Origin of the sequence: Clostridium sp. AN503 (assembly GCF_040719375.1) — a bacterium.
Taxonomy (GTDB): domain Bacteria; phylum Bacillota; class Clostridia; order Lachnospirales; family Lachnospiraceae; genus Brotaphodocola.
The window spans coordinates 2,962,672-3,193,357 of record NZ_JBFDTP010000002.1; the positions used below are offsets into that span (position 1 = coordinate 2,962,672).

Sequence of the window (230,686 nt, forward strand, 5' to 3'; positions counted from 1 at the left end):
CCAACCAGTGTCTCTCCCGTCAGCTTGGATGCGATATCCTTGTTCTGATATGCAATATCACCCATATGTATTTCTCCTTTTATTATACTTGATCTGGTACCGTTATTGCAATACTGCCCTCCTTCATTTTCTATTTAACTGTCGTTTTGAAATCTTCCGCAAATCTGCGGCATTGATAAATATAGAATTTATCAGAACCCTGCCAGATGGAATCTCCGGCGAAGATTGTATTCAGTATAGTATTTTTTTGCATAACTGTCAATTACGACTTTTCTTGAGTTTCTCACACCAGATTTTGCAGATTTCGTTGCATTTTCTGTTTTGGCATATTATAATGAACAGGCATTCTATTTTTGTACGGATTTTACCGGATACATTCCGGAAACGAGGAGACGAGGAGAAAATCATATGTCATTTGAATTCATCAATAAGCTGCCTACCCCGGCAGAGATCAAGGAGCAATTTCCACTTCCGTCCGACTGTGTTGCCGTGAAAGCACAGCGGGACGAGGAAGTAAAGAATATCATAAGCGGAGCCAGTGACAAGTTCTTAGTCATTATCGGCCCCTGTTCCGCGGACAACGAGGATTCCGTCCTGGATTATGCCAGCCGGCTGATAAGGCTCCAGGAGGACACAAAGGACCGGCTGGTCATCGTACCGCGCGTATATACCAACAAGCCGCGTACCACCGGTGAGGGCTACAAAGGCATGCTCCATCAGCCTGACCCGGAAAAGCGCCCCAGTATGGCCGACGGCCTTCACGCCATCCGGAACCTGCATATGCGGGTGCTCAAGGAAACCGGTCTTTCTACAGCCGACGAGATGCTCTATCCGGAGAATGTGAGCTATTTGGACGATATCATGTCCTACATTGCCGTAGGCGCCCGCTCCGTAGAAAACCAGCAGCACCGCCTGGTATCCAGCGGCTGCCATGTACCGGTCGGCATGAAAAATCCGACCAGCGGCGACTTAAGCGTTATGCTCAACTCCGTGCAGGCCGGACAGCACGGCCACGAGTTCATCATGCGCGACTGGGAAGTGAGGACCGGCGGCAATCCCTGGACCCACACGATCCTGCGGGGAGCTGTCAATAAACACGGACAGTGCCTGCCCAACTACCACTACGAGGATCTGATGCTGCTGCACCGTCTCTACATGGAACGGGGCCTGATCAATCCTGCGTGCATCGTGGACGCCAACCACTCCAACTCCAACAAGCAGTACATCGAACAGATCCGTATCGTCAAGGAAGTCCTGCACAGCCGCAGGCACTCCGAAGATCTGCACGGCTTCGTCAAAGGCGTGATGATCGAGAGCTACATAGAATCCGGCAGCCAGAAGATCGGCAATGGCTGCTATGGAAAGTCCATCACCGACCCATGCCTGGGCTGGGCTGAATCCGAACGGCTGGTGTACGAGATCGCGGAAGGTCTGTAACAACGTTTCGCGGAATGCTGTTTCATGGAATATTGTTTTTAAAAAAGTGCTTACACGGAACCGGAAAATTGTGTTAAGATACACCTGTAAGAATGGTGGTATCTATGACGAGAAAGCCTCTCGTTACGGATACCACTATTTTTTTGCGCTTAAAACCAATTTCACGGAGGTAAAACACATGAATCATTCTAATAACTATCTGGCGGAGGAAAAGATCGGAAAGCTGATGCTGAAATTCTCCATTCCCTGCATCATGTCACTGCTGGTGGCGTCCCTTTACAATATCGTTGATCAGATCTTCATCGGCCAGAGGATCGGATATCTGGGAAACGGGGCCACCAACGTGGTATTCCCGGTTACGGTCATCGCCCTGGCATTTGCCCTGCTTGTCGGGGACGGCTGTGCGGCCTTCCTAAGCATCTGCCAGGGCAGAAGGGACCCGGAAAGCGCCCACAAAAGCGTTGGAAATGCCATCACTGTCATACTGGTGATCAGCATCCTGTTTCTCCTGGCGCTGGCATTCTTTCGCGATACATTCCTGACCGCCTTCGGCGCGACAGAGAATAACCGCGCCTATGCCACAGAATACTATAACTTCATTATTCCCGGCATTCCGTTTTACATGTTTGCCAATGGGATGAGTTCCATCATCCGCGCAGACGGCAATCCCCGGTTTGCCATGTTATCCACACTTGCGGGCGCAGTCATCAACGTCATTCTGGACCCGATCGCGATCTTTGTACTGGGCTGGGGCATGATGGGCGCAGCCCTCGCCACCATTGCCGGACAGATCGTATCTGCCCTGCTTGCCGTATGGTATCTGACCCACTCGTCATCCTTTAAGCTGTTAAACACCAGCTTCCGTCCTGCAGGCAGCATTTTAAAGCGTTTTCTGCCGTTAGGTACCAGCAGCTTTTTAACACAGCTCTCCATCATCGTGATCATGGCCGTCATGAACAACACCCTGGTCTCTTATGGCGCGCAGAGCAAATACGGAGCCGATATCCCTCTGACCGTGGTAGGGATCGTCATGAAAATATTTCAGATCGTCATTGCATTTGTAGTGGGGATCGCCGCCGGCAGCCAGCCGATCATCGGCTTCAATTATGGCGCAAAGAAATATCACCGGGTAAAAGAGATCTATTTGAAAATGATCCTGGCAGAAGGGGTGATCGGGGTCGTCTCCACCATGTTATTTGAGTGCTTCCCCATGCAGATCATCGGGATCTTCGGAAGCGAGAGCGCGCTTTACAACGAGTATGCCGTCCTGTCCTTCCGGATCTTTCTGAGCACGATCCTGCTCTGCTGCATTCAAAAATCCACCAGCATCTTTCTACAGGCCCTGGGCAGACCCTTCCTCTCCATGGGACTTTCCCTGCTGCGTGATTTCGTCATAAGTGTTCCGCTGGTACTGATCCTGCCGCGGTATCTGGGGATCACCGGACCGCTGTATTCCGCACCGGCAGCAGATATCTTATCCTTCATCGCAGTACTGCTCATCATGCCGCGGGTACTGAATTTCAAGGAGGGGACGAAAGAAGAAACTTCAGATAAAAGCTGGAAGCCGAATCACAGCATTGCAAAAAGCATTGAGGCGTAACTGATAAAACCGGCGGGAAATTGAGCCTGTGCAGGCATGCCCCTGCTGCTCAATTCCCCACCGGTCTTATCCTGTGTGATTACGCTTTGATCCCATACTCACGGAATAGAACCGCGCGGTAGTTCTTATCCCTTGCTGCTTTCGCCAGATCTTCCATTCTGGAATCCTCAATAAGCCGTTCCGTCAGAGCTGCAAAGTTTTCCTCACCGATCTCTTTTCCGAGTTCCTTTCCGAGTTCCTTCCCAATCTTCTTTCCGATCTCCTTCCCAATTGCCTCTCCTTCTGCTTTTCCGGCAATCACCCCATCTTCAAAGATCATCTGACCGATCTGTGTCATCCTCATCTCCTCCTTTATTCGGTTCTTGTATGCCTCATCGATCACCTTATCAGAGAACGTCAGGATCCCTGCAAGGGCTCTTAAGGTCTGATCCCGCTCCGGAATCCGGCGGGCAAGCTCTACGGACCGCTCGATCATGACCTGCTTATCCTGTCTGCCTTTTACAGTAAGCGGCAGGATCATAAGCTGCATCAGGTCCTCCTCGTCAAGCCGCGCTCCCACAAGAAGCTTCTCGTCCAGTCTCCTGTAGATCTCTTCTGTGTCCTGGCGGACCAGATATGCGGATTCCACCTGCAGCGTCAGGCCGCCCAGGTCATACACTTCTTCTGCCCGCTCCACATCCGCCGTATAGAGCACCAGCATCTTGATCTTCCACACCTCATGTAAACGGTCCTGGCCTGCGTAACGCTTCAGCACTCTGGCAATGTAATTCAGATACTTAATAAAATTTTCTCTGACAAATTTTGACTCGTAATCCATGATTGCCAGAGAACCGTCCTCCAGCTGAAACAGGTTGTCGATCCGCAGCTCATTACTCTCGATCGCCGGCAGATTCGTCGGCAGGATGCCTGTAATGGACAAATGCGGCAGACCAAACACAGCCAGGTTCTTCCCAACCAGTGTTTCTCCCGTCAGCTTGGATGCGATATCCTTGTTCTGATATGCAATATCACCCATATGTATTTCTCCTTTTATTATACTTGATCTGGTACCGTTATTGCAATACTGCCCTCCTTCATTTTCTATTTAACTGTCGTTTTGAAATCTTCCGCAAATCTGCGGCATTGATAAATATAGAATTTATCAGAACCCTGCCAGATGGAATCTCCGGCGAAGATTGTGTTTAGTATAATATTTTTCTGTGTTACTGTCAATCAGTGATTTTCCTTGAATAGCACAAGCAGCAACATCACCACAGCATCAACGGCTAAGTAACAACAAAGGAGGCAGCCCGCCCATCACGGCAACTGCCTCCCGCATATCATTATTTCAATTCCTTTATCCCGTCATCTATCAATCCAGATACTTCTTAAGCGTCGCTCTCACAGCGCCCGCTCCGGCGATCTCCTCAAGGAACATACCCTCGATCTTTTCACCGATCCCGGCCTCATATAAGTCGATGCCAAAGATATTGGCGTTGGAAAGGATCCCCTTCAACTGCCCGGTGTAGGTCTCCGGCTTTCCAACCTCGATGCCCTCCAGGGCTTTGGTCAGCTCCGGCACCATCGGGTCAGCGGACAGCTCGAACTTCTCGCCCTTATCATCCACAGCCAGCAGATACCGGCACCATCCTGCGATAGCCAGCGGGATCGCAGTCAGCTTCTTCGCGTCGCCGTACTTCGCCACGTAAGACTTGATCGTCTCACCATAACGGATCCCTACCTTCTGGGAAGTATCCGTCGCGATACGCTGCGGCGCATCCGGCATAAACGGGTTCGGGATCCTTACGTTGATCACCTCATCCACAAACGCCTCCGGGGAAAGGATGCCCGGATTGGTCACAACCGGCATACCCTCAACCGGCCCGATCTGATGGACTAATTTCTTCAGTTCCACATCCTTCATCTCATCAGCGATCAGGGTGTAGCCCAGCACACAGCCATATACAGCCAGCGCCGTGTGCAGAGGATTCAAGCAGGTAGTAACCTTCATGCGCTCTACCTTGTTTACAGTGTCCCGGTCGGTCATGTAAACGCCGGCCTTTTCAAGTGCCGGGCGACCATTCGGGAACTTATCCTCGATCACTAAGTACTGCGGTCCTTCTGCATTAACAAACGGTGCAATGTAAGTTCTCTTGGAGGTAATGACCGGATCCATATCCTCCACGCCGGCTTTTTTCAGTTCCTCGCAAACGGAATCCGCCGGTCTTGGGGTAATCTTGTCGATCATGCTCCACGGGAATGCCGCCTGGCTCTCATCGGAAAGGTAAGCCACAAAGCCTGCATCCACAAAGCCCTTCTTCTCCCACTCCTTCGCCATGGTCAGGATGGAGCTCTGAAGCTTCTCGCCGTTGTGAGAGCAGTTGTCCATGGAAACCACGGAAATCGGGTATTTGCCTGCTTTATAACGCTCAAACAGCAGCGCGCACACAACCGCCATGGCTGCGCCCGGCTTCTCCGGCCCATTGTCGATATCAGACTGGATAAACGGGAAATAATTGCCCTCGGAATTCTTCAGCGCATAGCCCTTCTCCGTGATCGTAAAGGAGATCATCTGGAGGCCCGGGTTTACAAAGATCTCTTTCAACCGGTTCCACGCTCCGGCGTCATCAGACTGTGCCTTGATAGCCTCGGTCAGGGAGCCCAGCACTTCCTTGTCGGTGGAGCCATCCGCTTTCAGGGTCACGGCCAATACCAGATTGTCGTATGGTTTGTAAATCTTGTCCACCACGTCAAAGTCAAAGGTCTCCACACAGGTGATGCCCTTGTCCAGTTCACCCTGGCTGATCAGCTTGTCTGCCAGGCCGCCCACAAAGATACGGAAAATATTGCCCGCTCCGAAATGCACCCATGACGGCGCTTTCCTTGTATTCTCCGCGATCGCCTCCACATCATAAGACGGAAGTTTGATTCCTGCTGCCTCCCATGCAGCCTGTTCCTTGATTCCTGCTAATGTCAGTTTCATTCCATTCACGCTTCCTTTTTTTGATTTTAACAACGAGTTGATATCCTTATTATAGTGTAATTCAATCCTCTGTTCAAATGTATATTTTGTTAAAATGCTTGCAAATCTTGCTGCCCGGTTCTCGTGCGATATCCTCACCAGTCACCGCACCACCTCACTGACGGAAATACTGCGGATACGCTTCCCGCACTGCCGCCTCGTCCACCTGATAACGGCTTAAATGCTTCTCCATCCACTGCTTCGCCGCGTCAGGGTCGCGGTCCCGAACCGCCTCTAAGATCCTCCGGTGGTCTTTAAGCCAGCTCTGCTCCTTCACCGTATTGACCGCCAGATTCCGCACCCGGTCAAAATGGACTGTAATGCCTTTCATCATACCATACGCCTGCATTCTGCCGGCGACCTGGAACATCAAACGGTGGAACTCATCATCCAGCTCTAAAAGCCTTTCTGAGGAACCATGCTGGTAATAAAATTCCTGCAGATCCATATTTTCCGCCAACTGTGCCAGATCGTCCTCTGTGGCCCGTTCGCACACAAGCTGCACCACCGCGGTCTCCAACACACTGCGGACAAACTGGGCCTCCTCTACCAGGCTGTAATCGATATAGGCCACCGAACTGCCCCGCTGGGGATAGATGTCCACGATCTTTACCTTCGCCAGATCCAGAAGCGCCTCCCGCACCGGGGTCCTGGAAAGGCCAAGCTCCGCCGCCAGCTCCCGGTCCGTGATCGCCGCTCCCGGCTCCAGCTCCAGCCGGATGATATTGTCCCGAATTACGCGCATGGCGTAATCCCGCCCGCTCTCATGGGGGTAACGTCCTGTTATAAACATGATGCGCCCTCCCTGCCTGTTTCTACTGTATTGCTTTCTACTATACTGCTTTCTACTGTACTGTATTCTGCTGTACCATGTTCCATCCGCTATTGCCGGACCGCAATCACTTCCGGGACATTTTGTCGATCGCTTCCCACAGCCCGTTTAAATAAGTCGCACCCAGGGCCCTGTCGTACAGCCCGTATCCCGGACGGCCAACCTCGTCCCATATCATTCTGCCATGGTCCGGGCGGATATATGCATCCGGACAGGTATCATATACTGCCTTCACGATCTCAAACAGGTCCAGATCGCCTTCGCAGGACAGATGGCTGGCCTCACGGAAATGATGATGTCCCAGGTACTTGACATTGCGGATATGCATCGCCGGAATCCGTCCCATCTCGCCAAAGTGGCGGATGATCGCCGGGATGTCATTGTCCGGGTTGGATCCCAGAGAGCCGGTGCACAGGCACAGGCCATTGGCCGTGGAGTCATTCAGTGCACAGATCTTATCAAAATCCTCCTGGCTGTGAGCAATACGCGGCAGTCCGAAGATCGGCCATGCCGGATCATCCGGATGACACGCCATCCGAATCCCCACTTCCTCACAGGTCGGAATAATCGCATCCAGGAAATACTTGTAGTTTGCGCGCAGGTCATCCGGGGTAATGCCCTCGTACTGCTTTAAGGTCTTCTCAAGCTCTGCCAGTCTCTCCGGCTCCCAGCCCGGAAGTGAGAATCCGTTGCAGTCCTCAACCGTCTTCTTCACCAGATCTAACGGTCCCATGGTCCCCAAATCCTTCTCGTCGAAGTACAGGCTGTTGGAGCCATCCTCCTCGATCGGATGGGCCAGGTCGGTACGCAGCCAGTCGAATACCGGCATAAAGTTGTAGACGATGACCTTCACGCCGTATTTTGCCAGGTTGCGGATGGTGGTGATATAATTTGCAATATACTCGTCGCGGGTGGGCAGGCCCATCTTGATGTCCTCATGGACGTTGACGCTCTCGATCACCTCGCACTCCAGCCCGGCCTCGTGCACCTGGTCGATGTACGCCTTGATCTCCTCCTCGGTCCAGACCTCGCCGGCCGCCTTGTAATCCAGAAAACCCATCAGCCCGCTCATACCCGGGATCTGACGGATCTGGCTTAACTTCACCGCGTCGCTGTTCTCCCCAAACCACCTGAATGTCATTTTCATCTTGTAAATCCTCCTTCTCAAATTAAAATTCCCCTGTTTTTCACAGGCGCCTTACGGTATCTTATGTTCCTATTATACCGCTCCTCCGCGAATTGGTCAACTAATATATTAGTATTTTAATTGAAAATCTGACAAGAAAAGGCGATGCAATTCCGTTGAATTCCAACGTTATGCACCGCCTTGAACCACAGTCTCTCTATGTACTTTTCCACACCATCCTGATCGAGCACACAGGGATCGCCACCCCCATAGCCATTATCGCCATACACAGATACATCGTAGATTTATTATTGTACCCCTCTATCAGCATCTGCTTCGGCTTATCGGGATTATACCGGATCGTCACAGCCTGCCCCTCTTTTAGTTTTTGACGATTGGTCCCGCTGCCGGATGTAATCCGGTATCCTTTCCCATCTACATAATATTCAACAATAGGAAATAAGATACGGTCGCTGCTGGACATGGATATTTTCTCTTTAAAACCTACCACAATTCCATCTGTTTCCTCTGTACAGTTCTGCCATTTTTCATTCACTCGATTGTAATTCATATATCCGATGCTGACCGCAATAACAGCAAACAAGATAAAGATCATTGTCACAAAGCCTTTCATGCAAAATCCTCCTGCCATATTCCAGCACCTAAACTCCACACCGTATCTAGTATACATGAGAATCCCCAAAGACACAATATCTGTGATTGATTTTACCCTCCATGCCAAACAGCTTATTCATACGGGTACTCCACACTTACAATTCCGGAACCTGCATACTCAGCCGGACCGCCTCCTCCGAACTGTCTGCCATCACGCAGGTAACGAGCCTGTGGGTTCCCGGCTCAAGCCTGTGGCAGATAGCCGGTATGACGGTCAGCGGCTCAAACAGGTTGGTGTTGGGAAATGCATCCACCACCCGCCCCGCACCGCCGCTTAAGCTCACCACCCGGCTGACGCCCCATGCAAAAACAGCGGACGCTGCACCAGGGCCCTCTTCAACGCAGCTTCTGCCATACTTCCCGGATTCCACAGCGATCGCGAAGCCGCTGTCTGCCACGTCAATCTCATGCTCCGTGCAGATCTCATGGACCCTCACATGCCAGGCACCTTTGGGTATGATCCGGCTAATCACCCGAACCCCCGGCATCAGGCTGTATGCAAGCTTCACCTCATCCTCCCCCACTTCAAAATGATCCGCACCATAGCGCATCTGGTAGCGGTCCTGGCCTGCTAAGGAAACCGCAAGGGTATTGTCAAACGCCCCCTCCGCCAGCCCAAATCCCCGTGACACGCTGAAGCCAAACTGGTTGGAGTAGACAAATTTCTCGTATTTTTCCGGACAGCAGCCATGATTTTTGCAGTGCTGCCCCGCCGGATAAGCCAGCACATGGTCATGGCTGTCGTGGGTGATCAGCATATGTGGATGGGACAACAGCTTTTTCTCCTCATATGGGAATATCTCCTCCTTTGCCAGCCAGAACGGATGATCCTCCGGCATTGCCAGCATCAGGAAGGTCTTGAACGCCCAGTAGGGCGATCCCGGCGCGTTGTACCGTTCGCTCATAAACAGGTTCGGATAGCCGTAACCGATGGTCAGCACCCCTCCGTTGTCAAAAACCGGCCGTTTCAGCCACTGCCCCAGATTTGCCAGGGCCAGATGCTTCATAATCCCATATCCGACTCCCTCCACCTCTGCAAACCCCATGGCGGAAAAAAACGCTCCATGGGCGAACCGGTAGGTCAGGCTCCTGCCATAAGGGAGCTCTCTTCCGTCGCCGGAAAACCAGTAGATAAAATCTCTGGAAAACGCAGCCGACCGCTCCTTAAACACCTTACTGCGCTCCGGGTCCTTTTTCTCCATAAGCTTTCCATAGATCAGTCCGTAAAAATGCATGGCAAACGGGATATAATAATCCACCTGTCCCGGATTGCCGTCGTAATACCAGCCATCCCCAGTGTAGCAGCCCTCAATGACCGCCATATCGTCCGCCATGTTTTCCTCCGACCAGGAAAGATCCAGCAGATCAAACGTCATGTTCACCAGAATGCGGAAAAATCTCCAGTTGTTGGCGTGCACCTTATGGTCATTGATCTGATCCAGCCAACGGTAGAGATGTTCCTTCTGCTGTTCTGTAAGCGGTTCCCACAGTTTGGCGGGAGCCAGGCTGATACCAGTCACAAGGGAAGCCATCTCCACCATCTTCTGGTCAAAATCCACCACATCCCCCCAGTATTCCTCGTGACCCGGATCCGTCCCGTGAATGATCCCCTCCCGGTAAAAGATAAGCCACTCATCCGCCTCCCGGCGCAGACGCTCCGGCAGATCCCGGTTGTCCCCGGCCCACAGCGGCCCCAGCCCCCACATGACACGGGCAAAGCCTTCCATCCATGCGGGCCGATCTCCGTAATGTGCCCCGGTGTTTCCCACCTTCAAAAAGCTGTGCCCCGGACTGTAAAACCCCTTCAGCGGCCGTATCATATCTAACAGGATCTCCGCCACATCCGCCCGCGCCGCAGGCCTGCGATTCTTCCATTTATCCATTCTGTCATCCATCCTCTCATTCAGCATCTCATTCATTCCTTCTGTCATGCTGTCCGCAGCCACTCAATGCTTCCGGCTCCCATCTACTTTAAGCGAAAACGAAGCCCCGTCGCAGTCAAAATAAAAATAGATATCCATCCCCTGATCGTCCTTGATCACATTGACCAGAGTTTCATTTCCCGGCTTCTGGGGGATCAAAAGCGACACCAGCTTATGCCGCACAGCCTTCCCTGTCTTAACATCGAGATGATACTGCTTTTCCAGCCCTGTAAGCTCCGCCGGGTCCACTCCTGAAAACTCGTCCGACTGGCTGATCTGTTCGATCCCTGAAGAACAGTAGACGATCCGTCCCTCCAGCTCCGCCCGCTCTCTTCGCACAAAAAACGTTTCCCCTTTCAGCTCAAAGGGCGTAAGGCTGTGGAGCAGCCAGTCAACCGAAGAATCGCTCCCTGTCTCCACCGTATCCACCATCACAAAGCAGGTCTCATTGATAAAATAGATCTCCCGCGTATAGTTTTCCAGATCGGGAACCTGTTCCAGGTAAGCGTTTGTTGCATTCTCCCGGATATAGACGCAGTCCTGCCTCTCCTCCACGGCCTCCACGCAGCCGGAGGCTTTCAGCTGCAGCACCTTATCCATACCTGCATACTGTCCCTGCCCGTTGATCAGGATCGTATTCTGCGATTTCGTCTGCCTGCGCCAGTCGCGGTGCATGGAGGAATTGAACCCAACGTAATACCCGCTCTGGATGATGAGCGGCTCCCCGAAGGCAAACAGTACAAACGTATTCTGGTCCCCATGGCTGTGGCTGACGCTGCCGTAAGGACTGCTCTTCGTCAGGAAAAAGATATGGTTCTCAAACTCCTTTAAATCCCTGTTTATCGCCACCCAGCCCACATCCCGAAACCAGGCGGCCCTAAGCGGCTCAGCCTGCGCGCAGGGACGGCAGTCCCGGTAATCATAGCGGTATACCATATCATCAAAATAAAAATCCCACCAGCCTTTGTTGTAGAATTCCTGGCTGATCTCCGGCTCCCGCGCCATCACCTGCTCATAATACCACTGATAATCCCCATTGCCGGTGGCTCCCGCAAACTGACGGATATTGAAGGCGACCTTGTGTCCCGGATAATCCCCCAGGTTGGACTGGTCGCAGAAGCTGGCCCGGTAAGTGTCCACCGGATTGCAGTACAGGGGAAAATCCCCGGTCTTTTTGAAAAACGGCCGTTGATACAGATCCATCCCTGTAAAGCTCTTTAAAGTGTTCATGGCCTCCGTCACAAAAGCCATCGCCGTAGTCCAATAGGCCGCGCCCTCCGCCCAGCCTCCATCCTCCCCGCCCCAGGGAGTATAGACCACATTCAGATAGTCTATGGCGTAATCAAGCCACTGCCGGGCCTCCTCATATTCCCCCAGAAGGACGATACAGCACGGAATGATGACCGAGGACAGGGAGCGCACGGCATGGCTGTCATACAGGGAATAATGGATCCTGGTCCTGACAATGATGTGGTCCGCCACCTGCTTAGTACGGATAAACAGCCGTTCCCGCACAAATGCACGCTGCTCTTCGCTCAGCGCATCATATAACCAGTCGTAGCCAAATGCCAGCGCATACGCTACGCGAAACGCGCATTCATCATTGTAATCCCGCTTTGTGGGGCCGTCTGTGTCCCAGGCTGCCATTGCCAGCAGCCCTTCCTTTGCCTGGGATATCAGCGCCTCATCCCCCAAGACCACACCAGCCACAGCCAGCGCCCGGATATGGCAGAGCCCGGTCTGGCAGTCCATATAATTCTGCCGCCACAGCGGGATCACCCGCTTGCCGCCGGGATAAGGCAGCGGCTCGCTCACGAACTCTTTGTCACGGTATTCCAGCACGGACCGGCGGTAAAAAACGTCAAACCCACAGTAATCCCGGTCACGCTCCAACTCCTTCCTGAACCCTTCGATCCGCTCCCGGTTCAGCCAGATCCGCGGATGCCCCATATCCACATGAGCAAAACGATCCTCACGGGACGGCAGCGGAGTTTCCAGAGCATCCTCCCCGATCACAAACCTGCGCGCCCGGCTGAAGCTGCACTCCTCATCCTCGTCCAGGCTGTATCTCCAGTAATAGGTTCCCGGCTCCATCACGCAGTCCGGCGCAAAAAAGTTAAAGGGCAGGTTCCGAAACTCCTCCGTCTCCTCAACTTTAAACTCCTCAGACGATGAAACCTGGAGACGGTAATGCAGATCCTCGCTGCTGGACGGGACCCAGGTAAACCTGGGCGGATTTTCCTTGAGCGCCTGACCGTCCGGGTAATACTTGATGCTCAGCACCGACTCCTTCGCCTCTGTCAATCTTTTCATATAAACACTCCTGACATCGATTTATTTTCAGTTCTTTCTCCCCTGCCGGATCACCAGATCATAAAGGCTTTGCCTGCCAGCCTTAAAATCCCCTCCGTCAGGAAATAATCTCCGTAGATGATCGGCACATGGGTCTCCCCTTCCCGCCCGTATGCCACGGTTCCGTTCTGGAGGATCCCGTCAGTTTCCGGATTCCAGTCACAGTGATGCTCCGCCAGTTCCATGAGCATCCTCTCTGCGCTGTCATAATACAATCTTTTCTCAAGCTCCGGCACCATCTCCGCGATCTGCAAAAGGCCGCAGGCCGCACAGGCGCCCGCCGTGGTGTCCACACTCACCGGTTCCCCCGGCGCCCTGAAATCCGTAAGAGGCACGTAACCGGTCAGGGCGATATTGGCAAGGAAATAGTGGGCGGCCCGTTTCGCCGCATCCAGATACTCCTTTCGGCCTGTGTGTAAAAACGCAAGGGCGAATCCGTAGACAGCCCACGCCTGCCCCCGCGACCAGGAGGATCCCGGCCCGTATCCCTGGCCCCCCGGACACTCCAAAAGCTCGCCGGTGGCCGGGTCAAAGATGGCGATATGATTGCAGGAACCGTCCTCCCGCTGCAGCACACGGATCGCCGTATGGGCGTGACGGTCGGCGATATCCGCGTAACGGGGATCTCCCAGTTCCTTACCGGCCCAGTAAAGGAGCGGGATGTTCATCAGGCAGTCCACGATCATCCAGCCCGGCTTATCCAGGTTCCATGCCCGGATGTATTCTCCCGCCGGATTGTACCTGCCGGCCAGCAGGTTTGCCGCGTGAAGCCCGCGCACCTTCGAGGCTTCATTTCCCGTCAGACGGTAATCCGCAACCGCCGTGTGCAGGAACTGGAAGCCCACGTCGTGGTGAAGCCCCACATACCCGGCAAGAGCCCGGTCAAAGGCTTCCTCCGAGTATTCTGCTGTGCTCCGGTATGTCTCATGGCCCGTGCTGTGGTACATCTGCCAGAGCATCCCGGCCCAGAAGCCGTTGGTCCACCAGAACGGATTGACCTCCCGCATATCCTTTTGATAGCTTCCCTCCTCCGCAATATAGGGAATCCGCTCCCCCAGCCGCCCGCATTCCGAAAACAGCTTATGATTCAGTTTATCGTAAATATCCTGCAGCTTCTCTTTCATCCTGTCCTCCTTTACTCCTTCACGGCCCCGACCATGGTGCCTTTTGTAAAATGCTTCTGCAAAAACGGATAGACACACAGGATCGGAACGGTCGCCACCATGATCGTGGCATACTTGATGGTCATGCCGATCGCCTCCGTATCCATGGCGCTGCTGCCTGTAGTCATGGAGCTCACATCATTCTGCATCAGGATCTCCCGGAGAATGACCTGTAACGGGTACATTTCCCTGGTGCGGATGATGGCGGAGGCCCAGAACCAGGAGTTCCAGATGCTCACGCCGTAATACAGGACCATAACCGCCAGGATCGCCTTGGAAAGGGGCAGCACGATCTGCATGAGGATCGTGATATGGCCCGCGCCGTCGATCTGCGCCGCCTCAATCAGGCTCTCCGGAATGCTCTCAAAGGAGGTGCGGAGGATGATCAGGTTATAGGTGCTCACCATAAACGGGATGATCAGCCCCCACAGGCTGTTGGTCAGATGCAGATCCTTTAAATTCAAATAAAACGGGATCATACCTCCGGAAAAAAACATGGTGAACACGATCAGCATCATCACCGGGCGCTTGAACATGACCCGCTTTCTGGACAAAAAATAGGCTCCCAGGGACGTCATGATGATATCCAGGAATACGCCCACCACCAGGATAAACAGGGTATTTAAATACCCCCGCCCGATCATGGGGTTCTGAAACACCTTTTTGTATGCCTCAAAGCTCATGCCGATGGGCTTAAATAAAAGGCCCACATGCTGCGTTAAAAGATTGCTGTCACTGAACGACGCCACCGCCACATACCACACCGGATACAGGCAGACGGCGATGACCACCGACAGGAATATGTAATTGAATACGGAGAACACCCGCTCCCCTCTCGATCTTTTTACTTTCACGTTCCCATCCTCCTTACCATAAGCTGGTCTCGCTGTAACGTCTGGACATCTTGTTGGTAAATAAAAGAAGCCCGAAGTTGATCACCGAGTTAAACAATCCGATCGCCGTGGAATAGCTCCAGTCCTGCTCTAAAAGGCCGATCCGGTAAATATAGGAGGATATGATATCCGCAGTCTCATAGGTGGAAGCATTGTACAAAAGGATCGTCTTTTCATATCCCATATTCATAAGGGAGCCGGTCTTTAAAATGAACATGATGATGATGGTCGGTGCGATAGCCGGAAGCGTCACATGAATGAGCTGCTTCCATTTTCCCGCGCCGTCGATCTGCGCCGCCTCATAGAGCTGGCTGTCCACGCCGGCAAGAGCGGACAGATAGATGATGGAACCCCACCCAACCTCCTGCCAGATGCTGGAAAACACATAGATGGAACGGTACAGCTTCGGGTCCTGCAAAAGCGGCGCCCGGCTGCCTCCGAACATCTCGATCACATCATTAAACAGTCCATTTGTCATACCAAAATCCGTCAGCATACCAGTCACAACAATCAGCGAAATAAAGTGCGGCAGGTAGGTCACGGTCTGCGTCAGGCTCTTAAACTTCTTATTCCTCACTTCATTGAGCAGAAGGGCGAGGATGATCGGCGCCGGAAATCCCAGGATCAGATTGTACAGGCTTAGCAGGATCGTATTCTTGATGAGCCTTCCAAAATACACACTGTTGAAAAATCTTGTAAAATTCTCCAGTCCCACCCACGGGCTTTTTGCGACGCCCAGCGCCGGAGTGTATTCCTTAAAGGCAATGATCGCGCCGTACATCGGCTTATAGTGGAACAGGATGTAAAACAGAAGGACCGGAAGCATCAAAAGATACAGCGAGCGGTTCCGGCTCCAGTCCTTTTTCAGGCGATAGCTTAACTTCATACTGGTTTGCTCCTTTTCTCTTATTCAGAAGGGACTGTTGCTCCCAACAGTCCCCTTGCCTTCGGCCTATCTTGAATTATAACGATCCAGGGCCGCATTCTGGATCTCCAGCGCGCGGGCCAGTCCCATATTCTCGATGTTCTTAACATATGTGTCAAAATTATCAAGGCTCTCTGTGCCAAACATGAATTTGAGCGTCATCTCGTCACGGTACGTATTGATCTCATTCATGATGGTGGAGAATTCCTTGCTCTCCTCAGAGGTTGGCGTGATCGGCGGAAGCAGGTGCGCCTTGCCGTTGGAATCACCCCAGACAACCGGAGTCTCTTTCTGCTCATCCAAGGTGTAATACTGCTCCAGATAACGCACATCCTGGACAAACGGACCATTGTAATTGCCGCGGATATAGGCGGACATGGCCTGGGATATGGGCAGTCCGTCCGGATTCTTCATGATCTGGTCCGTGTAGGTGGGATAACCGTCCACCATGGTATAAGACTCACCCTCGATACCAAAGTTGAAATACATATGGCCTTCCTCGCCGTAAGCATAGTCCATCAGCCTGGCGGCCCGCTCCACATCCTCGCAGGAGGTGGTGATCGCAACGCTTGCACGGCCGGAGTAGGGGTTCTCGATCTGGCCGAATTCTGCCTTCTCCCCTTTTACAAGGCTTGGCGGCGGAGCCGCAACCAGCTTAAAGGAAGGAGTGGTAGCCTGGGCTGCTGCGGTCCAGGTACCCATGCGGCTTCCCGCCTGGCCCATGGATGCGCCTGCAAGCCCATTGGTCATCTTGGCGCTGACCTGGTCATTTTTAAGAGTTGCCAGATCCGGGTCGATCAGCCCCTCTCCATACCACTGCGCCATAGTAGTCAAAAATTCCTTATACCCCTCCTCAGTGGCGCCAAAATGCACTTTTCCGTCGCTTCCCACATAGAAAGAACGGTTCGTCCCGTAAGCATAGGCAAACGGGTCAGAGGTCAGATACTGGTTATTGGTATACTCAAAGGTGTACGGAGCGGCAGCGCCCTTTTTCTCCTTAAATGCGGTGAGGACCGTATGCCATTCATCCATGGTGGTCGGCACCTCCAGGCCCAGCTCATCCAGCCAGTCCTTCCGCAGCATCAGCCCGATGGTGTTTAAAAGCCTCTCATCTCCGCGGATAAATGGGAACGCATAGTAGTTGCCGTCATCCGTTTTGATCATACGGTCGATCTCCGGATTGGCCTCCAGGTATGCCTTCAGATTCGGGCAGTGCTGGTCGATGATATCATTTAATGGAAGGATCACGCCGTCCTTGATCGCCTTTTCCGGTCCGCCCGGATAATCCACCACCCAGTTGTACTCCATCAGATCCGGCAGGTTGCCGTCCGCCAGGATCAGGCTGAACTGCTCTTTAAGCTGCCCTGTGGGCGGATGCAGGAACTGGATATCCACTCCGGTCCGCTCCATCCAGCCTTTTCCAAATGGAGAATCCCCCAGGTTTGCATAATTGGCTGATACCGTGGTAGTCAGCTCGCACCAGTACTGAAGCTGGTCCCCCGCCGCCATGGGATAAGAAAACTCCCCTGCGTTCTGCGCTCCCTCCGCTTCCGTTCCGGCTGTTTTTTCCGCCGCGGTTGTGGGGGCTTTTGTCTCTGCCGTCTGGCTACCTCCGCCGCAGCCTGCCAGCATCCCGGCTGTCATGGCTGCTGTCAGTAATACGGATATGGCTCTTTTTTTCATGTTTAAGTACTCCCTTTCCTATACGATTTTAAAGTGCAAATTCCCGACCCGGCCGTCCGTCGTCTGTGCCCTCATCATAGCACTGCGCAAAGTCAGAAAGATATAGAAAAAATGCAAACTCCATCGGCAAAAACCCAAATTTCATTTGCATTTTTTTAAGTCAATACTCAAATCTTAAATTTTCTTTTTTAATTGTCCCGGTGTGATGCCTTTTTTCTTCTTAAATGCCCGGATAAAGGTCCCACTGTCCCGAAATCCCGCCAGTTCCGCTACCTCCACCACGCTCTTTCCTTCTGTCAAAAACTGCGCCGCGTGTTCGATCCGCACCGTATTGATATAATCCAACAGGCTTCCTCCGGTCTGCTTCTTATATATAGAAGAAAGATAGGCCGGCGTCATGTCAAAATACTGGCTTGTGATGGAAATGTTTAAATCCGGATCCATATAATGCCCGTCGATATACTCCTGAACCTTCCTGCTCAGGGTCCGGTCGCGGCTGGTCTCCTTCTGAAGCTCCAGGACCTTTTTACAGATCTGGTTGAGCAGGTTCTCAAACTGCCGCTTGACCTCCTCCACCGGAAGATAAGCCTTGGACTGGTCCGGGAAGTCTAACTCCGCCGCCGCTTCCCGGTATCCTCCCTGATTGGCGCCTTTTAAAAGAGTCCCGATCATATCATAGACCAGGCAGCGGTATATATTGGCCGAAACCTTCCCCGTCAGATTCATGTCGAACACCTGGCGCATGGTCTGTCCTGCCTGTCTGCTGTCTCCCACCCGGATCGCGTTGATGATCTTTTCCTCCAGTTCCACCGGATAATCATATTCCGGCTGGATATTCTTCACCTCGTCGTAAAGGATCAGGCTGGTGTCCAGAATGCTTAAATATTCCCTCATATCCCAGGCCTGCTGATAGGACACATGGATACCATCCAGACCTCTGCATATGGATCCGGCCATGACCTTAATGGAAAAATCAAAGGAATCCTCCGCCATCTGCTGTAGGTTTTCTGCCATCTCTTTGAGCATCTGCATATGCTGGGCATCCTGGGACGGCAGGTTGACCACAGCCGCCACCCGCTCTCCGACCTCCACCATCTCCACATTGGCGTAGTTTAAACATAACTCCTCAAATATGTTGGTGATCACAAATTTCTGCAGCGCATTTTCTTCCATGCTTTCCCTGCGGATCTCCGGCTCAAACAGGATCACCACATTGTAATCCAGCTTCAGATTGATCCCGTAAGGCTCCATGGGCTTACCGTTATAATAATCCTGGAGAAGCCGGATCAGATAATAATGTTTCAGGCTTTTCCGGTTTGCCGACAAAAGCCGCTCCGTATTTACCTGCTCCTGAAAGAACTGATTAATCTGGCGGTTCAGCCACTGGTATTCATTCTCATTCTCACCGATCTCCCGGTGTCCATGCTTTTTCATGGTCTCGAGAAGCATTTTTACCGGGTTGTAATTCTTCCTGGTCAGATAACCGGAGATGCCCACTCCGGCTATGATACAGAGGAACAGCCCCAGCACCGCCACATTCTGGATCTCCCTGGCGTCTTTCTCTATGAGGGCCGTCGGCGTGACCGCGACATATTTCCACGCGGTCTTATCCGATCCTATGACTGTCACCAGCATGGAATTGCCCGCACGGTCCGTCTCCATGAAGCTCCCCTCCGGCAGATTCCCGTATTCCAGCCCATACTGTCTGGAGATCTCAGGATTGGCAGAGATCTCGGTCCCCCGGTCTCCGATCACCTGGATATCCATGGTTTCATCCCAGGTCATGGCGGACAGCCTTTGACGGACCGTCTCATAGTCTACAGCGACCCCAATCGTAGCCGAACGCTCCCCGATGGCAGAGTCCAGGATCGTCATGGTAAAGATCAGCACATCCCCGCCGGACTTCCGATGGACCGGCAGCATATCATTATAATGGGATTCCCCCATATAAGCCTTAAACTCCTCAAAGGAGGTCACATCACTGTCATAGTACAGGCTGTAATACATTTCGGCAGACATATTGCCGTTGACACAGGACACCTTCTGGGTATTATTAAAATACACAAAGATATCCTTTATAAAATCCTCCGACATGGCGATTGCCTGCAGATCATTGAACAGGTAATAGAGGGTCATCTGGTCGTCCTTGCCAAAATCCCCCCTCACCTTGCTTGCCAGCTGGACGCTGGTATCCATGGCCATCCTGGCAGATATTTTCTGGATATTGTCAATCTCCTTATCCAGATCCTTCTGCACCATGACCAGCAGATTCGTATTCATTTTTTCCGCCTGACGGCGCACATTGCGGAATGTATAGCCATAGATCACAGTTCCCAGCAATACCGGGACTAAAAAAATACCTACATATGACAAGAACATACGCAGATATACCTTCGAACGGTTTTTCACTGACATCTCCCCTTCCCCTGTCTTCTATCTTATCGAAAAATCAGCTCCCTGTACATGAGCAATTTTTAAAATCATTGGCAATTTTTAGAATCGGCACCATTTTTAAAAATGTCCATGGTTCCGTTCTTTTGTTTATTGGATTTTCTGACAGGCCGCGGTAGACTGGAATTACAACAGAACATAAAAGAATGCGAGGTGCCCAGCTATGATATTTTATCCAAAGACTTATCTGATTCCCATCCCGATGCCGGAAGCATCCTGTGTCCCGACGGCAGGAGTGTCCAGTCTCCGCTCACTGGAAGCGCCCGGTATCCCGGCGCTCTCCCTGGCTGGCAAAGCTCATCTGCTCTCCCAGGCTGAGGAGTATTTGACAGCCCCCATCCCGCACATAACTGATGCGGTCTGTCCGGGCAGCCCGGGAACCATACACGATTACTGCTCCAACGGGGATTACTGGTGGCCTGATCCCGACTCCCCCGATGGTCTTCCCTTCATCCGCAGGGACGGGGAGACCAACCCGGACAATTTTAATTCCCACAGGATGCTGCTGCGCCGGATGCGCACCCTCTCATCCTGTCTGGCAGCAGCCTGGAAGCTTACTGAAAACGAACGGTATGCGGCGCGCGCAGTGCAGATCCTGAAGGAGTTTTTCCTGGATCCTGACACCCGTATGGCCCCGCACCTGTCCTACGCCCAGGCCATCCCCGGAATCTGCGATGGACGGGGCATCGGCATCATCGACACCATCCACCTTGCGGATATCCCCTTTGCAGTGCAAGCTTTGAAAAACAGCAGTGCCATGACGGATGACATAGAGACCGGACTTCGTCTCTGGTTTTCCCAATATCTGGGCTGGATGCTGACCAGTGCCAACGGGATTGAGGAGATGAACACCGACAACAATCACAGCATCTGTTTTTTTATGCAGGCCGCCGTATTCTCCCTGTTTACAGACAATGAGCTGATCGCCGGTTTCTGCCGGGAACATTACAAAAAAGTCCTGATCCGCCAGATGGAGCCTGACGGGTCCTTCCCCCGGGAGCTGGCCCGCACCAAGCCCTACAACTATTCCATCTTCGTTGTGGACAATTTAGTAACTATCTGCCATGTACTCTCCACCCCGGAGGACGATCTCTGGGACTACACAGACACAGACGGAAGGAATATCCGCAGGGCCATCGACTTTATCCTGCCTTATCTGCTGGATAAAAACGCCTGGCCCTATCCGCCGGATGTCATGCACTTTGACGCCTTCCCGGCCCGTGCTTCCTTTATGCCCTTTGCCGGATACCGGCTGGGAATCCCTGAGCTGATCAAGCTGTATGAAAGCCTGCCTCTGGAACCGGAAGATGAGGAGGCGCGGCGGAATGTGGCAGTGCGGCAGGCGGGGCTGTGGATGTAGGTATAATGCATAACAGTTCAGCGCGGGAGGGATTTGTCGCAACGGGAGCGGCGGGGCGGAGGGAAGCTTTCGGAGGTCGCTTTCGCTCGGTGAAGCGCATAGCGGTACGTAAGGCGCGTGAAATACCGCGCCTAAGTACCGATGGGCTTCGACGCCTCCGATAGCTTCCCTCCGCCCCGCCGCTCCCTTGGGTGAGAAATTGGGCTGAACTGTTATGAGTGCTTCCCGGTAGGATATGGCTGGCTGAGGGTGGGGGGATGGGGGTAATCAACTGGTTTATGGGAAGAAAACTCTTGCTGTTTTTCTAACTATACGATATGATTAAGTAATATTTTATTTCAAAGGAGAATTGGCATGAGACCTGATGTTATTACGATTTCTTCCAGGATTGATACGAAAACCTTTCGTAAGTTTGCGATCTTTGATACGATCACTCGGCAGAAGCGGTACCGTTCCCCTGTGATTTTTATGGGGATTATGTTGGTGTTTGCCTGTATCTGTTATGTTATGAACGGGCGTGTGGAGCAGGCGGTGCTGCTGGGGAATGTACTTTTGGGGATCGGCGTTATCCTTCCGGTGGTTTATTTTGGGACGTTTTATTTTTCTGTGAACTCGCAGGCCAGGAAGATGAAGCTGGAGCCGCCGAAGCATGTGTACACGGTTACCATGACCGATGCCGCGGAAGGGATCTCGATCGTAACCCCTACCGGGGAGGGCGGTACGCTGCGGGTGAAGTGGGCGAATCTTTTTATGGCTTACCGGGTGGACGGGTGTATCTACTTTTTCATCTCCCCGCGCCAGGCTTTTCTGTTCCCGGATGACCAGGCTAATGTGACCCCGGATGAGCTCTGGGAGTTTTTGAAAGAAAATATGCCGGCTGAGAAGCTTGTGGACCGGAGAAAATCCCGATGAGTAAATATTCACGATACAGTTCGGACGATATTTTACAATACAAAACAGCGCCTGTATTATATAGTTAATATAAGCAGGGTTAAATAAGGATAAATTGTCAGGAACCTCTGCGGCTTTTTAAGTTACGATACTGCAAAGTATTAAATGAAACGAAAGAGGTGGATCATGAGAATTTATAAATTACGATTTGATATGCTGATTTGTTTTTTACTGGCTGCATTGATGGTATTTGGTACAGAAAAAATTTTGCCTGTCTTTTATTCTGCGCTCTATGACAAGTATTTGGAGGCACATACAGTGGCAGATGGCGATATCGGGGGAATCGCCGGTGATGATGTTTACCGCGCACAGAACGTGGATGAACTGCTTTCCCACGATACGTTTACCGTAAAAGTTGGTCATAGCTCTGTTATGATTGCTGATACCGGGTATTTCGGGGATCATTACCTGCTTAATCTGGAACTTCCTTCTGGAGAACGGATCGCTGCCTGCATTAACAACGATGCAATGCAGAGGAATTTTGAAGACGATTTTTATATTATGCCTGTGGGAAAAGTAGTAAAAGCAGATCTGTCCGCTGATACTGAATTTCTTAGCCAGATTGAAGCCTCCCAGGAACTGAGCCGCACTGATTTTTACCTGGATATGAGCGGGAAAAGTGGTTCTAATTTTGTAAGCGCAGAAAGCTATGATGAACAATATACCATTTATATCAAAGCGGCGGTAGCTGTTATCAGCTTTTTCTTATTCCATATAATTGGATGCAAGCTGGGCCTGTTCCCTCCCTTTATCCCAAGGAGAAGGAAAAACAGGGAATGATCCCGGTCTGACATCAGACAATTTTTATCATGTATATCTGTGCCTGCCGAAAAATACCGGCAGGCATATTTTTTACAGAATACAGTTATAGAAAAGTGACCATACGGAGCGTAACAAAAGAACTCCCTTCCTCCGTCTAGATCCCCTGGCTTCCCATAGCTTCGCCGCATCGGTACATACTGCCGACCTTCATCTGCATATGGGGAAAATTGGCGCAGTTCGTCACTACAAATACGGAACTCACCGGATACCCCGCTTTCCGTATTGTATCCATATCAAATAAGAGCAGCGTTTCTCCGCATTTTACACGCTTTCCTTCTGACGCCTTCACGGTAAATCCTTTTCCATTCAGGTTCACGGTGTCGATGCCTACATGGATGATGACCTCCATTCCAGTCTCAAGCGTAAGCCCTATGGCGTGCTTTGTAGATGCCACGGCAGAGACAATGCCGTCCGCAGGGGCTGTCACCCTTCCTTCCGCCGGTTCGATCCCGCACCCTTTTCCCAGTATTCCCTGTGAAAACACCTCGTCCCTGACCTCGGAGAGAGGGATATACGTTCCTGTGACCGGCGCATAGAGCACCCCCGTCTCCCTCTGTCCGCAGCCCGGATTTTTCTTTAAAAGCTTATCTAACAGCTTCATGTTCATACCTCCTGATCTTTACTCTGCCTGTCCGGCTGTGCGGGCAGGTTGGACAGCACCAGCGCTGACAATACCATAGCGATCCCGATGACTCCCGCCGTGCTCATGGATTCATGGTAGAGAAACACCCCGGCCAGGGTCGCCACCACCGGCTCCACGGACGCGATGATCGCAGCTCTGCTGGGTCTTAGATACCGCAGGGCGAAGGTGTAGGAAACATAAGCCAAAAAGCTGGTGACCACCCCGGATGCAGCCATCCAGAACATGGCTTCCCGTGAACCCAGGCACAGCCTCACCGCCTCGCCCATATCACAGGTGAGGGCCGCCGCAGTCCCGGCGATGAGGAACGTATAAAAGACATTGGTAAACGGATGGTACTTTTTCAGGATCACACCGCTGAAAATACTGTACAGCGCATAACCAATGCCTGCCACAAGCCCGACGGCGATCCCGGCAGCGCTGACATCGATCCCCGCGGTGATCCCGGATGCCAGCGCACTGCCTGCAACACAAAATACAAGACAGATCCCTTTTCGGACTGTGAATTTCTCACCAAAAAACAGGACGGACAGGATCATGACAAAGGCCGGAGACGTATAGAGAAGGGCCACCGCCGCCGAAAGGGATATCATTGTGACTGCCATGTTATACGCCGTGTTGAATACAAAAATACTTAAGATCCCATTTGCCAGAAAATACGGAAAATCCTTCCGGCACACCTTCAGACGGTCTTTGCCCGTGGCCAGGATCAGCACCAGCATCATGGCTGCATTGATCAGGCATTTTCCAGCCGTCATCTGCATCGCATTGAATCCGAGGGAAGTCAGATGCCGCACGAATACGCCGATACATCCCCAAATGGCAGCTGACAAAAGGACCAGCAAAACAGAAAACTTTTTCATCATAATTCCCCGCCGTTTGTCCTTATGACTTTCTGATACCAGTAAAAGGAATCCTTTCTTCTCCGCTCCTTCGTCCCATTGCCCAGATCATCCTGATCGATATGGATGTAACCATACCGCTTTGACATTTCATTGCTGGAGCTGGATATCATGTCGATCGGCGCCCAGCTCAAATACCCAAAGATATCCACGCCGTCCTTTATGGCCTCCTTCATCTGCTCAATATGCTTTCGCAAAAACGCGATCCGGTAATCATCATGGATCCGTCCGTCCTCCTCCACTTGATCCATGGCGCCGAACCCGTTTTCCGCAATGAGGATGGGTTTTTCATACCGGTCCCAGTATTCGGACAGGGAGTAATACAGGCCCAGCGGATCCGCTCTCCACTCCCAGGGGGTCGGCTCAAGGTAGGGGTTTTGCAGGCCGTCAAAGGGCTTCATGGTATTCTTTTCGGCATCCAGTATTTTTGTGTAATAATAAGAGACCGCAAGATAATCCATAGTATACTCCTGAAGGAGCTTTTCATCTCCCGGAAGCATCTTCAGATCGATCCCATTTTCTTCAAAATAGCGGAGCGCATATCCCGGGTACTTCCCTCTGAACTGGACATCCGTAAAATAATACTGCATCCTGTTCTTTTTTAACGTAAATACAACATCCTCCGGTTTGCAGGATGCGGGGTAATAGATCTCGCTGGAGATCATGGTACCGATCTGGAACCCGGCATCGATTTCCTGCGCCGCTTTTTTCACCAGAGCGCAGCCGATAAATTGATTGTGCACCGCCTGGTAAACCAGCTCCTCCATCTTGTCCGGGGTGGTCTGGTCGTCATAGATTCCAAGAGAGCCGAATTTTACAACCGGTACGTAGTTGATCTGGTTGCACACGATCCAGTATTTGACCCTGCCCTTAAATCTGTTTAAGAGAATCCTTGCATAGTTTTCATAAAAATCCACCACCCTGCGGTTGGCGAATCCCCCGTACTTCAGGACCAGGCCTAAAGGAATGTCATAGTGATACATGGTGATGACCGGTTCCATTCCATTTTTGATGATCTCGTCGATCAGGTTGTCATAAAACCGCAGACCGGCTTCATTTGGCTCCGCTTCGTCTCCGTTTGGGAAGATCCTCGACCAGGATATGCTGGTCCGAAACGCCTTGAACCCCAGTTCTTTTAACAGCTTCAAATCTTCCTTATAGGTGTGGTAAAAATCGATCGCTGTACGTTTTGGGTAATACCCCTCTTTGTCCTGAATCGCCCATTTGATCTTCTCCATCGTCCCGCCGCGCTCTTTTACCTTTTTCCGGTTCATATCCGGATCATACGCATGGATGTCGGACGTGGAAAGTCCACGTCCATCCGCATCATATGCACCCTCGATCTGGCAGGCTGCCACGGCGCCTCCCCATAAAAAATCGTTGCTGATCTGATTCATCTGACATCGCTCCTAACATAGATTATAAATGTGCTTCGTTCTGGTCAAATCCAATAATAAATGCCATCAGGGCCGCCACCACGATCGATGTGGCGATTCCCGCCAGCATCGCCGGTATGGTTTCCATAAAGATCGGCATCGCCCAGATATTGGACCAGCCCATGGAATACGCCGTAGCGCCCAGCCAGGCGGATACCACGCCTCCCGCCGCGCCTCCGATCATAACCGCGATCATCGGTTTCTTCAGTTTTAAGTTCACACCGTAGATCGCCGGTTCCGACACACCGGCCACCAGGCACTGGAAGGCCACCGAGAAGGCCAGCGCCTTAAACTCCGGGTCCTTTGCCTTTAGTCCAACGCCGATCGCTGCTCCCGCTTCTGCCATGTTGTGGCACATATATGCCGGACGGAGCACCTTGTCAAAGCCTAACTCAGAAATATTTAACGCCATAAACGGAGTGATCGCATATACCATACCGGTCATGACCAGCCATGGCAGGAAGAACGCCAGCACGCCGGTCCCAAGCCACGGCACTGTATCGCCCAGCCATAAAAATCCGCTTGCTACAACAGAACCTGCATATGCGCCGATGGGGCCAAGGATCACAAACGCCAGGATTCCGGTGATTCCCACAGTCAGCATTCCGACTAACAGGTTCTTAAGCAGTCCCGGCACTACTCTGTCAAACCATTTTTCCAGATGGGCGGCTACCAGCGCGATCAACAGCGCCGGTAGCAGGGTACTCGAATACGTCACCAGCTTGACCGGGAACATAAACAGCGTGACAGCCTCGCCTGCGCCCACCATAGTCCCCCATGCCGGGGTCAGCAGCGTGGCTGCAACGATCATCGCATACACGGGCGTAGCGTTCAGCTTTTTCGCTCCGCCGTAGGCTATGATGATCGGCATAAAGTAAAACGGCGCGTCAGCGATCCAGCTTAAGATGGCATAGGTGCTTGTTGCGTCGAAACCACCGATGGTTTTGGAGAGCAGCATGACCACAACCTTTAACATACCGCCGGCGATCATGGCAGGGATCAGCGGTGTCACACAGGCTACCACATATTCCAGAACGCTTCCGGCCGCCCCGGCGATCCCTTTTTTGCGTTCCGGCTTCACTCCGTCTTCCCCAACCACTCCGACTGCCTCAAAGTTGTTCTGCTTTACAACCTCCTCATAGGTTTTGACCAGATGCTCCCCCATGATGATCTGAAGCTGTCCTCCGGCGTACACCACCCCGATCACCCCGGGAATCGCCTTGATCTTATCCTGATCGATGATGGATTTGTCTTTCACGGAAAAACGCAGCCGCGTCATACAGTGGGATACGGTCACCACATTCTCCTTCTTCACTTCTTCTACGATCCGCCCTGCGATTTCTTCGTAGTTCAACTTTGCCATGTTTTTCTTCCTCCTTATGGTTTATGAAACAAAAAGACCCCCGGTCAAAATAAGCCTGCGGTTCATTATCCCCGCGTTCTTATTTTACCGAAGGTCATGCCTGCTCCTACTAAAACAGTTACAATCCTTCTTTACAGTTACAATCCTTCTTTGCTGCAAATACGGTTAATATGCAGCATCAGATACAGTTTTTCTTCCTCAGACAACGAACAGCCCCACGCTTTTCCAATGTGTGCCGCGATCTTATCCACACAGGCTGCAATATCCGGGTATCCGTTTATCATCGTGTCATAGATCTGCAGGTTATCACTGGCAACGCTCTCGTGCCTGTGGATCCTCTGAAAGAGATATTCCATATGAGTCACGAACCTGGAATAATTAAATCCCTCCCGGTCGATAATGACCCGGAACCGGGATTCTATGATATGGGTGATATCATCCAGCATCCGCGCATCCTCTTCTAAACGGTCATTTTTCTTCCCATCACTCTCGCCTACCCGTGAATTGATCAGGTTCATGGTGATCCCCACGATCTCCTCTTTAGGGAGCTGTACCCCGAATTCTTTGCACGCCCGTTCCCAGATATACTTCCCTGACCGCCATTCATCCGGGTAGAGATGCTGGAGGTCAAAGGGCGGCAGCATCCGGATATACATATGCCTGCGCATACGTTCCAGTGCAAATGCCATATGATCTGCCAGAGTAAACACCGCATTGGGACTCAGTTCACAGGGGATCTGCGACGCAACAATATCCATCATATCCGCGCAAAAATCCATCACCTCCTTTGGCAGGTCCTGCAGGGAATCTATATAGCGGCTGTTGACCTGATAGAATGTGCGCTCTATTTCCGAAAGCGGCACTTCCCGCGGCAACGGCGCAAATCCCAGTCCGCGTCCCATTGCGATGACTTCCTGCCCATTCCCGTCACGGCACAATAACACATTGTTATTGATCTTTTTTATCCCCTTCATCTTCTCCCCCGCCCCAGACTGTACTCGTTTGATAACAAAAAACTCTCCAGTCGCCATTAAGAACACATAAACATTCTTACCTGGTCATGCCTGAAGAGTAACACCCATTATATATGACTATTTATAAAATAATCTGCTTCCAAATCATGCTCCGTTAAGATAACAATTTTGTACAAGATTATTTCATGAGGATAATATATCATACCTTATTTGAGCAGTCAATATATGAATTGCATATATTAGACTTATGGTTTTTATACACATTGCATATATTTGGGGGATTGTTATTCTTAATCTTGCATGCTATAATTTCAAAAAAGATTTGGAGGTAAGGCAGAATGGCCTTGGTGAAAGCTTTATTTTTCGATATTGATGACACGATATTTGACTATGGCAAATGCAGTAGGACTGCCCTTGAAAACATATGCCGACGTATGGGCGTACCCTTCTCCGAAGCACTGCTCGCATCCTACCGCCAATTGGATGACGTACTGTGGACAAAACAAAAGCAGGGAACGCTTACGATCCCACAGGTGATCAAAAAGCGCAGCATTGGCATGGCAGAAAAGATGGGCATACCGGATGCGGCAGAGCTGTTTATGGAACTGCTTACGGAAGAACTCGGTAATCTGACCGAACCGGTTGACGGCGCGAACGAGCTGTTGGAATATACCCATCACGCAGGATACGCCCTTTTCTGCGCCTCAAACGGAATACGGTCCATGCAGATAAAACGGCTGAAAAAGTCCGGATTCCTTGATTATTTCCAAAGGGTCTTCGTGTCAGATGAAATCGGCTATGAAAAACCCGACCCGCGTTTTTTTGAGTACTGCTTACACGAAAGCGGGTATTCTGCAAACGAAGTTCTTATGATCGGTGACAGCATGACGGCTGATATCCGCGGCGCATTAAACTGCGGGTGGAACGCCTGTTATCTGAACCGGCAGGATCTTACTCCCCCGACAGCATGTATGCAGGTCCATAGCCTTATGGAACTGAAGGGTATCTTATAAAACCACGTTCCAATTGACGGCAATGCCGCCTTTTTCATGGCAGAGCCATGCTTACATGGGCTTAAGATTCCGGTTCAGCCGGTCTACCATCCATGCAAAGCGTTTTTCACGTCCCGCATCCGTCTTGGCGTCGAGATACGCTTTTGTGTAGGTTTTCTTCACGGACTGGGACATGGACATAAAATTCGTATAGGCAGGGTCATACTCTTTCAGCAGAACCGCCAGAGAATCAATCTGCTCCCCGGTCACCGCAGGAGCCTTTGGCGCGTCCCACTGACCATTCTTCTTAGCCTCGTCGATCTTTGCCCTGCCATATTCGGTCATAATCCCCTGCTGCTCCAGCTTTTCCACAATCCCCTTGTTTTTCTCAGACCACTTGCTGTTTTCCCTGCGCATAGAAAAATACTTTTTATAGGTTTTCTCATCAATGCTCTGCATCTGACCGTCAATCCATCCAAAGCACAAAGCTTCCTCCAGCGCTTCTCCCGCCTTCATTGTTTTAGGCCCGCCCGTCTTGCCAAACAGCAGCCAGATACCGTCTGTGGACTGGCAGTTTTCACACAGCCATTTCCGAAAATCCTCCCTTGCCGAAAATTGCATTACCTTTGCCTGGTCCATGTCTGTCCTCCATCCTTTTATTTACTGATCTGACAGGGCTTTTCGCAGATCAGAAACATATCTCTTCTGCTGTTTTTTCAAAAATCCACGGACAAGCGGCCTCATCCAACCCTTCTTTGCCGTTACGTCCTCCGTAAATTCAATCTCCGTCCACCCGTCTTTTTCTTTAAAAACACCTGTCCAGTGCCCTTTCATATTGCTGTTCTCCATATCAAATTCCCATTGCCGGAAGGGTTCTAAGACTGTAGTCGTAAAAGTAGTCGCGTAACCTTCTTTTGTGTATTCCACAAACTGCCGCTCATTTAAAACTTCTGTCCTGCTTACATCACTACGCCATGTACTATGCGCAACATCTGTAATAACTTTCCAGACTGTATGGATATCACACGGAAACGTGACTTTTATATTGGAAACCGCCATATCTGCTCCCCTTTTGATTGCTTTCGATTTTTTATACTATACTCCGTCAGGAATTGTCAGTCCTTCATTTCATCAGACGATCTTTGTCTGAACTATAAAAAGTTACCCGTTTCCCTTTAGACTGTGCATAACTGATTTCGCGCCGCGTGCTCTCTCCCACATAACCGCCAACGTCTATCACGTATATACCGTCGGCCATGTCGATTTTCTGCAGATGCATCTGATCCAGCATTTGTTTGACGTGATCATCCCACGCATCCGTAACGTCACTGTGGTCAAAAAATCCTACCGATATCACGATATTTCCCGCAAGAGTCAGTCTTTTCTGGATTTCCGAAAATTTTTCCTTAAAAATCAAACAGCACAACCACGCCATGGGCAAGTGAAAACTCGGCTGCCTGCCACAGAATTGAAAACGCAAATTTTGCCAACGATTCCGTTTCATAGACCTTATGTACGGCAGTTTTTTTATATCCTGTCTCCCGCCCATATACTGCATCAACCGGATATCCTTCCGTCTGGCTCCAGGAAATGATCGTATCCCGGTCCGCATTCCACTCAAACTCATTATACCGTTTAAGCTCTGCCAGGAGCAGGGAACTTGTCGCCAGGGGGCTTTCCTCCGAATTAGGCAAAACATAATCGAATATAATATTCTTCCTAATGGGAAGCCACCAGCCGTTTCCATCAAACAGCGTCAGCTTAAAATCCCTGGTTTCAAGAAACTCTTTAACAACCGGATGTTCATAAACATCAAAATTCTTGTCCACCGTAGCAGGTACTTCTTTATCGCTATATTTTGCCGCAATATAAACCAATAATGCATTGAGAGCATCCCAGTCAGGCTTGTCCGTATAATACGGTGTAACATCATAATCTTCATTCCATAATAGCTCCGGATCCAAGTCAAGACCTTTGATAATACTGTCCTGCCATTGTGTCACTACACCCTTTATCTCATCCACAGAAAGTTCATCATCCGCATCCTCCTGAGGTCTAATCGTCTGGAAATTCAGACCATTCGCCTCAGCAAACTGCTGGGCAACTGTTTTCCAGTTATGTGAATAATACCTCGTCAATGTTCCGGCGTATAGATCAAGCCCCATATCCCCATCCTCCTGCTGAATAAAAATCCTTTCATAGTTCACACTGCTGCCGCCAACCCATTTAAAAAATAATACCAACTATCAAAAACAAAACCTCATATTTGATCACGATATTCCCTCCACCCTAAACGGATAAATATCATCCTCACGATTTGATTTTCTCATCCGCAGGCTTGTACGCAAATAAACTTGATTATCTACCATGCTTACAGCGATCCAACAAGGATAATACCCCTCCCAAAAAGTAAACAGGCCCACTGCTTCTTCAAATGACAACACTCTTTTTCGAGGTAATATTTGCAGTTTCATTATTTCATCATAAGTTTGGGCAGTCCATTTTCCCTTTTCAAAAACAGGTTCTACCACAATCCTTATAGCTTCATAATCCCCAACGCCAATTTTCTCTAAAGCCCGTATGAAATGTTGTGTGAAATCACGATTGTTCAATTAAACTTCCTTTCCTGCTACCCATAAAAATCAACATTTCAACAAATCATTATACACTTCCAAAACCTCCGCATAACCAGTAATGCGGGAACCCTCCTGAAATCGAATCACCATCCCTTTTTTTAACGAATGAAGATAAATTTCCAGTAGAACAAAAGTGATCGTTCCCTCTACCGTCTCACCCTCCCGCACGCAACTCCCTCCGCGCCGCATCCCGCAGCGGCTGCCAGAGCACAGTCCGGGAAGGGGCGCCGGGGGCTGGGCTGCGGAGGTGGAATCGCATCTTGCGGAGGTGTTGGAAACACTTAGGTCCTGGCGGTGGAGAAAGCGGGGACGCAGTCTGACGCACAACGTCAGGCTGCGAAGGGACGGGAGAGGCGAATTCATCAAGAATTCGGTTCGACTGTCCCTGGTGCCCCGATTTCTCCGCCGCCAGGACCTTAGAGTTTCCCACCGACGACAAACAGCGATCCCCCCCCCGCAGACCAGCCCCCGGCGCCCCTTCCCGGACGTCCCCCCTAAAACACCCCCGCGGCCATGCCAGCCATTTTACAAGGACAATCCTCCGCGTGCCCGCGCTCTCCTGTCTCTGATCGACTGGATCACCGGCACCAGAAAGATCGCCACAATACCCCCTGCAAACCCATTATTATACAGGTTCATCCCCCCGTACACGATCCCCACATTGAGGGCCACCGAGGAATGCAAAAATCCTGCAATCACCCCCGCGATCACTCCAAACTCACCTGCGATCGGTGCCAGGGTCGTAGACAGAAGAAGCGCCAGTGTCACCGCCGGATCCGTGATCGACCAATTCTTAAACAGGCTGGCGAACAGGACTCCAAACATGACCGGCAGGATATTCCTCAAATGCTTGCCCGTGGCGCTGAACCCCACCACCGTAAAGATGCTCCCGATCGTCGGTCCATTTAAATGCGCGCCGGTCAGCACCACGATCCACATGACCGCCAGGCCGTTCACGCCCATATTGATCAGAGTCGGAGCGCCGCCTTCGGCTTTATAATAGTCCGTACCGCCAAGGCCGTAAGACTTAATGATATTTTTATATCCCTTCCATGCTGTCCGGTCTGTAAGCAGGCTGTACAGGATCATCCCGCCAAACAGTACCGACAGAAGAATGATGAACATGGTATTGCTCTCCGTAGACCATATAAGCCTGGACTCCACCGTATGTCCAAACGAACGGAATACTGACACGACCACCGTCGCAATGATCCCGCCTGCAAATCCCACATTATAAAGAGAATATCCTTTGTGGGCAAAATGCACATGGGTAGCTAAGGGCGGCAGTACGAACCCGATCGTAATCCCGGTAAATGCACACAGGGCCATCCGCGCCAACAGCGGCATCTCCCCGATCAGCATTACCTGGGTAATGATCGGCGACAGGCTTGTCCCGTAAAACCCAATATAGATATACCTGGATACAGAAGTCTTATGATATCTGGCATAGAGGAAAACACCCAGCAGGATCAGCCAGATGTTTAACACATTTTTTCCAAACAATGAGAAACCAAACATCAGGAAGCTGGAGGTAATGGTATGCCCATCCAGATCCATCCCCAGCCCATACACGATCCCAATGCTCAGCAGCGTCAGAATACCAGCATTGATAAAGGAGGCCCCTACGCCTCCGATCACAAAATAATCCGTGATCAGAAAGTCCGGCTCCCGTACAATGGCAACCAGCCCTCTCCATATCTCATCCACCGGCTGCAAAAAAAATCCCACAACAATAAAGTAGATCGGAACCAGAGCCAGAAGCAGAAACCGCCCGTTTCTGGTCAGAGGTCTATTTATCTTCATATAACACAGCCTTTCCCTAGCCCATCAGCGCCGTCACCGTAAAATATGCCAGCACGATCACACCCAGCACGATCCGGTAATAGCCGAACAGCTTAAAGTCATTTTTCTTGATATAACCCATCAGGAATTTGATCGAGTACACCGATACCACAAACGCGATCAGCATTCCGGTGATCAGATAAAAAATCTCAATCCCCTTAAAATGAAACCCGAATTTCACCAGCTTTAAAAGGCTTGCGCCAAACATCACCGGTATCCCTAAAAAAAACGAAAATTCCGCAGCTGCCCCGCGGGAACATCCCAAGATCATCGCTCCCAGTATGGTTGAACCGGAACGGGATGTTCCCGGCACAAGGGAAAGCACCTGGAACAGGCCGATATAGAGCGCCGTCTGATAAGAGATCTGTGACGTCCGCTGGATCGGAAATTCCGTATACTGGTTCCTGTTTTCCAGCAGGATAAACAGGATACCGTAAACGATCAGTGTAGTCGCCACCACGTATCCATTGTACAGATGGGCGTCCATCCAGTCATCCAGCAAAAGCCCGAATACAGCCGCCGGCACACAGGCCACCACGATCTTCACCCACAGCAGGACCGTCCCTCTCTTCTGCCCGGCAGTCTTGCCGGGATCAAACGGATTCAGCTTCCGAAAATACAAAACGACCACAGCCAGGATCGCCCCAAGCTGGATCACCACCCGGAACATGGACATGAATTCTGCCGTAACATTTAAATGGATGATCTCATCCACCAGGATCATATGCCCGGTACTGCTGATGGGGAGCCATTCCGTAAAACCTTCAACGATCCCCAGCACTATAACCTTTAAAAACTCTATAAAATCCATAGTCTCATTACGCTCCTATCTATTCTCTATCTGCCAGTCAATGGGCGTCAGACCGTTTGCCTCTAAAAAAGCATTGGTCTGGCTAAACGGCCTGCTTCCGAAAAAACCCCGGTACGCGGACAGCGGACTGGGATGAGGCGCCTCCAGGATCAGGTGCTTCGGATTGTTCAGCATGGTCTTTTTAAGCTGCGCCGGACGCCCCCAGAGGATAAAGACCATGGGGCGGTCCTGTTCATTGAGTATCCTGATCGCGGCATCCGTAAACTCCTCCCATCCGATCCCACGATGAGAATTGGCCGCATGGGCGCGGACAGTCAGCACCGTATTGAGGAGCATGACCCCCTGCCTTGCCCATTTTTCCAGATATCCATTATTGGGTATATAACACCCCAGATCGTCATGAAGCTCCTGATAAATGTTCACCAGAGACGGTGGGATCTCCACATCCGGCTTCACGGAAAAACACAGCCCATGGGCCTGCCCCACGTTATGGTAAGGGTCCTGCCCCAAAATGACCACCTTAACCTGGGAAAGAGGTGTAAATTCAAACGCGTTGAAAATATCATTGGCGTCAGGAAACACCTGGCGCGTGCTGTATTCCTGCTTAATGGTCTCATAAAGCTTCTTGTAATATGGTTTCTTAAACTCGGCGCTAAGAGGCGCCAGCCAGTCATTTGCAATGGCTCCCATCTGTCATTTGTCCTCCGTATTCTCACACTGCCGTGCAAAACGGCCCTGCGTCTTTTTCCTGCAGCTTTTGCGGGCTTCCTTTGAGATCCTGCCTGCATCCTGCACACTTACAGCCGCACAGCGATCCCACGCCCCTTAAGATAACGCTTCAGGTCCCGGATCTCCAGCTCTTTATAATGGAACAGAGAAGCCGCCAGCGCCGCATCCGCCTTTCCCACTGTCAGGGCGTCATAGAAATGTTCCATGGTCCCCGCGCCGCCGGAAGCGATCACCGGAACCGATACGCTGTCCGCAATGAGAGCCGTCAGCTCATTGTCATATCCGGCCTTCGTCCCGTCACAGTCCATGCTGGTCAGCAATATCTCCCCCGCCCCCAGCGCATCCGCCTTCATGGCCCACTCCACCGCGTCCAGTCCAGTGTCGATCCGGCCGCCATTCTTAAACACATTCCAGCCGGAACCATCCTGCCGCCTTCTGGCGTCAATGGCTATCACCACGCACTGCCTGCCGAACTTCTCCGCCGCGTTTGAGATCAGCTCCGGCGTATTGATGGCTGAGGAGTTGATGGATATCTTGTCGGCGCCTTCCCGCAACAGCCTGCGGAAATCCTCCACCGTGCGGATGCCCCCGCCCACCGTAAACGGGATAAACACCTTCTCCGCCACCCGTCGTACCATATCCACCACAGTCTCCCTCGCATCGGAGGAGGCTGTAATATCCAGAAACACCAGCTCATCCGCCCCTGCCTTGTCGTAGGCTTCGGCAATCTCCACCGGATCCCCCGCATCCCGCAGGTTCACAAAATTGACGCCCTTTACCACCCGCCCGTTGTGGACATCCAGGCAGGGAATGATCCTTTTCGTAAACATATGCTGCTCCTTACTGCCTTATCCGTCACAGGCTGATGAAATTTTTTAAGATCAAAAGTCCGGCTTCACTGCTCTTTTCCGGATGGAACTGACAGGCAAACAGGTTCCCGGCTTCTACCGCCGCATGGATGTGGGCGCCGTACTCGGTGGTTGCCGCCACGACATCCTCATCCTCCGCCTTCAGATAATAGGAATGTACAAAATACACGTAAGCCCCGTCATCGATCCCCGCAAACAACCTGGTCCCGGGGCGGATAGACAGGGAATTCCAGCCCATGTGCGGGATCTTCTGCCCTTCACAGTCCGGGAGCTTTAAGATCTCTCCCTTTAAAAGCCCAAGACCTTTCACGCCGTCACACTCATCGCTGCGCTCAAACATAAGCTGCAGTCCCAGGCAGATCCCAAGAAACGGTGTCTGGTTCTCTGCTACCTGATGGATCACATCCACCAGGCCGTATTTCTCCAAACGGCCCATGGCATCCCCAAAGGAACCGACCCCCGGCAGGATCACCTTGTCCGCTGCCAGGATCGTGTCCCGGTCCCTGGTGATCACCGGCTGCTCCCCCAATGCCGCCAATGCCTTCTCCACACTCTTTAGATTTCCTGCATCATAATCGATTATCGCTATCATTGGTCTCCTCCAAAAAATCGTGGATTGCTGATCTGATCCCGTTTTATTTCAACAGTTTATCACAAGATTGTAGATTTCTCAATGGGGGATGCGCGAATTATGCCTTTTCCCGCGCATTCCTGTCCTTTATGGCCCGATCCCGTGTTCTCTCTATGGCTTGATCCCGTACTCGCGGTATAAAACCGCGCGGTATTCCCGGTCTTTGATCGCCCTCTCTAAATCATCCATTCTGGACTCCCGAATCAACCGCTCCGTCAAAGCTGCAAAACATTCCTCCCCTTCTGCCTTCCCGGCCACCACCCCGTCTGCAAATATCATCTGTCCAATCTGTGTCATCCTCATCTCCTCCTTTATGCGATTCCGATAGCCTTCATCAATCACCTTGTCAGAGAATGTCAGTATCCCCGCAAGGGCCCGCAGTGTCTGATCCCGCTCCGGAATCCGCCGCGCAAGCTCTACGGCTCTTTCGATCATAACCTGCTTCTCCTGGATCCCTTTTACTGTAAGCGGCAGGATCATAAGCTGCATCAGATCTTCCTCGCCAAGCCGCTCCCCCAAACAGGTCTTCTCGTCCAGTTTGCGATAAATACACTCTGTATCCTGATGGATCAGATATGCTGATTCTCTTTGTTTTGATATGCAATATCACTCATACGTTTTCTCCTTTTATTATACTTGATATTCCTTCATAATTGCAATACTACATTACAAGTGCATCCCTCCCTGTCTTTTCCTATCTCCGTTCATATACCTGTTAGTTTTGAAATTTCCCGCAAATCTGCGGTATTGATAAATATAGAATTTATCAGAACCCTGCCGGATGGAATCTCCAGCGAAGATTGTGTTTAGTATATTATTTTTTTAATTCACTAACAATCGTTTTTTACTTTTGCATCCCGGCCCTGTATCCCGGCCTGATGGCTCAATAGCTGTCAGCAAGCCGGGAAGTCCATATGTCAAAGTATTTTATCTTCTGCCGCTTTCTGGGCACAGCTTTTCCACCCACTTCACGGAATTCTCCCCGATCCCAACGGCCCGTCCCGACAGTTCCCGGGTGATCTGGGGGAATTTCTCATTGACCCGGTACATAAATGATCTCTGGTTAAAGAATGCAGTCTTCTCAAAGGGAAACCGGATAACGCCCGGATTCGCAAAACCAACGCCCAGCTCCAGGATCACCAGCTCCTTTCCCAGGGTATCCGTCAGCCATCTGGTGTAGCGGTTCCACTGGGGCAGATAGCCTTCCTCGATATAAACATCCGCTTCCATGGTGTTCCCGGTCAGAGACGCTCCGCAGTGAGGACAGATATCCTCCGGGATCTCTCCCGGCTCCCAGATGTCCTTCGTGCAAGCCGCCGAACACTGCCGCCAGGTCTCATTGCCGCAGGGGGCCACGATACGCTGCCACCGGGTATCCCCCGGCTTCTGCGGAACAGGAAATATCTTATCCATCAGGGCCAGGGTCTTTTCATCCGCAGATGGACATGAGGCCTCTTCTTCCGCTCTCCGGTCTGCATCCACCGCCATTTCCGTCCGGCTTCCCAGCGATGACTCATAGATCAGCGCGTCCGTCGCCATGGTGACAATGAAATAATCCTTATCCTTTATCAGTTTGTAAAGAACCTCGTATGCTGAAAGGAGCTGCTGCCTACCGGAAACGCCGTCCCTTAACCCTTTTGCTTTCCACTCCGCGCCCAGCCCTACGAGCACCTTCTGGCAGGATGCCAGCCTTTCTATTATATCCGTATCGATATCCATGCCCTTCTGCTCCACCGTCTTATCCTCCCAGTCTTTTCTTCTGTCATTCGTATTTTAATACAGCCGTATGGGGCTCGGTCTCCTTTGTAAGCTCCAGCCCATTGCCCGGATATTCCACCACCAGGTCGCACTGGTCCGTGAACGCGTCCAGCGTCCCCAGCACGTCATAGCCAAAGGTTTCGCTGCGGTAATGCATGGGGATCACCACCCTGGGTTTGATCCGCTCTACAAGCGCTTTGGCCTGATTCGCATCGATGGTATAAAATCCTCCCACCGGAATCATAACCGCGTCCAGCCCTTCAAGCTGCGCCGCCTGATCCTCGTTAAGCCCGCATCCCAAGTCACCCAGATGGGCAACCTTTAAGCAGCCGTCATCCAGGATACGGATCGTGTTGCTCCCCCGCAGCTCCCCATGATGGTCATCATGAAATGCGGCAATCTCTGTGACCTGAAACGGCAACGGCCCATGATCCGTCAGTTCAATGCCCGCCCGGAAATTGTGGTCACCGTGTTCATGGCTGCACAGTACCAGATCCGCCGTCTCCCGGAGCGGCTTAAACCCAGGCACCCTTCCATCCTCATATGGGTCAAAGATCACTGCATACCCCTGGAATTCTACCTTAAAACAGGAATGTCCCAGCCAGGTTATCCTCATACTTCCTCGATCCGCCATTCTGCGCCCTCCTTTACGTTAAAACCCGTCTTCGTTTTGTCATATTTATAGTTTACTGTCGGGGAATTGCCTTGTCAACCGCCAATGAAAAAGCTGCCGCAAATCCAATGAAATCCATCTGTATATCGACAGACCGTATTGGATTTACGGCAGCTATTCTGTTATTTTATAATCTGAACATCAGTCCTGTACACCAACTCTGCACATCATATGGATCTGCCGCACCCTGGCAGCTTATATGTTTCTTACATCAGAGACTTATAAAGTCCAATGATATCCTCAAGCCCCGCATCCTTCGGGTTGCCCGGAGCGCAGGCGTCCGCCACTGCAGACTCTGCCAGGAACTGGATATCCTCCTCTTTTACAATCGCCTTTAAGTCCGCCGGGATGCCCACATCCTGGGAAAGCTGCTTCACCGCGTCCACAGCCGCCTTGCGGTACTCCTCCTGGCTCATGTCATCGACGCCTTCCACGCCCATGGCCTTTGCGATGTATTTGAACTTGTCACCGGTGGCGTCCGCATTGTAAGCCATGACCGTCGGCAGCAGGATCGCATTGGCTACGCCATGAGGGGTATCATAGACTGCCCCCAGCGCATGGGCCATGGAATGCACGATACCCAGTCCGCAGTTGGAAAATCCCATACCGGTCAGATACTGTCCAAGCGCCATGCCTTCCCGTCCCTCGGGAGTGTTATCCACCGCCCCGCGCAGGGATTTGGCAATGACTTCGATGGCCTTTAAGTTGAACATGTCGGTCATCTCCCAGGCGCCTTTGGTGGTGTAACCCTCGATGGCGTGGGTCAGGGCGTCCATACCGGTAGATGCGGTCAGGCCCTTCGGCATGGAGGCCATCATCTCCGGGTCCACAAATGCCACAACTGGGATATCGTGGGTGTCCACGCAGACGAACTTCCGCTTCTTCTCCACATCGGTGATCACGTAGTTGATGGTAACCTCCGCTGCGGTGCCTGCGGTGGTCGGTACGGCCAGGATCGGCACGCACGGGTTCTTCGTCGGGGCAACGCCCTCTAAGCTTCTTACATCGGCAAACTCCGGATTGGTGATGATGATACCGATGGCCTTTGCAGTATCCATGGATGAGCCGCCGCCGATGGCAATGATATAATCCGCACCGGATGCCTTAAATGCGTCTACGCCGGTCTGCACATTCTCGATGGTCGGGTTCGGCTTGATATCGGAGTACAGCTCGTAAGCTTTCCCTGCCCCATCCAGTATATCCGTTACTTTCTTCGTCACCTGGAACTTCACCAGATCCGGGTCGGAGCAGACAAAAGCCTTTTTAAAGCCCCTTTTTTCCACCTCTGCCACAATCTCCTGGATGGCGCCTGCGCCGTGATAGGAAGTCTCGTTCAATACGATTCTGTTTGCCATGATCTTACTCTCCTTTTTGCATTTTGCTGGAGGACTGTCCTGCGGTCCCCCGTCTTTTTGCTTCTGACATGATTTTAACAATCCCTATGCAAAAAAGAAAGTGACAAACGGTTCCATCTGTCACTTTCCTTTTATTTTTGGTTAAATATACCAGTGCGTTTTGTGCAGTTTACCGATTCCTCCAGACCGTCCGCCTGCTTTAGTCAGGAACATCATTCACAGTCCTGCCCCTATACCAGCCCCAGTTCTGAAAACACCGCTTCCAGCTTCGGAGGCATGGCATCCACCAGCTTGCGGGACATATCCGCAGGCGAATCCTTCATGCCTCCCAGCACCCATTTTTCCGTCATATACACGGAACCGCGGCAATACATCTCCAACAGGAATTCCAGTTCCTCACCCAGAGGCCGGCTCCGTCTGCGGGCGATCAAATTTTTATAAAACTGGAGGATCAGCTCAAAATCATGCTCCTTCACGGAATTATGATCATCGGACCGGAATGCCTCCGTAAAAAATGCCTTTTCATTTAAAATAAACTCGAACTTCTGGGTCAGGCTCTCCCCCACCGTATTGCCCATACCGATCTGTTCAAAGGACTGAAGCACCAGCTTGTCAAAATACCAGTTGATCAGGTCGTATTTGTCCTTAAAGTTCCGGTAAAAGGTCTGTCTGGTCATCCCGCAGCCTTCCACGATATCCTTCACTGTGATCTTGTCCACCGGCGTAGTCTTCATACACTCCCGGATGGAAGCAGCCAGTTTGTATTTTGTCTTATCCGCCATATGTATTCCCCATTTTCCTGAAACGGTCCGTCATTGCCGCCGTTTGTATCCATTATAAAGAAAATGCAGGAGAAATACAACCGGCAGCCGCATCATTTTCCGGCGGCCTTCATCTGTACCGGCAGCCGGAACGCCTCGTACCATGCATATTCGGGACTTTCAAACCGCAGCTTCAGTTCCTGATCCCCCTCTTTATAATAGGCGTGGATCTCGGCCAGTCTTCCGCTCCGATAAGAACCTTTCGCCCACCGGTCATAATTTGGATTGTCCGGATGTTCTTCTTCCTGGACAATCCGCACATATTGAAGTACTTTATCCGTACCTTCCTTCCGGGTCACCATAACCCCCAGGCTCACGCAGGGGCGGAATTCCTCTTTTCCATCTTCCCCTCCGTTTCCAAAGCTCCTTGGCTCCTCCTCTTTTTCGGCTGAGATAATGGTAATGGCACAATCTTCAAGTTCCGCTGTCAGATCCAGCTCTGTCCATGTTTCGGGGATCGGGACCGTCAGCCATTCGGACTGCTCCAATTCTGCTCTGCGCAGAAAGCTGCCCCGCTGCTTTCCAGATAGAACTCCCCCGCCTGAAACTGCTCGGGGATCTCATAGTAAAATGTGGTCCTTGCCCGCCCCTCCATTCTGCTCAAAAACTCCCGGGGCGATCCATAACCGCTCCGGTTGGCCTGAAACCGGAGTTGCTTTCCTTTCCCGGTCCTGCCATCGGCCTCGCACTTGAGTCCGGAAACTTCAGGCGTCACCCCTGCGGTTCCGTCGGACCAGGTATATGTCGTCACCGCCAGGCCGTCTTCGGTCCACTCTCCCATAGCCATAAGTCCGATCCCGTCTTTGATCACCATCCCCGGAATATGCTCTGCGTCCGGGTAAGACGGCGCCTGTTCAAACTCGATGGAAAAACTTTCTTCAAAGCCGGGGATATTTATCTGGTAGCTTCCCTCCGGCCCGTCGGTTTCCAGCTTCATGTCCTCCGTGTAAAATGCAAAGTTGTGGGTCACGGATCCATACGTCAGATAGCTTTTATAATTCCGTGAGCTCCAAATCTCTTTTCCTGAGAAACTGCCGCCGGGGATCCCTGCACCGGTTATGGTATACAGGGCATTTCCCTCACTGTCCTCACTCCCGCTCCTGTATCCTGCTTTTACCTCGAAAGCTGCTGCGCCCATAAATCCCCTGTTCCTTATCGATCGGAAAATAATCAGGCCCCCAGCTTTCCCCCATGCGCTTTATCTGCATTCCCTGGTCTTCGTCCTCAACCTCCAGCTTCTCAGCCTCTTCCCTGGAGATCTCTGTGACAGAACGATCCTCCACCATCACTAAGAGCCGGAAAAGTCCGTCCTGATATATGGAAGACAGAAGCCAGGCTTTCGCGCCGTCCGTCTCGATCGGCTCTGGTTCTTTTTTCATGACATAAACCTGCGGCTGGCCCGCAGAGAAAATCCCATACCCTGCCGCCAGCTGGACGCCATCCACGATCGCAGGCTGAGTTTCCTCCTGCCGGGCTGCCTCTCCTCCGGGCCTTACCTGCTGTTTCTCCTGCACACCCTCAGCGCCGGTTGTCTCTGCCCCGTTTTCTGCCCCGCAGGACGCCAGGCACAGGGCTGCAGCCAGACTCAAACCTCCTGCCAGAATGCGTTTTCCGATACCGGTTCTGCCGTCAGTCCTCTTTTTCCTCATATACAGCACCTCCAGTGCGTATGCCGGTCAATACAGTTACCGTTTTGCCAGATGTCTTAAATCCAGCTCGATTCCCTGGATCAGATCCCGCGGAAGCTGATCCGCCGTTTCCTCCAGAGCCTGGCGAATCAACGTCTCCTCCGTCCGTCCAAGAACCGCATAAGGATTTCGCTTATCCACCCTTTTGTGGATCATTTCACGCAGTTCCAGATCTTCCGTCTGGTAGAGCCTCAGCAAAAACGGAAGCCTCTTCCAGGAATCCTCCATCAGTAAAAGCTTGATCAGATACGTGCGGATCACCGGATCCGGGCATGCCAGACAGGCTTCATACAGAATGCCCGCTCCGTACCGTATTCTCCAGGTTTTTATATTTCTGTAAGCTCTCGCTGCCACAGAAGGTCTCCTGTCAAATAAATAGCTCCAGTACAGATCCTCCATCCTGTCTCCACAGAGCTTTCCGACCGCAGTCATCGCGGCCGCGGCAAGTGGTTCCTTTTCCCCTTCCAGAAACGCCGTGATGAGGTCTGCATCGGACTCTGTCCCCCACTCACCGATGCCAAGGATGACCGACGCCGTCGGCTTTTTCTCCAGCTGCTCTACATAAAAATCATGGATCTGCATCCCGGTATGGCGGCACAGGATCATAGCGGCATAGCTGCGGATCTTTCCAGATCGGTCAAGCAGCATCTGTTCCAGTCCAGGCCAGGCATCCTTCGTCTTCTGATATCGGTATTCCATCGCGCACAGTTTCACAGAAACGCTCTTATCCCCAAGATACTGTTCCAGTTCCGGTATGCCAGGAGCATAATTATTCAAAATCCCCCGGATCAAAAGCTTCTTTCCATAGCCGTCCTTTTCCTGTCTCAAAAGCCGGTCCATCTGATCCTTCAGCAAAACAGGCTCTGTGCTTACCATTCTGTATACAGCGTTTTTCACTGCTGTCTCACAGGTCCTGACCTCATCGAGATCTATATCCTTTGCCTTTTTTAACAGATTCAGCCGGATCAGCTCCTCCAGCTCCCTGACCGCCGCCGCGGACCGTCTACGGGAATATTTCACCCGCTCCATACACACAATGGCCCGGAACAGCTCCGGAATACTGCAATACTCCATCTGCTGCTTCATCAGACAGGCCGCCTTCTCCCGAATTGGCTGGACCCAGTCATTTAACCGCAATACAAGGTAGGGCAGTGCGTCAGCCTGTCCTGCCAGCCGTTCCAAACACCTCTGCCGAAAATATCCATCGGGATGAAAGGTACCGAATTTCAACACAGCCGCATATTGTCTGCCGCTTAAAAACGAAAAACGCTCCCCTGAAATGTCAACTTGCTTCCAATCACAGGAACGGTTCTGGCCATCGTAAGTCCAACTCATCTGGCGGAACTGTTTTTCCAGTTCCAGCATTTTCCCTACATTGATGGAATCCAGCAGATCTGCAAGGCATTGTGCCGTCTGTATCTGGCAATCATTTCCCCCATCCATGGCAAATACATTATAAACATCATATAAACACCATAGCTTACCGCTGCGAAGCTCCGGAAGTTCCGTGGAATGGATAAAACGCAGATAATCCTGGTTCCGCTGCGTATTTTCCTGCTCAGCCTCTTTCATTTTCCCTTCTTTCATCCAGAAACGGTTGTTCCATATTTTCATAAGATCATCCCCATCTCACCTGTTGCCACATCTGATAATTCCAGTATATCACAGCTTTTTCAGGGCTTCCACAGATTCCGTGACAAATCCGGAAAATCATGGTACCATATTACCCAGAGCTGTTTGCTGTATTTGCGGCACAATGTATTTATTTTATTGATTAAGGAGAATACCACCTATGCCAACTGCATCCGTAATACTGAAAAAAGGCGAAGGCCGCACCGTCAAAGCGGGCGGGGCCTGGATCTATGATAATGAGATTGATAAGATTGAGGGGGAATTTGAAAACGGCGGCATGGTCTATGTAAAGGACTTTGACGGATACTCCATGGGACAGGGCTTTATCAACACCCGTTCCAAGATCACCGTGCGCATGATGACGCGGAAAAAGGACGCCGTCGTGGATGATGCTTTCATAGAGATGCGGGTCCGCAATGCCTGGGAATACCGCAAAGCCACTGTGGATACCGGCAGCTGCCGCCTGATCTTTGGCGAGGCGGACTTCCTTCCCGGGATCGTCATTGACAAATTTTCCGATGTCCTGGTGGTAGAGTCCCTGGCGCTCGGCATCGACCGATGGAAACCGGTCATTCTTGAGAAAGTGAAAATGGTACTGGCTGAGGACGGTATCATCATCCGCGGCATCTATGAGCGCAGCGACGCCAAGGTGCGCCTCCAGGAGGGCATGGAGCGTTTCAAAGGTTTTATCGGGGAAACGTTTGACACCAAAGTGGAGATTGTGGAAAATGGAGTCCACTACATGGTAGACGTGGAAGACGGACAGAAAACAGGATTTTTCCTGGATCAGAAGTACAACCGGCTTGCCATCCAGCGGCTGTGCAAAGACAAAAAGGTGCTGGACTACTTCACCCACACCGGTTCCTTTGCCTTAAACGCGGGAATCGCCGGCGCGTCCTCCGTCCTTGGGGTGGACGCCTCAGAGTTGGGCGTCGCCCAGGCAAGGGAAAATGCCGCGCTCAACGGTCTGTCCGACCGGGTAGAGTTTTTATGTGCCGATGTATTTGACCTGCTTCCGGAGCTGGAAAAAAAGGGCGAGAAATTCGATGTGGTCATCCTGGACCCACCTGCCTTCACCAAGTCCCGCAGTTCCATCAAGAACGCGGTAAAAGGCTACCGGGAGATCAATCTCCGGGGGATGAAGTTAGTGAAGGACGGCGGATATCTGGCTACCTGCTCCTGTTCCCATTTCATGGATCCGGAGCTGTTTACAAAGACCATCCGCGAGGCCGCAAACAATGTCCACAAGCGCCTGCGCCAGGTGGAATACCGGACCCAGGCAGCTGACCATCCCATCCTTTGGTCAGGCGATCAGTCGTCCTATTATTTGAAATTTTACATTTTCCAGGTTTGTGATGAGAAATAGGCTTCCTTTCTCCATTATGGAAAAAGAAAGCCTGTCCCATTAGTCTTTATCATTTGTCACATTCCCATTCCCACTGACCGGAATCGCCTCTCCCAGATAGGTAGGTTCCGGTTTTATCATGCAGTAAAACAGGTCTTTGTTCCTCGCCAGCACTTCGCGCAGATCCCGCCTGGTCTGACCGCCGTAGCGAACCTTCTTCGCCGGGACTCCCCATGTGTCAATCCCCAGAGAATTCCCGTCATATACCGCCCGGTAGAGATGGTACTGCTGCGTCACCACGATCATGGACTGTACCTGAAATATCTCTTTCGCACGGTATGCACTTTCATAGGTGGAAAATCCCGCATGGTCCATAAAAATATCTTCTGAAGGAATCCCCTGTGCCATGGCATATTCTTTCATCTTGTTCACTTCATCATACTGCACACGCCCATGGTCACCGCTCATCAAAAGCTTGGGCGCCATGCCCTGCTTATACAGCGCGACTGCCTCATCCAGCCGGTCTTTCAACATCTGGGTCGGCTCCCCGTCCGGGCGGAGACCGCAGCCGAGCACAAGGATACAGTCCCCGGCCATCTTCTGGTCAGACAAGGCTGTCCAGTCATCCCATATTTTTTTCTCTGCGACGCTTTTTAGATGCCAGTTCCCGGCAATCATCCCTGCAGACAGGGCTATGCCAAGAAAAATCAGGAGACCGATCCCCTTTTTCAATATGCCAACTAATCTCTTTCTTTTCATCCTGTCACCGTATACTCAAACATTTCATAGTGAAGCTTCGTGCCCTCATCAATCTCCTCCGGAAGCAGCGCCCGGGCCACCAGCTTCGGCTCCCCGTCCGGCTCGTCCAGCCGCACAAGCCGTGCATAATCTCCGTCTATCTGCGCCACTACATAGTCGTAAGAACCCATCCTGCTCCTCCCTCTTACCGAAAACTTGAATACAGCTTTCCAGCCTGCAGCGTATGGCCCTTCGCCGCCGCCATCTCGCTGACAGTCACCATCTGAAAGCCCCTTCTGTGAAGCTCCGGAATGATCCTTAAAGCGGCGTCTCCACTCTGGCTGTACAGCTCGTGCATCAGTACGATATCTCCATCCTTCACATGATCCAGCACGGCCGCCACGGTCTTATCCGCATTCTTGGTCTTCCAGTCTAATGTGTCGATATTCCACTGGATCATCGGCATATGGGTATTAGCCACCACCGTGGAATTGTAATTGCCTCCGGGCAGGCGCATGATCGTTGGCCTCACGCCGCAGGCCGCTTCGATCGCATCGTTGCATTTTGTCACCTGGGCCTGGATCTCTGCCGCTCCCAGCTTCTGAAGGTATTTGTGGTTCATGGTATGGTTCGCCACCTCATGGCCTTCCCGTACCATCCGCTGGACCTCTGTCTTCCGGGACGCCACCCGGTCGCCCACCATAAAGAAGGTGGCCCGTCCGCCGTACTGTGCCAGACAGTCCATGATCCGGTTGCCCACCGACGGCTGGGGGCCATCGTCAAAGGTCAGCGCCACCATCGGCTTTGATGGGTCGATGGCCCGGCCGCCGGACTGCTGGGCCGCTGCTTCCGCCGCCTGCTGCTGGGCCGCTGCTTCCGCTGCTGCCTGCTGGGCCGCCGCTTCCGCTGCTGCCTGCTGCGCCTCCGCTTCCGCCGCCGCCTGCTGCTGAGCCGCCGCGTCTGCCGCTGCCTGCTGCTGGGCCGCCGCGTCTGCTGCTCCGCCTACAGTAATAACACTTGACAGATGGGTCCCCTCATCTCCAGGCGGCACCTGACCGCTGCTGTGTGCCGGGGACTGTGGGGCTTCCGAGTACCCGCCTGGCGCCGCCGAACCTCCCGGTGCTGAAGGCGCACTTCCTGGGGCTGCCAGACCACCCGGAGACGCCGAAGATCCGCCCGGGGACACTGGTGATCCGCCTGGCGCTGCAGGTGATCCGCCTGTCGAGGCTGAATCCCCCGGAGCCTGAGAACTGCCTGGCCCGGAAGGAGCCTGCGAACCTCCCGGTCCTCCTGGGGCATTTACTGAGGAGGAACTGCCGCTCCCCTGGGCCGGTCCTCCACCTGCCACAACAACCGGCGAATTATATATCCGCATCGACTGCTCTGCCGCATAGGCCGGCTGCATGGTAAACACCATACATGCGGCTGCAACAGTAGCGATCGCTTTTAACTGTAAACGTTTCATTCTCTTATCTCCCATATCTTTCATGATTTTGTAACCGTCCGGAATCCTACGCAACTAACAGAATCCGTCAAGGGCTGTTACTACTGGTTAGTATACATGAATGACTCTTTAAATACAAGACATGGCTTTATGAAAACAGATAAAAAATGCTCCCCTCCAGGACCAGTTACCTGGAGGGGAGCGCTGTGTATTATTTCCCCACATCTCTGCCCAATGTGATCTCCGCTGCAGCAAAATTCTCGATACTTTTCACCTTTTCATAAAAGTGCGGCATTTTTTTCACCATGGTTTCTTTCCGATAGAAATCGTCGTCGCTTTGCAGAGGGAGCGTCACAGTCCGCCTTGTGACGCAGGATTTATAGATTGCCATGATCACTTCAATGGCTTTGCGGCCCTCCTCGCCTCCGGTGAGAAGAGGCGCGTCTCCAATGACCGCGCTCAGGAAATTGTCAATCTGAGCCGGATGCCCTTCTAACTCCAGCTCCGGGATCTCATGGTAGATACGGTCCAGTTTTTCCTCCGCGGCTGTATCCTGCCTGGGAAATCCATTGGGAAGGGCTGTCGCCGCCGCCGGCTTCCAGGGAATGCTGAATCTTCCGCCCCTGGTCTGGAATACCATCTCCTGTTCCTCGCCATAGTCCACAATGGAGGTGGCAATGTGAGCAAAGGCATCCGGATATTCCAAGATCGCCATGCCCACGTCCTCCAGTTCCGAATTGTGATGTCCCACATTTTTCATGACAGCGGTTACCTGCTCCGGCATACCCATCATCCACACAAGCAAATCAATATGGTGGACGGAATGGCTGGTGAAACAGCCTCCGCATTCTTTCTCCCAGGTCCCTCTCCACCAGATATCATAGTAGTTCTCTCCCCTCCACCAAAGGGAGTTCACCATCGCGTGCGTCACCGGTCCGCCGACTCCATCCTGAAGCATCTTATGCACCCGGTGCATCGGGGTCTTGAAACGGTTCTGGCAGACCACACTGAGTATCTTTCCGGTCCTCGCCGCAGTTTCGATCATCCGGTCGCATTCCTCCAGAGAATTGGCCATCGGCTTTTCCACAATGACATGGCAGCCCAGTTCCATGGAGCTGACTGCCATCCCGGCATGGGCTGACGGCGGTAGGCAGATGGCTGCTGCATCTATTTCTTCCGCCTTTATGGCTGTTTCCAGATCCGGGTAGGCCCTAGCATTTGACAGTTTTTTGTTTTTGATCAACGCTTCCGCTTTATCTATGTAGATATCACAAACAGCACGCACTTCACATCGTTCAGGGAACATGCTGAATGCTTCCGCATGGACGCCGGCGATCGCACCGGCTCCGATAATTGCCACTTTTATCATACCGCCTCCTGTTTTATCACCCGGGCCATGGCTTCCGCCTGGATCGCAAGCTCAATGGCCTTGAATTCCATCTCCTGGTCGTATGCAGATCCGGTCCCGTCAAGACAGTCGCGGATCAACTGTCCAAAGAATGGAAAGCCCGCCTGCCCCGCAGCTTTTATATGGCGCTCACCCTCATGATTGACAAGGTAAATATGGTCTCCCTCACGGTCGTTTGCCACATCGATATATTTGCGCAGCTCTATGTAGCCGTCGGTGCCCACAATAAAAGTCCTTCCGTCTCCCCAGGCCCCGAGCCCATCCGGGGTGAACCAGTCCAGCCTGGCATAAGCCGCCACGCCATTGTCGCAGGTAAGCATCATATCGCCGAAATCTTCAAATCCCGGATATTCTTTATGCCTGAAATTGGCGATACGGCTGTACTCAATGCGCGCATCCCTGGCGCCTGCATATACCAGCATCTGTTCGATCTGATGACAGCCGATATCCACCAGGATCCCCCCATACTGCTCCTTATCAAAAAACCAGTCCGGCCTTGTAGCCAGTGAGGCTCTGTGAGGTCCAAATCCGGAAATGCTGATGATATCGCCTATGGCCTTTTCCTCCAGAAGCCGCTGCGCGCATACGGCCGCCTCCACATGACGGCGTTCGCTGTAATATACGGCATATTTCCGGTTCGTCCGCTTTGCCGCAGCTTTGGCCAGAGCCAGCTGCTCCAACGTCAGGAGAGGCGGTTTGTCAGCAAAATAATGTTTGCCGTGTTCCATGGCCTCGATACCGATCTCACACCGCTGCGCCGGGACGGCCGCGGACAGGACCATTTTAATCTGTTCATTTTCCAGAATTTCCTCTTTGCACCGTGCGGCTCTGACCCCTTCATACTGCGCACAGTATGCGGCAACCTTTTCGGGATCCGGATCATATACCATTGCCAGATGCGCCCCCGCCTCAGACAGGCCGTTGCTCATGCCAAAGATATGACCGTGATCCAGACCAATGATCCCCACCGGAAATTCTCCCGGTGCACATACTGCCGACGCCCTCCCTTTCGGCGCATAATTCTGTCCATCTGCTTTTATCTGCATAATTTTCTCTCCTCTTCTCTTTTATCCCATAAGCCCGGGCAAAAACGTCACGATCCCCGGGAACAGATACATAAAGATCAGCGCCAGGAAGATCACTCCAATATACGGCAGAAGCGGCTTCACGCTCTTTTCAAGCGGCAGCCCCGCCACCCCGCAGGCAATAAACAAAAATGTGCCTACAGGAGGTGTGATCGCACCAATCTGCATCACAATGATCATGATCACTCCATAATGGATCGGGTCAAATCCAAACGCGTTTCCAACCGCCACAACAATGCCTGCAAACATGGCGATCAGTATGGTCGGATCAAGGAAACATCCAAGCACCATAAAGACCACACACAAAAACAGGGTGCCCAGCAAAGGATTGCCAAGGGTATTCACAGCAAAGTCCAGCACTTCCTTCTGAAGCTGCATCCGGACCAGCACATTGGCCAAAACGCCGGCCGCCGCAATCGTCATAAACACAACCGCTGTGGTCACAGCCGAATTGACAATGATCTCCGGGAAATCCCGGATCTTCAATTTTCTGGAAATGAAAAAACCATAAAACAGGCTGTATGCTATCGCCAGCACGCCGGATTCCGTCGGAGTCACCAGCCCAAAAATAATTCCGCAGAGAATGATCAAAGGCGTGATCAGGGCTGCCAGTGAATCCCAAAACGTGCGCAGGAAATTCTTGAGCGAAAATCTGGTGATCTCGATATCATATCCTCTGCGGCGGTACGCCACATAGTTTACCCCACATTGTAAGAAGCCGATTAAAATGCCGGGGATCACCCCGCCCAGAAACAGCTTTGCCACAGGAGTTTCCGTATAAAAGGAATAAAGGATCATGGCGATACTGGGTGGAATGATCGGGCTCAGCATGGAAGAGCCTGCCGTCACCGCAACTGCATAATCTTTGTCATACCCCTGCTTTTCCATAGCCGGGATCAGCATTCCGCCGATAGCCGATGCATCCGCTGCGCCGGACCCCTGGATCCCGCCAAACAGCATGGAGGTAATGATATTAACGTATCCCAGCCCTCCTTTAAACTGCCCCACGGCAGCATTGGCGAAGTTGACCAGCTTGTCGGTGATCTGCGCCTTCCCCATGATATTTCCGGCCAGGACAAAAAACGGGATCGCCATTAAGGCAAAGGAGTTAATGCTTCCAAACAGACGGATCGTCACCAGGGAAAACGGAATATCCATTGCAATGACAAAGATGATCGCCGTCATAAGGGTTGACATAAAGATTGGAAACCCCAGAAAAATAAAAATCATCAGGACTGCAAATACGAGCAACGCCTCCAGCATATTACTGCTCCTCCTTTCTCACCGGTTTCTGAAACAGCGTAATCGAGTACTCCATGATCAGAAATGCACAACCGGCGGGTATTGCCGCATAAAACCAGGCGATCGACAGATCCGGCAGATTCTGAAGCATGGTCTTTCTGCTGTTCAGAGTATAGATGACCCCTTCCCTCATGACTGCCAAAAGTGCAATGATAACGATAACTGTCGCTGCTTTTTTCGCATAGATCATCTGTTTCTCCGACAGGAATTTTTTCAGGAAAAACTCCACACTGAGGTGGGAGTTATGCTTTACCCCAACGCTGGCTGCCAAAAATGCAACCCATATGGCTGTCAGGCGGATGACTTCATCCCCCCATGCAAACGGCCGCAGGCTTGCCGAGGTAAAGTACCGCAGCGTGATCTGCACCAGGCTCAGCGCCACAATCCCTCCAAGCATGGTAATGATCGCACACGAGCGGATTTTATCCAGTATTTTATATAGTTTTCCTACCATATACGCTCCTTATAAACACAAGGGAGTGTCTGCCACTCCCCTGCTTTTCCTTATTCTTTGTAACGTCCGTCCCTACTTTAGCTCAATGATCATGTCAATAAAGGAATTCCAGTTATCCCCTTTCGCCCTGTACTCCTCCAGCATCGGCTGGCAGGCTTCCACCCATTTGTCGATATCCTGGAGTTCTGTTATGACAACGCCTTCGCTCTTCATCACTTCCAGAGCCGCTTCATTGTCCTCGTCATCCAACGCGTCCTGATAAGCCTCTGTCTCGTCCACAGACTCTTTGACGATCTGCTGCAGATCCTCCGGAAGGCCCTTAAACCAGTCTGCATTGAAATAGAACTGGATACATGCCATGCAGTGATTGGTGATCGCAAGGTTTTTTGCATTATCCTGGAACTTCATGGAGTTGATCATGGAAGGTGATGCCTCCATTCCATCCATAACCTTTGTCTGAAGCGCAGTGTAAACCTCATTCCAGTCCATGGTCGTTCCCGATGCCCCCAGACTCTCAAACATGGAAATATACACTGCATTCGGGCCTCTCATCTTTAAGCCCTTCATATCCTCTAAGCTGGTCACCGGAGATACGGTCAGCATATCTCTTGACCCCATGGACATGGTTCCGTATGTATAGAAACCATACTCACCGAGTCTGTTATTGACTTCATCCTCCATGGCCCTGGTGATTTCCCGGTACTGGTCATTGCTGTCAAATAGAAACGGGAACTCATACATCTGCAGTTCCGGTACCCATACGCCCGGACCGGTTCCCGGAGCCGCCAGCACAAGCTCCAACGCTCCTGCCTGGCACATCTCCACCTGTTCGGACTGGCTTCCCAGCTCGCTTCCGAAATTGGCGGTAGTCTTGATCCTTCCGCCTGATTTCTCCTCTACGGTCTTGCAGAAGAACTCCAGGGCCTTACCGATGGTTCCGGTCTGTGCCTGATTCGTCGTTGTACGCAGTTCATACACCCTGCCATCGTCAGCAGGCTTGGCCGCTTCTGTCTGTAGCGCCTCACTCTGCGCCGCTTTCGTCCCTGCGGCTTCAGCGGCTGCCGCTTCTGTTGCTGCCGGCTGACTGCTTCCGGAAGAGCTGCATCCCCCGATGACCGCCGCTGTCAGGACTGCTGCCATAAGTAAAACTCTTTTTTTCATAATACACCTTCTCCTTTTGTATTTTGTTGTTGAGTTTCTTATGCGGACATTATAACACTATGTGATTTATATAACGATGGTAATAGATGCTCTCAAGGTGGTATATCCTGCGAATATTATGGTTTTCGTTATTAATATAACAGTATTTACCATTGCTTTCCCGCCAGATTTTATTAGAATAAAAGTATAATTAATGAACAAATTTTAATGGAGTGATGTACAACATGCAAAAAATCCCCTTTACAGATCATCAGTTTGTGATCAATGAGGATTACCGCATCTATTCTTACTACGACACCAGCAAAGACAGGATTTACAAACACTGCCACAAATTCTATGAATTGTATATCCTGATTTCCGGCCATGTGAAGTATTCCACAGCCGGAAACTCCTTTTTTCTCGCGCCGGGAGATTTTCTTTTCATCAACAAACTGCAGGAGCATTTCCCGGAGGTCCTGGATTTTTCCGTGCCCTATGAGAGAATGGCTTTGCATGTTTCTCCCGAGGTGCTGCAGGAACTCTCCTGCGGCAATGTGAATCTGGCGGCGATATTTACCGCAAATGAATTTAAAGTCTATCACTATCCTCCCGCCCTGCATTCCCAGATCACGGCGCATTTGGACACACTGTTTGAGCTGTACCATTCGCCGGATACCTATGGTTCCAAAATCCTTGGCCGAAGCACCCTGGCCGCCCTTTTTGTCCTGTTTAACAAATACATGGATACCCCCTCTATCTATTCCTTTGGCAAACAAAACAAGAACATCCAGATCATTCCTCTCGTAGAGAGCTATGTGAGAAATCATCTGAACGAAAAGATAACCGTAGAAGATCTGGCGGCTCATCTGTTTTTCAACAAGTACTATTTCATGCACCAGTTTAAGGAGATCTCCGGCATGTCGGCTTATCAGTTTGTACAAAAAGTGCGGCTGACGGTCCTGACCGAAATGGTAAAAGAAGGATGTCCTCTCGCCATAGCCACCGCGCGATGCGGGTTTCAGGATTATTCCAACTTTTACAAACTCTTCAAGAAAGAATTTGGATGCAGCCCGAAAGAATTTTTCCAAAAGTAAAAAGCGTCTGGCGACAGATATCGCCAAACGCTTTTTACTTTTGCTCAGACTTATTTTGTATATGCCGCAGCATTCTTGCCTGCGATCCGGCCGAATACCACCGTATCAGTCAGTGCGTTGCCGCCCAGACGGTTGCTTCCGTGGATACCTCCGGTCACCTCGCCGGCTGCGTACAGGCCCGGGATCACATTGCCGTCCTTATCGATCACTTCCGTGTTGGTGTTGATCTTTACGCCGCCCATGGTATGATGCACGGTCGGCACGCGCTCCGCTGCATAGAATGGACCGTCGTTGATGCCGTTGTTTACCTTGTCGGTGTCTGTAAACAGGGTGCGGCCAAATTCATCTGGCTGTCCCTCCAGATCGCCGCCCAGGCAGTGGCGGTTGTACTCTTCCACGCTGGCAACCAGGTTCTCCGCCGGTACGCCGATCTTCTCCGCCAGCTCTTCTAAGGTATCCGCCTTGTAAGCCCGCCCTGCGGCTACCAGGTCATTGATGGTCTCGTTGAAGTTATTTACCTCATCGCCGGTGGGGTATCCGTCGCTGTCCATAATGATGTACATGGTGCTGTCCGGCTGATCGAACAGGCCTAAGGTCATCTCGTCGCGGCGCCCGCCCTCATTTACAAAACGCTTGCCTTCCTTGTTTACAAAGATACGGCTCTCTACCGCATGCTCAATGTTGCCGGACAGGCTTCCGGTCTTCGGATCGCCCAGGGGGAGCAGCTGGATGTTGCCCATCTGCACCAGATCTGCGCCTATTTCCTCGGCCATCACGATACCGTCGCCGGTGATCGCGGTGGTGTTGGTGGAAGGGATGGTCTCATCCAGAGTCGGCCATAACTTGGTCTCCTCGTTGTACTTCTCACGCATCTCCACGTTCTGGCCAAAGCCGCCGGTTGCCAGAACAACACCGTTGTTTGCTTTTACAGTGACGGTGTTCCCGGTCTCACCGGTGCACACTACACCGGTCACAACGCCGTCCTCCATGATCAGATGCTCTGCTTTGGTGTTGTACTTCACGGTGATGCCGTCATTCTTTTCCATATAGCCTTTGTAAGTTTTGAAGAAACCGGAACCCTCCGGCTCCACCGGCTTATGCGCGCGCTCCCACATACCGCCGGTCACGGTGAATACGCCGTCCTGGAATTCCATCCCCAGGGATTTCAGCCATTCTACACCGTCCCAGGCATTCTCAACCAGGGTGCGAACCAGATCCGGATCGCCCTGCTTGTCTCCGCCCTCGTAGGTCTGCTCATAATGGAAATCCACACTGTCATTTCTCGCCAGAGCAGTCTCGCTGCCGTCATCCACAGCATTTAAAGCGCCCCCTGCCAAAGCGGTATTGCCGCCCATATTGGAAGTCTTCTCAATCACGATCACAGACTTTCCATCCTGGTTTGCCGTAACAGCCGCCGCCATACCGGCTCCGCCCGCTCCGATCACGACCACATCTGCGGTCAGTTCCTCGTCGGCCTCCGCAATCTTTTCAAGCTTCACTGCCTTTAAAGCCTCCGGGTCGCCACCCGCCTGCTTCACACAGTCAGCAACGCCTTCCAGGATCGCGTTGCTGGTCAGCGTCGCGCCGGAAACCGCATCAATTCCAAGCCCCTGAAGCTCGATGATCTGCGCCGGCATGGACTCGCAGACCGGCTCGCCGATGCCCGGGGTCTCCTCATGATCCAGCGTGATCTCCGTGATGGCGTCACTGCTGAAGGTCACGTTCACGGTCATCTCCTTCATGCCTGTCACAACCGCGCTGTAGGTCCCCGGTGTGTAGGCTCCTGCTTCTGCATCTGACGGCGCCGCCGTGGTAGTGGTCTCTGCCGCTGTGGTCGTGTCCGCAGGCTTTCCCTGGCAACCGGCCAGAGAAGCAGCCATGACTGCAGCCATTGCAAGGGCTGCAAAACGTCGGTTCTTTCTCATAGATAAAATCCTCCCTTTCGTGTTAGGTTAACACTGTTAACTTTGTGTTAAAATTTTATCATATCCAACGTTATAAATCAAGTACAAGTTGCCTTGAGTTTCCGCATTTTGCAGCGGCGGCGGCCGGGGGACAGAGCAAAACCGCTTCTGCTCTGTCCCCCGGCCGCCGCCGCTGCAAAATGCGGAAACTCAAACAGGTTACCTGTTATCGCCCCGCCGTCTTTTCCAGATTCTCATAGATCCGCTGCTGAAGCTCCCGGATCCGGTCCTCCGGCCGCTCGCCCTCCAGCATCAGGCCGCTGTTGATGACGAAGGCGCTCCCATACGCCAACGTCTGAAAATTAAAGTAATAAGCCCGCTCCAGTTCCTTTGAAAGATTATGCTCCCGGCAATAAAAACGGAACTGGTCCGCCATCATGCGAAAGCTTTTCCATTTGCGGATCCCGAGCTGTGTCTCATCGATCGTATGCCAGAACGACGGGTCGATCAGAAACGGATACTTGCAAAGGCAGCCGATGTACGCTTCATTCATCGCCAGATGAGCCTCTTTATACCTGCCCGGGAAACGGTCCCTGACCGCCTCCATGGACTTTGACAATTCCTCATCCAGACGCCGGGAAATGGTCAGAAAAAACTCCTGCCGCCCCTTAAAATATTTAAAAGGAGCCGCGCAGGAGACATGGCAGGCATCCGCCACCGCCCTTGCTGAAAACCCGTCCATACCGTTTTCCTTAAGCTGGCGGATACCCTCCGCGATCAGTTCTTCTTCCAGATTCCTTGCACCCATGTTCCTTTAAATTCCTTTCAGATAATCGATCACTGCCTGCACAGACCGCTCCCGCACAGGGAGCGTGAGCTCCGGTTCATGGATGTGCTCCAGATAATGGGCGTCCGAATTGCTGACGATCCGGCACCCTTCCAGATAAGGGTTTTCCTTCCTCACCTGATGGAGCTTTTTTAGATCCTTTACCTCCGCCGTTTTAAAACGGCTGTCCGGCGGCACAAATCCCAGATTCGCAATCAGGCTGTTCGCCGTTTTTTCAATATGAGCGGGGAACATAACCCCGCCAAAGGACTCCGTGAGTTCCCACAGGCCGTCAAAGGAAATGTCCGCGCTGTTGATCAAAAGGTACGGCTCCGTCCCCACCCACTCGTCATTCTCATCACAGATCTGCTGTTTCCCGAAAATAGCCTCGTTGTTGGGAAATCTCATCAGCCGTTCATACACATATGCGTCAAAATCCATAGCCTGGGAAAGCTCCGGGAACAGGCATACGGCGTGAACCTCCTCCGAAGTATTGATCTCCATGCCGGGGATCGCCATCACGCCATACTCCTGCGCAAGCTTTAACACCGCCGGGCAGTTTTTGCAGGAGTTGTGGTCTGTCACCGCGATCACATCCAGCCCCTTGATGGCTGCCATGCCCACGATATTGCCCGGTGTCATATCATCATCCCCGCACGGGGAAAGGCAGGAATGGATATGCAGGTCATAGCTTAAGTCAACCATGGCCCTGCCTGTAAACCCACAGCGCCGCGTCAAAGATCGGCTTCTCCGTGCCAAGGACCGTGATCTCCTGATCCTTTGCTTTCTTTAAAGCCACCTCGTCTAAGGCCACGCCCTCCGCCATGATGATACATGCCGCGTCCGCCAGGGTTGCCACTGCCAGCGTATTCATATTCCCCATCACCGTCACCCAGGCGCAGCCCTCCGGCGCATGCCCCATGGCGATGCTCAAAAGATCGCAGCAGAACGGGGTAGTGATCTCCCGCTCCGTGTTCTCCCCCACATTTACGATCTGAAACTCCCCGCTGTCGATCAACTGCTGAACTGTCATATCCATTCTCCTCTTGATTGCTTTTTATTCATCTGTTGGCTGCCTTACAGATCCTCGTCCCCGTCCCGGTTGTCTAAAAGGGACATCTCGCTGGAGATCCTCTGGATATACTCCTTTAAGATATTCAAAGTCTCCTGGCCTCCTGAATTGCCCGCGTGCAGATCGTCCGCCAGAATGGAGACCTCCTCCGACAGCCGGTGCAGATTCTCACGCAGATAATAGACGCAGTCCTTCTCGCTGGCCTGCCCCCGCACGATATCTTCTGCCAGGGCCTTGCAGGTGGGCGCCCCACAGGAACCGCAGTCCAGCCCCGGGAACTTCTTGCACAGCCGTTCCACCTGGTTGAGCCTTGTGAAACTCTCCATCATATTGTCTCCCAGGCTGAACACCGGCTCAAACTGTACCCCTGTGGTCCAGGGCACGATCTGCTCCGCGTTCTCCTCCATATCCATGTGGCTTCGCGCCACCGGCATATATTTGCGCAGGCGTTTCAGCTTCACCTCCGCCACGTAAGGGTTCTCCACAGTCAGCACCCCGCCGACACAGCCCCCGTTACAGGCGTTTAACTCCACAAATTTCAGATTGGAGAACTTCTGGTCCTCCAGATCCTCCAGCACCCGGATCACATTCTCGATGCCGTCCGCCGCCAGGTAATTCTCTGTAAATAAACCTCCCGCTTCACCGCCGCTCCGTCCCCAGCTTATCCCTATCTTGCCGGAGGTGCTAAGCTCCTCCGCATCCTCCCCCACAGCCTTCATATGGGACAGAAGCTGCGGATAGACTTCTTTGATCGCCAGCACATGGTCGATCTCGCTTTTCTCCGTCCCCAGCGGCGCCTTCGCATAGGTCACCTTGGACGGGCACGGGGAAATAAAGCAGATCCCGATGTCCTCTCTGGCAAACCCGGTCTGCTTCATGGCCCGCTTTGCCGCCAGCATCGCTGCCACCTCCACCGGGGGATTCAATGGCAGCAGATGCGGGATCAGGTTGGGGAACCGGACCCGGATCAGCCGCACCACCGACGGGCAGGCTGTGCTGATGATCGGCAGATTGTCCTCATGCTGCGTCAGATATTCCCTTGTGGCGTCCGAGACCAGCTCTGCCGCCGCGCTGACCTCAAACACATCGTCAAAGCCCATCAAAAGAAGGGCATTCAGCACAATATTCACATCGTCTAAATTGTTGAACTGGCTGTACAGGGACGGCGCAGGCAGCGCCACCGTGTAGCGGTACTGCTTCATCACATCCAGCTTGTCATAAGTCGCGCGCTTTGCATGGTGCGGACAGACACGGATGCATTCGCCGCAGTCTATGCAGAATTTGCCGTTGATCTGGGCCTTGCCGCCCCGCACCCGGATCGCCTGGGTGGGACAGCGCTTGATACAGTTGATGCAGCCCTTGCACAGCTCCTCATCCAGCCGCACAGAATGGTAAAATTTGTCCAATCCGCCAACACCTCCTATCGGACAGAACGCCGTCTACTCCAGACGGACCTCCATGGTGATGACCGTCCCCACACCAAGCTCTGTCTCTATCTTCATATCGTCTGTATATTTTTTCATGTTGGGAAGCCCCATGCCGGCCCCAAACCCCAGGCTCCGCACCTCATCCGGCGCAGTAGAGTACCCGGCCTTCATAGCCATCTCCACATCCGGGATCCCCGGTCCCACGTCATCTAAGACCATCTTGATCCTTTGAGGCGTGATCTCCACGGTGATCTCCCCGCCCTTTGCGTGGATCACCATATTGATCTCCCCCTCATACATGGCGATCGCCACCTTGCGGACCGCTTCGGGGCTGACGCCCATCTGCTTCAGCTTCCCCTTCACGTCGCTGCTGGCCTCGCCCGCGCGGGTAAAGTCATCCGGGGAAATGTGGTATTTTAAAACGATCGCGTCTTCCATTATACTGCACCTCCGCCGAGCCCCGCCTTATATAACATCCCACAGGCAGAAAACATCCGGTGACCGGTCTCCATCACGATCAAGTCCCGCTCCTTCGCCATCTCAATGAGCGTCTCATCCGGCTTTTTCCCCCGCACGAAGATCAGGCAGACGATATCCAGCATTTCCGCCGTGCGGATCACCTGCGGATTGCACAGGCCGGTCAGCAGCACGGAGTGGTCTTTGGAAAATGCCAGCACATCGCTCATCATGTCTGACCCGCATGCGCTCCGGACCTCCCGGTCCAGGAACTCCTCTCCTGCCAGCACCCTGGCTCCCAGTATATTCTGAACGTCTCTTGCAGTCATATGGTTTCTCCTCCTGTCATAAGATAATCCGAACAAATCACTACTATAAGAATAGCATTGAAGATGTGAATTATCAACATTATTCGGAAATTGTTTTTCATTTAACATGCAATTTATGTAGATTTTTTGTCAGTTACATGATAAAATATTATGTACATTTGACAAACTGCAAATTAGGAGGAGGGTTTAACATGGCTTGCAAAAAAGAAGGTGTACCTTTCAGCGGGACCCCTGAGCAGGAAGCTGCTTTAAAGAAGGTCATTGCAGAGCTGAAGGACACGAAAGGCGCTTTGATGCCGATCATGCAGCAGGCGCAGGAGATTTATGGTTATCTCCCGATTGAAGTCCAGACCATGATTTCCGATGAGACGGGCATCCCGTTGGAAAAGATTTATGGTGTTTCTACATTTTATGCCCAGTTCGCGCTTCAGCCAAAGGGCAAATATCAGATCTCTGTATGTCTGGGCACCGCATGTTATGTAAAAGGTTCCGGCGCTATCTTTAGCAAACTGGAAGAATTACTCGGTATTACCAACGGGGAATGCACCGCAGATGGGAAGTTTTCTCTGGATTCCTGCCGATGTGTAGGGGCCTGCGGCCTGGCGCCCGTTATGATGATCAACGACGAGGTCTACGGACGTCTTACCCCTGACGATATCCCCGGCATCCTTGCCAAATACCAGTAACGCCTATGATGCCTGAGATTTCCTTAAATATCCTGGATGTAGCAGAGAATTCCACCCGCGCCGGGGCGTCTCTTATAGAGATCACCGTAGATGCGGACATGGCTGCAGACCGGCTTACCGTGATCATCAGGGATGACGGCTGCGGGATGACGGCAGAGCAGGTATCTCACGTGACAGACCCGTTTTTCACCAGCCGCACGACCCGCAAGGTAGGGCTTGGGGTTCCATTTTTCAAATATGCGGCGGAGAGCACCGGCGGGAGCTTCACCATTGAGTCCCAGCCGGGTAAAGGCACTACGGTGACAGCCGTCTTCGTACTGTCGCACATTGACAGGATGCCGCTCGGGGATATTACCAGCACTATACATACACTGGTGGTCTATCACCCGGAATCTGATTTTCTCTACCGTTACAGCTATTGCGGAGCTTCCTTTACCCTGGATACCCGGGAGTTCAGAGAGATTCTGGGAGGGGTTCCGTTTGACGAGCCGGAGATATCAGAATACATCAGGGAATATTTGATTGAGAACAAGATGGAAACTGACGGCGGCGCCGTCTATTGACGCACACTGTCGGAATAAGCAACTGTGGGCGGTACATTTTCCTGTTTCAGAGGATCAGCGTACCGTTTCACAAATACGTATCATTAATGGAGGAATCTAATCACATGAAGAGTCTTGAAGAGTTGAGAGCGATCCGCGAGAAGATGCAGAGCCAGGTGAGCATGCGTGCGGAAGACCATGCCCACACCCGTGTCGTGGTCGGCATGGCTACCTGCGGCATCGCAAGCGGAGCACGGCCGGTCCTGACCACCCTGTCCAACCTGGTACAGGAAAAGGGTCTGACCAATAAAGTATCCGTAACCCAGACTGGCTGTATCGGTTTATGCCAGTATGAGCCGATCGTGGAGATCATGGAACCCGGAAAACCAAAAGTAACCTACATCAAGATGAACCCGGACAAGGCGGCGGAGGTTGTGGAGCGCCACCTGATCGGAGGGCATGTTGTAGAGGCTTACACCTTAGCTTCAGCAGACATCAAATAAGGAGGAACGCAAATGTATCGTTCACATGTATTGGTTTGCGGCGGAACAGGATGTACGTCCTCCGGGAGCCAGCAGATTATGGAAACCCTGAAAGAGGAGATTAAGAAAGCAGGACTGGAACAGGAGGTTTCTGTTGTCCAGACTGGCTGCCACGGTCTCTGTGCACTGGGACCGATTATGATCGTCTATCCGGATGCCAGCTTCTACTCCATGGTCAAAGTAGAAGACATCCCTGAGATCGTACATGAGCATCTGTTAAAAGGCCGTGTTGTTACCAGGCTGTTATACCAGGAGACTGTGACCCAGTCCGGCGTCAAGGCTTTGGTAGACACCGACTTCTATAAGAAACAGCACCGCATCGCACTGCGCAACTGCGGTATCATCAACCCGGAAGTGATCGAGGAGTATATCGGTACCGGCGGCTACCAGGCCCTGGGCAAGGTACTCACCGAGATGACCCCCGATGACGTGATCAAGTGCCTGATGGATTCCGGCCTGCGCGGCAGAGGCGGCGGCGGCTTCCCCACCGGCCTCAAATGGAAGCTGGCCAAGGGCAATGACGCCGACCAGAAATATGTCTGCTGTAACGCCGATGAGGGCGACCCGGGCGCATTCATGGACCGTTCCATCTTAGAGGGCGACCCGCACGCAGTCCTGGAGGCCATGGCGATCGCAGGTTACGCCATCGGCGCCAACCAGGGTTACATATATGTGCGTGCCGAGTATCCGATCGCTGTAGAGCGTCTGAAGATCGCCATCAACCAGGCAAGGGAGATGGAGCTTCTCGGCAAGGATATCTTCGGTACAGGTTTTGATTTTGACATAGACTTAAGACTGGGCGCAGGCGCGTTCGTCTGCGGCGAGGAGACTGCGCTTATGACCTCCATCGAGGGCAACCGCGGTGAGCCAAGGCCGAGACCTCCGTTCCCGGCACAGAAGGGCCTGTTTGGCAAGCCCACCATTTTGAACAACGTAGAGACCTACGCCAACATCCCGCAGATCATCATCAACGGGCCGGAGTGGTTCTCCTCCATGGGTACGGAGAAGTCCAAGGGCACCAAGGTGTTCGCACTGGGCGGCAAGATCCACAACACCGGACTGGTGGAGATTCCCATGGGTACCACCCTCCGCGAGGTCATCGAGGAGATCGGCGGCGGCATCCCGAACGGCAAGAAGTTCAAGGCGGCACAGACCGGCGGTCCTTCCGGCGGATGTATCCCGGCAGAGCATTTTGACATTCCGATCGACTACGACAACCTGATCTCCATCGGTTCCATGATGGGTTCCGGCGGCCTGATCGTTATGGACGAAGACGACTGTATGGTGGATATCGCCAAGTTCTTCCTGGAGTTTACCGTTGAGGAGTCCTGCGGCAAATGTACTGCATGCCGCGTAGGCACCAAGCGCATGGTGGAGATGCTGACCAAGATCACCAAAGGCAACGCTACCATGGAAGATTTAGATAAGCTGGAAGAGCTGTGCTACTATGTGAAAGAGAATTCCGCCTGTGCGCTGGGCCAGACCGCACCGAACCCGGTACTGTCCACCCTCCACTACTTCCGGGATGAATACGAAGCCCATATCAAAGAGAAACGGTGCCCGTCAGGCGTTTGTAAGGCACTGCTCTCCTACCACATTGACCCGGATAAATGTAAAGGCTGTACCTTGTGCGCAAGGAACTGCCCGACGGGCGCCATCATCGGCTCCGTCAAGAATCCACATGTCATCGACCTGGATAAATGTATCAAGTGCGGTGCCTGCATGGAGAAATGTAAATTCGGTGCAATCTACAAACAGTAATGGAGGAGAATTGATATGGAGAATATTACAATTAAAATTAACGGCATAGAAGTAAGCGCTCCAAAAGGTTCCACCATACTGGAAGCCGCACGGCTGGCACAGATTGAGATCCCGACCCTCTGTTTCTTAAAAGAGATCAATGAGATTGCTGCCTGCCGCATGTGCGTGGTGGAAGTCAAGGGCGCCAGAAGCCTGGTCGCTTCCTGTGTCTATCCGATTAACGAGAACATGGAAGTATGGACCAATACCCCCAAGGTACTGGATTCCCGCAGAAAGACCCTGCAGCTTCTCTTATCCAATCACGACCGCAAGTGCTTATCCTGTGTCCGCAGCGGCAACTGTGAGCTTCAGCAGATGGCCAAAGAGCTTGGCGTGGAGGATGAAGCATACTATGACGGCGAGCGCACCCCATCCTGTGTGGATGACAGCGCTGTCCATATGATCCGTGACAACAGCAAATGTATCCTGTGCCGCCGCTGCGTTGCAGTCTGCGAGAAAATACAGGGTATCGGCGTGATTGGCGCCAATGAACGTGGATTTGAAACTTCCATTGGTTCCGCATTTAACATGGGCTTAGGTGAGACCAGCTGCGTATCCTGCGGACAGTGTATCGCAGTTTGCCCGACTGGCGCTCTCCAGGAGAAGTCCCAGGTTGATGAAGTCCTTGCCGCGATCGCAGACCCGAAGAAGCATGTGATCGTGCAGACCGCTCCGGCTGTCCGCGCAGGTCTCGGCGAGGAGTTTGGCTATCCGATCGGCACCAATGTGGAAGGCAAGATGGCCGCCGCGCTGCGCCGGATCGGATTTGACAAGGTATTTGACACAAACTTCAGCGCGGATTTAACCATCATGGAGGAGGCTCACGAGTTCTTGGACCGCGTCCAGAACGGCGGTGTACTGCCGATGATCACCTCCTGTTCCCCGGGATGGATCAAATACTGTGAGCATTATTTCCCGGATATGACCGAGAACCTGTCCAGCTGTAAGTCTCCGCAGCAGATGTTTGGCGCAATCGCCAAATCCTACTATGCAGAGAAGGAAGGCTTAAACCCGGAGGATATCGTTTCTGTATCCATCATGCCCTGTACCGCCAAGAAGTTTGAGGTGCAGCGCCCGGATCAGGCAGCAAACGGGGTTCCGGATGTGGACTACTCCCTGACCACCAGAGAGCTGGCCCGTATGATCCGCAAGGTTGGCCTCAAGTTCCAGAACCTCCCGGATGAGGGCTTCGACGCTCCTCTGGGCCTGGGTACCGGCGCAGCCGTGATCTTCGGCGCTACCGGCGGTGTTATGGAAGCTGCCCTGCGTACCGCAGTAGAGACCCTGACCGGTGAAGAACTGGCAAACTTAGACTTTACCGACGTCCGCGGTATCGCAGGCATCAAGGAAGCCACCTACCCGGTAGCCGGTCTGGATGTAAAGGTTGCTGTGGCCTCAGGCCTGGGCAACGCCAGAAAACTGCTTGAGAAAGTAAAAGCCGGCGAAGCCGACTACCACTTCATCGAGATCATGGGCTGTCCTGGCGGATGTGTCAACGGCGGCGGCCAGCCGCAGCAGCCGGGCTACGTGCGCAACACCGTAGATATCCGGGCTATGCGTGCAAAGGTGCTGTATGATGCAGATAAAGATAACCCGATCCGCAAGTCCCACGAGAACCCGGCGATCAAGGAGCTGTACGCTACCTATCTGGGCGAACCTGGAAGCGAGAAGGCGCATCACCTGCTGCATACAACTTATGTGAAGAGGAAGATCAACAATAACTAAAACAGGAAAATACCCTCTGCGGGATGGAGTATTCCATCTCCGCAGAGGGTACTTCTTTTTAACTTGTATAATTATTTTTTACTCCACTAAACCGGAGGTACATATACGGACATTGATTCTGCCGTTTCCCGGAAACATCTATATCTGCTGGGAAAATCATAATAAAAACATGTACAATTCCATGCTATGATACGGCATCCTCAAAGGCTTGAACAATGCTGCCCGCAATAGCATAAAAATCCCTGTTAGGATCAAGACTTTTACAGCCTCGACTTTTCTAACAGGGATACTTCTTTGTAATGAAAGATTTTAAAACGGTCTAAATCTTACTTGCTGCGATTGCCAAAAAACGTTCCACGGCCAGAGGGCAGCTCGCAACGAATGCCATGTTCTTCCAAATCCTTTGCCGCGTCCTGAGGGTCAAGTGGATTTATATATGGAACGATGACAAACCCAAGGTTTTTTGTCGTCGTGCCATCCTTTTTTACAATACTCAAACCTAGGGTATATTTTCCACCCTCCATTGACATTATATCGTATGTAAACACAATATGGTCAATCTCTGCCACAGGCACCCCGATCGGCTTTTGCGGATAAGCAGCATTTAAAATCAATTTACCATCCTCAAAATAATAAACTCCTTTATCCTTACGGAAACGATAATCCCAACGAGCCACTTTCCGTTCCGTGCGAATCACCATAAACGCCATAAAACCTAAAAATCCAACAACAAAAACAACCCAAAACATATTTTATCCTCCTAAACAGTTATTCTATGCTGCGTTTTTCTTGCTGATCCCGCGAATGACGCTCACCTCCAAATTCATTCTTATGCGTCTCTGTTATACTCTAAACACATACCTCTCCAGCCTCTCAAACGCCTCTTTCACCCGCGCAAGAGGCAGCGCCAGGTTCACACGGATGGAACATGCGCCGTGGAAGGGTCTTCCGTCCTGCCAGGCAACACCCACATCCCAGCCGGCTTTCAACAGCTCATCCAGGGTCTTTCCATGGGCTTTGCACCACTCTGTGCAGTCCAAAAACAGCATATAGGTCCCCTGTGGCTTTGTCACCCGGACCTCCGGGAAATGATCCGCTATATAGTCACAGGCGAAATTGACATTGCAGCTTAAAACCTGGCAGAGCTCGTCCACCCACTCATATCCCTCCGGGCGGTAAGCACCGATCAGGGCATGCATGCTCATGACGTTCATCTGATTATAGTGGGACTTACTGCTCTGCGCCGTCACCCGGTCGCGGAGATATGGATTGTAAATGACATGATATGCCCCGATCAGCCCGGCCAGGTTAAAGGTCTTGGATGGCGCATACAGGGCAATGGTCCTGTTTTTAGCGTCCTCGCTGACAGACTGGGTCGTGATATGACGGCTGCCGTTTAACAGGATATCCGACCAGATCTCATCGGAAATGACCACGCAGTCATTGTCCCTGTAAACCTCCATCGCGCGCTCGATCTCCCACCGCTCCCACACGCGCCCGCATGGGTTGTGAGGGCTGCAGAATACCGCCAGATGGATCTTATTGGCCTTTATCTTCGCATCCATGTCGGCATAGTCCATCCGCCAGATACCGTCCGCATCCTGGACCAGCCCCGAGTGGATAATCTTTCTTCCGGCATTGCCGATGCTCCCGGTAAAACCAATATAGGTAGGGCTGTGCAGTAAAATGGCATCGCCAGGGGCAGAAAAGGCCTCCACCGCAGACACCACGCCTCCCAGCACTCCGTTCTCATAGCCAATGCATTCCGCCGTCAGACCTGTCACTCCATTCCGCGTCTCCTGCCAGCGGATGATGGAATCATAGTACTCTTCTGACGGGTCAAAGTAACCGAATGCCGGATGTCCGGCCCGCCGGATCATCTCCTCCTGCACCGTCGGTACCGTGGCAAAATTCATATCTGCCACCCACATGGGGATCGGGTCAAAACCATCCTTCGGAGCGTCCGGGGCCGCCCCCTTTTTGCTTCCCAGCAGGTCTACCGCGATCGCATCCCGTCCTCTGCGGTCCATAATGGTTGTAAAATCGTACTTCATCTGTCTTCTCCTTTTGTCTGCAAAATCTATATACCTAATTTTATCACAGTCGGAAAGGAAACGCACCATAAGTTTGCTGAAAAGTGACAGAGCCGCCATCATCCGACAGCGGCTCTTGCCCAACAGAAAGTCAGTATTTTTCTAATATCATAAACTTCTATCCAGATCAGTCCTCAAAAGATAAAGGCTGCTGGAAAGCTGACAAACCCGCGCAAGCATCTTCATCTTCAGCCTGCCGCAATATAAAACGAAAACTCAATATCCTTCTCAGCATCGATCCGCCAGTCCGGCTCCACATCCGATCCCCAGCTGTCAATGCCTCCCACGCCCCGGACAGCGCCAAGAATGCACACCACCGTCCTTCGCGCCGGGGGCAGCTCCTCCTGATGTGTTGCATTTTCCAGTTCCTCTGCCGTGTAGGGCAGACAGGTAAATGCAAACGGTTTTCCATGTTTCTCAAATGTCAGGGAAAACGGCTCCCTGTTCTTATCTGCATCCGAACAGACATTGGAAAGGGTCGTATGTCGTTGCACCGTCAGGCGTTCTGTCTCCATATGCATCCCGCAGTCCTGGGGAACCAGATAGGGCGTTACCGGCAGCCCCTTCACCTCGTAGCTCCCCTTCACGCCGCCCGCCATCCGGTCCGGATAGGTCTCTCCGGAAAGGCCGTCATAGACATAACCATCCGCCACCGTCGGCATGATAAACCGCATTCCGAATACCGGAAGCTCAGGAAGCCCCTTTTTGCCGCGATAACGCACATCCACACGGATCCGGCCACCCTCCTTTACAGTATAAGACACCTCGACACGGGTGTGAGGCTTCGTCGCTGTGCGGTAGGTAAAGGAAACTGTGATCTCCTTTGCGGGGATCTCCCCGCCGAACCGGTTATTATCCGGAGCCAGGAATTTTTTTACCTGCTTTCCATCCAGAAAAATGCGGATCTTCTCCGTCTCACGGAACATGTCCGCGCCCATCCACATGGCGCTGCGGCGGGAGAAGCCATTTCCCCGGTCATTGTCCGTGGTGGCTCTCCAGAAGGTGGAGCCCGGCGTCCGGTACAGCCACTCTCTTCCACAGATCACAAGGGACTCCATTCCGCCTGCTGCATAGGAAAACAGATAGTCAAATCCTTCCCCGTGCACACCCAGGACCACATCGCCGAATACGATCCGCAGCTTACCTGTATGTAGCTTACCTGTACTTGCCATAGTAATATTTCACCTCCTGCATGGCCGGTTTGGGCGTCCTGTCCGCAAACACGATCCCATCCCCGGAAAACTCATAGTCGGACGGCCTGTCGTCAAAATCACCGCCGTACCGCAGCACCTGCCGCCCGGTCACTTCATCCTCGACAAAAAGCGCCTGGTCGATAAAATCCCAGATATAACCACCCTGATACCGTTTGTACTGGTCTAACAGCTCCATATAGGTTTTTAAGCCGCCCATGGAATTGCCCATATCATGCATATATTCGCACAGCAGAAACGGCTTATTCCCGTCGCCCTCCAGATATGCTGCGATCCGCTGTGGCGGCGCGTACATCTGGCTTTCCATATCGGATATGCTGTCCTCGTAGGCCCGGTTGTGGAAAACGCCCTCGTAGTGGATCAGCCTGCCGTCCTGTTTCTCCTTCAGATATTCCTGCATGGCTTTTATATCATCTCCGGCATAGGATTCATTTCCCAGAGACCAGAAAATGATGGAGACATGATTCTTAAAGGTCTCAAAATTGGTGCGCACCCGGTCCAGCACCGCCTCCCGCCACTGGGGTACACTGCCCGGCACATTCCAGCTCGGTTCCACCGCCCCCATCTTCTGCCAGGAACCGTGAGACTCCAGGTTGGCCTCGGCCATCATGGAAATGCCTTCCGCATCACACAGATAATACCACCCAATCTGGTTCGGGTAATGGCAGGTGCGCACGCTGTTGATATGATTTTCATGAAAACAGTCCATATCCCAACGCATATCCGCCTCCGTGACCACCCGCCCGCTGCGGGCATTCCACTCGTGGCGGTTCACACCATTTATGATCAGCCGTTTCCCGTTCAGCTCCATGACGCCGTGGCGCAGGGCAACGCGGCGGAAACCGATGTCATAAGGAACGATCTCCACAACCTTCCCTTCCGGTGACAGGATGCGGATCTCCAGGCGGTAGAGGTTAGGAGCTTCATGGTTCCACGCCAGTACCGGTCCAACCTTTGCCTGCTCCAGTTCGAGCTTTGCCGTGTAAATTCTGCTCTCCTTCGCAACTCTGCCTCTATCTTCGTCCGCAATTACCTCTTTATTGTCCGATGCGGACTTTTCCAACACTGCCTCTCCCGACACAGCATCTCCCGGCACAATTCCTTTCGATACATCCTCTTCCCACATAATTGGAAGTTTTTTATCAAGTATCAGAGATCCATCTGCAGCCTTGATGCAGCACTGTACACGACAGCCTTCAATGCAGCCCCTCGATGCCGCTTCTCCCGACAGAGTAAGCTCCAGGGCAAACTGCCCATGTTTCCCATCCTTTAAAAGCTCCGGCTTCGCCCACATATCCTCCACATGCACCTGCGGCTTTGCATAGAGCTTCACATCCCGGAAGATCCCGGAGAACCGAAAGAAATCCTGATCCTCCAGATAAGCCGCCGTGGAGCGCTTGTGGACCTCCACCGCCAGCAGATTCCCTGTTTCCCGGATATACGGGGTCAGGTCAAATTCCGACGGGGTGAAGCTGTCCTCCGCGTAACCCACAAACTGGCCGTTCAGCCAGACGTACATCGCCTGCTCCACGCCCTCAAAAGAGATGGATATACGCTTTCCGCAAAGCCCTTTTTCCAGATCAAATATTAAACGGTAAGAACCCACCGGGTTATACTCCGCCTCCGAAAACTGCCCGGTCTGGCAATCTTCCTTCCGTTTTGCACGCATCCTGCCAGCCACACCTGTCCCTGCATGCTCCTGGACATCCGCCGTCCGGTCGCCCCCCTGACCATCCGCGCTGCATCCCGCATACGCCGGACGCCGATAGAGATGCCCTTCCCAGGGATACATAGTATTGATATAGTGGATCCGGTCGTACCCCGCCAGCTCTATATGCCCTGGCACAGCGAACGTTCCAAACCGGGATGTGTCCGCATCCTCCCGGTAGAAATCCACGGGACGGGCCGCGGCGTTCTTCGACCAGCAAAACTGCCAGGTTCCGTTCAAACACTGAACGAGCCCGTTTTCTCCACTTTTATATTCTTCCTCTGACCCAAAAAACCTGTGATCTGAGTGCGCTGGCATCTGTCCGACCCGGAACACCTCCGGGTCATCCAGCCATCTAAGCTCCGGCTTCATAAAAGACCTCCTTTTGCTATTCTTTTACTATTCTTTTACAGCGCCTGCCGCAATCCCGGCAAGGATATATTTCTGGAAAAACAGATAGATCAAAATAGTAGGCAGCATGACCACGATAATGCCCGCTGCCAGCGTCTGCCAGGACCCCTGCTGCGCGTTGGCGTAGTTCATCAGGAAGGTAGTCAGGGTCCGCAGCTTGTTCCGCGGCATGTACAGGTATGGAATATACATGTCATTGATAATGTTGATCGCCTTGATGATGCAGACCGTCGCCGTCGCCGGGGCCAGGAGCGGGAAAATGATCCGCGTAAACAGCCCGAAATAGGAGCAGCCGTCCAACAGGGCCGATTCGTCCAGCGACACCGGCAGCGTGGAGATAAACTGTCTGTAAATATAGAGCTGCATCAGATCCGACGCCACATAGATCACGATCGGCGCGCCCAGGGTATTGTATAAATGCAGGCCGTTGATGATCTTAAACCTGGCGATCTCCGTGACAAAGGAGGGGATCAGCATTCCCACAAAAAACAGCCCGACGATAAACTTTTTTCCGCGGAACTGGAACCGCTCAATGATAAACGCCGTGATCGTTCCGAACAGCACATTGAAAAAGATGGAGAACACAAGGATCATGCCCGTATTCTTAAAACCGATCAGCAGGTATTTGTCCGTCAGCACCTTGTTGAAATTCTCAAAGGTGACACGGTCCATGGCCGGCAGCAGAAGGGGGGAGGTCTTTACCATATCCACCTTGGTCTTCAGCGCGGCGAACAGGGTGAGCAGGATCGGCGCCATGACGACCGCCACCATGCAAAGACAGATGATCTGCTTTAAAATCTGTGTCATTGTACGTTTTTTCATAGGGCCATCACTCCTTTCCTTTCAAAACGATCCCGTGGATGATCTTGTTCTGGATCACATAGATCAGCACAATGAGCACCATGATCGCCACCGCCATGGTGGATGCCAGGCCAAAGTTGCTGAAGGTAAACGCCGTCTTGATCGTATAGAGTGTGAAGGTGGAGGACGCATAGCCCGGGCCGCCTGCCGTCATGACAAACGGGATATCAAATACCTGCAGCGCGCCGCGGATATTGTCAAACAGCACAAAATCCACCATCAGCATGATCGCCGGGATCTGGATATATTTAAATAACTGCCATGCATTGGCTCCGTCCACGCGGGCCGCCTCCTCCACATCCTGGGGAAGGGACTGGAGCGCCGCCATGAACAGGATCACGTGATATCCGCTGAACCGCCAGAGCGATACAAAGGACAACACAAAATTGACGATCTTCGGATCCGACAGCCAGTTACGGATAAAGCCCTCCAGATGCACCCCGGTTAAAATGGCGTCAAAGGCGCCGTTGATTGGGGAGAAAAAGTAGGAAAAGGCGTAGGAGATCGCCACTCCGTTGATGATATAAGGCATAAATACCATAGTCTTATAGAATTTCGCCGCCCGAAGCTTTCCCGTCAGCAGGACTGCAAAAGAGAGCTCCACCGGGATCATCAGCAGATGCACGCAGAAATATACCGCGTTGTTCTTTAGCGACAGCCACAGATCCGGATTCTTAAACATGGATGCATAATTGGAAAAACCGATAAAATTGCTGGAAGCAGCCAGGCCGTCCCAGTCGGTAAAGCTCATACGGATCAGGTCTATGGCAGGCACCACCACAAAAGCGATCAGCAGGACCACCGGAATAAGCAGGGAAAGTACGATAAACTGTTTTCGTTTTTTGGATAAAGTAGTCACCTTCATCTTCCTTTCTATTAAGAAGGGAGCTGCTATGAGAACAGCTCCCTGCTGAATTTGAACTTCCTGTCCCTATTACTGGATTCCGAGCTTCTGTCTCGCTGCCGTCCACTTGGCGTTTAAGTCTGCATAGGTGGCCTTTAAGTCAAAGCCCTCCGTCATCATCTGTGCGCCCAGCTTCTTGTAGTCAAATGCGGTCTCGTTCTGGATCGCGGTAAAGTCATCCCCGCCGCCATCGTACATAACCAGCACTCTGTCGGGGCAAAGATCGTCCGCCTGTGCCAGGATCGGATCCTTCTCCTTCGGGAAATTGCTCATGGAGGATGCAGAGGAAACATAGTTTATGTAATCCGGATACCACGCATCGGAGTAAAACCATTCAACAAAGGCTCTCGCCAGCTCCGGGTTCTTGGAGTGGGTGGTAACTCCCATAAAGGAATCGCCCTGGACCACTACATTGTAAGGATCGGAGGTTGTATTCCTGGTTGGCAGATAGAAGGTCCCCAACTCAGAGATGTCTTCCGCACCGTTCTGGATATTCTGGAGGCCCCAGTCACCCAATGCGATGATAGCCGCCTCTTTCGCCGCGAACAGGGAAGTCACCTGATCGTTGCCCAGTCCCAGCGGGTCTTTTCCGAGAGCACCGCTCTTAAACAACTGGTCTACCTTATCATAGGCCTTTACGATATCCGTGCCATCTGCAAACGGTTCATCCTGGGACGCCATGGTGTTCCAGTTCTGGCCGTTGCCGCTTTCCAGCGCCGGCATAAACTCCATATACGGATAATCCGGCCACTCATCCTTTAAGCCGCAGGCTACCGCCATGAAATCAGGATTGTCTTTTCCATAGAAATCCTGCAGTTTCTGTGCTACTTCCACAAGCTCCGGCCAGGTCGTGGGAACTTCCACACCGGCTTCCTTGAACATATCCTTCCAATAGTAAACATATTCATAACCGGAAGTCATCGGAATCCCCAGGATCTTTCCATCCAGCGCATAACCGGCTGCAAGCTCATTGTTCTTAGCAGCTTCCGTATCGGACAGATCCGTCAGGTAATCTTTGAATCTTGCCAGGGTAAAGGTCTTGTTGAACATAACGTCCGGGAGCTGATTGGCGGAAGCCCTCATCTTCATGGCATTCCAGTACTCGCTGTCGTCCTTGATCTTCTCCACCTCGATATCCGCATCGGGATAAACCTCCTGGAACTTTCCTACCATATCATTCTGCTCGATGAAATCATTTAAGTTGTTGTCCCAGATCGTAAAGGTGATGGTTCCTGACAATTCCTTATTCCCGGCTGCCGCCTCTGTTTTCTCTGCATTCTCTGCCGGAGCCTCGGTTCCTGCCGGAGCATTTCCTGCGTTTCCTGCGTTGCCTGCCGGTTCGCTGCTGCCTCCGGAACACCCTGCCAGGGATGCTGCCATGACGCCCGCCATGATCAGTGCCAGTCCTCTTTTCTTCATGTTGTAACCTCCTTATGCGATTTTTTTCATGTGACCAGTATAGTCCCTGACCAGGCAAAAACACCATGGATTATTTTCTCATTTCTTGATCATTCTTCCGATATTGGGATTTACAGAACTTGACGATTCTTCCGTTTTTCCTGTCAAAAAGTACGAAAAGCGCCCATTTAAGGCGCTTTTCTGTATTGTGCCGGGCTCATACCCGTAGATTTTTTAAAGATCCGGTTGAAATGCTCCGGGTTGTTATAACCGACCATTTCCCCGATCTCATACATCTTAAATGTGGTCGTTTTGATCAGCTCCTTCGCCTTCTGCACCCGCAGTCCGGTCAGATAAGAGAGGAAGGTCTCCCCACATTCTTTTGTAAACTTGGTGGTGAAATATTTTTCACTTAGATCCACATATTCAGCCACCTCTTTCAGTGCCAGGTCCGGATTCTGGTAATGCTCCATAATATAGTGCTTGGCCCTCGTCACCGCATCGGTCTGCACCACATCCAACTGGCTGTTGCTGTAGTCCGCCACCCAGGATAAATAATTGGTCACCCACAGGCGCAGGCTGCGGATATCGTCGATCCGCCGCAGCTTCTCATAATAGTCCACAGACTGCCCGAAGATCCCGTTAAAATCAGCATCGGACTGTAAAAACTGGCGCGCTGTAGCCAAAACGGCTGCCAGAGTACGGTTCCTGCCCTGGTCTAAGGTCTCCGCCTGCAGCTTTTGCAGCATCCGTTCTTTTTCTTCCGAAATAGTCTTCTCGTCCGCTATGTAAAGAGCCGCCGCCAGCTTCCCATACTCCGGCGCCAGATCCGCGATCGCCCTGTATTGGCCGTAATCCCGGTTTAAGTCGAGGACCGCGCCCTCACCGGCCAGTATGCATAAGTCATAACAGTTTAAGACCTCCTCCACCTGGAGCGTAAACTGACGATAGTCCGCCTGCACCTTTCCGATACAGACAGACAGGCTTAAGTCCGCCACTGCTTTCCCCACCCGCAAAAGCTCCTTCAGCATAGCGTAAAGATTCTCTTCAAAATAGGGTTCTGTAATGCGATAATATACCACAAACCGCTCCGGGTCCACCGCTTCCATGACACAGCGGGATGCAAAACGGGGAATTGTATCGAACTCCGCCGCCAGCTTCCTGGCGCACTGTTTCCGTCCTTCTCCCTTTTCTCTGTATGTTCCGGGAAAAACCGCAAACAGCAGATACTGGTCCGCAAAAAAGTCCGCAGACAGTTTCTTCACTTCCTCCGGGGTCATCTCTCCCCGCACCAGCGCTCCCATATAATCGGACGGCAGCTTCGCCGAATGCTTCATCTTCTCCTCATAGTCCGCGATCAGCGCCCTTAAGCGCCGCACCATGGCATTGAAGGAATGGAGCATGGCCCGCACCTCCCCCTGGCCTGCCGGGGACAGATGCACATCAAGCATCCCCTCCTCCACCTGCTTAAGCCCGTGGCTCATCTGCTGGACCGGCTGGATGATCTGCCTTAAGAAATACTGGGAAAAGGTCGTATACAAAGCCAGGACTACCGCCATCGCCAGCAAAAGCATCGCCGCCACCACATGGTAATCGGCTGTCAGCTCCTTGCGTTTTACATAGCTCTCCAGCTTCCAGTCATTTCCAAAAACCTCAAGCGGGGTTTCCACCCTGATGTAGGAGCTTTCCCTCACTCCCGGTTCAGACAGGCTCCGGGACTGGTACACCACACCTCCCGCGCCGTCCACGATCCGGGTATAGCCGATCTTGTTCTTCTTCTGACGGTATCCCGTATTGTAAGTCTTTATCTTGTCGGAAGCGCCGCTCACCTGAAAGAAACAGACCATCTCGATCTTTTCCGACCGGTCCAACACCACATCGGGGGCCATGGCTGCCACCAACACAAAAGAATCTGCGGTCCCGCCGTTATACAGGTCCACATCATTGGTATCATAACTTCCCATGACCACCCGGTTCTTTTGCTCTAATGCCTGCTGATACCACCGCTCCTGCCGGATCTCCTCCGACGGGATCAGGATATCATTTTTGAAAAAGGTCTCCCTGCCGTCCTTCATGTAGAATGCCACCGATACGATATCCTTCACCGGCTCTGTGGCATAGCTGGCCGCCTCGTAGAGCTTCCGCTCGCTCTGGTAACGCTTATTGTAATCCGGCGTGTCCGTGTCAGCAGCCAGGGCCAGAAGCTCCCCGTTGTTGGCATAAGCCATATGGGAGAGCCTCATGGATATCTGCTCCATATCGGAGACCAGTTCTGCCACCACCGCTTCCTGTGCACGCTCCACGTTCTCTAATGCCTGCTGCCGGAATACCCGGTTTAAAATGGTCAGGGAAAGGATCAGCACGATGATGACCGGCACGATCACCAGACCGATAAAAGAGGAATAGTATATAGTTTTCAATGAACGGTGTTTCCTGTTTTTTGACGGTACCCTGCCCTTCAACGGATCGCCTCCACCCATTAATGGCGGTGCATAGCCACCTGGTCTGCGCCCAGGTTCTTTAAGTTCTCATGTACTTCGCGCCCGTCCGCCTGGCCGATCAAAAGATCGCGGGCTTTCTTCGCCTCCTGCTCGGTCTTGTGCTTGCTGGGGCCGCCCACGCAGCCGCCGGTGCAGACCATGCCCTCCACAAAATCTGCCGGGAGCTTGCCGACCTTTAAAAGCAGCAGCGCCTTCTTGCACTCTGCCGCGCCGTTGCACTTCATCACGTTCGGCTCGATATCCTCGTTCATCTCCTTGAAGCACTCCACCACAGCCGCGGTCACGCCTCCTGCGTTGCCGAAGCGTTTGCCGAAGACGGAACCTTCCTGGTACACATTCTCCTCCGGCTCAAGCTCCACATCCTTCGCTTTCATCATGGCGCGGATCTCGCCAAAGGTCATGGCGTAGTCTGCATTCCCTGTGATATTTAAGTCCAGGGTCTCGCTCTTTTTCGCGATACACGGCCCGATAAATACAGTGATGGTCTCCGGGTCGCGCTCCTTTAACATCCTGGACACCGCGCACATGGGGGAAACCGTAGTGGACATATTGTCAAGCAGGGTCGGGAAATGCTGTTTGATCATATTCACAAATGCAGGGCAGCAGGAGGTGGTCATCTTCTTGCCCTCCTTGTAGGCTTCCGCCCACTCAGCAGCCTCAGCTGCCGCGGTCATATCGCCGCCCAAAGCAACCTCCACCATATCCGCAAAGCCGATCTTTTTAAGGGCGGTCTTCCAACTTGCCATGGTGATGTCCGGTCCGAACTGCCCTTCTGTAGCAGGAGCCACCATCGCCACAACCTTCTTGCCGGCCTTGATCAGATTGATCACATCCACCATAAAGGTCTTGGAACCGATCGCGCCGAAGGGGCAGCTGTGGATGCAGGCGCCGCACTGGATGCATTTCTCCTCGTCGATCACGCAGATGCCGTACTCGTCGTAGGTGATGGCATCCACCGGGCAGACCTTTTTACAGGGGCGCTCTAAATGGGCGATCGCATTGTACGGGCACGCATTGGCGCACATGCCGCATTCGCGGCACTTGTTGGGATCGATGTGGGCGCGGGTGTCGCTCATGGTGATCGCATCGAAATGACAGGAATTCTGGCACGCTTTGCCCATACATTTGCGGCAGTTGTCAGTCACCACATAGGAAGCGATGGGACACTCCTCGCAGGCCGCGCTGATGACGTGCACCACATTGCGGGAATCCTTGCCGGACGGGCACTGGCCTTCTGCAAGACGCACCCTCTGACGGATGATCTCCCGCTCCTTGTAGATACAGCAGCGGAACTGGGCCTGGGGACCGGGGATGATCTTATATGGGATCTCCTCCTTGTCCTTATCCAGATCGCCGTCCCATGCCATCTTCGCTACCTCATATAAAACATCGTGCTTGATGCGTAAGATTGTTGCGTCATTTGTTATCATGATCTTTCATCCTCCTCATTTTCCCGTGTATTAATGTAACTGTTCAGGACGCCATCTTCTTGACCAAAAAATCCGTCCTGAACTGTTACAGATCAATAATAGGTGACCGTCACCGGTTTCCCCATCTCTTCTACCACATGCTTTAACTGCTCTACCAGATTCTGACGGATACCCAGGTCAAAGGGCAGCCCCGGATTCTGGTAGGCGCTGTTGATCGCTTTTCCCACATACAGATGCAGCTCGGTGCAGTCCTCGATCAGCATCTTTGCCACCATGGACGCGCCGTTGGGCTTGTCAAGCTCCAGGAAGAACTCCTCCGAAACGGTCTCATTCTTCACGTAGCGTTTCAATAGCTGGATCACCCGGTTTAGGGTGAGCACGCCTTCTGTCACCAGCTCGATCCCCTTCATATAGGCGATCGGCGGGATATCCGGATCCACATAATCCATGGATACGTCCAAAGGCCGTTTCAGCACCCGGGATACGATGGTGGCGCTGGTACCGCCGCACACGATGCGCTTGGTGGTCTCATCCCCGCCCATGAAATCCCGCACCATCTTCTCATCATCTGCCTGATCCCGGGCCGGGCCCGTCATCAGGTGCACCGGCTTGGCGTTGATAATGCGCATACAGGCCACCGTGGTGTCATCTCCCGGACGGTACTGGTACAGTTCGTCGCAGGCGTGGCAGATCGCCGTCGCCAGACGCATGGCTGAGATGGTCAGGGCATACTGCTTCACCGCATACTGTGCTATGTCCTCCCACAGCCAGCCAAAGTTTAAGAGCTGCCCCACGCCGGCATGGATCGTGCCGTCGCTCATCAGGATCAGGGCGTCCCCTTTTTGTACCTTGAAACGGTATTCATTGATCTTCTTGCCTTCCACCTCCCGGATGTTCTGGGGGATGGGCATCAGCTTCCCGCCGCGGATAAAAATGCAGCTCGGATTGTCGAACTCCACCAGATAGGCTTCCCCATTGTGAAAGACCTGAAGGATGCTGAAGGTCGCATAGGCCACCTGCCGCACCTGGCAGATCGGCAGGGTCTGCACGATCGTCTCCACGCACTCCTCCAGAGTGGCGCCGTTTAAGAACATGGTCCCCAGGATCTTGGAAGTCAGGGTTGCCAGGATATTGGCCTTTACACCGCTTCCCATGCCGTCCGCAAGGATCATGATGTTGGAGTCCCTGGTCTGCAGGATCTCTACCTTGTCGCCGCAGAGGACCTCCGAAAATTTATTCAGGCTCTTGTAAGCAACGTCTACGGTAACTCCCATCTATCTACCTCCGTTATCGCTGCCGTCCTCAAGCAGTGTCCGGCATAAGGTGGTCAGGGTAGTCTTGGTCTCCGCCGTCGTCTCTCCCAAAAGGCCCGCGATCTCCTGAGCAACCATCATCTGCTTGTGGATGACCTTCTGCGCCAGGTCGATGGTATCCAGCTTCTTCTCATAGTCCACCCGCGCCTGTTCTTCTTCCTTCGTAATATCGATGAAGGTGGCGAGCACTACATTTTCTTTCTCTATGTATACAATGTTCTGAAGGGTGTCCAGGTTTAGATCCGGATAGCTCACCTTCTTACCGTGAATGTTCTGATGAGTGTCGAATACCCACTGGAAATCCACCGGATCGATGAACTCATATAAGTACATCTGAAGTGCCTCCGCCCGGGTCTTGCCAAAATACTTCTCGCCCACGGCCGAGTACTCCATGATCTTCATGTTCTCATCCACGATCAGCACCACGTTGGGCGAGGTCTCCATCACCAGATTGGCGAAGGACTCGGACTTCTCGTACATGAACGGGATACACATGTTGAGCTCCGCCTTCTTCTGGAAAACGGCGATCGCCTTCTCCCGGCAGGTCGGATAGCCGCAGGCGCCGCAGTTTAGCTCGTCGTCCGGACGCAGCTTGCCTGTCATGGCCAGGATCTGCTGGACCTGGCTCTCTGTGGGGACAGGGTCCTTCGGGGAACGGTCCAGGAATATCTTTTTTAAGGATATGGCCTCTAAAACCGGGCCAGTCTCGGTCTTCGGGACCGGGTCCCTCTGGATCGTCTCTTCCATATCCAGCTTCACCTTGAACCGGGATATGGTCTCGTCGTTGACGGTCGGCCCCTTGATGCAGCCGCCGGAGCACATATTCATCTCAATAAAGCAGCCGGTGATCTCACCCCGTATCATGCTGCGGCACAGATCCATACAGTTCTTCTCTCCGTGCACGTAGAACTTGCGGTAATGATCCACCTGTTTCTCCGTGGCAAGGACGGAATTCACCACGCCGTTGGTCACAGGGTAGAGGCGGTTCACCCGCGGGTCCATGTGGACAAACGGCATATCCTCGCAGTCCTCTATGACGATGTCCTCCTCCTGAAGCCAGAGGTTGATGTCGTTGAAGTTAAGGACTGCGTCTATGTAGCCTTCGTGGCGCACATCCTGCGCCTCCCTTTTCTTGGCAATGCAGGGGCCAAGGAATACTACCTTCACATCGCCCATCTGCTTTTTGATCATCATCCCGTGGGCTACCATCGGCGACACCACCGGGGCCAGCCACGGGATCAGCTGGGGATAGTATTTTTCGATCAGGTCGTTGACGCTGGGACAGCAGGTGGTGATGATATTCTCCATCTGGCCTGCCTCCAATAACTGCGCATACTCTTCCGTCACCAGGGCCGCGCCTTCTGAGGTCTCACGCACATCGGCGAAGCCAAGACGCATAAGGGCCGCGCGCACCTGGCCGATGGTATGGTATTTTAACAAGCCCATGTAGGACGGGGCTATGGATACCACCACCTTTTCGCCGCGGGCCAGCATCCCTTTTACCAGGCCCAGATCGCTGATGAGAGTCTTGGCTGACTGGGGACAGATCTGCAGGCAGCGGCCGCACAGGATACAGTTGTCCGGCATGATCTCCGCCCGTCCGTCCTTTACCATGATGGCCTTGACTTCACAGTTGCGCACGCATTTGTAGCAGTGCCGGCACTTGGTTGCCTTAAAGTCAATTATCGCCATATTACAGCCTCCCGAGGATTTCCTTCTCAAAGAATTCTTTGGTGTCTTCCGGTTTCAGGGAATGCAGGGTCCCGTCTACGGTCACGCAGACCCCGTTGACACAGTTGCCGGTGCAGAATGCGCCGTTTAAGTCAACCTTGTCTGATACGCCGTTCGCTTTTACCAGCTCCTGCATCTGCTGGATGATCTCTCTTGAACCCTTTAAATGACATGCGCTTCCGATACAGATAGTTACTCTCATGACTTATCCCTCCAATAAATACGTTATTCTCGCCATAGTTAGATTTATTATCTCATATTGACATATTATTATCAATTAGTTTTTTGTCAAAAAGCGTGTTTTTTATGGTGTACATCATTCTTTTCCGATGTTATAATGTTCTTGTTCGTGCTTACCCAAAAGCCCCGCCGCACTCCGGTGGGTCCTGATGGAGAAGACAGAATGAATACGATAACGATTCAGGGCAAGGCTGTCCTGAAGAAAGTAACTCCTGATTCTCATCTGGATGAAGATTGTACACGGACAGAAAGAGAGGATAAGATTATGAAAAAAGCATTACCGATCTTGATGGCATTATCCATGGCTGCAGCCCTTGGCGGCTGTTCCGGCAACAAACCGGCTGAGGCCACAACGGCGGCAGGGACTACTGCTGACACAGCTGCAAAGACAGCTGAAACTACGGCTGCTAACACAGCTGAGGCCACAACGGCAAATGAGAGCGCCGATTCCAGCAAGCCCGCAGGCGCGGAGTCCGAAAGCAAGGCAGCTTCCGCACAGGCCGAACTTCCAAAAGCGCCGGATGTTACCGTCCGCACAGGCTCCCTGAAGGGACCGACCTCCATGGGACTGGTACAGCTGATGGACAAGCAGGAAAAGGGAGAAGCCCTCTGCGATTATGAATTCACCATGGTAACTGCGGCGGACGAGCTGCTGGGCAAGGTGGTAAACGGTGATCTGGATATCGCTCTGGTGCCTGCCAATGTTGCCAGCGTACTCTATAACAAGACCGAGGGCGGGATCTCCGTCATCGATATCAATACCCTGGGCGTGCTGGATATCGTAGCATCTGACGATTCTATCAAGTCCATTGCCGATTTAAAAGGCAAGACCCTCTATCTGACTGGGAAAGGTACTACGCCCGACTATGTGATCCGCTACCTGCTCACCGAGAACGGACTCAGCGATTCCGATGTGACCCTGGAGTATAAGTCCGAAGCCGCAGAGGTCGCCGCTGTCTTAAAGGACCAGGCGGACGCGATCGGCCTGCTCCCGCAGCCGTTTGTCACTGCCGCCTGCGCGCAGAACGAGAACTTAAAGATCGTGCTGGATTTAACAAAAGAATGGCAGGCTGTGCAGGGCAATGGCGGCAGCCAGTTAGTCACCGGCGTGACAATCGTGCGCAACGCATTTCTTGAAGAATACCCGGATGCAGTCACTCTGTTCCTTGCAGAGCACAAGGAATCCGCCGCATTTGCCAACGAAAACCCGGACGAGGCCTCTGAGCTGATCGCTGCCGCCGGCATCATTGAAAAAGCCCCGATCGCAAAAAAAGCGCTTCCCTACTGCAATATCACCTGTATAACCGGAGAAGAGATGAAGACGGCGCTGAGCGGCTATCTCAAGGTACTGTCCGACCAGGACCCCAAGTCTGTAGGCGGCAAGCTGCCTGAGGACGGATTCTACTTTATCCCATAAGTACCACAAAAACTGCCGCTGCCGGACACAGCAGCCAGCTCTATAGAAACATGTATACAAACAGGCAAACTACTGAAAGAATAAGGAGCAGCCATGAAACACCGGATACCCGTACGCAGATTTTTAATCGTCCTCTTCTGGATTGGAGTCTGGCAGAGTGCCAGCCTTACAGTCAGAAACGACATCCTTCTTGCGGGTCCGGCAGACGTGGTCCGCTCCTTTCTTGTACTGCTGCCCACCGGGGATTTCTGGAAGGCGGTCGGATGGTCTTTCGGAAAGATCATGTTTGGCTTCATCACCGCATTTTTATCGGGGCTGCTGGCCGGGAGCCTGGCATTCCGGTTCCGGTTCCTGGATGAACTGCTGGCTCCGGTCATTTCCCTGGTCAAATCCATCCCCGTGGCCTCATTTGTCATCCTGGCCCTTATCTGGATCGGTTCCAGGAACCTTTCCGTATTTATCTCTTTCCTGGTTGTTTTTCCGATGATCTATGTGAGCACAGTCTCCGGGCTGCAGAGCACGGACCCGTTGCTCCTGGAGATGGCAGATATATTTTCTGTCGGACTGCTGCAGCGCATCCGGTTTATCTATCTGCCTGCTCTGATGCCTTATCTGACCAGCAGCTGCCGGGTCGCCCTGGGCATGAGCTGGAAATCCGGCATCGCCGCCGAAGTCATCGGCGTCCCCGCCCATACGATCGGTGAAAATCTTTACATGGCGAAGATCTATCTGGCTACCGCTGACCTGTTCGCCTGGACGATCGTTATCATCCTGGTCAGCTCGCTGTTTGAGAAGCTGCTTCTTCTGGGACTGGGACAGATTGAAAAGCTCAACAGAAGCATGGGGAAGTATTTTTGAGAACTGTAAACGGAGTATTTTAGGAGAACTGTATGGAACCTTTCCGACTGGTCACAGACCATCTGTCCAAAACCTACGGGGATCTGGACATTTTCAAAGATTTGAACTTTACCCTGGAATCCGGGCAGACCTACTGCCTGATGGGTCCTTCCGGCTGCGGCAAGACAACCCTGTTCCGGGTCCTGTTGGGACTGGAGCCTGCAAGCGGGGGAAGTTTCCGGCTTGTATCCCACGATGGAGACAGCTTTTATCCGAAGTTAAATATCAAAGGAATCAGACAGCACCGCACCGGTCTGCCTCTAGTGGCGGTATTTCAGGAAAACCGTCTCTGTGACAGCTTCTCGCCTTTGGACAATGTACTGCTGGGCGTCAGAAATACCATGGACCGGGAAGCTGTCTACCGGGAACTGTGCCTTCTTCTGCCGGAAGAAGCCATACTCCGCCCTGCTGCCACCTTGAGCGGCGGCATGAAACGCCGCGTAGCGATTCTGCGGGCACTCCTCGCCCCATCCTGTGGAATCCTCATGGATGAGCCGTTCACCGGGCTTGACGAGGATACCAAGAGCACGGTGATCGCTTATATAAAAGAAAAAACCGCCGGCAAACTCCTGATGGTGTCTACCCATCAGGAAGAAGATATACCGGCATTAAACGGAAAACTGCTGCGCCTGTTCTAGCATGCTGTCTGTATGTGCGATAAAGGAAGCGCTGCTGCGGCAGGTCAGACCGGCAGCAGCGCCCACAAAACCGCCACCACAATGCAGGGGAGCATATTGGCAACCTTCACTTTCTTTCCCCAGATCAGATTAAGCCCCACACAGAATATCAGAATAGAACCGGTTAAAGACAGATTGGACAAAGCCTGCTCTGTCATAAACGGCTCAATGACTGTAGAGAGCGCCGTGATCCCACCCTGAAAAAGAGCGACCGGAATGGCTGAAAACATACAGCCCTTCCCTAAAGAAGCTGTCATCACCATGATGATCAGCAGATCCAGCACCGTCTTTGCAGCCAGAATGGAACTGTCGCCATAGATACCGTCCTGGATTGCGCCCACCACCGCCATGGCTCCGATACACACGGTCAGGGATGCCGTGACAAAGGCATCCACAAAAGCCCCGTCCCCACTGTTGCTTGTCTTGATCTTCAGCCATTCTCCGAACTGTTCCATCTTCAGTTCTATGTTCATCCACTCGCCGATCAGCGCTCCCACCGCATAACTCCCGATCAGCATCATGGTCCCTTCCGTGGTCAGTTTCCCCTGGCTGATCTTCAGCATCTCCTGCATAGTACCGCCGATGCCAAGAAACATGACACAGACCCCACAAGCCATCATTAACGTATCCTGATACCGTTTTTTCAGAGCCTTGCCAAACAAAAGGCCTCCCAGCCCTCCTGCCAGAATACCGCCCACATTGATCAACGTTCCCATTCCCGCCATTTCTCTCTCCCCTGACAGACTGCGGAGAACCGCAGCTGTACTTTCCAGTCCTTATTCCAACCATTCTAATGATGCCCGGGAGGATTGTCAATCCTCCCTTTTAAAATTTTTTTACATTTTTTTTCAAATTTCTCTTGCTTTTTTTCAAAAAGAATGCTAATATACAGTAGTTCGCTTTCGAGGCGTGGCTCAGTTTGGTAGAGCGCTGCGTTCGGGACGCAGAGGTCGCAAGTTCGAATCTTGTCGCCTCGATTTCGGCCTCATGGTCAAGCGGTCAAGACGACGCCCTCTCACGGCGTAAACCCGGGTTCGATTCCCGGTGAGGTCATAATAAAAGCTGTTGCAGACATCTGCACAGCTTTTATTTTACTGTTTTTTCAAAAATACCACTCCCACCGCATCCGGCCCAATGTGAGCGCCGATCGTTGGGTTGATCTCTGAAACGATGATCTCCTCCACACCTTTCAGTTTTTCCCGCAGGAGCCGCTCCCGCAGCTCGCCCGCCAGCGCCTCACACCCTGAATGGACGATTCCCACTTCCGGGTACCCGCCCTGCTTTTCCTTTAAAAGCTCCATCATAAAAGTGACCGCCCGCTTCAAAGTGCGCACCTTATTCCTTGCCACGATCTGCCCGGCCTCATTGACTGTCAGGACCGGCTTGATATCAAGGACCGTCCCGAGGCAGGCGCTCACACCTCCAAGCCTGCCGCCCCAGACCAAGTATTTTAGGTCATTGACCGCAAACCAGAGATTCACAAGGGGGATCTCCTGCTCCACCGCCTGGACGATCTCCTCAAAAGAACCTCCCTCCAGACACCGCTTTGCTGCACGGCAGGCCAGGATCCCCTGTCCAAAGGAGGCGTTTCGGGTGTCGATCACCTGGATCCGGCTCTCCGGGTATTCCTCCCGGAGCTGGTCCGCCACCATGGAGACCGTGTTATAGCTGCCGCTGAGCGCAGAAGAAAACATGATACAGATAAGCTCTTCCCCGGCTGCCAGCCGCGGTTCTAAGAGTTCTCTGACCCGCTGCGGGTTGCAGCCCATGGAAAAGGCGCGCTCCCCTCCTGACATCCGTGCAAAAAACTCGGAGGCGCTTAATCTCCGTTCATCACCGTACACCATTTCATCCATATCAAATCTGTAATACTGGGGCAGGATGACGATCCCGTATTCATCCGCCAGACATCCCGGAATATCCCCATTAATATCCGCTGCGATTGTGATCTTCTTTTCCATCGTTTTTCCCGCTGCCTTTCCCGGCCTTAAAGACCATACGATATAAAAGTGTCAGAAGGATTCTGGCATTTAATATGGATTTCTGCCAGAAACCGATCTCACGTTCCCTGTGGTTTTTATCCGCGCTGTCAGCCGGCATCATCCCGTCAAAATACTCATATCCGGCAAGAAGCCTCATAAGCTCCTCCGGCAGATATTTATAACTGGGCCTGGTAAGCTGCACAGCGCCGGTCATCTCTATTATCCTTCCCACAAAAGACATACAATTTTCCGTTTTATAGATAGAAAACCCGTGAAATACCGTCATGGTCACCATACTGAAGATATTAAACATATATTCCGGGTCGTGTTCATAGTCCTGGATCAGCTCTTTGATCCGATCCAGAGCGCCCTGGCTGACCGGTATCCGGTAGATCCTTGTCCGGTAAAAGTTCTGCCCCGGCTGCACATAATCCCCCCGCCGCTCCCATACGATCCCCGCATCTAAGGGCGTATTGGTGCTTCTCCTGGAAAAGCTCACAAAGTCCTCCAGCTTCTCGTCCAATGAAATGGAAATGTGAGTATAGTCGCAGCCGGAAATACGGCGGCTGATCTTGGCGATCGTGGTCATAGTAGCCATAAAACAGATATAGATACTGGTTTCCTGCCGTCTGTCCGCTATTTTTTGCTCTGTCATCGGCTCCCCTTTCCCCTGACCATATTTTTAAGAAAGGACAGGATGTATGACTTATAGTCTACCATATCATACACGCCTTGTCTCCTGGCCAGCAAAAACAATCGGATCAGCAGCACATAGTAATAAAAATAATATTTCCTCACGGACAATTTCTCCGGCCTGCACACCAGATGCATATAGTCCCAGTGTCCCGGGTCCTCCGTGATCAGCTTATCCGCATAGTCGCTGTAGATCTCCGTTCCCGGCACCGGCGTGAAGATGGAGATAGCCACATTTTTCACGCCCTGCGCGGCGATCCAGGTATACAGCCGGTCAAAATCCCTCTTTTCGAAATCCAGGTCCACGATGAACATGCCGAATATCTTGATCCCCAGCTCATTGGTAAATCGCACGCACTCCGCATTCCAGGAAATCTTTGTCCGCTTGTTGTACTGCTTTAAGTAGGTATCCTCCACGGCCTCCAGGCCCACGACCAGGTACACCAGGCCGATCGCGGCAAAGTCGCGGATCAGGTCACGGTTCTTCAAGATAAAGTCCACCCGCCCCATACAGACGTACTTTTTATGGATGCCCCTTTCTCTGACCAGGTCGATAAAACGGCGGATCCGCCTCGCATCCAGCAGAAAATCATCATCAATGATATAGATCCCTTCACTGTCTATGGAGGCGATCTCCTCCACCACATCTTCAATATCCCGCGCCGTATACGTGCCGCAGTTGAGCACGTTCCGGTAGCAGAACTTGCAGCGAAAGGCACAGGAGTAAGCGGTCCTCACCTGGGCGCAGTGAGGGAGCTCAAAATAATTGTAGTGATCCGGATGCGCGTAATAATAGCTGCGGTCCGGCCAGGGCAGACGGCGGATATCAAAGGGCTGTGCCGGGCTGCATTGCCACTGTCCGTTTTCCCTGTGACAAAGGCCTGGAATCTCGCCCAGATCCTTCCCCTCTATGATCCCTGGGATCTGGAGAACATCAAAGGTGGTCAGGATGAAATCCGTCTCAGGCATATAAAACCGCTCCTGGTTCTTCTGCACATGAAGCCCGCCCACGATCGTGACAACCTGCGGGTTCAGTCTTTTTGCCAGACGGATATACTCTTTCATAAACGCTTCCTGCTTGATCCTGCCGCAGATGTAGAACACATCCGGCCGGTACTGCCGCAGTTTTTCCTCCAGGGTTATCTCCTCCCTGGGCACGTCGAATATCTCCGGAAAATAGCCCGCCTGCTTTAAGACCGCGCTGATATACTCCAGCTCCAACGGCTCATTTTCCAAAATCCCGTTAAAATTATATTTGTTCCGGGATACTTCCGGATGGACCAGCAATATTTTTTTATCCATGTTTCTTCCCCCTGAATTCCGGTCATCTTATCAACCAGCTTAAATGTCGGCTTCTTTGTTATCCACATTATATCAGGAATCAGAGGTGGAAAACAGATGTCATGCGTCATGGATCACGGTGACGTTTGTCACTGGCTGCGAAGAAAGACCGTTTTATCCCCTCTCTGGAAACTTTGAGCGATATGTTTGAACCGGTGGAAATACCGGTATGAATGATGAAACAATCCTCCTGCATCTGTAATAAGAAAATCCCCTCAGTACAGGCCATAGCAAAGGTCTTTCACTGAGGGGGACTCTTTAAACAGGGATTTACATACTGTTTTACAGCTGGGCTAGTTGGATTCGAACCAACGAGATGCAGGAGTCAAAGTCCTGTGCCTTACCGCTTGGCGATAGCCCAATATTTTAAACACTAAAACATCTTACCATAGGTCGCAAAATTTTTCAAGTGATTGCATTTACAATCTCTGTTTAATCTTCGATATCTTACATTTCCCTTTTCATGGTGAATTTGGTATAATACCTCTAGGATCATACATTACATACCAAATGGGAGGACACCCCTATGCCCAATACCATGTTTTTCAGCCTGCTGCTCAACATCGGGCTGCTGGTGCTTATCGCCACACTCCTGACCAAGCTTCCGGTGGTGCGCAGGATGTTTCTGGACGGAAAACACTCTGTCGGCAGCCGGATCTCATTGGCCCTGATCTTCGGCACGGTCAGTATTATCTCAACCTATACCGGGATGAGGGCTGAAGGAGCTATCGTCAACACCCGTGTCATCGGTGTTTTGGCGGCAGGACTCTTAGGCGGTCCCCAGGTCGGGATCGGCGCCGCCATGATCGGCGGACTTCATCGTTACCTGTTCGATATCGGAGGCTTTACAGCTGTCTCCTGCGCCATCTCCACCTTTGTGGAGGGGTTGATCGGCGCTGCCTTTTCCAGGCGGTTCCGCCAGGGCAAGCTGGACAATACCGGAGTATTCCTGATCACGGTGCTAGCGGAGGTCGGACAGATGGTGATCATCCTGCTGATATCAAAGCCATTTGCCGCCGCTCTGGAACTGGTAAAGATCATTGCATTTCCCATGATCACCATGAACGCTCTTGGCATGGTCATCTTCATCACCACATTCAATATGGTGTTCGTGGAGGAGGACAGTGAGTTCGCAGGAAAGATGCGGCTTGCACTGAATATCGCGGACCGGAGCCTGCCCCATCTGCGTCAGGGACTGTACAGCTTAACGGACATGCAGGAAACTGTCCGCATCATTTACGAGTCCTTCACCTGCTCCGCCGTCATGATCACAGACGGACAGAAGATCATCGCGGTCTGCCCGGAGGACCACCGCAGCATTCTGGACACTGAAGCGGTCTTAGGGCCAGTCTGCCAGTCGATCCATGACCGCCAGGTGAGCGTATTCCCCTCCGGGATTGATGAACCTCCGCTGATTCCATATTTAAAGAACCACACGGTCATTGTCGCGCCGCTGATTGAAATGGAGAAACCGGTGGGCAGCCTGACCATGGTGATGAAAAAGCAGTGGCATGCTTCTTCTCAGGCCACCTTAAGCTTCGTGGACGAGCTTGCCAAGCTGTTCTCCACCCAGTTGGAGCTTTCCGACTTAGATTACCAGAAACGGCTCCGGCGCAAGGCAGAGCTGAAAGCCCTCCAGTCCCAGGTGAACCCGCATTTTCTCTACAATGCACTGAATACCATCGCATTTGTCTGCCGTGAGAATCCGGGCCGGGCACGGGAGCTGATCATCACCCTCTCCGCCTATTATCGCCAGACACTGGAGAACGACCGCTACATGCTGAATCTCCACGCGGAACTGTACCACGTCACCAGCTACCTTGAACTGGAAAAAGCCAGATTTGAAGAAAAACTGCAGGTGGATATCCAGGTAAATGATGACATAGACTGCATGGTCCCCTCCTTCATCCTGCAGCCACTTGTTGAAAACGCCGTCCGGTACGGCGCAGACAGGAGCGGGAGCCGTTATGTGGGCATCTGCGCCGCCGAGCTTCCCGACGGGATCATGATCTCCGTCTCCGATCACGGCTCCGGCTTCCCACAGGACATTATCGACCAGCTTTACTCCGGCCAGCCCATGAAAGGCATCGGCCTGGAAAATGTACACAAGCGCTTGAAGAGCATCTATGGCGAATCCAACGGGCTCATGATAGACAGTTCGCCAGACGGCTCCCGGGTTTCTTTCCTGATCCCCGGCGCAGCCCAGGATCTGTCTGACAGCAGCGATACAAAGGAGGTTACCTTATGAAGATAGCAGTCATCGATGACGAACGCCCCGCACGCGGAGAACTGATCCACCAGATCCGTGAGGTCCTCCCCGACAGTACCATCGAAGAGGCTGACAGCGGCGCTTCCGCCCTGGAGCTGTTAAGCAGCCAGACCTTCGACCTTCTGTTCATAGACATCAACTTAAATGACATGGAGGGAACCACCCTGGCCGCTGCCGCCCAGAAGATCCTGCCCGGGGCGCAGATCGTATTTGCCACCGCATATTCCCAATATGCAGTAAAAGCATTTGAGCTTGGTGTGGACAATTATATCCTGAAGCCGTTCGACCCGGACCGGGTAAAGCGTGTGTTGGAAAAATGCCAAAAGGCCGCCGGATCTGCCGCCCGTGACCTCCACGGGGGAACCGGATCTGCCGCCCCCGTCTCCGCATCACTGTCTTCCGACCGGCTTGCCATCAACACCAACCGCAAGATCCTGCTGGTGGACATCCGCCAGATCGTTTATCTGGAAACAGAGGGAAGGGGCTGTATCCTTCACACCACCTCCGGCGATTTCAATGACAACCAGCTCCTGGGGGAATTTGAAAAAAAGCTGATCCCCCACGGTTTTTACCGGATCCACAAGAGCTATCTGGTGAACTTAAACTACATATCCGAACTGTTCCCCTGGGCCAACAACAGCCTGGCAATAAAAATGCAGGGCTTTGAGCGGGATATCCTGCCGGTCAGCAGGGAGAAGGTAAAGAGCTTAAGGCAGCTTTTGGGCCTCTAGGCCATTTCACCCCTTCTCTCCTGCGGTTCATGCGCCAGAACCTGCAGTTCATGCAAAAACTGTTTTCTTTTGTCTGTTTTTCAGTATAATAAGGGCAAAAGGAAACAGTTTTTATACATAATGCATAGGAGGTAGGGTTTATGGTAAGTTTCTTCGTGTGTCTGGCAATTCTGATCATTGGGTTCATGGTTTACAGCAAGTTTACAGAAAAAGTATTTGGTCCTGACGACCGGAAACCGCCGGCATTGACTATGACGGACGGGAGCGATTACGTCCCCATGTCCACACCGCGGATCTTCCTGATCCAGCTGCTGAACATCGCAGGACTTGGGCCGATCTTCGGCGCACTGGCAGGCGCCTGCTGGGGCCCCAGCGTATTTTTGTGGATCACCTTCGGTACCCTGCTTGGCGGCGGCGTACACGACTATATGGTCGGTATGATGTCCATGCGCCACAAGGGCGCCAGCGTATCCGAGCTGACCGGCATGTATTTGGGCAACGGCATGAAACAGGTTATGCGCGTATTTTCCGTTGTACTGTTAGTCCTGGTTGGCGTATCCTTCTCCACCGGACCGGCTAATCTGCTGGCAATGCTGACTCCGCAGGTACTGGACGCCAAATTCTGGCTGGCCGTAGTACTGATCTATTACTTTATAGCCACGTTTGTGCCGATTGATAAAGTGATCGGTAAAGTTTATCCGTTTTTCGGCATCTGCCTGATCGTAATGGCACTTGGAGTAGGCGGCGCGATCATTCTGGGCGGTTACCACATCCCGGAGATCACACTTTCCAACCTGCATCCGTCCAACACCCCGATCTGGCCGACCATGTTTATCTCGGTAGCCTGCGGCGCGATCTCTGGTTTCCACGCAACCCAGTCGCCGTTAATGGCCCGCTGCCTGACCGATGAGCGCAAGGGCAGACAGGTATTCTATGGAGCCATGGTGGCAGAAGGCGTTATCGCCCTGATCTGGGCCGCAGCCGGAGTTGCCTTCTACAACGGTACCGGCGGCCTTCTGAATGCACTGGGAGGCGGGCAGTCCGCAGTAGTATATGAAATCTGTTTCACCCTGCTGGGACCGGTAGGTGCAGTGATCGCCATGATCGGCGTTATCGCGTGCCCGATCTCTTCCGCGGATACCGCATACCGGAGTGCACGGCTGACCCTGGCAGACTGGTTTAAGTTTGACCAGAAACCGATCAAAAACCGTCTGATCCTGACCGTACCGTTACTTTTTGTAGGGGCCATCCTGACCCAGATCGACGTACAGGTCATCTGGAGATATTTCTCCTGGAGCAATCAGACCCTGGCTATGATCTCTCTGTGGGCCGCCAGCGTTTACCTGTTCCGCAAAGAGCGCTTCTTCTGGATGACCGCGCTTCCTGCAACCTTTATGTCCGCGGTATCCTGCACCTATATCCTGATGGCAAAGGAAGGCTTCCAGCTCTCCACTTCCATCGCTTACCCGGTAGGACTCCTGTTCGCCGCCGCATGTATGGGAATCTTTTTATACTCCTGCTTCGGCAAAAAATCCGCGAATACGGTCCCCATGGTGTTTGAGGATAAATACGAGGCTTAAAAAGCAAACAAAAACTTGTGCCGTAATGCGTATTCTAAAAAGAAGCTGTGCCTGACCGCACAGCTTCTTTGCTTTCATCATCCTGTTATACCAAACCTGCAGCCGCAAGATACACCCCTGCCAAAAATGCCTCCGGCAGAACGATCAGACTGGCTGCCGGACGCTTATATTCGCAGGTATTCATAAGCTCCGCAACCATGGTTCCCGCCAGTTTCGCACGCGCCTGCCTGCTGATGAGGCTTTTAGCATTTTTGGCGCTTTTAGCCCCGTCATGCCGGGGCTCCAGCCGTTCAACCCCTTCCCTGATCTGTTCCTGCCATACTTCAAAGGAGTAGATCCGTTCACAATCCAGTCCAAAGATCTCCCCGGCAAGTTCAGCACACACCAGCGCTGTGCTCCGGTCATCCGATGAGGACATCCCCCTCTCCTCAAAAAGCTTCTCCACTCCCGCCAGAAACAGCTGGTCCAGACCTCCGCCGCCATCTTTTTGCAGCAATCCGCCCAAAGGCAGGCAGTCGGAAAGCAGCGCCATGACCTGTGCGGTAAAACCAGCATGAAACGTAAATGCATTTCCCTCATACGTCCCAAGGGCTTTCAGCGTGTCCAGGTAGCCCAACCGGATATTACGCCGGATCTTATCCCTGTCAAATACCAGAGTAGGGCCAAGAGTCCAGTAACTGCGGATATAGGTCACGTGGCGCGCCAGCTCCAGATTCTCCCGTCTGACCACGCCAAACGCTTCTAAATCCACCGCTATGATGTCCTCCGCCCCCTGCAAAAGCGCCAGCTTTACAGGCAGATTGTCATGATAGGCCCCGTCCACATACCGCACGTTATCTATGGTGTGAGGCTTAAATGCCGGGTAAATGGATGCGCTGGCAATGATATAGTCGATCATTTTCCCTTCCGGTATGTCTCGGATCATCAATTCCCTCGGAACACTGGTGTCCTTCTCAAGAGTCACAAGTCCGTAGCCGATGGAGGAAGCGCGAACCTTCTTCTCATCCAGAAAGGCCTGAAGCGTTTCCTTCAGCGGAGCCGTATCCGTTCCGCCGTTCTTTATAAAGTTGACCACAAAGGTCTGATAGGTCTGAAGCACCTTTTTGGGAAACGGATCGTGATCATCCACCGGCACATCCATAACGTCCTTTGTCTCAATACTTTCCCACAGAGCCGCTGCCATATCGTAATCCCCCTGTGCGATCACAGCTCCGTTGACCGCGCCAATGGAAGTCCCTGTCACAATATCGATCTTCACCCCCAGCTCACGCAGCGCCTTCCATACTCCCAGCTCATACGCTCCGCGTGAACCGCCGCCTCCCAGGACCAGGGCCGTTTTACTCATGCAATTCCTCCTTCAAAATGTAGCTATAATTGGTAACTTTTCGGAACAAACAGCGACATAATTCCCTGCCGCCGCAGTGCGATCCTCCGCGGAGCGGTTTTTTATATCATAGAGAACTTTCCTGTGATATAAAAAAAGTACCGCAACCACGGTACTTTCACAGTGCGGGTAACAGGACTTGAACCTGCACGGTCTCCCACCAGAACCTAAATCTGGCGCGTCTGCCAATTCCGCCATACCCGCATGATGGCAATCTTAGTGTAAAAAAACATTCCCGAAGGAATGTTCACAGGGTGGATAGAGGGATTCGAACCCTCGGCCTCCAGAGCCACAATCTGGCGCGCTAACCAACTGCGCTATACCCACCATATATAAAAAAATATCATATCATCCGATGGATGATATGTAACGAGCCTGAAGGGATTCGAACCCCCGACCCACGGCTTAGAAGGCCGTTGCTCTATCCAACTGAGCTACAGACTCATGCGTTAGAAAGCTGGGCTTTCCAAAAGCGGGTGATGGGAATCGAACCCACGTATCCAGCTTGGAAGGCTGGTGTTCTACCATTGAACTACACCCGCAGATTTTCTAAGAGAGCTTCAGATAGACTGTTGAACCGCTGTGTAAGCTCCCGTCAACCCGTCAATCTAAACTCGGGGTGACAGGATTCGAACCTGCGACCTCCTGGTCCCAAACCAGGCGCTCTAGCCAAGCTGAGCCACACCCCGGATCCTTAAATGCTCTCATTCTTCAACTAATTTCTTAGCTGTTGAACAACGCGAGTATCATTATATAATAGCATCCTATATTTGTCAACCGGTTTTTTTACATTTCTCGGAAATTTTCTAAAAAATATCATTCCCTGTCCAGATAGTATGTCTGGTACCGTGCGGTCCCGTCTTCATCCATCTCCATGACCATGTAGGACGGCTTTCTCCCCTCCTGCCTTGGATAGGACAGGCTGCCCGGATTTAATATGGTCACATCCTTTCCCACTTCCAGAAACGGACGGTGGGTATGACCGTACATGGCGATATCACAGTTACGCTCAATCGCTTCCTGGCGCAGCACCTCAACCCCCAGTGACACATTGTAATAATGTCCATGCGTCAGCAGGATCCTGTGCGGCCCCAGTTCCAGTTCGATCTCCCGCTCCAGCATGGAAAAGAAATCATTGTTGCCCATGACCATCTCCAGCTGGCAGCCATCGCCCACCCAGTCTGCGATCTGATATTCGCTGCCTTCTGCATCTCCCAGATGGATCAGCATATCGATCGGCTCCTGTTCCTTCAGCACCCGGGCCAGGTTGTCATCCTTTCGGTGGGTATCGCTCACAATCAAAATCTTCATCAGGACTCCTCCTCAAGAACCGCTCTCAGCTCCGCTTTCATGGCCTCCAAAGCTTTGCCGCGGTGGCTGACACGGTTTTTTTCATCAATCTCAAGCTCCGCAGAGGTCTTGCCAAATTCCGGTATATAGAGGATCGGGTCATATCCGAAACCACCGCATCCCGCAGGCTCCTCTGCGATCACTCCTTCCATGGCGGCTTCCGTGTGAAGTATCCTGCCGTCCGGCAATACTGCCGCAATATTACAGATAAAACGGGCTGCCCGTTCTTCTCCCACAGCATCCTTCACCCGCTCGATGATATTCCGGTTCTTGATCTCATAGGAGGTATCCTCACCCATATACCGTGCAGAGTAGATCCCCGGCTCTCCTCCGATATAATCCACTACAAGCCCTGAATCATCTGCCAGCACAATATCTCCTGTACAGTCCCATACGGCCCGCGCCTTGATCTCCGCGTTCTCCGCAAAGGTCGTTCCATCCTCCACAATATCCGGATCTGCACCGGCCTCCTTCATGGAGACCACCTCGCAGCCCAGATCTCCCAGGATCAGACGGATCTCCCGCATCTTTCCTGCATTTCCGGTCGCAAAAATAATTCTGTGTTTCATGATCTCTCCCTTATTTCTCAACATTTTTTGTGTACGCTTTCAGGCACAGGTTACAGCTCTGGCCCGTTTCCACCGGCTCCCACTGGATCCCATCCGGGCTGATATACCCCTCGCCGTCGCTTAGATCGATCCTGCACTTCCCATCGCCTGCATCATACTCTATGGCGACCGGATGGACCGCTCCCGGGGTAGTGAGCTTTATCATGACCCCAAACCGTCTCCCCGGCTGCAGGACCAGCGGCCGGTCAAAGGACACCGTATAGTATCCGGCATGGTCCAAATGGCCCGAAGCAACCTTCCTGCGCATCTCAAAGCTGCGATACCCCTCTTTTTCTGGATCTTGGGATACTTCCGGCACCACATACACTTCATAGTCCGTATTCTGTTCTGTGGCATAGAATCCAGCTGCCATAACGTCCTGTTCCGGCTCTCCCGCCGTATAGACATTCACTGCCCAGGCAGTATCGCTGCCATAACCGATCTGCCCGACCCAGCCGCACAGATCACTCTGGTAAATATGATCGTAATTATCCACATCCTCCACAGAGGAATACAGGATATTGGTCTTTCCCAGATTCCCATCATAATAAGAGACATAGAAGAACCCATCTTCTCCAAACTGGGTACCCCAGCTGTTCTCACATAAGAAAGCACCGTCCCCAGGCACCTGCCCCGAAAAATCCCCCCTGGGGAAGTCATCATCCCATCCCACGATCACCACGTCATGATTGGGCGGCACATCCAGCGGATAGCAATATGCTTTGGTATCCCGGTTGTAATACTCCGACTGGCTCAAGCTGTCAGTGAGCGTGGTGTAAAGGGAACTCTGCACCCCGCCCGTCTCAAGTACTGCCCGTTTTATCTGCTCCCGGTCCTTAGGCGGCAGGATCTGGATCTCCTGCACGTGCTTGACAGCCGTAAGCCCTTCCGGGGAAATGCCGTCTCCGTAAGGATCTGAGACCTCATGTACCGGTCCTCTCCAGGATAAAAGATATGCCATGGACATGGTATACTCCCCGCCGTCAGCCTGCCCCAGAACAAAGTCAGGATTATGGGACATATGATCCTCAGAAAAATCATGGACCTCTTCCGGTAGAAGAGAACTTTCCAGCGCCAGCAGGGATGCAAATGCCCAGCAGGTTCCCAAATCCCCCTGATCCTTCACAGGAGAAGTCCGGCCATGCTCCCTGGCGTCATAACGCCGCGGCAGCGAGGACTGCCGTATATCCGCTCCTGCTGTAGTTTCTGCCCCTATTGTGGTTTCTGGGGGTACTGTGGTTTCTGGCTGGACTGTGGTTTCTTGCCACACTGTCTCATCCGGCTGGACTGTAGCTTCTGTCTGTGATATCTCGTCTGGCTGCGTATCCTCCGGCGCACGCTCCCCGGCACAGCCGCCTAAAAAAAGGGCGCATGTCTGGAGCCAGCATCCATAAAAGCTTTTTATTTCTCAACTGCATCTCCCGGCTTCCGTCTCGGCGGTTTTGGCCCCAGGAACTGATAATAATAGGTCTTCATCATCCCATTATAGATCTTCCTGTTCTTATCCGCCTTACGTCCCATATATTTTTCCACATCCTCACAGGATGTGATGATAAATGCCGACCAGGAATCCAGCGCTTTAAACCGCTCACCGATCTGTCCATACAGCGCCGGCAGGTTCGCTTTGTCTTCGATACGCTCGCCGTAAGGCGGGTTAGTGATCAAGAATCCGTATTTCTTTGGATGGCTCAGCTCACTAACCGGCCTCTGCTGAAAATGGATCATATGCGCCACGCCGGCAGACTCCGCATTCGCACGCGCAGACTTTACAATGTCACCATCGATATCATAACCCTGGATATCCACCTCCACCGTATCATCCACCAGCTCATGAGCCTCATCCATAGCGTCATACCAGCATTTCCTCGGTATCAGGTTCTTCCAGTCCTCAGACAGGAAGGAACGGTTCATGCCCGGTGCTATGTTAGCCGCTATCATCGCCGCCTCAATGGGAAATGTTCCGCTGCCGCAGAATGGGTCCACCAGGATCCTGTCCTTGTTCCACGGAGTCAGCATGATCAGGGCTGCTGCCAGAGTCTCCTCGATCGGAGCCTTACTGGTCAGCTTGCGGTATCCCCGCTTGTGCAGAGACTCTCCGGTGGTATCGAGCGCCACCGTCACCACATCCTTGAACAGGGAAACCCTCAGCGGATAACTGGTCCCCGTCTCCGGCACTACAGCTATACCGTAGGCCTGCTTCATCCGTTCCACCATGGCTTTCTTCATGATGGACTGGATATCCGACGGGCTGAACAGCTTGCTCTTTAGAGAGTTCGCCTTTTTTACCCAAAATTTGCCGTCCTGGGGGATATAGTCCTCCCATGGAAGGTTCTTTGTCCCCTGAAACAGCTCCTCAAACGTGGTTGCCCGGAAGCTTCCCACCTTTAAAAGGATACGCTCCGTGGTGCGCAGGAAGATATTGGCGCGGCATATAGCCTCCGCATCTCCCAAAAACGTCACCTTTCCGTCCTCCACCTGGGATATCTCATATCCCAGATCCAGGATCTCTTTCTTGAGCACTGCCTCCAGCCCAAAATGGCAGGGCGCGATCAGTTCATATACTTTTGTCGCCATAATCATCCTTTCTCTGTCCGCTGCTCCTGGCTGCGGCACGTCCTCTCATCTCCCGGCGCTCTTCTCAGCCCAGCTCAGCCTCTTTCACGATATTTCCCTCAAAATCCAGGATCCGGAATGCAGTGTCCTCCAAAACCGCATAGGTCGGCGGATTGCCGCCTTTGGGTATGGATGTGGAGCCGGGATTCAAAACCCAGTTAGCTCCTGCCTTCTCTGCCTTCAAAACATGGCTGTGCCCATGGATCAGGATATCCCCCGCCTTGAGAGGCGGCATGTTCTCCTGGTTAAACACATGGCCATGGGTCGCAAAAAAAGTAAGCCCGTTCAGCGCCAGTACCGCATAGTCCGCCATCACAGGGAACTCCAGCACCATCTGGTCCACCTCCGCTTCACAGTTGCCCCGCACGGTAAAGATCTCCTGCTTCAGCTCATTGAGCATGGCGATCACTTCCTTGGGCGCATAGTCCTTCGGAAGATCATTGCGCGGTCCATGGTAGAGCAGATCCCCCAGAAGGATCAGACGCTCCGCCCCCGACTCCCGGTACGCATCTGTCAGCTTCCGGCAGTAATATGCGGACCCGTGTATATCTGATGCAAACATATATTTCATATATTTGGTTCTCCTCTGTTTAATAGTACTATTTTATAGCTATACAGGGGCTGTTGTCAACGAGATTGCACCAGATATTTTCCGCGATATGCCAAAATCCCTCCATACACATCTGCAGCCTGGTATCCCAGCTGTGACAACCGGCGGGCTGCCCGCATACTGTTCGGTCCGTGATAACAGTAAAGTACGATCAATTTTTCGGATGGCAGTGAGCAGAGCCGTTCCATCAGTTCATCACCGGGAATATTCACCGCCCCACAGATATGTCCTTCTTCATAGTCTTCAGGGTTCCTCATATCGATCAGATACATCTCCCTGCCTTCATCCAGATACCGTTCCAAATCTTCTGCACTGATCAGATACCACATGGTATTACCGCCAGTCTATTAGTCTTATTACCATTATATGTAAAAAGCCGTCCCTTGTCCCGGGACGGCTTTGCCGTTTAGCGCTGGTTGTTGTTCTGGCTGCTGTTGCGGCTGGAGTTCTGGCTGTTGTTCTGGCTGGAATTCTGGCTGTTGTTGCGGCTGGAATTCTGGCTGTTGTTCTGGCTGGAATTCTGGCTGTTGTTACGGCTGGAATTCTGGCTGTCGTTACGGCTGGAATTCTGGCTGTTGTTCTGGCTGGAATTCTGGCTGTTGTTCTGGCAGTTTCTGCTGTTGTCCATATTGTTGTAATTGTCTTTCATGATTCATACCTCCTGGTCAATCACTTGGATTTGTTACAGGATTAGTATGGCAGTTATGAGGTCATTTATACATTTAAAATTTTTAAAACACACGGTTACGACCGGGTCGTGGCTGATTCTACTCTCGCCATGAATGCTTCATAAGGCTTTAGTGCGCCATCCATATCGGTGCGCCCGTAATTGCTGATCAAAAACTCCTGCCGCTCTCCGGCATACTTTAAAATAGTGTCCACCGGCAGAGTCTTCTCCGACAGATTTGCCGCCACCAGCCAGGTTTCCTTCTCAGAACGGCGCAGATAAGCAAATATATCTGGATCATCTTCCAAAAGGAGCACATACTCGCCTTCCGTTAAAAGCGGTTCCTCATGGCGCAGCCTGATCAGCTTTTGATAGTAATAAAATATGGACTCCGGATCCCTTAAGGCTTTCTCCACATTGATCTCGCCATACCTTTCGCTCACCTGAAACCATGGTGTTCCCTTCGTGAAGCCCGCATGCTCCGTACCGTCCCACTGCATCGGGGTCCTGGCATTATCCCTGCTCTTGTTCCACACTGCTCTGCGGAAATCCTCCTCCGAGATGCTCTTTTCCTTCACTACCAGCTCCTGGTATGCGTTGCGCACCTCGATATCCTCATAATCTTCCAGATCATAATGCACATTGGTCATCCCGATCTCCTCGCCCTGATAAATATAGGGCGTTCCCTGCATCCCATGGAGCACCGTTGCATATGCCTTGGCACACGCCTCCCTGTACTCCTGGTCGTTGCCCCACCGGGAAATGACTCTGGGCTGGTCGTGGTTTTCAAAATACAGGGCGTTCCAGCCCTTTTTATAGAGCTTTGTCTGCCACTGCGTCATAACCCGTTTCAGTTCCCTGAGGTCAAAGTGCTTTAACGCCCACTTGCGGTTGACAGACCCGGGAATCCGGTCAATATTCATATGCTCAAATGTAAAGATCATATCCAGTTCTTTCCGTTCCGGAGCGGTGAAAAGCTGCGCGACCTCCGGCGTGGACCCCGGTGCTTCGCCCACGGTCATGCAGTCATACCGGGACATAACCTCCCTGTTCATTTCCTGGATGAATTCATGAAGACGCGGTCCGTTGCTGTGATATTTGCCCGTATAATATGTCTTTCCCGGCTCTTCAGGATAGTCCGGAAAATCCTGGTTCTTTGAAATGGATGCGATCACATCCATACGCCAGCCATCCGCTCCTTTCTCCATCCAAAAATCCATCAGGTCATAGACCTCGCGGCGGAGGCCCGGGTTCTCCCAGTTTAGATCCGGCTGTTTTTTGCTGTAGAAGTGAAGGTAATACTGGTTCCTTTCCTCACTGTACTCCCACGCGCTGCCGCAGAAGCTGGAGCCCCAGTTATTGGGCGGCGTCCCATCCGGTTTGGGGTCTTTCCAGATATAGTAATCGCTGTAAGTGTTGTCCCGAGACTTCCGGCTCTCCACAAACCACGCATGCTCATCGGAAGTATGGTTCACCACCAGATCCAGCACTACTTTGATCCCGCGCCTGTGAGCTTCTGCGATCAGCCGTTCCATGTCCTCATTTGTCCCAAACCGGTCATAGATCTTTCGGTAATCCCGGATGTCATAACCGTTGTCGTCCTGGGGAGAATCAAATACCGGGCTGAGCCAGATCACATCGATCCCCAGCTTCTTCAAATAATCCAGCCGGGAGACCACGCCCGGCAGATCTCCGAAGCCATCCCCGTCAGAGTCCTGAAAACTTCTCGGGTATATCTGGTAAACCACTGCATTTTTCCACCATTTATCTTTCATTTCCAATCTTTCCTTTCTCATCAAGCCATATTTATTTAAGCGATTCCCAGAAGGGACAGCAGGATACCAAGCGCAATAACGCCGAGGATCAGCATCGTGATGCTCACATTTTTCTTCTTCAGCAGATAATAGCACAAAAGCGTCAGTCCCAGGGGGACCAGCCCCACAAAGATCTGATCCAGCATGGGCTGGAGGCTTAAGATCGATTCCCCATCCATCGTCAGTTCAAAAACAGAGTGGAAGGTGACCATGGAGGCCGTCATTCCTCCCACCATGATCAGGCCCACCGTGCCTGCCGCTTTGGTCAGGATGTTCATCAGACCACTGGCGTACACCTTCTGGATATATTCTGACCCCAGCTTGTAGCCGAGAAATGTCCCATAATACTTTATCAGGATAGACGGCACGTTAAACAGCAGCAGGAATACCACCGGCGCCAGCACATTCCCGGATGCTCCCATGCCTACGGCAATCCCTGCCGCAATGACACGGAGCACTCCCCAGAAGATGGAATCTCCGATACCAGCCAACGGTCCCATCAGACTTGATTTCACCGCGTTAATGGAACCTGCATCAAAATCCGGCTGCTCACTGTTCTTTTTTTCCATGGACGCCACAAGCCCCATGATGAAGGTGGAACAGGTGATCGTGGTGTTAAAGTAAGACATGCTTCTAACCAACGCCTCTTTTTTCTTCTGCCCATCATTTTTATAAAAATGGTTGATGAACGGCATCATGGAATAGCAGAAGCCCGATGCTCCCTGCTTTGCCGGACTCACCGCCGCATACAGGGTAAAGGAACGCCAGAACGCCTTTTTCAATAATCTTCTTTCCTCTGCCGGTATGGATTTCGTTAAACTGCTCATCTGAAAAATTCCTCCTCTTCCTGATCTAACACATACGCATTGTCCGTACCTCCGGACGGAACTTCCGCCCTAATGGATACCATCTGGCTGAATCTGTAGTCATTCATACCGACCGCAACGGCAATAATCGTCCCCAATACTGCCAGTGCGACCAGCGGAAGATCCAGATATGCTGTCAGCACAAACCCAAGGAAATAGAAGATACAGATCTTATTATCCCACAGCATTTTCATCAACATAGCCATGCCGACCGCTGGAAGCAGGCCGCCGCAGACTGCAAGTCCGTTCATCACCACCTGCGGGATGGCATCTAAAAGCGCGCTGACCGCATTTGATCCAAACAGGATTCCCAAAAATGCCACCAGAGAATACAAAAACCAGTTTACTGCCCAAAGCCCATAATGCAGCGTCACAATCTGCCCCTGTTTTCCTTCTGCCGCAAGCTGGTCAAATCGCTTTGCAAACATGCCCACCAGGAAAATATACAGGACTGTTTTGATCTGAAGCCCCAGGATGCCGATCGGAAGCGCCAGCGTCAATGCTACCTCCGTCCCCTTGCCCAGCATGACCGCAAAGGCCGTGCCTACCGCAGTGGCAATTCCCGGCTCCGCCGCCGAAGCCCCGCCAATATTGACAACTCCCATGAAAACGGCCTCCAACGCTGCCCCCACGACCACTCCGGTGTGCAGATCTCCAAGGAATAAGCCTACCAGCGGTCCAATGACAATGGGGCGGTTCAGCATGGTAAATCCGATCAACTCCGCTCCGCCGACGCACAAGAAGACGGTCAGCGCCACTAAAAATGCCTGTAACATCACAATTTCCTCCTATTTTAACTTTCCGATCACATCTTTTACCAGTTTCTGTTCATCACCCGGGACCTGCTGCATACAGGTATCAGGCGCCAGCTTTATCAGCTCCTCAAGGCACCGGGTCTCTTCCTCCGTCAGCATAATGGTAGGGGTCAGGACCTTTTTCTTAGAAAGATCGATCCCATCAAACCTGCCCACATTACCCACATTTAAAAATCCGATCTCCCCCACATTCTGCCGGACTTTAAGGGCATCCCGGACGGTCCTGGTCAGCACCAGGATCCTCATCTGTGAGGCTTTGGGATAGTTCAGCATACGAATCGCCTCATCAACAGGTTTTACCAGCACACGGATCCCTGCCGGAACAGCCATCTGCAGTGCCATCTTCTGAGTTGGATCCCCCGCCGCATCATCATTGGCTACGATGATCCCTTCCACCCGGAGCTGTTTCGTCCAGGTCATGGCGACCTGGCCGTGTATGAGACGGTCATCCACTCTGAGAGCAGTGATCCTCGCACTGGAATCTGAAAAAGATTCCGGCCCAGGCTTCTGCATCTCCTGGCTGCTATTTTGCCGCGCCCCGTCCCCACCGGACCTGGCTTCCGCCTTCAGAAGCTTCTTCTCTCCCTCCGGCTCAAGGGATATCCTTTGCAGCTCCTGTCTTGCCGCCTCAATAAATCCGTCCAGTTCCTCATCCGTTACGCTTTCCCCGGCCAGTGCCACCTGCAGCAGAACCGGCAGATTCGTCCCAGTGATCACCGTTATATTGGGCCAGGCTGCATACTTCATCATCTTCTGGTTGACGCTTCCGCCCTTCAAATCTGTAAATACAAATATCCGGTCTTCCCTGTGGCTGGAGAAATATTCATCCAGTATTGTTTCCACATCATCCTCCGGGTCCACATAGGCATCCAGCGTTGTAATCTCCGCCATTTTACCAACGACAAGCTCCAGTGTATACCGGATGCCGGAAGCCATCTTGCCGTGAGTAGCTATCAGGATCTGCTTCATCATATACCCCTTTTCTTCTTTATTTTACAACAGGTTATGTACATAACTTATCTTGATGCAACTATAACACGCTTCCCACATCCTGTAAATAGGTTATGTAGATAACCATCCAAACAGCAAAATTAATCATCTCATTTTTATGCACTTTGTACATATTTAGATTATAGATGTCCCAAGACCAGCCAAACTCCTGTCAATCAAAAAAGTGCGGAGCTGCATCATACTGCTCCCGCACTTTCCCTGTTTCTATTATGCTGTAAACTGTGCTTCTATCATTTGCTTCTGGTTCCATTCTCTCCCGGAACGCTCACAGCCGGGTCATATCCGGCCATGCTGTTACGCTCAGCCAGACTGCGCACACAGGTAGATCTGCGCACCATGAGAGTTACCGGCAGGCGGATCTCCCGTTCCCGCATGCTCCCGCCTGCATGGATCTGCTCCATCAACACTTCCACTGCCAGCTCTGCTTTTTTATCCACATCCTGCCCGATCGTGGTCAGCCTTGGTACGGAAAAACGGGAGTACAGGATATTGTCAAACCCGGCGATCCCCAGTTCCTCCGGTACCCGGATTCCGTAATCATGAAAAAAGCTGATCGCCTCCATGGCATACAGGTCAGAGAGAAAGAAAAGTGCGGTTCCCGGCTCCAGCCTCCGCAAAAGCCAGGCATAATTCTCCTGGCGCTTTGCAGCATTCATCCCCAGAGGAACGAACTGAAGCTTCTGATGCCGCCCGGCACACTCCTCCATCGCCTGTTCACAGCCAAGAAGCCTCTGATGATCCACGCCGCTGTCACGCCCGGCGCAGACCTTGATCCATTCATATCCGCATTCCAGCAGATGCTTTGTCATCATATACCCGCCTTCCCGGTCATCCAGAGTGATATTCACAACCGGGCTGTCCGGTTTCCCTGGCTCCCCGTATGCGTCTATGGCTACAACCGGCTTTTTTGTCAGCTGGTATATCTTCTCACAATTCTTTCTGCTGAAGGACATGGCGATCACACCATCGATATCCCAGCTTGCCACCATCTGAAAGATCTTGTCCACGTCCTTCTCGGAATAAATCATCAGGTAATATCCCAGCTTCTGGATTCTTTCCTCAATCCGGCCCAGGGCTTTCCCGTAAAATGGATCGGCCAGAAGGGAGTCCCTAAACTCTTTGTGATAATTGACTACAACCGCGATCAGCTGGGAGCTCTCCTTACTCAGGACGCGCAGTCCCATTTTTTGGACATACCCCACCTCCCGGATAAGGGCATTGATCTTTTCTATCGTCTCCGGGGATACCCTTTTCGTTTTCCCGTGAATCACGTTCGAAACTGTAGTAGTACTTACGCCTGCCAGCTCCGCTATCTCCTTAATCGTAGCCATCCTGTCCCTCCGCCAGATCCATTCTCTTACTCGTTCTGTTTATTCTACTACAAACCCCTTTTCCTTGCAAGATACGCCCTTTTCCATCTCCGAAAAATCCCTTGAAAAACTTTTGCATATTTCTTGCTTTCAGAAAAATATTTTATTTGCTTTTTTAATGCTTATCCTTTATAATAGGCTTGAAGAAAATTGATTTCCCTTAAAGTCATTTTTTCTTCAACCTTATTAATTATTTATACTCCCCTCAGAAAAAGCCAGACAGCTCCCCTGTTTGGCTTTTTCTCCGGCCCTGTATTTTCGTGCTTTTTCTGCCCCTATTCTCTGTACGTTTTTGTAAAATATACGCAATTTTTTATTGGATTTTAAAATCATAGTATCATACCAGTATCACAAAACCGCCCTATTTTGTTGCGACGTCGCAACACTCTTCCGCACCTTTTCCAGCAGCTCCAACCGCTCCCGGCGCCGCTCCTCCCAGTCCATCACATGAAACGCCACCCGCTCTGTACTGCTCGTCCAGGTCTGGTTAAACCGATCCGCCCCGCTACCGACCAGGGCCATGCTGTAGATCCTGGCATCGTCCAGGAATGGACGGATCTGTTTAGTATACCGGGGCCTCCGCAGTTCCCGCAGTGCCTTTGCATGGATCTGCCGCACCGCCTCCGGCGTTGTTCCCTGCTGCCGCCCGATCTCTGCCAGTGTCATCCCGTCCTGGTATCTCTGCCGGATCACCCCTGACTGAAGATCTGGCAGAGCGTCCACACAGCCCCACAGGGCCGCCTTTAGCTGTTCCCCCTGCATTCGTTCAACGGTATCATCCTCAATGCTTTCCGGGGCTGCTACGAGATCTCCCATCGTGGTATCCTCTCCGCCATCAATCCCCACTACCGGAGCGTCAAGACTTCCCAGGCGCGCCATACAGGCGTTTTCCCTTATATCCCCTATCTGCTCCAGGGTAAGCCCCATAAAGTCCGCCGCTTCCCTGTCTGTGGGCTTCCTACCGTGCTCTGCCATGAAGGAGCTGCAAAACCTGTCATACTTTCCCATAAGCTCCCGGCACCGGACCGGCAGCCTCATGCAACTGCCCTTCATCTGGATATACCGCCGCATTCTCTGGCGGATATGAAACTCTGCATAGGTCAGAAATTTCACCCCGTGGTCAGGATCATAACCATCAATAGCCGGGTACAGGGCAAGATACCCCTCCTGCTCCAGATCCTCTATTTCCTCCTGCCCGCGGAACTGCCAGGCTATGGAATGAATAAACCGGCTCACCTGGTTATAGAGCTGCTCCATATTATCGGCCACATTCTCTCCGGCCTTGATCCTGATCACAAGCTGTTCATTGGTCATAGTATTCCGTCCTCCCATTCTGGCAGCGGGATTTTCCGCCGTTAATATTGCTGATTCTTTAATGCTGTTTGTGCGATATGAAAGCCGCTGACTTCTCGCAGCTCATAAGTGAGATGACTGCTCCCGGTGATCTCCCGGCAGCTCCGATCGGCCCGCCGGATGGCCTCGGAAGCTGTTGGATCGTGATAGCCCTCATGGTTCCTATCTGACATTGTTCAGTATCCTTTCCAGGTCATCAATCTTACGCTGCTGTTCGTCTGTTCGGATGGCCGACAGCACCGCATTGCAGCCTAAAATGATGGTATTGGCCGTCTTGTTATCCATCTCGCCATTGGCGACCATATTCATCACCCTGGAGAGCGTCCGGCGTACCTCTGTGGCCGTCCGGGTCTTTAATCTGATTTGGGCCATAGCTGCCCCTTCCTGCCCTGTCCACCAGCTCATAAACGATTTCATGGAAACGCTCTTTCGTAGTGGCCTCGTTTATCAGCTCATACAGTTCTTCATTGGACGCATGACTAAAGTCTATCGCGGGTTTGGGCGGTATGCGGCTCTGTGCGATCTTTATAAGCCTGTCTATCTTATCCATATCTTCACCTGCTAAAACGCCCCAGGCAATCCGCTGGGGAAAGTCCGGGGCGCTCCCTTCTTACTTACTGGCTGCCGCCACTGTCTGATAGTAGATTGCTTTGGCCTTGTTCTCCAGGACGAACGCATCATAGCAGATGCGCCCCTCCACAAGCTCGCCGCTGATCCCCGGCGGGTCCTGGTGGGTCTTATAGTCCTCTAGCTTGGTAGGTGCCACCGTCGCCACCGGATGCGCGATCATGAACCCGAAATCTGCCGGGAGCCGCTTCTTCGGCACCTTCAACACGGTCAGGCCATCCAGATTGGCAATCACGCCTTTCAGCCGCAGATCATTGCCGATATCCGTCTCCATGGTAATATCCTTGCACTGCTTCATGAGCAGGTAGATATCCGGCGTCACGACCAGTACGCGCCCAGTCTCCGGGACTTCCTCGTTATCCAGGGAGTTGTTGCCCTTAATGATCTCCTCGTAGACGTTTGTCTTAGTAAGGGCCACCGGTACCGGCTTCTGCCCGGCTCCCGCAGTCATCACCCCATACACATAGGTATCAACCTCCGGGATAACCACCTCACGCACCTGCCTGGCCAACGCCGACGCCGCCGCAAGCTGGCCGCCTGTCTCGTCCTTATCCAGCTTATCCACCGCAAAGGTGAAGGAACGGTCTTTCTTGAGGGTAAACTCCTCTGTGGTGGCGTCCAGGCCCTGCACCTGCCCATACCTTGACCAGTTCCCGTCTACCGGACCGGAGCGGCCGTAGTCGTTCATTCCTGCCGTTGTGACCTTATATACCTTGATCGTGTGCGCCCCTGTCCAACTAAGGTCCTGGTTGGTCAGGAGTGATTTCTTACTTTCTGTTGTAAACAGTTCATCCACATAGGGAAGATACTGTGTTACTAATGAAATTGCCATAATTTACTTCCTTTCTACTCAATATTCAAGCCCCATTGCTCTGCGTACCGGATCAGGCCCTGTGGGTAACCCATGGTTTCCCTCTGCCGGGCGTGCTCCTACGATCTGCACAAATCCGGTTGGCTTATCCTTGGCTTTATCGCCATATATTTTCTGTAATGCATCCAGCTTACTATCTAAATCCTTTTCATCTGTACAGGTAATGATATCTGCCAGCTCCCGCGGCATTCCCCGATCGGAGAGCCGCTCCTTAACCAGCAGTTTCATTTCCCTAGCCTCCAGCTCTGCAAGCTTCTGTGTATACTCCGCTTCGCCTTCTTTGGCTGCCTGCTTTCGCAAAGAAGACAGCTTCCCATGTAATATACGCGCAATATCTTCCTGGGTAAAAAGCTTCTGATCCTTCCCTGAGCCGGCTGTCTCCGGGGTGGCCTCCTGGCCTGTGCCCTGCACATCTGTTTCATTCCCCATGTTCTCGGCCTGGGTAACCTGATCTGTCACGTTGTTTCTTTTTTCCATATGCTTTTCCTTTCCTGTTTTACGTCCAGTAGACAATATTCGGGCGGATTTCCCCCGCCGCCCACGGGTAAAGAGAGACTTTGCAATGCAGCAAACAAAAAAGCGCAGGAACAACTAAATCCATAATTGGATTCAATCATTCCCGCGCCTGGTATCTCCAAGGCTTCCAGCCCTGGCAGTATGATGGACTGGGGTACTTGTCAATATTCTGTTTGCCTACCACTATTCTACCAAATGGCAAGGGGGTATGCAAGCGAAAGTTCAGGTTTTATCAGGTATTCCAGCATTTCTATTTATCACTTTCACAATATAAAACAGGGGCCAGTAATACTCAAATGTGAGTAAAACCGGCCCCTTAATATTATTCCTCGCTGTTCCTTCGCTGTTCCTTCATGAATATGTACGCCTTGAGAAACTTTCCTTCCCGGTTCCCGGACACCCGCCAGCTTTTCACCCCTGGGTAAAGCTTGTCCAGAATGCGCTGCAGCTCCTCCGGGCGTTCATAGGACACCTTAATCTTTACTGACAAGGGCAACACCTGCTTTCATGTCCTTGAGCTGTTCCCGAAGTTCTAAAAGCTCTGTCATGGCTTCATCGTAGCTTTTCATCATCTTGTTATAGCGATCCTCGGGGATCATGATTACTTTCTGCATTCTGCTGCCTCCTTCCTCCTCTGCTCTGCTTTGGCTGCTTTCATGCCCTGCATATAGCCATAACGAAAACCATTGCATACCGCATGAAACCAATCATCGGATCCATCATATAATTCTGCTATCTCACCCGCACTAGGGATATAACGCTTATTAATTTTTCCCACCATGCTTTCAGCCTTTTCGATAACGCTTTTTCTTGCCAAAATACACAATCCTCCTTTTGACTTTCTGGCCGGATTATGCTACCCTGTAATTGCGTGAGTGTAGCGGCCTCCGGCTGCTCTGGCCCTGTAGGAAGTTCCCGCTTCCCATGGGGCCTGTTTTTAATAGTTCCCACCAATGCACCCGGTGTTTGTCTGGATCCCTGCCAGATAGTACGCCTTAAGCATCTCAATAGCCTGTTCCTCGGTGTATCCTTCCTGTGCCGCGATCACGATCAATTCCGACTGGCAGCGCAGCCAGGAACGGAACTGCTCTTTGGGATCCGGTCTCTGGTATCCATATGCCATGTTATTCACCTGCCTTTCTCTTCGCATTATCATTACAAGTTTCCTTAGCAAAAGTAGAGTAAATGTAATCTTTATGCTTTCTTATATCCAAAGAGTATCTTTTGCCCCCATAAAACATTTCTGTAGTTGCTTCTTCCGGATAATCATTGAACAGTTCATCTTCTAACTGGCTTTTTAAAACATCCATCTTTTTTCTCAAGCGTGTTATCTTATCTGTAAATGCTGCTCTGTTGCAAACGATACAAGACCAACCCAACAACTGATCTACGGTTCTAACAATCAGTGCCAATTCTTCGTAAGCTTCAAATGTTCGCTTTTTCATTTACTTTCTCTCCTTTTTTATATGGAAATATGGAATTTTAAGTATGTTTTTTCATTAACTCCCCGGGAGAAAATGAAAATTTTTGTTAATGAAATTTGAGATTCATTTTTCCATTTTTCCATTAAATCAGGAATATGGCAATTTGAAATTCGTCTGCAAGTCATAATCGAATATGCATTCCTGCCCAATATACGGCTCAATCTTTACCAGATCTTCCATATCCTTTTTAAGCGTACCTCGACTGCACTGTTTATAACCGTTTTCTCTTGCCCACTCCTTATATTCTTCATATACCGCTTTGAACTTAGTCCTTGCGCCTTCTGCTGCCACAAGGCATTCTTCCAGGAACTGCTTTGTAAGATTACTTTCATCCCGGTACTTGTCAAACAGTGCTTTTGACTTCTCCGGCATCTGAAGCTTTCCTGCACGGTCCAACATCCGATACCCCTCATAACACCAATTAAATATACCGCTTATATTATCCGGCTCTAAGAATTTACTTTTCAATCCACTATCTCTGCTCTGCTGATCAAAATGTGCATTAAAGTTTAAAAGTATAAGCCTGTCACTGGAGAAAATAGTATCGTCCAGTATCTTCGGCAGGAAATTGGTATTAATCACTATCTTGAAATTCGGCATAAATACAAATGAATTTTGTCTTAGAAACCTTGCTTTAATTGGGTCCCCGCCTGTTAAGGTCTTCACCAGATCAGAATTAAGCACCATATTTTCACCCGGTTCTGAAACACATACATATCTGGCCCCCGCCAGGCTTGCTATGGATTCATTCGGCGCCTCACTGTTACTGTAAAAGTTTTTGATTGATAGCGATTCTGGATTCAGTACTTTGGCATAGTCTCCATGCATCTTCATCATGGTGTTATTAAAGGTTCCTTTGCCATTTCTGGTTGTTTTTCCATACAGCATGAAAAAGCATTCAAACCTTGTGGAACCGGAAAGGCAGTATCCGGCTATCATCTGCAAAAGGCTTATACTTTGCCTGTCAGATTTCATTACCTCATCCACATATTGTTCCCATCGTTTACATCTGGCAGATTCCTTGTAGACTACTTTTGATATCTGCGTAAGGAGATCACCTGGCCGATGTTCCTGTAGCTGCCCGGTCCTCAAATTAAATGTCCCGTTCTGGCAATTATAAAGTTCCGGCCTGTTATCAAATTCTGAATATTCTATCAGATACACAGACTGCGCATCTTTCACTAACTTCTCTCTTACATTAAAACTATTGAATCTATTATAGTATTTTACATATGCCTTTCTGGTTTCATCATCTGGAATTTCACTGGATTTCTGGATAGTCGAAATTGCAAATTTTTTAGCCAATCTCTTAGCGAATATGCTTCCAACATCCTTTATCCAAACTTTTCCATTGTAATAATAATACACTCCCATTTCACGAACGAATTTTAGTTCATTTTTGTACATGTCAGCATACAATTTTGAACTACCGATATCCGTCAGTGGATAATCCATAAAATTGTCTAATACAGTCCCTTCATCCACTTTGGAGTGTATTTTGGCTTCATTGGTTCCACTTCTCGCTGCTTCCGTTGCTCCTCACCTTCTTTCTGTCCCTTTTCCCAGTCCTTCGCACACTCCCCGGCGTACCAAGTAGCCACGCCCTCCAGACTGCCCTCATACTGCTTTTCACACTCGCCCACCACCATATCATAGTATTCTCTTGCCCTGCTGCATCCGGCAGCCTCCAAGGCCTTGGTCACCTGATCCGCAAATCCGGGCCACGTCAGATCATAGCCATAGACCCGCTTAAAAAATCCTTTGGTCAGGTTCATGGAAGGGCTTATGCTCTGGACAAGCTGCTCTTTGCTTGCCGCCGGCTCATGAGCTGCATATTCCCGGCAGAATAACCCGCCAAACATTCCAGCTTGTTCCGCCTGATCCATCCTGGCCATCAGCTCCGCAAGTTCCCCATCAGTTATGGGGCGGCGTTTGTCCAGATTCAAGCCCCTGCCTCCTGATCTCCTGCTTTAAAGCCAAAAAACCGTTCCCTCACATAAGCTTCAGGAACCTTTCCCCGGATCGTAAGGTAGCCCTTCGCGTCAAGCTCCTGGTTCATCTGGCGGATATATGCATAGGCTTTACTCTCGCTCACGCCCAGCACTTCCATCATTTCTTTTGCACCGTACATTTGGCACATACTATAAGCTCCTTTCTGTTGCGATATCGCAACGGTTGTAACGTTACAACTTTTCACTTCCTACCGTCGCAGAACGCGACACTTTCCCGATCGGGAACACGGGACAAATGCCCGCGGTTGATATGATGGGCTTCCTCGCCCATTCCTAAAGCCCCGGCCCGGCGCTTTACTCAATAATTTCTTCTGGTTCTACTTCTAAAGCCTTGGCAATCTTGCCCAACAGCTCCGGGCGGCAGTTTCTGCCGTTCATCACTGCCGACATGGTTTGACGAGAAATACCCGCCAGACCGGCCAATGATGCTTGATTGATGCAGGCTTTAGCCATGAGCAATTGAATCTTTCTAGTGTTCAGTCTCAAGTCATCCCCTCCCTTCTCCTTGCATATGCAAGCTTTTTCTTTATTTTACTTGCATATGCAAGGACTGTCAAGTACTTTTGCAAGATTTTCTTTACAAACGCAAGATTTTGTGTTTTACTAATAATGAAGGGAGAATATTGCATATGGGATTAGGAACTAAATTAAAAAAATTATTATCAGAAAAAAATATGACAGTTGCTGAACTTTCACGCTTAACTGGTGTATCTACTAATACGCTCTATGCGGTTATACGACGAGACAGTGACAAAATGAGTGGAGACGCACTTATAAAAGTATCTAAAATTTTAGAAGTGCCAATATCATCACTTCTTGCTGACAACCAGTTTATGTTGATGCTGGATGATGATGGAAATTTCCATAATATAGACGAAAATGCCACAGGGTTAGAACCTGCTAAAAATGAATCTTTCCGATATTTGCAAAAAGTAATTAGTGAGAATCGCGCAGAGTTAACGCTTGAGCAGAAACAAGAATTAATTAAAGCATTACTATCTAACGAATAAAGACCATCTAAAAACAAGATATTATACATTTTCAGATATAATAATCCTTTTACTCAAAAATGAGTAAAATATCTTCCCTCTCATTCCTAAAGCCCCGGCCCGGCCAGAATGAAAGGAAGACGAACAATGCCAGTATACCAAGATGAAACTACAAAAACATGGTATGTGAAGTGCTACTACACAGACTGGACCGGCGCCAGGAAACAGAAGATGAAGCGCGGATTCACCCGGCAGCGGGACGCAAAAGCCTGGGAGCGTGTGTTCCTGGAGCAACTGCAGGGTGATCCTGATATGACGTTCCGCTCCCTTTATGAGCTGTATTTAACAGATATCCGGCAGCGCTTAAAAGCTTCCACCGTCACCGGACGGATCAGCCGATGCGAGCATAATATCCTGCCATATTTTGAAAACAAACAAATAAACCGCATAACACCAGCGGATGTACGGAAGTGGCAGGGCGAAATCCTGTCCAAGAACTTTAAACCCACATATCAGAAGACACTTAATGAGCAATTGGACATGATATTTAACTTTGCAACAAAATATTATGGTCTCCGTAAAAACCCCTGCGACATGACCGGCACCATCGGCAGATCCAAGTCCGGGCGAATGGATTTCTGGACAAAAGACGAGTTTCAGCGTTTTATAGAGTGCGTACCAGATCCGCAGTGTAACCTTGCCTTTCAAATTCTGTTTTATACCGGGTTACGCTGTGGGGAACTGCTGGCCCTGGTTCCAGGTGACATTAATTTAGATAGTGAGACCCTGACAGTAACTAAGACATTCCGGCGGGAACATGGGACTGACGTTATTACCTCTCCCAAAACGGAAAACAGCATTCGTACAGTAACGCTCCCCCCATCACTGGTAGAACAGCTTAGACAGTATATTGCCCAGATATACGACATAGCGGCATGGGGGCGGCTGTTCCCCTTTACACGCTCAAAGTTGCGGATTGCCATGGAAAAGGGCTGCACAAAATCCGGCGTGAAGAAAATACGCATTCACGATATACGACATAGCCATGTTTCTTTATTGATTGATATGGGTTTCCAGCCCCTCCTGATTGCGGAGCGTATCGGAGACACTGTAGAGATGGTAAATGATATATATGGTCACCTGTACCCAAATAAGCACAGGGATCTTGCTGCCGCCCTGGATTCCATAGTATCAAAGTAGTATCAGAGCATAGGAAAAAGCCGGAGAGTATTGATTTATCAGCACTCTCCGGCTTGTCTTCTGTGTCGCTCCCCTGTTTGGCTTTTTCTCTTGCTAATCCTGCGTTTATATTGATTCCCTGCTGCATACCGCCAAATCCCAATGTCCGCCGCAGTATGGTCCCCGCGGAGCATTTTTGATTTCACAGGACGCACTTTACGATAAAAAAAAACAGCCGTCCGCCTCGCCAGGCCAACGGCTGCTATCCATCATGCTCTTATATTTTCATTAAAACATGCTCACAATCTTCACCGGAGAACGGTAATTCCAGTTGGATACCTTGATCCCGGTCTTATATGTGGAAGCGTGGACGATCTGCCCGTTGCCAATATACATAGCTACGTGGTTGATCCTGGAGCCGCTTCCGTAAAAGATCAGGTCGCCCGGCTGCATCTCGCTGGAGCTGATCGCCCTGCCCTGAGTAGCCTGAGAGCCGGAGGAACGGTTCATGCTGATGCCTGCGCCGTTCTGCATCACGTATTTTACAAAGCCGGAGCAGTCTGCACCGGTATGCGGGTCGTTGCCGCCCGCGCGGTAGGGACCGCCCACAAACTGCAGCGCATAATTGACCAGGTTCTGACGAGCACCGGCTGCTGACGCCGCGGCTGCCTCTGCCTCTGCTGCCGCAGTCTCTGCCGCCTGCTTCTCAGCCAGGGCCTTCTGGACCTCTAAGTCCGGACCAGTCTCTGCGGTAACGTCCTCCTCATCCGGTACAGTCAACACCTGAGAAACAGTTGATGCCGCTTCTGCCACCGGCTCCGCATGAGAAACCATCGGCGCTGTCCACATCATCGTTCCTGTCATCACGGTCACTGCTGCTATGTATAATACGGAATTCTTCATATGATCACTCCAATTCATTAATATTTCTTTTCCAAAATGTTACGCAATTGTTAAATATGTTACGGGCTTATTATACACACTACGGCTGTCCCCGTCAAGTATCCTTACCAATTGTTTACATTTTGTTAATAATTGGAATGATTTGGTAATATTTCTATCGTCCGGATCCCCGGACAAACCACATGATCACAATCACCAGGCCGATCACCGGAAGAAGCGGGATCACCAGGCTCAAAATCCCTGATACCACCGTGATCACCAGAGTTACCACAGCGATCACCAGCACCACTCCCAAAAGCTTCCAGTACCACTTGCTCAAATCGTAATAATGGACCTGGTTCCTGTTCTGGTAGGTCTCCTCGCTTCCGCCCTCGTAGCTCCTGCTCTCCTGAGAAGTGCGGTTGTAGGAACCGAACGGATGATATTCCTCGAAAATGCCCTCCCCGGCCCCCGGCGTGGTGTCCACGATCGTCCTGGCGATCAGGCGCGGGTCTCCCAGCTCCTCCATAATATCCTTCTCCGAACGGCCGTTTCCCATCTCAGTCCGGATGTAATCACTATAGTAATGCAGGTTCTCCCGCACCACCGCGGGCGGCACATTCCCGGAAAGGGAATTCTCCAGTCCCTGTAAAAAGTCTTCTCTGCTCATTCACTTCTCCTCGTGTCCTAGTCGGCCTGTTCCTTGATATCGCCGCGGCGGAATGCATCCACCAGCTGTTTTAAATCGTCGATCTGTCCGCTGAGTTCCTTCCCCTTATCCGTGTGGGAAACCATGACGCGGTTCTTCATCTTCTCCACGATGGAAACCCTGGGCGAACTCTCCTGCTCCGGGTTAAAGGGCTTGTGCTCCGCCAACGCCAGGTGGCGGGAATTGTAGATCAGCGTATATCCGGCTATGCCTGTGTGCTTCTGGTATGCCTTGGACAAGCCTCCGTCGATGACAAACAGCTTGCCGTTGGCCTTTACAGGGGTCTCGCCGTCCTTGATCTTTACCGGAACATGGCCGTTGATGATATGGGCGCCCTGCCTGCACAGGCAGAAATCGTCCAGGATCCGGTCGCACACCTCTTCCTGCTGGCTCAGCTGATAGTATGGGTTCATATGCTCTTTGTGGGTAGCCCTGTCCGCCACAAAATAGTGTTCAAATGTGGTCATACGGTCTTTTCCAAATACCGGCGACTTGGCTCCGCACCATAAATACCACATAAAATCACGGGCCTGTTCTTTCTCCGGGTGGTTCTCCTCTAAAAAGTATGCCTTATGGATCTGCTCTCCGATATAGTCCATCAGCGCCCGCCCGGACAACGGCTCGCCGTCGCAGATCATCTCCTCAAAGCTGCCGTCCTCCCGCATGGGGATGCAGCCGTGATACATGAGATTGCCGTTGTAGCACTTATAGAGCGCCCCATGGGAATAGAGGAAACGGATATGCTTGTGCAGCAGGTCGCTGTGCTTGAAGGAAAGCACCAGCGTGTGTAGAAGCTCCTCCTCCTCCTTTGTCAGCTTCAGCGGATGGCGCGGGTCGATGGTAGGGAAGGTCATATCCAGCATGGGATATTCCTTTCCCTCGATCATCACGGTCCCCTTCTTGTAATCCACCGCCTCCAAAAGAAGCCGGTCATCCATCTTGTAGCCCGGATGCCGCTTGATGATCTGGCCCTCCACTTTAAACTGCAGCACCGCAATGGCCTTGTGCATCTTGGCCGCCAGCCCCGGATCCACCGCGTCGTAAATGTTCTGATCCAGGATCTTCGGCGTAAACTGTGCGCAGGGATCGTCCCGGTATACCTTCGCCGCAAACATGGACAGCGGGCGCAGATTGATGCCGTAGCCGTCCTCCAGCACATCAAAGCTGTTGTAGCTGATGGCAATGCGCAGCACATTGCAGACGCAGGCCGGATTGCCTGTGGCTGCCCCATCCAGGAGATATCGTGGTTGCCCCACTGGATGTCCACATCATGGAACTGCATCAGCTCATTCATGATGATATCCGCCCTTGGGCCCCGGTCGAAGATATCCCCGATAATATGCAGGTTGTCGATCGTCAAGTTCTGGATCAGCTCACAGAGCGCCACAATGAATTTGTCCGCCACCTGGGTCTCAATGATGGAATGGATGATCTCCCCGTAGTATACCCGTTTATTCTCATCATTATAATCTACATGCAGCAGCTCGTCGATCACGTAGGCGAACTCTTTCGGCATTTTTTTGCGGACCTTGGAGCGGGTGTACTTGGAGGAAACCTCCTTGCAGATCTGCACCAGACGGTTCATGGTGATCCGCTGCCAGTCCTCCGTATTGCGTCCCTCCTGGGTCAGCTTCGCAATATTCCGGTCCGGATAATAGATTAAGTTCGCCAGCTCCACCTGAGCCTCCTCCGGGATAATATGCCCGAAGGTCTCCTTGATCTTCTCTCTGATGATACCGGATGCGCTGCGCAGCAGATAGATGAACGCCTCATACTCGCCATGCAGATCGCTGAAAAAATATTCCGTCCCCTTGGGCAGACCGCAGATCGCCATTAAGTTGATTATCTCACTGGAAGCCGCCTTCACGCTCGGATATTCCCGGGCCAGCAGCTTTAAATATGCCAGATCCCTCATTATTTTTCCTCCCCGGTTGCTTTTCTAATAGAAATATAGTAACATAATCTCGGATAAATGAAAAGTTCTAATCTACAGACAAAGGAGCATGTTTTATGGAACAGTTATACGTATTTGGCACCGGCAACGCGGCTGTCACTCATTATTACAACACCTGTTTCGCTATCCGGGACGAGGAACAGTTTTTTATGGTAGATGCCGGGGGCGGCAACGGTATCCTTAAGATCTTAGAGGACATGAAGGTCCGCTATGAGCAGATCCACCATCTTTTTGTCACACACGAGCACACCGATCACCTGCTGGGTGTTGTCTGGATGGTGCGTTTCATCGCCACCCGGATGAAAAACGGCTCCTACGAAGGCGATTTAAACATCTACTGCCATGACGGCCTGGTATCCACCATCGATACCTTCTGCCGCCTGACGCTGCAGGGCAAGTTCTACAAGATGATCGGGGACCGTATCCATCTGATCCCGGTCCATGACGGGGAGACCCTGCGCATTCTGGACTATGACGTGACCTTCTTTGACATCCAGTCCACCAAGGCCCGCCAGTTCGGTTTCACCACCGTCCTGAGAAACGGAAAGAAGCTGACCTGCGCCGGGGACGAGCCGTACAACGCCCTGTGCGCCCCTTACGTGGAAGGCAGCGACTGGCTGCTGCATGAGGCGTTCTGTCTTTACGGGGAACGCGAGAAGTACAAGCCCTACGAGAAGCACCACAGCACGGTCAAGGACGCCTGTGAGCTTGCAGAGGAGCTTCACATCTCCAATCTGGTATTGTGGCACACGGAAGACAAGTCCGTGGGACAGCGCAAGGAGCTGTACCTGGCGGAGGGCCGTCCGTATTATCATGGGAACTTATATGTGCCGGATGACGGTGAGATCCTGGATCTGTGATCTGGCAGACAGAACTGAACTTTTATGAATATTATCATGCTTCCTCCCATATGCTTTATTGAAACATATGGATTGAAAATGGGAGGTTCGCCTGATGAAACTGAAGAAATTTATTCAGAACACCGCCACAGCTTCCGGCGGTGTTCTCTTTTTGATTGGAACGGAAGTGGTGGTGCTCTTCGTGCTCCTTGCCGCACTTGTCTATTCTGCGTCCTCCGGGCGCTGTTTCCCCGGCTTCTTTGGAACAGGAGCAGCCGCACAGACAGCCGCCAGCTCCTCCAACGCTAAAAGCTTCATCAAATGGGTGGACTTTGATGTGACAAATGAAGCCCTGCGCCAGGCGCTCCGCTACGACGTGGACAGCTACGGAAAAGAGCCGCACTACAACTGGGTGGAGCTTTTAGCTTATCTTGGCGCCCGTTACGGCGGGGATTTCTCCAAATTCCGGGAAAAGGATATGGATGGGCTGGCGGCAAAGCTTTCAGAAGGCGCCACCATGGAGGAACTGACTGCGGATATGAAATATTATCCATACTATCTGGAGGCTTACGGCGCAGTCCTAAATGGGATGGTGGGTGTCTATGAGGTCCAGATCCCTGATGAGGCCACAAAAGAACCTGTCTGGGTCACCAAGTACGGACTGAAGGCATTCTCTCCCATTGCCAAAAATTATCCATATAATGATTTTGATGATTTCGGCGTAGCGCGCAGCTACGGGTTTAAGCGGGAGCACTTGGGACATGACCTCATGGGGCAGGTAGGGACTCCGGTGATCTGCGTGGAATCCGGTTACGTGGAAGCCATCGGCTGGAACCAGTACGGCGGCTGGAGGCTGGGCATCCGCAGCTTTGATGGGAAACGCTATTATTATTACGCCCACCTGCGAAAAAACTATCCCTATCACAAATCCCTGAAGGAGGGCAGCATCGTCCAGGCAGGCGATGTGATCGGTTATATGGGCCGCACCGGTTACAGCCGCACGGAGAACACCAATAATATTGACGAATCCCACCTGCACTTCGGTATGCAGCTGATCTTCGACGAATCCCAGAAGGAAGGGAACAATGAGATCTGGATCAACTGCTATGAGATCACCAAATTCCTGGCCTTAAACCGCGCCGAGACAGTCAAGAACCAGGAGACCAAAGAATATTACAGGGTATGGCAAATGAAAGACCCCGCCATTCCTGGCGGGGCCGTGGAGCAGAATATCAGTACCGCTCCTTCACTTTAATCCGTTTTCACTGATCCATCATAACCCAGAATTGTGCCGTCCGGGGTCGTTGTGTCCTTGAGCATCGCCCCGGAATCGTCACAGTAGTAACGCTTTCCTTCCCAGTCGATCCAACCGGTCTTCATATATCCGTTCTCATCGAAGAAATACCACTGTCCCTTGATCTCTTCCCAGCCGTTTTTCGTATAGGTGCCGTCGCTGTGCTGATACCACCAGCCACGATCATCACTCTGCCAGGTGCCGCGCACCGGCATTCCGCCGGCATTGCCGGTACGGATCGCCGTAGCCTGGTCCGTGGTCAGACTGATGGTCTCTGACTCTCTCCACGGGCCCTTTTTCTCCTGGTTCACCTTGTTGACCGGGCGGACCTTGACGTAATAGCTGCCCGCGCGGGTCATCATATCCTGAAGGTTATAGTAAGCATTCTTCGTAGTCAGGACGCTGGCCCCGATCCCGTTGCCGTTGCGGTATAAGCGCACTTCGTAGCTGCCGGCTCCCCGCACGTCGTCCCAGATCGCATAACCGTTGTTGGTCAGTGTGATCTCGGTCTGCTCTCCCACGGTCTCTGCCAGGGAGGGAAGCTTTACAGTCAGCTTCAGGGTCTCAGAGGAATCCTGCTTGGTCGCTTTCACATAGGTGGCCCCGCTCAGCTTCACCGCGCTCGCTGTCGTCAGAGAGAAATAATATCCGTCATCCGCCTTTAAATAGATGGTGATCTCCGGCACATCATCCGCTGTCCACTCAAAGCCCACATTCTCAATGTCGTAATAATCAAAGGAACACTTGCTGCTCCTCACTGTCACCTCAATATTCTCTTCCCCGTATTTCGTCTCCGGCTCTATCTCCGACTCAACAGATATGTTCACCGAGCTGATCTTTTTCCTGCTTGCCGCCATGGTGGGTATGGCCGCCATACCTGCGATCATGATAGCCGATACCAACAGGCAGGTCAGTTTTTTTCCATGTTTCACGTCAATTCCCCCATTCTGTTACTTTTTGATCTCTGCATCGCTTGCATGCTTTCACTCTATTACATTGTTGCGATACTGTCAAGTGAGTTTCCAAATTTGTAAAATTCCGAGCAAAATTGTAAGAAACAGCTTTTATTTCCGTAATTGAAACATAGAAATAGCAGGATCTGTATTTTTGACTTAATGGTGTCCGCCGCAATGATGACTGCCGCAGTCATGCCCCGTGGCATGTCCCTCATGGTCGTGATGGTCGCACTTCACATCAGGGTCATAGCTTAAGCTTCCGCCAAGAAATGCATCTACAGCCGCATCCGCATCTCCAGAAGCGCCGCCGTACAGTTCGATCCCGGCCTCCGCCAGCGCCATCCTCGCACCGCCTCCGATCCCGCCGCAGATCAGAGCGTCCACCTGATGTTCCTTCAAGAAACCGGCCAATGCCCCATGTCCGCTTCCGCTAGTGTCCACGATGCGGGTCCCGGCTACCCTGCCGTCCTGTATCTCGTATACCTTAAACTGTTCCGTGTGTCCAAAATGCTGGAAAATCTGTCCGTTTTCATAGGTTACTGCAATCTTCATCTCTTTCTTCCTCCTGATATCAATCTCCCGGTCTGTCAAAAATCCATGGCAGCAATGATGGCGGCGTCTTTGTCCGCAGCCATCCGCATTCCCATCACAGAGCACATAATCGCCTCCGTCTATATGGAGCTTCCGCTGAAGGACCAGGCACCCGGCAAGCTTGCCTCTGGCGCTGTTGTAGATCGCCTGTGCCGTTGTCCGCGCAACCTCCATCCGCTCCGCGCACTGCTCCTGCGTCATTCCTTCCAGGTCGATCAGACGGATGGCCTCAAATTCATCCAGCGTCATGACGACCGCCGGGAGCACATCCGGCTGATGGTCTTCCTGGGTCCGCAATGGCCCAAACCAGCTATAATCCGGTTCTGCACAGATCCGGCGACGTTTACATGGTCTTGGCATGGTATTACCTCCGGGTTTTTATGGCATATGCCATTTATTTTCTATTATAATCCATTTACGGCATATGTCAATAACTGATCGAGAGAATCTGGTCAGTCGAGATCTTCCGTCAGATCAATCCCACCTTTCCACAATTGAAACGGCATTCCCTTTTTATAAATTTTGTCTGTATTATAATGTGCGATCTGATTGTTTTTAACATGGACCGGGAGCTCCGATATCCCTAAAACCGGCAAAAAAATACAATGGTAAGTGTCTTTCAATGAAATATTGAGTTCAACCGTTATAAGCGGGTTTCCAAGGTTACTTCCATAAGTTCTTTTGACACTGAGGCTTTCTATATTGGCAGAGGAATACCCTAACTCGCTCATGTTCGCATAAAATTCCCGTTCCATTGTTTCCCGGTAATCATCAGCATATGAATAGTAGGGAAGCATCTGTCTTACCTCATCATCCATATATTCTGCCGCCGTTTTCAATTTTTTCAGTTCTACAGAATACATTCCCAGGTCTACCATGACCGCCATAAACATAAGCAGCACAATGATTCCAAAGGCGCCAAAGACCATAACGCTGCCGTCTTCATTCTCCGCTATGTTTTTCAAGGCATTTCTTAAATTCATATGCTGTCTCCTATCCATAGATTGAAGGCGGAAGATTATATATATAACGTCCTTCTGTCCTCATTTCAATGTAGTCAGCTCCGTCTCTGCAAAACAGCCACTCTCCAAGAGGCGTGATGGGCTTGTAATGATAGACCATATCAACTCTGATATCAGCGGTATGAAGCTCTATTTTTTCTGTAGACCGCTTCAGATTCCATGCACCGCCGCCGCCCTTTGGCATCTGGAGCGATTCTGCGTTGATATACCAGCCGCCTTTCATTGTGTAAGAAAGCTCCGCCTTGTCAAGCACGGTGACGCTATCCTCAAGACGCTTTTTGAACTCGGCCTTACTGTCATAAGCTGCCATGAAATAATTACTGCCAATGACGTCACCTGGAGCCGGGTCTGTGAACGCATACCACCCGTCGTACTCATCAAAACTCCAAAGGGATTTCTCCTGGGCAGTCAGCCAGGAGGGTTTCCGTCCGTCGCCCTCGCCCACCCAGTCGCCAGGTTTTACCGGTTTCGACCAGTTAATCCAAAACGGCTTCTGCACATTGTGGCCTACCACCGAGGCATACTGATTTAAACTATACTTGCTGGTCAAATACCAGGAGAACTCTATGCAGCCCATAATAATCAGGATCAGGATCGGAAAAATCAAAATAAACTCAACCATTGCCTGTCCCGACTCGCGGCATGCCTTTCTTTTCATATCAATCCGTATCATCTTCTTCGTCTTCCTCCAGCTTGTAGCTCTCATTTTCCAGAACCTTCACAGCCATGGAATGAGAAGTCATTTCCATACTGTTATCTGTATCCATGAATATGATTTTGCCCATAGGAGTCAGATAATCCACCTCATAGGTTATGGTCAGGCCTGTTTTCAGGGTTTTGCAGTACATCGGCACCTTCCAGTGTTTTTTCTCATTTAGCTTCCAGATATACTCAAAATATTCGTACGTCTTCACCTGGGTAGTAGACGAAATCGACATGGAATCTATATCAAATTCCGGGAATGAGTTACGGATATACAGCTTCATATATTCCTCTGCATCCCCCGGATCCGATTTTGAGTTTGCGTGTACCGCCGTATCCGTTAAGTCAAACAAGCTGGTGTAGTTGTAGATCAGCCATCCGGTATCTGCCACGCCGCTTAAAAACACAAGCAAAACCGGAAAGACCAGTACAAATTCCACCAGTCCCTGCCCGCGTTCATTTTGAAAAAACCCGCGCTTTATTTTATTCACCAAACCTCTCATATCGGCCCTGCTCCTCTATATGATAACAAAATTCTCCGTTCTTCTCATCATATCCATACCAGTCGGCAAAAGACAGGCGGAACAGATGGCCGCGTACCTTTTCAATATTCAAATGATGGGATACCGCATGGAGGTAAACCCCCGCATTCGAGATATCTCCCACCATCAAAACGCCTTCCAGCACACCGTCTTTGATGATCAATTTCCGGTAGGACCCGCGGCTGCGCCGCACCAGGACCTCATAACGCTTCTCATCCACCCTTGTCTTCCCCGCCGAGAACATGACTATCCCATAAAAATTAGCCATGTTTTTATACTGATAAAAATCCGGGTTTTCTGCACCTTTCCCGCACATATTAGCTGCAGCTATTTTCCCCATGCGCTTTGCGTCTGGCCATATGGCAGAGAGCCCTGTTACATCCCCGGCAGCATATATGTCAGGGGAACTGGTACGCATCTGTCTATCCACTTCCAGCCCTTTATTAACATGGATATCCGTTTTTTTCAAAAATCGGCTAAGTACCGTATGTATATGATAATTCATATACAATGCCTGGATACTCGTTCCGTCCAAAAACTCCATTCTCGGTTTCACACTGGTTGCCGCTACGACAAAATCACACGGGACATCTGTGCCGTCTTCCAGAATCACGCTGGATATCCGCTCGTCATCATCCAGAACGGAATCCTTTACCTCCGCGCCCAGCATGATTTTGCAGCCGGCCCGCTCAAAAGCCTGCTTATACAGCTCAGATACGTACTCGTCAGTCTGAAGCGGCATAAGGTAAGGCTCCTTCTCGATCAGCGTTACTTTACAGCCTCTTTTTTCCAAACCATAAGCGGCATCCAGACCGATCAGCCCGGCTCCGATCACCACAACCCGGATGCCCGGCTTTGCCGTCGCTCTCAAAATCTTATCCGCATCGTCCATGCCGCGAAATCCCAGAACGTTTTTCGCCTCTCTGAAATTGGAGATAGGAGGAATGTAGTAGGAAGCCCCTGCCGCTATCAGAAGCTTATCATAGGGAATCTGCCCCCCATCCTCCAGAACCAGCGTATGGGCAGTCTCCTGGATCGATACCACCCTGCGCCCTCCTAAAAACTGGATTCCCAGCTCTGCAAAAAAGCCATCCCGAATAAACTCCATCGTCTCCACTGTGCGCTCTCCGCTCAGATATTTATGCAGCATACAGCGGGAATAAATGTGTTCCTCCATGGAGATCACCGTAATTTCTGCACTCTGTTCCAGCTTCCGCAGTTCTTCCGCAGCGGATATCCCCGCTGCGCTGCTGCCAATTATCACATATCTCATGCATCCACCTCCTGTACATAAATAGCTTTTACAGGACATGCTTTCACACATTGCGGTTCCTTCTCTTCTGTATCCCGGCAGAAATCACACCGGACAACCCGGTCTAAGGCTGCGGACGGTTTTGGATGTCCGTACCGGCAGACCATAACACACATGAAACATTTAGCACACGCCTCCTCATTGTATGTAACAAGCCCTGTTTCTCTGTCCTTCACCAAAGCTTTGCTCATGCAGGCATTTACACAATCCGGGTCGCTGCAGCACCGGCAGAAAATTGGATAATATTTCGTTTTTCGCTGCTCCACTCTGTTTCTGGGCGGATTCTCCGGGTCTGCGGCATTAAATGTACCCGGTATCCGGGGATCTCTGTGGGCATTCATACATGCAATACTGCAGTTTAAACAGCCTGTGCACAGGGATGCGTCAATCATAATGCGTTTCATCTTTTTCTCCTATATGTTGAGGGCTTTTCTCTTCTGCATAATAACTTCTTCCAACTGATCCGCGGCAGCGATCCCGTCTCCCTCAAGAATCAGACGGCCGCCTGTGATATGCTCCATCTGTTTTGTGAGCACCTCAACAGCCAATGGGCTTCCCTCCACAAACGGCGCCTTTCCAAGATGGAGTGTAAGTCCCAGCGCCAGGCCATAGGCGCCGTCAGCCAAAGCCTGTTCCTCCAGCCATTGGGCCGCGGAGAGCACCAGCGGCAGTTGGGAAATATCAATTGCCAGTTCACCAGCCAGTTCCTCAGCCACCATCTCCAGCCTTCCAATGGCAAGGCAGGAACCAAAATTCAGCACCGGCGGAATGCCAAGGGCGAGACAAACCTCCTTCAGGGATTCACCTGCCAGTTCAGCGGCGCCAGCTTCCATCAGGCCGCAGTTGGAAAGCCCTCCGGAGGTACATCCTGCGCTCAGGACGAGAATATCTTTCTTTATGAGTTCACGGACAAGCTGTTCCGTCAGCACATCATGGCCGCCGTCTAAGCTGGAACACCCCACCACGCCTGCAACGCCCTTTACTTTTCCGCTGATAATAAGCTCAAGCAGCGGTTTCCAGGTGCCGCCCAAAAACTTTTTCAGCGACAGCTCGCTTAAGCCAGCCAGGCTCTTCCGGTTGCCGTGATGTTCCAGCAGCCGTATCTCCACCTTGCTTCTTCTGGCCTTATATCGGTCTGCTATCTTATTTAGTATCTTTTTTGCATCCTCATCAGCTGTCTCAAAGTTATAGGGAATTAACTCCGCCGTTCTCTTTTTCGCCATTTTGTCAATGCAGATTTGTTCTACATCCAGTATGGAGCAGAGATTCTCTATACCGGGCAGTGTACAGTTAAACTCAGATATCACCCCGTCAATCGCCCCGGTAGACAGAACCGCCTCACTTACAAAATTGTTGCCTGCCGTTCCCGCATAGACATCCCGATACCGGGCCTTCCTCTGCTGCATATCCTGTCCCACACAGGTACAGCCCACAATCCGGAATCCCTTTGCGCCCGCTCCCACTGCAACAGCCTCTCCCTCAGGTGATGACGCCGCCTTCATGATCTGGGCAAAAAGTGTTTCCTGATGCCCCGTCACCATAATATTGATGTAGTCAGGATCGATCACCTGCAGACCTACCGGCGCAAAGTAGATCTCCGGTTCGCCAATCAGAATATCATTGATCAGGTTCGACAGCTTCAGTCCGTATATTCCTGTGGAAATCCCCAATCTCAGACAATGCAGAAGCATATCCTCCGGATCGCTGGATAAGTTGGTGGATGTTTTAACCGCTCCGTCAAATACCTCCGCCTTTGCGCCGCCGGGAAGAATGCCTGTATTTTTCCAGACCTCGTACCGCTGCGGCAGACTCAGCTCCCTTATGTTATACATGATACTGTCCGGCTCCCGGTAAAGGTCTTCTTTTATGGTATCTGCTATCTCCATTGCCGTCTCATATATATTTTCCCGTATCTCGACTCCAAGAATAGCGGCCAGACGTTCCAATGCCCTGACACTCGTAAAGGTTCCTCTTGCAAGGGCCGTTTTCTTCAGGTTTTTGGCCGCGTTCTCCACCACATGGATATAACAGCCAGAACCGCTCGCTACCGCTCTCAAAAAGCTACGCACCACAATTGTGTCGGCGTCGGCGCCGCAGACTCCCCGCTCTCCTCCTGGGACAATCCGGCATGGCCCGTTCGCACAGAGACGGCAGCATGTTCCCAGAAGGCCAAAACCACATTTTACAGACTGTCCTTCTGCTCTGTGAAATGACGTTTCGTAAGGCAGTTCCCCAATATATTCCTCAAGCTCCTTATCCGCGCTCGGGCAGATATCACATCTCCATTGTTCTGTCTGCTGACTCATAAATTCCTCCGTTTTATCTTTGTCACAGGACTTCTTTTCCCTCATCAATCCTCACTGTGCCTTCTTTTATATTCTTTTCTTCCTGTTCAGCAGCTCTCACCACCACAGAGGAAGCCCGTTTGAGGATCTCCTCGATACGTTCTTTTTCTGAGATTCCCTCGTCCTTTGGCATTGGTACACTCTGGATTTTTATCACCTTGCTGTTTTCAAGAGAATCACATTTTTTCCGAAGCTCCTCCAATTCCTTTTTCACACGGTACAATTCTTCCCTGTCTTCCTGCCGCTCCCTCTCTGCAGTGTAGGCGCGTTCCATATAGCTCAGATTGGCCTGCTCCTGTGCCAGCTTGTCTCTCTTCACCGCAAGAAGCTGTGTCTGGAACTCATCTACTTCCCGGCGCAGGATATCATTTTCGGCTTCTTTCTGTTCAAACTGCTCTAAAATCTCCTCAAGAATCCGCCCGGTCGATTCCATCTCGCTGTTTAGTGCATGGTTTTCATTTTTTACATTGGCATATCTGAGTCTGGCTTCCTTTAACTCTGTCTGATTTTCTTCATACTGGGCGGAAAGCCGCTCCAGCTCCTGGCTGATGTTCTTCATACTGGATATCTGAATTTCCAGACTCCTCTGCTGCTTCTCCATGGATTCACAGTAAGTCGTCAATTCTTCCAGCTGGCTGCTTAAGGAGGCGATCAGGGACATACTGCCCTCCCCGTCGGATATCGGGACCGCAGAAAACTGCGCCTTTTCCTCATTGAGCCGCTGAAGCTCCATAAATGTCAGCTCATACTTCTCTTTCATCTCCTGATACTGATGCTGCCAGCGTTCTGCTGCCGCCTCCAGAGAACCAATCTTTTTATTTTTATCCTTTTCAATGCTCAACTGCTCTTTTAATGCGGCGCAGTCCTCCTGGTACTGCTGTTTCCAGTGCTCTGCTTCTTCCATCTGCTGTTTCCACTGCTCCGCCTCTTTTTTCAGTACATCTATTTTTTTGTTTTTTTCCAGTTCTTCTCCCAGTTGTTTTTTCAGAACAACTCGCTCATTCCAGACGCGTTCCTTTTCCTCGCTCAGCTCCTTCAATCGATAGTCAAAGCTTTCCTGCATCCAGTGTATCATTTCTTTATAAGTGCTTACGACTTCGTTTACCTTTTTTTTGGAATATCCGCCAAAAAGTACGCTCTTCAGACTTTCCTCCAGCTCCGCCTGTTCGTACTCCCGGCGCATCTCGCTCAACTCATCTGTCTTAACAGGTTCTTTTCGATCTTCCTCCAGCATACTCATCTGCCGCCTCCTTTTCCATCTGCCATTTCCTGCCCGCTGCATTCCAGCAAAAGCTTTGCAGATAATCTGATATTTTTTGACTGTTCCTGATGTATTTCCAAAACATGGGCTGCCCCTTTGCACAGCTTTCCACAGCGCCACGGTTTGATAACTTCCATATCCACAACCATAAGGTCCTTATCCAGATACACTGCGCAGATCGGAAAGCGCATAAAGCATGTATGGATACAGGATACCTTTTTCAGGAAAAGCCCTTCCTCCATTCCAATCCTGCTTCGGCCCATCAGTCCCAGAAACCGTGTCCAGAAATGATCCGCGACCGTAACATTTTCCAGGAACAGTCCGGCTCTATCACCGGTCTTTATACTGTATTTCATTCTGCTCACCACCTTAAAACATCGACATCATCTTGGGAATAGCCGGACCCATAATGATGATCATCATAACCGGAAATATGAAAACAGCCAGGGGCAGCAGCATTTTAATGGGAATTTTCTGAGCCTTTTCTTCCGTTTTCATCCTTCTCAAGTTTCTTATTTCTTTGGCCTGTGCATTCAATATATTTTTAAGTGAGATCCCCAGCTCATCCGCCTGGATCACCGCTCCTACAAAAATACTGATCTCGTCAAGCCCGCACCGGTAAGTCATCTCCTCCAATGCCGTCCTCCGGCTCTGTCCCAGTCCCATGGAACGCACTGCCACCTGAAATTCCTCCACCAGCGGTCCCTCGCACTGTTCTGTGATATACTGCATCGCCTGGTTAAAACCCAGACCGGCCTCTACGCTGATACTCAGCAGATCCAGGAGCTCCGGAAACTGCTTTCCTATCTTTTCTTTTCTTCTGGCGGCTTTTCCTGACGAACTAAAACGCATCAGCGCATAAAAAGTATATACACCGATACCGGCGCACAGAAGCATATTGCCTCCCGTTGCAAAACCGTAATATACTCCAACCAGCCCCCCTCCTCCCATCAGCAGGAACTGGAGTGCAATATATTCTTCCGGTTTCATATTCAATCCGCTCTGATACATCAGAAGGGAGATTCTTTCTTTATCCCGGGCGCTCACCGGAAGGACCGCCCCGATCCGGGCGATCAGGCTGCCAAGTACTGATCTCAAAGCTCTTGTAAGGAAAAAACCTTTGTACCGTTTTCCTGTCTCCCTGGTATCCTTTCCCAACCGTTCCACCGCGTTTAACTGTGCCTGAAGCGCCTCGCTCTTTCTTCCTAAAAGGAACAGTACCGTGCAGTAGATACAGATTCCCGTGCTCAATACCGCAATCAAATCACTCATATTCTATTCCTCCAGCGGTCTGTGACGGCTGCTCATCTCATCCTCCAACAAAAACAGCCATCTATTTTCAGACAGGTTCTTGTTCCAGGTTATGTCCACATACCGCCACTGTCCTTCCAGCCATACTTTGTTCCACGCATGCCCTTCACCGTACACAATCTCACAGTCCAATCCTCTTTTCGTACAGAGAGCCTGAAAAATCCGGGTGTAACCATTGCATACCGTCTCCCCGGTCTTGAGCGCGCTGTATACATTGATATTTCTTAAGCTGTAATCATACTCAAAATGGTCGTATGTCCACTGATAAACTTCCATCGCCTTGTCATAATCACCCTGGGCGTTCATACCGGCAGCCACATCTTCCAGCATTTTTTCAGCCGCCCTCTGCTCCCTGGCAGCCTCCTGCGGCTTGTCCGTATAGACGCTGAGATAATATTTTCCCGGTTTGTCTGTATATATCGTATAACACACCTTCACGGAAACACTGCCATAATAATATTGGTTATAGAAATACCTGGCAAAATCTTCTACTTCCTCCTGGCTCAAAAAAACAATCTCTGTTTTTATGTATCCCGGCCGACAGTTCTCATTTTCCATAAGCTTTATAATGGTAGCGCCCGCCGCCTCATAACTGATTCCAGAACTGCCGTCTTTCGCCAACGTTTCCGCCGGTATAAGGGCCAGCATCAGAATACATAATAATACGCCTGCCATGTATCCTGCCAAGGTATTTTTTCTCATAAAACCCCACACCAACCGGCTCCTCCTTAGATTTTAATATTGACGATTTTGCGGATTACAAAAAATCCTGTAAGCTCCATCACAAATGATATAGTCAGCAACAATCTGCCAAATTGGGTCGTATAAAAGGTATTCATATACTCCGGGTTTAGCATAGTCATAAAAATCAGCGCAACCACGGGCAACAGCCCCAGGATCAGACCCGACATTCTTCCCTGGGCAGTCAGCGTCTTCAGGCTCTGACGGATACGGATACGGTCTTTAATCGTATCCGATATATTATCAATTACCTCCGACAGGTTTCCTCCCACCTGCTGCTGAACCTTAATTGCAGAATTGATCATCTCCATATCGCTGTTTTCCATGCGCCTGGCGATGCCGTCTAAAGCGCTCTCCATGGACGCCCCATAGCTGACCTCCAAAAGCGCCGCTTTGAATTCTTCCGCTATCGGATCCGGCATGTCCGTGCTGACCCGTTCGATCGCCTGGCGGAAAGAAAAACCGCTCCGCAGACAGTTGCTCACCGTCATAAGCGCATCCCCCAGCTGTCCGGAAAACTTTTCCAGCCGTTTCTTCCGAAGTGTTTTTACCACGGCTGGAGGCAGCGCCGTACAGACAACAAGCACCAGCAGCACCACCTTCAGTCTCCCCGTCAGGAAATACGCCAGCAGCGGCGGGATCATGATCAAACTGCTCCAGAGTATCAGATACTCCTGTCCGCTCATCTGTATCCCGGAGCCCTCCAGTTCCTCCCGCAGCTTCTCAGATATATTAAATCCTGTTAACCTTTTCTTTTTTTTCTTCTGTACCTCTCGATTCCCGGCGTCCCCTTTCCTGCCCATCGCCTGGATAAAATCAAGCTCTTTTTCCAAATTGCTCTTTCCGTTGAAAACCACCCGCAGCAAGAACAGGCACAGTGAGAATACATAAACGCCGAACAACAGCGATAACAGCAAAATCTCCATGACGTCCTCCTCTACGCGAACCAGGAATCCAGGGCGTGGATCCCGTGGTCCTCCATCTTATCCACCACTCTCGGCCGTATCCCGGTGGGACGGAAATGTCCCAGTGCTTTTCCCGTATTGTCATAGCCCTCCAGCTGAAACTGGTAGATCGTCTGAAGTGTAACCACATCTGATTCCATACCGACCACTTCTGAAATTTCCACAATCTTTCTGCTGCCATCCTTCATTCTGGCCTGGTTCACAATAATATCAAAAGCGGAGGCTATCTGTTCCCGGATCGCCTTGACGGGCAGCTCCATACCAGCCATCAGTACCATGGTCTCCAATCTGGATATAACGTCCCGGGCAGAATTGGCATGTGCCGTTGTCATGGAACCATCGTGTCCCGTGTTCATTGCCTGAAGCATATCAAGCGTCTCGCCGGAACGGCACTCGCCAACAACGATTCGGTCCGGGCGCATACGCAGGGAGTTGCGGACCAGATCACGGATCGTGACCAGTCCCATGCCCTCTGCATTTGCCGGCCTGCTCTCCAGAGTGATCGTGTGGCGCTGGCTGAGCTCGCAGCTCAGCCGAATCTTCAATTGTCACGATCCGCTCGTCATCCGGTATATAGGCAGACAGAATATTGAGCAGGGTGGTCTTACCACTGCCGGTTCCTCCGCACACGATAATATTGGCCCTGGATCTCACGCAGGCCTCAAGGAAGTTCATCATTTGAAAGGAAGCGGATCCATATTCAATTAGATCTTCGGCCCTTAGAGGGACCTTTGAGAATTTACGGATTGTCAGGGAGGGGCCTTTTAATGAAAGAGGGGGGATGATCGCATTGACTCGTGATCCGTCAGGAAGCCTGGCATCCAGCATGGGACTTGCCTCATCACAACGCCGGCCGATCGGTCCTGCTATCTTCCCGATCAGCTCCAGTACATAGCGGTCATCCTTCAGCTTAATATCCGTCAGTTCAAGGCGCCCCTTTCGCTCCACATAAACACTATAGGGACCGTTTACCATGATCTCGCTGATCGTATCATCTCTCAAAAGCTTTTCGAGAGGGCCAAGCCCCTGTGTTTCATCGTATATCTGCTGAATCAGCTTTTGTTTTGTCGATTTTGAAAATTCTTCTCCGCCATCCTCCACCAACTGGGTTATCACTGTTTTAATATCAACCATTTTTTCATCCGGTGACGAAGTGTTCGCCCGCTTCACCAACGTCATGTGGATTTTATCTTTAAACTCTTCGTATTCATCGTAGTATTCTATGGTTTCCGGCTGCACATCCTTTTCCTGTGCCGCCTTTACGAGCTTCGCCCGCTCCAGTCGCTCTAAAAGGCTCATGTTTTACCCCGCTTTGTAAGTTTTCTCCGCGTACGCCTTCCTGCTTTCTTTTTTCCGCCTGCCGAAGGAACGGCCCCTTCCAGCATGGCGCTAAGACGTGCTACCCCCAGCGTATAAGGGCTTTTAGGCGCACACATAACGACAGGCTTTCCCTGGTTGAGCGCTGAGGTCGTAGATTTTTCATCATACGGCAGTACCGTATCCACTTTTCTTCCCAGGACCCGCTCCACATCAGAGATGGAAATGGATTTGGAAGGAGTCTCCTTAAGCACCAGGCGTACCTTCTGCTCCATATTGAGGGAATTCAAAAGAAGCAGCGCTTTTTTTGTGTTTTTCAGGTTGCAGATCTGTGGCTGAGCAACCATCATAACTGTCGTACTGAAATCAAGGACCGACAGATTAACCTCCCCAAATCCCACTGCTCCGTCTATCACAATATAGTCATAGTAATTCCGCAGGATGCCGACTATCTTTTCGATATTTTTGCCGCTGATGGTCTCTGCATACTCAGGGCTTCTGGGTCCAAATAACACTTTTATCCCTGACTGATGGTAGTCTAAATAAGAGTTGACCGTATCCAGGGTCGGTGTTTTCTGCTCCTGCAGAAGCTCCGCCAGCGTCTGCTTGGGTTCAATTCCAAGGAACAGGCTGCTGTCCCCATACTGCATGTCAAAATCCAGCAGAACTACCTTTCGCCGTGATGCAGCCAATTTCACGGCAAGATTCACAGCAAGGGTTGTCCTGCCGATCCCGCCGCTTGCCCCTGTCACAAAAAGTACCTCTGTTTTGGGCACGGATGCGTCCTGTTCAAGCCGGTTAAAATGCCTGGAGCTCTCATTGATGCAAAGCTCCTTAAGCGTACTGACCAGCTCCTCCTTCTGCGGCATCGGAGCTATCACTCTGCGTATCCCCGCCTCCATAGCCAGCTCAAGCAGCTCCGGCTCGGCAGTATCAGATACCACAACCATGGTCACTTCCGGATACAGGATGTAAACCTGCTGACAGAACATCAAAAGCTTCCGTTCCTCCGACGCCGTGACAAGAAGCAGCCCCGGCTTGTACCTGTCTATCGCTTCCGTTCCATGTGCTAAATCCCTTATCTCACCTTTTATCTCGATCTCAGACTCACTAAAATAATAAGTAAGCCTGTCCCTCATATTATCGTCAAATCCAACTAACAGCGTCCTGATATTCATTTCCCTTACTCCTGTCCCAGTTCTTCCGGTTGGCTGGACGGCGCTGCAGACCTGCTCCTGAACCGCTCCCACTTCAACATACTGAACCGTCGAAAGCCCGTCGTCGTCCTGAGGCCTCAACAGCAGACGGATATTCCCGCCATTGACCGTTCTCGCAGTGAAGCTGTCCATTTCCACAATCAGTGCTTCCTCCGGTGTGACAGACAGTGTAACGCTGCCATACGCATCGGCGCCTGCCCCATCCCACCTTCTCAGATGGGAATCCACTGCTAAAACCTCCACTCCCTGCAGCAAATAACCGGTTGTGAGCCCTCCGGTTGCATTCAGGTTCGTTTCCAGGATATCTACTTTGTTGCCGGGGACAATCATATTGGCTATCCCCGCCTCTACCCCCACTTCCAGCGTGATCGCCCGTTTGCCCTTCTGGATCCGGTAGGCGAGCCCTACTTCATCTGCTTCAGCAGAAGAAAGGCGTCCCTTTGTAATCTGTTCTCCCGGAGCAATATCTCCTTTTGCCACATTCTTTACCACATCCCCGATCTCCGCAAATACGGAACCGGCTACAAACGCCTCTGGTATCTCTTTCACTGTCAGCATTCCTGCATCAATCACGGCACCATCCGGTATCCCAACTCTGGCCGTGACGACCGGAATCATTCTTTCCTTTGAAAGCCGTATTTCTTTGCGGCTGTTCAGCGCGGACCACACGGCAAATGTCGCGATGATGGCCGCCAGCAGGGCGATCAGTTTTGTCTTCTTCATCGGCTTGCCCTTTCTGCAATGTATTTATACCCGTTTTGAAAGAAAGACACTGCAAGATAAAGAGATTTGGTTCTCTCTACTGCAATGTCTCTCTCCTGTCATAAACAAATCCGGTTTTTACGGGGTCTGGGCTCCCCCAATTGCCTTGCCAATCTCATCAAACTTATCAGTCAGATTTTTGCCAACTCCCGTAAGCGCTGTTATTACGGCGATGGCAATCAGAACGATAATCAAACCGTACTCCACCATGCCCTGGCCGCTTTCTTCTTCCACAAACCACTTTTTCATCTCATTAAATCCTCTCATGATTCATCCTCCTGCTATTATGTTGTATTTTACTTTTATCTCAAAAGCAAAGAATCTTTTGTATTCCCGCTTATTGATTCAAAAACTGCCCTCCGCCAGGCTAAAAAATCCGGACACCGTCGTTCCGATCCTCTTAAGCGCCACAATGGCTGCCACCGAGGCAATGATAAGAATCAAGGCATACTCCACCAGCCCCTGACCTGCCTCCTCATCCTGAATCCACTTTTTCATGTTCATCCCCGCCTCACTTCCTGTACCCAGAAGGTCATCTAAGCATCTGATAAAGCCATGGCATCAATGACCCTTCAAAAAAGGCGAACACCATACCTGCTGCAATAAATCCTCCCATGGGAAAATAGCTTTTCAGGGTTAATCTTCTTGTACAGAGACCTGCCACACAGTAAATTCCCATCGCTGCTGCCATAAACATCAGCAGATACATAAACCCCGGATATCCGCTCACAAGAGCCGCCGCCATCATAAGCTTTACGTCTCCTGCGCCGACAGCGCCTCTATTCCTTGTAATGGCAGCCGATACCATGCACAGCAGAAAACCGATCGCTGCCGCAGCCAGACTTCCTGCCGCTCCCTTTACTCCTCCTACCGCCAGATTCATCACAAGCCCGCATATCATTAAAGGAAATGTGATCTCATTTGCAATAATCCGGTAGCGGTTGTCTATATAGATGATCACCATTGCCACAGTTGACAACACTGCCAGAAACGCGGTCTGCAACGGGTTGTTCCAGTAAACCACCATGGTCCAGATCCAGATCGCTGCCAGCCCTGCTGCATAAAGCCAGCTTCTCCACTCCGGAAACAGATAAGACGGATAAGCTTTTCCTTTTTTAGCTTCTTTGTACTTGATCAGGCATAAACTCATCTGTGGCATCCTCTTACCAACAACCAAACCTGCTGTTCCCGCGACGATGCACCCCAAAATCAATCCTGGTGAAAAACTTTCTGCCATCGGTAAATCCCCTCTGTTTTTATCACTTCTTTATTATGGTTACATCATAGCACAAGCATAGTTACAGTTCTGTCTCACATCCGCTACAGAAGCGTGAATTATGACGTTTTTCTTAAAAAAAAAGAACGCCGAAGCGTTCTAATTTATCATATTACTGAGCATCGCATTGGTTTCCTCCGCCCACGAATACTCCGGCATATAATTATCCATAAAAGATTTCCGTATATCCCCGTTCCCTTCCATAAACTGATAATAGTCGCATTGAAACTTCTTATTGTTCGCCGCCAGATAGCTCCGGTAATAAGAACAGATATCCTGGCAGTCCGCTTCCCGGAACGTAGCACGCATTACAGAGACCGCCTTCCGGTACAGCTGCTTTACCTTGTCATCATAAACACGGCCTTCCCACAATGCTGATACCACCTGCTCCATGGAGACGTCCCCGCCCCTGGCGTTCACCAGATAAGCAAACAGTTCTTTTGCCTTGCTGTACTTAAAGAAAAGAGGGGTGCCGTCCACATATACATCAAACTTTCCAAATGTCCGCACTTCAATCCGGCTGGTCAGGTTCTGATTCCCCGCCCCAAGCTTATCCACCATAATCCCCACCCTGGTTACGGCCTGGCTGAACTCGGCAAATGAAAATGGTTTTGTTATGTAGTCCATTGCATGAAGACGATATGCAGCCAGTGCATAGTCATCATACCCCGTCACAAATATAAACTGTATATCCGGCTGCACATCCTTCATCATGGAAGCAAGCTCAATTCCATTGAGTCCCGGCATTTCAATATCCAGTATAGCCAGCTCCACGGTATTTTTGTGAACGAACTTGAGTGCTTCAAGAGAAGATAAGAACGCTCCACGGCACTCTACCCCCTCTATCCTCAAAAGATTTCTTTTGATATCCTCCAGAATATTGATTTCATCATCCACCACTATTGCAAGCATATTCTCACCCCATATCGTTATTTCTTCGGCATGTTGATCGTAACCCTGGTTCCATGGCCCAGGCTGCTCTCCATCTTTAATGTGCCTTTTACCAGGTGATGCAGTCTCATCCTAACATTTTCAAGCCCAACCCCACCGTCCTTTTGCTCCTTTTTGGAGTTTAAGATATCACACCCAATGCCATCGTCCTCCACCTCAATCACAACAACCCCGTCTTGAAGGTAAGATCTGATCACAAGCCTGCCTGGAGTTTCACGTTTACAGATACCATGTTTGATTGCATTTTCAACAACAGGTTGCAATATAAAATGAGGCATTTTAAAATCATCATATCCGATATCGTAGCTCTCCATTATTTTTCCTGGAAAACGGCTTTTCTCAATCTCTATGTAATTGCGGACAAAACCAAGAATATCTGTAAAAGAAGCCATATCTTCCTTGCCAATCGCGTTGAGCTGGACCCGGAGATATTTTGTAAAAGCTACTACAATGTCAGCCGCCTTATCCGCATCCGTATAGATGAGTGATTTAATATTGGCAAGGACGTTGTAGATGAAGTGGGGCTTGATCTGGCTTAACAGCAGCTGCGCCTTTGTAAGCTCCATTCTTTCTTTCAATACATTGTTCGTCTTGATCGTGCGGTACCACTCATCAAGAATATCCGAAATAATATTGACAGAGCTGTAGGCGCTCATGATCCCCTCACTTTGTATGTTATCATCCCCGCAGTCAAACGTTCCTGTCCCATTCCATAGATCAGCCTTCACCTGTGCCATCAGGCTGTCAAAGCTATCGCCGTTTTCTGGAAACATCGCCACACCGACGTCTGCCATCAATTCCCCGTTTTCACGATTCTCCAATATACGGCAAATCCGTTCCGCCTTTTTCCTCGCGTTTAAGTCGTCACCCACATTACGCAAAAAAAGCATCAGGTTGTAGTTATCCACCCAAACAATATCATCCGGATATATCATACGGGTAACAAGCTCCATATATTGATAAATGAGAAGCTCCATCCCTGTATTATTATCCTCATCCAGGGCGCGCATTTTTATTGCAATCATAGCGTGTCTGCTGCCTTCCGGGCCTTTTCGTATCATATGGTCCACCAGAAGCCGCGCCCTGCCGACCATCTCTCTTGATACTCCGTGCTCCTTCAGCGTTGTCTCCATCACCATTTTCAGTTTGGAACTTAAATCCCGGACGCTTCCGACCACATACATGGGAACCTTACCATCATACAGCACACTGATCAGGTTGATGCTGCACCAGTCGGCCCGCTCCTTTCCGTACTCATCATATACAAAAAACCGGATTAAAATATTGTCTTCTATATCCCCGGAAAGTATCGCATTAAACATCTTCCGCACTTTGGGGATATCATCCTTATAAATATACTGTTCAATTTTCCGAAATCCATGGCTGCTGGCTCCGACCGCACAAAACTTGGTATTCCAGTTATCTGCCAGTGTCAAATGATTGTCTTCTATATTCCACTCAAAAAGATAGCTTTCCACCAGTTCTGTCAAACGTCCGCTTTTCATCTCATTTGCCGCCGGACGCAGCGCCCGTTCCTCCAACGGCACACAGAAATATCTCAGATATTGATACCGTCTTCCTGATTCCATCACCAGCGTCTCTCCAACCAGATGAACCCACTGAAACTGGCCGTTCTCCATTTCCACACTGAAGCAGTCATTATAAGAGTCTGAGTCTTCGATATAATTATGTCCGATGGAATTTCTCACCCGTTTTCTTGCTGCGCTCCTCTGTGTTTCCCAGTTTTCTTCAGATGATCGGTTATTCAGGAACGCTTTTACTTTTTTATCCGAAAAGCAGATTTTATCATCATTGACATTCCGCACTAATAATCCGCAGGTCAGACCGCGTTCCCTAAAAAAAGCCAGGCTTCTGCGCGTCTTCTGATATACGGATATCCTGCGCTCTTTCCTTTTTTCTGCAAACCCCTTATGAATGTCCATGACGATCACAAGGCAGTCTTCACTCCCCTGCTGTGCCAATATTTTTACTTGATACCACCGAAGCCCATCCTTTCCCCGCCGAAAATACAAGCTCCTTTCCTCTCCATTGAAGACTGCTTCCCTCAAAGCCCCCAGGGAAAGAAGATGGCTGTCCATCCCCGGAAAAATATCCCGCCCGCTGTCCAGAAAATCCTCAAGCCACTGTTCATAGCAGCAAGCTCTGTCCCCATCCTGCCCAGATGCAGGCGATGCAATAGATTCTATTGTATTTTTACGAACATTCACCCTAAATACATTCTGATATGCCATCCGCTGCACCTCCAATCCGAAATACCGTACCTTGTTAAATAGTATCAGTATACCATTTCCTGTGTTCTAAAAGCGTGAAAAATGTAAGCCTGGCGACCTGTTTTTCACATATGATCCTGCCCTTGTACCTTAAAATGGCATAAACAGAGCAGGCAATCCACGAAGCTTAACCTCCGTGGCTCACCTGCTCTGTACATTTGAACTATATTCTCCTGCAGTTTCCTGCGTTTAATATGAATTAACCGATCTTCTCCAGGAGCATCTTAGCACAGTCGATCTGATTCGGGATGTTGCCGTTCTCGTCTTTGATACGCCAGATATCTGGTGTGATCTCATCCGCCACAACAACCTTTCCAGTCTCATCATAACCCAGCTCGATCTTAAAATCGATCAGGGTATAACCCATGCCAGCCAGCTCGCGTCTCAGCACTTCACCGACCTTCGTCAGAACGCCCAGAGCTTCCTCATACTGTCCCGGTGCAAGCAGCCCTTTCATCTGGCATAAACGGTCGCTGATCAGCGGATCGCCCTGCTCGTCATCCTTTAAAGTCACCTCAAGATATGGCGGGTCAAACGGGATTCCCTCCTCCAGTGTAAACCGCCTGCACATACTTCCGGCAGTGAAATAACGCAGCACAAACTCCAGCGGCGGAACCGTTACCTTGCGCACTTCCATCAGGCCCTTTTCAATATCCGCACCGATGTAATGAGTCGGGATACCGTTCTTCTCCATAAGCTCAAAGAAGTAGCTGGTTATCTTAAGTCCAACCTTTCCCTTCCCTTCAACGCTTCCCCCTACGGTATTGGAGCCGGGATCAAACACACCGTTCTCACCGGTTGCACTGTCTTTAAAAAACAGATAGACTGCACCGGTCTCGTCATCAGTAAGGACATTCTTGGTTTTGCCTTCGTACAGAACTCTCATTTTGAATCCTCCTTGTTTTCGCTTTAGCCTGTTATCTTTTGGTTTTTTGTTCTAGCCGTATGTAAGTACACACAGTTTTCAAATAAATTATTTCTGCCTGCTGCTTTCTATTGCCAAGCTATAACAAATAAAATAATTATACATAACTTTTTTGAGAAAAGCAATATGTATCATTCTTGAGTTTCCATATTTTGCAGCCATTTTCAGCCGCTATATTAACTCACCTGGCAAATTTAAAAGCTTAGTGAACTAGGGATCAAAAAAATACCCCCAATTGTATGAATCCTGGATTCTTACAATTGGGGGTATTTATCTGCATTTTCGTATAATTATTTCGCGTAGTCGGTCGCACGGGACTCGCGGATCACATTCACCTTGATCTGACCCGGATATTCCAGCTCATCCTCAATACGCTTGGAAATCTCGCGCGCCATCAAGATCATGTCGTCGTCGCTTACCTGCTCCGGAACTACCATGATCCTGACCTCTCGGCCTGCCTGAATAGCAAAAGACTTGTCTACTCCCTTGAAGGAGTTTGTGATATCTTCTAACTGCTTCAATCTGTTCGTATATGTTTCCAGAGTCTCACGCCTTGCACCGGGCCTTGCTGCGGATATGGTATCAGCAGCCTGTACAATGCATGCGATCAGGCTCTGCGGCTCAACATCGCCATGATGGGACTCAACCGAATTGATCACTATGGCAGACTCTTTGTATTTCCTGCAAAGGTCTGAACCAAGCTGAACATGGGAGCCTTCCATCTCATGGTCAATGGATTTACCGATGTCATGTAATAAACCGGCACGTTTTGCCATACGGACATCCACTCCTACCTCGGCTGCCAGAAGTCCTGACAACTGTGCTACTTCCATGGAGTGTTTCAGTGCGTTCTGTCCATAACTGGTCCTGAATTTCATCTTGCCAAGAAGCTTCACAAGCTCAGGATGGATGCCGTGGATGCCCACCTCAAGTGTGGCCGCCTCGCCGTCTTCCCGCATATTTGCTTCTACTTCTTTCTGCGCTTTCTCTACCATTTCTTCGATTCTGGCCGGATGAATCCGTCCGTCCACAATCAGACGTTCCAAAGCAATCCTTGCGACTTCCCGTCGGATCGGATCAAATCCGGACAATACTACTGCTTCCGGGGTATCGTCAATAATCAACTCAACGCCGGTCATGGTCTCCAAAGTACGGATATTCCGCCCTTCTCGTCCAATGATGCGGCCCTTCATCTCATCGTTAGGAAGCTGTACAACAGAAACGGTGGTCTCAGCCACATGATCGGCCGCACATCTCTGGATCGCGGTAACCACATAGTCCTTGGCCTTCTTGTCAGCTTCTTCTTTTGCCTTGTTTTCCAGTTCCTTAATCATCTTGGCAGTGTCATGTTTGACCTCCGCCTCAACAGATCTTAAAAGATATTCTTTTGCTTGTTCGGAGGTTAGGCCGGAGATTCTCTCCAGTTCCTGTATCCCTTTTTCGTACAATGCCTCAGTCTCGGCATTCCTTTTGTTCAGGGCTTCCTCCCGGGCTGCAAGATTCGCTTCCCGTCGTTCCATGTTTTCTGCTTTTTTGTCTAAGTTTTCTTCTTTACTCAGTACACGTCTTTCATAACGTTGAAGCTCTGCTCGTCTTTCCTTGGTCTCTTTATCCAGCTCATTCTTCGTCTTAATAGACTCTTCTTTCGCCTCCAGGAGAGCTTCACGCTTCTTTGTCTCTGCCGTCTTTAACGCTTCATCTATTATTTCCCTGGCTTTTACCTCAGCGGTCCCAATCTTGGCTTCATAAGTTTTCTGCCGATGGACGATCGCTAATCTCCAGGTAATAGGCGCCACAACGAGCAGTGTTACTACAACTGCTACTATCGTTGACACAGGAGCACCTCCTTATTTAATTTTCATTGTACACCAATACAACAGTATAATTTTAAACTGTTTTATGCATAATGTCAAGTCTATTAGCTCCCGATTCCTTTTTTGTTGGACAATATTTTCCAAGATTCAGCCATGCAGAAATATGGAAAGAATTTTGAATTTGGAAGCTTGCTTACAAAGGCAAAATCCTTTCCATATTTCTATAGGGCGGAACGCCCGTAATGAATAATTTGGCGGCCTAAATCCTCTCCCCCGGCCAATCCATCCGCCCCGCCAAATTATGAATGCATGGCGTACCCCCGCCAATCCTCCCTTGCCCCTCATGCACTTCTCCTACTCATCCTCCCGCAGCATCCTGTCCATAACCCTTCGGATCGCCTCATAAGAGAATCCTCTGCGGCAAAGCCCCGCTGTAATCTTTTTATAAACCGCCGCATCCAGCCGTTCCCCCGGCCTGCACCCCTTCTTCAGCAGATACTCCCGGATCTGGCCCTCCTCATCCACCGGCGATTCCTCCAGATACTGTTCCACCACATCACGGGCAATCCCTTTCCGCTCCAGATCAAACCGGATCTGGCGGGTGCTCTTTTTACGCGAATAAACGCGGATATACCTTTCAGCATAATCCGCGTCATCTATATAATGGTATTCCTTTAAAAAGGAGAGCGCTTCCTCTATCTCCTGCGGTCCATACTCCCGCTCCTTCAGCTTCTGCCGCATCTGCTGCTCCGTGCGGTCCCTGTACTCCAGGAGAGAGAGGGCACACTCCCTCGCAGATTTATGCTTTTTCATCGTCGCTTACCGGCTGGTCAGCGGTCTTCGCTTTCCCACTGTCGGGCGCAGCGGACTTCCCTGCCGGAGCCGCTGACGCCGCTGCTACGCTGTCGCCCTGCAGGCCATGAAGCTCGCGCACCTTCTGCTCCACCTCATCAAAGACCTCCGGATGCTCCTTTAAGTAGTTCTTGGCATTCTCCCGGCCCTGTCCGATCTTGGCGCCGTTATATGCATACCATGCGCCGCTCTTCTCGATCACGTTGTCCTTCGCCGCCAGATCCAGGATATCACCCTCACGGGAAATGCCCTGCCCAAACATGATGTCAAACTCCGCCTCTTTAAACGGCGGTGCGATCTTGTTCTTCACAACCTTGACGCGGACGTGGTTCCCAACCACCTCTCCGCCCTGCTTGATCGACTCAACACGACGTACATCCAAACGGACGGAAGCGTAAAACTTCAGCGCACGGCCGCCGGTAGTAGTCTCCGGGTTGCCGAACATAACGCCGATCTTTTCGCGCAGCTGGTTGATAAAGATCACCGAACAGTTGGACTTGCTGATGATACCAGTAAGCTTCCTTAACCCCTGTGACATCAAACGCGCCTGCAGGCCCACATGGGAATCTCCCATCTCGCCGTCGATCTCCGCCTTCGGCACCAGCGCCGCTACAGAGTCTACGATCACAATGTCCACAGCACCGGAGCGCACCATCGTCTCAGTGATCTCAAGTGCCTGCTCACCGGTATCCGGCTGGGATATGTAGAGATTGTCAATATCCACGCCGATATTCTTCGCATAAACCGGGTCTAAAGCGTGCTCTGCATCGATAAAGCCTGCGATCCCGCCCCTCTTCTGTACCTCGGCAACCATATGGAGGGCCACCGTGGTCTTACCACTGGACTCCGGGCCGTAGACCTCGATCACCCTTCCCTTCGGCACGCCGCCGAGGCCCAGGGCAATATCCAAACTGATGGAACCGGTCGGTGTAGTCTCAATATTCATATTGGCGCCGGAATCCCCCAGCCTCATGATGGAGCCCTTTCCATAGGACTTCTCTATCTGGGTAATGGCGGCATCCAATGCTTTTAACTTATCATCTTTATTCATATTATCCTCCAAACGAACAAATGTTCTTATTCTGTTCTAATCATAGTATAATCCTGGTTAATTGTCAACTTATTTTTTCCTGTAATAATCCTCTGATAATCATTGTTTAATCTCCGCTTTGTATCAGCACTCCCTCCATTCTTTAAAAACCACGCCTCTGGCTGCCATGGTCCTGTAGCTGCAATACATTCCAATCCGGGATTCTGGCGATACGCCGGATAACAGGCTGAACTGCCTTTGAACTGCAAATCCAATATATCATACCATGGAGAACGTGTCAAACTGCAAAATGGGAAAATCAGGGCCATTTTTATCAATCTTTATCAATCTTTGTCGGAGACCTTTTCTTGACAGCCATCCGCAGGGAACTTACAATAATCCTGTAATCTGGAAAGTCCGCGCGGCAGCGGGAAAGGAGGCATATTTGTGATCCATTTTCATACAGGCCATATCCGGTACATCAGACAGCTCCTTCAGGGCCTTCTGCTGATCGGTATGGTCTTTCTCATATTCTCCATGACATTCCATGTGAAGCAGATCCAGGAAACGTCCATGGTCCTGGAATACATCTCTTTCGTGCGCGGAGGTACCCAGCGTCTTGTAAAGCTCGAGATCGCGGGGTTAAAAAACACAGACCTGGAAAATTCCCTGGATGAGATCATCACCTCGCTCCAGACCGGAGGCGGCATCCATCATCTCCCAGCGCTTCCAGATGCAGGTTACTCCAACAGTCTGACCGAACTGACCGCCTGCTGGGATGACTTAAAAACAGAACTTTCTCTTGCCCGCACCCACCCTTATGAGCAGACCCGGCTTCTGGAAATGAGCGAGGAATACTTCCGGCTCGCCGATGACGCCGTCAACGCGGCGGAAACCTACTCCCAAACATGCATACGACGGGCAGGACATATCGAAACCTGGTCAATCCTCCTTACGATCGCTGTTATGCTCCTCCTTCTGCAGCAATCCTTAGAAGCCCTGCAGCTGGCCCGGTTCAACCGGGAACTGCGTCAGAAGGCGTATATGGATTTACATACGGGGCTTCCCAACAAGAGCCGCTGTGAGGAATTTTTCTCGGATCATCAGCCCTTATCCTCCCCCACCTGCTGCATCATGTTTGACTTAAATAACTTAAAAGAGGTAAATGATACGCTGGGACACATAGCCGGCGATACCATGATCCTGAATTTCGCCCACATCCTCCGTACTTCCATACCGGAGGAACATTTTGTTGGAAGATACGGCGGAGATGAATTCATCGCTATCCTCCGCGGCACTTCAGCCGCGCAGGTCCATAACATCCTGAAGGGCATTCAGGATGCGATCTCCCTTTTCAATCAGTACAGCGGCAGTATCCGCTTAAGCTATGCCTGCGGTTACGCCATGTCCGCCGCCTGCAGGCAACTGCTGCCTGACCACTCTTTTAGAGCGTGCCGACCACAATATGTATACGGACAAGCGAAAACACAAAGAAAAAGCCCCCGTGCCGTGATGGGGGCTCAGGGGTCATTCTTCTTACGGAATTCGGATTTCAAAAAAGGATTAAGGATTTAATTCTGCATCTCTTATGGCTTTAGTATAACACACCCCCTCAGAAAAAGTGTGTATATTGTTTAAATAGATTCTGAAGAAATTATTAAGATTCCACCCGTCAATGGAGCACGTTTCCCGGAATACCCTAATAGTGAAAACAGAAGAAGGATACAGGTAATTTATGTGAATCAGGCAGATATTGAGACTCATGAGGAGGAAACGGCCGGATTTACCGGGAAGGGGATCGGCGTGGCGGTCCTGGATACCGGCTGTTTTCCCCATGAGGATCTAAACAATAGAATTGCCGCTTTCTGCGACATGGTGCAGCGCCGCACGGACCCCTACGACGATAACGGCCACGGCACCCACGTCTGCGGGATCATCGGCGGAAACGGCTGCGGAAACAGCTTATACTGCGGCGTTGCCCCCCGCTGTCATCTGATCCCGGTAAAGGTCCTGGACCGGCGTGGAAATGGTTATGCCTCAGACGTCTTGTCCGGCCTCCGATGGATTCGTGAAAACCGCGATGTATACAATATCCGGATCGTAAATATTTCCGTCGGTTCTTTTTCCCGCCGGAATATGGGTGAGAACTCCGCACTGGTGCGGGGAGTCAATGAAACCTGGGATGCCGGGCTGGTGGTGGTAGTCGCAGCGGGCAATATGGGGCCCAAGACCGGCACCATCACCACTCCGGGCATCAGCCGCAAAGTCATCACTGTGGGATGCTCCGATGATCACAAGGAGGTCAATGTGATGGGCAACCGGATGATCGACTATTCCGGCCGCGGCCCCACCGGGGCCTGCATCTGTAAACCGGACATCGTAGCTCCGGGCGCCTCTATCACCAGCTGCTCCAACAAGCGCGGCGAATACACCTGCAAAAGCGGAACCAGCATGGCGACACCATTCGTATCCGGCGCGCTGGCGCTTCTCCTGGAAAAATATCCGGATATGAGCAACCGGGATGTGAAGCTTTTTCTGCGGGAGCGGGCCGTCGATATCGGACTGCCTAGAAATCAGCAGGGGTGGGGGAGGCTGGATCTGGATAGGTTGCTGCAGTAAATGGATTGGGGAGGGAGGGTACGCAACCGATGATAAGTGCGTTGGGAGAGGAATCGGGCGGGGGCGCATGGGGCGGCGGGCAGCGCTGCTGTTTGTCGTCGGCAGGAGGTACTAAGGACCTGACGGCAGAGGATCCGGTCCCCTCTCCGCCTGACGTGGTGCGTCAGACGGAGCCCCCGTCTCCTCTGCCGCCACGTCCTAAGTGCCTCCAGGCCTCCGCAATATGCAGCGCTGCTTCCGCCGCCCCATGCACCCCCGCCCGATTCCTCTCTCAGCCAGGTTGTGGATCGGTTGCTGTGTACTGGCTTTGCTGGGTGGTGGATTTGTTGGGCGGTGGCTTTGCTGGGTGGTGGTGGAATTATGCTGGTGGTTTTTGTGTTTTGGGTGATAGAGTTATTTTTTAAGAAAATTTTGAATTTTCTGAAATTAGCGCTTGACAGGGTGGGATTTCTATGATAAGATTTAGGAGTATTTTTAATAAGATTTTGATTTCGCATGTTTTTGTAAGTCATGAATTTTTATTGATTACTTACAAAAGCATGTGATTTTTTATTTTATGGGAATATAATATTATAATTTGGAGGTACCTATTATGAATAACGGTACAGTAAAGTGGTTTAACAGCACGAAGGGTTTTGGATTTATCACCAATGATGAGACTGGCGAGGAAGTGTTCGTACACTTTTCCGGCATTGCTACAGATGGCTACAAGTCTTTAGAAGACGGCCAGAGAGTAACGTTTGATACGACCCAGGGCAACCGCGGCGTTCAGGCTGTTAACGTAAAGGCTGCATAAGTCATCTTATAGAAGACCATTTGCAAAATGCTGCAAACCGGATGCGGAAGACCGCTCCGGCTTGCAGCATTTTTTATGTCACGGAAAAGTGCACTATTCGCTCAGTCTGTGGATAAACAGGCCGCTCCGCAGTTTTGGTTCAAACCAGGTGGATTTGGGCGGCATCAAAAGCCCGGCGTCTGCTACAGCAAACAGCTCCTGGATCGATGTCGGGTACATGGAAAAAGCCACTGCTGCTCCTCCATCCACTATGCGTTCCAGCTCTGCGGTGCCGCGTATGCCGCCGACAAACTGGATCCGTTTGTCAGTGCGAGGATCCCCGATACCTAAAACAGGGCCCAGCAGCAGATTCTGGAGCAGAGATACGTCCAGCCCTTCCACCGGGTCTTCGGTGGTATATTCCGGCTTGATGGTCAGACGATACCAGGCCTGATCCAGGTACATGCCTGCCTGATGTTTCTGATCCGGCCTCACAGCTCCCTCTTTTGCTTCCTCCAGGAAGAAACACTTCTTTACCTTCTCCAGAAAATCCTTTTTATCAAGTCCATTTAAATCCTTCACCACCCTGTTGTAGGGCATGATCAAAAGCTGGTCGTCCGGGAACAGTACCGACAAGAAAAAGTTGAACGGCTCCTCTCCGGTATAGTCCGGATGCTCCTGGCGGCGTTTTAAGCCCACTTTTACGGCGGATGCCGCCCTGTGATGGCCGTCTGCTATATAAACCCTGGGGATCGCCGCAAATCGCGCCTGGACACGGGCGATCTGGCCTGCATCTTCTATCCGCCATACCCTGTGGGAAACGCCGTCCTCCGCAGTAAAACCATATAAAGGCTCCGTCCCCTTTACCAGCTCCACCAGCTTATTGATCTCCGTATCAGAACGGTATGCCAAAAAGATCGGACCTGTATGCGCGTCTGTCACATCTACGTGACGGATCCGGTCCAGTTCCTTGTCTTCCCGCGTGTTCTCATGCCGGGCAATCACGCCGCTTACATAATCATCCATCGATGCGCACGCCACGATTCCGGTCTGTACCCGGCCGTCCATAGTAAGCTCATAGATGTAATAGCACTCTACCCCGTCTGCGACCAGAATCCCCTCCTGCTGCCACTTGCATAGCAGTTCCTTTGCCTTCTCATAAACCTCAGGGGCATAGGGATCCATGCCGTCATCAAACTGGGTCTCAGCCCGGTCGATCATGAGGAACGACTGTGGATTAGCTTCCACCACTTTTTTTGCCTCTTCCCGGTTGTAAACGTCATAAGGAAGTGCCGCCACGTTAGACGCCACTTCCTTATTGGGACGGATACACCGGAACGGTCTTATTTCTGCCATAAGTTTTCTCCCGTCCGTATATCAGAATTCAGGCTTACATCACCCGAACGCGCAGTACGCCCTGGATCGCATTGAGCTTCTGGATGGTCATGCTGTCCGGCTCTTTCTCAAGATCCATCAGGGTATATGCATACTTCTCACGGCTCTTATTGGTCATATCGGAAATGTTGATGCCGCCGGAAGCCAGGGTCCCGGTGATCTGACCGATCATGTTCGGCACGTTCATATGTAATACCGCCACACGGGCCGGGGTCTTCTTCACACCCATATCACAGGCCGGATAGTTGACGGAATTGCGGATATTGCCATTGTCCAGGTAATCCATGATCTCCTGGACTGCCATCTTCGCACAGTTGTCCTCGGACTCCTCAGTGGAAGCTCCCAGATGTGGGACTACGATAGCGCCCTCCATGTTGGCAGACTTCGGGTTCGGGAAGTCCGTCACATAGGTTTTGACCCTGCCGGATTTCAGCGCCTCAGCCATATCATCCTCATTGACCAGGATATCCCGGGCAAAGTTCATGATCACCACGCCATCCTTCATCTGGGCAAATGCGTCTTTGTTGATCATCCCCCTGGTGCTGTCCAGTGCCGGCACATGCACGGTAATATAGTCGCACTCCTGATAAATGGTATCCAGGCTGGTGGTATGCTTTACATCACGGGACAGCATCCACGCCGCATTGACGGAGATGAACGGATCATATCCGTACACTTCCATGCCCAGAGCCGCAGCCGCGTTGGCTACCTCTGCGCCAATCGCGCCAAGACCGATGACGCCCAGCTTCTTTCCTTTGATCTCGTTGCCTGCAAAGGCTTTTTTACCCTTCTCCACCGCCTTGGCGATGTTCGGGTCATCCTTGATGGTCCGGCACCACTCGATACCGCCGATGATATCGCGGGAAGCCAGCACCATAGCTGCGACCACCAGCTCCTTTACGGCGTTGGCATTGGCGCCCGGGGTGTTGAATACCACGATACCCTCTTCTGCACAGGCATCCAGCGGGATATTGTTCACACCGGCGCCGGCGCGTGCAATGGCAAGCAGGGAGTTCGGAAACTTCATCTCGTGGAGGGATGCGCTGCGGACCAGGATGCCGTCCGCCTCATTTACATCGTCGGTTAATACGTAATTGTCATCTAAAAGATCTGTGCCATACTTGGAAATGGCATTCATGCAATGGACTTTTCTCATGCCTGGTGCGCCTCCTCAAATTTCTTCATAAATTCAACCAGCTTTACCACGCCTTCCTCCGGCATGGAATTGTAGATGCTGGCACGCATGCCGCCTACGCTGCGATGGCCTTTTAAGTTCACGAAACCGGCAGCCGTGGCTTCCTTTATGAACAGGGCGTCTAAGTCCGCATCACCCGTCACGAACGGTACGTTCATCAGGGAACGGTCTCCCTTCACCACAGTACCCTTAAACAGCTTGCTGCTGTCCAGGAAATCATAGAGGATCTGTGCCTTCTTCTCATTGTATTCCTTCATTGCCGCCAGGCCGCCGCGCGCTTTCAGCCATTTGAATACCTTGCCGCAGATGTAGATGCCATATGCAGGCGGGGTGTTATAAAGAGACTTGGCGTCCGCGTGGATCTTGTACTGGCACATGGTCGGGGTTCCCGGAAGCACGTCTTCAGTGATCAGGTCCTCACGGATGATCACGATGACCACGCCTGCCGGTCCGATATTCTTCTGTACGCCGCCGTAGATCACACCGTATTTGGTCACATCGACCGGCTCAGACAGGAAACAGGAGGATACATCTGCCACCAGGGTTTTCCCTTTGGTGTTCGGCAGGTTCTTAAACTTCGTGCCGTAAATAGTGTTATTCTCACAGATGTACACATAATCCGCATCATCGTCGATGGGCAGGTCGGAGCAGTCCGGGATATAGCTGAAGGTTTTGTCCTCACTGGACGCAACCGCAACTGCCTTCCCATATTTCTGCGCCTCTTTAAATGCCTTTTTCGCCCACTGACCGGTAATGATATAATCAGCTACGCCGTTCTTCATCAGGTTCTGCGGAATCATGGAGAACTGTAAATGGGCGCCGCCCTGCAGGAACAGTATCTTGTAGTTATCCGGAATATTCATCAGCTCGCGAAGATCGCTCTCGGCTTCCTGGATGATCGTCTCAAACGCTTTAGATCGATGGCTCATCTCCATCACTGACATCCCGGTGCCTCTGTAATCCAGCATTTCCTCTGCGGCTTCCTTCAGGACTTCCTCCGGCAAAACGGCGGGTCCTGCGGAAAAGTTATAGACTCTCCCCATTGTTTCTTCCTCCTTGTTTAATGTTTTATTGACAATTAATGGTTCATTAATTGATCTTCAGATCAGTATCGTCAAATGCATCCTGGATCGGCGCTCCCGGAGATACCATCGGGTACACCTTGTCGTCACAGTGGATCTGGCAGTCGATGACTACCGGCGCTCCAAGTGCCATCGCTTCTTCCAGAACAGGCTTTAACTCATCTTTGGATGTCACGCGGTATGCCTTCGCTCCCATGGCCTCCGCCAGTTTCACGAAATCCACTGAGTCATTTAATACTGTATGGGAATACCGCTTCCCGTAGAACAGGGTCTGCCACTGGCGTACCATGCCCAATACATGATTGTTGATCACCACCTGGATGACCGGGATATTGTAGCGGGTTGCCGTGGCGATCTCATTCATGTTCATGCGGAAACAGCCGTCGCCGGCAATATTGAACACAGGAATATCCGGACAGCCCATATCACCCAGGCCCATCTTGGCGCCCAGAGCCGCGCCCAGGCCGTAGCCCATGGTTCCCAGGCCTCCGGAGGTCAAAAGCGTCCTCGGCTTTTTATATTTGTAATACTGGGCCGCCCACATCTGGTGCTGTCCTACCTCGGTGACAATGACCGCATCCCCGTGGGTCAGCTCGTCGATCGTCTCGATGATGGACGGGCCGGTCAGCAGGTTTTTATCATAGCGCAGCGGATACATATCCTTCATCCGCTCGATATGCGCCACCCACTCGTCATGGTTTATGGGGTCCAGACGGGCGTTTAATTTCCTTAAGACCGTCTTTAGATCTCCCACAATGCTGGCATGGGTCCTGATGTTTTTATTGATCTCCGCCGGGTCCACGTCAATCTGCAATATCTTCGCATTTTTGGCGAACTTGGATGCATTGCCTGTCACGCGGTCGCTGAAACGGGCGCCCGCCACGATCAGCAGGTCGCACTCGGTAATGCCAAAGTTGGAAGTCTTGGTCCCGTGCATGCCCACCATGCCGGTGTACAGCTCGTCGCTGCCGTCAAAAGCGCCTTTGCCCATAAGGGAATCCGCCACCGGCGCCTGGATCCTGTGGGCCAGGGTGCGAAGCTCCTCCGACGCGTCAGACAGCACTGCTCCGCCGCCCACAAAGATAAAGGGCTTCCTGGAATTGCGGATCAGCTCCAAAGCCGTCTCCATATCTTCCTCCAGGATTGTGTCAGTCTGCCGGGTGATCGGTTCCGGCTCCATCGGGGTATATTCGTACTCCGCGGCAGTCACATTTTTGGTGATGTCGATCAGGACCGGGCCCGGTCTTCCGCTCTGGGCGATGGTAAATGCCCGGCGGATCACATAGGCCAGTCTGGAAATGTCTTTTACAATAAAGTTGTACTTGGTGATCGGCATGGTCACTCCGGAGATATCCACCTCCTGGAAGCTGTCCTTGCCCAGCAGATCCACGCCCACATTGCAGGTGATCGCCACCACCGGGATGGAATCCATGTATGCTGTCGCAATGCCTGTCACCAGGTTGGTTGCGCCGGGGCCGGATGTGGCCATACAGACGCCTACCTTCCCCGTGGCCCTTGCATAGCCGTCCGCCGCATGGGCCGCTCCCTGCTCATGGGAGGTCAGGATATGGGTGATCTCATCCTGGTGCTTGTAAAGCGCATCGTATATATTTAAGATCGTACCGCCCGGATATCCGAATACAGTCTTCACGCCCTGTTCCTTCAGACATTCGATCACGATCTCCGATCCATTCAAAACTTTCGTTTCCGCCATATTAAAACTCCTTTCCCGGTTTAATTGCCTTTCAGCACAGCGCCCTTATCCGCACTGGTTACAAGCTGGGCATAACGCTTCAAATAACCGGATACTTCTTTGGTCTTCGGGGTCCATGCAGCTCGGCGTCTCGCCAGCTCCTCATCGGACACCTTCATATTGATGGTATTGGCATTGATATCGATGGAAATGATATCCCCCTCCTCAACCAGCCCGATGGGGCCACCTGCCGCCGCTTCCGGGCACACATGCCCGATGGATGCGCCTCGGGATGCGCCGCTGAACCGCCCGTCGGTGATCAGCGCCACAGAGGAGCCAAGGCCCATGCCTGCGATGGCAGAGGTCGGGTTTAGCATCTCTCTCATGCCAGGGCCGCCCTTCGGGCCCTCATAACGGATCACAACCACATCGCCTGCCACGATCTTTCCGCTCTTGATGGCCTCGATCGCATCTTCCTCGCTGTCAAATACTCTCGCAGGACCTTCGTGCTCGCAGCATCTCCGGAACCACTGCAGAGCGCTTCACCACGCAGGAATCAGGAGCCAGGTTGCCGCGCAGCACGGCAATGCCGCCTGTTTTGGAGTAGGGGTTATCGATGGTGCGGATCACCTCCGGGTCCTTATTCTCACAACCCCGGATATTCTCACCCACGGTCTTTCCTGTCACAGTCATGCAGTCCAGATCCAAAAGCCCCAGCTTGCTGACCTCGTTCATCACCGCATAGATCCCGCCCGCTTCATTTAAATCCTCCATATAGGTCGGGCCTGCCGGAGCCAGGTGGCACAGGTTCGGAGTCTTCGCACTGATCTCATTTGCAATGTCTACATTCAACTCGACGCCTGCCTCATGGGCGATCGCCGGAAGATGAAGCATACTGTTGGTGCTGCAGCCCAGGGCCATATCCATGGTCAGGGCGTTCTTAAATGCAGCTTCTGTCATGATATCCTTCGGACAGATATTTTTCTTTAACATATCCATCACAGCCATCCCTGCATGCTTGGCCAGCGCGATCCGCTCGGAATATACCGCCGGGATCGTTCCGTTGCCCTTCAGTCCCATACCAAGGACCTCTGTTAAGCAGTTCATGCTGTTGGCCGTGTACATGCCGGAGCAGGAGCCGCAGGTCGGGCAGACCTTGCATTCAAATTCTTTTACATCCTCTTCAGACATGGTGCCTGCCGCATAGGAGCCTACCGCCTCAAACATGCTGGAAAGGCTGCGCTTCTGTCCTTTTACGTGTCCTGCAAGCATTGGGCCGCCGCTGACGAACACAGTAGGGATATTGATCCTTGCCGCCGCCATCAGAAGTCCCGGCACATTCTTGTCACAGTTGGGAACCATCACCAGCGCATCAAACTGATGAGCCAGCGCCATACACTCGGTGGAGTCGGCGATCAGATCACGGGTGACCAGAGAGTATTTCATCCCCGCATGGCCCATGGCAATCCCGTCGCATACTGCGATAGCCGGGAACACGATCGGGGTGCCGCCTGCCATGGCAACGCCCTGTTTGACCGCATCCACGATCTTATCCAGGTTCATATGCCCCGGAACGATCTCATTATAAGAGCTCACGATACCAATGAGCGGACGCTCCAGTTCCTCATCGGTAAGTCCCAGCGCCCGGAACAAAGAACGGGCCGGCGCCTGCTGCATACCGGATTTTGCATTATCACTTCTCATCTTTAGACTCCTCCTTTTATCTCATTATCTGATATTTTCCACAAGCAGATCGCCCATCTGCACAGTTCCCACCTTCGTGCAGCCGTCTGCCATAATGTCCGCAGTGCGGTAGCCGTCGGTCAGGACCTTCTGGACAGCCGCCTCGATGGCGTCCGCCTCCTGATCCAGATCAAAGGAATAACGCAGCATCATCGCTGCGGAAAGTACCGTAGCGATCGGGTTGGCAATATCTTTGCCGGCAATATCCGGCGCAGAACCGTGGCTCGGTTCATACATGCCGAACTTTGTCTCATTCAAACTGGCTGAGGACAGCATACCGATGGAACCGGTGATCATGCTCGCCTCGTCAGACAAAATATCTCCAAACATATTCTCGGTCAGCACCACGTCGAACTGTCCCGGATTCATCACAAGCTGCATGGCGCAGTTGTCCACCAGCATATGCTCCAGCTTCACCTCCGGGTAATCCTTCGCCACTTCCTCCACTACCTTCCTCCAGAGCCTGGAGGAATCCAGCACGTTTGCCTTATCCACGCTGATCACGCGTTTCTTCCGCTTCATAGCAATGTCAAAGGCTTTCACCGCGATCCTGCGGATCTCGTTCTCATTGTAAGTGAGCGTGTCGGTGGCCTGCATCACGCCGTCCACTTCCTCCGTATGGCGCTCGCCAAAATAAAGTCCTCCGGTCAGCTCCCGCATGATCACCATATCAAATCCGTCACCAATGATCTCCTTCTTAAGCGGGCAGGCGTCAGCAAGCACCTGATATAGATATGCAGGACGGATATTCGCAAATAAATTAAGACCCTTGCGGATAGCCAGCAGCCCCGCTTCTGGTCTTAAATTCGGCGCTACATCGTACCATCTGGAATTCCCCACGTTGCCGCCAACTGCTCCCAGAAGGACTGCATCGCTCTGTTTTGCTGTCTCAAGCGCCTCCTTAGTCAAAGGCACCCCGTATGCATCGATGGAACAGCCGCCCATCAGCACTTCCGTGTATGTAAAGGTATGTCCGTATACCTTTCCCACCTGGTCCAGCACCCGGCAGGCTTCCCGCACAATCTCCGGTCCGATTCCATCACCGGGAATGGTCACAATCCTACAATTCATCGTCAGTCCCTCTTTCTATTCCTCTATTTTCATGCTTTTTAAGTGTGTTTCCTCTCATCTTAGCGCATTTACAGTTTTTTTTCAACTGTAAGCGGGGAATTTGTTTTGAAAAAGTATACGAGAATGGAATCCATGTCATAACCGGGAGTTATTATATGGTAAGATGTGATTCCCCATAAACGGTGCCGTCCCAGGATAACCGTGAAATAACAGACAAAAAGTAAAAGGCCGGATGAGCGATAGACATTTCAGTCTGTACCTCATCCAGCCAATCCGGCCAGACAGATCATTTTTCCAGGCCGTTCTCCATGGCAAAACTGTATCCGCAGTAATTCAGCATTTCAATATCATTTCCGCCATCCCCAAAGGCAGCGCACTGCTCCGGTGAGCCCCCCAGCGGTCCAGAAGCCGTTTTATGCCGGAAATACATCCCTCAACTGATAATATTGATTTCCACTGGCTACAACAAGCAACCAATTTTATATTATTCTCCATATTCCATCCCGCCTGTCCTTTACACGGTTCCAAGGACCATAAACTCATATGGTTCCATCGTATACAGTTCTTCCTGAGGGGCCGCCTTCCGGCCTGCATAGTTTTCCAGCAATACCTGATATCCACTCCACGCTCCGGAGATTCTGACTGTCTGCTGCTTTCCGTCCAAATTGCAGAGCACCGCGATCTGCTGCTTTCCAAATGTTCTTTGGTAGGCCAGCGTCATATCCGTCCCGGTCTCCCAAAAAGAGATATCCCCTTTTGCGATCACCGGATACATTTTTCTCATGGCAATCAGCGTTTTATAAAAGGCGAGAATGGAATCCCCGTCGTGTTGCTGGGCTTCGACCGTGATCTCTTTTCTAAATTCCGCAGACATGGGGAGCCACGGTTCCTCCTCTGAAAACCCGCCGTACTGCTGCCCATTCCACTGCATGGGCGTCCTGCTGTTGTCCCTGGATCTGGCTGCCAGGGTTTCCAGGGCCTCTTTCTCCGTCTTTCCTCCCTCCAGCAGAATCTGATAATAATTCAGGCTCTCCACGTCCCGGTAATGTTCTATGGAAGGGAAATGGGCATTCAGCATACCGATCTCTTCTCCCTGGTAGATATACGGAGTTCCGCGCATAAAATGGATCATGCCTGCCAGCATTTTCGCCGACTCTTTCCAATAAGTATTTTCATCTCCCAAGCGGCTCACAATGCGAGGCTGGTCATGGTTGCACCAAAACAGCGCGTTCCACCCATCTCCTTTCTGCATCTTAATCTGCCATTCCACAAAGAGTTCCTTTAATTTCTTATAATCAGCCGGCATAAGCGCCCATTTATCCCCATCCTTATAATCCACCTTCAGATGATGGAAATTGAAACACATGGAAAGCTCTTTTTCCTTTGGCGCAGAATACCGGATACAATGTTCCACTGAGGTAGAGGACATCTCGCCCACCGTCACGAAATCCTCAATCCCCGCATCTCTCACCAGCTCCTTCAGATACTCATGGATATGGGGGCCGTCGCTGTAAAATCTCCGCCCGTCGCCCAAGAAATCGTCCTCCATCAGTTCCGGCTTGGAGACCAGGTTGATCACATCGAAGCGAAACGCCTTGATGCCTTTCTTTTTCCAGAACCGCAGGATCTCTTTTAATTCCTCCCGTACCTCCGGGTTATCCCAGTTTAGATCTGCCTGGGTCACATCGTACAGCCGGAGATACCATTTTTTTAATCCAGGCACATATTCCCATGCCGGGCCGCCAAACTTTGACTGCCAGTTTGTCGGCGCGTGATCCGGCGCGCCATCTTTGAAAATATAATACTTCTGATATTTTTCATCCCCTGCCAGGGCCTTCTGAAACCATATATGTTCTGTGGAGGTATGATTGAATACCATGTCAAGCATCAGGCCGATCCCTCTTTTTTCTCCCTGCCTGATCAGCTCCTCCAGATCTTCCATCGTCCCAAACTTTAAATCCACCGCACGATAATCTGCCACATCATACCCATTATCATGCTGAGGGGATGGAAAAAATGGGGTCAACCACAGATAGTCCACGCCTAATTCCTGCAGGTAATCTAATTTTTCGATCACTCCGGGGATGTCTCCAAAACCATCCCCGTTGGTATCCCGAAAAGATTTGGGATATATCTGATAAACTACTTTATTACTGAAATCTGCCATTTTGCGCCTCCCTGTGCATCCCTCTATTTGAACGTTACCACTGCGGTTTCTTTTTCTTCTGCATGCATTCCGGTATGGAACTGGATATCCTGCGCAGTTCCCACATTGCTGATAATACATACCGTAACATCCGGATGGCCTGCTGCCCTGATCTTTTCCCGGTCAAAATGAATGAGCGGCGTCCCTGCGCTGACCTTCTGGCCTTCCTGCACCAGATATTCAAATCCATCTCCATTCATGCTCACCGTGTCAATTCCGATATGTAACAGAACCTCCATGCCGTTTTCCAGCTTTAGTCCACAGGCATGGCGTGAATCTGGCATCAAAGCCGCAACCTCTGCGTCTGCCGGCGCATACAGTGTCTCGCTTTCCGGAAGGATCGCCATACCGTCGCCCAAAACTCCAGCAGAGAACACCCCGTCCCCGACTTCTGCCAACGGGATCGCTCTTCCAGTTAAAAATGCAGTCAATTTTCCCGATGTCTCTTCATCTGTTTTTTTATCACCCATTGCAGAAGCCACGATTCCGGCTGCCGCGCTTACACCGGTCCCGGCGGCAATTTCTGCAAGCTCTGTGGTCTCTTTTACTTTGCCCGCAGGAAGGCGCTTCTTTCCCACAACCGCCGTCAATAAGAACGGAACTGCAAATGCAATCGCCATACAGACTGCAAAGGGAGCCATAAACTGAGGCTGAATCGACAGGATGCCTGGAAGGCCTCCCACGCCAATGGCATTGGCAGTGGTATTGGTCGCCACACAGACAACCGCCGCGATGCCGGAACCAATCATTCCACAGACAAACGGGAACCCTCTCTTTAAGTTCACACCAAATATTGCCGGTTCCGTAACACCCAGATAACAGGAGATGCATGCCGGGATATTGACTTCCTGAGCTTCCGGTTCTCTTTTTTGCAGCCAGATCATTCCAAGGACTGCGGACCCCTGTGCAATATTAGAAAGTGCGATCATCGGCCACAGCATGGTTCCGCCATAATCCGCTATCAGCTGCAGATCGATCGCGTTTGACATATGATGAAGCCCTGTAATGACAAGCGGAGCATAAACAACACCAAAGACAGCGCCAAATACGACCTTAAAGGGTCCGGTAATTCCTGCAAATACCACCGCTGAGATCGCTGCCCCAATCTTCCAGCCAATCGGTCCCAATACAAAATGTGCAGCCATCACTGACAATAACAAACTGAAGAACGGAACCACAATCATGGAGATCACCTGCGGCGTTATCTTCCGGAAGAATTTTTCCAGATACACCAGGGTAAATGCTGCTAAGATCGCGGGAATAACCTGTCCCTGATATCCGATCATATTTACCTGGAAGCCTCCAAAATTCCACTTCGGGATATCTGCTGCCACCGTTCCCGCAACCGCATAGGCATTCAGCAGCTGGCCGGATACCAGTGTCAGTCCGAGAACGATGCCAAGCATCTGTGTCGTCCCCATCTTCTTTGTCACAGACCAGCAGATACCAACCGGAAGCATATGGAATACCGCCTCGCCGATCAGCCACAAGAAGCTGTCGATGCCCGTCCAGAACTGGCTGATGTCACATAAGGTCTTCGTGCCATTTTCAAACAAATACAAACTGTCAATACAGTTTCTAAAACCAAGGATCAAACCGCCTGTGATGATCGCCGGGATCAACGGCGCGAAGATCTCTGCCAGTGCTGTGACCACCCGCTGCAGCACATTCTGGTTTTTCTTTGCCGCATCTTTTACCGCGTCTTTGGATACGCCTTCAATCCCCGCCGCTTTTACAAAATCATTGTAAAAATCAGCCACCGTATTGCCGATAATCACCTGAAACTGCCCCGACTGTGTAAAGCTCCCTTTTACAACCTTCATCCCTTCGATCGCTTCCACATCCGCTTTTCCCGGATCCACCAGAGCAAAACGCATTCTTGTCATGCAATGTGAAACTGCCGCAATGTTCTCTCTTCCGCCCACCAGACGCAGCAGTTGTTTCGCGTCTTCTGAATATCTTCCCATCCTTTGATCCCTCCACCTGTTTTCAAACTTGTTTAAACATGTTTCTTAATTATGTTATATCATACTTGTTTGAACATGTCAATATTCTTTTTCACAAATTTGTTTAAACATGTTTTCGGTCTTTATATAGCAAAAAAACATTACCCGGGACTTTTAATCCCGGGTAATGTTTTATTTGCTGGTGTCCCAAGCTCCGTCTTTTCCCACATAGCGGCTGTTGATGGTCTCATCACTGGCCATATGATGGTCTTCAAAGAAATAATACCACTTGCCGTCGATCTCCACCCAGCCGGTTGCCGCAACTCCGCTGCCGTCCAGCCAGTACCAGGTCTCACCATCCTGATGCCACTCATTGGCTGCCATAGAACCATCTTCCTTGAGCCAGAACATGGAATCCCCATTCTTGATCCACTGGGTTTTCCCCATATGTCCATCCGCATGGTAATAGTTCCACGCACTGCCGTTGTAGACCCAGCCGGTCTCTGCCAGCACAGGCATCGCAGAAGACAGAGACAGGGCCAGGGTCATCAGAAGAACCGCCAGTCTGCTTCTCTTCATCTTCATGCATCTCCTTTTTACTTCTGAATCCATTTGCCGTCAGCGCCTACACGCTCGCCGCCCGGTACCAGGGCATCCACAGCCATCACGCCGCTCTTTAAGAAATAATAGTAATCCTCTCCGATCAGCTTCCAGCCATTCTTGACTGCCTTGCCATCCTCAGCCAGGTAGTACCACTTACCATCCTCGTCCTGATGCCAGTCGCTGACTACCATCCTGCCGGTCTCATCCAGGTAGTACAGATCGTTGTTCAGCTTCAGCATCTGGTTCGTCATAACAAGCCCCTCTGCATCCACATAATACCACGCATCGTCAGAATACACCCACTGGCTTGCAGCCATGGTGCCGTCATTGTTCACCCAGAACGTGCCGCCCACAGAAGTGATCCAGGTATTCTTCGCTACCGTACCGTCCTCCAGATAATAGAACCACTTGGAACCCACCTGTCCCCAGTGTGCTTCTGTCTCCGCAAATGCCGCAGTAGCCGGCAGTAAGCTCAATGCCAGAGTTGCTGCAACAATCGCCAAAATTCTCTTCTTCATATAAATCAATCTCCTTTTCTATCTCATCCAAGACATTCTCTGTCCTTCCTAACCCAATCATACTTTTTGCACTACGGTTTGTCAACGCTTTTTTGCCTCTACAATCTGTCGATTTTCTTTCATTTTTCCGACTTTTTCAGTTATCCCCTGTCCCCACAATATGGTAATGTGATATACTATGAATACTTAGCGAGGTATTTCACGAGCTTAGTATGAATGCATACCTGGACACTTAATGAGAGCGTACCGCAGGGGTCGCTCGAATTTAGTGACCATGGTATACTATGAATACTTAGCGAGATACGAGCTTAGTATGAATGTATAATCTATGATATAGAAAGGAAACCCGCCATGTCTTTCAAAAAACATCCCCATAAAAACATCTTGTCAGCAGGAGCGCTGGCTCTCACTTTAACACTGACATTTTCCGGCACCTGCAGCCCTGCCGCCTACGCTTCTTCCTTCGATATGCGAAAAACATCCTCACCGACTATCACTCAGGGGGCATCTCTCAAAGATCAGGGGCATCCGGATGAATACACAGCCCCCGGTCAAAATACATCTGCCCCGGCTGCCGCCAGTTCCACCCAACAGCGCCGTCTGATTCCAGATGCCACGTCCAACAACTATGCCGGCAATAAGGCGGAACCCATCTTCCGCGTCCGCACCGACATACCGTGGGTAGCCCTGTCCTTTGACGCAGGCGCCGACCGCGGGCAGGCCGAAGCCATTATGGATATTTTGGAAAAATACAATATTAGCTCCACATTTTTCCTCACTGCCGACTGGATGCGCCAAAACCCGGAGGATGCAAAGAGCATCGTTGCCCGCGGGCATGAGATTGGAAACCACAGCGTCAACCATCCCTCTTTCCCCAAACTCTCCCCTGAGAACATGGCCGCCCAGATCCAGGAAACCCATCAGACAGCAAAAGACCTGACCGGTGTAGACATGTGTCTCTTCCGTTTTCCTTACGGAGACTATAACAACGCCTCCGTAGACGCAGTAAAAAACTGCGGCTACTACGGAATCCAGTGGAGTGTGGACTCCATCGACTGGCGTAACGAAGGCCGGCAGATCATCATAGACCGCGTACTGAACCATAAGAATCTTGGAAACGGCTCCATCGTCCTGATGCACATGGCCGCTACCTACACTCCATCCGCGTTAGAAGAGATCATTCAGGGAATCCAGGCCAAAGGCTACGAGATCGTCCCCGTATCCCACCTGATCTACGAAACCAACTACCACATGGATGCCGCCGGAAACCAGATATCAGACGCAGCAGAAAATTAACTGCCTCACCCATTTCCATGCTGCACTTATCTTTAAAATTTTATCACTAACACAATATAGAATTCCTCTGCAAGCTTTCTCTGAAATTCTGTCCTACATGACATAGATATGTTCCTGATCAGAAGCTGCCGCACCCCGGCGGCAGCTTCCAAAGAATATGATTATTGATTATAATCGAACATCTTTCATAAACTGCTCTACTGACGCCGCTTTTGCAGCGCTCTTCAGCATAACATCCAAAACAGCAGAATCCTTAACCAAAAGAATCTTCTCCCGGATTGAATCCGGTACTTCTCCCAGTTCTTCAAGAAACAGCAGTACTGCTTCAGCTTTTCCCTCCGCCTGTCCGGCAGCACGTTCATCCCGCAGCAATTCTTCAAACAACATATAACGTTCCTCCATCTCGCGGCTCTGCCTGATACGCTGAATGGAATCCTGAAGACGCTTTACAAATTCGTCATCAAAATCCTGCTGGCTCTCTTCCAGATTTGCATGCACAAACTTTAAGAATTTTACCATAGATTCAGGCACCTCGTGTTCATTCCTGCCACAAGTGCTCAAAAATATCGTATGGTTTCCTTCCTCCAATGCAAGTTCCTTATCTTCCTCGCAGCGATTTACAAAATGATAGCAATAACGCCCCTTTCCAAACGGATCAAAATCACAGATAAAAATCACATAGGTATATGGCAATTTCGAATAGTCTTCTCCCTTCGTTAAAAGCTCCATATCGATCTGACTGTGATAATACCTTGCCCGTTTCGGCAAAGACAGATGCTTCGCCACCTGCATCTCCACATTATAGCGGGTATTTTCCGCATCCCTGGCATACACATCCAAACGAACGCCCCGGTACTCAGGCCGGTAAATCAGGCTCTGCTCTTTACTCACTTCCACCCGCTCAATAGAAACCCCCAGAGCAAGCTCCAAAAACCGGCGGCAATTCTCCTCATCCGCCATCACTGCGCCAAACATAAAGTTGTTCTTCAGCGTCAAATCACGCAACGTCTTTTTCTGTTCCATATATATCCCCCACACATGCAGAGGAATCCTATAACTCTATTATAACATCCCCAAATCCAAAAAAACAGCCCCATCTTTATCTCCCCGATCCCCCCTCCCCGATCCCCAACCAGCATCCTTCCATCCCCCCAATCTGAACTGTCCCCCTTGTCAAGGACATTTTTAAAAGTGGGGCAGTTTATTTTTCCTCCTCTTTTACCTACATCCTGTTCTCAGATGTCCTGTTTTCTATTATTATGGTATTCTATGATAGTTTTAAGTAATCTTGTTACTTTGAAGTATTCTGCCTCCTAATTCCTCCGGCCTTTTTGTAATCACCGGACAGGACGGCCTGTTGGGGATATCCAGTGGATACTTCCCAGTGATGAAAAAGTCATAAAACTCGTTTGGGGCTAACTTTGCAAGTTTCCATTGGTAACGCTCATTATTGTAGTACTCCATATAGTCATCTATCACACACTTTACTTCGATGAACGCAGCACAATCCGCCAGGTTTCCCCTGATGTGGTCCTTCATATGCCCGAAGAAGCTTTCCTGCGGGGCATTGTCCCAGCAGCAGCCCTTGCGGGACATGGACTGGCGCAGTTTTCTGTCATAAAGGATGTTGATAAAGCTTCGGCTGGTATAATGACAGCCCTGGTCGCTGTGGATAATTGTTTCGGCATGCAGGGAGATTCCATGGTCTGCGATCAGCCTCTCCACTGTTTCCAGTACGAAGTCCACTTCCAGCGATTCGCTGAGCACATAAGAGAGTATCTGTTTCGTAAAAGCATCCAGGATCGTAGACAGATAAGCAAACCTTCCGGCATAAGGCAGGTAAGTGATATCTGTCAGCAACACCATCCTCGGCCCATAACTTTCGAACTCACGGCGGAGCAGGTTATCCGAAACACTTCCAGTCCGGAGCGCTTTTGCGAGTCTCTTATTGGGATTCGGGCCCCGGTATGGGCAGGACAGCCGGAACTTTTCCATCAGCCTGCGGATCTTTTTCAGGTTCATGATGACCGGAGGGTCACTGTGGAGCAGAGCCATATGGATGCCCCGGGCTCCTTTGGGATAACCGTGCTGCTTATAAGCGGACAGTACCAGCTCGAAATCCCGGCGGTCCTCCTCTTCCTTCTGCTCACGGACCGGGGCAGCTTTCAGCCAGGCATAATAGCCGCTCCTGGAAACCCCGGCTGCCGAACAGAGTTCTTTGGCGGAGAGGGTGTTCCCGTTCTGTGCCAGGGTCTGCTGAATAATCTCAAAAATACACGAAGAGTCGTTCATGAGCAGTGCACCTACTTTCTGGTAGTTCTGACTGCAGAAATTTTTTTTAAAAACTCCACTTCCTGTTTCAGGTAATCGACCTCATGCCGAAGCTGTTTCAGTTCTTCTTTTTCAGATGCATGGTTATCACCCGTCTGCTCCTGGGGCTGCCTCTTTCCATGTGTGTAGTTCCCTTCGTAGAAACAGCCGTATTTCTTGTACTGTTCCCGGATGTGGCCGGAAATACTCCAGATCCTGCGCTCCCCCAGGATGGCCGGGTTATAGCCGTGATCCTCCAGAATCTTCCGGGGAAGTTCCCCTTTCTGGTATTCTGAATAAAAGATCTCTTTGAACTCTTTGGTAAGGTTCAATTGAAACTGGGTCACGCTGTAGGTGTAAGGGTTTTGTCGCAGCAACAGTATTTCTTCTTCGGTAAAGGGTTTTCTGCTCATGGTATTCCTCCTGTTGTTCTTAATTTAAGAATACCATAAGGAAAGTGAATATGCCAAAAGAAAACGGGGGCCAGGCTAAAGTTCCGGGGTGCAGTCCAATAAAACGGGTACACCAGCAGAGTGTGTGCATTATAAGGGGACGGGAATGCAGGGGGCTGTTCATATTTAAGGGGCTGACAAGGCGGTCTGTCTAAAAAGAGGGTCCCCCACTTTCCAATGTGTCCACACTTATGGGTACATTATAATCCTCTATCTCCCTTTGACTCCCCAGCATCCCCCACAGATCCCTCCCCGCGCCCCCAGGCTCCCACAGCCCATCCTCCCCACGCCCCCCAGGCTGCCGCAGCCCGTCCTTCCCGCGACTCCCAGGCTGCCGCAGCCGTTCCCTCCAGAGCACTCAGCGAGATAAGAAGCCCCCCGGTGGCGGCGGAAAAAGATTTCTAAATGTCTTCCGTTTGGAGACATGAAAAGACCGGAGTCGTGTGGAAAGCGGACTGCACAGTATCATCGTGCTGTCCGATAGCCACATGGCTCCGGTCTTTTCATGTCGTAAACAGGAAGACATAGAAACTTTTTCCGCTGCCACCGGGGGTCTTCTTATCCCCCATCCACCTCCCCCGCAGGGAACGGCTCGAACCCCCTCCGTGTTTACTCCACGTCATCCTCTCCAACCAGCTCATCAAACTCCTGATCGTCCAGCAGCTGATCAAACGCCTCAGCTACGATCTCATACTCATCGTCGTCCTCGATATTATCCAGGTTTGGATTGCCTTCTTTGTCCTCAGAGTAGCGGTACAGATATACTTCGCCCTCCTCAGCCTCCTCGCCTTCCACTGGAAGCAGTGCGATATACTCCCGCTCTCCTGCATCAAAAATGGTAAGTACTACACACTCCAGCTCACTTCCGTCATCCAGGGTCAGGGTAACGGTCATCTCCTCCTGCTCCATCTCCAGTTCTTCATTCGGATTCTGTGCCATATGGATACCTCTTTCTTTTCTCTGTTAGTCTGTGACACGATCTGTTTCACAACTCCACTTTATCAGAATACTGCTGCAAAATCAAGGGCTAATATTGCCAGGGGGGTCCGCATTTTGCGGCGGTCCCGGCCCGGCAGTCCGGCGGCATGGGTTTTTGTTCCGGTTTCGACCATAAGGGGATGTAAACATCCGGAATTTGCTTAAAAGCCTTATCTAATATTCAATTCCTTCCCGCGCTGGGATTCCTTCGGTATATGGGTGCTTTTTCATTTGGATCTCTGATACGTAATCAGCCAAACCGGCCAGGTGTTTGGACGGGTCTCTTCCGGTCAGCACTACTTCGAGCTGTTCTGGTTTGTTTTCTAAAAACTTTACCAGTTCGTCTTCCGGGACCATGCCGTAGTTGCAGGACGCCAGGATCTCGTCCAGGATCAGTATATCATATCCGCCCTGTACCGCTTCCTGGCAGGCGCGGTCAAACCGTTTCCCAAAGTAAGCTGCGGCCTCGGCTTTCTCCTCCGGCGTCATGCGGAATACAAAGCCAAAGGTTTTGTCGCAGGGCACCACCATGATGCCCGGAATGTGGCGCAGTACCGGGACCTCCCCAGAATCCTCCGTTTTTAAGAAACGTACCACCAGCACGGTCTTTCCTCTGCCTGCCGCCCGGACTGCCAGCCCGACTGCCGCCGAGGTCTTCCCCTTGCCGTCTCCGCAGTAAATATGGATGCATCCTCTCATTTTCGTCCCTCCAGATATTCGTCAATAAATCTTGACCGGTCCTGCTGTTTCCCGTAGCGCTCCTTTGTATAACACACATGCAGCCGGTCCTTCGCCCGGGTCATGGCTACGTAAAACATGCGCCGCTCCTCCTCTAAATCCGCATCCAGGACCGCCTTGTGATGGGGCGTCACACGCTCATTGGCGTCCAGGATATAGACGATGGGGAATTCCAGCCCTTTGGCGCTGTGCATGGTCATTAAGGAAACACACTCTACCCCCTGCTCGCCCCGGCGCTGGGCCTGTTGTTTTAGCTGTTCCCCGTACTCTTTCATGTGGAGGAACCAGGCGTCAAAGGTCTTAAAGCCCGCTGCGCTCTCCTGAAGCTGGTCCGCTACCTGAAGCAGCTCTTCCGGCTTCATTCTCCGGTAATCGGCGTATTCCCTGAGATAATCGTCATATCCGGAAGCTTTGCGGATATAGTTGACCGCCGCCACCGGAGCCATCCTGCCGATCATCTTTAAATCATACTCCAGCTGTTCGATCCGCTCTACCATCCAGTCCTTGTCCTGATACCAGGATTTGACCGCATCCCAGGATATGACCTGCCCCTCCAAAGCGTCCCGGCTCACGTACCGTTTCGGCCGATTGATGATCCGCAGCACGTCCGCCCGTTTTGCCTGACGGTGCGCCGCCAGCTCATCCCCGGCAATCCGGATGTATGCAAGGATATCCTGCGTGATCCAGTGCTCGTAGAGATTCGGCAGGGCGTCTCTCATCTGGAACGGTACATTATATTCCATCATCCGCTCCATCAGAAGCCGCGGTTCCATGTTGGTGCGGTACAGCACCGCAATATCAGACAGGGAAAATCCCATCTTCACATAATCCTGGATTTCTTCCACGATCCCCTTCGTTTCTGACTGAGCGTCCGCCCAGACCGTGGTCGCTACCGTTTTCCCGGCTCCCCGGTCCGCACAGAGCTTCTTTTCATACCGGGTTTTATTGTGGCGGATCAAATTGACGGCGGCGTCCACAATTGTGGATGTGGAGCGGTAGTTTATCCCCAAAAGCGTCTGCTTTGCCTGGGGATAATCCTTTGTGAAGCCCAGCATGATCTCTGGCTTCGCGCCGCGGAACCGGTAGATAGACTGGTCGTCGTCACCTACAATAAACAAATTGTCCTCCGGCTGCGCAAGCATCTTCACTATCTCATATTGTACCCGGTTGATGTCCTGAAATTCATCGATCAGGATAAACCTGTACTTCTGCTGCCATGCCTTTAGGATATCCTTTCTCTGGACAAACAGCTCATAGCACATCACCAGCATATCGTCAAAATCCAAAAGCCCTTTTCCGGTCAGAGCTTCCTCATAGCCCTGATACAGCTTCTTAAATACAGCCTCCGAACAGTTCTTGGAATAATAATGCTCCAGGTTCATCATCTCGCCCTTTACCATGCTGATCTCAGAAAGGATGGAGGATGTGAACTCCGCCTCATCCTCCACCTCAATGCGGTACTTATCGATCAGCTCTCTTATGATCCGGACTCGCTGCTCCTCACGGATAATGTTGGATGCATCATACCGGTAAGCATGTTTTAAAATACTGAAAAATACTGCATGAAAGGTCCCGAAGCTGACGGCCGGGCGGCGGCCCTCCATCAAAAGCTGGAACCGCTGCTTCATTTCCTCTGCAGCAGCCCGCGTGAACGTGATGACCAGGATACTGCCCGGGTCCACCCCGTATTCATCAATCAGGAATTTCACCCGGTGGGTGATGACGGTGGTTTTGCCGGAACCGGGTCCCGCCAGAACCATCATCGGCCCTTCAAAATGCCGGATCGCCTGTAATTGTGATTCGTGAAATGCCATGTAAGCGCCCGTCTCCCTTCTTATCTGATCTCTGGCGGATTCCGTCCACCAGCTATGCGTCAAACACCGCTGATACATCCTCCATAAGTGCAGCAATGGGCAGATGCTGCGGACAGATGTGCTCGCATTTCTTACAGCCGATGCAGTCAGCCGCCGCACCGTGCCGGGCCGTATAATTGGGGTAATAGCCTTTGGCGTTGGACTTATCACCGAACTGCCGGTACTGGTTGTACAGGGAAAAATACTCCGGTATGGCAATCTGCTTCGGACAGCCCTCCACGCAGTACCGGCACCCGGTACAGCCCACTGCGATGCTGGAATTCAGGATATCCGTCACCTGCCGGATCACCTGCTCTTCCGTCTCATCAAGCGGTTTAAAGTCCTGCATATAGGATGTGTTGTCTAAAAGCTGGGCTTCATCAGACATACCGGACAGCACCATGATCACGCCCTCTTTGCCGGCAGCAAACCTAACGGCCCAGGACGCCGGGGACATCTCCGGCCTGCGCTCTTTAAACAGCGCTTTTGCAGCCTCCGGCACATCCGCCAGCGTTCCGCCCTTCACCGGTTCCATGACGATCACGTCTTTTCCGTATCGGCGGCAGACCTCATAGCAGCGCCTGGACTGTATGTACGGGCTTTCCCAGTCAAGATAGTTGAGCTGGAGCTGCACAAACTCCACCTCCGGATGGGCTTTTAAGATCTCCTCCAAAAGCTCTGCATCCGCATGATAGGAAAATCCCAGATGCCGTATCTTCCCTTCCTCCAGCTTTTCCCTGGCAAAGCCAAATGCATCCAGCCTCTTTGCCGTCTCATAGGAGGCCTGGAACACATTGTGCAGCAGATAGTAATCAAAATATTCCACGCCGCATTTCTCCAGCTGCTCGTCAAAGATACGCGCCATATCCTCTTTCTCCTTTAAATGGCTTAAGGGGAGCTTGTCCGCCAGCACAAAGCTCTCCCGCGGATGGCGCTCCACAAGGGCCTTTCTCACCGCGGTCTCACTGGCATACAGATGATACATATACGCCGTGTCAAAATAAGTGAATCCCCGCTCTAAGAAGAGGTCCACCATCCGGCACACCTGCCGGATATCGATATCCGCCTTGTCCTCCGGATTCACAAGCGGCAGCCTCATCGTCCCAAATCCCAACTTTTTCATTTCCATTCTCTGTATGCTCCTTTCCCTGCACTCAAACGCCCGTCTCCATTTCCCGTAAAATCTCCCACAGATCTGTATCCTGTAAATCAGGAAAGCCCCGTCATCATCCATGGCAGGGGCTTTCTCTCATCTATTTTCCAAGCATTTCGATCCCTTTGCGGATACGTGTCAGGGATTCTTCCCTGCCAAGCACCTCCATGATCTCGGTAGCGCCTGCAGGCGTCATCTGCTTACCTGAAACAGCGGTGCGGATCGGCCACATGACAAAACCAGTCTTGCAGCCCTTCTCCTCCACGTATTTTGCCAGCACCTCGTACAGTGCGTCATTGCTGTAATCCTGCTGTGCCTCCAGAAGCGGTAGTACTTCGGTCAGCACCTCCAGAGAAGTCTCTGCACTGGTCTTCATCTTCTTGTGGGCGTACATGGCGGTATCGTACTCCGGCAGCTCCTCGAAGAAATCAATATGCTCCGCGATATCCGGGAATATCTCAATCCGGGTCTTGACCATGCCTGCGATCTTCTTTAAGTCCAAATCCTTTTTGATGGTCTGGCGGATATACGGCTCTGCCATCTCATAGAACCGGTCAAAGTCCATCGCCTTTAAATATTCGCCGTTCATCCATTTCAGCTTTGTGATGTCAAAAACAGCCGGGGACTTGCTGATGTTATGGTAATCAAACGCCTTCACCAGCTCCTCCAAAGAGAATATCTCCTGGTTGTCCACCGGGGACCAGCCAAGCAGCGCCACATAGTTGACCACGGCCTCCGCCACAAAGCCCTGTTCGATCAGGTCCTCGAAGGAAGAATGGCCGCTGCGCTTGGATAATTTCTTGTGAAATTCATCCGTGATCAGAGGACAGTGCACATATACCGGAACCTCCCAGCCAAAGGCGTCGTACAGACGGTTGTACTTGGGGGAGGAGGACAGGTATTCGTTGCCCCGCACCACATGGGTGATCCCCATCAGGTGATCATCCACCACGTTTGCAAAGTTGTAGGTCGGATATCCGTCGGACTTGATGAGGACCATATCGTCAAGCTCTGAGTTATCCACGGTGATGTCCCCGTAGATCTCATCATGGAACGTCGTGGTTCCTTCCGTCGGATTGTTCTGGCGGATCACATACGGCATACCGGCAGCCAGGTTTGCAGCCACCTCCTCCTTTGACAGATGCAGGCAGTGCTTGTCATAGGTCATGATCTCTTCGCCGTTTACGGTTGTCTTCAATGATTCCAGACGCTCCTGGGTACAGAAGCAGTAGTATGCCTCGCCCTTTTCCACCAGCTTCTTTGCATACTCCAAATAGATCCCCGAAGCCTGGCGTTCACTCTGTACATAAGGCCCGCAGCCGCCGTCCTTATCCGGCCCCTCGTCATGGATCAGCCCGGTCTGCTCCAGGGTGCGGTAGATGATCTCTGTCGCACCTTCCACATACCGCTCCTGATCTGTGTCCTCAATACGGAGCAGGAAATCCCCGTCCTCATGCTTTGCGATCAGATACGCATACAGCGCTGTCCTCAAATTCCCCACATGCATCCGTCCGGTTGGACTTGGTGCATATCTTGTCCTAATCCTGGTCATATCTCAAATCTCCTTAATCTCATTTTAAGCATGTCCTATTATATACCATGGTTTTCCAAAAAGGAAGGGTTTTCATAATAGGTGTAGGTATTCTTTCCTTTTCGTTTACTTTCATACAGGGCAATATCCGCTTCCTTGACGCTCTTTTTATAGCAGAAATCCTCCTTGTCTACGAATGTGATCCCCACACTGCAGCCGATTGGAATGGCACAGGTCCGCTCCAGGACCTCGACCAGGGTTTCCATGCTGCGGTCCATGGCTTCCTTTGTATCCATGTTCTTTACAAATACCATAAATTCGTCTCCACCCAGGCGCCCCACGATCCCCGCCCTGCCAAACACAGTCCTGAGCACGCGGGTCAGGTTTTTCAAAGCCACATCGCCTTCCAGATGGCCGTACCGGTCGTTGATGGATTTAAAATCATCCAGGTCCACTAAGAGCAGCGCCCCCGTCCCATTTCTTGTCCTGGTCATATAAGAAGTAACTTCTTTTTCAAATACTCCGCGGTTGAATACACCAGTCAGAGAATCCCGTCTCGCAGCACGTTCCTGCGCCAGCTCGCGTTTCTTTTCCATATCGATGTCTTTTAAATACATCAGGGCATACATGTTCTCCGCATACTCCTCCCGGAACACATGCACCACCAGCTCGACCCAGCGATATCTGCCGTCCACGCGGTGGCGGAACCTGGCCTTCCCTGTATGGTTTCCATCATAATACATCTGCTTTATATATTCCGGGCTCATCCGCCTGCAGCACTCCTCCTGGTCGCCCGGAAGCAGCAGTTCTCTGATATGGCGGTCCATAACCTGGGAAAAAGTCTCCCCCCAGCGCTTTGCCTCCTCCTCGTAGCTGCTCCACAGCCCGCCTGAGGATATGATGTTTTGGTTTGTCACATCTACCTCAGCATATGCAATCGTCTCAGAAAGCATCGCCTCGTAGAAATCCGTTTTTCTCAGATTCTCTATCTCCACCAGCCGTTCCTGGTTCGCCGGGTCCAAAAGCACCACAATGGTATTGACATCCTGTATTTCCTTCCCCAGATGTCGCGTCCGTAATTTGAACCATTCATAGGTATTGTGTTTTGTTTTTAAAAGAATTTCCTCCCCGTGAGAGATCTCCTTGTCCTTTACGTGAGAGAAGATGGACCGGAATCCGTCTGCGAAATAAGGATGCACCATCTCTGAAGCGATCCAGCAATCCGGGAAATTCTCTTCTTTTCTGGCTTCGCCTGCCAGCAGCTCTCTTCCCGTATGGAAATAAATAGACCGCTTTGTCTCATTGTACTCAAACATGATGCTGGCTGTTGCATCCGGCAGGAACTTGGGTTTCTCCACATCACTGATGATCCGGTGATACCCTTCCAGACAGATCATCCCATCGCTGTCCTCTACCCGGATTCCGGTGCATCGGACCACCACCTCCCCCTTTTCAGGGTGGTTCCAGGTATACTCCAGCTGCGTCTTTTTCCGGGATTCTATCATTGTCGCCACCGCTGCGTTCACGTAATTATAGTATCCGTCGTTGATCCGGTTGTACCAGTGCTCATATACCTGCTCAGGCGTATATCCCCTGGGCGCGGCGATCAGACGGTGCATGATGCTGTCCGCAAACATTTCATTGCGCCCATTATCCTTAGCCAGACGGATCACCCACAAGCCCAGGCTGGTGGCGTTTAAAATATCCTCATACCGGCAGTCCAGCAGATCGTTCAGGCGCGCCTCCGTCTTGATCCTGGTCACCCGGTCCGCCAAAAAACAAGCCATGGCATTTAAATAGGCATTATCGGTCCCTCTGTGACGCGGATTGTCCACCGCAATGTAACCGATCATCTTTTTGTCCCGCCAAATTGGGGTTGCGATCATCTTTTCAACATTCAGCCGCTTAAGTAAAAGCCGTTCTTCTGGATATTTTTCCCGGAGGGTCTCCAAGTCCTCCACCACTACGGACTCTCCCCGCTCAAATGCCGTGATCCATCTGCGCATCAGATGGGCGGGAACATGCTGGAGGATCCCGGTCTGGGATTCCGCTCCTTCGCGGCACCACTCATAGCGGTCCTCCCAGTATCCCTGATCCTCGGAAGGCTCCAGAATGCTGGCTCTGTCTGCATGATAGAATTCGCCGATCGTTCCCAGCACTTTTACTATGGCCTGCTCCATGTTGGGTTCCTCAACCAGCATTCTGGTACAGGCAGCAATATTTTGCTCGAAATCCAGCTTTTCCTTGACCCGCTGGCTGGTAAGTTCCTTTTCCGTCACATCAATGCCGATCACCAGACGGGCCGTCTTGCCCTGCCAGGGGATCAGTTTGCCCTTCATGATAAAATGACGGTGCAGATATGGGTTTTCTGTTTCCCAAATAAAAAATTCATCTTTCCGGTCCCGGCATTCATTGCAGGACGGGCATGGGGCAGTCCGGGCATACAGCAGTTCATAACATTTCCTGCCTTTGTAGTCAAAACATCCGGTCATATGCCGTCCGATGGAATTGAGATACAGCAGTTCATGGGTATCCTGATCGCATACGCAGATCATCTCCTCCAGATTCTCTACCACCAGGCCCAGTTCATCCGCCTCCGGCTTCTGCACATGATACTGTTCCTCCCTGGCAGTAAGGCTCCGGAAATATTCCTCCCGCGCCTCCCGTGCACGCCAGGCCTCCGTCCTCTCGCTAAAATACGTTTCCTCAAACTGCTCCTTCGTATAAGGCCTGCAGAACAAAAATCCCTGCAAAAGATCCGGTTTCAATTTTTGGAGAGTGAGAAACTCCTCCTCTGTCTCCACGCCCTCACAGCAGACCTGGATCTGGGCGCTGTGAGCCAGGTTTATCATATTGCTCAGCAGATTATAATTGTAAGCGCTGTTTTGGATCCCCCGGATAAAGCAGCGGTCGATCTTGACCTCATTGACTTCCACGCTCTTTAGGTATCCAAGGCTTGAGTATCCCGTCCCAAAGTCATCAATGGAGATCTGGATGCCAGCTTTTTCCCACTGATAAAAGATCCTGTTGTAATACTGGTAATCCTGCAGCTGCATACTCTCCGTCAGCTCCAAAGTCAGCGCCTCGCCGGGGATCTCAAGCTCATCCAAAAGCTTCAGCACCCACAGCTCCGCATCTTTTACGCGCAGCTGCACATAAGAGATATTTACACTGATCCGGAAATCCGGCATTCGTTTTCTCCACTCCCTGCACTGAAGGAGAGCCGTCCGGAGCACCCATCTCCCCACCTGCTTGATCAGTCCCGTCTGTTCCAGGATTGGGATGAATTCCACAGGGCCTACAAGCCCCCGGCTGGGTGATGTGAACCGGAGCAGCGCTTCCGCCCCCTGCATCCTGCATGTCTTCCTCTCTACCTGCGGCTGATAGCACAGATAAAATCCTTTAAACCCGTTTTGCACGCTTTTTCTCAGCTCATCCTGCAGGTTTACCATCTGAAGATTCCTCACATAGTCATCATCAGAAAAGAACACCAGACCGTTCTTGCCGCTCTTTTTGACCTGATCCATGGCATTTTCCGCATACTGGAACACACGCCCGCCGTCCCGCTCGATCCCCTCTCCATAAAAAACCGCGCCGGCGGAAAGGGTGCACATGGAAGCCATCCTGTCCTGAAGTTCCGAGTAAACGCGCTCCACATCCTCCCGCCCCTGCCCGGTTAGGTTCACCGCAAACCGGTCCCCGTTCAGACGGTAGATATGCATGTCAGATACGACCATCTCGTCCAGGCTGTCAGCTATGCGCTTCAGGAGCCGGTTGCCGAAGGCCCGTCCGTATTTCATATTTACATTCCTGAAATTATCCACACCGAGCACCAGCAGATATCCCTGTCCTCCTGCCTTTAAGCATTCGGCCAGGTCTTCCATCAGCTTCTCTTCATTGAGAAGTCCTGTGATCAGGTCTGTTTTCCTGCCCAGGATCGTATCGGTGATCCGGCCGATGATCATCCTCGGCCTTCCGTCCACATCCCGCCTGACTCTGCCGCTGCTGCTGATCCATACGCGGGTCCCCTTCCGGTCCACCAACCTGTACTGGATACTGTGCTGGTCCCGCTCTCCCCGCTCAAGTGCACGCATCTCCTCCCGGACAGCCGGAATATCTCTCGCATAGATAATATGCTCCCACTCTGCACGGTTATATCCTTCATCCGCCTTCTCCGGCAGATCATACCTGCTGTATAGATCCCGAAAAAAGCGGATTCGTTCCGTCTGAAGATCCAGAAGATAAAGATATTCTTCCGTACTCTCATTCAAGAAACGGAGCGTCTCCACATATTGCTCCAACTCCTCCTGGTACCCCTTCTCCTCTGCCACAAGCAGCCTCCTCTGTCGTTAAAACCTGTAGTCCCCGTCTCCTGTGCCATAAACAGATGTCGAAAACAGCACCTTTGCCGCCTCGATCAGATATGCTGTATCACGGCTCCCTGCAGTCTCATAGTTGGAATGCATTGCCAGCTGTGCAAGACCGATATCCACGCTGTTGAGCGCCACCTGTGTACCGGAAATATTGCCCAGGGTCGAGCCTCCCAGCATATCTGAACGGTTGTGGAATGTCTGGTAAGGTACGCCTGCCTTCTCACACAGGGCCTTGAACAGCGCGCCCGAAACCGCATCGGTGGTGTACTTCTGGTTGGCGCTGTACTTGATCACGATCCCGTGGTTCATATACGGACGATTGGTCGGGTCCCCTTTATCCGGCTGGTTGGGATGGATGCTGTGTGCATTGTCCGCCGACACCATAAAGCTGGAGGCCAGGGCTGTCAGATACTCCTCCTCTGTGCGCCCCATGGCGCTGTTGATCCGGTGCAGCACATCCTTTAAGAAGGTGGACGCCGCCCCCTGCTTGGTACCGCTGCCAACTTCTTCATTGTCCAGAACGCAGTGCACCGCAACGCTGTCTTTCGGCTCCGCCGCCAAAAATCCCTTCAGGGAGGCAAATGCACACTGCAGATCATCCAAGTGCGGGCTGGCGATATATTCCCCATTCAGTCCCAGCACCGTCCCCTTCATCCGGTTATATAAAAACAGATCTGTATCCAGAATATCTTCTGAACTAACCCCCGCCTCCCGGGCGATCATGTTTAAGAACGTCCCCTTAACATCGCTTCCGTCGGAATCACAGAACAGGGGGAGCATATCCTTCTGCGCATTGAACTCATACCCCTCATTAACACTGCGGTTCATATGGATCGCAAGATTGGGGATGATCATCAGATCCCTGTCCACATTCACCAGTCTGCTGGCTATGCCGTCCTCTGTACGCACTACGATCCGGCCCGCCACGGAAAGGGGGCGGTCCAGCCATGGAGAACAGATCATGCCGCCGTACTTTTCCACATTCAGCTTCACATATTTTTTATCCACCTCGATCTCGGCATTGGCCTTGATCTTGAACACCGGGGAATCGCTGTGGCTTGCCATGATCTGGAACCCTGTAAAATCCTGTCTCGGGACCTTAAATGCGATCAGAGCCGAATCATTCCTCGTCACATAGTAGCCCGCCCCTGGCCGAAGTTCCCACTTCTGGCCTTCCAGAAGCCTACTGTAGCCTTCATGCTCCAGCATGTCCTTCATATTTGCCACTGCATGGAAGCTGCTCGGGCTGTTGTCCAGAAAATCCAAAAGCTCTTTATTGATGCTGTCAAATGCCATATTTGTCTCACTCATTGCTGTTATGTCCTTTCTACGTACTGATACATCAGTGTTATATTGTTCCCTTTTTCGTAAATCTAACTTTTAAGCGCCGCCAGCGCTTCTTTCAGCTTACCCAGATCACCGTCCGCAAAACAGTATCCGTCCATGCCGCACTCCTTCGCCCCATCGATGTTGTTCTGGATGTCATCAATAAAATAGCACTCCTCCGGCTTTAACCCAAACCGCTCAAACAGGTGATGGTACATCTCCTTCTGAGGTTTGATGCACTTTACTTCCGCTGAAAAGAGACCCGTCAAAACAATCCACAGCCGGGATCACATCCTGATAACAGGAAAGCAGCCGCAGGGATGCATTGGAACAAAGATAGATCCCGTAGCCCTCCGCCTTCAGTCCGCGGATCACCGGCTCCATCTCTGTCATGGTGTACATACAGTATCTGTGCCAGTCGCGCATACAGAGCCTCACTGCTTCGTGAAGCCGCTCCGGCAGCCGCCCGCATATCTGACGGATCGCCTGTTCCTCCAAAAGCACGCCCATGTCCATCTGGATCCACTCCGGAGAGACAAAGACCGCCGTGCACACCCGCTTCCGGTCATGCGCATCCGCGATATGGCGCTCACACACCCGCATAGCGTCATATCCCACCAGGACTTTTCCCATATCAAACACTATATTTTTAATCAAAAGCTTATCCTCCTGAAACACTTCTTTTTCTAAAAGTGCATATAGGATGATTGTATCATACTTGGGTAAAAAAAGGAACTATTGAGATCTCCAGTTTATAGATTTTAAAACAGGTTTTTCGGCGGCAGCCTGGAAGCTGAAACTACAATCCGGACCACGGTAGAACTGCAGAAGAAAAAGCAGCAAAGGACGCGGGATTCCGCGCCCTTGCTGCTTTTCTTTTTATCGATGCCATGCTCATCCGAACAGGGAGCAGATCGCTTCCCAAATCCGTTTGAAGATCATCCCGATCCGGTGGAAGATATTTCCTTCCGGATAATAAGTCTCGTCAATCTCCACCTTGTTATCGTCATCATCCTTCGTGATCTCTTTTGTGCGGAGGATGATCTGCATGCTGTGCGGGGACGGGTTCTTGTCGGAGGTTAATGATACCGGGTCTGCTTCCAGGTCGATATCCAGGATGGTCGTATGCTCCTCACTGAATTCATCCCATTTGTCATCAATGGTGTCAATGATCGTATCCTTGGCGTTGCGCAGGATACCAGTCTGGTTTAAACCGGTCCCGGCATGGTCCAGGACATCTGCCAGGCCGTTTAAGGTGGCTTTTGTCCCTTCATCCAGGCTTCCGCCCGCCGACTTCACCTGGTTTTCCAGAGTTTTAAAGAAGCTGCTCAAGGATTCCACCCCGGCCGCGGTCTGATCCGTCAGGCGGCCCATGTCCGCCAGCGTCGAAAGCGCGTCCTCGTGATATTTTTCCAGAGTCTGGTTCAACTCGTCAATATCGCTGCAGATATCCTCCGCCACCTGGCTGATCTTCCCGATATTGGTGAGCAGATCCTTTGTCTCATGTACCGCGGATCTCATGGCGCCATCCTGTTTTTCCTGTGCCTCCAGCGCAGCTAAAACCTGCTGGGTCAGGCTGATCATTCCGGCAAGATCTGCTTCAATCCCATTATTCCCGGTAAAGTCCGTCGTTGTGTAGATCAACTGCCCCAGGGCCGCTTCTGCCTCCGGCGGGATGGTCCAGTTCGATGTGGTCTGCCTTGAGGCATCAGCAAGTATCCGGCTTTCTCCCCCGGCTATATTACTTCCGTCATCTCCTGATCCCTGTGTGCCCAGATCATTGTACAACTCCACATTGTCCTGGATGCCAAGCAGCAGCTCTTCCATCTCGTCGGCGTCATAATCCGTATCCAGATCCAGACTGGCAAGGAGCGCAGCGCTTTCTTCCAGGCTGGCGCCGTTTTTCTGCAGGCTGGCAAGAAGCTGCCCCAGCTGGCCGATGGACTGGCTCATATTCGCCTGGGACTGGCTGAGTGTCAACAGATCGTTTTTCGTCTTTTCCAGCAGCTGCAGGAAGGTCTGGGATGCATAATCCATCTGGGGGCTGCCGAGCATTTCCTGGATCATACCGATATCATCCCGCAGGTACCTCACCGTATCTTTCAGATCCCCCAGCTTCGGCTCCAATTCATTGATATCATAGGTCATGTTGTTGATATCGCCGCGGACCTCCGTCAGCGCATTCTGCGCCCGGTCCGTGTGCTCCTTAAACGGTTTTAGTGACTCTGCCAGGCCGTCGAGCTGTTCCAGAGCCGCATCTGCTTTTGCATATACATCGTCCCTGGAGGAGTGGATGATCTCTCTGGCATTGTCCAGACCGCGCAGTCCGCTTGCGGTATCCGCTATGCCGGTCTGCATCTGCTCCATGGTATCTAAAAGCACATCCAGGCTGTCGCTCAGCGCATCCTTGGAGTCCTCCAGAGTTTCCTTTGCATCCTTTAGATCTGATACCTGGTCCAGCTGGCTTAAGGTCAGCGGCACCATCATAAAGATCAGTCCTGTAAATTCAAAGTCATCGCTGCCGACCGCCACCGTGTAATGACATTCCTCTCCGGGCAGGGCGACAAAAATAACGGCGCTCATATTGCCCACGGTCTGGACCTGGGCGCCCTCCGCCCTGACGCTCAAGGCATCATCCATATTGACCATGGTGCTCATGATCAGTGACATATTGTTGCGGTAATATGCGGACACCAGCTTGTTGGGCAGCAGATCCACCTGTATTTCTACCAGGCCTTTTTCTCCCGCCAGCTTCTCTGCCGGAGTCTCCACACCATTGAGCAGATATTTTACACGGATCGTCCAGGGCAGCTCCTCCTCTTTTACCGCTGTCTTTCCCTCAAAATAGAATGCACCGTCGGCTGCGCTCACCGGAAAGCTGTAGCTGCCGTCGCCATTTGCAACAGCCTGGGCATTGGTCGTCAAATTGGATATCTTTTCGTATGTACCATAATCGGTGATCTGTCCGTCTTCCTTCACATCGTAGCGCTTGACTACGCTGCTCTCCTCTATGTTTCCTTCCTCATCCAGCGTGATATACATGGTTTCGTCACAGGCAGGGGACAGGCTTGCCGCATATCCCGTCATCCAGCATGAACAGGCCATGATCCCGGCAAGCGCTGCCGCGAATATTCTTTTTGTCCGTCTCATACGGTCTCTCCTCCTTCTTCCTGCGCCGGTTCTATTTGTTCCAGTTTTATTTGTTCCGGTTCTGTCTGTTCCATTTTTGCCTGTAGATCTTCTTCAACAGGTTCTTCCAGAACAGACCCCCCTGTCCGCCCCGCTGCTTTTTCTGCCGCCGTCGCCGCTTTTTTCTCTTTCTTTCTTGCCGCCTTCAACTGCTGCTTCTGGATCGGCTTATCAAATGCGCTAAGGAGCGCCGGGAGCAGTGACAACACCAGCACCATGCTTAAGATGGCGCCGCGTCCGACCAGGCGTCCCACCTGAGAGATGGCCTGGATGGAGGAGGTGAAGAACAAAAGGTAACCTACCACCGTCAGGATCCCGCCGGAAGTCAGGATGGACAGGGTGCTCTTGGAGATCGCCATGACCTGCGCCTGCTTCCTGTCGTGAGTCTTCCGAAATCCAAGATAGTTGTTAGTCATCAGGATCGAATAGTCGATGGTCGCCCCCAACTGCAGGCAGCTCACGATAATATACCCGATGTAGATCATATTTTCACCCATGATATACGGCAGCGTCATGTTCAGATAGATCGCCACCTCGATCGGTATGATGACCAGCACCGGTACCAGGATGGAGTGGAAGGTAACCATCACCACCAGCGCAACCCCGGCCAGTGACAGCAAGGATACTTTTTTGTAGTCGTCCGTCAGGATATCCCGGATGTCGATGGTGGTCGACGTCATGCCGATCATATAGGAATCCTCCGGATAATATTCTTTGAGCACCTTTTCCAGACCCTGGCTGCACTCAAATGCATACTCGCTCTCCTGCTCCGAATCTACGGAAATCATGATCCGTGCGTAATGGTCCGTCCTCAACTGGTCCCGTATGGCTTTCGGCAGAAAACTCTCCGGGATCCCCGTGGGGATCGTGCCGGACATGGAGAGTGCATAGTTTACATAATCCAGATCATCCAGCGCCTCCGTCAGCTTCCGCTCCTGGACCACCGAGCCGTTGGGCACCATGGCGATCACCGGATTGGATTTGCCGAACATCGCGTCAATCTTCTTGGTATCCTCATAGACGCGGGTGCCGGGACTCGCCCCGATGGCGTTGTCCCCATACATAAAATGGTTCATTCCCTGCCCGAAATAGCAGGGCACCGCAGCCAGGATCGCAAGTACAAATACAATTCGGCGAATCCTATACATCAGTCCGGCAAACCGGTCAAAGGACGGGATAAACGGACGGTGTGCGGTCTTTGCGATCTTGTCATCGAACTGCAGGATCAATGTCGGCATCAGGAGGAGCACCGCCAACAGACTGCAAATAATCCCCTTCGTCAGGACGAACCCTACATCCTTACCAATGGTAAACCGCATGAATGCGATCACGATAAAGCCGACGATCGTCGTCGCGCCGCTGGCAAGAATCGAACTGCAGGCCTCCTTGAGCGCTTCCTCCATGGCAAGATGCAGTTCCATTCCCTGTTTTTTGTACGCATTGAATGTGTGCAGCAGGAATATGGAGTAGTCCATGGATACCGCAAGCTGCAGGATCGCCGCCGTGGAAAATGTAAAAAATGAGATCCTGCCAAATATAATATTGGACCCCATATTCAAAAGGATCGCCACGATCATTACAAAGATAAAGAGGAACGGCTCCATCCAGGACGTGGTGGTCAGCGTCAGGATCAGCCAGATGATCACCAGCGCCAGACCAATGGCAATGGCGATCTCGCGGGTGATGGACGCCTCCCGCTCTTTGCTGGATACCGCGCTGCCTGCAAAACATCCCCGGTCCATCCCTACAATCTCGTATATCTCATCGATGGCTTTGTGGGTAGTTTTGTCAGAATCACCATCCTCAAAAATGATCTCCATGACCGCATTCCCATCCTTGTAAAACTCATCCGTCAGGTCATTGGTCAAAAATCCGTCGCCCATGTAAACGTTGGTAGCCAGATCCGCTCCCACCACCAAGTCCACGCCGTCCACTTCCGAGATCCGTTTGCGGATCGCCTTTGCTTCCTGCAAAGAGACGTCCTTCACCATGATCCGCGCCGTGCCGGGATATCCGAACTCATCTTCCATCACATCCAGCGCCTGTTTCGTGGGCGCAAAATCCGGCAGGTATTTGCTCAGATCATAATTGACGCCGACAAACGGAAAACAGACTGCACACAGGATCGTCGCCGCCAGAAAGACCCGCTCGATATGCTTTCCTTTGCTTACAATTAAATGGACAATCTTATCAAAAAACGTCTTATTTCTATTATTCATACGCCACTCCATTAGAAGACATGTTATTGACTTTTCAACACGTGTATATTATAATACATATGTCAAAAGGCATCAATAACCAATATATTTTTGACTGATGTTTTATCAACACTTCTTATCGTTTATGTCGTCAAATAATAAAAATACCTCGAAAATGTTTTTTATCAATTAAGAAAAAGGAGGTTTCTATGAAAGAACAAAAGCAGGACCGCCGGATCCGGCGAACTCAAAAATTGCTAAAAGACAGCCTGATCGAGCTGCTGCAGGAAAAAGAATTCAAGAATATTTCCGTAAAAGACATCACGGAACGGGCCGACTTAAACCGCGGCACCTTTTATCTCCATTACAGTGATACCTATCATCTGCTGCAGGATATCGAGGAGGAAGTCCTGTCAAGCTTTCAGGAGATGATCAACTGCTACAAGCATAATTTCCAGAGGGATACCCTGATGCCGGTGCTGATCCCGGTCATCGATTATATCAGTGACAATGAAGCCATCTGCCGTATCATGTTTGAGAACAATGCCTCCACTGATTTTCTGATCCGGTTCCACAGCCTGATCCATCATAATGGCCTGGAGATCATAGAGACCATGTTTCCCGGCGCAGAGGGAGATATCACCGACTGCTTTTTTGAATTTGTCACTTACGGGCTGATCGGAATGCTGAGACAGTGGATCGACACCGGTCAGAAGCTGCCCAAAAAGCAGCTTGCCGAGCTTGCCGATAAGGCTGTCATGGGCACTGCTTTCCGGCTGCTGGCAAATCAGGCGTAGACCTCACCGGTATCCGTTGAGCAGCCTCCATGCTTCCGGCAGGATGCGGCGCAGCAGCCTGCCCAGCACCGCGCTCACAAAAAGCACCAGAAACGGCATGAACAGGTACAGCACAAATGGTCCCCACTGATTCACTGGGATCACCATGGCTGCTGCCTTGTTGATAAACCGGACAAAGGCAAAATGCGTGGCATATAAAAAGAAATTATGGCGCATAAAATCCTTCGCTTCCGGCAGTTTCTCCCCCGGCACCAGGAGCCACAGTCCAGAGACTGCCAGAAGACGGCACAGCACGAACAGCGGCACAAATGCTGTCCTAAGCCCCACATGCCAGGACAGGACCGCGCCTATCAGGAATAGCGCGCCCGTTCCCATCCGTCCAGCGCTCCCACCCTGCATAACCGGATCCTTCCAGGCGATCATTGGTCCATTTTCAGAAGACAGCGCCAAAGAAGCGGCAAAGGAATAGTAGATCAGCGCATCCGCATTCAGGTACGGAAGTTCTATCTCTGCCGCCACAAGGGTCCAGAGAACCACAAAAAACAAACATCGGCTCCATATGTTTTTCAGCACCGGATACAGCAGCGGAGCCAGTAATATAAGCAGGATCAATTGAAATAAATACCAGAATACATAGTTATAGGTATAGTGAATAACCGCGTCCACCGCTGCGGACAAGTTAAAGGGTATGACCCCTTTTCCCACCACGTCCGTCATCCATGGCAGTCTGCTCCCGATCACATACCCCAGATAATAGATAAAATTCCACAGAATAAAAGGCACCAGCACACTTCGGATGCGGCGTTTCCATTTCCCCGACAGCTTTTCCCAACTAAAATCCCGATAGAACAGATATGCCGATATCATGAAAAATCCCGGCACCGCGATCTGCCCGAGACTGTCCCCGATCCAGTGCTCCGCACGGTATACTTCTTCCATTCCGGCGGTAAGCCCCAGAAAAAGCTCGGCGTTGTAAGAGTGGACCCAGACCACTAACAGGCTGAAGGCAAACGAAAACCAGGTGACTTTATTGCGGAATTGTGATTCGGTCATGGGGTGTTTTCCTCCTTTCGCGTGGTCTGTATCGATATGTTAACGCGGCAATCGCCCCTGTAAGCATATGAATGCCAAATATAAAATACTCGCAAAAACTCTAAAATCCCTTGAAATTTAGAAAGGGATTGATTATAATAAAAGTGAAAAGAAAGCACCCACTCCAAAGTGGATGCCTCCTAGATGAGGGTTTTAAATGTCCTTACGGACACCGCCCATCCTGTTGGCGACAGGATGGGCATTTCATTTCCGCTTGTTTCTCTTATCGAGAAAGGCAAGCAACGCAATCATAAATCCGCCAAAGGATATCAAAAGTGCTAATATCCCTATGATAACCATAACGATCTCATAAGCTGTCATTTGCGTCACCGTCTTCGCTCCGCTACGGTCCTCGCTAATCGGATGTCCACCGGACATCCAGCGACCTTCTTATGTACTCCGGCGAACCGGGCTTACAGAATCCGGGAGGCTGCCACTCCTGTCATGAGTGCTTTCCAATATTTATTTTAACATAAGAGCATATGCATTTGCAAAGATAATATTTCAAAAAATATCCATGCTCCCCGACCGGAACCCTTCCAGATCTAAAGTCAGATAGACAAATCCCAGTTCTTTCAGCCTCTTTATGATCTCCTCCCTCTGCACAACAATCTTCGCAAGAGCATCCGCATCCACCTCGATGCGTGCCACATTGCCGTGAAGCCGCAGCCGTACATTTCCCTCCACCCGGGTACGGAGAAATGCCTCTCCCTCCGCGATCCGCACCAGCATATCATAATCGATATCCATGCCGTAGGGAATCCTTGTGGCCATACAGGGAGTGGACGGGCGGGAAGCCACAGAGATACCATATTCCACAGCCAGCTCCTTGACCTCCTTTTTGGTGATATGAAGCTGCGCCAGCGGACTTATGATCCCCAGCTCCGAAAGAGCACGGATCCCCGGCCGGTACACATGCATATCATCCTCATTGGTCCCGTCCAGGATACAGGAAATACCGCGCTCTCCTGCAAATTTTTTCAGTGTCTCGAACAGATGATATTTACAGAGATAGCAGCGATCCGCCGGATTGTGGCGGATGGCCTCCTGCTCCAGCTCATCGACTGAAATGACATGATGGATTCCGCCCAGCTCCTCCGCCACGCGACGGGCTATCTCCAGATCGCAGGAAGGATGGAGCCTGCTGTCAAATGTGACTGCATATACCTTTACACCTGTCTGCGCCGCTGCGTCCACCGCCGCCTTTAAAAGCAGACTGGAGTCTACCCCGCCGGAAAAGGCAAGGCAGATATCCTGCCCAGCCAGTCTCTGCATCATTTCTTCCAGTCTTTCACGCGGTGTTTTCACAGAACCGGGAATCGTATTCCCACCATTTAAAGTCTCTTCTGCCATGTATGATCTTACCTCTCTTTTGATTTCAGCTCTTTTCCGATCTCGGCTCCCCTCTGATCGTAGCTCACCTTTGATCTCAGTTTCTCTCTGATCTTAGCTCTCCTCTGCCGCAAACTTTGCCGCACAATATACGGTTTGAAAATCCTGTCCATTTTCCTTACAGATTTTCCTTACACTCTCATATTCCGGATAAGCATACTGTCTTCCTTTATGGGTGCAGAACTTCACTTCCACTGGACCGTATTCCGTCTCAACCATGATCTGTCTGCGGTCCAATATGGTGCGCTGCACCGGATAGCGGCGGATTCCAATGGTCGTAGTCTGGGTAAAGATGATATGTTCCAGTTTATCCTGATCCGCCTCCCGGTACAATACTGACAGGGTATACGCCGGTCTGTTCTTCTTCATAAAAATCGGGGTGTACCACACATCCGCCGCACCTGCTGCCAGCAGCTCTTCCATGGCAAAGCCCAGCATCTCCCCGGTACAGTCATCTAAATTGGCCTCCATCACCCACATGCCGGAGTTGTCCGGCTGTCCTGTCTCCTCTAAAAGCATGGCGCGCAGTACATTGGCCTGGCGAAATTCTTTATTACCCGCACCCATACCAATCTTCAGAAGACGACATCCCGCAGGAAGGCTGTCCCTGGTGCGCAGCGCTGCTGCTACTGCTGCACCGGTTGGCGTCACCATTTCCCCTTGGTTGTCTGTAAAGGAAAATTCCAGTCCATAGGCGGACGCAATATTCGCCGTTGCAGGCACCGGGACCGGAATGATCCCATGCTGGCAGCGGACATGTCCGTGACCTTCCGCAAGAGGGGAGACCGCCACTTCCGTGACACCCAGATTGTCCACGCACACTGCCACACTGACAATATCAATAATGGAATCGATCGCCCCCACCTCATGAAAATGCACCTGCTCCACCGGAAGACCATGGGCCTTGGACTCCGCCTCCGCCACGATCAAAAACATCCTGCGCGCCAGTTCTTTTACGCGGTCATTGGTATCCATGCGCTCGATAATGGCACAAATGTCATGAAGATTGCGGTGAGTGTGGGGATGGCGATGGTTGTGGCTATGCTCATGGTCGTGACCGTGTTCATGGTCGTGACTATGCTCATGGTCGTGGCTGTGCTCATGCCCATCATCCTCCAAGTGTACATCAAAATCATATGCATCCAGCCCGCAGGTTGTCTTTCTTCCAAAATGCAGATGATACCCGTCCACATTCATGCTGTCCAGCACGCGCACCAGCTCCTGCCGGTCTGCGCCCAGATCCAGGAGGGCGCCCACGGTCATATCTCCGCTGATTCCCGAGTTACATTCCAGATACAGTATTTTCCCCATATTTATCTCACCGCCAGTCTGTTTATTTGAGTCGCCAGATATCCGGCGCCATATCCATTGTCAATATTTACCACTGAGATTCCGTTTGCGCAGGAATTGAGCATGGTAAGAAGGGCTGACAATCCGTGAAAGCTTGCACCGTATCCTACCGAAGTGGGCACCGCCACCACCGGGCATTCCACCAGGCCTGCGACCACGGTTCCCAGCGCGCCCTCCATTCCAGCCACCGCCACAATACAGTTTGCAGCAGTCAGGCGGTCTCTCTGGGACAGCAGCCGGTGGATTCCCGCCACACCCACATCATAGATGCGGTCCACCCTGCAGCCGAAATACTCGGCAGTCTGCGCCGCTTCCTCTGCTACCGGAATATCCGCCGTGCCGCCGGTGCATACTGCCACAAGACCCGTCCGTTCTCTTCCCTCCTGCTCCACCTTCAGGATGCGGGAAATCGGGTCGTATGTAACTGCAGGCACCACATTTTTCACCAGCTTATATTGTTCCTCAGACGCCCGGGTACCCAGCACCTGTCCGTCCCTGTCATAAAACTTTTTAAAGATCTCCGCCAGATACGCGTCCGGTTTCCCCTGACAGAACACGGTTTCTCCGAATCCGGAGCGCAGCGCCCTGTGGTGATCCAGTTTGGCATAGCCAAGATCCTCATATGGAAGGTCCTTGAGAAGCTTCTGTGCCTCCCCGATCTCCATCTGTCCGTCCTTTACCTGACGGAGTAATGCCTGTACATCCATGCTTCATTCTCCTTTTTGTAAATTCATGATCCGGGTGCATACCCGGCTTAAAAGTGTCTCCGAATGGCTCACCACCAGGAGGCCAATCTCCCGTGCTGCCACTTCCTTCAACAAAAAATCCCATATCTGGCTTTGAGTGATTAAATCCAGCATAGTTGTAATCTCATCCGCCAGCAAAAACCTGGTTCCATCCCCCAGCGCCCGTGCAATGCAGAACCGTTGCAGTTCCCCGCCGGAAAGCTCGGAAGGATACCGGTCCAGCCATTCCGCTTCAATCCCCAGCTCCTCCACGATCCTCTGGGGAACCCGGTCACCCTCCCTGAGCACCTCCTTCATTTTCAGGCGTGGGTTCACGGAAAGCTCCGGATGCTGCCAGATCATCTGTACCGGACAGTATCCGCCATAGGAAGCGATCGGCTTTCCGTCCAACAGGACCTGTCCGCCGTCCGCCGCCTCATATCCCGCCAGGATCTTACAGAGCGTAGTCTTGCCAAATCCGCTTGGAGCTGCGATCCCCAGTCTGTCTTCGCTGTCCAGCTCCAGGCTGACCTCATTTAGTATCTTCCGGTTTCCATTGTCATATTGGAACGAAATATTCTCCGCCTTCAGTTTCATATAACCTTCTTCTCAACCTCCGCTTTGCTCTGTCTGTGGTAAGCTGGTTCTACTGTATCATTCCGCTTGCCGTCACCCGATCTGCCATCTCATTCCGCCTTCCAGCATCGTACCATACCATCCCTCAGACTCCGGTACGGTACCGGCTCCGCACACCGGGCTTCGCACGCCTCGCATCGAGGAGCATAAGGACACCCCTGCGGCATTTCCTTTCCATATGGCTGAGTCCCCGGCTGTGCCGCAAATCCATTCTGCGGCATGGCGCGGTACAGGGCTTTCGTATACGGATGCCGGAGCCTGCCCTCCTCCGAGAAATCCTCCGCCCGCGCGTCCTCCAGATTCATTCCCGCATAGAATACCACGATCCGGTCCGCAGTTTCAAGCGCCAGCTCCAGGTCATGGGTGATCAGAAGTACGCCCGCGCCCTCATCGGCGATCTCACGGAAATGTCCCATCACCCGTTTTGCCGCCTCCAGATGCAGCCCCGGCGTCGGCTCATCCGCGATCACCAGCTTGGGATACTCCTGCACCGCTGTGGAGATCAGGATCCGCCTGGTCATCCCACCCGACAGCTGAAAAGGATAGAGCCTTTCCGTTTCCTCCCCCAGCCCATAGCGGGAAAGGATCTCCCGGCACCTCCTGCGGCTTTGTGGATCCTTCCTGCCCTTTCGCACCTGCTCCCCTGCCTTCATAAGCGGGTCTAAGTAAGAAACGCTTTGGGGGACCAGCACCAGTTCATTTCCCCGCAGATCTTTTATACGATTCTCCGTCAGCAGTTCCCCTTTATAATAAATGGTTCCGCTGCAGACCGCATTGTAAGGCAGTATCCCCATGATGGCATGGGCCAGCAGGCTCTTGCCGGAGCCGCTGGAACCGACTACCGCCACCAGTTCCCCTTCATGGACCTCCAGGCTCAGGTCCCGGATCCCCGTCACCTGTCTGCGCGACCATCCACGTCCGTACTGGGTGAAGGCTACCGATAAATGTTCTGCTTTTAATACCGATTCCGACCGGTTCATAAAACCGCCCCCTTATCTCTTCATTTCTCATCCTATCTATGGGCCTGCCCAGGGTCCAAAAGCCCGCTTGCAGCAGCGCCAACCGCATGGAACATGAGCACCACGGACACCAGCAGGACACCCGGCAGTAACGCCAGCCACCACCGCCCCATAGCAAGATATTTCATGCTCTCCGACAGGATCACTCCGATAGCAGGCTGCTCCGGCGGCAGCCCGAAGCCCAGGAACGTAATGCTCGCCTCATGAAGGATGGCATGAGGAAAAAGCAGCACCATGCCAACAAACAGCTGCGGCAGTAAATGTGGGACCATATGTTTATGCGCGATATACAGCCGCCCTTTTCCCAGCTTTCCGGCAATCCGCACATACTGGCTTTCCTTAAGCTGCAAAGTCTCCGCCCGCAAAAGCCGGGCAAGGGAAGTCCAGTGAGTCAGGGCAATGCCTGTGACCACGCCCCGGAAGCCTTTTCCCGCCGCATAAGAGATCAGCACCAGCAAAAGGATATGAGGGATTCCCATCACCGTATCGATCACGCACCCGATCACGCCGTCCGCAAACCGCCCCATGGCCGCCGTCAGGCCCAAGGCCAGCGCGATGACCGAACTGACCGCCGCGGTCAGAAGCCCAAGACGGATACTGAGAGACAGTCCCGCGACCGTTCTCACAAACATATCACGCCCCATCCAGTCGGTCCCAAACGGATATTGAATACAGGGAGCTATATTTTTCCTGGAAAAATCCACAGCCTGGGCGCGCTCCGCCCAAAGCTGGCCCGCTGCCGTGATGACCGCCAGCAGGACCAGGCAGAAAACCGCCAGATATACTGTTATCTGGCGGCGGTTTCCTTTGCCAGACCTCATACCCGTCTCCCCTCTCCGCCGATTCTCGGGTCCACGGCCCGGTACAGGATATCGGCAGTCAGATTTCCCGCAAAAACGATCGCCGCCGTGATCACCGTGATCCCCAATAGAAGCGGTACGTCTCCCCCCAGTCCGGCGCTGACCGCAGCCTGCCCCAGCCCCGGATAGGAGAACACCTGCTCCACCAGAACCGATCCGCCAAATATCTCACTGATGGAAGCGAACTGAAGGGTCATCGCCGGAAGGAGCACATTGCGGATCCCGTGCTGGATGGCAATCCGCCCTTCGGACTCTCCCCGCGCACGGGCAAACAGCACATAATCGCTTTCCATGGCCTCCGCCATCTTCTCCCGCGTATGCAGCGCAATATTGGAGATCCCCGTGACCGACAGGGTGAGCGCAGGAAGGACCGCATGGGCGATCCGGTCACCCATAGTCACTCCCGACGCCTCCACACCGATCGGCACGCTCAACCCGATCGGAAGCCATCCCAGCCATATGGCAAACACCATGAGAAAGACCAGAGCCAGCCAAAATGCCGGCGTGCTCGCCGTGACCAGGGCATACGCTGATATGATCCTGTCCGCCGCGCTGCCCGGCTTTTTCCCGGCCAGGATTCCCAGACCGAAACCAACCAGCCCGGACAAAACCCACGCCGTCACCATCAGCCACAGGGAATTTTTAAGCTTTACCCCGATCACCTGCATGACCGGCTGCCGGTACAATAAAGACATCCCAAAATCTCCCCGGAAGAAATCCTTTGCCCAGGAGAAAAAACGTTCTACCGGCGGCACACCCACGCCCCAGTATTCCTGAAGCCTGGCAATCTGCTCCTGACTCATGCTTCCCAGAGCAGCCTGGCCCACGTTGGTAGCCAGCGGGTCCAGCGGAGACGCAGAGACAAGAGCAAAGGTCAGCACACTCACAAGGAACAGAAGCACCGCCATCCGTATTATTTTTTTCGCAATAAATTGAAAAGATATCATGTTACTCCCAACTCCACTCATCTACATTGTTTACGATGGACCAGCCATGTCCGTGAGGATGGAGCTTCTGCTGTGCCACCTTTAAACCGTCCTTCGCCCAGTAGAGATGATCGATATTTACCAGCCAGATCCACGGGATATCCCCCTCCTGGGTGATTCCTGAAACGCCGTCCCACTGGGCTTTCTGCCACAGCCTGTAGGACGCCTCCAGATCATTCTCTGCCAGCGCCTCATCCATATACCGGTCCACGGTCTCGTTAGAATAAGGAGAGTACTCTGCGTATCCGCCGCCTGGCGCGCTGTGATAGATATTGTAAAGCTCCATCGGCGTATGCGCCCCCCAGCCCCACATAAGCGGCTCGCTCAGCGCCCGGTCATAAGCCTCATCCCAGCCCACACCCTGAGCCGTCACTTCTATCCCGATCTTTTTAAGCTGGTTTGCGGTATCTGCCGCAAGCGCCTGACGCACCGAATCGCTGGCCGGATACATCAGGGTAAAGGACGCCCGGACTCCATCCTTTTCCCGGATCCCGTCCTCTCCCTTTTTCCATCCGGCCTCATCAAGCAGCGTTTCCGCCTGAGCCGGGTCATACTCCACCTGAGCTTTGTCGTTGTACCAGGGCATTTTGTCGCAGACGCTGTATGCCGGGCTGCCATAACCATTTAACACATTCCCGATCATTTCCTCCCGGTTGATCGCCAGATTGATGGCCCGCCGTACGTTCACATCCGCTGTGAATTTATTTGCTTCCGGAACTGCCGGAAGGTTGAAGCCCCGGTTATCCACAGTCTCAAAGGACAGCAGCTCAAATCCCTCCACCGTCTGATCTGAGTAAGGGGCGGCCGTATAGGCCAGATCCACCTGCCCGGACCTGGCTGCCGCAAACGCCGCATCCTCGTCCATAAACAGGATCGTCACCCTTTTCATCTTCGGCGCGTCTCCATAATAGTCCGGGTTGGCCTCCAGGATCACCTGCTGTCCCTTGTCCCACTGCTTCAAAATATAACGCCCGGAGCCAACCGGGTGTTCCCCATAATCCGGTCCATAGGCATGCTCCGGCACGATCCCCACGACAGCCATGGTATACGGCCAGATGGAATAGGGACGTTTCATATGAAAGACCACCGTATCGCTGTCCACAGCCTCCGCTGACTCAAGCATCGTAAAATCATTGACCGAACTGGTATCCCTCAAAGTATTGTAGGTGAACGCCACATCCTCCGCCGTCAGCGGCTCCCCGTCTGTAAATTTGGCATCGTTGCGGATATCCACTGTCCAGGTCAGCCCGTCTTCGCCTGCCTCCATGGCGGTTGCCAGGTCATAGTCAATTTTCAGATCCGGCGTTGTCACAGTCAGGGTACTCTGGATCAACGGTTCATGTACATGCTCCCCAGCTCCCCAACCATAAGCCGGGTCAAATCCTGCCTCCGGCTCCGAGGTTGGCCCCATCACCACGATCACATCCTCCCGGACCGAACTGCCTGCACTTCCATTCCCGGCCGCGCTCCCTGTGCTGCCTGCCACCTCCGCAGCGGAACCCGCGCCGCTCTGTCCGCAGCCGCCAAGCGCCGAAGCCATCACTGCCATAGACCCCGCCAAAATCCACCATGCTTTTTTCATACTCTGTCTCCTGTCTCTGTTTTCACTGTCTTTCATTCCTTAGGGATCAAAAAAGCCGGGAAAGCGCTGCATCCCTTGGGGACGCGGTATGCCTTCCTGGCTCTGATCTCTGAATCTGATTTTCTTACGCAGGTACTTCGGTACCGCATGGCGGCTTGTGCCGTCCACTCTCTATGCCTGTTAGTATACGGCAGTATCCCTGCCTCGTCAAGAAATATATGGTAAAACGTTTGCCTTACAGAACATCCGAAAAATGTGGCCTCAGCCGTTTAAATACCTTTAAGCCCAAAAGCCCCAGCACAACCGTCACCAGCCAGAAATAAAGTCCCAGCTTTGGACGCTCCCAGAACCAGTTGCCGGTCAGCATGCTGTCCCGGTATCCGGCGACCACGTAATAGAATGGATTGATCTTTAAAAGAGTCACCACCCACGGAGCCTTGTCCGCAAACAGGCTTTCATGATACATGATCGGTGTCAGCCACATGCCAAACTGCAGGCAGATGCTGACGATCTGAGCCATGTCCTTAAAGAACACATTGACTGCAGATGTCAGATATCCGATCGCCAGAGCCAGCATGGAAGCCGCAAAGGTATAGTACACAATCTGAACCCAGGTGGCAAGCGGCAGCCTGCCATAGCAGAAAAACATCAGCAACATGATCAGCACAAAAAAGCCATGAACGATCAGGCAGGAGATCAGCTTGATGATCGGCAGAATCTCCACCTGGAACACCACTTTTTTTACAAGATAGCTGTACTCCTGAAGACAGTTGGTGACACAGTTTAATGCTTCGCTGTAGAAGAACCAGGGCACGATCCCCGGCACCAGCCACAAAACATACGGCACTCCCGGAACCGGCGGTACACTCTTAAATCCCACCTGGAATATAAAGAAATAAATCAGCACCGTCACAAGCGGCTGCACAAACATCCACACGATCCCGAAGTAGGAGCCTACAAACCGTTTTTTAAAGTCTGCTTTCGCCAGATCCCAGATCAGCCTTCTCTTTTTCACGATTTCCTTCAGCAGCGAAATCAGATAGGTCATAGTTTTTCATTCCTCTCTTGTCAGAACTTAAACGTATCCTTAAGTCCGCTCCACTTTTTATCCTTGTCGGAAATGATCAGCTCCACGCCATCCTGCAGCGGCCATTCCACGCCGATCTCCGGATCGTTCCACGCCAGTCCGCCCTCGTCGCCCGGATGATAGAAATCCGTGCATTTGTACGCAAACTCCGCCTCATCCGAAAGCACCAGGAACCCATGTGCAAATCCCTCCGGGATGTAAAACTGCTTCTTGTTCTCCGCAGTCAGCTCCACGCCAAACCATTTTCCATAAGTCTTTGAATCTGCGCGCAGATCCACCGCCACATCAAATACAGAACCGCGGATGGCACGCACCAGCTTGCCCTGCGGAAACTGCTTCTGGAAATGCAGGCCTCTCAGCACTCCGCGGACAGACATGGACTGGTTATCCTGGACAAACACCATGTTAAGCCCCGCTTCCTTAAAATCATTCTGGTTGTAGGTCTCCACAAAATAGCCGCGCTCGTCCTTAAACACAGTCGGTTCAATCACATACAGCCCCTCGATCTCACAGGGGGTTACTTTAATCTTTCCCATTATCCTTGATCTCCGATTTCTGAATTTTCATTTTGTCCGCTGTTTTTGCGGCAGAGTACTGGCGTTTACAGCCTCATACTCACAATGCTGTAAAGCCGCAGCAGCACATAGCCGTTTAAGCAGCACATCAGATACAATATACTACGGTTTCGGTTCTTTGTCAAAACCACCGTGTCATTTTTTAACGCCATCAAAAGCACCGGCAGAAATGGAAGGAAATACCTTCCCTGCACTCCGTTGATGATCCTGGAGCTGATCGGCGTCCAGGCGATCAGCATGGATGCCATGGTAGCCGCCGCGCATCCGGCGCACACCACGCATACCCACACCCGCTGCCGCACGCTCATATTCAGGCTTTCGCCCGGTTTCCGAAATGCCAGCTCCAAAAGACCGAACGTAAACGTTATCACCACAAGGTACGGCACTTCCAGTACCTCATCCAGATTGCCCAGGTACGCTCCGATCATGGTCAGATGGTAATGCTCCGCCTGCCACAGGATCGTCTGGTAGAACATTTTTACCAGACGCATGGGCTGGTGCAGCAAAAGCGTCAGGCTGTAGCCCGGCTCCTCCGCCCACATCACATAGCTTTCCGTCTCTGTGGCGTAGGATACCAGGACCTGGCTGTTGACCAGAAACATGGAAACAGCCCAGGCGCCGCCCACAAGAAACGCCGCCAGCGCCCATTTCCCCCAGCCGCCGAATTTGCGGACCGGGATCAGCAGGCACAGGCCCATCATCACCGCGTAGACCATCTTGCACGGCCCTGCCGCCGCCATCAAAGCCATCAGAATGGCTATATCGATCCAGGATACCCGCTCCTTTTTATAAGCCAGATCCAGACAGACTGCCGTAAAACAAAACATACAGCCCAGTATCATCACGTCATAGGAAAATGATGCCGACAAATGCAGCGTCATAGGCAGCAGCGCCACGCCGAACAGCACTTCCCTGCCGAAAGGCAGCCGCCTCATAGCAAGCGCAGTCATCACCACAAAAAACAACAGATTGCAGAACCTGCCCAAGTAGAGAAGCGGCACCGTAGTCATACCCAGCAGCCGGGCCACGGATATGCCGACTGCCTGCGGCACATAGGCCAGGGGCGTTGTCACCACAGGAGGATACTGGGAGCTTACCCACTCCCCTCTCATATGGTCCAGCCGCTCCGGCATATACTGCCCCGACACGCCAAGCTCCCATAATGTCTGATAGGTGGACTCATCCAGCAGTTCGCCGAACTGCACATTTCCCTCCAGGCTTTCTTTCGTCACCTGCAGATTCCCGTCCTCGTCCGCCTCGTAAACACGGATTCCCTCTAAGTCCTCCACCCAGGCATCCTCCGGGCGCAGCATCACCCTGCCATACCGGTCATTGGACGGCAGCCCCAGCATCCGGCTGGACAACTGGTAAGCGCTGACATAATGACTGATCTCATCCGGCGCAGAGAGCGGGGGCAGGACAAATAAGTACATAAGCCCCAGAAGCAGGGCCGCCACGGGATAGAGCCGTTCCAAGCAGATACTTCCAAAAAATCCCCGCCCCAGCACAAAAAGGCTTACCAGCACGGCAGCCGCCAGCACCAGATAAACCTTCAAAAGCCACAGATCTCCACAGGCCACTGCGCCGTCGCGCACATCCTGTACATGCCAGAGCCCCAGAAGCGCCACTGCTATGAACATCGCCAGAGAAAAGCCCGGGCGGAGCTTACCCTTCTTCTTCATGCTTCTTCTCCTCCAGCGCCATCTGCTGAACCAGCTCTTTTACCTTCGTCTCCAGCTGGGAAATATGGATCGTCATATAAAATACCTTTACGATCAGGATAAAGATCGCAAACAGGAACAGGAAATTGGTGGTCGCATAGATTCCCAGCACATGGGCGCAGAAATCCGCCACCTGCGGGAACAGGCTGTATATCACCAGCACGATCGCCAGCACGATCCAGAAGATCGCGCTCTCGATCTGGACCTTGGACTGGCGGATCTTCCTCATGATCAGATAAAAAGTCCCCACCGAGGCAAGGATCAGTGCAATCCGAAGTGTCAGTGTCATCATGGCTGTCGCCTCCATTTCTTCTCCCAGTACAGGGGACTCATGGTACATTTCAGTATCATTTTTTGGGGAAGCCTCTGATACTGTTTTCCCATCCGGTATCCCAGATATTTGCAGCCGCTGCTCACAACCAGCGACGGCAGCAGCCAGAACCGGCCGCTCCTCAGCAAATAGCGGGCGGTCTGTTTCACCATGCGGATGCCCTCGCCCTCTGACTTAAGTCCGGCAAACACCTCGGGGTGCTCCGCCTGGGACACTGCCAGGTCAAAGTTCCGGTGGAACTGCTGCATGGGCGATAAATTGTGGGAATGGATTACTTTTGCTTCCGGCACATAGGCAACCGCATATCCCGCCTGAATGGCTCCCGCCGCATAGATCATGTCCTCGTTAAATATGGTACTGTTCGTAAAACCTTCCAGCTTTTCAAACAGGTCCTTCCGGTAAGCGCAGCACACATTGGATGCAAAGTATGTTTTGATCCCCAGGACCGGAAGATCCCTGGCAGTCTTTATCCTCCCCTCCGCCGGATAATTGAACTGCCGGGTGTAGCGCTCGATCGTATGGCAGTCCTTAGCGGGAAGCTGTCTGGCATAAGCCATGGCCACAGGCTCCCCCTCCGGACCAGCACCGGAAAGCGCCTCCGTCAGTCTCTCGATCAGATATTCATCCTGAGGAACCGCATCATCCGTCATAAAGATCATCACATCCGCCTCAGAATACCATGCCGCCAGATTCCGCGTTCCGCCGTGGTCAAACTCCTCCTTTGTCAGGTGCTTTACCTCCAGTCCGCGGATCCCCTGATACCCCTGCTCATTCCAGTAGGAACGTTCTGTATTCATCACAATGATCCGGTCCGGCGGAACCGTCTGCCTGGCAAGCATCTGCAGGCAGTCTTGAAAATTTCCTGTCCGGTTTGTATACCGGGATCAACACATCTACTGTCATAAACGTTTCCTCCTTTCCTATTCTGCTGTTTTCCTGCCCCGGGCAAAGCCAAGCCAGGCCAAAAGGATAAAGCCAGCCGCCATTCCGGCCATTAAGATCAGGTAGGCCCACGCAGCGCCGGGGATTCCATGTTTCATCACCAGCGCAGGGGCCAGCCAGAGGGCCGCCGCCGTCAGCACCAGGTAGATGCCAAAGATCGTCTTCTGCCTGCGCATAATGACTAAGGCGTAATAGTGCAGGTTCAGGATCGCATAGAATCCTCCTCCCAGCACGATCAGGCCGAAGGCTCTGTGATAGACCGTCAGTTTCCCTGCATAAGCAGGCCCGAACACCAGCTCCAGGATGCCGAGCACCGGTTTTCCAAGCACTGCAGTGCCAAGGACTGCCAGCACAGTCAGGCCTCCGATCACAGCGGAGAGGCGTCCCATTTTCCTGGCAAAATCTTTGTATCTGCCCTCGTTCCAGCAGACCGTCAGATAAGTCAGAAATGGACGGATGACGAAGCCCGCCGCCAGATTGATAAACGACGTGGGCATGAATATCGCATTGAAATATCCGGATGACGCATCATCCATATGGGCGTCGATCGCGTATTTGGATGCGGAAAACACATAAAAATCCAGGAATACGGAGAGGAACAGCAGCACGGTCGCTGTTGTCAGGGTTATGAGCTTTGACTTGTCCCAGCCGTAATCTGCCGCTCCGTCCAGATGGTGGAGCCTGCGAAGCACCACGATATCAAAGAGCAGCACTCCCGCGGCCTGGGCACAGACCGCAGCCACGCAGGCGTAAAGCAGGTTTCTTCCTGCTGCCAGCGCCGCTAAAAATACGCCCACGGAGAGAAGGGTCCGGAACATGTTGGACTTTCCGGTCAGGTAGAGACTCCCCTGGCGCTGGAATTCTGACTCGTAGACGTCGGCAAAACCGTCTATCACCTTGTAGATGATCAGGAGAAATATGATCCATGCTTTTTCTGGGCGGTAGCCTCTGTATATGAGGAAAACAGCGCCGGCTGCCAATGCAGCCGCGCAGGTTAAATATCGGTGGTGAAGATAATCGCCAAAGCGGTATTCTCCTGATCCATCGGTGATCTGGAATGGACGGATGCCAAAGTAAGCTACCAGGAACATCTGCTGTCCGACGGTGCTGAAGCCTATGGCAAAGATCCCGCCCTGCTCGGCACCGGCGAGACGCACTACGAGGAAGGACAGCACCATGCTGGCAAAGGCGTAGCAGAAGCTGCCCGCCATGTTCCAGACCATATTCTGTTTTTCTCTGTTGGGGCCTGTTCTGATCAGGGTGTCTGCCCATTGGTTCATGTGGTGTCCTCCGGTTTGTGTTCCTATAACTTGTGGCGCCAGGTGACTCCCGCGCTGCTCATCGCTTGCGAAAGTTTTGAATCAACAATATTGATATCAGGATCCGTGCCATATACCTCACCGCCACAGTTGGTTTTAAATAGCTCTCGCCTCCTGCCCGTTCTTCAATGATAACGGGTACTTCTGCTACTTTTGCGCCTTGTTTGATGAGATAGGAAATCGTGTCCGGCTCTGGTCCGTAGTTGATGTTCAGCGCAAATTCCTTTATCATCTCACGGCTGAACATCCGCATTCCGGAGGTCGGATCTGCCACATGTACGCCTGTGGTAAGGCGGATGGCTGCCGTGATTAAACGGCTTCCCACCATCCGCATGGACAGGTCTTTTTTTTCGTCCAGGAAACGGCTTCCTATGACGATATCATACCCTTCCTTCATTTTTTCCTGCATGGGGAGAATGTATTCCGGCCGGTGCTGCCCGTCCCCGTCAAACTGGATCGCATAGGCATAGCCCTTCGCGTAAGCGTATTTCATCCCCGCCTGAAAGCATCCGGCAAGCCCTAAGTTCACCGTCAGATCCAGAAGGTTGTAGCCGCGCTCCCGGCAGATCTGGGCAGTCCTGTCGCTGGAGCCGTCATTGACCACAACGTAATCAAGCTGCGGATAATCCCGCTCCAGCTCCTCAACCACCATCTCAATATTCGCTTCTTCATTGTAGGCGGGAATCACCACCAGTACCTTGTCCATCTTAATCTCCTGTCACATCATTTACACGCCGCCCAAGATCACATCGCAGATCTCATCCACCACTTCTAACGGCAGCTCCGCATAGAGCGGCAGCGTCAGTACCTGGGACGCGATCCTCTGCGCCACCGGAGTGTCCTCCGCGCGGAACTGCCCCTGATAACACGCATAGCTGTTGATACAGGGATAGAAATATTTCCGCGCAAAGATCCCCCGCTCCTTCAGTGCCGCAAACACCTGGTCCCGGTCCATGGAGAATCCGTCGAATACCACCGGCATATAGGCGTAATTGTAGCGGACTCCCGGTTTCTCTTTGCACAGGCGAACGCCCTTCACACCCTCAAGCCGCTCCCGGTACCGTCCGGCCAACGCCCGGCGTTTCCCGATCTCCGCCTCTAAATGCCGCAGATTGCACAGGCCCATGGCGGCCTGAAATTCATTCATCTTTCCGTTGGCCCCCACAAATTCCACGCTCTCATATCCGGTTATCCCGAAATTCTTGAGCTGGTAGAGCCGGTCCTTTAAATATTCTTCCTGAAATGTCACCGCGCCGCCCTCAATACTATGAAATACCTTGGTGGCGTGGAAACTGAACATGGAAGCGTCTCCAAACTGCCCCACGCCCGTGCCGTTTAACTCCTCGCCAAAGGCATGGGCCGCATCGTAAACCACCTTCAGCCGATGCCTCTGTGCAATCTCCCGGATCCGCTCCACGTCGCATAAGTTCCCGTAGACATGGACCGGCACGATCGCGGTGGTTTTCTCCGTGATCAGGCTTTCCAGTTTCTCCGCATCTATGGTATAGTCTTCCTCATTAATGTCGCAAAATACCGGGGTCAGCCCGTTTCTCACAATGGCGTGCGTCGTGGAGGCGAAGCTGAACGGCGTTGTGATCACCTCTCCCTTCAGCTCAAAAGCCTGCAGCGTCAGCTCCAGCGCCATATGTCCGTTGACAAACAGCTCCAGCTCCGGCGTTTTTAACAGCCCCTTCAGCTGCTCTTTGAACTCCTCATGGTATGCGCCCATATTGGTCAGCCATGCGCTCTCCCAGATGGGTTTAAGCATCTCCACATATTCCTCTAAGGCCGGCATCGAGGAGCGTGTCACCATGATGGGAGGCTCGTGTTTTGCTGTCATACTTTTATTTCCTCCGTCCTGCTTTTCGTATCTTCCGTCATTCCGTCGGACGCTCCGGCATCCGGTATTCCGTATACCGCCTTGCCAGGTACTGTCCGCCGATCTCTCCCTCAGGCTCCAGCCCGCCTCCTGTAAAACAGTTCAGATGGTTTTTCACCATATCATAACCCGCCATGCAGGAAAATGCAACACCACCGGAAAACCGGGGATTGCATTCCAGGAAATACCACTCACCCTGCCGCTCGATGAATTCAAAATTCACACAGCCCCGGATCTCCAATGCCGCCGCGATCTCCCTGCACTGCTTCTCCAGCAATTCATCCCGGAATACATATACGGAAGTCCCCGCCCCGTTGGGAGTCCTTAAAAGCTCCCTCCGCGGCAGGCACACGCAGTCCCCGCTCTCCGGGTCCCGCACCACGTCCACCGTCACCACGCTGCCCTCGATCTTGGGCTGTACGATGTAGCGCTCCGCCTGGGCCTTCAAAAGCTCCACCGCCAGCATCATTTCCTTCGCACTCTCTATGACCCGCATGCCCTGGCTGCTCCTGCCGTCCTGCGGTTTCAATACCAGCGGGTAAGAAAGTCCCACGTACCGGGAATCCCCCTCTGTCCCGATGACCTCCGACAGATGCTGGGCCGGGATTGCATTACAGATGTTGCGGGAATCCAAAAACCTCTCGATCCGCTCCTTATTCCGGCACAGGGCGATCGTTTCATACCCGGACATACAGATGACCGCTCCCAGCTCCTCGGAGGCCTTGTACCAGTCCTGTAACGTGTCCACCTCCGCATCTGTCAGGGGAATGATGTAATCAATCTCCTCCCTGCTGCATACGTCCATCATAAAGCTGCGGTATGCTTTCCTTGAAGTGGCATAGGGCGCCTGATAAAAGGCGTCTACCTCCATGGAATTCACAACCCACTCCGCCGGATAGACGTCGCATCCCACTACCCAGTAGCCGTCCCGTTTGCAGGCGCTGATCACCGCCCCCGCGGAAAAAGAGCCGATCGCCGTTACCAAAATCGTTTTCTGCATCTGTTTGTCCTCCTCTCACCCTGTATGACCATAATATCGTTTATTTTATCCTGTCTGCGCCGGAGATCAGTCCTTCCCGCGCAGCCGGTTCTTCACCATACCCCATAAATAGCAAAAACTCTCCAGCTTAAATGCCCACGCAAGCCCCGCATATACCGCCGCGCCGCACACGATCTGCACCGCCAGCTTCAGCCACACGGACATCTCCGGCATCCGGGAGCCTGCTGCCATCACCACCGCGCACATCACGGCTGAGAGCGCCGCCGACGGCATCACGTCCATCCACTGATGAAAAATACTGTAGTCCAGAAGCTTCCGGTTCGGCGCCGCATTGATAAACGTACACACAAAATCCTGAAACGCCTTTAAGCACACCATGATATAGACATTAAACTGCATCCCCACGACCAGTGCTAACAGGCTCAAGCCTTTTTTCACGATCTCCAGCTTCAGGAAGATATCGCTCCGTCCCATGGCGTTTATCGCCTGCAGGTTCGTGATATGGATCGGCCAGAAGCAGTAGGAAATGCACATGATCCGCAGAAACGGCACGCAGATCATCCATTTTTCTCCCAAAAGCGCCAGGACCAGCGTGTCCGCCACCGCAAACAGTCCAAGGAGCATGGGGATCACCGCAAAGGAGCTCAACCGGATCGCCCTGCGCACCATCTCCCTCACCGCCGCCTTGTCATCCTGCCTTGCAGAAAACGCCGGCAGCAGCACCGCCTGGATCGCGGCTCCCAGATTCGTCGCGATCAGCTTCGGGAACTGCTCGCCCCGGTTATAACTTCCCAACAGTTCTTCATTATAGATCTTTCCGATCAAAAGTCCATATAAATTATTAAATACCGTATCCAGAAGAGATGCGCACAAGAGCTTCCAGCCAAAGGCAAACATCCCCTGCACCCGCTCTACCGCAAAGCACAGGCGCGGCCTCCACCGGACCGTGATAAATAAAACCAGCATCAGGGAAATATAGTAGCTGATCTGCTGACCCACCATGGCCCACACCCCAAGCCCCGAAGCCGCCATGCCGATACTGATCACGCCGGACACCGCCGACGCTGCCAAAGTAGAGAAAAACAGCCCCTTAAACTCCATATTCCGCGACACATACGCTGTCTGTACAGAGATCACAGCCCCCGGAAACAGCACGAATGCCAGTACCCGGACAATCCCCATAAGCTCCGCGATCCCATAAAAAGACGCAATCGACGGGGCCGCCTGGTAAAGCAGCACATACATGACAAGGGCCACCGCCAGCTCAAAATAACACACTGACGAAAAATCCACCTCATCCGCCTTCTGCTTCTGCACCAGCGCCGTGGAAAAACCGCTCTGCACAAACACATTTGCAATGGTGATGAAGATCATGATGATCCCCACCACACCGTACTGCGCCGGTGTCAGGAGCCGCGCCAGGATGATCGCGATCACAAACTGGATCCCCTGGGCGCCGCCGTTCTCTAAAAGCTTCCAGAACAGCCCTTTTACCACCTTCTGCTTCATATCTGTCTCTGCCACTATGTTCTCCTTCGCTGTCCGCCGTCGTTCTCCAGCCTGGGACGGCTGCCTCAGGCCGCTTTCTTCCTCTTGCCTCGATCGGCTGCCTCTGGCTGCTTTCTCCCCTTGACCGTCACAGGCTGCCTCCCTCTACATTCTATGGAACGCCCGCTGGAGCCATCGGTACAGCCCCGGCATCATTGTCTCAAAACGGATAAAGAAGCGGGTCCTTCCATTCAGCTCCCGGTAAAACTCCCGGTTTCTCCTGTCCAAAACAACATCATACTGCTTCGTATTCACTTGGGTCAAAAAGACCAGACGCCGTATGGCATGTTCCACCGTATCATGGAACCTGCCGCCACTCTCCCGGTCGAAGCCCCGGTACATCTCCTCCATGGCGCAGGCGTAATCCTTTTGTTTCTCTTCGTAATTCCCCTGTTTCATCAGGGTTGTCCAGGAGGCCGCGCCTCCAAGACGGTATACGCACATGGGACTGTCCATATAGTAAGCCCAGCCTCTCGCCGCCGCCATAAGCTGGAGCGGGATATCCGCGATGGGCGCCAAAACATAAAAATCCGGCAAAAGCTTTACCATATCCGTCCGAAACATCAGGGACGCTGTCGGATATCCGGAGGTCTTGTCGATGATCTCCTCCGGCGTCACTTTCCTGTCCCCCCGGTATGGCCGCATCTGCCGTTCTGTCACTGCCCTGCCCTGGACCTCCACGCCCGCGCTGTGAAAACACAGGGAGCAGTCCGGATGTTCCTCCATATAGTCCACCTGCCGCTGAAGCTTATGTGGGTCCGTCCAGTAATCATCCCCCTCGCACATGGCGATATATCTACCTCTGGCCCGCGGGAAATTGAAGGTCCCGCTGATATTGGTCAGGCCTTTGGAATACTGGTTCTCTGTCTGAAGGATCGGAAAGATCCGGTCGGGATATGCTTCCGCATATTCCCTGATGATCTTTGCCGTCCCATCGGTGGAGGCGTCGTCGTGGATCAGCACTTCCCAGGCAAAATCCGTCTCCTGTCCTACGAAACCCTCCAGCGCATCCCGGATATAGGACGCCTGGTTATATGTGATGCAGCAGATGCTGACCAGGATCTGCTCACAGTTATCCTTCATTTTAACTCCTATCATTTACCATATCTATAACGATATTCTTACATTTTCCTTGCCATTACCTTTTATTTTACAATATTGCCCATAAATTGTAAATCAGATATGGAATTTTCCAGTTATTTGTGTTAGATTAGGCTATGGTAAGTATTTTAGTTAGGAGGAAGGATTTTATGTATAGACATACAAAAGCAGGCCTGGCCATGTTGCTGACCGGTGCGCTGCTTGCCAGTACAGTTATTCCGGCGTTTGCAGAAGAAGGCGGCCCCGGTGTAGTGGGCGGTTCGTCCAGCACCACCGAGACCTCATCCGGTATTTCCTTAAGCGGACCGGGAGGCGATGCTCCCCAGGGCGCACAGGAAACCGCCGAATCCAGCAGCGGTGTGATCACTGCCGGGGAAAGCACGGAGGGCAGCAGCGAGACTGACGGAACTACGGAGGGAACCACAGGGTCATCCCAGGAAACCCCTGGCGTCCCGGGAACCTCCGATACATCTGCTCAGACAACTTCTCCCGATGGAAGCGCTGCATCTTCTGAGACCAACGGGTTCACGGATGGACAGAATGCCGCTCTGACCGAACAGCAGGGCGCAGAGCTGGAGGCTGAAAAAGCCCAGGCAGAAGCTGAGGCCAGCCACCTCAACAACCCATTAGTCGTCCCGGACCGGGAGGCTCATCTTCAGACCACGATCCTGTTAAATGACGCGCAGGCCTGGTCCCAGGCTTACGTCAACGACCAGCAGATCGAGGGCGCTGCCGCAGGCTTCAGCTCCATTTCCACATTCCTTGAGAATATCCACGGGAATGTGCTGTACCGTACCTACAGCTCTGTAAACGGCTGGACCGCATGGGCCCTGAACGGACAGCAGACTGCCAACGCCACCACCTGGGTCCCGGTTGAAGCCATCCAGTATCGTTTCAGCGGCCCTGTGGCAGACAAGTACGACATTTACTACTCTACGATACTGAGTGACGGTACCCGAACCGGCTGGGCAAAGAACGGCGAGTCTGCCGGTACCATGAACCAGGGACTGTACATAACAGGTTTCCGCCTTGCTTTCTTCGTGAAAGGAACTGCTGAGCTTGACACCACCAACGTTTTAGTATCCGCCCACCAGGACGGCATCCAGATGGTCGACGGTGTGATGCAGTACATCCACGGTGACGGCAGCGGCTACACCGGATGGGGCTGGCAGCAGGATGACCGCTACTACTTTGTAGACTCCATGCCTGTGACCGGATGGCAGTATATTGACGGCTTCAAGTATTATTTCCAGGAAGACGGACGCCTTTTACAGGATGTGGAGCCGATCATCGGCACTGGCGGCCCGTTTATGCTCAAGATCAACAAAGAGATGAACTGCCTGACCGTTTATGCCAAGGATGGCGATAATGGCTTTATCATCCCCGTGAAGTCTTTCCTGACCTCTGTTGGTGATGATACCCCGATCGGTACCTTCCGGACCCCGGAGAAATACCGCTGGAGGCTGATGATCCACGATCTGTATACCCAGTATGCAACAAGGCTGGGCGCAGGAATGCCGATCCTGATCCACTCCATCATCTACGATGCGCCAAATCCGTTTACGGTATGGGCAAGCACGTACAACAACCTTGGTATCGCCCGCTCCGCAGGCTGTATCCGCCTTGCGTCCGCCGATGCCAAGTGGGTATATGATAACTGTGCGATCGGTACCACGGTGGTGGTCTACAACAGTTCCATTGCCGGACCGTTCGAGCGTCCTACCATTATGTACGAGATCCCGTTTGAGCAGACCTGGGATCCGACTGACCCGAACGTGACGCAAGAGATGATCGACGCGGAGACTGCGCGGATCATTGCGAAGTTCAATCCGTAATCATCTGTTTAAAGTTAACTGCATACATAAAAGGAGGCTTCCGAATCTGATATGATACCCCTAAGCAGACCAGGTAAATAACCAAAATCCACTTAAGAGGTGTCATATAAAACCGGACTGCCTCCTTTTCATTTCTTCCATTCATTTTGTGATCCCAATTTTGCCGGCTATCCGCAGTTCCATCCGTATCCCGGCAAACCAAAGCCTGGCAATCCACTCCTGAAACCAGTTGATGAAAAGATAATTCTTCATATAATAAAGCGCGCTCTCCTCCCGCAGACGCTGGCGCGCCATCTGGCTTTTCCAGGATTTGCTGATGGATGCTGAATGCTCATGACGGTAACTGCAGTTTAAAAGCAGGACTGTCCGGTAACCGGATGTCTTCATCCTCCATCCCAGCACAGCCTCCTCCTGATACAAAAAGATTCCTTCGTCATATCCACCGCATTCTAAAAATTTCCCAGCATCTACCATCAGCATGGATCCGTGGACCCCGTCCACATAAACAGCCTTTTTATCCCGAAAATAAGTCTCCGGATAGTCCAGGAAACGTCCCAGCAGCCGGCGGCTCACCGGCCCCATGGAAAAAAGCTCCCGCAAAAAACCGCGGAGAGGCCAGCCATTTTTCAGGCTGCCATACTGTGCATCCTCCATCCTAGCCGCCGCAACGCCCACATCCGGATGATATTCAAAAATCCTCAGCAGCTTTACCAGGCAGTCCTCAGAAAATTCCACATCCGGGTTGGCGATCAGTACATGGGTAGCCTGATTCTGCTCCGCCGCAAACCGGACGCCCAGGTTATTCCCTGCCCCGTAGCCACCGTTTTGCTCCGCGCGGACGACCTTGACCTTCTCATCCACCAGCAGCATAAGCTTCTGCATGGAATCGTCCGTGGAAGCATTGTCCACGAGCACGATCTGCTCCAGCACCCGATAATCGTGAATCATTCGGACCAGCTTCTGCACCGTGTCCGCGTCATTGTAGTTCAAGATCACACAGTTGAGTTTCATGCGCGCCTTCGCCTCCGGTTCTTTACAGTGTGGGTCCCCGGTTTTACCCGAGGCATCAGCAAACACATGCCAAAGATCTGAGTCAGCGTGCTCTTATACAGATGATGGGCCCGGATATTTTTAAAACGTATTGCCGGAGACTGGGCCGGAAGAGCAAGGAACGCCCGCAGGATGTCTTTCTGTTCCGGACTCATACTTCTCCCGTACCGCCGCCCAAAGGCCACCGCCTGCTGAAACATCCTGCTGTAATTCTCTCTCACCTGCTGCCGCCTGCCAAGCCTTTCTGTCATATCCTCCAGGCTTCCCGTCTTCTTGGCACCCAGCGTATTGGCGCTGTGCTGCCGATACTGATAGAGCGGCTCCTGGATACAGTCGATCGTCCCAAAGCAGGATGCGACGAGGGCGATCCACCAGTCATGCATATAGCAGGCGCAGGGCAGCAGCTGTTGCCATCTTTTCTCCAGTGGCTCCGCTTCTGCCCTGCCTTTTTTCATCCCGGTCACCAGTTCAAGCAGCGCCCGGTTCATCATCAGAGCGCCTCCGGTCACCGGATTCTCCACCAACACCTCCGCAAAAGAAGCCCGCTCCGGATCACAGTGCTGATAGGAAAAAAAACTGGGATGGATCTGATCCAGCCTTTCATCAGTCACCTCCATATCAGAATGGAGCAGGATCGGATGCTCCGTTCCAAGCTCCTCCTCCAGTTCTTTCATCCTCGCCAGCATGCATTTTACTTTGCAGTTGAACCAGACATCGTCCTGATCACTCAGCATAATGTAATCGCTTTTGCCTTCCCGGGCAGCGCAGCCCAGGAGCCAGAAAAAATTGCAGGCGGCAGGCGGAATGTTCCTGCCTGCCTCCGGTACGACCGGACGGTGCATCAAAAACACCTGCTCCGGATACCAGCCCTGATACTTAAAGAGCATCTCCCTGGTCCCGTCATCCGAGCCGTCGTCCGACACAAAAATACGGACCGGGACGGTCTGCGCAAGAATAGAGTCCAGCTGCTGCTCCAAATATTTCTTTCCCTGATATGTGGCCATCAATACAGTTACCATGTTGTCCGCTCCTATTTCTTTTTCCGGTTCTCCACCAGTTTCATCCCCAGCTTCCTGCTGACTGCCCAGCGCACTGCGGGACAGACCGCCGTCGCATAATCCAGCATATGGTATGCAAACATATAGAATTCTCTTCCTTTTTCTTTCGGCGTCCCCGCCCAGGGCGTCTGTGACAGGTACTTCTCATAGGCACGGCGGTAATGGTTCCGGTTTCCCGCGATCCACGGCCGTTCATCCCCCATATAGTGGATGACTGCCGGGTGGCGCTTTGCCGCTGCAAAGTCAGCCTTCGTCACCGCACGGTAGGGGCGGGAGTGCCGCACAAGCGTCCCATAAGAGAAATACCGGTAATTGGTAAAAAAATTGTACCGGGGCGGCAGCGTACGGATCCTGCCTTTCAGGGCGCCGTTTATAACATCCTGGTCGCTGGCAAACAGCTTTCCGCCCTTCTCTTTCCAGAAATCCAAAGGCCTGCCTGCACATGCTCCTCCCTCCAGCGCTTTAGGTCCACCAGAAGCACGCCGGAGTTATAATATGCATCCTCCGGCCCCAGGCCGATGGATTCTTTCACCGCCTCGTATATGGTAGGCTCCATCACAGCGCCGATGATATTTCCGCACAGCGCTTCTCTCCACAGCCGCTTTAAGGGCTGTGCCACCACCGTATCACAGTCCAGATAGATCACCCGCTCCACATCCTGGGGCAGCATCTCGCCCATGAACAGCCGGAGCATGATGCTGATATCATATCCTCCCAGGTCCACCTCATGGTCAAACCGATCTTTTAAATCTCCCATTTCCAGAAAAGTCAGGCTCCTGTGGTACCGCGCGGCAATCTCTTCAAGGGACGCCCGGCTCTCCCCTGTCAGCCCCATGGAGAGCACATAGACCTGGATCTCTGAAAATCCCTCGTTCCTGTCAAAAAGCGAGCACATGGATGTGCCCAGATGCCTTGCAAATGCGTCATTGGATGCATACACCACATTCAGGGTCTCGTACATTCTCCGTCACCTCACATACAGGCTTCCACCCGGTTTAACGCCGACGCGATCACCTTGTCCATATCATAGTATTTATACTCAGCCAGCCGTCCGCCGAAGATCACATGCTCCTCCTTTGCCGCAAGCTCAGCATACTGCTGATACAGTGTCTGGTTCTTCTCATCGTTGACCGGATAGTAAGCTTCCATCCCCTCTTTCCAATCCGACGGATACTCCCTGGTGATCACGGTCTTTGGCTGTGTCCCAAACTCAAAATGTTTGTGCTCAATGATCCGGGTATACGGGGTCTCCCGATCCGTATAATTGACCACGGCCACGCCCTGGTGGTTCTCCTCGTCCAGCACCTCGGACTCAAAACGCAGGCTCCGGTATTCCAGCTTCCCAAACCGGTACTCATAGTAAGCGTCAATGGTCCCGGTATAGACCACCGTCTCTCCCAGGCTGTCATAATGCTCCTTATGCTCCAGATAATCTACGCCGGTCTCTATATCACAGCCCTCAAAGAGCTTGTCAATGATCACATTATAGCCGCCGATCGGTATCCCCTGATAAAGGTCATTGAAATAATTGTTGTCGTAAGTAAACCGCACCGGCAGGCGCTTGATGATAAATGCGGGAAGCTCTTTACAGTCCCGGCCCCACTGCTTCTCCGTGTACCCCTTCACCAGCTTCTGATAGATATCAGTCCCAACCAGAGAAATGGCCTGCTCTTCCAGGTTTTTCGGCTCCCCGGCCACTGCCGCCTTCTGGCTCTCAATGATCGCTTTCGCTTCCGCGGGAGTACAGATTCCCCACATTTTACTAAAGGTATTCATATTGAACGGCATGTTGTACATCTCGCCCTTGTAATTTGCCACCGGGCTGTTGGTATACCGGTTGAATTCTGCCAGCTGATTCACATAGTCCCATACCTTCCGGTCGCTGGTATGGAAAATGTGCGCCCCATACCGGTGCACATGGATGCCCTCCACATCCTCACAGTATACGTTCCCGCCAATATGGTCCCGCTTCTCCACCACCAGGCAGGTCTTTCCTTTCTTTCTGGCCTCATAAGCCCAGACACCTGCATACAGACCGCTTCCTACCAGTACATAATCATATTTCTTCATTGATGTTATTCCGCCTTTTCTTTAATGAACTAGTTCTTACTATCCTGCTTTTTCAGCCGGGCAAGCTCACGCTCCAGGGCCTCGACTTTCTTCTGACTCTCCTCTGCCTGTCTCCGGCTTTCCTCTTCCAGCCTGCGGTTCTCCGCCTCAAGCCGCTCCACCTGTGCCAGCTTCTGCTCGATCATATACTCCACCGTATTGCGGTCAAGGATTCTCAACGCTTCCGAAAACATACTCATCAACTCCTCTACATGGTACCGGAAATAGAATATCTCCCGGTACAACTCTTCAAACTCCGGATACGCCTCCACCACCTTCCGGATATCCTCCGGACTGTCCGATGCAAGGAAATACAGCCATGCATCCAGCTTGCTACTTATATTGTGATGGTTTTGCAGGAAGATGTCAAGTGGAATCAGCAGATATTCCTGTACCATATCAAGCTCAAGCCCCGTATCAAAGACCTGCTTTCCATAATGCAGGTACTGGTCCGGGATTGCCTTGAATTCCCCCGTACTGTCCTTGATCAGAACGATCGTATAGACCGTTTTGATGTCCTGGTAAGAGAACTTCTCTCCCGCCCGCTTCTTTTCCTCGTGTACCTGGGAATACTGGCGCATCACCAGGTCGCTGGAATAACAGGTGCACCGCTGCCCGGGGAATAGATAGCCCACCCTCTGGATTTCCACATTGGCCGTTTCCCGGCTCTTTAACCGTACCACGATATCCATCGAAAGATACGTCCCGTCCTGTACCAGTTTTTGGGAATCATTCTGCATCACCTTCAGGATTTCCACATCCCGTTTCAGACAGTGCGTCAGAAAGTCCTCCAGCCGCTCCGGATGGCGCTCCGGGTTGAAAATCATGCTGAATACCGGGTCATAAGTCACATTCAGGCCCCGGACCCCCATACAAAATGAGACAAATTCCTCCTGGAGATTGTCCGTCAGTTTTTGGAATTGAGTATAAACCTCCTCCTGCTCCTGAATCCGCCTCATGACCTCCTTTCTGGACTCCGCCGGTCCAAAAAAATTGTCGTGTCCCGGCACCTTAAGTTTCACATTTACCGCCTTCTCAGATTTCATAGAATACCCCCTTGAACGTTTTTGAATAAAAAGAGAAATAGAATAAAACAACTAACAATACTACTAACCTCAACACTCTGAAATCGTGGCCGAACCGGCCTTAAATTGCAGATTCCATACAGAAGACTTCTGTACTGAGAAATTCAGTATATCATATCACGAAATATTTTGCAAAAGATTATTTGCTTGTTTTCCCGCATTTTGCAGCCATTTTGCAGCGCCAACAGGCGAGATACAAAGCGGCAGGAGCACGTTTCCCTGTCCGTGTTCCTGCCGCTTCCCTGTCTTACCTTATCAAATACAACAAATCTGTCACAATCCCAATTCAGTCCCTACACCTCAAAGATCAGATCCCCATAGCTCGGGAATGGCCACAGGTCTTTATCCACGATCATCTCCAGCCGGTCAGCCGGCTCGCGCAGTGCGGCCATCGCCGGCACCACTTTCTCATGATAAGCATGGGCCTGGGCCTCGCCGCTCTCCATGGCAGAGCAGGCATCGTTTGCATCGATCAGCGCAGCCAGCGCAACCTTCATGTCAGATAAAAGGGCGCAGGTTTCTACCAACAGTTCCGTCTGGACACTGGTATCCGCCTGGGGACATGTAGACTGTACCACACCCAGGGAGCCTCCCAGCTGTGTGGTATACTTGATAACTGCCGGGATCAGCTGCTTGCTCGCCATATCGATCATCGTCCTGGCCTCAATGTTGATGACCTTGGAATATGCCTCATACTCCACCTCTGCGCGGGATTTCAGCTCTGCCCTGGTAAATACGTTGAACGCCTCAAACAGCTTCACAGCCTTGTCCGTAGTCAGGGCCGGGATAGCGTCCACCATGGAGCCAATGTTTGGAAGGCCTCTCTTCTCGGCCTCCGCAACCCATGCATCAGAATAGCCATTGCCATTAAAGATGATCCTTCTGTGCTCTTTTAACAGCCGTTTGATCATATCGTGGACCGCAGTATCAAAATCCTCCGCTTTCTCCAGCTCGTCTGCCGCCTCCTTGAACGCCTCGGCAGCGATGGTGTTCAATACCACGTTGGGCGATGCCACAGAATCAGAAGATCCAACCATGCGGAACTCAAATTTATTGCCGGTAAAGGCAAACGGGGAGGTACGGTTCCGATCGGTGGCATCCTTATCCAGATCCGGCAGAGTCGCAACGCCAGTCTTTAATGTGCCGCCCTTTTTCGAGTGGGTCGCCTCGCCTGTGCTGCACAACTGGTCGATCACGTCCTGAAGCTGTTCTCCCAGGAATACGGAAATGATCGCCGGCGGAGCTTCATTGGCGCCCAGACGCTGGTCATTGCCCACATCAGCCGCAGACTCGCGAAGCAGGTCCGCATGCTTATCCACTGCCTTTAAAATACATGCCAGCACCAGCAAAAACTGAATATTCTCATGCGGGGTCTCGCCGGGGCTTAACATATTCACACCGTCATCAGAGGTCAGGGACCAGTTGTTGTGCTTGCCGGAGCCATTTACCCCTGCAAAGGGCTTCTCGTGAAGCAGGCAGGTAAGGCCGTGACGTCCTGCGACCTTTTTCAAGGTCTCCATGACCATCTGGTTGTGGTCCACCGCCAGGTTGGCCTGGTCATAGATCGGGGCAAGCTCATGCTGCGCCGGAGCCACTTCATTGTGCTGTGTCTTGGCCGTAACGCCCAACTTCCAAAGCTCCTCATTGACTTCCTTCATATAAGAACCAACCCGCTCACGGATCGCGCCGAAGTAGTGGTCTTCCAGCTCCTGTCCCTTCGGAGGCATCGCCCCAAACAGGGTCCTGCCTGCATAGATCAGGTCTTTTCTCTGTAAATATTTTGCACGGTCAACCAGGAAATACTCCTGCTCCGGCCCGACGGACGGGCAGACTCTCTTGGCCGTGGTATTTCCAAACAGTCTCAGGATCCTTAAGGCCTGTTCATCAATCGCCTGCATGGAACGCAGGAGCGGGGTCTTCTGGTCTAAAGCCTCGCCCTTGTAAGAACAGAATGCCGTCGGAATGCAGAGAGTAACGCCGATCGCATCCTCTCTTAAAAACGCCGGAGAGGTGCAGTCCCACGCGGTATAGCCCCTCGCCTCAAATGTGGCGCGCAGGCCTCCGGACGGGAAAGAAGAGGCGTCAGGTTCTCCCTTTATCAGCTCTTTGCCGGAAAACTCCATGATCACCTTGCCTTCTGCATCCGGTGCGGAGATGAAGGAATCGTGCTTCTCAGCGGTAACGCCTGTCAGCGGCTGGAACCAGTGAGTGTAGTGGGTCGCCCCCCGCTCAATCGCCCAGTCCTTCATGGCATGTGCAACCACGTCTGCGATGGACGGGTCCAGCTCCGCGCCATCCTCAATGGTCTTTTTCATTTTCTTAAATACACTCTTCGGCAGACGTTCTTTCATCACCGTTTCATTAAAAACGTTCTTGCCAAATACCTCAGCAACATTTACGATTTCACTCATAAATCTGTCCTTCCTCTCGTTTGAATTACCGTTCCCGGTCTCCTCATTCTGTCTGATATCCGCTCTTATCCTTTTGTCGTAACGCTCACCACCTTATTATGTAAGGTTTTTACGGTTTCGTCAACGACTTTTTCCGATGCCTTTCTTAAAAATGTCAAGTCCGGATATCAGACAAAAAACGATGGCACCCTTCCGTTCTGGAAAAACGCCATCGTTCTTTATTAAAATAAACCATCCCGCCTGAAAATGCAAGCACTTTTTTAATTTATTTCCCTTACAAGAAATTTTTTATAGGTAACATCCATGCCAAAAGCGCCCAGCGGAGCTGTAATGATAATTGCCAGGACCGCCACCGACAGCACGATCCTGCCGCAGGGCAGGCCCATAGCCAGCGGAACGGAGCCGATCGCAGCCTGGACCGTGGCTTTGGGGAGATACGCGATCATACAGAACAGCCGCTCCTTTAAATTCAGAGGGGTATGCAGCATACATAGGAACACACCCGCCGCCCGGAATGCGAGCGCCAGAAAGATCATTCCCACCGCTGCCGCCCCTGCGCCAAGTGTATAGCGGATATCCACCGCCGCGCCAACCAGCACAAACAGGATGATCTCTGCGGCAATCCACAGTTTACCAAACTTCTCTGACAGCCGTTTTGACACAAATGCCGTACTTCTAAGCTTCAGCACGCAGGCCATGCTCACCACAGCCAGCAGCCCCGAGACGGAAACATGGCCCTTCAGCCAGTTCTCAGCAGCAATGAGCAGGAAGGAGATCCCAAGAAGGATCACGACCTTTGTACTGTTGCGCACGCAGTGCCTGTGGGCATAGGCTGTTTCAAAAAACAGGCTCATGAACCATCCGGCCAATGCCCCCAGTGCAATCCCAAGGATAATGGAGACCGGGATGTTCACAAAATCCGACCAATTGGCAGAACCTCCCTGTGCCATCCCCGTGAACGTGGTAAACAGCACGATCACAAAAATATCGTCACAGGACGCGCCTGCCAGGATAAGCTGCGGGATACTTTTCTCCGTACCGTACCGGGATTCCATAAGCTGTACCATCCGTGGAACGACCACCGCCGGAGAGACTGCCCCCAGAACCACTCCCATCACAGCCGCCTCCATCCTTGTCACGCCGAGTATCCCCGGCGCAAACAGGACAAATGCCAGGATCTCAAAGCTGGCCGGCAAAAAGGACATCAGGATCGCCGGACGCCCCACTTTTTTTAGATCCGACAGATCCAGTGACAGCCCCGCCTTCAAAAGAATGATGATCAGGGCCATCTGCCGCAGGTCCGCAGAGATTGAAAGGATAGACGGGTCCAGCAGATCCAGGGCATAAGGTCCCAGGACAATCCCCGTAAGCAGCATTCCAATGATGCGCGGCAGCTTGAGCTGCTGGCATACCGCCGCCATGAAAAGCCCAGCCAGAAAGATAAATGCAAGTGATGTTAACATCGTATTTCCTCCTTTTAAATGCAAAAAAGCCGATGGTCCCTGCGACAATATGATCCTGTTATCGCAGAAGTCATCAGCTTAATAAGCGGTTTAGGTTTCCCAAGGGAGAACTTCATTCCCTCAAAACATTTTATATTGTAAACGATTTTCTTTGATTTGTAAACTACATTTTTATTTCTTAAAAACCTCTTGACATTTTAAACTGAAACAATTATGATAACAGTATATTAACTGCAATTTATTTATTAACAGTTTTGAGATACGTTACCCATTTTAATTCGTATTACATAGAAAGGCAGGAATGAGCATGAACACAAGAGAACATGAAACCATGAAAATGCGCGGCAGCGCCGACGTCACTTATCTCGGACAGACCGTTGACCAGATGATCCTTGACTTTATGAGGGAACAGGATATCCCCGGACTGACACTGGCGATCGTCCAGGCTCCTTATATCCCCCGCGTCGTAGGATACGGCATGTCTGATACAGAAGGAAAAAGACTGGCCTCCGCCAATACCATGTGGCCGGCTGGACCGATCTCACAGGCATTTGCGGCAGTAGCCATTATGCAGTTATATGAAGATGGTATGCTTGGTCTGGACGATACGCTGGCCGTACATATACCAGAAGTGCCGGACAGCTGGAAATCCATTACCATAATCCAGCTTCTCCGCCATGCTTCTGGACTGCCTGACTACCGTGACATCCCTCATTGGTCACCCTTCACAGATTGGACCTTCACAGGGCTTTTGGATCTGATCCGCCATCAGGAACTACACTTTTTTCCGGGAACAGATGTGGCGCAGAACGCTTCCAATTTCCTGTTCCTCACTGAGATCGTGGAACGTGTCAGCGGGAAATCCTATCATGACTTTGTAACAGAACGGCAGATCCGGTTTTTAGGCCTGCGCCGCACCGGCTTTGCTGAGGATGAGGATCTATTTATGCACGAGGATGTTTCTCTGACTGACAATGTACACCAGCTTTTCAAAAAGAACGGGCTGTACATTGATCCAACCGAATATGCCGCCAGCTACAATAGCGATGGCAGACCGGTACAGAGAGTGAAATCCTCTGCGTTGCGGGGTTTTTCTGACATCTGGGCTTCCGCACAGGATATTTCCTTCTGGGACATCGGCCTTGCAGGCGGTGTACTGATCCACGAGCCGGAACACCGGGCTCTGGTATACGCCTCCTGGCAGCTTCCCGACGGCCGGGAGATGCCTGCCGTTGCAGGATGGCAGTTTTACAGGCATCGGGGATTGATGGATATTAAGGGAAGCGTCCCCGGATTCTCCAGCTTCTTGAGCCGTTTCACCCATCCGGAGGAGTTAGTCTGCGTTACTCTGCTCGCCAACAAAGAAGGAGTGGATTTTACTAACCTTGGGCGGCGCATTGCGGGAGCCTTCGGAGATCTGCTGTCCACCAACTATGATGACAACCGCCTCTACCTGCTGGAAGGACAGTTCCCTGCAGATGAGACCGTCCACCGCTTGGAACAGGAGCTTACAGCCCGCAGTATCCCGCTGTTTGCTAAGTTCGATCATGCACAGAACGCAAGGGAAGCCGGTCTGGAGCTTCGCCCTACCACAGTACTTGTCTTCGGCTCGCCCAAAGTGGGGACCGGGCTGATGCAGGCAGACCAGAGCATTTCCCTGGAACTGCCGCTGCGCATCTCCGTCTGGGAAGACGAAGCCGGCAGTACCTGGCTGGCGTTCCCGCGCATCGCCCTGATGGCGGATGCATATGGTCTTGCCGGACATCCGGTTATTGAAAAAATGCAAAAGCTATTGGAAGAACTGGTCCGAAAGGCTGGAAGCATCTACTGATCAAACAGTTATGCACTATAAAAATATCTGGACCAAAATAATGTCTGCTCTGCAAAAAACGCCGCATGGTCGCTTCTCGCGTCCATGCGGCGTTCATCCTATTCAGTCTCTATCATGCTTTTCCAACAGAACCAAAGATCTCCATCTTCTCTTTCACAGTACCTTTGATCGCCTCGGTACCAGGAGCCAAAAGCTTACGCGGATCAAAGCCCTTGCCTGCTAAATCCTTGCCTGCCTCGATGTACTCGCGGGTCGCTGCTGCGAAGGAAAGCTGGCACTCCGTATTTACATTGATCTTCGCTACGCCAAGGTCAATGGCTTTCTTGATCATGTCGGTCGGGATGCCGGTACCGCCGTGCAGTACGAGCGGCATTTCGCCGGTCTTCTCCTGGATCGCTGCCAGGGTCTCAAAGCTCAGCCCCTTCCAATTCTCCGGATATTTACCGTGGATGTTGCCAATGCCTGCTGCCAGGAAATCGATGCCCAGGTCTGCGACTGCCTTACACTCGTTCGGGTCTGCACACTCGCCCATACCCACAACGCCGTCTTCCTCGCCGCCGATGGAACCTACCTCAGCCTCCAGGGAGATGCCTTTTTCATGGCACAGCTTTACTAACGCTGTGGTCTTCTCGATATTCTCCTCGATCGGATAATGGGAACCGTCAAACATAACGGAAGAAAAGCCTGCTTCGATACATTTCAGACAGCCCTCGTAGCTGCCGTGATCCAGATGCAGGGCTACCGGAACCGTGATCCCAAGCTCCTCCATCATGCCGTTTACCATACCCACTACGGTGCGGTAACCGGTCATATATTTGCCTGCGCCTTCAGATACACCTAAAATAACCGGGGAATTCAGCTCCTGTGCGGTTGACAGGACTGCCTTGGTCCACTCCAGATTGTTGATGTTGAACTGTCCTACTGCATAATGTCCTTCTTTTGCTTTTTTCAGCATTTCTGTTGCAGATACTAACATTTTACAAGCCTCCATTTCGTTATTGTCCTTTGCCCGGCAACGGGAAACATGCCTGTCCCCACTGCACTCTGCTTCCTCTACAGTATAATACATTTTTCCATTTTTGGAAAGCATATTCGTACGAACATTGTTCGCCAAAAAATACAGGAACTACAGGCCCAGGATTTCTGCCACGGTCTTTTCCAAATCTGCAACGTCGCTTTCGCGGGTGTGGCGCACCTCTGCGCTGCGGATCTCCTCCACAGCCGGAGGGATCGGGACGCCTGAGGCTTTGCACAGATCGTCTATGATGGCAAACTCATCTTTGCTGCCCTGGTCGCCGAATACTGCTTCCATGACGCTGTGAGAGAATTTGTACGGGCTGGCGGTGGATGCGATCACAGTCGGAGTCCTGTCGCCGGTCTCACGGACATAATTTTTGTAGACGCAGGAAGCGACGCCGGTATGGGTGTCGATCATGTAGCCGGTCTCGTCATAGAGATGACGGATTCCTTCTGCATTCTCCGCCTCGGTCGCATATCCTCCGACAAAATCTTTCATAAACTCTCTCATGCTGTCGGTCACTGTGTAGGCTCCAGCAGCGGAAAGCTGCTCCATCATGGCTTTATTTGCCTGGGCGTCACTGCCGGCGCTCAAATAGATCAGCCGCTCTAAGTTGCTGGAGATCAGGATGTCCATGGACGGAGAACTGGTCAGGATAAAGTCCCTCTTTTTGTCATAGGTACCGGTGCGGAAAAAGTCATACAGCACCTTGTTGTCGTTGGAAGCACAGATCAGGGTCTTCACCGGCACGCCCATCTGTTTTGCAAAGTACGCCGCCAGGATATTGCCAAAGTTGCCGGTGGGCACGGTGATATTGATCTGGTCGCCGTTTTTGATCTCACCGTTCTGAACCAGCCTGGCATATGCATATACATAATATACCACCTGCGGCACCAGTCTTCCTATATTAATAGAATTGGCTGAAGAAAGCTGGAAGCGTTTTTCTGCCAGCCTTTCACCAAACTCACGATCCCCGAAGATCATCTTGACACCGGTCTGGGCGTCGTCGAAGTTGCCGTGGATCGCCACAACGCTGGTATTGTCCCCTTTCTGGGTGACCATCTGAAGCTCCTGGACCCTGCTGACGCCGCCCTTGGGATAGAACACGATGATCCTGGTACCTGGAACATCGGCAAATCCCGCCATAGCTGCCTTGCCTGTGTCCCCGGAAGTAGCGGTCAGGATCACGATCTCGTTCTCCACATGATTCTTCTTTGCAGATGTTGTCATCAGATAGGGAAGAATAGAGAGCGCCATATCCTTAAACGCAATGGTGCTGCCATGGAACAGCTCCAGATAATAAGCTCCGTCCGCCTTCACAAGCGGTGCGATCTCTTCCGTATCAAACTTTTTGTCGTATGCGCACTCGATGCAGTACCGAAGCTCCTCCTCCGTAAAATCATTCAAAAACAGCTTCATAACCTGATATGCAGTCTCCTGATAGGTCATCCCCGCCAGCTCCTCCATGGAAACATCCAGCTTCGGAATGAAGGTGGGCATGAACAGGCCGCCATCATCTGCCAGCCCTTTTAAGATCGCCTGAGACGCAGACAGGCCGCTCTCCTTGCCCCGGGTACTCTGATAGGATAAATTCATAGGTATCGGTTCCTTTCTTCCTAATGTCCCTCTAATATAGAAGGTTTATTCAGTATTTTTGTAGATTGTAGCACACTTTAGAACCCGGTGCAAGAGCAGGATATTTTTTCTTCTACAACCCAAAAGCTGTGACAAAAACAATAAAAATATTGTTAAATTTCAAAAAAAGTATTGACTTTTCCTTTTTCAGAGCATATAATGCAGAAAAAGTGATTGAAAAACCATATGAAAGATGTGAGCAATGGCGCTCGGGCAACCCTTTCCTGGAAAGGGGAGTTCGGAGCGCATTTTTTTATCCGTCGATCGAGAATGAAGAAAGGTGGTAAAGACTATGATTAAAGTGGAAAACTTAAAAAAGAACTTCGGAAGCCTGGAGGTTTTAAAGAACATCAACTTAACCGTAGAAGAAGGCGAAAAGCTCGTCATCATCGGACCGTCCGGCAGTGGCAAGAGCACTTTAATCCGCTGCATCAACTATCTGGAGGAGCCGACTTCCGGCGAGGTCTATATCAATGACCAGCTTCTGACAAAGAAGAACCGCGGCGAGATGGCAAAGAACTATTCTTCCATGGTATTCCAGCAGTTTAACCTTTACCCGCACATGACCGTGCTCCAGAACCTTACCCTTGCGCCGATCAAGCTGCAGAAGGTCCCGAAAAAGGAAGCGGAAGAAAATGCCATGAAATACCTGGAGCGTGTAGGGCTTGCAGATAAGGCCAACTGCTATCCGCAGAATCTGTCCGGCGGCCAGCAGCAGCGTGTGGCTATTGCCCGTGCGCTGTGCACCAAGCAGAAACTGATCCTGTTCGATGAGCCTACCAGCGCATTAGACCCGGAGATGGTCCAGGAGGTACTGGATGTTATGATCGGTCTTTCTCAGGAAAATATCACGATGGTATGCGTAACCCACGAGATGGGATTTGCCAGACAGGTTGCGGACCGTGTGATCTTTATGGACGACGGCACTATTGTCGAGGAAGGCACCCCGGAGCATTTCTTCACTAACCCGGAGAATGAACGCACCAAGGCATTTTTAAGTAAGATTCTGCATTAATGTTTTTTGTAACGGATTCTGTACCGATGTAAGCTAACTAAAGGCTCTTTCCGCCTGAAAACGGGGAGCCTTTCAATATAGTTAGAAATCTCATTTTGAGGAGGAAAACAATTATGAAGAAGACTATGAAAACAAGTGCCCTGCTGATGGCTGCCGCTATGATGGTGAGCGCCGCTTTAACAGGCTGCGGAGGTTCCGGAAGCACCGCAACCACTGCTGCTGCGGATACCACTGCTGCCGGTGATACGGCTGCTGCCGGCGATGCTGCCGCTGCCGACGGCGTGAGCGCTGATGTACAGAAGATCATCGACGCAGGCGTATTAAAGGTCGGCGCCAAGGTTGACGTTCCGAAATTCGGTATGCAGAACACGGCTACCGGCGAGATGGAAGGCGTCGAGGTTGACTTAGCTTACGAGATCGCAGGCAAGATCTTCGGCTGCACCGCAGCGGAAGCCAAGGAAAAGAAGCTGGTTGCTTTCCAGGGCGTTACCGCCAAGACCAGAGGCCCGTTGATCGACAACGGCGAGGTGGATATGGTTATCGCAACCTACACCATCACTCCTGAGAGAAAAGAGACCTGGAATTTCTCTGATCCGTACTATACCGATGCAGTTGGCCTGATGGTCCTCAAAGATTCCGGCATCAACTCCATCGAAGATCTGGACGGCAAGGTTATCGCGGTTTCACAGGGTTCCACTACAAAGGACGGCTTCAACAAATACGTGGCAGAAAAAGGCTATAATGTAAAACCGGAATTCGAGGAATTTGACGGATATCCGTCCATGGCTGCGGCCCTGGCTGCAAAGAACGTGGATGTATTCTCCGTAGACCGTGCAATCCTCGCAGGCTACAATGACGAGACCACCATCATCCTTCCTGACCGTTTTGCAGAGCAGGAGTACGGTGTGGCTTCCAAACTGGATAACAAAGGTCTTGCAGAGCTGGTGAACGGCGTTGTGACTGATTTAAAGAGCAGCGGCAAGATGGACGAAATGCTGAAAGGTTGGGGAATCGAGTAACTTATGATAAAAGATCTGTTTGACGTAAAACGCTGGGAGGCATTCCTGAAGGTGCTCCCCACGGAATACATACCAGGATTTATCATGACTCTGAAGGTAGCGCTGGCAGGACTTCTGCTGGCGCTCGCCCTTGGGGTCATCTTCGGTATGTTATCCACCACGAAGGTTAAATTTTTAAAATTCATATCGAGGGTATACGTGGAATTCTTCCAAAACACGCCGTTGGTCGTGCAGGTCTTCTTTTATTATGCCTGTCTTCCATATGTGATCGGTGGAAGGATCCCCAAATTCACACTGGGCGTCATCGGCGTGGGGATTTACCATGGAGCCTATATTTCCGAGGTCATCCGCACCGGTATCGAGGCTGTGCCCAAGGGACAGTTTGAGGCTGCCTATTCCCAGGGCTTCAACTATCTCCAGACCATGTGCTACATTATCCTGCCGCAGACCATGAAGATGATCCTGCCGCCTCTGACCAACCAGGCCTTAAACCTGGTCAAGAACACCTCGGTGCTCGCCATGGTGGCCGGAATGGACCTCATGTATCATGCAGATTCCTGGGGCAGCGACCGGGGATACTTTGTCCAGGCCTATCTGCCCTGTGCACTGCTTTACTTTGCCATCTGTTTCCCCCTTGCCAGGCTGGCAAGGTATCTGGAGATCCGGGCAAAGCGCACTCCTGTACCCAAAAAGCAGAAGGGGGTGGCTTAGATGGCAGGTGTATTTACCACGATTTTTACAAAAGCAAACTTTATGTTCATGATGCAGGGACTTTTGCTGACCGTGCTCATCGCCGCATGTACCATCGTGCTGAGCCTGTTCTTTGGCACGTTTGTGGCAATGCTCCGGCATTTCTGTATCGGTAAACTGACCTGGATATCCTGGCTGGCCGGAGCCTATATCGAATTTTTCCGGTGTACGCCCAATATCCTGTGGATCCTGTGGATCCGGTTCACCATGCAGGGCAACCCGACGGTAAAGGCGATCTTCGCCTGCACCCTGTTTACCACTGCGGTTGTGGCTGAGATCGTACGCGGCGGCTTGAACGGCATCCCCAAAGGGCAGTTCGACGGCGCTGCCTCCCAGGGCTTCAGCTTCTGGCAGACCTTAAATTATATCGTACTGCCGCAGACCTTTAAGAGCATCATCCCTGCTCTGCTGTCCCAGGTCATCACCATCATTAAGGATACCTCCTTCTTAAAAGCGGTTGATATCGCAGAATTTATGCGCAACAGTACGGTTGTTATGGGACAGCTGCGTACCCCGGCTCAGATCATCACGCTGTACGGATTCATCGCACTGTGCTATTTCATCATCTGTTTCTCACTGTCCTGTGCAGTAAGATATTATCAGAAACGGGTTCGGATCGCATAAAAAGTATATTGCAATAAAAAAGTATATTATAGCATAAAAGGACAGTTCTCGTGTTCACCGCAAACACGAGCTGTCCTTTTTCAGAGGTTAAGCTTAAATCTTCATGGAGTCTGCCGGGCGCCTCCACGCCAAACACTTGCAGATTCTTTCCTACAGCGTTATACTGGTACCGTATTGAGCATATATGACTCTCGATGAAAGGAACTTTTTTATGTATACATATGCCTGGTATCACTGGCTGACTTTTTTTTATCTGTATTGTTTTTTTGGATGGATATTTGAATCCACCTATGTCTCTCTGAAAAAGCGGCATTTTGTCAACCGTGGCTTCCTGAGACTGCCCATGCTGCCGCTGTATGGGACCGGCGCCGTGATGATGCTGTGGGTCTCTCTTCCGGTAAAGGACAATCTGTTTTTGGTGTACCTTTCCGGCGTTATCGCTGCAACCATACTAGAATACATCACCGGTTACCTGATGGAACAGCTTTTTAAAGTCCGTTACTGGGACTACAGCAACCAGCCTTTCAATCTGAACGGGTATATCTGTCTCAGTTCCTCGGTTGCCTGGGGATTTTTGACCATTTTTATGACAGAGGTGATTCATACCCCCATTGAGCATCTGGTACTGAACCTGGCTCCTGCCGCGGAAGGCGTCTTCCTGATAATCGTCAGTATCCTGTTCATATATGATACGGTCCTCTCCACCAGAGAAGCCCTCAATCTGGCGCACGCTCTGGAAGCCATCACAAAGCTCCGCTCCGAGCTGGAGGAACTTCAGGTACAGCTTGCCCTCCTGAAGGCAGAGGCATCCCAGAATGTCCTAAGCATTACCGGCTCTGTCCGGGATACGGTCAAGGAAACGGTCCGGGAAGCCTTAAAAGACTCTGTAATGGAACCGGTAGTGGAATCTGTCGTGGAATCTGCGCTTGCACACAAGGAAGCGTTTGATGCGCGCAAGGAGGCATTCGATGCACGGAGGGAAGCCCTCGGAATGCGGAAGGAATCCATCGAAGCCCGGATCTCTGCTTTATCTGTGAAGCTTTCTGAAAAGAAAGAATCCCTGCGGCTTGGCATGGACATCCGCCGTCCCTCCATCCTGCGACGAAACCCGGGAGCTGTCTCCAACCGTTTTGCAGCTGCCTTAAAGGAACTGCACAGCTCCTGGGAATCACGAAAAAACGACTGATGTTCACAAAAAACTGATCTGCTCATACTCCGCCTGTTTATCCAGCTCAGGCGGAGTTTTTGTAAGGATTGGCGCAAGCTTTGCCTCCTCACTCAGCCAGAGCATTGCTTCGTCCTTTTCCAGGATCAACGGCATGCGGTCATGGGTCTGCTTCATCGAAGCATTCGCCTGGGTTGTCAATATCACAAAATGCGGCCCATCCTCGAACTGATCATAAAAACCGGCCATATATAAAACCGGCTCATCCTTTCTCAGAAAAGTGATCTTTTCCTTCGCCCGGTTCCATTCGTAAAACTGCCGCGCCGGAATCACAATCCGATGAAGGGCGAGGCCATTTCGGAACATGCGCTTTTCTGCCGCAGTTTCTGATCGGGCATTGAATATCAGACTCCCTTTCTGTAAACCGGGAAATCCCCAGCGAAGCCACCTGGTATGCGCTCCGTCCTGGTCATATACCAATACCGGCGCCAGATCGCCCGGATGCAGATCACAAGGATGCAGACCTTGGAAATGTGGGTCTTCGGGTGTCTCGTTCCCCGGAAAATCCGCTCCACCTGGCGAACGCTTTCCGCGCATCATGCCATTTATCTCCTCCAACAGCTTCTCTGTCTCCCGGAATGTTGACTCATCCACATAATAACGTCCACACATAACAGATCTCCTTCCCCCGGCAATATACTTTGTGGCCGCCTCTCTATGGCAATACCATCACCCACCGGCACGCTTCTATATAGAATATTAACTTAATTTCGTGTAATAATCCACCAATGATTGCACGGCAGCAATATTCTTTGGATGGAATGCCGGCATAATTCTTGTCCTCACTGCTGATGATCTCCGAGATCGCCACGCTTTGGAGCGCCCCGTCATCCCCTTCAAACTTGAACGAAAGGGGACGCGGAGAGCCTGTACTGGTAAACCAGATCTTGCATGCTATGGCAATCTGTCTTCCCCGTACATTGCCGCTGTCCAGTTCTCTCACATTGGTCCCTATTCCAAACGCTGACATGTCCGTTCCCCTTTCTGTTCCGTATCTTTCTGTCCTGCATTAATCGAGCTTCTCTGTACGGTAATCCACACTCCGGCGTTCTCTGGATATTCCCCCGCTCATATGGTCTATCTCACCCACCAGAAAAGAGGCGCGCATGACCGCATCATTGCCATACCGCTTCCGGATGGTATCGATGGTCCGGTCCAATCGTTCCAGCTTCTCATAATCTACCGGATCAAACAGCCCGATCTGCCGGTTTTTCTCCTTCGAGACCTTCATGGTATGGATGCCCAGATGGCGGATCGGTACGCCATCCCACGCCTCATCAAATGCACGGCAGGCTGCCTGCCAGATCTCTCCGGTAATATCCGTAGCAGCACCGAGAGTGATCTGGTGTCCCCAGGTCTCAAGCCTGTAATTGCGAATGCTGACTGCCACCACGCCAATCTTCACTTCGTCTGCCCTCAGCCGCGCCGCTACGGTCTCCGCCAAAGCCAGAAGCACCTGCTTTGCCGTACCGCTGTCCGTCACATCAAAGGCGATGGTCGTACTGTTGCCGTAGCCCTTGTTCGCCTCCGGCTCCGCCAAAACCTCGCTCACATCAATCCCATTGGCAAAGCTCCAGATAATCTCCCCATGCTTGTGCATGTGCGCCCGCAAAATAGCAGGATCTGTCTGTGCAAGCTGTCCTATGGTACGAATCCCCATGGAATGCAGTTTCTTCTCTGTGGCGCGGCCCACATAAAATAAATCCCTTACCGGCAGCGGCCATAGTTTCTCCGGCAGCTCCTCCGGAAACAGCGTGTGAGTCCTGTCCGGCTTCCTCAGCTCGGAAGCCATCTTCGCCGTCAGCTTGTTGCTTCCCACTCCGATATTTACCGTAAAACCCAGCGTGTCACGGATTCTTTCCCGGATCTCATCTGCCGTGCGCCGTGGATCTCCAAACAGATTCCCACTGCCTGTCATATCCATGTATGCCTCGTCAATGGAATACTGTTCAACCGCCGGACTATACTGGCGCAGCACATTGATAAACGCCTCGGAGGAACGCTGGTACAAGTTATAGTTGGGCGGCACCAGATACAGCTCCGGACACTTCCGCAGCGCCTCCGGCACAGCCTGGCCTGTCTGAATCCCATACTTCTTTGCCGGAATCGACTTGGCCAGGATGATCCCGTGCCGCTTCGTCACATCTCCGCCTACTGCGGAAGGAATCGTCCTTAAGTCCAGCCGCGCCCCCAGATGGCGCAGGCGGTACACCGCTTCCCAGCTTAAAAATGCAGAATTCACATCCACATGAAACACTACTGTCTGCATTGCCTGCGCCTCCTCTTACTATTTTAGAACATCTGTTCGATTTCAGTTTTATTATAGTCCTGAACTCAGTGGATGTCAATGGGAATGGATGGAATCCGCAGTCTGCCCCTGTGCACATATAATATCATCTGTCCCTGTCCTCTTATGGCTTCGTGCTCCAGTCTATCAAGCCTTGCTTCCAGCATATCCGTCTCCTGGCGCAGCTGTATCAGTTCCCAACGCAGCTGTGTCAGTTCCCGGCGCAGACGTTTCTGTTCCCGGCGCAGACGTTCCAGCCGTCCTTCCATCTCCTGAACACGGCGCTCCAGTTCCTCTTCACAGACCGCGGCCTGTTCCGATTTCTCCGTGTCTGCCGCGTCTGTCACTCCTGACTCCGCCGGCCCTGGTTCCACCACCTCTGATTCCGGTTCCTCCAGAAAACTCTGCGCCCACTCCTGCAGAATCGGTAAAAACGAAAGCATCATAAAATCCATATGGACCGGGATCTGCAGATCTTCTGCCAGCACCAGCCCCATGACTCCTGCTGACAGATAATATAATGGATCCGCCCCATCCTCCGGTTCCATCTCAGCCATGATTTCCTGAAACTCTTTTCCACCAATCCCCTCTCTCTGCTTTACATATTTCCTCACACGTTTATATCCGCCGGATGCGATCCTGATAAAGGATTCATATGCCCCCTTATTCCCATTTTCTGCCCGGGCCTGTTCTAAGAGTCCGATACAGAGCATGGCATCCAGTCTCTGATGTTCCGGAAACCACCGTATCAGCGGACTATCGCAATATACAGACTCCTGGTAGGCCTGGCAACACGCTTCGCCCCGTTCTTCCATACAGTCCATAAGCCGTTTCCTGCACCGGTCGCTCTCCAGGACTGCATACACCAAAAAACCTGTAATGTCGATCGTGATCTCCTCCTGCTCCCACTCCAGGACTTTTTCTGCCCGCGCTTTCATGTGAGAGGCCTGATCATTCAGCCACTTCTCAATCCTGCCCTCCTGCGCTAATCTGTCATAAACTTTTTCTAATCCCTCATCGTCTAACCGGGTCACAGAAGTTATCCGCATACCAAATTCTTTCATGAGGAGCTCCTGGCACTCCTCCGGGACAGACATACCTCCTGTTCCCATCTCCTTCATCTTCTCGATCACGAGCCTGCGGGTCGCTTCATTGGAAAGAAAACACTTCATCAGCATCAATTTTGCATTTACCCTGCAGCTTAAACCTGTTTTGATCATCTTTTTACCCATACTTTTTCCTCCTCTGGATTTTTAGAATGCATCCGAATTTTTAGAATGCACCTGAACGTTAGAATGTTTCCGAATGTCTGGATTTTGAGAAATAAAACGGTTCCTGCCAGCGCCAGACTTACACACGCAGAAACGTACTGCAAAAACACATACTGCAAAACACATAACACAAAAACACTTACTGGTAAAACTGCTGCAAAACACCTCATGAATCGCCCGCGAACACCGCGAATGAAAAAAGATGAAACTGGAATCCCGATGGAAAGGATTTCCTTCGGAAGACTGTTTTTAAAGTATAAATGGTTTTATTTGAAATGTCAACTATGTTTTTAAACATCACTATATATATCACTACATACAAACGCTGCAAAACAAAAATGTTCTTCTGTTTTGCAGCGTTTTAAAGCACTCATTCTTTTACAGCTTTACCGTGCTCCTGCTCCGCGGCCCCTCCTTTTGAAAACTGTTCCTTCACCATGCTCTTATTCTTATAGAGCAACTGCCAGAAATCTTCCAGGAATGCCTGATATTCCGCCCGCACAACCGCCTCCATTTCTTCAGGATTATCCACCATGGCATATCTCAATTTCAGGATATACCGTATGCATTTTTTCATCTGACGGCTTGTCATTACAGCTTCTACCAGCTCATTTCCCACATCCACCCCTTTTTCAATCCCCACCTTCAGGATATTGGCAGTATCCTTGTCAAACGGTGAAAGAATATACCAGCGGATACAATAATCCAGGCTCGCAGTCAGATTGCTGCCCTTTCGGAATGTATGAGGATACCGCGGTAAGATCAGTTTTGAAAAACTGGCATTTGGTTTAAACACCTTCTTCTGGAGCGACGCATAGTCCACACGGTCCTTCTGATTCCCGTATGCATCCAGCGCTTTCATATAATCATACAGCCTGGCCGCCTCCGACATATGGATAGCGCTCACCTCATTTCCAGGCTTAAACAGACGGAAATAATACATAAGTTTTAAATCCCGGCTGTTGAGGATTTTTTCAATATGTACCAGCCGGTGGGGAAGATGCTTCACCAAATCCAGCTCGATCTCCGTCACCTCCTGATCCTCCGTCTCCGGTTTTGTCGCCATGAACTTCATTGGCAGGTCCAGATTGGCGCGGAACAGTCTTTTATCATCCCAGAAATAAGTCACAGGGATCTTATCTTTCCCCAGTACATAACCGGAT

General features: G+C 51.7%; 214 protein-coding genes, 8 tRNA genes, 3 pseudogenes and 1 riboswitch (2 of these 226 running past the window's edge). Of the genes and pseudogenes, 37 read left to right on the forward strand and 188 right to left on the reverse strand.

Features of this window, described 5'->3' with window-relative positions; all coding sequences use genetic code 11:
• Nucleotides 1-65: the beginning of a hypothetical protein gene (locus tag AB1I67_RS21075; protein ID WP_367032223.1), read on the reverse strand. It extends 859 nt beyond the left edge of the window; 65 of the gene's 924 nt are visible here — the first part of the coding sequence; the start codon lies at nucleotides 63-65; the stop codon falls past the left edge of the window.
• A gap of 343 nt (nucleotides 66-408) precedes the next feature.
• On the opposite strand from AB1I67_RS21075, the gene AB1I67_RS21080 reads away from it, so the two are divergent.
• Together AB1I67_RS21080 and AB1I67_RS21085 are read left to right on the forward strand one after the other, a co-directional pair.
• Entirely contained in the window at nucleotides 409-1,437 is a 1,029-nt protein-coding gene (locus AB1I67_RS21080; RefSeq protein ID WP_367032225.1) for a 3-deoxy-7-phosphoheptulonate synthase, read from the forward strand.
• A gap of 178 nt (nucleotides 1,438-1,615) precedes the next feature.
• On the forward strand, nucleotides 1,616-3,037 hold the full coding sequence (locus tag AB1I67_RS21085; protein WP_367032227.1) for an MATE family efflux transporter: 1,422 nt from the start codon (nucleotides 1,616-1,618) through the stop codon (nucleotides 3,035-3,037).
• A 79-nt stretch (nucleotides 3,038-3,116) separates the two neighbouring features.
• Here the strand turns inward: AB1I67_RS21085 and AB1I67_RS21090 are convergent, their stop codons facing one another.
• From AB1I67_RS21090 to AB1I67_RS21145, 12 genes are all read right to left on the reverse strand, one after another.
• Nucleotides 3,117-4,052 (reverse strand): hypothetical protein, encoded by a 936-nt coding sequence (locus AB1I67_RS21090; RefSeq protein ID WP_367032229.1) that lies wholly within the window; start codon nucleotides 4,050-4,052, stop codon nucleotides 3,117-3,119.
• A gap of 336 nt (nucleotides 4,053-4,388) precedes the next feature.
• Nucleotides 4,389-5,999, reverse strand: a complete 1,611-nt coding sequence (locus AB1I67_RS21095) for a mannitol dehydrogenase family protein (RefSeq protein ID WP_367032230.1) — start codon at nucleotides 5,997-5,999, stop codon at nucleotides 4,389-4,391.
• A gap of 154 nt (nucleotides 6,000-6,153) precedes the next feature.
• The gene (locus AB1I67_RS21100; protein ID WP_367032232.1) at nucleotides 6,154-6,831 is read right to left on the reverse strand and encodes a GntR family transcriptional regulator; all 678 of its coding nucleotides are present in this window, start codon (nucleotides 6,829-6,831) and stop codon (nucleotides 6,154-6,156) included.
• A gap of 106 nt (nucleotides 6,832-6,937) precedes the next feature.
• Nucleotides 6,938-8,017, reverse strand: coding sequence for a mannonate dehydratase (gene uxuA, locus AB1I67_RS21105; protein ID WP_367032233.1), 1,080 nt, complete (start codon nucleotides 8,015-8,017; stop codon nucleotides 6,938-6,940).
• 196 nt (nucleotides 8,018-8,213) lie between these two features.
• Nucleotides 8,214-8,630: a DUF3592 domain-containing protein gene (locus tag AB1I67_RS21110; protein WP_367032234.1), complete on the reverse strand. Its 417-nt coding sequence runs from the start codon at nucleotides 8,628-8,630 to the stop codon at nucleotides 8,214-8,216.
• Between the two features lie 136 nt (nucleotides 8,631-8,766).
• The gene (locus AB1I67_RS21115; protein ID WP_367032235.1) at nucleotides 8,767-10,617 is read right to left on the reverse strand and encodes a DUF2264 domain-containing protein; all 1,851 of its coding nucleotides are present in this window, start codon (nucleotides 10,615-10,617) and stop codon (nucleotides 8,767-8,769) included.
• On the reverse strand, nucleotides 10,618-12,906 hold the full coding sequence (locus AB1I67_RS21120) for a DUF4962 domain-containing protein (RefSeq protein ID WP_367032237.1): 2,289 nt from the start codon (nucleotides 12,904-12,906) through the stop codon (nucleotides 10,618-10,620).
• Between the two features lie 50 nt (nucleotides 12,907-12,956).
• Nucleotides 12,957-14,069: a glycoside hydrolase family 88 protein gene (locus AB1I67_RS21125; protein WP_367032239.1), complete on the reverse strand. Its 1,113-nt coding sequence runs from the start codon at nucleotides 14,067-14,069 to the stop codon at nucleotides 12,957-12,959.
• A gap of 11 nt (nucleotides 14,070-14,080) precedes the next feature.
• Nucleotides 14,081-14,962, reverse strand: coding sequence for a carbohydrate ABC transporter permease (locus tag AB1I67_RS21130; RefSeq protein ID WP_367032240.1), 882 nt, complete (start codon nucleotides 14,960-14,962; stop codon nucleotides 14,081-14,083).
• A 13-nt stretch (nucleotides 14,963-14,975) separates the two neighbouring features.
• Nucleotides 14,976-15,887 carry an ABC transporter permease subunit gene (locus AB1I67_RS21135; protein ID WP_367032241.1) on the reverse strand — a complete coding sequence of 304 codons (912 nt, stop codon included), beginning with the start codon at nucleotides 15,885-15,887 and terminating at the stop codon, nucleotides 14,976-14,978.
• A gap of 66 nt (nucleotides 15,888-15,953) precedes the next feature.
• On the reverse strand, nucleotides 15,954-17,609 hold the full coding sequence (locus tag AB1I67_RS21140) for an extracellular solute-binding protein (protein WP_367032242.1): 1,656 nt from the start codon (nucleotides 17,607-17,609) through the stop codon (nucleotides 15,954-15,956).
• Nucleotides 17,610-17,783: 174 nt separating this feature from the next.
• Nucleotides 17,784-20,024, reverse strand: a complete 2,241-nt coding sequence (locus AB1I67_RS21145) for a helix-turn-helix domain-containing protein (RefSeq protein ID WP_367032243.1) — start codon at nucleotides 20,022-20,024, stop codon at nucleotides 17,784-17,786.
• A 199-nt stretch (nucleotides 20,025-20,223) separates the two neighbouring features.
• Here AB1I67_RS21145 and AB1I67_RS21150 point away from each other — a divergent pair, with 199 nt between their 5' ends.
• The 3 genes from AB1I67_RS21150 to AB1I67_RS21160 all read left to right on the forward strand — a co-directional run bounded on the left by AB1I67_RS21150 (nucleotide 20,224) and on the right by AB1I67_RS21160 (nucleotide 23,151).
• A complete protein-coding gene (locus AB1I67_RS21150; RefSeq protein WP_367032245.1) occupies nucleotides 20,224-21,420 on the forward strand; it encodes an alginate lyase family protein in 1,197 nt (398 codons plus the stop codon).
• A gap of 354 nt (nucleotides 21,421-21,774) precedes the next feature.
• Nucleotides 21,775-22,332, forward strand: a complete 558-nt coding sequence (locus AB1I67_RS21155; RefSeq protein ID WP_367032246.1) for a YcxB family protein — start codon at nucleotides 21,775-21,777, stop codon at nucleotides 22,330-22,332.
• 165 nt (nucleotides 22,333-22,497) lie between these two features.
• Nucleotides 22,498-23,151, forward strand: coding sequence for a hypothetical protein (locus tag AB1I67_RS21160; protein WP_367032248.1), 654 nt, complete (start codon nucleotides 22,498-22,500; stop codon nucleotides 23,149-23,151).
• A 136-nt stretch (nucleotides 23,152-23,287) separates the two neighbouring features.
• Here AB1I67_RS21160 and AB1I67_RS21165 read toward each other — a convergent pair whose 3' ends face one another.
• The 5 genes from AB1I67_RS21165 to AB1I67_RS21185 all read right to left on the reverse strand — a co-directional run bounded on the left by AB1I67_RS21165 (nucleotide 23,288) and on the right by AB1I67_RS21185 (nucleotide 28,508).
• Nucleotides 23,288-23,794, reverse strand: coding sequence for a PTS glucose transporter subunit IIA (locus tag AB1I67_RS21165; RefSeq protein WP_367032250.1), 507 nt, complete (start codon nucleotides 23,792-23,794; stop codon nucleotides 23,288-23,290).
• Between the two features lie 2 nt (nucleotides 23,795-23,796).
• Nucleotides 23,797-24,699, reverse strand: coding sequence for an EamA family transporter (locus tag AB1I67_RS21170; protein ID WP_367032251.1), 903 nt, complete (start codon nucleotides 24,697-24,699; stop codon nucleotides 23,797-23,799).
• Complete coding sequence (locus AB1I67_RS21175) at nucleotides 24,696-26,132, reverse strand: glycoside hydrolase family 1 protein (protein ID WP_367032252.1); 1,437 nt, start codon at nucleotides 26,130-26,132, stop codon at nucleotides 24,696-24,698. Before AB1I67_RS21175 ends, AB1I67_RS21170 begins: the two co-directional genes overlap by 4 nt.
• Nucleotides 26,133-26,154: 22 nt before the next feature.
• The gene (locus AB1I67_RS21180; RefSeq protein ID WP_367032254.1) at nucleotides 26,155-27,534 is read right to left on the reverse strand and encodes a PTS transporter subunit EIIC; all 1,380 of its coding nucleotides are present in this window, start codon (nucleotides 27,532-27,534) and stop codon (nucleotides 26,155-26,157) included.
• 137 nt (nucleotides 27,535-27,671) lie between these two features.
• Entirely contained in the window at nucleotides 27,672-28,508 is an 837-nt protein-coding gene (locus tag AB1I67_RS21185; RefSeq protein ID WP_367032255.1) for a PRD domain-containing protein, read from the reverse strand.
• A 338-nt stretch (nucleotides 28,509-28,846) separates the two neighbouring features.
• Between AB1I67_RS21185 and AB1I67_RS21190 the strand changes: the two genes are divergently transcribed.
• Nucleotides 28,847-29,521 (forward strand): YjjG family noncanonical pyrimidine nucleotidase, encoded by a 675-nt coding sequence (locus AB1I67_RS21190; RefSeq protein ID WP_367032257.1) that lies wholly within the window; start codon nucleotides 28,847-28,849, stop codon nucleotides 29,519-29,521.
• 51 nt (nucleotides 29,522-29,572) lie between these two features.
• Here AB1I67_RS21190 and AB1I67_RS21195 read toward each other — a convergent pair whose 3' ends face one another.
• The 19 genes from AB1I67_RS21195 to AB1I67_RS21285 form a co-directional block, all read right to left on the reverse strand.
• A complete protein-coding gene (locus tag AB1I67_RS21195) occupies nucleotides 29,573-30,139 on the reverse strand; it encodes a YdeI/OmpD-associated family protein (RefSeq protein ID WP_367032258.1) in 567 nt (188 codons plus the stop codon).
• Nucleotides 30,140-30,160: 21 nt separating this feature from the next.
• Nucleotides 30,161-30,559: an SRPBCC family protein gene (locus AB1I67_RS21200; RefSeq protein WP_367032259.1), complete on the reverse strand. Its 399-nt coding sequence runs from the start codon at nucleotides 30,557-30,559 to the stop codon at nucleotides 30,161-30,163.
• Between the two features lie 64 nt (nucleotides 30,560-30,623).
• The gene (locus AB1I67_RS21205; RefSeq protein WP_367032260.1) at nucleotides 30,624-30,917 is read right to left on the reverse strand and encodes a hypothetical protein; all 294 of its coding nucleotides are present in this window, start codon (nucleotides 30,915-30,917) and stop codon (nucleotides 30,624-30,626) included.
• On the reverse strand, nucleotides 30,907-31,665 hold the full coding sequence (locus tag AB1I67_RS21210; RefSeq protein WP_367032262.1) for a hypothetical protein: 759 nt from the start codon (nucleotides 31,663-31,665) through the stop codon (nucleotides 30,907-30,909). Before AB1I67_RS21210 ends, AB1I67_RS21205 begins: the two co-directional genes overlap by 11 nt.
• A 105-nt stretch (nucleotides 31,666-31,770) precedes the next feature.
• Nucleotides 31,771-32,112 carry a hypothetical protein gene (locus AB1I67_RS21215; RefSeq protein ID WP_367032265.1) on the reverse strand — a complete coding sequence of 114 codons (342 nt, stop codon included), beginning with the start codon at nucleotides 32,110-32,112 and terminating at the stop codon, nucleotides 31,771-31,773.
• Nucleotides 32,113-32,661: 549 nt separating this feature from the next.
• Entirely contained in the window at nucleotides 32,662-33,939 is a 1,278-nt protein-coding gene (locus AB1I67_RS21220; protein WP_367032266.1) for a DUF1576 domain-containing protein, read from the reverse strand.
• Between the two features lie 16 nt (nucleotides 33,940-33,955).
• Complete coding sequence (locus tag AB1I67_RS21225) at nucleotides 33,956-34,789, reverse strand: undecaprenyl-diphosphate phosphatase (protein ID WP_367032267.1); 834 nt, start codon at nucleotides 34,787-34,789, stop codon at nucleotides 33,956-33,958.
• A 15-nt stretch (nucleotides 34,790-34,804) separates the two neighbouring features.
• Entirely contained in the window at nucleotides 34,805-35,479 is a 675-nt protein-coding gene (locus AB1I67_RS21230) for a uracil-DNA glycosylase (RefSeq protein ID WP_367032269.1), read from the reverse strand.
• A 107-nt stretch (nucleotides 35,480-35,586) separates the two neighbouring features.
• Nucleotides 35,587-36,348, reverse strand: a complete 762-nt coding sequence (gene hisF / locus AB1I67_RS21235) for an imidazole glycerol phosphate synthase subunit HisF (protein WP_367032271.1) — start codon at nucleotides 36,346-36,348, stop codon at nucleotides 35,587-35,589.
• A 25-nt stretch (nucleotides 36,349-36,373) separates the two neighbouring features.
• A complete protein-coding gene (gene hisH, locus AB1I67_RS21240; RefSeq protein ID WP_367032272.1) occupies nucleotides 36,374-36,979 on the reverse strand; it encodes an imidazole glycerol phosphate synthase subunit HisH in 606 nt (201 codons plus the stop codon).
• A gap of 150 nt (nucleotides 36,980-37,129) precedes the next feature.
• Nucleotides 37,130-37,537 carry a hypothetical protein gene (locus AB1I67_RS21245; RefSeq protein WP_367032274.1) on the reverse strand — a complete coding sequence of 136 codons (408 nt, stop codon included), beginning with the start codon at nucleotides 37,535-37,537 and terminating at the stop codon, nucleotides 37,130-37,132.
• 408 nt (nucleotides 37,538-37,945) lie between these two features.
• Nucleotides 37,946-38,752 (reverse strand): hypothetical protein, encoded by an 807-nt coding sequence (locus AB1I67_RS21250; protein WP_367032275.1) that lies wholly within the window; start codon nucleotides 38,750-38,752, stop codon nucleotides 37,946-37,948.
• 28 nt (nucleotides 38,753-38,780) lie between these two features.
• Nucleotides 38,781-39,410, reverse strand: coding sequence for an MBL fold metallo-hydrolase (locus AB1I67_RS21255; protein WP_367032277.1), 630 nt, complete (start codon nucleotides 39,408-39,410; stop codon nucleotides 38,781-38,783).
• 245 nt (nucleotides 39,411-39,655) lie between these two features.
• Complete coding sequence (fucO, locus tag AB1I67_RS21260) at nucleotides 39,656-40,804, reverse strand: lactaldehyde reductase (RefSeq protein WP_367032278.1); 1,149 nt, start codon at nucleotides 40,802-40,804, stop codon at nucleotides 39,656-39,658.
• A gap of 230 nt (nucleotides 40,805-41,034) precedes the next feature.
• On the reverse strand, nucleotides 41,035-41,586 hold the full coding sequence (locus tag AB1I67_RS21265) for a TetR/AcrR family transcriptional regulator C-terminal domain-containing protein (RefSeq protein ID WP_367032280.1): 552 nt from the start codon (nucleotides 41,584-41,586) through the stop codon (nucleotides 41,035-41,037).
• 92 nt (nucleotides 41,587-41,678) lie between these two features.
• Complete coding sequence (locus tag AB1I67_RS21270) at nucleotides 41,679-42,113, reverse strand: hypothetical protein (protein ID WP_367032281.1); 435 nt, start codon at nucleotides 42,111-42,113, stop codon at nucleotides 41,679-41,681.
• Nucleotides 42,092-42,763, reverse strand: a complete 672-nt coding sequence (locus AB1I67_RS21275) for a hypothetical protein (RefSeq protein ID WP_367032282.1) — start codon at nucleotides 42,761-42,763, stop codon at nucleotides 42,092-42,094. Before AB1I67_RS21275 ends, AB1I67_RS21270 begins: the two co-directional genes overlap by 22 nt.
• Nucleotides 42,714-43,274, reverse strand: coding sequence for a hypothetical protein (locus tag AB1I67_RS21280; RefSeq protein WP_367032284.1), 561 nt, complete (start codon nucleotides 43,272-43,274; stop codon nucleotides 42,714-42,716). Before AB1I67_RS21280 ends, AB1I67_RS21275 begins: the two co-directional genes overlap by 50 nt.
• A gap of 36 nt (nucleotides 43,275-43,310) precedes the next feature.
• Nucleotides 43,311-44,927: a hypothetical protein gene (locus tag AB1I67_RS21285; RefSeq protein WP_367032286.1), complete on the reverse strand. Its 1,617-nt coding sequence runs from the start codon at nucleotides 44,925-44,927 to the stop codon at nucleotides 43,311-43,313.
• 178 nt (nucleotides 44,928-45,105) lie between these two features.
• Between AB1I67_RS21285 and AB1I67_RS21290 the strand changes: the two genes are divergently transcribed.
• Nucleotides 45,106-46,311 carry a class I SAM-dependent rRNA methyltransferase gene (locus tag AB1I67_RS21290; RefSeq protein ID WP_367032287.1) on the forward strand — a complete coding sequence of 402 codons (1,206 nt, stop codon included), beginning with the start codon at nucleotides 45,106-45,108 and terminating at the stop codon, nucleotides 46,309-46,311.
• Nucleotides 46,312-46,350: 39 nt separating this feature from the next.
• Here the strand turns inward: AB1I67_RS21290 and AB1I67_RS21295 are convergent, their stop codons facing one another.
• The 8 genes from AB1I67_RS21295 to AB1I67_RS21330 form a co-directional block, all read right to left on the reverse strand.
• Nucleotides 46,351-47,049, reverse strand: a complete 699-nt coding sequence (locus tag AB1I67_RS21295) for an ElyC/SanA/YdcF family protein (RefSeq protein ID WP_367032289.1) — start codon at nucleotides 47,047-47,049, stop codon at nucleotides 46,351-46,353.
• Entirely contained in the window at nucleotides 47,046-47,219 is a 174-nt protein-coding gene (locus AB1I67_RS21300) for a chorismate--pyruvate lyase (protein WP_367032290.1), read from the reverse strand. The genes AB1I67_RS21295 and AB1I67_RS21300 overlap by 4 nt, the downstream gene beginning before the upstream one ends.
• A gap of 14 nt (nucleotides 47,220-47,233) precedes the next feature.
• Nucleotides 47,234-48,493 carry a polysaccharide deacetylase family protein gene (locus AB1I67_RS21305; RefSeq protein WP_367032291.1) on the reverse strand — a complete coding sequence of 420 codons (1,260 nt, stop codon included), beginning with the start codon at nucleotides 48,491-48,493 and terminating at the stop codon, nucleotides 47,234-47,236.
• Nucleotides 48,494-48,683: 190 nt separating this feature from the next.
• A complete protein-coding gene (locus tag AB1I67_RS21310) occupies nucleotides 48,684-49,841 on the reverse strand; it encodes a Gfo/Idh/MocA family oxidoreductase (protein ID WP_367032293.1) in 1,158 nt (385 codons plus the stop codon).
• On the reverse strand, nucleotides 49,838-50,926 hold the full coding sequence (locus AB1I67_RS21315; protein ID WP_367032294.1) for a Gfo/Idh/MocA family oxidoreductase: 1,089 nt from the start codon (nucleotides 50,924-50,926) through the stop codon (nucleotides 49,838-49,840). The genes AB1I67_RS21310 and AB1I67_RS21315 overlap by 4 nt, the downstream gene beginning before the upstream one ends.
• Nucleotides 50,927-50,947: 21 nt before the next feature.
• Nucleotides 50,948-52,228, reverse strand: coding sequence for a TRAP transporter large permease (locus tag AB1I67_RS21320; RefSeq protein ID WP_367032296.1), 1,281 nt, complete (start codon nucleotides 52,226-52,228; stop codon nucleotides 50,948-50,950).
• Nucleotide 52,229: 1 nt separating this feature from the next.
• Entirely contained in the window at nucleotides 52,230-52,721 is a 492-nt protein-coding gene (locus AB1I67_RS21325) for a TRAP transporter small permease (RefSeq protein WP_367032298.1), read from the reverse strand.
• Nucleotides 52,722-52,793: 72 nt separating this feature from the next.
• The gene (locus AB1I67_RS21330) at nucleotides 52,794-53,882 is read right to left on the reverse strand and encodes a TRAP transporter substrate-binding protein (RefSeq protein ID WP_367032300.1); all 1,089 of its coding nucleotides are present in this window, start codon (nucleotides 53,880-53,882) and stop codon (nucleotides 52,794-52,796) included.
• 224 nt (nucleotides 53,883-54,106) lie between these two features.
• On the opposite strand from AB1I67_RS21330, the gene AB1I67_RS21335 reads away from it, so the two are divergent.
• On the forward strand, nucleotides 54,107-54,955 hold the full coding sequence (locus AB1I67_RS21335; protein WP_367032301.1) for an AraC family transcriptional regulator: 849 nt from the start codon (nucleotides 54,107-54,109) through the stop codon (nucleotides 54,953-54,955).
• Between the two features lie 50 nt (nucleotides 54,956-55,005).
• On the opposite strand, the gene AB1I67_RS21340 is transcribed toward AB1I67_RS21335, so the two are convergent.
• From AB1I67_RS21340 to AB1I67_RS21370, 7 genes are all read right to left on the reverse strand, one after another.
• Nucleotides 55,006-56,880 carry a flavocytochrome c gene (locus tag AB1I67_RS21340; protein WP_367032302.1) on the reverse strand — a complete coding sequence of 625 codons (1,875 nt, stop codon included), beginning with the start codon at nucleotides 56,878-56,880 and terminating at the stop codon, nucleotides 55,006-55,008.
• A gap of 205 nt (nucleotides 56,881-57,085) precedes the next feature.
• Entirely contained in the window at nucleotides 57,086-57,667 is a 582-nt protein-coding gene (locus tag AB1I67_RS21345) for a helix-turn-helix domain-containing protein (protein WP_367032304.1), read from the reverse strand.
• 6 nt (nucleotides 57,668-57,673) lie between these two features.
• Nucleotides 57,674-58,423: a PHP domain-containing protein gene (locus AB1I67_RS21350; RefSeq protein ID WP_367032306.1), complete on the reverse strand. Its 750-nt coding sequence runs from the start codon at nucleotides 58,421-58,423 to the stop codon at nucleotides 57,674-57,676.
• On the reverse strand, nucleotides 58,383-58,718 hold the full coding sequence (locus tag AB1I67_RS21355) for a hypothetical protein (RefSeq protein WP_367032307.1): 336 nt from the start codon (nucleotides 58,716-58,718) through the stop codon (nucleotides 58,383-58,385). Before AB1I67_RS21355 ends, AB1I67_RS21350 begins: the two co-directional genes overlap by 41 nt.
• Before the next feature lie 44 nt (nucleotides 58,719-58,762).
• Nucleotides 58,763-60,163: a [Fe-Fe] hydrogenase large subunit C-terminal domain-containing protein gene (locus AB1I67_RS21360; RefSeq protein ID WP_367032308.1), complete on the reverse strand. Its 1,401-nt coding sequence runs from the start codon at nucleotides 60,161-60,163 to the stop codon at nucleotides 58,763-58,765.
• Nucleotides 60,164-60,196: 33 nt separating this feature from the next.
• The gene (locus tag AB1I67_RS21365) at nucleotides 60,197-60,622 is read right to left on the reverse strand and encodes an ATP-binding protein (protein ID WP_367032310.1); all 426 of its coding nucleotides are present in this window, start codon (nucleotides 60,620-60,622) and stop codon (nucleotides 60,197-60,199) included.
• Complete coding sequence (locus AB1I67_RS21370; protein ID WP_367032312.1) at nucleotides 60,622-60,969, reverse strand: DRTGG domain-containing protein; 348 nt, start codon at nucleotides 60,967-60,969, stop codon at nucleotides 60,622-60,624. The genes AB1I67_RS21365 and AB1I67_RS21370 overlap by 1 nt, the downstream gene beginning before the upstream one ends.
• Nucleotides 60,970-61,160: 191 nt before the next feature.
• Between AB1I67_RS21370 and AB1I67_RS21375 the strand changes: the two genes are divergently transcribed.
• The 5 genes from AB1I67_RS21375 to AB1I67_RS21395 all read left to right on the forward strand — a co-directional run bounded on the left by AB1I67_RS21375 (nucleotide 61,161) and on the right by AB1I67_RS21395 (nucleotide 66,264).
• Complete coding sequence (locus AB1I67_RS21375; protein ID WP_367032313.1) at nucleotides 61,161-61,655, forward strand: NAD(P)H-dependent oxidoreductase subunit E; 495 nt, start codon at nucleotides 61,161-61,163, stop codon at nucleotides 61,653-61,655.
• Between the two features lie 5 nt (nucleotides 61,656-61,660).
• Complete coding sequence (locus AB1I67_RS21380; RefSeq protein ID WP_367032315.1) at nucleotides 61,661-62,218, forward strand: ATP-binding protein; 558 nt, start codon at nucleotides 61,661-61,663, stop codon at nucleotides 62,216-62,218.
• A gap of 104 nt (nucleotides 62,219-62,322) precedes the next feature.
• Complete coding sequence (locus AB1I67_RS21385; RefSeq protein ID WP_367032316.1) at nucleotides 62,323-62,700, forward strand: (2Fe-2S) ferredoxin domain-containing protein; 378 nt, start codon at nucleotides 62,323-62,325, stop codon at nucleotides 62,698-62,700.
• A 12-nt stretch (nucleotides 62,701-62,712) separates the two neighbouring features.
• Nucleotides 62,713-64,500 (forward strand): NADH-quinone oxidoreductase subunit NuoF, encoded by a 1,788-nt coding sequence (nuoF, locus tag AB1I67_RS21390; RefSeq protein ID WP_367032318.1) that lies wholly within the window; start codon nucleotides 62,713-62,715, stop codon nucleotides 64,498-64,500.
• A gap of 15 nt (nucleotides 64,501-64,515) precedes the next feature.
• Nucleotides 64,516-66,264, forward strand: a complete 1,749-nt coding sequence (locus tag AB1I67_RS21395) for an NADH-dependent [FeFe] hydrogenase, group A6 (RefSeq protein WP_367032319.1) — start codon at nucleotides 64,516-64,518, stop codon at nucleotides 66,262-66,264.
• Nucleotides 66,265-66,590: 326 nt separating this feature from the next.
• On the opposite strand, the gene AB1I67_RS21400 is transcribed toward AB1I67_RS21395, so the two are convergent.
• From AB1I67_RS21400 to AB1I67_RS21455, 12 genes are all read right to left on the reverse strand, one after another.
• The gene (locus AB1I67_RS21400) at nucleotides 66,591-67,013 is read right to left on the reverse strand and encodes a hypothetical protein (RefSeq protein ID WP_367032320.1); all 423 of its coding nucleotides are present in this window, start codon (nucleotides 67,011-67,013) and stop codon (nucleotides 66,591-66,593) included.
• A 93-nt stretch (nucleotides 67,014-67,106) separates the two neighbouring features.
• Nucleotides 67,107-68,318 carry an aminotransferase class I/II-fold pyridoxal phosphate-dependent enzyme gene (locus AB1I67_RS21405; RefSeq protein ID WP_367032321.1) on the reverse strand — a complete coding sequence of 404 codons (1,212 nt, stop codon included), beginning with the start codon at nucleotides 68,316-68,318 and terminating at the stop codon, nucleotides 67,107-67,109.
• Between the two features lie 227 nt (nucleotides 68,319-68,545).
• Complete coding sequence (locus AB1I67_RS21410; protein ID WP_367032322.1) at nucleotides 68,546-69,529, reverse strand: beta-galactosidase small subunit; 984 nt, start codon at nucleotides 69,527-69,529, stop codon at nucleotides 68,546-68,548.
• Nucleotides 69,513-71,648, reverse strand: coding sequence for a glycoside hydrolase family 2 TIM barrel-domain containing protein (locus tag AB1I67_RS21415; protein ID WP_367032324.1), 2,136 nt, complete (start codon nucleotides 71,646-71,648; stop codon nucleotides 69,513-69,515). Before AB1I67_RS21415 ends, AB1I67_RS21410 begins: the two co-directional genes overlap by 17 nt.
• Nucleotides 71,649-71,675: 27 nt before the next feature.
• A complete protein-coding gene (locus AB1I67_RS21420; protein WP_367032325.1) occupies nucleotides 71,676-72,509 on the reverse strand; it encodes a carbohydrate ABC transporter permease in 834 nt (277 codons plus the stop codon).
• Nucleotides 72,510-72,516: 7 nt separating this feature from the next.
• Nucleotides 72,517-73,407, reverse strand: a complete 891-nt coding sequence (locus tag AB1I67_RS21425; RefSeq protein WP_367032326.1) for a sugar ABC transporter permease — start codon at nucleotides 73,405-73,407, stop codon at nucleotides 72,517-72,519.
• 75 nt (nucleotides 73,408-73,482) lie between these two features.
• On the reverse strand, nucleotides 73,483-74,871 hold the full coding sequence (locus AB1I67_RS21430) for an ABC transporter substrate-binding protein (RefSeq protein WP_367032328.1): 1,389 nt from the start codon (nucleotides 74,869-74,871) through the stop codon (nucleotides 73,483-73,485).
• A 167-nt stretch (nucleotides 74,872-75,038) separates the two neighbouring features.
• Entirely contained in the window at nucleotides 75,039-77,270 is a 2,232-nt protein-coding gene (locus AB1I67_RS21435; protein ID WP_367032330.1) for a helix-turn-helix domain-containing protein, read from the reverse strand.
• A gap of 59 nt (nucleotides 77,271-77,329) precedes the next feature.
• Complete coding sequence (locus AB1I67_RS21440; RefSeq protein WP_367032331.1) at nucleotides 77,330-78,781, reverse strand: 4Fe-4S dicluster domain-containing protein; 1,452 nt, start codon at nucleotides 78,779-78,781, stop codon at nucleotides 77,330-77,332.
• 92 nt (nucleotides 78,782-78,873) lie between these two features.
• A complete protein-coding gene (locus AB1I67_RS21445) occupies nucleotides 78,874-80,055 on the reverse strand; it encodes a SpoIIE family protein phosphatase (protein WP_367032332.1) in 1,182 nt (393 codons plus the stop codon).
• Nucleotides 80,056-81,786 (reverse strand): [Fe-Fe] hydrogenase large subunit C-terminal domain-containing protein, encoded by a 1,731-nt coding sequence (locus AB1I67_RS21450; RefSeq protein ID WP_367032334.1) that lies wholly within the window; start codon nucleotides 81,784-81,786, stop codon nucleotides 80,056-80,058.
• 1 nt (nucleotide 81,787) lies between these two features.
• A complete protein-coding gene (locus AB1I67_RS21455; RefSeq protein ID WP_367032335.1) occupies nucleotides 81,788-82,027 on the reverse strand; it encodes a (2Fe-2S) ferredoxin domain-containing protein in 240 nt (79 codons plus the stop codon).
• A 303-nt stretch (nucleotides 82,028-82,330) separates the two neighbouring features.
• Between AB1I67_RS21455 and AB1I67_RS21460 the strand changes: the two genes are divergently transcribed.
• The 3 genes from AB1I67_RS21460 (at nucleotide 82,331) to AB1I67_RS21470 (ending at nucleotide 85,017) form a co-directional block, all read left to right on the forward strand.
• Nucleotides 82,331-83,482, forward strand: coding sequence for an ABC transporter substrate-binding protein (locus AB1I67_RS21460; RefSeq protein ID WP_367032337.1), 1,152 nt, complete (start codon nucleotides 82,331-82,333; stop codon nucleotides 83,480-83,482).
• Nucleotides 83,483-83,575: 93 nt separating this feature from the next.
• A complete protein-coding gene (locus AB1I67_RS21465) occupies nucleotides 83,576-84,340 on the forward strand; it encodes an ABC transporter permease subunit (protein ID WP_367032338.1) in 765 nt (254 codons plus the stop codon).
• A 32-nt stretch (nucleotides 84,341-84,372) separates the two neighbouring features.
• Complete coding sequence (locus AB1I67_RS21470; RefSeq protein WP_367032339.1) at nucleotides 84,373-85,017, forward strand: ATP-binding cassette domain-containing protein; 645 nt, start codon at nucleotides 84,373-84,375, stop codon at nucleotides 85,015-85,017.
• Between the two features lie 44 nt (nucleotides 85,018-85,061).
• Here the strand turns inward: AB1I67_RS21470 and AB1I67_RS21475 are convergent, their stop codons facing one another.
• Nucleotides 85,062-85,781, reverse strand: a complete 720-nt coding sequence (locus tag AB1I67_RS21475; RefSeq protein WP_367032340.1) for a DUF554 domain-containing protein — start codon at nucleotides 85,779-85,781, stop codon at nucleotides 85,062-85,064.
• 178 nt (nucleotides 85,782-85,959) lie between these two features.
• Here AB1I67_RS21475 and AB1I67_RS21480 point away from each other — a divergent pair.
• Nucleotides 85,960-86,033: transfer RNA gene (locus AB1I67_RS21480), tRNA-Pro, on the forward strand.
• A gap of 4 nt (nucleotides 86,034-86,037) precedes the next feature.
• Nucleotides 86,038-86,109, forward strand: a tRNA-Glu gene (locus AB1I67_RS21485).
• A 38-nt stretch (nucleotides 86,110-86,147) separates the two neighbouring features.
• Here AB1I67_RS21485 and AB1I67_RS21490 read toward each other — a convergent pair.
• From AB1I67_RS21490 to AB1I67_RS21505, 4 genes are all read right to left on the reverse strand, one after another.
• Complete coding sequence (locus AB1I67_RS21490) at nucleotides 86,148-87,017, reverse strand: DegV family protein (protein ID WP_367032341.1); 870 nt, start codon at nucleotides 87,015-87,017, stop codon at nucleotides 86,148-86,150.
• Entirely contained in the window at nucleotides 86,983-87,693 is a 711-nt protein-coding gene (locus AB1I67_RS21495) for a hypothetical protein (RefSeq protein WP_367032342.1), read from the reverse strand. The genes AB1I67_RS21490 and AB1I67_RS21495 overlap by 35 nt, the downstream gene beginning before the upstream one ends.
• Nucleotides 87,690-89,033, reverse strand: a complete 1,344-nt coding sequence (locus AB1I67_RS21500) for a radical SAM protein (RefSeq protein WP_367032343.1) — start codon at nucleotides 89,031-89,033, stop codon at nucleotides 87,690-87,692. Before AB1I67_RS21500 ends, AB1I67_RS21495 begins: the two co-directional genes overlap by 4 nt.
• A gap of 327 nt (nucleotides 89,034-89,360) precedes the next feature.
• Nucleotides 89,361-89,433: transfer RNA gene (locus tag AB1I67_RS21505), tRNA-Gln, on the reverse strand.
• Between the two features lie 165 nt (nucleotides 89,434-89,598).
• On the opposite strand from AB1I67_RS21505, the gene AB1I67_RS21510 reads away from it, so the two are divergent.
• From AB1I67_RS21510 to AB1I67_RS21520, 3 genes are all read left to right on the forward strand, one after another.
• Nucleotides 89,599-91,320, forward strand: coding sequence for a LytS/YhcK type 5TM receptor domain-containing protein (locus AB1I67_RS21510; RefSeq protein WP_367032346.1), 1,722 nt, complete (start codon nucleotides 89,599-89,601; stop codon nucleotides 91,318-91,320).
• Nucleotides 91,317-92,072 carry a LytTR family DNA-binding domain-containing protein gene (locus AB1I67_RS21515; RefSeq protein ID WP_367032347.1) on the forward strand — a complete coding sequence of 252 codons (756 nt, stop codon included), beginning with the start codon at nucleotides 91,317-91,319 and terminating at the stop codon, nucleotides 92,070-92,072. Before AB1I67_RS21510 ends, AB1I67_RS21515 begins: the two co-directional genes overlap by 4 nt.
• Nucleotides 92,073-92,212: 140 nt before the next feature.
• Nucleotides 92,213-93,652 (forward strand): carbon starvation CstA family protein, encoded by a 1,440-nt coding sequence (locus AB1I67_RS21520; RefSeq protein ID WP_367032348.1) that lies wholly within the window; start codon nucleotides 92,213-92,215, stop codon nucleotides 93,650-93,652.
• A gap of 85 nt (nucleotides 93,653-93,737) precedes the next feature.
• Here the strand turns inward: AB1I67_RS21520 and AB1I67_RS21525 are convergent, their stop codons facing one another.
• From AB1I67_RS21525 to AB1I67_RS21675, 31 genes are all read right to left on the reverse strand, one after another.
• Nucleotides 93,738-94,997 (reverse strand): patatin-like phospholipase family protein, encoded by a 1,260-nt coding sequence (locus tag AB1I67_RS21525; RefSeq protein WP_367032350.1) that lies wholly within the window; start codon nucleotides 94,995-94,997, stop codon nucleotides 93,738-93,740.
• A gap of 163 nt (nucleotides 94,998-95,160) precedes the next feature.
• Nucleotides 95,161-95,240, reverse strand: a tRNA-Leu gene (locus AB1I67_RS21530).
• Nucleotides 95,241-95,289: 49 nt separating this feature from the next.
• Nucleotides 95,290-95,363 (reverse strand) — tRNA-His (locus AB1I67_RS21535).
• 43 nt (nucleotides 95,364-95,406) lie between these two features.
• Nucleotides 95,407-95,480 (reverse strand) — tRNA-Arg (locus AB1I67_RS21540).
• A gap of 27 nt (nucleotides 95,481-95,507) precedes the next feature.
• Nucleotides 95,508-95,578 (reverse strand) — tRNA-Gly (locus AB1I67_RS21545).
• Nucleotides 95,579-95,650: 72 nt separating this feature from the next.
• A tRNA-Pro gene (locus tag AB1I67_RS21550) sits at nucleotides 95,651-95,725 on the reverse strand.
• Between the two features lie 127 nt (nucleotides 95,726-95,852).
• Entirely contained in the window at nucleotides 95,853-96,347 is a 495-nt protein-coding gene (locus AB1I67_RS21555) for a metallophosphoesterase (RefSeq protein ID WP_367032352.1), read from the reverse strand.
• Nucleotides 96,347-96,955 (reverse strand): RdgB/HAM1 family non-canonical purine NTP pyrophosphatase, encoded by a 609-nt coding sequence (rdgB, locus tag AB1I67_RS21560; RefSeq protein ID WP_367032353.1) that lies wholly within the window; start codon nucleotides 96,953-96,955, stop codon nucleotides 96,347-96,349. The genes AB1I67_RS21555 and rdgB overlap by 1 nt, the downstream gene beginning before the upstream one ends.
• Before the next feature lie 10 nt (nucleotides 96,956-96,965).
• Nucleotides 96,966-98,264, reverse strand: a complete 1,299-nt coding sequence (locus tag AB1I67_RS21565; protein WP_367032354.1) for a lectin like domain-containing protein — start codon at nucleotides 98,262-98,264, stop codon at nucleotides 96,966-96,968.
• 131 nt (nucleotides 98,265-98,395) lie between these two features.
• Entirely contained in the window at nucleotides 98,396-99,568 is a 1,173-nt protein-coding gene (locus AB1I67_RS21570) for a class I SAM-dependent RNA methyltransferase (RefSeq protein WP_367032356.1), read from the reverse strand.
• A 64-nt stretch (nucleotides 99,569-99,632) separates the two neighbouring features.
• Nucleotides 99,633-100,178: a phosphodiesterase gene (gene yfcE, locus AB1I67_RS21575; protein WP_367032358.1), complete on the reverse strand. Its 546-nt coding sequence runs from the start codon at nucleotides 100,176-100,178 to the stop codon at nucleotides 99,633-99,635.
• A 56-nt stretch (nucleotides 100,179-100,234) separates the two neighbouring features.
• A complete protein-coding gene (locus tag AB1I67_RS21580) occupies nucleotides 100,235-100,546 on the reverse strand; it encodes a rhodanese-like domain-containing protein (RefSeq protein WP_367032359.1) in 312 nt (103 codons plus the stop codon).
• A 77-nt stretch (nucleotides 100,547-100,623) separates the two neighbouring features.
• Nucleotides 100,624-100,866 (reverse strand): hypothetical protein, encoded by a 243-nt coding sequence (locus AB1I67_RS21585; RefSeq protein WP_367032361.1) that lies wholly within the window; start codon nucleotides 100,864-100,866, stop codon nucleotides 100,624-100,626.
• A 95-nt stretch (nucleotides 100,867-100,961) separates the two neighbouring features.
• Complete coding sequence (locus AB1I67_RS21590) at nucleotides 100,962-102,659, reverse strand: alpha-glucosidase (protein ID WP_367032363.1); 1,698 nt, start codon at nucleotides 102,657-102,659, stop codon at nucleotides 100,962-100,964.
• Between the two features lie 35 nt (nucleotides 102,660-102,694).
• Nucleotides 102,695-103,525 carry a PTS system mannose/fructose/sorbose family transporter subunit IID gene (locus AB1I67_RS21595; RefSeq protein WP_367032364.1) on the reverse strand — a complete coding sequence of 277 codons (831 nt, stop codon included), beginning with the start codon at nucleotides 103,523-103,525 and terminating at the stop codon, nucleotides 102,695-102,697.
• Complete coding sequence (locus AB1I67_RS21600) at nucleotides 103,522-104,340, reverse strand: PTS sugar transporter subunit IIC (RefSeq protein ID WP_367032366.1); 819 nt, start codon at nucleotides 104,338-104,340, stop codon at nucleotides 103,522-103,524. Before AB1I67_RS21600 ends, AB1I67_RS21595 begins: the two co-directional genes overlap by 4 nt.
• Nucleotides 104,341-104,352: 12 nt before the next feature.
• Nucleotides 104,353-105,351: a PTS sugar transporter subunit IIB gene (locus tag AB1I67_RS21605; RefSeq protein ID WP_367032367.1), complete on the reverse strand. Its 999-nt coding sequence runs from the start codon at nucleotides 105,349-105,351 to the stop codon at nucleotides 104,353-104,355.
• Between the two features lie 269 nt (nucleotides 105,352-105,620).
• The gene (locus AB1I67_RS21610; protein WP_367032368.1) at nucleotides 105,621-106,721 is read right to left on the reverse strand and encodes a LacI family DNA-binding transcriptional regulator; all 1,101 of its coding nucleotides are present in this window, start codon (nucleotides 106,719-106,721) and stop codon (nucleotides 105,621-105,623) included.
• A 387-nt stretch (nucleotides 106,722-107,108) separates the two neighbouring features.
• The gene (locus tag AB1I67_RS21615; protein WP_367032370.1) at nucleotides 107,109-108,074 is read right to left on the reverse strand and encodes a sigma-70 family RNA polymerase sigma factor; all 966 of its coding nucleotides are present in this window, start codon (nucleotides 108,072-108,074) and stop codon (nucleotides 107,109-107,111) included.
• 201 nt (nucleotides 108,075-108,275) lie between these two features.
• Nucleotides 108,276-108,485, reverse strand: a complete 210-nt coding sequence (locus tag AB1I67_RS21620; RefSeq protein WP_367032371.1) for a hypothetical protein — start codon at nucleotides 108,483-108,485, stop codon at nucleotides 108,276-108,278.
• Between the two features lie 238 nt (nucleotides 108,486-108,723).
• Nucleotides 108,724-109,572, reverse strand: coding sequence for a hypothetical protein (locus AB1I67_RS21625; protein ID WP_367032372.1), 849 nt, complete (start codon nucleotides 109,570-109,572; stop codon nucleotides 108,724-108,726).
• An 18-nt stretch (nucleotides 109,573-109,590) separates the two neighbouring features.
• On the reverse strand, nucleotides 109,591-110,088 hold the full coding sequence (locus AB1I67_RS21630) for a hypothetical protein (protein WP_367032373.1): 498 nt from the start codon (nucleotides 110,086-110,088) through the stop codon (nucleotides 109,591-109,593).
• Between the two features lie 361 nt (nucleotides 110,089-110,449).
• Nucleotides 110,450-110,617 (reverse strand): hypothetical protein, encoded by a 168-nt coding sequence (locus AB1I67_RS21635; RefSeq protein ID WP_367032374.1) that lies wholly within the window; start codon nucleotides 110,615-110,617, stop codon nucleotides 110,450-110,452.
• Nucleotides 110,601-110,741, reverse strand: coding sequence for a hypothetical protein (locus tag AB1I67_RS21640; RefSeq protein WP_367032375.1), 141 nt, complete (start codon nucleotides 110,739-110,741; stop codon nucleotides 110,601-110,603). Before AB1I67_RS21640 ends, AB1I67_RS21635 begins: the two co-directional genes overlap by 17 nt.
• Entirely contained in the window at nucleotides 110,729-110,944 is a 216-nt protein-coding gene (locus AB1I67_RS21645; protein WP_367032376.1) for a hypothetical protein, read from the reverse strand. Before AB1I67_RS21645 ends, AB1I67_RS21640 begins: the two co-directional genes overlap by 13 nt.
• Nucleotides 110,945-111,064: 120 nt before the next feature.
• Nucleotides 111,065-111,250, reverse strand: a complete 186-nt coding sequence (locus AB1I67_RS21650; protein WP_367032377.1) for a hypothetical protein — start codon at nucleotides 111,248-111,250, stop codon at nucleotides 111,065-111,067.
• Between the two features lies 1 nt (nucleotide 111,251).
• Entirely contained in the window at nucleotides 111,252-111,572 is a 321-nt protein-coding gene (locus AB1I67_RS21655; protein ID WP_367032379.1) for a hypothetical protein, read from the reverse strand.
• Nucleotides 111,573-111,698: 126 nt separating this feature from the next.
• Nucleotides 111,699-113,066 (reverse strand): phage/plasmid primase, P4 family, encoded by a 1,368-nt coding sequence (locus AB1I67_RS21660; RefSeq protein ID WP_367032381.1) that lies wholly within the window; start codon nucleotides 113,064-113,066, stop codon nucleotides 111,699-111,701.
• 8 nt (nucleotides 113,067-113,074) lie between these two features.
• Nucleotides 113,075-113,557: a hypothetical protein gene (locus tag AB1I67_RS21665; RefSeq protein ID WP_367032382.1), complete on the reverse strand. Its 483-nt coding sequence runs from the start codon at nucleotides 113,555-113,557 to the stop codon at nucleotides 113,075-113,077.
• The gene (locus tag AB1I67_RS21670) at nucleotides 113,554-113,751 is read right to left on the reverse strand and encodes a transcriptional regulator (RefSeq protein WP_367032384.1); all 198 of its coding nucleotides are present in this window, start codon (nucleotides 113,749-113,751) and stop codon (nucleotides 113,554-113,556) included. The genes AB1I67_RS21665 and AB1I67_RS21670 overlap by 4 nt, the downstream gene beginning before the upstream one ends.
• 166 nt (nucleotides 113,752-113,917) lie before the next feature.
• Nucleotides 113,918-114,109, reverse strand: a complete 192-nt coding sequence (locus AB1I67_RS21675; RefSeq protein ID WP_367032385.1) for a helix-turn-helix transcriptional regulator — start codon at nucleotides 114,107-114,109, stop codon at nucleotides 113,918-113,920.
• Between the two features lie 143 nt (nucleotides 114,110-114,252).
• Between AB1I67_RS21675 and AB1I67_RS21680 the strand changes: the two genes are divergently transcribed.
• A complete protein-coding gene (locus AB1I67_RS21680; protein ID WP_367032386.1) occupies nucleotides 114,253-114,633 on the forward strand; it encodes a helix-turn-helix transcriptional regulator in 381 nt (126 codons plus the stop codon).
• A 126-nt stretch (nucleotides 114,634-114,759) separates the two neighbouring features.
• Nucleotides 114,760-115,812: a site-specific integrase gene (locus AB1I67_RS21685; RefSeq protein WP_367032678.1), complete on the forward strand. Its 1,053-nt coding sequence runs from the start codon at nucleotides 114,760-114,762 to the stop codon at nucleotides 115,810-115,812.
• 267 nt (nucleotides 115,813-116,079) lie between these two features.
• On the opposite strand, the gene AB1I67_RS21690 is transcribed toward AB1I67_RS21685, so the two are convergent.
• The 3 genes and pseudogenes from AB1I67_RS21690 to AB1I67_RS21700 form a co-directional block, all read right to left on the reverse strand.
• A complete protein-coding gene (locus AB1I67_RS21690) occupies nucleotides 116,080-116,694 on the reverse strand; it encodes a C40 family peptidase (RefSeq protein ID WP_367032388.1) in 615 nt (204 codons plus the stop codon).
• A 154-nt stretch (nucleotides 116,695-116,848) separates the two neighbouring features.
• Nucleotides 116,849-117,343 carry a DUF1700 domain-containing protein gene (locus AB1I67_RS21695; RefSeq protein ID WP_367032390.1) on the reverse strand — a complete coding sequence of 165 codons (495 nt, stop codon included), beginning with the start codon at nucleotides 117,341-117,343 and terminating at the stop codon, nucleotides 116,849-116,851.
• 17 nt (nucleotides 117,344-117,360) lie between these two features.
• Nucleotides 117,361-119,297 (reverse strand): annotated as a pseudogene (locus tag AB1I67_RS21700) (fructose-1,6-bisphosphatase).
• Between the two features lie 95 nt (nucleotides 119,298-119,392).
• Between AB1I67_RS21700 and AB1I67_RS21705 the strand changes: the two are divergent.
• Nucleotides 119,393-120,196, forward strand: coding sequence for an MBL fold metallo-hydrolase (locus tag AB1I67_RS21705; protein WP_367032391.1), 804 nt, complete (start codon nucleotides 119,393-119,395; stop codon nucleotides 120,194-120,196).
• Nucleotides 120,197-120,290: 94 nt separating this feature from the next.
• Nucleotides 120,291-121,430, forward strand: a complete 1,140-nt coding sequence (locus AB1I67_RS21710) for a M23 family metallopeptidase (RefSeq protein WP_367032393.1) — start codon at nucleotides 120,291-120,293, stop codon at nucleotides 121,428-121,430.
• On the opposite strand, the gene AB1I67_RS21715 is transcribed toward AB1I67_RS21710, so the two are convergent.
• From AB1I67_RS21715 to recA, 24 genes and pseudogenes are all read right to left on the reverse strand, one after another.
• Nucleotides 121,427-122,401, reverse strand: coding sequence for a hypothetical protein (locus AB1I67_RS21715; RefSeq protein ID WP_367032395.1), 975 nt, complete (start codon nucleotides 122,399-122,401; stop codon nucleotides 121,427-121,429). The genes AB1I67_RS21710 and AB1I67_RS21715 overlap by 4 nt on opposite strands.
• Nucleotides 122,402-122,581: 180 nt before the next feature.
• Entirely contained in the window at nucleotides 122,582-123,376 is a 795-nt protein-coding gene (locus AB1I67_RS21720) for a NifB/NifX family molybdenum-iron cluster-binding protein (protein WP_367032397.1), read from the reverse strand.
• Between the two features lie 92 nt (nucleotides 123,377-123,468).
• Nucleotides 123,469-123,999 (reverse strand): Tad domain-containing protein, encoded by a 531-nt coding sequence (locus AB1I67_RS21725; protein ID WP_367032399.1) that lies wholly within the window; start codon nucleotides 123,997-123,999, stop codon nucleotides 123,469-123,471.
• Between the two features lie 10 nt (nucleotides 124,000-124,009).
• Nucleotides 124,010-124,711: a TadE/TadG family type IV pilus assembly protein gene (locus AB1I67_RS21730; protein WP_367032401.1), complete on the reverse strand. Its 702-nt coding sequence runs from the start codon at nucleotides 124,709-124,711 to the stop codon at nucleotides 124,010-124,012.
• The gene (locus AB1I67_RS21735; RefSeq protein WP_367032403.1) at nucleotides 124,698-125,243 is read right to left on the reverse strand and encodes a TadE family protein; all 546 of its coding nucleotides are present in this window, start codon (nucleotides 125,241-125,243) and stop codon (nucleotides 124,698-124,700) included. Before AB1I67_RS21735 ends, AB1I67_RS21730 begins: the two co-directional genes overlap by 14 nt.
• The gene (locus tag AB1I67_RS21740) at nucleotides 125,224-126,555 is read right to left on the reverse strand and encodes an FAD-dependent oxidoreductase (RefSeq protein ID WP_367032405.1); all 1,332 of its coding nucleotides are present in this window, start codon (nucleotides 126,553-126,555) and stop codon (nucleotides 125,224-125,226) included. The genes AB1I67_RS21735 and AB1I67_RS21740 overlap by 20 nt, the downstream gene beginning before the upstream one ends.
• Nucleotides 126,552-126,998, reverse strand: coding sequence for a 4Fe-4S dicluster domain-containing protein (locus AB1I67_RS21745; RefSeq protein ID WP_367032407.1), 447 nt, complete (start codon nucleotides 126,996-126,998; stop codon nucleotides 126,552-126,554). Before AB1I67_RS21745 ends, AB1I67_RS21740 begins: the two co-directional genes overlap by 4 nt.
• 9 nt (nucleotides 126,999-127,007) lie before the next feature.
• Nucleotides 127,008-128,900 carry an anaerobic carbon-monoxide dehydrogenase catalytic subunit gene (gene cooS / locus AB1I67_RS21750; RefSeq protein WP_367032409.1) on the reverse strand — a complete coding sequence of 631 codons (1,893 nt, stop codon included), beginning with the start codon at nucleotides 128,898-128,900 and terminating at the stop codon, nucleotides 127,008-127,010.
• Between the two features lie 22 nt (nucleotides 128,901-128,922).
• Entirely contained in the window at nucleotides 128,923-130,179 is a 1,257-nt protein-coding gene (locus AB1I67_RS21755) for a hypothetical protein (RefSeq protein WP_367032411.1), read from the reverse strand.
• Nucleotides 130,176-130,556 (reverse strand): DUF192 domain-containing protein, encoded by a 381-nt coding sequence (locus AB1I67_RS21760; RefSeq protein WP_367032413.1) that lies wholly within the window; start codon nucleotides 130,554-130,556, stop codon nucleotides 130,176-130,178. Before AB1I67_RS21760 ends, AB1I67_RS21755 begins: the two co-directional genes overlap by 4 nt.
• Before the next feature lie 13 nt (nucleotides 130,557-130,569).
• The gene (locus AB1I67_RS21765) at nucleotides 130,570-131,472 is read right to left on the reverse strand and encodes a type II secretion system F family protein (protein ID WP_367032415.1); all 903 of its coding nucleotides are present in this window, start codon (nucleotides 131,470-131,472) and stop codon (nucleotides 130,570-130,572) included.
• A gap of 3 nt (nucleotides 131,473-131,475) precedes the next feature.
• Nucleotides 131,476-132,213 carry a transglutaminase domain-containing protein gene (locus AB1I67_RS21770; protein ID WP_367032417.1) on the reverse strand — a complete coding sequence of 246 codons (738 nt, stop codon included), beginning with the start codon at nucleotides 132,211-132,213 and terminating at the stop codon, nucleotides 131,476-131,478.
• 26 nt (nucleotides 132,214-132,239) lie between these two features.
• Nucleotides 132,240-133,178, reverse strand: a complete 939-nt coding sequence (locus AB1I67_RS21775; RefSeq protein ID WP_367032419.1) for a type II secretion system F family protein — start codon at nucleotides 133,176-133,178, stop codon at nucleotides 132,240-132,242.
• Nucleotides 133,179-133,189: 11 nt separating this feature from the next.
• Nucleotides 133,190-134,516 (reverse strand): annotated as a pseudogene (locus AB1I67_RS21780) (CpaF family protein).
• Nucleotides 134,513-136,474, reverse strand: a complete 1,962-nt coding sequence (gene cpaB / locus AB1I67_RS21785; protein WP_367032421.1) for a Flp pilus assembly protein CpaB — start codon at nucleotides 136,472-136,474, stop codon at nucleotides 134,513-134,515. The pseudogene AB1I67_RS21780 and the gene cpaB overlap by 4 nt, the downstream one beginning before the upstream one ends.
• A 117-nt stretch (nucleotides 136,475-136,591) precedes the next feature.
• On the reverse strand, nucleotides 136,592-136,780 hold the full coding sequence (locus AB1I67_RS21790) for a Flp family type IVb pilin (RefSeq protein ID WP_367032423.1): 189 nt from the start codon (nucleotides 136,778-136,780) through the stop codon (nucleotides 136,592-136,594).
• A gap of 78 nt (nucleotides 136,781-136,858) precedes the next feature.
• A complete protein-coding gene (locus AB1I67_RS21795) occupies nucleotides 136,859-137,011 on the reverse strand; it encodes a hypothetical protein (protein WP_367032425.1) in 153 nt (50 codons plus the stop codon).
• Between the two features lie 34 nt (nucleotides 137,012-137,045).
• The gene (locus AB1I67_RS21800; RefSeq protein ID WP_367032426.1) at nucleotides 137,046-137,663 is read right to left on the reverse strand and encodes an A24 family peptidase; all 618 of its coding nucleotides are present in this window, start codon (nucleotides 137,661-137,663) and stop codon (nucleotides 137,046-137,048) included.
• 225 nt (nucleotides 137,664-137,888) lie between these two features.
• Nucleotides 137,889-138,701, reverse strand: coding sequence for a response regulator (locus AB1I67_RS21805; RefSeq protein WP_367032427.1), 813 nt, complete (start codon nucleotides 138,699-138,701; stop codon nucleotides 137,889-137,891).
• 17 nt (nucleotides 138,702-138,718) lie between these two features.
• Entirely contained in the window at nucleotides 138,719-140,992 is a 2,274-nt protein-coding gene (locus AB1I67_RS21810) for a histidine kinase (RefSeq protein WP_367032429.1), read from the reverse strand.
• A gap of 238 nt (nucleotides 140,993-141,230) precedes the next feature.
• Nucleotides 141,231-141,917: a phosphoribosylaminoimidazolesuccinocarboxamide synthase gene (locus AB1I67_RS21815; protein WP_367032430.1), complete on the reverse strand. Its 687-nt coding sequence runs from the start codon at nucleotides 141,915-141,917 to the stop codon at nucleotides 141,231-141,233.
• Nucleotides 141,918-142,246: 329 nt separating this feature from the next.
• Entirely contained in the window at nucleotides 142,247-143,791 is a 1,545-nt protein-coding gene (gene rny, locus AB1I67_RS21820) for a ribonuclease Y (protein WP_367032432.1), read from the reverse strand.
• Between the two features lie 333 nt (nucleotides 143,792-144,124).
• Nucleotides 144,125-144,583, reverse strand: a complete 459-nt coding sequence (locus AB1I67_RS21825; RefSeq protein ID WP_367032434.1) for a regulatory protein RecX — start codon at nucleotides 144,581-144,583, stop codon at nucleotides 144,125-144,127.
• The gene (gene recA, locus AB1I67_RS21830) at nucleotides 144,570-145,673 is read right to left on the reverse strand and encodes a recombinase RecA (protein WP_367032435.1); all 1,104 of its coding nucleotides are present in this window, start codon (nucleotides 145,671-145,673) and stop codon (nucleotides 144,570-144,572) included. Before recA ends, AB1I67_RS21825 begins: the two co-directional genes overlap by 14 nt.
• A 426-nt stretch (nucleotides 145,674-146,099) precedes the next feature.
• Here recA and AB1I67_RS21835 point away from each other — a divergent pair, with 426 nt between their 5' ends.
• The 3 genes from AB1I67_RS21835 (at nucleotide 146,100) to AB1I67_RS21845 (ending at nucleotide 149,067) form a co-directional block, all read left to right on the forward strand.
• Nucleotides 146,100-147,227, forward strand: a complete 1,128-nt coding sequence (locus tag AB1I67_RS21835) for a GGDEF domain-containing protein (RefSeq protein WP_367032437.1) — start codon at nucleotides 146,100-146,102, stop codon at nucleotides 147,225-147,227.
• Nucleotides 147,228-147,389: 162 nt separating this feature from the next.
• Nucleotides 147,390-148,271: a S8 family peptidase gene (locus AB1I67_RS21840; RefSeq protein ID WP_367032438.1), complete on the forward strand. Its 882-nt coding sequence runs from the start codon at nucleotides 147,390-147,392 to the stop codon at nucleotides 148,269-148,271.
• A gap of 592 nt (nucleotides 148,272-148,863) precedes the next feature.
• Complete coding sequence (locus AB1I67_RS21845) at nucleotides 148,864-149,067, forward strand: cold-shock protein (RefSeq protein ID WP_367032440.1); 204 nt, start codon at nucleotides 148,864-148,866, stop codon at nucleotides 149,065-149,067.
• Between the two features lie 93 nt (nucleotides 149,068-149,160).
• On the opposite strand, the gene AB1I67_RS21850 is transcribed toward AB1I67_RS21845, so the two are convergent.
• The 11 genes and pseudogenes from AB1I67_RS21850 to AB1I67_RS21900 form a co-directional block, all read right to left on the reverse strand.
• Complete coding sequence (locus tag AB1I67_RS21850; protein ID WP_367032441.1) at nucleotides 149,161-150,402, reverse strand: DUF1015 family protein; 1,242 nt, start codon at nucleotides 150,400-150,402, stop codon at nucleotides 149,161-149,163.
• A 34-nt stretch (nucleotides 150,403-150,436) separates the two neighbouring features.
• A complete protein-coding gene (locus AB1I67_RS21855) occupies nucleotides 150,437-151,597 on the reverse strand; it encodes a phosphoglycerate dehydrogenase (RefSeq protein WP_367032443.1) in 1,161 nt (386 codons plus the stop codon).
• Nucleotides 151,594-152,679, reverse strand: coding sequence for a 3-phosphoserine/phosphohydroxythreonine transaminase (gene serC, locus AB1I67_RS21860; protein ID WP_367032444.1), 1,086 nt, complete (start codon nucleotides 152,677-152,679; stop codon nucleotides 151,594-151,596). The genes AB1I67_RS21855 and serC overlap by 4 nt, the downstream gene beginning before the upstream one ends.
• Nucleotides 152,680-152,725: 46 nt before the next feature.
• Entirely contained in the window at nucleotides 152,726-154,432 is a 1,707-nt protein-coding gene (ilvB, locus tag AB1I67_RS21865; protein WP_367032445.1) for a biosynthetic-type acetolactate synthase large subunit, read from the reverse strand.
• 20 nt (nucleotides 154,433-154,452) lie between these two features.
• A pseudogene (gene ilvD, locus AB1I67_RS21870) lies at nucleotides 154,453-156,115 on the reverse strand (dihydroxy-acid dehydratase).
• Nucleotides 156,116-156,139: 24 nt separating this feature from the next.
• Entirely contained in the window at nucleotides 156,140-157,225 is a 1,086-nt protein-coding gene (gene leuB / locus AB1I67_RS21875) for a 3-isopropylmalate dehydrogenase (RefSeq protein ID WP_367032446.1), read from the reverse strand.
• Nucleotides 157,226-157,511: 286 nt separating this feature from the next.
• Entirely contained in the window at nucleotides 157,512-157,655 is a 144-nt protein-coding gene (locus AB1I67_RS21880; protein ID WP_367032447.1) for an HAD hydrolase family protein, read from the reverse strand.
• 84 nt (nucleotides 157,656-157,739) lie between these two features.
• Entirely contained in the window at nucleotides 157,740-159,392 is a 1,653-nt protein-coding gene (treC, locus tag AB1I67_RS21885) for an alpha,alpha-phosphotrehalase (RefSeq protein WP_367032448.1), read from the reverse strand.
• A 23-nt stretch (nucleotides 159,393-159,415) separates the two neighbouring features.
• Nucleotides 159,416-161,398, reverse strand: a complete 1,983-nt coding sequence (gene treP / locus AB1I67_RS21890; RefSeq protein WP_367032449.1) for a PTS system trehalose-specific EIIBC component — start codon at nucleotides 161,396-161,398, stop codon at nucleotides 159,416-159,418.
• Nucleotides 161,399-161,569: 171 nt separating this feature from the next.
• Nucleotides 161,570-161,956: a hypothetical protein gene (locus AB1I67_RS21895; RefSeq protein WP_367032450.1), complete on the reverse strand. Its 387-nt coding sequence runs from the start codon at nucleotides 161,954-161,956 to the stop codon at nucleotides 161,570-161,572.
• A 17-nt stretch (nucleotides 161,957-161,973) separates the two neighbouring features.
• Complete coding sequence (locus AB1I67_RS21900; protein WP_367032451.1) at nucleotides 161,974-162,498, reverse strand: hypothetical protein; 525 nt, start codon at nucleotides 162,496-162,498, stop codon at nucleotides 161,974-161,976.
• A gap of 351 nt (nucleotides 162,499-162,849) precedes the next feature.
• Here AB1I67_RS21900 and AB1I67_RS21905 point away from each other — a divergent pair, with 351 nt between their 5' ends.
• On the forward strand, nucleotides 162,850-163,794 hold the full coding sequence (locus AB1I67_RS21905; RefSeq protein ID WP_367032452.1) for a polysaccharide deacetylase family protein: 945 nt from the start codon (nucleotides 162,850-162,852) through the stop codon (nucleotides 163,792-163,794).
• Nucleotides 163,795-163,962: 168 nt separating this feature from the next.
• Here the strand turns inward: AB1I67_RS21905 and AB1I67_RS21910 are convergent, their stop codons facing one another.
• The 14 genes from AB1I67_RS21910 to AB1I67_RS21975 all read right to left on the reverse strand — a co-directional run bounded on the left by AB1I67_RS21910 (nucleotide 163,963) and on the right by AB1I67_RS21975 (nucleotide 183,916).
• Entirely contained in the window at nucleotides 163,963-164,817 is an 855-nt protein-coding gene (locus tag AB1I67_RS21910) for an Rpn family recombination-promoting nuclease/putative transposase (protein ID WP_367032453.1), read from the reverse strand.
• A 255-nt stretch (nucleotides 164,818-165,072) separates the two neighbouring features.
• Nucleotides 165,073-166,086 (reverse strand): IS3 family transposase, encoded by a 1,014-nt coding sequence (locus AB1I67_RS21915; protein ID WP_367029303.1) that lies wholly within the window; start codon nucleotides 166,084-166,086, stop codon nucleotides 165,073-165,075.
• A gap of 11 nt (nucleotides 166,087-166,097) precedes the next feature.
• Nucleotides 166,098-166,517, reverse strand: coding sequence for an HTH domain-containing protein (locus tag AB1I67_RS21920; RefSeq protein WP_367029304.1), 420 nt, complete (start codon nucleotides 166,515-166,517; stop codon nucleotides 166,098-166,100).
• 648 nt (nucleotides 166,518-167,165) lie between these two features.
• Entirely contained in the window at nucleotides 167,166-167,495 is a 330-nt protein-coding gene (locus AB1I67_RS21925; RefSeq protein ID WP_367032454.1) for a DUF1292 domain-containing protein, read from the reverse strand.
• Nucleotides 167,496-167,708: 213 nt separating this feature from the next.
• On the reverse strand, nucleotides 167,709-168,233 hold the full coding sequence (locus tag AB1I67_RS21930) for a cob(I)yrinic acid a,c-diamide adenosyltransferase (RefSeq protein WP_367032455.1): 525 nt from the start codon (nucleotides 168,231-168,233) through the stop codon (nucleotides 167,709-167,711).
• Nucleotides 168,230-170,086 carry an ATP-dependent helicase gene (locus AB1I67_RS21935; RefSeq protein ID WP_367032456.1) on the reverse strand — a complete coding sequence of 619 codons (1,857 nt, stop codon included), beginning with the start codon at nucleotides 170,084-170,086 and terminating at the stop codon, nucleotides 168,230-168,232. Before AB1I67_RS21935 ends, AB1I67_RS21930 begins: the two co-directional genes overlap by 4 nt.
• Nucleotides 170,087-170,138: 52 nt before the next feature.
• Complete coding sequence (locus AB1I67_RS21940) at nucleotides 170,139-171,254, reverse strand: aldo/keto reductase (RefSeq protein ID WP_367032458.1); 1,116 nt, start codon at nucleotides 171,252-171,254, stop codon at nucleotides 170,139-170,141.
• A gap of 124 nt (nucleotides 171,255-171,378) precedes the next feature.
• Nucleotides 171,379-172,830 (reverse strand): glutamate--tRNA ligase, encoded by a 1,452-nt coding sequence (gene gltX, locus AB1I67_RS21945; protein WP_367032459.1) that lies wholly within the window; start codon nucleotides 172,828-172,830, stop codon nucleotides 171,379-171,381.
• Between the two features lie 38 nt (nucleotides 172,831-172,868).
• Nucleotides 172,869-177,140, reverse strand: coding sequence for an EAL domain-containing protein (locus AB1I67_RS21950; protein ID WP_367032461.1), 4,272 nt, complete (start codon nucleotides 177,138-177,140; stop codon nucleotides 172,869-172,871).
• Nucleotides 177,141-177,158: 18 nt separating this feature from the next.
• Complete coding sequence (locus AB1I67_RS21955; protein WP_367032462.1) at nucleotides 177,159-178,493, reverse strand: M18 family aminopeptidase; 1,335 nt, start codon at nucleotides 178,491-178,493, stop codon at nucleotides 177,159-177,161.
• Nucleotides 178,494-178,555: 62 nt separating this feature from the next.
• Nucleotides 178,556-178,726, reverse strand: a complete 171-nt coding sequence (locus AB1I67_RS21960; RefSeq protein WP_367032463.1) for an HAD-IA family hydrolase — start codon at nucleotides 178,724-178,726, stop codon at nucleotides 178,556-178,558.
• Entirely contained in the window at nucleotides 178,707-179,165 is a 459-nt protein-coding gene (locus AB1I67_RS21965; protein ID WP_367032464.1) for a hypothetical protein, read from the reverse strand. The genes AB1I67_RS21960 and AB1I67_RS21965 overlap by 20 nt, the downstream gene beginning before the upstream one ends.
• Nucleotides 179,166-179,402: 237 nt before the next feature.
• Nucleotides 179,403-181,658, reverse strand: a complete 2,256-nt coding sequence (locus AB1I67_RS21970) for a hypothetical protein (RefSeq protein WP_367032465.1) — start codon at nucleotides 181,656-181,658, stop codon at nucleotides 179,403-179,405.
• Nucleotides 181,655-183,916 carry an MMPL family transporter gene (locus AB1I67_RS21975; protein WP_367032466.1) on the reverse strand — a complete coding sequence of 754 codons (2,262 nt, stop codon included), beginning with the start codon at nucleotides 183,914-183,916 and terminating at the stop codon, nucleotides 181,655-181,657. The genes AB1I67_RS21970 and AB1I67_RS21975 overlap by 4 nt, the downstream gene beginning before the upstream one ends.
• Before the next feature lie 188 nt (nucleotides 183,917-184,104).
• On the opposite strand from AB1I67_RS21975, the gene AB1I67_RS21980 reads away from it, so the two are divergent.
• Nucleotides 184,105-184,692: a TetR/AcrR family transcriptional regulator gene (locus AB1I67_RS21980; protein ID WP_367032467.1), complete on the forward strand. Its 588-nt coding sequence runs from the start codon at nucleotides 184,105-184,107 to the stop codon at nucleotides 184,690-184,692.
• A gap of 3 nt (nucleotides 184,693-184,695) precedes the next feature.
• On the opposite strand, the gene AB1I67_RS21985 is transcribed toward AB1I67_RS21980, so the two are convergent.
• From AB1I67_RS21985 to AB1I67_RS22085, 21 genes are all read right to left on the reverse strand, one after another.
• Nucleotides 184,696-185,745 carry an acyltransferase family protein gene (locus AB1I67_RS21985; protein WP_367032468.1) on the reverse strand — a complete coding sequence of 350 codons (1,050 nt, stop codon included), beginning with the start codon at nucleotides 185,743-185,745 and terminating at the stop codon, nucleotides 184,696-184,698.
• Nucleotides 185,746-185,988: 243 nt separating this feature from the next.
• Entirely contained in the window at nucleotides 185,989-186,162 is a 174-nt protein-coding gene (locus tag AB1I67_RS21990; protein ID WP_367032470.1) for a putative holin-like toxin, read from the reverse strand.
• A 126-nt stretch (nucleotides 186,163-186,288) separates the two neighbouring features.
• Nucleotides 186,289-187,137 (reverse strand): ATP-dependent sacrificial sulfur transferase LarE, encoded by an 849-nt coding sequence (larE, locus tag AB1I67_RS21995; RefSeq protein WP_367032472.1) that lies wholly within the window; start codon nucleotides 187,135-187,137, stop codon nucleotides 186,289-186,291.
• A 93-nt stretch (nucleotides 187,138-187,230) separates the two neighbouring features.
• The gene (gene larC / locus AB1I67_RS22000) at nucleotides 187,231-188,487 is read right to left on the reverse strand and encodes a nickel pincer cofactor biosynthesis protein LarC (protein WP_367032473.1); all 1,257 of its coding nucleotides are present in this window, start codon (nucleotides 188,485-188,487) and stop codon (nucleotides 187,231-187,233) included.
• Nucleotides 188,488-188,489: 2 nt separating this feature from the next.
• Nucleotides 188,490-189,233: a nickel pincer cofactor biosynthesis protein LarB gene (larB, locus tag AB1I67_RS22005; RefSeq protein WP_367032474.1), complete on the reverse strand. Its 744-nt coding sequence runs from the start codon at nucleotides 189,231-189,233 to the stop codon at nucleotides 188,490-188,492.
• Nucleotides 189,234-189,236: 3 nt separating this feature from the next.
• Entirely contained in the window at nucleotides 189,237-189,848 is a 612-nt protein-coding gene (locus AB1I67_RS22010) for an ATP-binding cassette domain-containing protein (RefSeq protein WP_367032476.1), read from the reverse strand.
• Nucleotides 189,849-189,937: 89 nt separating this feature from the next.
• The gene (locus tag AB1I67_RS22015; RefSeq protein ID WP_367032477.1) at nucleotides 189,938-190,867 is read right to left on the reverse strand and encodes an ABC transporter ATP-binding protein; all 930 of its coding nucleotides are present in this window, start codon (nucleotides 190,865-190,867) and stop codon (nucleotides 189,938-189,940) included.
• A gap of 32 nt (nucleotides 190,868-190,899) precedes the next feature.
• Nucleotides 190,900-191,727: an ABC transporter permease gene (locus tag AB1I67_RS22020; protein ID WP_367032478.1), complete on the reverse strand. Its 828-nt coding sequence runs from the start codon at nucleotides 191,725-191,727 to the stop codon at nucleotides 190,900-190,902.
• The gene (locus AB1I67_RS22025) at nucleotides 191,724-192,713 is read right to left on the reverse strand and encodes an ABC transporter permease (protein WP_367032480.1); all 990 of its coding nucleotides are present in this window, start codon (nucleotides 192,711-192,713) and stop codon (nucleotides 191,724-191,726) included. Before AB1I67_RS22025 ends, AB1I67_RS22020 begins: the two co-directional genes overlap by 4 nt.
• A 1-nt stretch (nucleotide 192,714) precedes the next feature.
• Nucleotides 192,715-194,334: an ABC transporter substrate-binding protein gene (locus tag AB1I67_RS22030; RefSeq protein ID WP_367032481.1), complete on the reverse strand. Its 1,620-nt coding sequence runs from the start codon at nucleotides 194,332-194,334 to the stop codon at nucleotides 192,715-192,717.
• Between the two features lie 235 nt (nucleotides 194,335-194,569).
• Entirely contained in the window at nucleotides 194,570-195,382 is an 813-nt protein-coding gene (locus tag AB1I67_RS22035) for an ABC transporter permease (protein ID WP_367032482.1), read from the reverse strand.
• A gap of 20 nt (nucleotides 195,383-195,402) precedes the next feature.
• Nucleotides 195,403-195,957, reverse strand: a complete 555-nt coding sequence (gene rfbC / locus AB1I67_RS22040) for a dTDP-4-dehydrorhamnose 3,5-epimerase (protein ID WP_367032483.1) — start codon at nucleotides 195,955-195,957, stop codon at nucleotides 195,403-195,405.
• Between the two features lie 65 nt (nucleotides 195,958-196,022).
• A complete protein-coding gene (locus AB1I67_RS22045) occupies nucleotides 196,023-197,678 on the reverse strand; it encodes a DUF2142 domain-containing protein (protein WP_367032484.1) in 1,656 nt (551 codons plus the stop codon).
• Nucleotides 197,662-198,009 (reverse strand): DUF2304 domain-containing protein, encoded by a 348-nt coding sequence (locus AB1I67_RS22050; RefSeq protein ID WP_367032486.1) that lies wholly within the window; start codon nucleotides 198,007-198,009, stop codon nucleotides 197,662-197,664. The genes AB1I67_RS22045 and AB1I67_RS22050 overlap by 17 nt, the downstream gene beginning before the upstream one ends.
• Nucleotides 198,006-198,887, reverse strand: coding sequence for a glycosyltransferase (locus AB1I67_RS22055; protein WP_367032487.1), 882 nt, complete (start codon nucleotides 198,885-198,887; stop codon nucleotides 198,006-198,008). The genes AB1I67_RS22050 and AB1I67_RS22055 overlap by 4 nt, the downstream gene beginning before the upstream one ends.
• Nucleotides 198,888-198,968: 81 nt before the next feature.
• Nucleotides 198,969-200,270: a lipopolysaccharide biosynthesis protein gene (locus AB1I67_RS22060; protein WP_367032488.1), complete on the reverse strand. Its 1,302-nt coding sequence runs from the start codon at nucleotides 200,268-200,270 to the stop codon at nucleotides 198,969-198,971.
• 58 nt (nucleotides 200,271-200,328) lie between these two features.
• Nucleotides 200,329-201,015, reverse strand: a complete 687-nt coding sequence (locus tag AB1I67_RS22065; RefSeq protein WP_367032489.1) for a glycosyltransferase family 2 protein — start codon at nucleotides 201,013-201,015, stop codon at nucleotides 200,329-200,331.
• A 21-nt stretch (nucleotides 201,016-201,036) separates the two neighbouring features.
• Complete coding sequence (locus AB1I67_RS22070; RefSeq protein WP_367032490.1) at nucleotides 201,037-202,149, reverse strand: DegT/DnrJ/EryC1/StrS family aminotransferase; 1,113 nt, start codon at nucleotides 202,147-202,149, stop codon at nucleotides 201,037-201,039.
• 37 nt (nucleotides 202,150-202,186) lie between these two features.
• Complete coding sequence (locus AB1I67_RS22075) at nucleotides 202,187-203,188, reverse strand: ATP-grasp domain-containing protein (protein WP_367032491.1); 1,002 nt, start codon at nucleotides 203,186-203,188, stop codon at nucleotides 202,187-202,189.
• A 66-nt stretch (nucleotides 203,189-203,254) separates the two neighbouring features.
• Nucleotides 203,255-204,712: a lipopolysaccharide biosynthesis protein gene (locus tag AB1I67_RS22080; protein WP_367032492.1), complete on the reverse strand. Its 1,458-nt coding sequence runs from the start codon at nucleotides 204,710-204,712 to the stop codon at nucleotides 203,255-203,257.
• Between the two features lie 129 nt (nucleotides 204,713-204,841).
• Complete coding sequence (locus tag AB1I67_RS22085) at nucleotides 204,842-205,819, reverse strand: glycosyltransferase (protein ID WP_367032493.1); 978 nt, start codon at nucleotides 205,817-205,819, stop codon at nucleotides 204,842-204,844.
• 167 nt (nucleotides 205,820-205,986) lie between these two features.
• Between AB1I67_RS22085 and AB1I67_RS22090 the strand changes: the two genes are divergently transcribed.
• A complete protein-coding gene (locus tag AB1I67_RS22090; RefSeq protein ID WP_367032494.1) occupies nucleotides 205,987-207,672 on the forward strand; it encodes a L,D-transpeptidase family protein in 1,686 nt (561 codons plus the stop codon).
• A gap of 141 nt (nucleotides 207,673-207,813) precedes the next feature.
• Here the strand turns inward: AB1I67_RS22090 and AB1I67_RS22095 are convergent, their stop codons facing one another.
• The 8 genes from AB1I67_RS22095 to AB1I67_RS22130 all read right to left on the reverse strand — a co-directional run bounded on the left by AB1I67_RS22095 (nucleotide 207,814) and on the right by AB1I67_RS22130 (nucleotide 216,848).
• Entirely contained in the window at nucleotides 207,814-208,683 is an 870-nt protein-coding gene (locus AB1I67_RS22095; protein ID WP_367032496.1) for a glycosyltransferase family 2 protein, read from the reverse strand.
• Nucleotides 208,680-209,741 (reverse strand): glycosyltransferase family 2 protein, encoded by a 1,062-nt coding sequence (locus tag AB1I67_RS22100; RefSeq protein WP_367032497.1) that lies wholly within the window; start codon nucleotides 209,739-209,741, stop codon nucleotides 208,680-208,682. The genes AB1I67_RS22095 and AB1I67_RS22100 overlap by 4 nt, the downstream gene beginning before the upstream one ends.
• An 11-nt stretch (nucleotides 209,742-209,752) precedes the next feature.
• On the reverse strand, nucleotides 209,753-210,208 hold the full coding sequence (locus tag AB1I67_RS22105) for a glycosyltransferase (protein ID WP_367032498.1): 456 nt from the start codon (nucleotides 210,206-210,208) through the stop codon (nucleotides 209,753-209,755).
• Nucleotides 210,151-210,741, reverse strand: coding sequence for a glycosyltransferase family 8 protein (locus AB1I67_RS22110; protein WP_367032500.1), 591 nt, complete (start codon nucleotides 210,739-210,741; stop codon nucleotides 210,151-210,153). The genes AB1I67_RS22105 and AB1I67_RS22110 overlap by 58 nt, the downstream gene beginning before the upstream one ends.
• 11 nt (nucleotides 210,742-210,752) lie before the next feature.
• Nucleotides 210,753-211,850 (reverse strand): UDP-galactopyranose mutase, encoded by a 1,098-nt coding sequence (gene glf / locus AB1I67_RS22115; protein WP_367032502.1) that lies wholly within the window; start codon nucleotides 211,848-211,850, stop codon nucleotides 210,753-210,755.
• Between the two features lie 29 nt (nucleotides 211,851-211,879).
• Nucleotides 211,880-212,935 carry a PD-(D/E)XK nuclease family transposase gene (locus AB1I67_RS22120; RefSeq protein ID WP_367032503.1) on the reverse strand — a complete coding sequence of 352 codons (1,056 nt, stop codon included), beginning with the start codon at nucleotides 212,933-212,935 and terminating at the stop codon, nucleotides 211,880-211,882.
• 332 nt (nucleotides 212,936-213,267) lie between these two features.
• A complete protein-coding gene (locus tag AB1I67_RS22125) occupies nucleotides 213,268-215,385 on the reverse strand; it encodes a glutamine synthetase III (RefSeq protein ID WP_367032504.1) in 2,118 nt (705 codons plus the stop codon).
• Nucleotides 215,386-215,645: 260 nt separating this feature from the next.
• Complete coding sequence (locus AB1I67_RS22130) at nucleotides 215,646-216,848, reverse strand: cation:proton antiporter (protein ID WP_367032505.1); 1,203 nt, start codon at nucleotides 216,846-216,848, stop codon at nucleotides 215,646-215,648.
• A gap of 57 nt (nucleotides 216,849-216,905) precedes the next feature.
• Nucleotides 216,906-216,977, reverse strand: a riboswitch (Fluoride riboswitch).
• A 178-nt stretch (nucleotides 216,978-217,155) separates the two neighbouring features.
• Here AB1I67_RS22130 and AB1I67_RS22135 point away from each other — a divergent pair.
• Nucleotides 217,156-218,679, forward strand: a complete 1,524-nt coding sequence (locus tag AB1I67_RS22135; protein ID WP_367032506.1) for a serine hydrolase — start codon at nucleotides 217,156-217,158, stop codon at nucleotides 218,677-218,679.
• A 112-nt stretch (nucleotides 218,680-218,791) separates the two neighbouring features.
• Here AB1I67_RS22135 and fba read toward each other — a convergent pair whose 3' ends face one another.
• Nucleotides 218,792-219,655, reverse strand: coding sequence for a class II fructose-1,6-bisphosphate aldolase (gene fba / locus AB1I67_RS22140; protein ID WP_367032507.1), 864 nt, complete (start codon nucleotides 219,653-219,655; stop codon nucleotides 218,792-218,794).
• 150 nt (nucleotides 219,656-219,805) lie between these two features.
• Complete coding sequence (thrC, locus tag AB1I67_RS22145) at nucleotides 219,806-221,293, reverse strand: threonine synthase (protein WP_367032508.1); 1,488 nt, start codon at nucleotides 221,291-221,293, stop codon at nucleotides 219,806-219,808.
• Between the two features lie 331 nt (nucleotides 221,294-221,624).
• On the opposite strand from thrC, the gene AB1I67_RS22150 reads away from it, so the two are divergent.
• From AB1I67_RS22150 to AB1I67_RS22170, 5 genes are all read left to right on the forward strand, one after another.
• Nucleotides 221,625-222,347, forward strand: coding sequence for an amino acid ABC transporter ATP-binding protein (locus AB1I67_RS22150; RefSeq protein ID WP_367032509.1), 723 nt, complete (start codon nucleotides 221,625-221,627; stop codon nucleotides 222,345-222,347).
• A 113-nt stretch (nucleotides 222,348-222,460) separates the two neighbouring features.
• Complete coding sequence (locus tag AB1I67_RS22155) at nucleotides 222,461-223,366, forward strand: transporter substrate-binding domain-containing protein (RefSeq protein ID WP_367032510.1); 906 nt, start codon at nucleotides 222,461-222,463, stop codon at nucleotides 223,364-223,366.
• Nucleotides 223,367-223,369: 3 nt separating this feature from the next.
• On the forward strand, nucleotides 223,370-224,077 hold the full coding sequence (locus AB1I67_RS22160; RefSeq protein WP_367032511.1) for an amino acid ABC transporter permease: 708 nt from the start codon (nucleotides 223,370-223,372) through the stop codon (nucleotides 224,075-224,077).
• Entirely contained in the window at nucleotides 224,078-224,740 is a 663-nt protein-coding gene (locus tag AB1I67_RS22165) for an amino acid ABC transporter permease (protein ID WP_367032512.1), read from the forward strand.
• 211 nt (nucleotides 224,741-224,951) lie between these two features.
• Nucleotides 224,952-225,926 (forward strand): hypothetical protein, encoded by a 975-nt coding sequence (locus AB1I67_RS22170; RefSeq protein ID WP_367032513.1) that lies wholly within the window; start codon nucleotides 224,952-224,954, stop codon nucleotides 225,924-225,926.
• Nucleotides 225,927-225,929: 3 nt separating this feature from the next.
• On the opposite strand, the gene AB1I67_RS22175 is transcribed toward AB1I67_RS22170, so the two are convergent.
• The 5 genes from AB1I67_RS22175 to AB1I67_RS22195 all read right to left on the reverse strand — a co-directional run.
• A complete protein-coding gene (locus AB1I67_RS22175; RefSeq protein WP_367032514.1) occupies nucleotides 225,930-226,577 on the reverse strand; it encodes an SOS response-associated peptidase family protein in 648 nt (215 codons plus the stop codon).
• A gap of 43 nt (nucleotides 226,578-226,620) precedes the next feature.
• Nucleotides 226,621-226,935 carry a hypothetical protein gene (locus tag AB1I67_RS22180; RefSeq protein ID WP_367032515.1) on the reverse strand — a complete coding sequence of 105 codons (315 nt, stop codon included), beginning with the start codon at nucleotides 226,933-226,935 and terminating at the stop codon, nucleotides 226,621-226,623.
• 39 nt (nucleotides 226,936-226,974) lie between these two features.
• Nucleotides 226,975-228,234, reverse strand: a complete 1,260-nt coding sequence (locus tag AB1I67_RS22185) for a DNA polymerase IV (RefSeq protein WP_367032516.1) — start codon at nucleotides 228,232-228,234, stop codon at nucleotides 226,975-226,977.
• Nucleotides 228,235-228,299: 65 nt separating this feature from the next.
• Nucleotides 228,300-229,484, reverse strand: coding sequence for a hypothetical protein (locus tag AB1I67_RS22190; protein ID WP_367032517.1), 1,185 nt, complete (start codon nucleotides 229,482-229,484; stop codon nucleotides 228,300-228,302).
• A 409-nt stretch (nucleotides 229,485-229,893) separates the two neighbouring features.
• Nucleotides 229,894-230,686, reverse strand: the 3' end of a protein-coding gene (locus AB1I67_RS22195; protein WP_367032518.1) for a hypothetical protein. It continues 2,489 nt past the right edge of the window; only the last 793 of its 3,282 coding nucleotides appear in the window; its start codon lies off the right edge, out of view — the gene reads right to left on this strand; it ends in the stop codon at nucleotides 229,894-229,896.

What these genes read in the sequence shown, in the direction of transcription:
- AB1I67_RS21180 (WP_367032254.1), bottom strand. Translation starts at nt 27,534, where the DNA reads ATGGCAAAGTTGAACTACGAAGAAATCGCAGGGCGGATCGTAGAAGAA.
- AB1I67_RS22030 (WP_367032481.1), bottom strand. Translation starts at nt 194,334, where the DNA reads ATGAAAAAAGCATGGTGGATTTTGGCGGGGTCTATGGCAGTGATGGCT.
- AB1I67_RS21160 (WP_367032248.1), top strand. Translation starts at nt 22,498, where the DNA reads ATGAGAATTTATAAATTACGATTTGATATGCTGATTTGTTTTTTACTG.
- AB1I67_RS21490 (WP_367032341.1), bottom strand. Translation starts at nt 87,017, where the DNA reads ATGGAAAAGAAGATCACAATCGCAGCGGATATTAATGGGGATATTCCG.
- AB1I67_RS21255 (WP_367032277.1), bottom strand. Translation starts at nt 39,410, where the DNA reads ATGGCGGATCGAGGAAGTATGAGGATAACCTGGCTGGGACATTCCTGT.
- AB1I67_RS21145 (WP_367032243.1), bottom strand. Translation starts at nt 20,024, where the DNA reads ATGTCAGTGAAAAACCGTTCGAAGGTATATCTGCGTATGTTCTTGTCA.
- AB1I67_RS21380 (WP_367032315.1), top strand. Translation starts at nt 61,661, where the DNA reads ATGATGCCTGAGATTTCCTTAAATATCCTGGATGTAGCAGAGAATTCC.
- AB1I67_RS21285 (WP_367032286.1), bottom strand. Translation starts at nt 44,927, where the DNA reads ATGAAAATATGGAACAACCGTTTCTGGATGAAAGAAGGGAAAATGAAA.
- AB1I67_RS22045 (WP_367032484.1), bottom strand. Translation starts at nt 197,678, where the DNA reads ATGAAGAAGAAGGGTAAGCTCCGCCCGGGCTTTTCTCTGGCGATGTTC.
- AB1I67_RS21795 (WP_367032425.1), bottom strand. Translation starts at nt 137,011, where the DNA reads ATGAAAAAGTGGATTCAGGATGAGGAGGCAGGTCAGGGGCTGGTGGAG.
- AB1I67_RS21515 (WP_367032347.1), top strand. Translation starts at nt 91,317, where the DNA reads ATGAAGATAGCAGTCATCGATGACGAACGCCCCGCACGCGGAGAACTG.
- AB1I67_RS21760 (WP_367032413.1), bottom strand. Translation starts at nt 130,556, where the DNA reads ATGAAATACAGTATAAAGACCGGTGATAGAGCCGGACTGTTCCTGGAA.
- AB1I67_RS22015 (WP_367032477.1), bottom strand. Translation starts at nt 190,867, where the DNA reads ATGAACCGGTCGGAATCGGTATTAAAAGCAGAACATTTATCGGTAGCC.
- AB1I67_RS21850 (WP_367032441.1), bottom strand. Translation starts at nt 150,402, where the DNA reads ATGGCAGAAATAAGACCGTTCCGGTGTATCCGTCCCAATAAGGAAGTG.
- fucO (WP_367032278.1), bottom strand. Translation starts at nt 40,804, where the DNA reads ATGGCAAACAGAATCGTATTGAACGAGACTTCCTATCACGGCGCAGGC.
- AB1I67_RS21100 (WP_367032232.1), bottom strand. Translation starts at nt 6,831, where the DNA reads ATGTTTATAACAGGACGTTACCCCCATGAGAGCGGGCGGGATTACGCC.
- AB1I67_RS21980 (WP_367032467.1), top strand. Translation starts at nt 184,105, where the DNA reads ATGAAAGAACAAAAGCAGGACCGCCGGATCCGGCGAACTCAAAAATTG.
- AB1I67_RS21175 (WP_367032252.1), bottom strand. Translation starts at nt 26,132, where the DNA reads ATGAATCAGATCAGCAACGATTTTTTATGGGGAGGCGCCGTGGCAGCC.
- AB1I67_RS21740 (WP_367032405.1), bottom strand. Translation starts at nt 126,555, where the DNA reads ATGAGATATGTGATAATTGGCAGCAGCGCAGCGGGGATATCCGCTGCG.
- AB1I67_RS21220 (WP_367032266.1), bottom strand. Translation starts at nt 33,939, where the DNA reads ATGAAGATAAATAGACCTCTGACCAGAAACGGGCGGTTTCTGCTTCTG.
- AB1I67_RS21920 (WP_367029304.1), bottom strand. Translation starts at nt 166,517, where the DNA reads ATGAGCAGAAAACCCTTTACCGAAGAAGAAATACTGTTGCTGCGACAA.
- AB1I67_RS21640 (WP_367032375.1), bottom strand. Translation starts at nt 110,741, where the DNA reads ATGCAGAAAGTAATCATGATCCCCGAGGATCGCTATAACAAGATGATG.
- AB1I67_RS21085 (WP_367032227.1), top strand. Translation starts at nt 1,616, where the DNA reads ATGAATCATTCTAATAACTATCTGGCGGAGGAAAAGATCGGAAAGCTG.
- AB1I67_RS21190 (WP_367032257.1), top strand. Translation starts at nt 28,847, where the DNA reads ATGGCCTTGGTGAAAGCTTTATTTTTCGATATTGATGACACGATATTT.
- AB1I67_RS21755 (WP_367032411.1), bottom strand. Translation starts at nt 130,179, where the DNA reads ATGAGTATGCTGGAGGAAGATCGAAAAGAACCTGTTAAGACAGATGAG.
- AB1I67_RS22135 (WP_367032506.1), top strand. Translation starts at nt 217,156, where the DNA reads ATGAACACAAGAGAACATGAAACCATGAAAATGCGCGGCAGCGCCGAC.
- recA (WP_367032435.1), bottom strand. Translation starts at nt 145,673, where the DNA reads ATGAATAAAGATGATAAGTTAAAAGCATTGGATGCCGCCATTACCCAG.
- AB1I67_RS22125 (WP_367032504.1), bottom strand. Translation starts at nt 215,385, where the DNA reads ATGAGTGAAATCGTAAATGTTGCTGAGGTATTTGGCAAGAACGTTTTT.
- larB (WP_367032474.1), bottom strand. Translation starts at nt 189,233, where the DNA reads ATGGATGTACAGGCATTACTCCGTCAGGTAAAGGACGGACAGATGGAG.
- AB1I67_RS21315 (WP_367032294.1), bottom strand. Translation starts at nt 50,926, where the DNA reads ATGCAGATAAAAGCAGATGGACAGAATTATGCGCCGAAAGGGAGGGCG.
- AB1I67_RS21170 (WP_367032251.1), bottom strand. Translation starts at nt 24,699, where the DNA reads ATGATGAAAAAGTTTTCTGTTTTGCTGGTCCTTTTGTCAGCTGCCATT.
- AB1I67_RS21135 (WP_367032241.1), bottom strand. Translation starts at nt 15,887, where the DNA reads ATGAAGTTAAGCTATCGCCTGAAAAAGGACTGGAGCCGGAACCGCTCG.
- AB1I67_RS21590 (WP_367032363.1), bottom strand. Translation starts at nt 102,659, where the DNA reads ATGAAAGATAAATGGTGGAAAAATGCAGTGGTTTACCAGATATACCCG.
- AB1I67_RS21805 (WP_367032427.1), bottom strand. Translation starts at nt 138,701, where the DNA reads ATGCTTGCAATAGTGGTGGATGATGAAATCAATATTCTGGAGGATATC.
- AB1I67_RS21625 (WP_367032372.1), bottom strand. Translation starts at nt 109,572, where the DNA reads ATGGCAATTTCATTAGTAACACAGTATCTTCCCTATGTGGATGAACTG.
- AB1I67_RS21400 (WP_367032320.1), bottom strand. Translation starts at nt 67,013, where the DNA reads ATGTTTTGGGTTGTTTTTGTTGTTGGATTTTTAGGTTTTATGGCGTTT.
- AB1I67_RS21410 (WP_367032322.1), bottom strand. Translation starts at nt 69,529, where the DNA reads ATGGCAAGTACAGGTAAGCTACATACAGGTAAGCTGCGGATCGTATTC.
- AB1I67_RS21370 (WP_367032312.1), bottom strand. Translation starts at nt 60,969, where the DNA reads ATGACTGCAAGAGACGTTCAGAATATACTGGGAGCCAGGGTGCTGGCA.
- hisH (WP_367032272.1), bottom strand. Translation starts at nt 36,979, where the DNA reads ATGATAGCGATAATCGATTATGATGCAGGAAATCTAAAGAGTGTGGAG.
- AB1I67_RS21720 (WP_367032397.1), bottom strand. Translation starts at nt 123,376, where the DNA reads ATGCCAAGACCATGTAAACGTCGCCGGATCTGTGCAGAACCGGATTAT.
- AB1I67_RS22180 (WP_367032515.1), bottom strand. Translation starts at nt 226,935, where the DNA reads ATGTCAGCGTTTGGAATAGGGACCAATGTGAGAGAACTGGACAGCGGC.
- AB1I67_RS21195 (WP_367032258.1), bottom strand. Translation starts at nt 30,139, where the DNA reads ATGGACCAGGCAAAGGTAATGCAATTTTCGGCAAGGGAGGATTTTCGG.
- AB1I67_RS21710 (WP_367032393.1), top strand. Translation starts at nt 120,291, where the DNA reads ATGAAACTGAAGAAATTTATTCAGAACACCGCCACAGCTTCCGGCGGT.
- AB1I67_RS22035 (WP_367032482.1), bottom strand. Translation starts at nt 195,382, where the DNA reads ATGACCTATCTGATTTCGCTGCTGAAGGAAATCGTGAAAAAGAGAAGG.
- AB1I67_RS21630 (WP_367032373.1), bottom strand. Translation starts at nt 110,088, where the DNA reads ATGGAAAAAAGAAACAACGTGACAGATCAGGTTACCCAGGCCGAGAAC.
- AB1I67_RS22175 (WP_367032514.1), bottom strand. Translation starts at nt 226,577, where the DNA reads ATGTGTGGACGTTATTATGTGGATGAGTCAACATTCCGGGAGACAGAG.
- AB1I67_RS21695 (WP_367032390.1), bottom strand. Translation starts at nt 117,343, where the DNA reads ATGAGCAGAGAAGACTTTTTACAGGGACTGGAGAATTCCCTTTCCGGG.
- AB1I67_RS21770 (WP_367032417.1), bottom strand. Translation starts at nt 132,213, where the DNA reads ATGAGAAAAAATACCTTGGCAGGATACATGGCAGGCGTATTATTATGT.
- AB1I67_RS21345 (WP_367032304.1), bottom strand. Translation starts at nt 57,667, where the DNA reads ATGGGTGCAAGGAATCTGGAAGAAGAACTGATCGCGGAGGGTATCCGC.
- uxuA (WP_367032233.1), bottom strand. Translation starts at nt 8,017, where the DNA reads ATGAAAATGACATTCAGGTGGTTTGGGGAGAACAGCGACGCGGTGAAG.
- AB1I67_RS21330 (WP_367032300.1), bottom strand. Translation starts at nt 53,882, where the DNA reads ATGAAAAAAAGAGTTTTACTTATGGCAGCAGTCCTGACAGCGGCGGTC.
- AB1I67_RS21905 (WP_367032452.1), top strand. Translation starts at nt 162,850, where the DNA reads ATGTCTTTCAAAAAACATCCCCATAAAAACATCTTGTCAGCAGGAGCG.
- AB1I67_RS21405 (WP_367032321.1), bottom strand. Translation starts at nt 68,318, where the DNA reads ATGAAGTACGATTTTACAACCATTATGGACCGCAGAGGACGGGATGCG.
- AB1I67_RS21815 (WP_367032430.1), bottom strand. Translation starts at nt 141,917, where the DNA reads ATGAGAGTTCTGTACGAAGGCAAAACCAAGAATGTCCTTACTGATGAC.
- AB1I67_RS21900 (WP_367032451.1), bottom strand. Translation starts at nt 162,498, where the DNA reads ATGAAGAAGAGAATTTTGGCGATTGTTGCAGCAACTCTGGCATTGAGC.
- AB1I67_RS21620 (WP_367032371.1), bottom strand. Translation starts at nt 108,485, where the DNA reads ATGGCCCAAATCAGATTAAAGACCCGGACGGCCACAGAGGTACGCCGG.
- AB1I67_RS21925 (WP_367032454.1), bottom strand. Translation starts at nt 167,495, where the DNA reads ATGGCACAGAATCCGAATGAAGAACTGGAGATGGAGCAGGAGGAGATG.
- AB1I67_RS21670 (WP_367032384.1), bottom strand. Translation starts at nt 113,751, where the DNA reads ATGTGCCAAATGTACGGTGCAAAAGAAATGATGGAAGTGCTGGGCGTG.
- AB1I67_RS21200 (WP_367032259.1), bottom strand. Translation starts at nt 30,559, where the DNA reads ATGGCGGTTTCCAATATAAAAGTCACGTTTCCGTGTGATATCCATACA.
- AB1I67_RS21305 (WP_367032291.1), bottom strand. Translation starts at nt 48,493, where the DNA reads ATGAAACGTTTACAGTTAAAAGCGATCGCTACTGTTGCAGCCGCATGT.
- AB1I67_RS21155 (WP_367032246.1), top strand. Translation starts at nt 21,775, where the DNA reads ATGAGACCTGATGTTATTACGATTTCTTCCAGGATTGATACGAAAACC.
- AB1I67_RS21140 (WP_367032242.1), bottom strand. Translation starts at nt 17,609, where the DNA reads ATGAAAAAAAGAGCCATATCCGTATTACTGACAGCAGCCATGACAGCC.
- AB1I67_RS21955 (WP_367032462.1), bottom strand. Translation starts at nt 178,493, where the DNA reads ATGAGTGAGACAAATATGGCATTTGACAGCATCAATAAAGAGCTTTTG.
- AB1I67_RS21605 (WP_367032367.1), bottom strand. Translation starts at nt 105,351, where the DNA reads ATGATGAAGCAGATCCTGATAGCTACTCACGGCAAGATGGCTTCCGGC.
- AB1I67_RS21615 (WP_367032370.1), bottom strand. Translation starts at nt 108,074, where the DNA reads ATGACCAATGAACAGCTTGTGATCAGGATCAAGGCCGGAGAGAATGTG.
- AB1I67_RS22070 (WP_367032490.1), bottom strand. Translation starts at nt 202,149, where the DNA reads ATGACAGCAAAACACGAGCCTCCCATCATGGTGACACGCTCCTCGATG.
- AB1I67_RS21365 (WP_367032310.1), bottom strand. Translation starts at nt 60,622, where the DNA reads ATGGAAGACGCGATCGTTTTAAAATACCACATTTCCCCGGATGACTTT.
- AB1I67_RS21570 (WP_367032356.1), bottom strand. Translation starts at nt 99,568, where the DNA reads ATGGCGACAAAAGTATATGAACTGATCGCGCCCTGCCATTTTGGGCTG.
- ilvB (WP_367032445.1), bottom strand. Translation starts at nt 154,432, where the DNA reads ATGGCGGAAACGAAAGTTTTGAATGGATCGGAGATCGTGATCGAATGT.
- AB1I67_RS22050 (WP_367032486.1), bottom strand. Translation starts at nt 198,009, where the DNA reads ATGATGACACTGACACTTCGGATTGCACTGATCCTTGCCTCGGTGGGG.
- AB1I67_RS21810 (WP_367032429.1), bottom strand. Translation starts at nt 140,992, where the DNA reads ATGGCATATCAGAATGTATTTAGGGTGAATGTTCGTAAAAATACAATA.
- AB1I67_RS21520 (WP_367032348.1), top strand. Translation starts at nt 92,213, where the DNA reads ATGGTAAGTTTCTTCGTGTGTCTGGCAATTCTGATCATTGGGTTCATG.
- AB1I67_RS21655 (WP_367032379.1), bottom strand. Translation starts at nt 111,572, where the DNA reads ATGAAAAAGCGAACATTTGAAGCTTACGAAGAATTGGCACTGATTGTT.
- AB1I67_RS21690 (WP_367032388.1), bottom strand. Translation starts at nt 116,694, where the DNA reads ATGAAGAATTCCGTATTATACATAGCAGCAGTGACCGTGATGACAGGA.
- AB1I67_RS22160 (WP_367032511.1), top strand. Translation starts at nt 223,370, where the DNA reads ATGATAAAAGATCTGTTTGACGTAAAACGCTGGGAGGCATTCCTGAAG.
- AB1I67_RS21595 (WP_367032364.1), bottom strand. Translation starts at nt 103,525, where the DNA reads ATGAGCAGTTTAACGAAATCCATACCGGCAGAGGAAAGAAGATTATTG.
- AB1I67_RS21185 (WP_367032255.1), bottom strand. Translation starts at nt 28,508, where the DNA reads ATGAAGGGGATAAAAAAGATCAATAACAATGTGTTATTGTGCCGTGAC.
- cpaB (WP_367032421.1), bottom strand. Translation starts at nt 136,474, where the DNA reads ATGAAGAAGACAAAACTGATCGCCCTGCTGGCGGCCATCATCGCGACA.
- AB1I67_RS22010 (WP_367032476.1), bottom strand. Translation starts at nt 189,848, where the DNA reads ATGAAACTGAAGGCGGAGAATATTTCGTTCCAATATGACAATGGAAAC.
- AB1I67_RS21935 (WP_367032456.1), bottom strand. Translation starts at nt 170,086, where the DNA reads ATGGCATTTCACGAATCACAATTACAGGCGATCCGGCATTTTGAAGGG.
- AB1I67_RS21395 (WP_367032319.1), top strand. Translation starts at nt 64,516, where the DNA reads ATGGAGAATATTACAATTAAAATTAACGGCATAGAAGTAAGCGCTCCA.
- AB1I67_RS21600 (WP_367032366.1), bottom strand. Translation starts at nt 104,340, where the DNA reads ATGTTACAGGCATTTTTAGTGGCGCTGACCGTCTTCTTGTGCGTCGGC.
- AB1I67_RS21930 (WP_367032455.1), bottom strand. Translation starts at nt 168,233, where the DNA reads ATGAGAGGATGCATCCATATTTACTGCGGAGACGGCAAGGGGAAGACC.
- AB1I67_RS21585 (WP_367032361.1), bottom strand. Translation starts at nt 100,866, where the DNA reads ATGAAAGACAATTACAACAATATGGACAACAGCAGAAACTGCCAGAAC.
- leuB (WP_367032446.1), bottom strand. Translation starts at nt 157,225, where the DNA reads ATGAATTGTAGGATTGTGACCATTCCCGGTGATGGAATCGGACCGGAG.
- AB1I67_RS22110 (WP_367032500.1), bottom strand. Translation starts at nt 210,741, where the DNA reads ATGTACGAGACCCTGAATGTGGTGTATGCATCCAATGACGCATTTGCA.
- AB1I67_RS21445 (WP_367032332.1), bottom strand. Translation starts at nt 80,055, where the DNA reads ATGGGAGTTACCGTAGACGTTGCTTACAAGAGCCTGAATAAATTTTCG.
- AB1I67_RS21310 (WP_367032293.1), bottom strand. Translation starts at nt 49,841, where the DNA reads ATGATAAAAGTGGCAATTATCGGAGCCGGTGCGATCGCCGGCGTCCAT.
- AB1I67_RS21355 (WP_367032307.1), bottom strand. Translation starts at nt 58,718, where the DNA reads ATGACAGTTCAGCAGTTGATCGACAGCGGGGAGTTTCAGATCGTAAAT.
- AB1I67_RS21580 (WP_367032359.1), bottom strand. Translation starts at nt 100,546, where the DNA reads ATGTGGTATCTGATCAGTGCAGAAGATTTGGAACGGTATCTGGATGAA.
- AB1I67_RS21510 (WP_367032346.1), top strand. Translation starts at nt 89,599, where the DNA reads ATGCCCAATACCATGTTTTTCAGCCTGCTGCTCAACATCGGGCTGCTG.
- AB1I67_RS21915 (WP_367029303.1), bottom strand. Translation starts at nt 166,086, where the DNA reads ATGAACGACTCTTCGTGTATTTTTGAGATTATTCAGCAGACCCTGGCA.
- AB1I67_RS21975 (WP_367032466.1), bottom strand. Translation starts at nt 183,916, where the DNA reads ATGAATAATAGAAATAAGACGTTTTTTGATAAGATTGTCCATTTAATT.
- AB1I67_RS22065 (WP_367032489.1), bottom strand. Translation starts at nt 201,015, where the DNA reads ATGGACAAGGTACTGGTGGTGATTCCCGCCTACAATGAAGAAGCGAAT.
- AB1I67_RS22095 (WP_367032496.1), bottom strand. Translation starts at nt 208,683, where the DNA reads ATGAAACTCAACTGTGTGATCTTGAACTACAATGACGCGGACACGGTG.
- AB1I67_RS21210 (WP_367032262.1), bottom strand. Translation starts at nt 31,665, where the DNA reads ATGGGGCTTGATCTATACGCCGGAACATTGACGAGGTATTATTCACAT.
- glf (WP_367032502.1), bottom strand. Translation starts at nt 211,850, where the DNA reads ATGAAGAAATATGATTATGTACTGGTAGGAAGCGGTCTGTATGCAGGT.
- treC (WP_367032448.1), bottom strand. Translation starts at nt 159,392, where the DNA reads ATGGCAGATTTCAGTAATAAAGTAGTTTATCAGATATATCCCAAATCT.
- AB1I67_RS22100 (WP_367032497.1), bottom strand. Translation starts at nt 209,741, where the DNA reads ATGGTAACTGTATTGATGGCCACATATCAGGGAAAGAAATATTTGGAG.
- AB1I67_RS21265 (WP_367032280.1), bottom strand. Translation starts at nt 41,586, where the DNA reads ATGGCGGATAAGACAAAATACAAACTGGCTGCTTCCATCCGGGAGTGT.
- fba (WP_367032507.1), bottom strand. Translation starts at nt 219,655, where the DNA reads ATGTTAGTATCTGCAACAGAAATGCTGAAAAAAGCAAAAGAAGGACAT.
- AB1I67_RS21985 (WP_367032468.1), bottom strand. Translation starts at nt 185,745, where the DNA reads ATGACCGAATCACAATTCCGCAATAAAGTCACCTGGTTTTCGTTTGCC.
- AB1I67_RS22165 (WP_367032512.1), top strand. Translation starts at nt 224,078, where the DNA reads ATGGCAGGTGTATTTACCACGATTTTTACAAAAGCAAACTTTATGTTC.
- AB1I67_RS21320 (WP_367032296.1), bottom strand. Translation starts at nt 52,228, where the DNA reads ATGCTGGAGGCGTTGCTCGTATTTGCAGTCCTGATGATTTTTATTTTT.
- AB1I67_RS22190 (WP_367032517.1), bottom strand. Translation starts at nt 229,484, where the DNA reads ATGGGTAAAAAGATGATCAAAACAGGTTTAAGCTGCAGGGTAAATGCA.
- AB1I67_RS21280 (WP_367032284.1), bottom strand. Translation starts at nt 43,274, where the DNA reads ATGAGGAAAAAGAGGACTGACGGCAGAACCGGTATCGGAAAACGCATT.
- AB1I67_RS21845 (WP_367032440.1), top strand. Translation starts at nt 148,864, where the DNA reads ATGAATAACGGTACAGTAAAGTGGTTTAACAGCACGAAGGGTTTTGGA.
- treP (WP_367032449.1), bottom strand. Translation starts at nt 161,398, where the DNA reads ATGGGAAGATATTCAGAAGACGCGAAACAACTGCTGCGTCTGGTGGGC.
- gltX (WP_367032459.1), bottom strand. Translation starts at nt 172,830, where the DNA reads ATGACCAGGATTAGGACAAGATATGCACCAAGTCCAACCGGACGGATG.
- AB1I67_RS21680 (WP_367032386.1), top strand. Translation starts at nt 114,253, where the DNA reads ATGGGATTAGGAACTAAATTAAAAAAATTATTATCAGAAAAAAATATG.
- AB1I67_RS22090 (WP_367032494.1), top strand. Translation starts at nt 205,987, where the DNA reads ATGTATAGACATACAAAAGCAGGCCTGGCCATGTTGCTGACCGGTGCG.
- AB1I67_RS21300 (WP_367032290.1), bottom strand. Translation starts at nt 47,219, where the DNA reads ATGGGTTCTTACGACTATGTAGTGGCGCAGATAGACGGAGATTATGCA.
- AB1I67_RS21110 (WP_367032234.1), bottom strand. Translation starts at nt 8,630, where the DNA reads ATGAAAGGCTTTGTGACAATGATCTTTATCTTGTTTGCTGTTATTGCG.
- AB1I67_RS21080 (WP_367032225.1), top strand. Translation starts at nt 409, where the DNA reads ATGTCATTTGAATTCATCAATAAGCTGCCTACCCCGGCAGAGATCAAG.
- AB1I67_RS21855 (WP_367032443.1), bottom strand. Translation starts at nt 151,597, where the DNA reads ATGAGAAAAGTCCATTGCATGAATGCCATTTCCAAGTATGGCACAGAT.
- AB1I67_RS21450 (WP_367032334.1), bottom strand. Translation starts at nt 81,786, where the DNA reads ATGGCGATAATTGACTTTAAGGCAACCAAGTGCCGGCACTGCTACAAA.
- AB1I67_RS21765 (WP_367032415.1), bottom strand. Translation starts at nt 131,472, where the DNA reads ATGAGTGATTTGATTGCGGTATTGAGCACGGGAATCTGTATCTACTGC.
- AB1I67_RS21970 (WP_367032465.1), bottom strand. Translation starts at nt 181,658, where the DNA reads ATGAGACGGACAAAAAGAATATTCGCGGCAGCGCTTGCCGGGATCATG.
- AB1I67_RS21290 (WP_367032287.1), top strand. Translation starts at nt 45,106, where the DNA reads ATGCCAACTGCATCCGTAATACTGAAAAAAGGCGAAGGCCGCACCGTC.
- larE (WP_367032472.1), bottom strand. Translation starts at nt 187,137, where the DNA reads ATGGCAGAAGAGACTTTAAATGGTGGGAATACGATTCCCGGTTCTGTG.
- AB1I67_RS21165 (WP_367032250.1), bottom strand. Translation starts at nt 23,794, where the DNA reads ATGAAGCTGTTAGATAAGCTTTTAAAGAAAAATCCGGGCTGCGGACAG.
- AB1I67_RS21150 (WP_367032245.1), top strand. Translation starts at nt 20,224, where the DNA reads ATGATATTTTATCCAAAGACTTATCTGATTCCCATCCCGATGCCGGAA.
- AB1I67_RS22055 (WP_367032487.1), bottom strand. Translation starts at nt 198,887, where the DNA reads ATGCTTGCCAGGCAGACGGTTCCGCCGGACCGGATCATTGTGATGAAT.
- AB1I67_RS21660 (WP_367032381.1), bottom strand. Translation starts at nt 113,066, where the DNA reads ATGGATTATCCACTGACGGATATCGGTAGTTCAAAATTGTATGCTGAC.
- AB1I67_RS21610 (WP_367032368.1), bottom strand. Translation starts at nt 106,721, where the DNA reads ATGGCTACGATTAAGGAGATAGCGGAGCTGGCAGGCGTAAGTACTACT.
- AB1I67_RS21465 (WP_367032338.1), top strand. Translation starts at nt 83,576, where the DNA reads ATGAAACACCGGATACCCGTACGCAGATTTTTAATCGTCCTCTTCTGG.
- larC (WP_367032473.1), bottom strand. Translation starts at nt 188,487, where the DNA reads ATGGGGAAAATACTGTATCTGGAATGTAACTCGGGAATCAGCGGAGAT.
- AB1I67_RS22130 (WP_367032505.1), bottom strand. Translation starts at nt 216,848, where the DNA reads ATGTTAACATCACTTGCATTTATCTTTCTGGCTGGGCTTTTCATGGCG.
- AB1I67_RS21800 (WP_367032426.1), bottom strand. Translation starts at nt 137,663, where the DNA reads ATGAGTTTATGCCTGATCAAGTACAAAGAAGCTAAAAAAGGAAAAGCT.
- nuoF (WP_367032318.1), top strand. Translation starts at nt 62,713, where the DNA reads ATGTATCGTTCACATGTATTGGTTTGCGGCGGAACAGGATGTACGTCC.
- AB1I67_RS21555 (WP_367032352.1), bottom strand. Translation starts at nt 96,347, where the DNA reads ATGAAGATTTTGATTGTGAGCGATACCCACCGAAAGGATGACAACCTG.
- rdgB (WP_367032353.1), bottom strand. Translation starts at nt 96,955, where the DNA reads ATGAAACACAGAATTATTTTTGCGACCGGAAATGCAGGAAAGATGCGG.
- AB1I67_RS21225 (WP_367032267.1), bottom strand. Translation starts at nt 34,789, where the DNA reads ATGGATTTTATAGAGTTTTTAAAGGTTATAGTGCTGGGGATCGTTGAA.
- AB1I67_RS21725 (WP_367032399.1), bottom strand. Translation starts at nt 123,999, where the DNA reads ATGAATTTAAGAAATGCCTTGAAAAACATAGCGGAGAATGAAGACGGC.
- AB1I67_RS21825 (WP_367032434.1), bottom strand. Translation starts at nt 144,583, where the DNA reads ATGAAAAAGCATAAATCTGCGAGGGAGTGTGCCCTCTCTCTCCTGGAG.
- AB1I67_RS22150 (WP_367032509.1), top strand. Translation starts at nt 221,625, where the DNA reads ATGATTAAAGTGGAAAACTTAAAAAAGAACTTCGGAAGCCTGGAGGTT.
- AB1I67_RS21775 (WP_367032419.1), bottom strand. Translation starts at nt 133,178, where the DNA reads ATGGAGATTTTGCTGTTATCGCTGTTGTTCGGCGTTTATGTATTCTCA.
- hisF (WP_367032271.1), bottom strand. Translation starts at nt 36,348, where the DNA reads ATGTTTACGAAAAGGATCATTCCCTGCCTGGATGTCCACAACGGGCGG.
- AB1I67_RS21375 (WP_367032313.1), top strand. Translation starts at nt 61,161, where the DNA reads ATGGCTTGCAAAAAAGAAGGTGTACCTTTCAGCGGGACCCCTGAGCAG.
- AB1I67_RS21275 (WP_367032282.1), bottom strand. Translation starts at nt 42,763, where the DNA reads ATGGGCGCAGCAGCTTTCGAGGTAAAAGCAGGATACAGGAGCGGGAGT.
- AB1I67_RS21475 (WP_367032340.1), bottom strand. Translation starts at nt 85,781, where the DNA reads ATGGCGGGAATGGGAACGTTGATCAATGTGGGCGGTATTCTGGCAGGA.
- AB1I67_RS21960 (WP_367032463.1), bottom strand. Translation starts at nt 178,726, where the DNA reads ATGTACCATCACCTGTTTGAGCGGTTTGGGTTAAAGCCGGAGGAGTGC.
- AB1I67_RS22075 (WP_367032491.1), bottom strand. Translation starts at nt 203,188, where the DNA reads ATGCAGAAAACGATTTTGGTAACGGCGATCGGCTCTTTTTCCGCGGGG.
- AB1I67_RS21340 (WP_367032302.1), bottom strand. Translation starts at nt 56,880, where the DNA reads ATGAGAAAGAACCGACGTTTTGCAGCCCTTGCAATGGCTGCAGTCATG.
- AB1I67_RS22185 (WP_367032516.1), bottom strand. Translation starts at nt 228,234, where the DNA reads ATGCAGACAGTAGTGTTTCATGTGGATGTGAATTCTGCATTTTTAAGC.
- AB1I67_RS21745 (WP_367032407.1), bottom strand. Translation starts at nt 126,998, where the DNA reads ATGAAACGCATTATGATTGACGCATCCCTGTGCACAGGCTGTTTAAAC.
- thrC (WP_367032508.1), bottom strand. Translation starts at nt 221,293, where the DNA reads ATGAATTTATCCTATCAGAGTACCCGGGGCAAGGAGAGCGGCCTGTCT.
- rfbC (WP_367032483.1), bottom strand. Translation starts at nt 195,957, where the DNA reads ATGGGAAAGATTAAAGTAACCCCCTGTGAGATCGAGGGGCTGTATGTG.
- AB1I67_RS21525 (WP_367032350.1), bottom strand. Translation starts at nt 94,997, where the DNA reads ATGAGTAAAACGGCCCTGGTCCTGGGAGGCGGCGGTTCACGCGGAGCG.
- AB1I67_RS21230 (WP_367032269.1), bottom strand. Translation starts at nt 35,479, where the DNA reads ATGGGAGCCATTGCAAATGACTGGCTGGCGCCTCTTAGCGCCGAGTTT.
- AB1I67_RS21420 (WP_367032325.1), bottom strand. Translation starts at nt 72,509, where the DNA reads ATGAAAAAACGTACAATGACACAGATTTTAAAGCAGATCATCTGTCTT.
- cooS (WP_367032409.1), bottom strand. Translation starts at nt 128,900, where the DNA reads ATGAGTCAGCAGACAGAACAATGGAGATGTGATATCTGCCCGAGCGCG.
- AB1I67_RS22020 (WP_367032478.1), bottom strand. Translation starts at nt 191,727, where the DNA reads ATGAGGTCTGGCAAAGGAAACCGCCGCCAGATAACAGTATATCTGGCG.
- AB1I67_RS21335 (WP_367032301.1), top strand. Translation starts at nt 54,107, where the DNA reads ATGCAAAAAATCCCCTTTACAGATCATCAGTTTGTGATCAATGAGGAT.
- AB1I67_RS21790 (WP_367032423.1), bottom strand. Translation starts at nt 136,780, where the DNA reads ATGAGAGGATTTAATGAGATGAAAAAGTGGTTTGTGGAAGAAGAAAGC.
- AB1I67_RS21650 (WP_367032377.1), bottom strand. Translation starts at nt 111,250, where the DNA reads ATGGCATATGGATACCAGAGACCGGATCCCAAAGAGCAGTTCCGTTCC.
- AB1I67_RS21940 (WP_367032458.1), bottom strand. Translation starts at nt 171,254, where the DNA reads ATGGAAATGAAAAAGTTGGGATTTGGGACGATGAGGCTGCCGCTTGTG.
- AB1I67_RS21455 (WP_367032335.1), bottom strand. Translation starts at nt 82,027, where the DNA reads ATGAGAGTAACTATCTGTATCGGAAGCGCATGTCATTTAAAGGGTTCA.
- AB1I67_RS21295 (WP_367032289.1), bottom strand. Translation starts at nt 47,049, where the DNA reads ATGAAAAGAAAGAGATTAGTTGGCATATTGAAAAAGGGGATCGGTCTC.
- AB1I67_RS21685 (WP_367032678.1), top strand. Translation starts at nt 114,760, where the DNA reads ATGCCAGTATACCAAGATGAAACTACAAAAACATGGTATGTGAAGTGC.
- AB1I67_RS21440 (WP_367032331.1), bottom strand. Translation starts at nt 78,781, where the DNA reads ATGATAACAAATGACGCAACAATCTTACGCATCAAGCACGATGTTTTA.
- AB1I67_RS21120 (WP_367032237.1), bottom strand. Translation starts at nt 12,906, where the DNA reads ATGAAAAGATTGACAGAGGCGAAGGAGTCGGTGCTGAGCATCAAGTAT.
- AB1I67_RS21125 (WP_367032239.1), bottom strand. Translation starts at nt 14,069, where the DNA reads ATGAAAGAGAAGCTGCAGGATATTTACGATAAACTGAATCATAAGCTG.
- AB1I67_RS21415 (WP_367032324.1), bottom strand. Translation starts at nt 71,648, where the DNA reads ATGAAGCCGGAGCTTAGATGGCTGGATGACCCGGAGGTGTTCCGGGTC.
- AB1I67_RS22170 (WP_367032513.1), top strand. Translation starts at nt 224,952, where the DNA reads ATGTATACATATGCCTGGTATCACTGGCTGACTTTTTTTTATCTGTAT.
- AB1I67_RS21990 (WP_367032470.1), bottom strand. Translation starts at nt 186,162, where the DNA reads ATGTCCGGTGGACATCCGATTAGCGAGGACCGTAGCGGAGCGAAGACG.
- AB1I67_RS21090 (WP_367032229.1), bottom strand. Translation starts at nt 4,052, where the DNA reads ATGGGTGATATTGCATATCAGAACAAGGATATCGCATCCAAGCTGACG.
- AB1I67_RS21730 (WP_367032401.1), bottom strand. Translation starts at nt 124,711, where the DNA reads ATGATACGGATTGATATGAAAAGAAAGGCATGCCGCGAGTCGGGACAG.
- AB1I67_RS22120 (WP_367032503.1), bottom strand. Translation starts at nt 212,935, where the DNA reads ATGAAATCTGAGAAGGCGGTAAATGTGAAACTTAAGGTGCCGGGACAC.
- AB1I67_RS21470 (WP_367032339.1), top strand. Translation starts at nt 84,373, where the DNA reads ATGGAACCTTTCCGACTGGTCACAGACCATCTGTCCAAAACCTACGGG.
- AB1I67_RS22025 (WP_367032480.1), bottom strand. Translation starts at nt 192,713, where the DNA reads ATGATATCTTTTCAATTTATTGCGAAAAAAATAATACGGATGGCGGTG.
- AB1I67_RS22060 (WP_367032488.1), bottom strand. Translation starts at nt 200,270, where the DNA reads ATGAACCAATGGGCAGACACCCTGATCAGAACAGGCCCCAACAGAGAA.
- AB1I67_RS21895 (WP_367032450.1), bottom strand. Translation starts at nt 161,956, where the DNA reads ATGAAGAGAAGCAGACTGGCGGTTCTTCTGATGACCCTGGCCCTGTCT.
- AB1I67_RS21500 (WP_367032343.1), bottom strand. Translation starts at nt 89,033, where the DNA reads ATGGATAAAAAAATATTGCTGGTCCATCCGGAAGTATCCCGGAACAAA.
- AB1I67_RS21910 (WP_367032453.1), bottom strand. Translation starts at nt 164,817, where the DNA reads ATGGAACAGAAAAAGACGTTGCGTGATTTGACGCTGAAGAACAACTTT.
- AB1I67_RS21880 (WP_367032447.1), bottom strand. Translation starts at nt 157,655, where the DNA reads ATGTATTTCCGGCATAAAACGGCTTCTGGACCGCTGGGGGGCTCACCG.
- serC (WP_367032444.1), bottom strand. Translation starts at nt 152,679, where the DNA reads ATGGGGAGAGTCTATAACTTTTCCGCAGGACCCGCCGTTTTGCCGGAG.
- AB1I67_RS21095 (WP_367032230.1), bottom strand. Translation starts at nt 5,999, where the DNA reads ATGAAACTGACATTAGCAGGAATCAAGGAACAGGCTGCATGGGAGGCA.
- AB1I67_RS21325 (WP_367032298.1), bottom strand. Translation starts at nt 52,721, where the DNA reads ATGGTAGGAAAACTATATAAAATACTGGATAAAATCCGCTCGTGTGCG.
- AB1I67_RS22155 (WP_367032510.1), top strand. Translation starts at nt 222,461, where the DNA reads ATGAAGAAGACTATGAAAACAAGTGCCCTGCTGATGGCTGCCGCTATG.
- AB1I67_RS21735 (WP_367032403.1), bottom strand. Translation starts at nt 125,243, where the DNA reads ATGAGAGGTTTGGTGAATAAAATAAAGCGCGGGTTTTTTCAAAATGAA.
- AB1I67_RS21430 (WP_367032328.1), bottom strand. Translation starts at nt 74,871, where the DNA reads ATGAAGAAAAGAGGACTGGCACTGATCATGGCGGGCGTCATGGCAGCA.
- AB1I67_RS21385 (WP_367032316.1), top strand. Translation starts at nt 62,323, where the DNA reads ATGAAGAGTCTTGAAGAGTTGAGAGCGATCCGCGAGAAGATGCAGAGC.
- AB1I67_RS21495 (WP_367032342.1), bottom strand. Translation starts at nt 87,693, where the DNA reads ATGACAGAGCAAAAAATAGCGGACAGACGGCAGGAAACCAGTATCTAT.
- AB1I67_RS21460 (WP_367032337.1), top strand. Translation starts at nt 82,331, where the DNA reads ATGAAAAAAGCATTACCGATCTTGATGGCATTATCCATGGCTGCAGCC.
- AB1I67_RS22085 (WP_367032493.1), bottom strand. Translation starts at nt 205,819, where the DNA reads ATGAAGGATAACTGTGAGCAGATCCTGGTCAGCATCTGCTGCATCACA.
- yfcE (WP_367032358.1), bottom strand. Translation starts at nt 100,178, where the DNA reads ATGAAATATATGTTTGCATCAGATATACACGGGTCCGCATATTACTGC.
- AB1I67_RS21705 (WP_367032391.1), top strand. Translation starts at nt 119,393, where the DNA reads ATGGAACAGTTATACGTATTTGGCACCGGCAACGCGGCTGTCACTCAT.